At 48.5% G+C, this 211,008-nt stretch carries 192 protein-coding genes and 1 tRNA gene (1 of these 193 cut by a window edge); 83 read left to right on the forward strand and 110 right to left on the reverse strand.

From position 1 onward, the window contains the following. On the reverse strand, positions 1–30 hold the 5' end (the start) of the coding sequence (gene hemG / locus B5P39_RS07235; protein ID WP_011716010.1) for a menaquinone-dependent protoporphyrinogen IX dehydrogenase. It extends 492 nt beyond the left edge of the window; 30 of the gene's 522 nt are visible here — the first part of the coding sequence; it begins with the start codon at positions 28–30; its stop codon lies beyond the left edge, outside the window. 442 nt (positions 31–472) lie between these two features. Here hemG and B5P39_RS07240 point away from each other — a divergent pair, with 442 nt between their 5' ends. The 4 genes from B5P39_RS07240 to B5P39_RS07255 all read left to right on the forward strand — a co-directional run bounded on the left by B5P39_RS07240 (position 473) and on the right by B5P39_RS07255 (position 6,914). Then, on the forward strand, positions 473–1,678 hold the full coding sequence (locus tag B5P39_RS07240; protein ID WP_088210979.1) for an MFS transporter: 1,206 nt from the start codon (positions 473–475) through the stop codon (positions 1,676–1,678). 125 nt (positions 1,679–1,803) lie between these two features. Next, a complete protein-coding gene (locus B5P39_RS07245; protein WP_088210980.1) occupies positions 1,804–2,643 on the forward strand; it encodes a TIGR03899 family protein in 840 nt (279 codons plus the stop codon). 141 nt (positions 2,644–2,784) lie between these two features. Next, complete coding sequence (locus B5P39_RS07250; RefSeq protein WP_088210981.1) at positions 2,785–5,016, forward strand: GGDEF/EAL domain-containing response regulator; 2,232 nt, start codon at positions 2,785–2,787, stop codon at positions 5,014–5,016. After that, positions 5,016–6,914 (forward strand): sensor histidine kinase, encoded by a 1,899-nt coding sequence (locus B5P39_RS07255; protein WP_088210982.1) that lies wholly within the window; start codon positions 5,016–5,018, stop codon positions 6,912–6,914. Before B5P39_RS07250 ends, B5P39_RS07255 begins: the two co-directional genes overlap by 1 nt. Here B5P39_RS07255 and cysC read toward each other — a convergent pair. From cysC to cobA, 5 genes are all read right to left on the reverse strand, one after another. Continuing rightward, a complete protein-coding gene (cysC, locus tag B5P39_RS07260; protein ID WP_088210983.1) occupies positions 6,906–7,523 on the reverse strand; it encodes an adenylyl-sulfate kinase in 618 nt (205 codons plus the stop codon). The two genes, B5P39_RS07255 and cysC, sit on opposite strands and share 9 nt — an antisense overlap. 49 nt (positions 7,524–7,572) lie before the next feature. Further along, positions 7,573–9,297: an SLC13 family permease gene (locus B5P39_RS07265; protein WP_088210984.1), complete on the reverse strand. Its 1,725-nt coding sequence runs from the start codon at positions 9,295–9,297 to the stop codon at positions 7,573–7,575. Positions 9,298–9,300: 3 nt separating this feature from the next. Beyond that, positions 9,301–10,743 (reverse strand): sulfate adenylyltransferase subunit CysN, encoded by a 1,443-nt coding sequence (gene cysN / locus B5P39_RS07270; protein ID WP_088210985.1) that lies wholly within the window; start codon positions 10,741–10,743, stop codon positions 9,301–9,303. Between the two features lie 129 nt (positions 10,744–10,872). Then, on the reverse strand, positions 10,873–11,781 hold the full coding sequence (cysD, locus tag B5P39_RS07275) for a sulfate adenylyltransferase subunit CysD (protein WP_011623816.1): 909 nt from the start codon (positions 11,779–11,781) through the stop codon (positions 10,873–10,875). A 77-nt stretch (positions 11,782–11,858) separates the two neighbouring features. After that, positions 11,859–12,689, reverse strand: a complete 831-nt coding sequence (gene cobA, locus B5P39_RS07280; RefSeq protein ID WP_088210986.1) for a uroporphyrinogen-III C-methyltransferase — start codon at positions 12,687–12,689, stop codon at positions 11,859–11,861. A 430-nt stretch (positions 12,690–13,119) separates the two neighbouring features. Between cobA and B5P39_RS07285 the strand changes: the two genes are divergently transcribed. After that, positions 13,120–14,004 (forward strand): phospholipase A, encoded by an 885-nt coding sequence (locus tag B5P39_RS07285; protein WP_088210987.1) that lies wholly within the window; start codon positions 13,120–13,122, stop codon positions 14,002–14,004. A gap of 186 nt (positions 14,005–14,190) precedes the next feature. Further along, positions 14,191–15,738, forward strand: a complete 1,548-nt coding sequence (locus tag B5P39_RS07290; RefSeq protein WP_088210988.1) for a S41 family peptidase — start codon at positions 14,191–14,193, stop codon at positions 15,736–15,738. A gap of 53 nt (positions 15,739–15,791) precedes the next feature. Here the strand turns inward: B5P39_RS07290 and B5P39_RS07295 are convergent, their stop codons facing one another. From B5P39_RS07295 to B5P39_RS07315, 5 genes are all read right to left on the reverse strand, one after another. Further along, a complete protein-coding gene (locus tag B5P39_RS07295) occupies positions 15,792–17,528 on the reverse strand; it encodes a hypothetical protein (RefSeq protein ID WP_088210989.1) in 1,737 nt (578 codons plus the stop codon). Positions 17,529–17,897: 369 nt separating this feature from the next. Then, the gene (mtgA, locus tag B5P39_RS07300) at positions 17,898–18,683 is read right to left on the reverse strand and encodes a monofunctional biosynthetic peptidoglycan transglycosylase (RefSeq protein WP_088210990.1); all 786 of its coding nucleotides are present in this window, start codon (positions 18,681–18,683) and stop codon (positions 17,898–17,900) included. Between the two features lie 676 nt (positions 18,684–19,359). Next, positions 19,360–20,157, reverse strand: coding sequence for a phosphoadenylyl-sulfate reductase (locus B5P39_RS07305; protein ID WP_011715997.1), 798 nt, complete (start codon positions 20,155–20,157; stop codon positions 19,360–19,362). Then, on the reverse strand, positions 20,150–21,847 hold the full coding sequence (cysI, locus tag B5P39_RS07310) for an assimilatory sulfite reductase (NADPH) hemoprotein subunit (RefSeq protein ID WP_088210991.1): 1,698 nt from the start codon (positions 21,845–21,847) through the stop codon (positions 20,150–20,152). Before cysI ends, B5P39_RS07305 begins: the two co-directional genes overlap by 8 nt. A 74-nt stretch (positions 21,848–21,921) precedes the next feature. After that, complete coding sequence (locus B5P39_RS07315; RefSeq protein ID WP_088210992.1) at positions 21,922–23,733, reverse strand: assimilatory sulfite reductase (NADPH) flavoprotein subunit; 1,812 nt, start codon at positions 23,731–23,733, stop codon at positions 21,922–21,924. 417 nt (positions 23,734–24,150) lie between these two features. On the opposite strand from B5P39_RS07315, the gene B5P39_RS07320 reads away from it, so the two are divergent. The 3 genes from B5P39_RS07320 (at position 24,151) to B5P39_RS07330 (ending at position 27,714) form a co-directional block, all read left to right on the forward strand. Next, entirely contained in the window at positions 24,151–25,677 is a 1,527-nt protein-coding gene (locus B5P39_RS07320) for a Re/Si-specific NAD(P)(+) transhydrogenase subunit alpha (RefSeq protein WP_088210993.1), read from the forward strand. Between the two features lie 11 nt (positions 25,678–25,688). After that, positions 25,689–27,173 (forward strand): Re/Si-specific NAD(P)(+) transhydrogenase subunit beta, encoded by a 1,485-nt coding sequence (gene pntB, locus B5P39_RS07325; RefSeq protein WP_011623826.1) that lies wholly within the window; start codon positions 25,689–25,691, stop codon positions 27,171–27,173. A gap of 154 nt (positions 27,174–27,327) precedes the next feature. Next, positions 27,328–27,714 (forward strand): hypothetical protein, encoded by a 387-nt coding sequence (locus tag B5P39_RS07330; protein ID WP_088210994.1) that lies wholly within the window; start codon positions 27,328–27,330, stop codon positions 27,712–27,714. A 143-nt stretch (positions 27,715–27,857) separates the two neighbouring features. On the opposite strand, the gene B5P39_RS07335 is transcribed toward B5P39_RS07330, so the two are convergent. The 3 genes from B5P39_RS07335 to hldE form a co-directional block, all read right to left on the reverse strand. Further along, positions 27,858–28,337 (reverse strand): TetR family transcriptional regulator, encoded by a 480-nt coding sequence (locus B5P39_RS07335; protein ID WP_011623828.1) that lies wholly within the window; start codon positions 28,335–28,337, stop codon positions 27,858–27,860. A 153-nt stretch (positions 28,338–28,490) separates the two neighbouring features. Further along, complete coding sequence (locus B5P39_RS07340; protein WP_088210995.1) at positions 28,491–29,318, reverse strand: hypothetical protein; 828 nt, start codon at positions 29,316–29,318, stop codon at positions 28,491–28,493. Further along, entirely contained in the window at positions 29,315–30,745 is a 1,431-nt protein-coding gene (hldE, locus tag B5P39_RS07345; RefSeq protein WP_011715992.1) for a bifunctional D-glycero-beta-D-manno-heptose-7-phosphate kinase/D-glycero-beta-D-manno-heptose 1-phosphate adenylyltransferase HldE, read from the reverse strand. The genes B5P39_RS07340 and hldE overlap by 4 nt, the downstream gene beginning before the upstream one ends. Before the next feature lie 102 nt (positions 30,746–30,847). Between hldE and B5P39_RS07350 the strand changes: the two genes are divergently transcribed. Continuing rightward, positions 30,848–31,774 carry an LpxL/LpxP family Kdo(2)-lipid IV(A) lauroyl/palmitoleoyl acyltransferase gene (locus tag B5P39_RS07350; RefSeq protein ID WP_088211140.1) on the forward strand — a complete coding sequence of 309 codons (927 nt, stop codon included), beginning with the start codon at positions 30,848–30,850 and terminating at the stop codon, positions 31,772–31,774. Between the two features lie 174 nt (positions 31,775–31,948). On the opposite strand, the gene B5P39_RS07355 is transcribed toward B5P39_RS07350, so the two are convergent. Next, the gene (locus B5P39_RS07355) at positions 31,949–33,673 is read right to left on the reverse strand and encodes a potassium/proton antiporter (protein ID WP_011715990.1); all 1,725 of its coding nucleotides are present in this window, start codon (positions 33,671–33,673) and stop codon (positions 31,949–31,951) included. A 623-nt stretch (positions 33,674–34,296) separates the two neighbouring features. Here B5P39_RS07355 and B5P39_RS07360 point away from each other — a divergent pair. The 3 genes from B5P39_RS07360 (at position 34,297) to B5P39_RS07370 (ending at position 39,417) form a co-directional block, all read left to right on the forward strand. Further along, positions 34,297–36,582, forward strand: a complete 2,286-nt coding sequence (locus B5P39_RS07360) for a nitric-oxide reductase large subunit (protein ID WP_088210996.1) — start codon at positions 34,297–34,299, stop codon at positions 36,580–36,582. Positions 36,583–36,774: 192 nt separating this feature from the next. After that, positions 36,775–38,331, forward strand: coding sequence for a nitric oxide reductase transcriptional regulator NorR (gene norR / locus B5P39_RS07365; protein ID WP_088210997.1), 1,557 nt, complete (start codon positions 36,775–36,777; stop codon positions 38,329–38,331). A 171-nt stretch (positions 38,332–38,502) separates the two neighbouring features. Beyond that, complete coding sequence (locus B5P39_RS07370; protein WP_088210998.1) at positions 38,503–39,417, forward strand: L,D-transpeptidase family protein; 915 nt, start codon at positions 38,503–38,505, stop codon at positions 39,415–39,417. A 98-nt stretch (positions 39,418–39,515) separates the two neighbouring features. On the opposite strand, the gene B5P39_RS07375 is transcribed toward B5P39_RS07370, so the two are convergent. Beyond that, complete coding sequence (locus tag B5P39_RS07375) at positions 39,516–40,343, reverse strand: N-acetyl-ornithine deacetylase (RefSeq protein WP_088210999.1); 828 nt, start codon at positions 40,341–40,343, stop codon at positions 39,516–39,518. Positions 40,344–40,505: 162 nt separating this feature from the next. On the opposite strand from B5P39_RS07375, the gene B5P39_RS07380 reads away from it, so the two are divergent. Further along, entirely contained in the window at positions 40,506–41,921 is a 1,416-nt protein-coding gene (locus B5P39_RS07380) for a M16 family metallopeptidase (RefSeq protein ID WP_088211000.1), read from the forward strand. Continuing rightward, the gene (locus tag B5P39_RS07385) at positions 41,918–43,456 is read left to right on the forward strand and encodes a M16 family metallopeptidase (RefSeq protein ID WP_088211001.1); all 1,539 of its coding nucleotides are present in this window, start codon (positions 41,918–41,920) and stop codon (positions 43,454–43,456) included. The genes B5P39_RS07380 and B5P39_RS07385 overlap by 4 nt, the downstream gene beginning before the upstream one ends. A 3-nt stretch (positions 43,457–43,459) precedes the next feature. On the opposite strand, the gene B5P39_RS07390 is transcribed toward B5P39_RS07385, so the two are convergent. Then, complete coding sequence (locus B5P39_RS07390; RefSeq protein WP_088211002.1) at positions 43,460–44,302, reverse strand: bactofilin family protein; 843 nt, start codon at positions 44,300–44,302, stop codon at positions 43,460–43,462. Positions 44,303–44,531: 229 nt separating this feature from the next. Between B5P39_RS07390 and zapE the strand changes: the two genes are divergently transcribed. The 3 genes from zapE to B5P39_RS07405 all read left to right on the forward strand — a co-directional run bounded on the left by zapE (position 44,532) and on the right by B5P39_RS07405 (position 47,394). Then, the gene (zapE, locus tag B5P39_RS07395) at positions 44,532–45,734 is read left to right on the forward strand and encodes a cell division protein ZapE (RefSeq protein WP_176399877.1); all 1,203 of its coding nucleotides are present in this window, start codon (positions 44,532–44,534) and stop codon (positions 45,732–45,734) included. Positions 45,735–45,784: 50 nt separating this feature from the next. Next, positions 45,785–46,222, forward strand: a complete 438-nt coding sequence (locus tag B5P39_RS07400) for a MerR family transcriptional regulator (RefSeq protein WP_088211003.1) — start codon at positions 45,785–45,787, stop codon at positions 46,220–46,222. Positions 46,223–46,458: 236 nt separating this feature from the next. Continuing rightward, positions 46,459–47,394 (forward strand): NAD-dependent epimerase/dehydratase family protein, encoded by a 936-nt coding sequence (locus tag B5P39_RS07405; protein WP_088211004.1) that lies wholly within the window; start codon positions 46,459–46,461, stop codon positions 47,392–47,394. 88 nt (positions 47,395–47,482) lie between these two features. Here the strand turns inward: B5P39_RS07405 and B5P39_RS07410 are convergent, their stop codons facing one another. After that, entirely contained in the window at positions 47,483–48,106 is a 624-nt protein-coding gene (locus B5P39_RS07410; RefSeq protein WP_088211005.1) for a LysE family translocator, read from the reverse strand. Positions 48,107–48,182: 76 nt separating this feature from the next. Beyond that, on the reverse strand, positions 48,183–49,166 hold the full coding sequence (locus tag B5P39_RS07415; RefSeq protein ID WP_441347606.1) for a LysR family transcriptional regulator: 984 nt from the start codon (positions 49,164–49,166) through the stop codon (positions 48,183–48,185). 130 nt (positions 49,167–49,296) lie between these two features. On the opposite strand from B5P39_RS07415, the gene B5P39_RS07420 reads away from it, so the two are divergent. Further along, on the forward strand, positions 49,297–50,256 hold the full coding sequence (locus B5P39_RS07420; RefSeq protein ID WP_088211007.1) for a sodium-dependent bicarbonate transport family permease: 960 nt from the start codon (positions 49,297–49,299) through the stop codon (positions 50,254–50,256). Between the two features lie 98 nt (positions 50,257–50,354). Here the strand turns inward: B5P39_RS07420 and B5P39_RS07425 are convergent, their stop codons facing one another. Continuing rightward, positions 50,355–51,323: a GGDEF domain-containing protein gene (locus B5P39_RS07425; protein ID WP_088211008.1), complete on the reverse strand. Its 969-nt coding sequence runs from the start codon at positions 51,321–51,323 to the stop codon at positions 50,355–50,357. Between the two features lie 102 nt (positions 51,324–51,425). Beyond that, complete coding sequence (gene glnE, locus B5P39_RS07430) at positions 51,426–54,290, reverse strand: bifunctional [glutamate--ammonia ligase]-adenylyl-L-tyrosine phosphorylase/[glutamate--ammonia-ligase] adenylyltransferase (RefSeq protein ID WP_088211009.1); 2,865 nt, start codon at positions 54,288–54,290, stop codon at positions 51,426–51,428. A 257-nt stretch (positions 54,291–54,547) separates the two neighbouring features. On the opposite strand from glnE, the gene B5P39_RS07435 reads away from it, so the two are divergent. The 8 genes from B5P39_RS07435 (at position 54,548) to B5P39_RS07470 (ending at position 61,565) form a co-directional block, all read left to right on the forward strand. Beyond that, positions 54,548–55,525, forward strand: coding sequence for a hypothetical protein (locus tag B5P39_RS07435; protein WP_011715975.1), 978 nt, complete (start codon positions 54,548–54,550; stop codon positions 55,523–55,525). Between the two features lie 15 nt (positions 55,526–55,540). Then, positions 55,541–56,440: a DUF350 domain-containing protein gene (locus tag B5P39_RS07440; RefSeq protein ID WP_011623854.1), complete on the forward strand. Its 900-nt coding sequence runs from the start codon at positions 55,541–55,543 to the stop codon at positions 56,438–56,440. A gap of 4 nt (positions 56,441–56,444) precedes the next feature. After that, on the forward strand, positions 56,445–58,178 hold the full coding sequence (locus B5P39_RS07445) for a polyamine aminopropyltransferase (RefSeq protein WP_088211010.1): 1,734 nt from the start codon (positions 56,445–56,447) through the stop codon (positions 58,176–58,178). A 78-nt stretch (positions 58,179–58,256) separates the two neighbouring features. Beyond that, the gene (locus tag B5P39_RS07450; protein ID WP_007645549.1) at positions 58,257–58,670 is read left to right on the forward strand and encodes a YjfI family protein; all 414 of its coding nucleotides are present in this window, start codon (positions 58,257–58,259) and stop codon (positions 58,668–58,670) included. A gap of 12 nt (positions 58,671–58,682) precedes the next feature. Continuing rightward, positions 58,683–59,372 carry a PspA/IM30 family protein gene (locus B5P39_RS07455; protein WP_011715973.1) on the forward strand — a complete coding sequence of 230 codons (690 nt, stop codon included), beginning with the start codon at positions 58,683–58,685 and terminating at the stop codon, positions 59,370–59,372. Between the two features lie 145 nt (positions 59,373–59,517). After that, positions 59,518–60,171, forward strand: coding sequence for a hypothetical protein (locus B5P39_RS07460; RefSeq protein ID WP_088211011.1), 654 nt, complete (start codon positions 59,518–59,520; stop codon positions 60,169–60,171). Between the two features lie 106 nt (positions 60,172–60,277). Continuing rightward, on the forward strand, positions 60,278–60,607 hold the full coding sequence (locus tag B5P39_RS07465; RefSeq protein ID WP_011715971.1) for a hypothetical protein: 330 nt from the start codon (positions 60,278–60,280) through the stop codon (positions 60,605–60,607). A 133-nt stretch (positions 60,608–60,740) separates the two neighbouring features. Beyond that, positions 60,741–61,565, forward strand: a complete 825-nt coding sequence (locus tag B5P39_RS07470; protein WP_011715970.1) for an ion transporter — start codon at positions 60,741–60,743, stop codon at positions 61,563–61,565. 52 nt (positions 61,566–61,617) lie between these two features. On the opposite strand, the gene B5P39_RS07475 is transcribed toward B5P39_RS07470, so the two are convergent. Further along, a complete protein-coding gene (locus tag B5P39_RS07475) occupies positions 61,618–63,129 on the reverse strand; it encodes a CYTH domain-containing protein (protein ID WP_088211142.1) in 1,512 nt (503 codons plus the stop codon). 231 nt (positions 63,130–63,360) lie between these two features. Here B5P39_RS07475 and B5P39_RS07480 point away from each other — a divergent pair, with 231 nt between their 5' ends. The 4 genes from B5P39_RS07480 to putA all read left to right on the forward strand — a co-directional run bounded on the left by B5P39_RS07480 (position 63,361) and on the right by putA (position 69,552). Further along, positions 63,361–64,041 (forward strand): TIGR00153 family protein, encoded by a 681-nt coding sequence (locus B5P39_RS07480; RefSeq protein WP_011623862.1) that lies wholly within the window; start codon positions 63,361–63,363, stop codon positions 64,039–64,041. 25 nt (positions 64,042–64,066) lie between these two features. Beyond that, complete coding sequence (locus tag B5P39_RS07485) at positions 64,067–65,356, forward strand: inorganic phosphate transporter (protein WP_086902064.1); 1,290 nt, start codon at positions 64,067–64,069, stop codon at positions 65,354–65,356. A gap of 194 nt (positions 65,357–65,550) precedes the next feature. Then, on the forward strand, positions 65,551–66,099 hold the full coding sequence (locus B5P39_RS07490) for a TIGR04211 family SH3 domain-containing protein (RefSeq protein WP_164717988.1): 549 nt from the start codon (positions 65,551–65,553) through the stop codon (positions 66,097–66,099). A 258-nt stretch (positions 66,100–66,357) separates the two neighbouring features. After that, entirely contained in the window at positions 66,358–69,552 is a 3,195-nt protein-coding gene (putA, locus tag B5P39_RS07495) for a bifunctional proline dehydrogenase/L-glutamate gamma-semialdehyde dehydrogenase PutA (RefSeq protein ID WP_176399878.1), read from the forward strand. 618 nt (positions 69,553–70,170) lie between these two features. On the opposite strand, the gene B5P39_RS07500 is transcribed toward putA, so the two are convergent. After that, positions 70,171–71,637 (reverse strand): KAP family P-loop NTPase fold protein, encoded by a 1,467-nt coding sequence (locus tag B5P39_RS07500; protein ID WP_088211013.1) that lies wholly within the window; start codon positions 71,635–71,637, stop codon positions 70,171–70,173. Between the two features lie 612 nt (positions 71,638–72,249). Between B5P39_RS07500 and B5P39_RS07505 the strand changes: the two genes are divergently transcribed. Together B5P39_RS07505 and B5P39_RS07510 are read left to right on the forward strand one after the other, a co-directional pair. Then, a complete protein-coding gene (locus B5P39_RS07505) occupies positions 72,250–72,984 on the forward strand; it encodes a DUF599 domain-containing protein (RefSeq protein WP_088211014.1) in 735 nt (244 codons plus the stop codon). Between the two features lie 96 nt (positions 72,985–73,080). Beyond that, positions 73,081–73,260, forward strand: coding sequence for a helix-turn-helix domain-containing protein (locus B5P39_RS07510; RefSeq protein WP_011623867.1), 180 nt, complete (start codon positions 73,081–73,083; stop codon positions 73,258–73,260). Positions 73,261–73,311: 51 nt separating this feature from the next. On the opposite strand, the gene cyaB is transcribed toward B5P39_RS07510, so the two are convergent. The 4 genes from cyaB to B5P39_RS07530 form a co-directional block, all read right to left on the reverse strand. Then, entirely contained in the window at positions 73,312–73,941 is a 630-nt protein-coding gene (gene cyaB, locus B5P39_RS07515; RefSeq protein WP_176399879.1) for a class IV adenylate cyclase, read from the reverse strand. 52 nt (positions 73,942–73,993) lie between these two features. Continuing rightward, positions 73,994–75,745 (reverse strand): heme ABC transporter ATP-binding protein/permease CydC, encoded by a 1,752-nt coding sequence (cydC, locus tag B5P39_RS07520; RefSeq protein ID WP_088211016.1) that lies wholly within the window; start codon positions 75,743–75,745, stop codon positions 73,994–73,996. After that, positions 75,742–77,679 carry a heme ABC transporter permease/ATP-binding protein CydD gene (gene cydD / locus B5P39_RS07525; RefSeq protein WP_088211017.1) on the reverse strand — a complete coding sequence of 646 codons (1,938 nt, stop codon included), beginning with the start codon at positions 77,677–77,679 and terminating at the stop codon, positions 75,742–75,744. The genes cydC and cydD overlap by 4 nt, the downstream gene beginning before the upstream one ends. A gap of 247 nt (positions 77,680–77,926) precedes the next feature. Continuing rightward, positions 77,927–78,973 (reverse strand): DUF3626 domain-containing protein, encoded by a 1,047-nt coding sequence (locus B5P39_RS07530; RefSeq protein WP_088211018.1) that lies wholly within the window; start codon positions 78,971–78,973, stop codon positions 77,927–77,929. 405 nt (positions 78,974–79,378) lie between these two features. On the opposite strand from B5P39_RS07530, the gene B5P39_RS07535 reads away from it, so the two are divergent. Then, positions 79,379–81,145 (forward strand): DEAD/DEAH box helicase, encoded by a 1,767-nt coding sequence (locus tag B5P39_RS07535; protein ID WP_088211019.1) that lies wholly within the window; start codon positions 79,379–79,381, stop codon positions 81,143–81,145. A 179-nt stretch (positions 81,146–81,324) separates the two neighbouring features. Here B5P39_RS07535 and B5P39_RS07540 read toward each other — a convergent pair whose 3' ends face one another. Next, a complete protein-coding gene (locus B5P39_RS07540) occupies positions 81,325–83,025 on the reverse strand; it encodes a methyl-accepting chemotaxis protein (RefSeq protein ID WP_088211020.1) in 1,701 nt (566 codons plus the stop codon). Positions 83,026–83,331: 306 nt separating this feature from the next. Between B5P39_RS07540 and B5P39_RS07545 the strand changes: the two genes are divergently transcribed. The 4 genes from B5P39_RS07545 to B5P39_RS07560 all read left to right on the forward strand — a co-directional run bounded on the left by B5P39_RS07545 (position 83,332) and on the right by B5P39_RS07560 (position 87,596). Beyond that, on the forward strand, positions 83,332–84,579 hold the full coding sequence (locus B5P39_RS07545; RefSeq protein WP_088211021.1) for a cysteine desulfurase: 1,248 nt from the start codon (positions 83,332–83,334) through the stop codon (positions 84,577–84,579). A gap of 67 nt (positions 84,580–84,646) precedes the next feature. Further along, a complete protein-coding gene (locus B5P39_RS07550) occupies positions 84,647–85,090 on the forward strand; it encodes a SufE family protein (protein WP_088211022.1) in 444 nt (147 codons plus the stop codon). 110 nt (positions 85,091–85,200) lie between these two features. Next, positions 85,201–86,364, forward strand: a complete 1,164-nt coding sequence (locus tag B5P39_RS07555) for a membrane dipeptidase (protein WP_088211023.1) — start codon at positions 85,201–85,203, stop codon at positions 86,362–86,364. A gap of 59 nt (positions 86,365–86,423) precedes the next feature. Then, positions 86,424–87,596 carry an AAA family ATPase gene (locus B5P39_RS07560; protein ID WP_088211024.1) on the forward strand — a complete coding sequence of 391 codons (1,173 nt, stop codon included), beginning with the start codon at positions 86,424–86,426 and terminating at the stop codon, positions 87,594–87,596. Between the two features lie 24 nt (positions 87,597–87,620). Here the strand turns inward: B5P39_RS07560 and B5P39_RS07565 are convergent, their stop codons facing one another. After that, positions 87,621–87,944: a cupin domain-containing protein gene (locus B5P39_RS07565; RefSeq protein WP_088211025.1), complete on the reverse strand. Its 324-nt coding sequence runs from the start codon at positions 87,942–87,944 to the stop codon at positions 87,621–87,623. Between the two features lie 145 nt (positions 87,945–88,089). Here B5P39_RS07565 and B5P39_RS07570 point away from each other — a divergent pair, with 145 nt between their 5' ends. After that, positions 88,090–90,363, forward strand: coding sequence for a toxin-antitoxin system YwqK family antitoxin (locus B5P39_RS07570; protein ID WP_088211026.1), 2,274 nt, complete (start codon positions 88,090–88,092; stop codon positions 90,361–90,363). Between the two features lie 62 nt (positions 90,364–90,425). On the opposite strand, the gene B5P39_RS07575 is transcribed toward B5P39_RS07570, so the two are convergent. Then, a complete protein-coding gene (locus B5P39_RS07575; protein WP_011623880.1) occupies positions 90,426–90,800 on the reverse strand; it encodes a PH domain-containing protein in 375 nt (124 codons plus the stop codon). 142 nt (positions 90,801–90,942) lie between these two features. Continuing rightward, positions 90,943–92,859, reverse strand: a complete 1,917-nt coding sequence (locus tag B5P39_RS07580) for a peptidase U32 family protein (protein ID WP_088211027.1) — start codon at positions 92,857–92,859, stop codon at positions 90,943–90,945. A 187-nt stretch (positions 92,860–93,046) separates the two neighbouring features. On the opposite strand from B5P39_RS07580, the gene rluA reads away from it, so the two are divergent. From rluA to B5P39_RS07595, 3 genes are all read left to right on the forward strand, one after another. Next, entirely contained in the window at positions 93,047–93,724 is a 678-nt protein-coding gene (rluA, locus tag B5P39_RS07585; protein WP_088211028.1) for a bifunctional tRNA pseudouridine(32) synthase/23S rRNA pseudouridine(746) synthase RluA, read from the forward strand. A gap of 95 nt (positions 93,725–93,819) precedes the next feature. Continuing rightward, positions 93,820–94,281 carry a transcriptional regulator AsnC gene (asnC, locus tag B5P39_RS07590; RefSeq protein WP_011073571.1) on the forward strand — a complete coding sequence of 154 codons (462 nt, stop codon included), beginning with the start codon at positions 93,820–93,822 and terminating at the stop codon, positions 94,279–94,281. A 209-nt stretch (positions 94,282–94,490) separates the two neighbouring features. After that, positions 94,491–98,348, forward strand: coding sequence for a S8 family serine peptidase (locus B5P39_RS07595; protein WP_088211029.1), 3,858 nt, complete (start codon positions 94,491–94,493; stop codon positions 98,346–98,348). A gap of 111 nt (positions 98,349–98,459) precedes the next feature. On the opposite strand, the gene B5P39_RS07600 is transcribed toward B5P39_RS07595, so the two are convergent. From B5P39_RS07600 to B5P39_RS07640, 9 genes are all read right to left on the reverse strand, one after another. Continuing rightward, positions 98,460–99,230: an ABC transporter permease gene (locus B5P39_RS07600; RefSeq protein WP_011715945.1), complete on the reverse strand. Its 771-nt coding sequence runs from the start codon at positions 99,228–99,230 to the stop codon at positions 98,460–98,462. Continuing rightward, a complete protein-coding gene (locus B5P39_RS07605) occupies positions 99,227–100,165 on the reverse strand; it encodes an ABC transporter ATP-binding protein (protein ID WP_088211030.1) in 939 nt (312 codons plus the stop codon). Before B5P39_RS07605 ends, B5P39_RS07600 begins: the two co-directional genes overlap by 4 nt. Before the next feature lie 251 nt (positions 100,166–100,416). Beyond that, a complete protein-coding gene (hpt, locus tag B5P39_RS07610) occupies positions 100,417–100,947 on the reverse strand; it encodes a hypoxanthine phosphoribosyltransferase (RefSeq protein WP_011623888.1) in 531 nt (176 codons plus the stop codon). Positions 100,948–100,954: 7 nt separating this feature from the next. Further along, positions 100,955–101,614, reverse strand: coding sequence for a flavin prenyltransferase UbiX (locus B5P39_RS07615; RefSeq protein ID WP_088211031.1), 660 nt, complete (start codon positions 101,612–101,614; stop codon positions 100,955–100,957). A 1-nt stretch (position 101,615) separates the two neighbouring features. After that, positions 101,616–103,013, reverse strand: coding sequence for a UDP-N-acetylmuramate:L-alanyl-gamma-D-glutamyl-meso-diaminopimelate ligase (gene mpl, locus B5P39_RS07620; protein ID WP_088211032.1), 1,398 nt, complete (start codon positions 103,011–103,013; stop codon positions 101,616–101,618). Between the two features lie 168 nt (positions 103,014–103,181). Next, a complete protein-coding gene (locus tag B5P39_RS07625) occupies positions 103,182–103,817 on the reverse strand; it encodes a hypothetical protein (RefSeq protein WP_088211033.1) in 636 nt (211 codons plus the stop codon). 197 nt (positions 103,818–104,014) lie between these two features. Beyond that, positions 104,015–104,878 carry a sterol desaturase family protein gene (locus tag B5P39_RS07630; RefSeq protein WP_088211034.1) on the reverse strand — a complete coding sequence of 288 codons (864 nt, stop codon included), beginning with the start codon at positions 104,876–104,878 and terminating at the stop codon, positions 104,015–104,017. A 50-nt stretch (positions 104,879–104,928) separates the two neighbouring features. Continuing rightward, the gene (locus B5P39_RS07635; RefSeq protein WP_088211035.1) at positions 104,929–105,960 is read right to left on the reverse strand and encodes a DUF2804 domain-containing protein; all 1,032 of its coding nucleotides are present in this window, start codon (positions 105,958–105,960) and stop codon (positions 104,929–104,931) included. A 269-nt stretch (positions 105,961–106,229) separates the two neighbouring features. Continuing rightward, the gene (locus B5P39_RS07640) at positions 106,230–106,793 is read right to left on the reverse strand and encodes a porin family protein (protein ID WP_088211036.1); all 564 of its coding nucleotides are present in this window, start codon (positions 106,791–106,793) and stop codon (positions 106,230–106,232) included. A gap of 135 nt (positions 106,794–106,928) precedes the next feature. Here B5P39_RS07640 and B5P39_RS07645 point away from each other — a divergent pair, with 135 nt between their 5' ends. From B5P39_RS07645 to B5P39_RS07660, 4 genes are all read left to right on the forward strand, one after another. After that, complete coding sequence (locus B5P39_RS07645; protein ID WP_041412552.1) at positions 106,929–107,495, forward strand: YajG family lipoprotein; 567 nt, start codon at positions 106,929–106,931, stop codon at positions 107,493–107,495. A 33-nt stretch (positions 107,496–107,528) separates the two neighbouring features. Further along, positions 107,529–108,116, forward strand: a complete 588-nt coding sequence (locus B5P39_RS07650; RefSeq protein WP_011623896.1) for a peptidylprolyl isomerase — start codon at positions 107,529–107,531, stop codon at positions 108,114–108,116. Between the two features lie 68 nt (positions 108,117–108,184). Further along, positions 108,185–108,505 (forward strand): hypothetical protein, encoded by a 321-nt coding sequence (locus B5P39_RS07655; protein ID WP_088211037.1) that lies wholly within the window; start codon positions 108,185–108,187, stop codon positions 108,503–108,505. A gap of 151 nt (positions 108,506–108,656) precedes the next feature. Next, complete coding sequence (locus tag B5P39_RS07660) at positions 108,657–110,054, forward strand: AmpG family muropeptide MFS transporter (protein ID WP_176399880.1); 1,398 nt, start codon at positions 108,657–108,659, stop codon at positions 110,052–110,054. A gap of 90 nt (positions 110,055–110,144) precedes the next feature. Here B5P39_RS07660 and B5P39_RS07665 read toward each other — a convergent pair whose 3' ends face one another. Next, positions 110,145–110,630, reverse strand: coding sequence for a YajQ family cyclic di-GMP-binding protein (locus B5P39_RS07665; protein WP_011623899.1), 486 nt, complete (start codon positions 110,628–110,630; stop codon positions 110,145–110,147). Between the two features lie 162 nt (positions 110,631–110,792). Between B5P39_RS07665 and B5P39_RS07670 the strand changes: the two genes are divergently transcribed. The 4 genes from B5P39_RS07670 (at position 110,793) to B5P39_RS07685 (ending at position 114,124) form a co-directional block, all read left to right on the forward strand. After that, positions 110,793–111,155: a VanZ family protein gene (locus B5P39_RS07670; RefSeq protein ID WP_088211039.1), complete on the forward strand. Its 363-nt coding sequence runs from the start codon at positions 110,793–110,795 to the stop codon at positions 111,153–111,155. After that, complete coding sequence (locus tag B5P39_RS07675; protein WP_088211040.1) at positions 111,155–112,135, forward strand: ketopantoate reductase family protein; 981 nt, start codon at positions 111,155–111,157, stop codon at positions 112,133–112,135. The genes B5P39_RS07670 and B5P39_RS07675 overlap by 1 nt, the downstream gene beginning before the upstream one ends. 295 nt (positions 112,136–112,430) lie before the next feature. Further along, positions 112,431–112,769, forward strand: a complete 339-nt coding sequence (locus B5P39_RS07680) for a P-II family nitrogen regulator (RefSeq protein WP_023268492.1) — start codon at positions 112,431–112,433, stop codon at positions 112,767–112,769. Continuing rightward, positions 112,766–114,124 carry an ammonium transporter gene (locus tag B5P39_RS07685; RefSeq protein WP_254915719.1) on the forward strand — a complete coding sequence of 453 codons (1,359 nt, stop codon included), beginning with the start codon at positions 112,766–112,768 and terminating at the stop codon, positions 114,122–114,124. Before B5P39_RS07680 ends, B5P39_RS07685 begins: the two co-directional genes overlap by 4 nt. A gap of 54 nt (positions 114,125–114,178) precedes the next feature. Here the strand turns inward: B5P39_RS07685 and B5P39_RS07690 are convergent, their stop codons facing one another. The 6 genes from B5P39_RS07690 to B5P39_RS07715 all read right to left on the reverse strand — a co-directional run bounded on the left by B5P39_RS07690 (position 114,179) and on the right by B5P39_RS07715 (position 120,431). Continuing rightward, positions 114,179–115,738 carry an EAL domain-containing protein gene (locus B5P39_RS07690; protein WP_088211041.1) on the reverse strand — a complete coding sequence of 520 codons (1,560 nt, stop codon included), beginning with the start codon at positions 115,736–115,738 and terminating at the stop codon, positions 114,179–114,181. Positions 115,739–115,912: 174 nt separating this feature from the next. After that, positions 115,913–116,785, reverse strand: coding sequence for a DMT family transporter (locus tag B5P39_RS07695; protein WP_088211042.1), 873 nt, complete (start codon positions 116,783–116,785; stop codon positions 115,913–115,915). Between the two features lie 164 nt (positions 116,786–116,949). Further along, positions 116,950–117,798, reverse strand: a complete 849-nt coding sequence (kdsA, locus tag B5P39_RS07700; protein WP_011623905.1) for a 3-deoxy-8-phosphooctulonate synthase — start codon at positions 117,796–117,798, stop codon at positions 116,950–116,952. Positions 117,799–117,855: 57 nt separating this feature from the next. Next, the gene (locus B5P39_RS07705) at positions 117,856–119,103 is read right to left on the reverse strand and encodes a DUF819 family protein (protein WP_088211043.1); all 1,248 of its coding nucleotides are present in this window, start codon (positions 119,101–119,103) and stop codon (positions 117,856–117,858) included. 144 nt (positions 119,104–119,247) lie between these two features. Continuing rightward, a complete protein-coding gene (locus B5P39_RS07710) occupies positions 119,248–120,036 on the reverse strand; it encodes a transglutaminase family protein (protein ID WP_011623907.1) in 789 nt (262 codons plus the stop codon). Next, the gene (locus tag B5P39_RS07715; RefSeq protein WP_011623908.1) at positions 120,036–120,431 is read right to left on the reverse strand and encodes a SirB2 family protein; all 396 of its coding nucleotides are present in this window, start codon (positions 120,429–120,431) and stop codon (positions 120,036–120,038) included. The genes B5P39_RS07710 and B5P39_RS07715 overlap by 1 nt, the downstream gene beginning before the upstream one ends. Before the next feature lie 118 nt (positions 120,432–120,549). Between B5P39_RS07715 and B5P39_RS07720 the strand changes: the two genes are divergently transcribed. After that, positions 120,550–120,963: a GNAT family N-acetyltransferase gene (locus B5P39_RS07720; RefSeq protein ID WP_011715927.1), complete on the forward strand. Its 414-nt coding sequence runs from the start codon at positions 120,550–120,552 to the stop codon at positions 120,961–120,963. Positions 120,964–121,107: 144 nt separating this feature from the next. Here B5P39_RS07720 and prmC read toward each other — a convergent pair whose 3' ends face one another. The 3 genes from prmC to hemA are packed head-to-tail and all read right to left on the reverse strand — an operon-like array spanning position 121,108 to position 124,327. After that, the gene (gene prmC, locus B5P39_RS07725; RefSeq protein ID WP_011715926.1) at positions 121,108–121,968 is read right to left on the reverse strand and encodes a peptide chain release factor N(5)-glutamine methyltransferase; all 861 of its coding nucleotides are present in this window, start codon (positions 121,966–121,968) and stop codon (positions 121,108–121,110) included. Positions 121,969–121,970: 2 nt separating this feature from the next. Continuing rightward, entirely contained in the window at positions 121,971–123,062 is a 1,092-nt protein-coding gene (gene prfA / locus B5P39_RS07730) for a peptide chain release factor 1 (protein ID WP_088211044.1), read from the reverse strand. Positions 123,063–123,076: 14 nt separating this feature from the next. After that, positions 123,077–124,327: a glutamyl-tRNA reductase gene (gene hemA / locus B5P39_RS07735; RefSeq protein ID WP_011715924.1), complete on the reverse strand. Its 1,251-nt coding sequence runs from the start codon at positions 124,325–124,327 to the stop codon at positions 123,077–123,079. Between the two features lie 254 nt (positions 124,328–124,581). Between hemA and lolB the strand changes: the two genes are divergently transcribed. The 3 genes from lolB to B5P39_RS07750 all read left to right on the forward strand — a co-directional run bounded on the left by lolB (position 124,582) and on the right by B5P39_RS07750 (position 127,142). Further along, positions 124,582–125,226 (forward strand): lipoprotein insertase outer membrane protein LolB, encoded by a 645-nt coding sequence (lolB, locus tag B5P39_RS07740; protein ID WP_088211045.1) that lies wholly within the window; start codon positions 124,582–124,584, stop codon positions 125,224–125,226. A 1-nt stretch (position 125,227) separates the two neighbouring features. Continuing rightward, on the forward strand, positions 125,228–126,082 hold the full coding sequence (gene ispE, locus B5P39_RS07745) for a 4-(cytidine 5'-diphospho)-2-C-methyl-D-erythritol kinase (protein ID WP_088211046.1): 855 nt from the start codon (positions 125,228–125,230) through the stop codon (positions 126,080–126,082). Between the two features lie 112 nt (positions 126,083–126,194). Continuing rightward, the gene (locus B5P39_RS07750) at positions 126,195–127,142 is read left to right on the forward strand and encodes a ribose-phosphate pyrophosphokinase (protein WP_011623915.1); all 948 of its coding nucleotides are present in this window, start codon (positions 126,195–126,197) and stop codon (positions 127,140–127,142) included. A 185-nt stretch (positions 127,143–127,327) separates the two neighbouring features. Here B5P39_RS07750 and B5P39_RS07755 read toward each other — a convergent pair whose 3' ends face one another. Further along, entirely contained in the window at positions 127,328–129,190 is a 1,863-nt protein-coding gene (locus B5P39_RS07755) for a methyl-accepting chemotaxis protein (RefSeq protein WP_088211047.1), read from the reverse strand. A 401-nt stretch (positions 129,191–129,591) separates the two neighbouring features. On the opposite strand from B5P39_RS07755, the gene B5P39_RS07760 reads away from it, so the two are divergent. Genes B5P39_RS07760 through B5P39_RS07770 form a run of 3 tightly spaced genes read left to right on the forward strand, consistent with a single transcriptional unit; the run spans position 129,592 to position 131,656 of the window. Continuing rightward, on the forward strand, positions 129,592–130,125 hold the full coding sequence (locus B5P39_RS07760) for an RNA polymerase sigma factor (RefSeq protein WP_088211048.1): 534 nt from the start codon (positions 129,592–129,594) through the stop codon (positions 130,123–130,125). Then, on the forward strand, positions 130,125–130,703 hold the full coding sequence (locus tag B5P39_RS07765) for an anti-sigma factor (protein WP_088211049.1): 579 nt from the start codon (positions 130,125–130,127) through the stop codon (positions 130,701–130,703). The genes B5P39_RS07760 and B5P39_RS07765 overlap by 1 nt, the downstream gene beginning before the upstream one ends. Beyond that, positions 130,700–131,656, forward strand: coding sequence for a DUF4097 family beta strand repeat-containing protein (locus B5P39_RS07770; protein ID WP_088211050.1), 957 nt, complete (start codon positions 130,700–130,702; stop codon positions 131,654–131,656). Before B5P39_RS07765 ends, B5P39_RS07770 begins: the two co-directional genes overlap by 4 nt. 85 nt (positions 131,657–131,741) lie before the next feature. On the opposite strand, the gene rsuA is transcribed toward B5P39_RS07770, so the two are convergent. Next, the gene (gene rsuA / locus B5P39_RS07775) at positions 131,742–132,449 is read right to left on the reverse strand and encodes a 16S rRNA pseudouridine(516) synthase RsuA (RefSeq protein ID WP_167373666.1); all 708 of its coding nucleotides are present in this window, start codon (positions 132,447–132,449) and stop codon (positions 131,742–131,744) included. Positions 132,450–132,787: 338 nt separating this feature from the next. Here rsuA and B5P39_RS07780 point away from each other — a divergent pair, with 338 nt between their 5' ends. From B5P39_RS07780 to B5P39_RS07795, 4 genes are all read left to right on the forward strand, one after another. Continuing rightward, complete coding sequence (locus tag B5P39_RS07780) at positions 132,788–134,872, forward strand: M13 family metallopeptidase (RefSeq protein ID WP_088211052.1); 2,085 nt, start codon at positions 132,788–132,790, stop codon at positions 134,870–134,872. 192 nt (positions 134,873–135,064) lie between these two features. Further along, positions 135,065–135,850, forward strand: coding sequence for a RelA/SpoT domain-containing protein (locus tag B5P39_RS07785; RefSeq protein ID WP_088211053.1), 786 nt, complete (start codon positions 135,065–135,067; stop codon positions 135,848–135,850). A gap of 281 nt (positions 135,851–136,131) precedes the next feature. Further along, positions 136,132–136,539 (forward strand): SMI1/KNR4 family protein, encoded by a 408-nt coding sequence (locus B5P39_RS07790; protein ID WP_011623923.1) that lies wholly within the window; start codon positions 136,132–136,134, stop codon positions 136,537–136,539. A 41-nt stretch (positions 136,540–136,580) separates the two neighbouring features. Further along, positions 136,581–137,081: a DUF4447 family protein gene (locus B5P39_RS07795; protein WP_011623924.1), complete on the forward strand. Its 501-nt coding sequence runs from the start codon at positions 136,581–136,583 to the stop codon at positions 137,079–137,081. Positions 137,082–137,153: 72 nt separating this feature from the next. On the opposite strand, the gene B5P39_RS07800 is transcribed toward B5P39_RS07795, so the two are convergent. Both B5P39_RS07800 and B5P39_RS07805 read right to left on the reverse strand, forming a co-directional pair. Next, positions 137,154–137,783: a glutathione S-transferase family protein gene (locus B5P39_RS07800; RefSeq protein ID WP_088211054.1), complete on the reverse strand. Its 630-nt coding sequence runs from the start codon at positions 137,781–137,783 to the stop codon at positions 137,154–137,156. 117 nt (positions 137,784–137,900) lie between these two features. After that, positions 137,901–140,486, reverse strand: a complete 2,586-nt coding sequence (locus B5P39_RS07805; protein ID WP_088211055.1) for a TonB-dependent receptor — start codon at positions 140,484–140,486, stop codon at positions 137,901–137,903. 201 nt (positions 140,487–140,687) lie between these two features. Here B5P39_RS07805 and B5P39_RS07810 point away from each other — a divergent pair, with 201 nt between their 5' ends. The 4 genes from B5P39_RS07810 (at position 140,688) to B5P39_RS07825 (ending at position 145,176) form a co-directional block, all read left to right on the forward strand. After that, entirely contained in the window at positions 140,688–141,230 is a 543-nt protein-coding gene (locus B5P39_RS07810) for a PH domain-containing protein (protein ID WP_088211056.1), read from the forward strand. 83 nt (positions 141,231–141,313) lie between these two features. After that, positions 141,314–142,600, forward strand: a complete 1,287-nt coding sequence (locus B5P39_RS07815; RefSeq protein WP_088211057.1) for an Nramp family divalent metal transporter — start codon at positions 141,314–141,316, stop codon at positions 142,598–142,600. Between the two features lie 156 nt (positions 142,601–142,756). Next, positions 142,757–143,221 carry a DUF1456 family protein gene (locus tag B5P39_RS07820; protein ID WP_165953456.1) on the forward strand — a complete coding sequence of 155 codons (465 nt, stop codon included), beginning with the start codon at positions 142,757–142,759 and terminating at the stop codon, positions 143,219–143,221. Between the two features lie 266 nt (positions 143,222–143,487). Beyond that, positions 143,488–145,176, forward strand: a complete 1,689-nt coding sequence (locus B5P39_RS07825) for an NAD-dependent malic enzyme (RefSeq protein WP_088211059.1) — start codon at positions 143,488–143,490, stop codon at positions 145,174–145,176. Between the two features lie 66 nt (positions 145,177–145,242). Here the strand turns inward: B5P39_RS07825 and B5P39_RS07830 are convergent, their stop codons facing one another. Continuing rightward, entirely contained in the window at positions 145,243–145,677 is a 435-nt protein-coding gene (locus B5P39_RS07830) for a DUF3069 domain-containing protein (protein WP_088211060.1), read from the reverse strand. A 24-nt stretch (positions 145,678–145,701) separates the two neighbouring features. Beyond that, positions 145,702–146,229: a phosphatase PAP2 family protein gene (locus B5P39_RS07835; protein ID WP_011623932.1), complete on the reverse strand. Its 528-nt coding sequence runs from the start codon at positions 146,227–146,229 to the stop codon at positions 145,702–145,704. Positions 146,230–146,343: 114 nt separating this feature from the next. Between B5P39_RS07835 and B5P39_RS07840 the strand changes: the two genes are divergently transcribed. Continuing rightward, entirely contained in the window at positions 146,344–148,284 is a 1,941-nt protein-coding gene (locus tag B5P39_RS07840) for a GGDEF domain-containing protein (protein ID WP_088211061.1), read from the forward strand. A gap of 1 nt (position 148,285) precedes the next feature. On the opposite strand, the gene B5P39_RS07845 is transcribed toward B5P39_RS07840, so the two are convergent. Continuing rightward, positions 148,286–149,107 (reverse strand): substrate-binding periplasmic protein, encoded by an 822-nt coding sequence (locus tag B5P39_RS07845; RefSeq protein ID WP_088211062.1) that lies wholly within the window; start codon positions 149,105–149,107, stop codon positions 148,286–148,288. Between the two features lie 163 nt (positions 149,108–149,270). Here B5P39_RS07845 and queG point away from each other — a divergent pair, with 163 nt between their 5' ends. Next, positions 149,271–150,452, forward strand: a complete 1,182-nt coding sequence (queG, locus tag B5P39_RS07850; RefSeq protein WP_088211063.1) for a tRNA epoxyqueuosine(34) reductase QueG — start codon at positions 149,271–149,273, stop codon at positions 150,450–150,452. A gap of 17 nt (positions 150,453–150,469) precedes the next feature. Here queG and B5P39_RS07855 read toward each other — a convergent pair whose 3' ends face one another. Continuing rightward, positions 150,470–151,249, reverse strand: coding sequence for a TOBE domain-containing protein (locus tag B5P39_RS07855; RefSeq protein WP_088211064.1), 780 nt, complete (start codon positions 151,247–151,249; stop codon positions 150,470–150,472). A 202-nt stretch (positions 151,250–151,451) separates the two neighbouring features. Between B5P39_RS07855 and modA the strand changes: the two genes are divergently transcribed. The 4 genes from modA (at position 151,452) to B5P39_RS07875 (ending at position 154,627) form a co-directional block, all read left to right on the forward strand. Continuing rightward, the gene (gene modA / locus B5P39_RS07860) at positions 151,452–152,237 is read left to right on the forward strand and encodes a molybdate ABC transporter substrate-binding protein (RefSeq protein ID WP_088211065.1); all 786 of its coding nucleotides are present in this window, start codon (positions 151,452–151,454) and stop codon (positions 152,235–152,237) included. Beyond that, positions 152,237–152,974, forward strand: a complete 738-nt coding sequence (gene modB / locus B5P39_RS07865) for a molybdate ABC transporter permease subunit (RefSeq protein ID WP_088211066.1) — start codon at positions 152,237–152,239, stop codon at positions 152,972–152,974. Before modA ends, modB begins: the two co-directional genes overlap by 1 nt. After that, complete coding sequence (modC, locus tag B5P39_RS07870; protein ID WP_088211067.1) at positions 152,968–154,053, forward strand: molybdenum ABC transporter ATP-binding protein ModC; 1,086 nt, start codon at positions 152,968–152,970, stop codon at positions 154,051–154,053. Before modB ends, modC begins: the two co-directional genes overlap by 7 nt. Before the next feature lie 241 nt (positions 154,054–154,294). Continuing rightward, positions 154,295–154,627, forward strand: coding sequence for a YegP family protein (locus B5P39_RS07875; RefSeq protein WP_088211068.1), 333 nt, complete (start codon positions 154,295–154,297; stop codon positions 154,625–154,627). Between the two features lie 142 nt (positions 154,628–154,769). Here the strand turns inward: B5P39_RS07875 and B5P39_RS07880 are convergent. After that, a tRNA-Leu gene (locus B5P39_RS07880) sits at positions 154,770–154,856 on the reverse strand. A 153-nt stretch (positions 154,857–155,009) separates the two neighbouring features. After that, complete coding sequence (locus B5P39_RS07885) at positions 155,010–156,599, reverse strand: bacteriohemerythrin (protein ID WP_088211069.1); 1,590 nt, start codon at positions 156,597–156,599, stop codon at positions 155,010–155,012. Between the two features lie 299 nt (positions 156,600–156,898). On the opposite strand from B5P39_RS07885, the gene B5P39_RS07890 reads away from it, so the two are divergent. After that, positions 156,899–157,030, forward strand: a complete 132-nt coding sequence (locus B5P39_RS07890; RefSeq protein WP_011715898.1) for a DUF3149 domain-containing protein — start codon at positions 156,899–156,901, stop codon at positions 157,028–157,030. A 113-nt stretch (positions 157,031–157,143) separates the two neighbouring features. On the opposite strand, the gene B5P39_RS07895 is transcribed toward B5P39_RS07890, so the two are convergent. Continuing rightward, positions 157,144–157,755 (reverse strand): superinfection exclusion B family protein, encoded by a 612-nt coding sequence (locus tag B5P39_RS07895; protein ID WP_088211070.1) that lies wholly within the window; start codon positions 157,753–157,755, stop codon positions 157,144–157,146. 168 nt (positions 157,756–157,923) lie between these two features. Here B5P39_RS07895 and B5P39_RS07900 point away from each other — a divergent pair, with 168 nt between their 5' ends. Beyond that, positions 157,924–159,555: a sensor histidine kinase gene (locus B5P39_RS07900; RefSeq protein WP_088211071.1), complete on the forward strand. Its 1,632-nt coding sequence runs from the start codon at positions 157,924–157,926 to the stop codon at positions 159,553–159,555. Between the two features lie 148 nt (positions 159,556–159,703). Here B5P39_RS07900 and tcdA read toward each other — a convergent pair whose 3' ends face one another. Then, positions 159,704–160,537: a tRNA cyclic N6-threonylcarbamoyladenosine(37) synthase TcdA gene (tcdA, locus tag B5P39_RS07905; protein WP_088211072.1), complete on the reverse strand. Its 834-nt coding sequence runs from the start codon at positions 160,535–160,537 to the stop codon at positions 159,704–159,706. A 418-nt stretch (positions 160,538–160,955) separates the two neighbouring features. Between tcdA and B5P39_RS07910 the strand changes: the two genes are divergently transcribed. Together B5P39_RS07910 and B5P39_RS07915 are read left to right on the forward strand one after the other, a co-directional pair. Next, a complete protein-coding gene (locus B5P39_RS07910) occupies positions 160,956–162,020 on the forward strand; it encodes a porin (RefSeq protein ID WP_088211073.1) in 1,065 nt (354 codons plus the stop codon). 430 nt (positions 162,021–162,450) lie between these two features. After that, positions 162,451–163,512: a porin gene (locus B5P39_RS07915; protein ID WP_088211074.1), complete on the forward strand. Its 1,062-nt coding sequence runs from the start codon at positions 162,451–162,453 to the stop codon at positions 163,510–163,512. Between the two features lie 178 nt (positions 163,513–163,690). On the opposite strand, the gene parC is transcribed toward B5P39_RS07915, so the two are convergent. Genes parC through nudF form a run of 7 tightly spaced genes read right to left on the reverse strand, consistent with a single transcriptional unit; the run spans position 163,691 to position 171,644 of the window. Further along, positions 163,691–165,967, reverse strand: a complete 2,277-nt coding sequence (gene parC / locus B5P39_RS07920; RefSeq protein ID WP_088211075.1) for a DNA topoisomerase IV subunit A — start codon at positions 165,965–165,967, stop codon at positions 163,691–163,693. Then, on the reverse strand, positions 165,960–167,135 hold the full coding sequence (locus B5P39_RS07925) for a PQQ-dependent sugar dehydrogenase (protein ID WP_088211076.1): 1,176 nt from the start codon (positions 167,133–167,135) through the stop codon (positions 165,960–165,962). The genes parC and B5P39_RS07925 overlap by 8 nt, the downstream gene beginning before the upstream one ends. Before the next feature lie 52 nt (positions 167,136–167,187). Continuing rightward, positions 167,188–169,074, reverse strand: a complete 1,887-nt coding sequence (parE, locus tag B5P39_RS07930) for a DNA topoisomerase IV subunit B (RefSeq protein ID WP_088211077.1) — start codon at positions 169,072–169,074, stop codon at positions 167,188–167,190. Positions 169,075–169,130: 56 nt separating this feature from the next. Next, entirely contained in the window at positions 169,131–169,706 is a 576-nt protein-coding gene (locus B5P39_RS07935) for a YqiA/YcfP family alpha/beta fold hydrolase (protein ID WP_088211078.1), read from the reverse strand. Positions 169,707–169,732: 26 nt separating this feature from the next. Then, positions 169,733–170,572: a 3',5'-cyclic-AMP phosphodiesterase gene (gene cpdA / locus B5P39_RS07940; RefSeq protein ID WP_011715888.1), complete on the reverse strand. Its 840-nt coding sequence runs from the start codon at positions 170,570–170,572 to the stop codon at positions 169,733–169,735. A 15-nt stretch (positions 170,573–170,587) separates the two neighbouring features. Further along, positions 170,588–171,028, reverse strand: a complete 441-nt coding sequence (locus B5P39_RS07945; RefSeq protein WP_176399881.1) for a DUF1249 domain-containing protein — start codon at positions 171,026–171,028, stop codon at positions 170,588–170,590. Positions 171,029–171,032: 4 nt separating this feature from the next. Continuing rightward, a complete protein-coding gene (gene nudF / locus B5P39_RS07950; protein ID WP_088211080.1) occupies positions 171,033–171,644 on the reverse strand; it encodes an ADP-ribose diphosphatase in 612 nt (203 codons plus the stop codon). A 243-nt stretch (positions 171,645–171,887) separates the two neighbouring features. Between nudF and tolC the strand changes: the two genes are divergently transcribed. Further along, positions 171,888–173,195 (forward strand): outer membrane channel protein TolC, encoded by a 1,308-nt coding sequence (gene tolC, locus B5P39_RS07955; RefSeq protein ID WP_011715885.1) that lies wholly within the window; start codon positions 171,888–171,890, stop codon positions 173,193–173,195. Positions 173,196–173,267: 72 nt separating this feature from the next. Here tolC and B5P39_RS07960 read toward each other — a convergent pair whose 3' ends face one another. From B5P39_RS07960 to B5P39_RS07970, 3 genes are read right to left on the reverse strand one after another with little or no spacing between them, the layout of a single operon-like run. Further along, complete coding sequence (locus B5P39_RS07960) at positions 173,268–174,005, reverse strand: TIGR04219 family outer membrane beta-barrel protein (protein ID WP_088211081.1); 738 nt, start codon at positions 174,003–174,005, stop codon at positions 173,268–173,270. A 2-nt stretch (positions 174,006–174,007) separates the two neighbouring features. After that, positions 174,008–174,976 carry a DUF2333 family protein gene (locus tag B5P39_RS07965; RefSeq protein WP_011623977.1) on the reverse strand — a complete coding sequence of 323 codons (969 nt, stop codon included), beginning with the start codon at positions 174,974–174,976 and terminating at the stop codon, positions 174,008–174,010. Between the two features lie 11 nt (positions 174,977–174,987). Beyond that, entirely contained in the window at positions 174,988–175,470 is a 483-nt protein-coding gene (locus B5P39_RS07970) for a copper chaperone PCu(A)C (protein ID WP_088211082.1), read from the reverse strand. A gap of 34 nt (positions 175,471–175,504) precedes the next feature. Between B5P39_RS07970 and B5P39_RS07975 the strand changes: the two genes are divergently transcribed. Then, positions 175,505–176,242 (forward strand): enoyl-CoA hydratase-related protein, encoded by a 738-nt coding sequence (locus B5P39_RS07975; RefSeq protein ID WP_088211083.1) that lies wholly within the window; start codon positions 175,505–175,507, stop codon positions 176,240–176,242. Positions 176,243–176,381: 139 nt separating this feature from the next. On the opposite strand, the gene B5P39_RS07980 is transcribed toward B5P39_RS07975, so the two are convergent. From B5P39_RS07980 to dusA, 3 genes are all read right to left on the reverse strand, one after another. Continuing rightward, positions 176,382–176,582 (reverse strand): PspC domain-containing protein, encoded by a 201-nt coding sequence (locus B5P39_RS07980; RefSeq protein ID WP_088211084.1) that lies wholly within the window; start codon positions 176,580–176,582, stop codon positions 176,382–176,384. A 145-nt stretch (positions 176,583–176,727) separates the two neighbouring features. After that, positions 176,728–177,021: a hypothetical protein gene (locus B5P39_RS07990; protein ID WP_023268555.1), complete on the reverse strand. Its 294-nt coding sequence runs from the start codon at positions 177,019–177,021 to the stop codon at positions 176,728–176,730. Positions 177,022–177,229: 208 nt separating this feature from the next. Then, positions 177,230–178,216, reverse strand: coding sequence for a tRNA dihydrouridine(20/20a) synthase DusA (dusA, locus tag B5P39_RS07995; RefSeq protein ID WP_088211085.1), 987 nt, complete (start codon positions 178,214–178,216; stop codon positions 177,230–177,232). 143 nt (positions 178,217–178,359) lie between these two features. Here dusA and B5P39_RS08000 point away from each other — a divergent pair, with 143 nt between their 5' ends. Beyond that, positions 178,360–179,433, forward strand: a complete 1,074-nt coding sequence (locus tag B5P39_RS08000) for a tyrosine-type recombinase/integrase (protein ID WP_088211086.1) — start codon at positions 178,360–178,362, stop codon at positions 179,431–179,433. An 8-nt stretch (positions 179,434–179,441) separates the two neighbouring features. Here the strand turns inward: B5P39_RS08000 and B5P39_RS08005 are convergent, their stop codons facing one another. From B5P39_RS08005 to B5P39_RS08170, 34 genes are all read right to left on the reverse strand, one after another. After that, on the reverse strand, positions 179,442–179,660 hold the full coding sequence (locus tag B5P39_RS08005) for a hypothetical protein (RefSeq protein WP_140418329.1): 219 nt from the start codon (positions 179,658–179,660) through the stop codon (positions 179,442–179,444). A 286-nt stretch (positions 179,661–179,946) separates the two neighbouring features. Next, entirely contained in the window at positions 179,947–180,159 is a 213-nt protein-coding gene (locus B5P39_RS08010; RefSeq protein WP_088211088.1) for a hypothetical protein, read from the reverse strand. A 21-nt stretch (positions 180,160–180,180) separates the two neighbouring features. Further along, entirely contained in the window at positions 180,181–181,941 is a 1,761-nt protein-coding gene (locus B5P39_RS08015; RefSeq protein WP_088211089.1) for a hypothetical protein, read from the reverse strand. Continuing rightward, a complete protein-coding gene (locus tag B5P39_RS08020; protein WP_254915722.1) occupies positions 181,938–182,141 on the reverse strand; it encodes a hypothetical protein in 204 nt (67 codons plus the stop codon). The genes B5P39_RS08015 and B5P39_RS08020 overlap by 4 nt, the downstream gene beginning before the upstream one ends. 91 nt (positions 182,142–182,232) lie before the next feature. Further along, positions 182,233–183,159: a hypothetical protein gene (locus tag B5P39_RS08025; protein ID WP_088211091.1), complete on the reverse strand. Its 927-nt coding sequence runs from the start codon at positions 183,157–183,159 to the stop codon at positions 182,233–182,235. A 76-nt stretch (positions 183,160–183,235) separates the two neighbouring features. Beyond that, positions 183,236–185,671 carry a hypothetical protein gene (locus B5P39_RS08030; RefSeq protein ID WP_088211092.1) on the reverse strand — a complete coding sequence of 812 codons (2,436 nt, stop codon included), beginning with the start codon at positions 185,669–185,671 and terminating at the stop codon, positions 183,236–183,238. Positions 185,672–185,678: 7 nt separating this feature from the next. Beyond that, on the reverse strand, positions 185,679–186,050 hold the full coding sequence (locus B5P39_RS08035; protein ID WP_088211093.1) for a hypothetical protein: 372 nt from the start codon (positions 186,048–186,050) through the stop codon (positions 185,679–185,681). A gap of 49 nt (positions 186,051–186,099) precedes the next feature. Beyond that, positions 186,100–190,017, reverse strand: a complete 3,918-nt coding sequence (locus B5P39_RS08040; protein ID WP_088211094.1) for a tape measure protein — start codon at positions 190,015–190,017, stop codon at positions 186,100–186,102. A gap of 117 nt (positions 190,018–190,134) precedes the next feature. Beyond that, positions 190,135–190,854: a hypothetical protein gene (locus B5P39_RS08045; RefSeq protein WP_088211095.1), complete on the reverse strand. Its 720-nt coding sequence runs from the start codon at positions 190,852–190,854 to the stop codon at positions 190,135–190,137. Continuing rightward, positions 190,851–191,276 carry a hypothetical protein gene (locus B5P39_RS08050; protein ID WP_088211096.1) on the reverse strand — a complete coding sequence of 142 codons (426 nt, stop codon included), beginning with the start codon at positions 191,274–191,276 and terminating at the stop codon, positions 190,851–190,853. Before B5P39_RS08050 ends, B5P39_RS08045 begins: the two co-directional genes overlap by 4 nt. Positions 191,277–191,299: 23 nt before the next feature. Beyond that, complete coding sequence (locus B5P39_RS08055) at positions 191,300–191,872, reverse strand: hypothetical protein (RefSeq protein ID WP_088211097.1); 573 nt, start codon at positions 191,870–191,872, stop codon at positions 191,300–191,302. 7 nt (positions 191,873–191,879) lie between these two features. Further along, positions 191,880–192,248: a hypothetical protein gene (locus tag B5P39_RS08060; protein WP_088211098.1), complete on the reverse strand. Its 369-nt coding sequence runs from the start codon at positions 192,246–192,248 to the stop codon at positions 191,880–191,882. Beyond that, the gene (locus B5P39_RS08065) at positions 192,241–192,564 is read right to left on the reverse strand and encodes a DUF2190 family protein (RefSeq protein WP_088211099.1); all 324 of its coding nucleotides are present in this window, start codon (positions 192,562–192,564) and stop codon (positions 192,241–192,243) included. The genes B5P39_RS08060 and B5P39_RS08065 overlap by 8 nt, the downstream gene beginning before the upstream one ends. A gap of 98 nt (positions 192,565–192,662) precedes the next feature. After that, the gene (locus tag B5P39_RS08070) at positions 192,663–194,765 is read right to left on the reverse strand and encodes a ClpP-like prohead protease/major capsid protein fusion protein (protein ID WP_254915723.1); all 2,103 of its coding nucleotides are present in this window, start codon (positions 194,763–194,765) and stop codon (positions 192,663–192,665) included. Beyond that, positions 194,665–196,242, reverse strand: coding sequence for a phage portal protein (locus B5P39_RS08075; protein WP_088211101.1), 1,578 nt, complete (start codon positions 196,240–196,242; stop codon positions 194,665–194,667). Before B5P39_RS08075 ends, B5P39_RS08070 begins: the two co-directional genes overlap by 101 nt. A 21-nt stretch (positions 196,243–196,263) precedes the next feature. Next, on the reverse strand, positions 196,264–196,470 hold the full coding sequence (locus B5P39_RS08080) for a hypothetical protein (protein WP_088211102.1): 207 nt from the start codon (positions 196,468–196,470) through the stop codon (positions 196,264–196,266). Between the two features lie 25 nt (positions 196,471–196,495). Beyond that, a complete protein-coding gene (locus B5P39_RS08085) occupies positions 196,496–198,496 on the reverse strand; it encodes a phage terminase large subunit family protein (protein ID WP_088211103.1) in 2,001 nt (666 codons plus the stop codon). Next, on the reverse strand, positions 198,471–199,004 hold the full coding sequence (locus B5P39_RS08090; RefSeq protein ID WP_088211104.1) for a terminase small subunit: 534 nt from the start codon (positions 199,002–199,004) through the stop codon (positions 198,471–198,473). The genes B5P39_RS08085 and B5P39_RS08090 overlap by 26 nt, the downstream gene beginning before the upstream one ends. Further along, positions 198,958–199,293 carry an HP1 family phage holin gene (locus B5P39_RS08095; protein WP_088211105.1) on the reverse strand — a complete coding sequence of 112 codons (336 nt, stop codon included), beginning with the start codon at positions 199,291–199,293 and terminating at the stop codon, positions 198,958–198,960. The genes B5P39_RS08090 and B5P39_RS08095 overlap by 47 nt, the downstream gene beginning before the upstream one ends. Beyond that, positions 199,271–199,534, reverse strand: coding sequence for an Rz1-like lysis system protein LysC (gene lysC, locus B5P39_RS25235; RefSeq protein WP_441347607.1), 264 nt, complete (start codon positions 199,532–199,534; stop codon positions 199,271–199,273). The genes B5P39_RS08095 and lysC overlap by 23 nt, the downstream gene beginning before the upstream one ends. Beyond that, on the reverse strand, positions 199,416–199,919 hold the full coding sequence (locus B5P39_RS08100) for a hypothetical protein (protein ID WP_088211106.1): 504 nt from the start codon (positions 199,917–199,919) through the stop codon (positions 199,416–199,418). Before B5P39_RS08100 ends, lysC begins: the two co-directional genes overlap by 119 nt. Continuing rightward, positions 199,900–200,433, reverse strand: coding sequence for a lysozyme (locus tag B5P39_RS08105; RefSeq protein WP_088211107.1), 534 nt, complete (start codon positions 200,431–200,433; stop codon positions 199,900–199,902). Before B5P39_RS08105 ends, B5P39_RS08100 begins: the two co-directional genes overlap by 20 nt. 361 nt (positions 200,434–200,794) lie before the next feature. Further along, positions 200,795–201,220, reverse strand: a complete 426-nt coding sequence (locus tag B5P39_RS08110) for a DUF4406 domain-containing protein (protein ID WP_254915724.1) — start codon at positions 201,218–201,220, stop codon at positions 200,795–200,797. A gap of 880 nt (positions 201,221–202,100) precedes the next feature. Next, positions 202,101–202,487 (reverse strand): hypothetical protein, encoded by a 387-nt coding sequence (locus tag B5P39_RS08120; RefSeq protein WP_441347608.1) that lies wholly within the window; start codon positions 202,485–202,487, stop codon positions 202,101–202,103. Further along, on the reverse strand, positions 202,474–202,692 hold the full coding sequence (locus B5P39_RS08125) for a helix-turn-helix transcriptional regulator (protein WP_088211110.1): 219 nt from the start codon (positions 202,690–202,692) through the stop codon (positions 202,474–202,476). The genes B5P39_RS08120 and B5P39_RS08125 overlap by 14 nt, the downstream gene beginning before the upstream one ends. 55 nt (positions 202,693–202,747) lie before the next feature. Further along, on the reverse strand, positions 202,748–204,007 hold the full coding sequence (locus tag B5P39_RS08130) for a tyrosine-type recombinase/integrase (RefSeq protein ID WP_088211111.1): 1,260 nt from the start codon (positions 204,005–204,007) through the stop codon (positions 202,748–202,750). A gap of 3 nt (positions 204,008–204,010) precedes the next feature. After that, complete coding sequence (locus B5P39_RS08135) at positions 204,011–204,253, reverse strand: hypothetical protein (RefSeq protein ID WP_088211112.1); 243 nt, start codon at positions 204,251–204,253, stop codon at positions 204,011–204,013. Next, complete coding sequence (locus B5P39_RS08140; RefSeq protein WP_088211113.1) at positions 204,243–204,626, reverse strand: hypothetical protein; 384 nt, start codon at positions 204,624–204,626, stop codon at positions 204,243–204,245. Before B5P39_RS08140 ends, B5P39_RS08135 begins: the two co-directional genes overlap by 11 nt. A 2-nt stretch (positions 204,627–204,628) precedes the next feature. Then, positions 204,629–205,363: an ATP-binding protein gene (locus B5P39_RS08145; protein ID WP_088211114.1), complete on the reverse strand. Its 735-nt coding sequence runs from the start codon at positions 205,361–205,363 to the stop codon at positions 204,629–204,631. 2 nt (positions 205,364–205,365) lie between these two features. Further along, the gene (locus B5P39_RS08150; protein ID WP_088211115.1) at positions 205,366–206,115 is read right to left on the reverse strand and encodes a helix-turn-helix domain-containing protein; all 750 of its coding nucleotides are present in this window, start codon (positions 206,113–206,115) and stop codon (positions 205,366–205,368) included. 125 nt (positions 206,116–206,240) lie between these two features. Continuing rightward, on the reverse strand, positions 206,241–206,669 hold the full coding sequence (locus B5P39_RS24655) for a hypothetical protein (RefSeq protein ID WP_176399872.1): 429 nt from the start codon (positions 206,667–206,669) through the stop codon (positions 206,241–206,243). Beyond that, positions 206,666–206,875: a hypothetical protein gene (locus B5P39_RS08160; RefSeq protein WP_088211116.1), complete on the reverse strand. Its 210-nt coding sequence runs from the start codon at positions 206,873–206,875 to the stop codon at positions 206,666–206,668. The genes B5P39_RS24655 and B5P39_RS08160 overlap by 4 nt, the downstream gene beginning before the upstream one ends. Continuing rightward, the gene (locus B5P39_RS08165) at positions 206,865–207,500 is read right to left on the reverse strand and encodes a hypothetical protein (protein ID WP_088211117.1); all 636 of its coding nucleotides are present in this window, start codon (positions 207,498–207,500) and stop codon (positions 206,865–206,867) included. The genes B5P39_RS08160 and B5P39_RS08165 overlap by 11 nt, the downstream gene beginning before the upstream one ends. 38 nt (positions 207,501–207,538) lie before the next feature. Next, positions 207,539–207,733: a Cro/CI family transcriptional regulator gene (locus tag B5P39_RS08170; protein ID WP_088211118.1), complete on the reverse strand. Its 195-nt coding sequence runs from the start codon at positions 207,731–207,733 to the stop codon at positions 207,539–207,541. Between the two features lie 105 nt (positions 207,734–207,838). On the opposite strand from B5P39_RS08170, the gene B5P39_RS08175 reads away from it, so the two are divergent. Continuing rightward, entirely contained in the window at positions 207,839–208,549 is a 711-nt protein-coding gene (locus tag B5P39_RS08175) for an XRE family transcriptional regulator (RefSeq protein WP_088211119.1), read from the forward strand. Here the strand turns inward: B5P39_RS08175 and B5P39_RS08180 are convergent. Continuing rightward, positions 208,546–209,154 carry a hypothetical protein gene (locus tag B5P39_RS08180; protein ID WP_088211120.1) on the reverse strand — a complete coding sequence of 203 codons (609 nt, stop codon included), beginning with the start codon at positions 209,152–209,154 and terminating at the stop codon, positions 208,546–208,548. The genes B5P39_RS08175 and B5P39_RS08180 overlap by 4 nt on opposite strands. Positions 209,155–209,305: 151 nt before the next feature. Here B5P39_RS08180 and B5P39_RS08185 point away from each other — a divergent pair, with 151 nt between their 5' ends. The 4 genes from B5P39_RS08185 to B5P39_RS08200 are packed head-to-tail and all read left to right on the forward strand — an operon-like array spanning position 209,306 to position 210,895. Continuing rightward, on the forward strand, positions 209,306–209,638 hold the full coding sequence (locus tag B5P39_RS08185; protein WP_088211121.1) for a hypothetical protein: 333 nt from the start codon (positions 209,306–209,308) through the stop codon (positions 209,636–209,638). A gap of 28 nt (positions 209,639–209,666) precedes the next feature. Beyond that, on the forward strand, positions 209,667–209,852 hold the full coding sequence (locus tag B5P39_RS08190; protein ID WP_088211122.1) for a hypothetical protein: 186 nt from the start codon (positions 209,667–209,669) through the stop codon (positions 209,850–209,852). Continuing rightward, positions 209,849–210,112, forward strand: coding sequence for a pyocin activator PrtN family protein (locus tag B5P39_RS08195; RefSeq protein ID WP_088211123.1), 264 nt, complete (start codon positions 209,849–209,851; stop codon positions 210,110–210,112). Before B5P39_RS08190 ends, B5P39_RS08195 begins: the two co-directional genes overlap by 4 nt. Before the next feature lie 48 nt (positions 210,113–210,160). Then, positions 210,161–210,895, forward strand: coding sequence for a hypothetical protein (locus tag B5P39_RS08200; protein WP_088211124.1), 735 nt, complete (start codon positions 210,161–210,163; stop codon positions 210,893–210,895). The last annotated feature ends 113 nt before the right edge of the window (positions 210,896–211,008 follow it).

The raw sequence follows: 211,008 nt of genomic DNA on the forward strand, positions 1-211,008 counted from the left end.
ACTAGAGAAGATGATCAGAATTTTTTTCACTTAAGCCTCGATTATCTCAACAAAAATAAGAAAAAGCGGCCAAAAAAAAGACAAAGACGGCGGCTTTATGTTGACCTAAACAAACGAATAGATTCAGCCTCGATGACCCAATCAACCACTGCGCTTATTAAGCACCAGAGGGGTGCTTTATGGCTCACCAGTCAAATAAGAAGCCGTTTAGGTTTATCACGCAAAAAGCAAACTGCCTATTACGATATTGCATACTAGGTGATTTAGTCATCAATTTACATGAAATAGATCACGGGCTTAGCGCCAAATGTGCCCTAGATATACGGTAATTCTAGCTTGCTCACAAAAACAAATATCCACTACCTTGGGATCAAAATGTTACAAAATCAGGAATGAGTACTACGGCTCTCGAGTGGCTAATAACAGGTAAAAGCATTAGCATTTGTTCACTTATCGCCTGAGTACCCCATCCATGAACGCAACTCAAACCCCAAATCCAAAGGCATTACTGCTGTGGATGACCTTTGTTATGTCGCTGGTCTTCGCCGTCTGGCAAGCCTTGCTCAATAACTTCGTGATTGAAAAAGCGCAATTTACCGGCGCCGAAATCGGTATGCTGCAAAGCCTGCGGGAAATCCCCGGATTCTTAGCCTTTACTGCTATTTTTGTTTTGCTGTTAGTGCGCGAGCAAGCCTTCGCTCTACTGTCGTTAGCTCTTCTCTGTATTGGTGTGGCGATTACTGGCTTTTTCCCACAGGTGTTGGGGTTATATCTGACCACAATTCTGATGTCAGTTGGGTTTCATTATTTTGAAACCATTAACCAATCCCTCACTCTGCAATGGGTCGATAAACAAGACACTGCGGCGTTTATGGGTAAAGCCCTCGCATGGCGCTCGGCGGCGGCCTTAGTCGGTTATGGCAGTATTTGGCTAGTCATGACTTGGCTGAAGCTAGACTACTGGCATATGTACTTGATTATTGGTGTATTAGGTTTACTGATGGTCATCAGCATGAGCCTGTATTACCCCCAGTTCGATACCCATGAAGTACAACATAAAAAAGTCATCCTGCGTAAACGCTACTGGCTGTATTACTTACTGACCTTCTTCTCCGGCGCCCGTCGGCAGATTTTTATGGTGTTTGCAGGCTTTATGATGGTCGAGAAATTCGGCTACAGCGTTAGCGAAATCACCGCCCTGTTCCTTATCAATTATGTGGTTAACCTGCTTTTCGCCCCAGCAATTGGCCGCTTTATCGGCCGTATTGGTGAACGTAATGCCCTCACAGTGGAATACATTGGGCTGTTTTTTGTGTTTGTCAGCTATGCCCTTGTCGAACAACCCCATATGGCCGCCGCGCTCTATGTGATTGACCATTTACTGTTTGCGATGGCGATAGCCATGAAAACCTATTTCCAAAAGATTGCCGACAGCAAAGATATTGCCGCCACTATGTCGGTCAGCTTTACCATTAACCATATTGCCGCGGTCGTTATCCCCGTGCTCTTAGGTCTGCTCTGGCTAAGCGATCCTGCCCTCGTCTTCTATATAGGTGCAGGCTTTGCGGTGTGCTCACTCGTATTGGCTCTCAATGTGCCGCGCCACCCATCCCCCGGAAATGAAACCTACTGGGCATGGCCAGCTAAAAGCATTGATAAACCGAGTCTCGACAGTTAAAACGGTAGGCTGCGCAATAAAAGCAATCCAGCGCAGAGACTTAAGGATTGCAATCGACTAAGCTGGTCACGCGGGATAAGCTAGTATCCCGCGTATCAACAGTGATTAAGCCACAGGATAAAGGCATGAAGGATTCAGATATTTTAATGCTTGCGGATGAAGCAGCTCCCGCAGCCGAGGTCTCGGCCCGTAAAAAAGCCCTACTCCTTGGGCGCCAACTCGGGCTCGCCAGTGAGCAGGAATATCGCCCCGCCAATGCCTCTATTGCCGAACGCGCACAGCATAGGGAGCGTAAACTCGCCAGCCAATATCAAGCCAATGTCGAAACCATTTTCGCCCTCGCCTTGAGCTACACGCCATCGGATGTTACGGGTGTCGATCTCGACCCCGACTGGAGTCATCAATTCTTCCTGATGGCGGAGCAAATCCACAACCGTAAAATGCAGGATCTGTGGGCCCGTATTCCCTCGAGTGAAATCGTCAACCCGGGTAACTTTAGCCTGCGCACCTTAGCGCTACTCAAACAACTTACCCACAGAGAAGCGCAAATCCTCGAAAAGGCCCTCGGTATGGCGGCCAAGGTCAATAATGAGCAGCGCTTAAAACTGATCAGCGGCTATCGACTCACTGGCGGACTCGGGCAGTATTTTCGCAAAAATAGCACTGTCACTCTTGGCTTATCCCAATTCGGTTTGCCCTACTCCAGCATTCTTACCTTAGTCGATGCTGGGATCCTCCACAGCAGTGAATTTGAAACCGGGTTACTCAACAGTAAAACCCCCATCCAACTGAGCATGCCCGGCATCCAAATGAAGCTCACCCCCAAGAGCGGAAACTTGCTGTTTAGCTACTATCGATTGACGCCGATTGGCGATGAACTGGCGCAGCTCGTATTGCCCAAACAGGATCAAGAATACCTTAAGGCATTACAGGCGCTGTTTTCTAAGGATTTCAAAATCGAGTAATTGCTTAAAAAGACTTATATATCTGACCACAAAAATATTTTCTTGAATAAAGCCTAGCTGTCGCAAATACTTTGAGTATAAAAATTGCTCACTTCTAGGCTGAGTTAATAAGGATGCTTAGGCATCTCAAGGAAAGAGAATATGGTTAGTCAATCGCAAGAAATTGTTTTTTTAGATGAGCCCATAGCAAGCACAGCGGTAAAGGCTGCAAAAGCTGTCAAAATACTCACCGTTGATGACGATATTAACTTCCAACGCTCTACCGCATTTGCACTGTCTACCCTGACCATTCTTGGCTCAAAAATAGAATTAACCCAAGCATTTAGCTACGCAGAAGCCTGCCAAATCGTCGCCAATGAAGACGATTTTGCCATTGCCTTAGTCGATGTGGTGATGGAGACCGAAGACGCAGGGCTGAGATTAGTTCGCGGCATTCGAGAAGTGCTAGGCAACGAGAAAATTCGCATTATTCTGCTCACCGGACAACCCGGTATGGCACCGGTTTTTAACGTGATGCGTGACTATGATATCAACGATTATTGGACTAAGTCGGAACTCTCCGCCGATCGCCTACAAACCATATTGACCACCAACCTGCGCTCCTATCAACAGATCAGCAATATCGCCAACGCAAAACGCGGGCTGCAATTAATCGCCGAGTCCAGCGGCGCCCTCTATACCTCGCGCAATATCAAAGAACTCTCGAGCAAGATGCTACAGCAACTGGCCATACTGCTGAATTTGCCTTCAGGCGGGATTGTCTGTGTCAAAGCCATTAATGATCTCAGCGAGTTTGGTCATATACATCAGATCATTGGTGCCTCGGGGGAATTTGAGTCTTACTACGGCAAAGCCTTACAACAGCTCGAGCAGCAACATATTCGCATCCAACTCGAATTATCGCTCAGCAGTAAACAATCACGCATCGAGCCACAATACACTTGTCTGTTTTTCCCCGGCGAGCTGGCTGGCAATGACTATGCGGTTTACCTCGCCACTGGGCGACTCTTAGATGCGACCGAAACCGAGCTAATTCGCGTCTTTAGCATGAATATCTGCGGCGGCTTGCACAGCGTCTCCTTGATGAGTCAGTTGGATAAAATCGCCTTCGAAGATCCTTTACTCAAGATCCCGAATCGCAATGTACTCATTCGGACACTCGATGGCATTTTAAAGGAGGATGTTCGCGATAAATTTAATCTATTACTCATTGATATTGATAAGTTTTCAGACTTTAACCATGTGTTTGGCTCTGAGCATGGCAATAATATGCTCAAACATGTTGCCAATAGCCTGAGGGAACAGTTCGATGCGAGCGTGCTCGTCAGCCGCTTAAAGGATGATAAGTTTGCCATTTTAGGCCCGAAGCACTTAGTCACCGCCGCACTGATTGAGCAGCTGTTTGTCGCCCCCTATCAACAGGGTACCTCCTGTATTACCGTCAATATCAGCACTGTGACTCTCCCTCTAGAGCTCGCCGAAGGGGATGCGGTCGCCGCCATCACTCAACTGAATATGGCGCTCAAAAAGGCCAAGAGTCTGGGCATTCGTCAGCATGTGACCTATCAACCCAACAACGATGATGTGACGTCACATTTTGAATTACTTCAAGCACTACAGTTAGGCATTACCCAAGGGGATATTCATATTGCTCTGCAGCCACAGGTGTCGTTACAAACGGGAGAAGTCGTTGGGGTCGAAGCGCTGGCGCGCTGGACTTTACCCAATGGTGATAAGGTGCCGCCCCTACGTTTTATCCCCATCGCCGAAGCAACGGGGCTAATCACTCAGTTGGGGGAACAACTGTTTGTGCAATCATGCCAAGCCATGCATGCTCTCGCCGAGGCGGGTTATCAAAACTTACGTATTGGCGTTAACCTCTCCGCAATGCAATTTGAGCAGGAAAAAATCGTTAATCAACTGCATAGCCATATAGAAGCGGCGCAGATTGCCAGCAAACATATCGAAATCGAAGTCACAGAATCCATTGCCATGCAGAATTTTGAGGTGATCAATAAACAACTCAAAGCCCTGCGCAATATGAATATCAAGGTCGCGATCGATGACTTTGGCACTGGGTTTTCTTCCCTTGCCTACCTTAGTAAGCTGACCTTTGACAGGATTAAGATTGATAAATCCTTTATCGATAATATCACCACCGACGATGGCGCCGCGGCGATTGTCGACAGCATTATCCTGCTGGGTGAACGCTTCAAGATGAATGTGATTGCCGAAGGCGTTGAAACCCGCGAGCAAGCCCGCTGGCTTAAAGATCGCGGCTGCCATGATGCCCAAGGCTATTTTTACGCTAAACCTATGCCGCTCCAAGAGTTATTAGTGTGGCTCGCCAATTATCAAAAAAGCATTCTGTGATGATATTGAAACGCGTTATGACCTCCCAGCAGTTATTTTGGCGATATTGGCTTAAGCTGATGTTACCTTGGCTGTTATTGGTGCCGCTGCTCAGCCTGGTGCTCTACCAAAAGCGCCACGAAGATGCGATGACCCCCTTATATCGACAGGCCGATGCCGTGCTTGCCGATGCCAATCAAACCATAGCTTACTATCTCGGTAGCCTGAAACGAGACGCGCTGTTTCTCGCTAAATATCAACTTCTTCTCGATACCGCGTCGGGCAAAAATGCCGATCTGACAGCTGTTGAGAACTTCTTTAAAGCCTTTAGCGACGCCTCGTTACAGTACGATCAAGTGCGCTGGCTCGATAACGACGCCATGGAAAAGGTGCGCATTAATCTTATCAACCATGAAGCACAAATTGTCCCGCAAGCAGGATTGCAATCTAAACAAGGACGCTACTACATAGCGCCGAGTTTAGCGCTCGAACCCGATACGTTTTACTTTTCCCCCTTAGATTTAAATGTCGAAAATAAAGTCATTGAGACCCCTATCAAACCTATGCTGCGCATCACCACCCCCGTGTTTTTAGCCTCTGGGGAGAGAAAAGGGTTTATTGCGCTGAATTTTCTCGCGCAAACCATGCTGGATGCCATCGCCAATACGGCTAAAGAGGGCGTCGAGCTGTCGATGTTAAACTCAGACGGCTACTGGCTTTTAGCCCCACAGCCACAAATGGCATGGGGATTTATGTATGGGCGGGAAGAGGTAAACTTTAGCAAATTCAATCCCTCCGCTTGGCAAGAAATCCGCAAAAATACCGAGGTAGCCTTTACCACCCCAGATGGACCCTGGGACTACGAAAATGTGCATGACATAGGTAATGCGGCCCTTCCTGAATGGCGGCTCGTGACTCATATATCCCACAGCGTATTGGCGAGTATCACCAAACAATGCATTGTCGAAGCATTGAGTATTGGTCTGTTGCTGTTGTTATTGGGCAGCGCCGTTTGCTGGCGTACGGCAAAATCAATGTGCGAGCGGGATAAGCTCCATGATGACTTAACCGAGCAGCAGCGACGGCTAGCAAATAGCAATAAAGCGCTGGCGCAGTCACTGCAACACCTGCACGATACTCAGCAGCAACTGATTGAAACCGGTAAATTATCTTCTCTTGGGATGATGGTGGCGGGTGTCGCCCATGAGCTCAATACCCCAGTGGGGGCCTCTTTAATGACCCTATCGAGCATGAAGAATGAGTGCAGCAAATTGCAATCTGCCTTCGAAACAGGCCTTAAACGCTCCGATGTCGATACGTATTTTGAGCACTTTTATGAAGGCGCCGAGATAGTCCAAGCAAACCTAGAACGCGCAGCCGCCTTAGTGAAAAGCTTCAAACGGTTAGCAGTCGATCGCACAGGTGAAGAACGCCGCGTCTTTAAACTCACTAGCCTAGTGCAAGATATGCTGCACACCTCATGGTTAAGAATGAAGAAGCAGTTTCATGAACTGAATATCGACATCTCACCCGAGATAGAACTCAATAGTTACCCCGGCGCCCTTGGGCAAGTACTCGAGAATTTAGTCTCAAATGCGCTCACCCATGCGTTCGAAGATGTCGGTAATGGGCAAATCAACATTACGGCCTACAGCCTCGAAGATGCCTTTGTCGCCATTACCGTCACAGACAATGGCGGCGGCATGGACGATGCGACCTTAAAGCAGATCTTCGATCCCTTCTTTACCACTCGAAGAGGCAAAGGCGGCACAGGTTTAGGATTACATTTAGCACATCAACTGGTGACCCAGTTATTAGGCGGGTATATCAAAGTGACGAGTGAACTGGGCAAAGGCACTTGTTTTACATTAACCATTCCAACAAATGCCCCTGAGTCCCATAAAATCAACTTAGGCTAATGCTTTAGCCTTATCGGGATTGATGACCCCTATCGCGGTTAAATAATCGATTAAAGCACGCACTTGCGAGGCTAAATCCCCTTTACTGGTATCAATCGTTAACTCCGCTGAGAGCGGCGCCTCATAGGGTGATGAAATACCAGTAAAGTTGCTGATCTCACCGCGGCGAGCCTTAACATACAAGCCCTTAGGATCGCGCTGCTCACATATGTTAAGCGGCGTCGACACATGCACTTCGATAAATTGACCTTCAGGAAAACGTGCCCGTATGCTATCGCGCTCCTCGCGGGTCGGCGAGATAAAGGCCGATAGTACAACTAAGCCCGCATCCACCATGAGTTTTGCTACTTCGCCAACGCGGCGTAAGTTTTCATCCCTATCGGCGACGCTAAAACCCAGATCCTTGCATAAACCATGGCGAACATTGTCACCATCGAGCAAATAAGTGTGAAAGCCCGCCTCAAACAGTGCACGTTCAAGCGCCCCCGCCAAAGTCGATTTACCCGCGCCAGACAACCCAGTAAACCAGAGTAACACTGGATTTTGGCCCTTCAGTTTGGCTCTGGCCGCTTGGTCGACACTATGTTGGTGCCACACAATATTGCTCATAAACACTCCTCAAATCTTAGGTTGAGTAACAACCTAAGACAAAAAATCATTAAAACGGAAAGATAACTGGCACCATAAAAATCACTATCAAGGAATAAAGCACAGATAGCGGTAGCCCTAAGCGCAAAAAGTCACTGAAACGATAGTTGCCCGCGTTAAACACCATCAAGTTAGTTTGATAGCCGTAGGGCGAAATAAAACTGGCACTGGCCCCAAACACTACCGCCATAATAAATGGCCTAGGATCGACGCCATAATTCAGCGCCACCGCATAGGCAATAGGAAAGGCCAAGGCCGCCGCGGCATTATTGGTAACGAGTTCAGTCAACAATAAGGTGACTAAATAGACACCCACAAAGGCGCCAAACACTCCATAACCATTGATGGTACCGAGCAAGCCTTGCGCTAACCCATCGGCAAGGCCAGTGCTCATCATCAGATTCGCCAACCCTAAGGCACTGCCAACTATCACCACTAATTCCAGTGGGAAGCGACGCTTAAGCTCCGACAAGGTCACGGCGCCAATGGCAAAGTAGCTCAGCAGTAATAGCACCAAGCCCTTGGCCAGCGGTAATACGCCGGTCAGACTAAGCACAATGGTGATCACAAAACTGCTTAATACAAAACGGCTGCGGCGGCTGTCTAAGCGCACATTCAAATCGAGTCCGCTGACGGCGGCAAATTCAGTACTCAGCTTAGCATTGGTGCTAAAACCATCCCCCGGTGTCAGCAGTAACACATCGCCCGGTTGTAATACGATATCGCCCAAACCACCTTTTAGCGGATGATGACCGCGACGAATCGCCATTACAGCCGCATCAAACTGTTCGCGAAAGCGAGATTCCTTTAAGGTGCTGCCCACTAGGCTCGATGAAGGGGCCAACACGGCTTCGACTAGGTTTTGCCCTTTTGCTTGATGTTTACCAAACCAATCCAGGCCATCGAATTGATGTAACAGCTCCACCGATTCCACCGCGCCACTGAAACGCAGCACATCGTCCGCCTGTAACACTAACTGTGGCGGAACCGGACAAATACAAATACCGCTGCGCTCAAGCTCGACTAAATAGAGCTTTTTCAGGGCTCTTAATTTGTTATCCACCACGCTGCGCCCGACTAAAGGCGATCCTTTGGCCACGTGGGCTTCTAGCAGATAGGGCAGTGTCTCTTCGGTCGAATCCTCTCGCCTGTCGGGTAAGGTATTGGCCAGCACAATCAGCAGCACTATACCTAACAGCACAATCAGCGTGGCCACTGGGGTGAACTCAAAGAACCCCAGCGCAGGCAAGCCTGCATTCTCGACAAACGAGTTGACGATAAGGTTAGTGGAAGTACCAATTAAGGTCAGCGTACCGCCCAGAATCGCCGCATAGTTAAGTGGTAACAACAACTTAGCCGGAGCGTGGGCCTGATTGCGGCGCACCACCCCAATCAAAGATGCGACGACGGCGGTGTTATTGGTAAAAGAGGACAGCAGCGCCGTCGAAAATCCCAATTTTGCCATAGTCACCGCAAGCGAATTATTGCCAATCACTTGGCTTAACTTGCCCAGCAACGAGGTTTTTTCCAGCGCCGTCGCCGCCAGTACCAATAACACCAGAGTGACTAAACCTGTGTTGGTAAAGCTAGTGAGCGCCGTGTCGAGTGATACCATTCCTAGGAGGTAACAGAGTAAAAAAGCAAATAAAAACAACACAGCGGGATTGATGCGGCCGGCGATTAAGCCAGCCACTAATCCAAACAACACTATAGCTAATAGCCACAAGTCACTCACGTATTATGCTCCAAGCTTTGAAATATCAATCGCTTGCCAATGCGGGAAGTGCTTACGCACCAGCGCATTTAACTCGATTTCAAAGGCGCTAAATTGTGAGGACGCTTGCTTGTTCACATGCTGTCCCGATACCACCATCACAGCCGCCACAGTAGCATTGGATAAACGGTCAATCAGGATCATGCCACCAGTATCACGCACCAGAGAATAGGCATCGAAGACGATATCTTCTGTCAGCTCTAAGGTCACGCGGGCGATGGCATTGAGCCCTAAAGTGTCGGCGCTGCTGCGGGCAAGCGTGTTCACATCAACCACATAGTCGATGGCCGTCACAGAGGCTTGGGTCTTCTTACCCGCGACTTTAATGTCGTATAACTGGCCGAGTTGTAATGGTTTTTCATCCATCCACACTAGGTCAGCCACGATTTGATTGGCAACCTGTGGCGCACTCTCTGGCAGTGCCAGTAAGTCACCGCGGGAAATATCGATTTCATCTTCTAAGGTGATAGTGACGGCTTGCCCAGCCGTCGCTTCGGCGAGATCACCATCGAAGGTCACAATGCGTTCAACCCTGCTACGCTTACCCGAAGGCAGCGCAACCACCTCGTCACCCACCTTGATGACACCAGAGGCTAAAGTACCGGCAAAACCACGAAAATCGAGATTTGGACGCGACACATATTGCACTGGGAAGCGTACAGGCAAGGCGCTGAGTTCACGTTGAGTATCAATGGTTTCGAGTAGCTCCAGCAGTGTGCCGCCCTGATACCAAGGCGTATGCAGACTCGGCTCAACCACGTTATCGCCATTGAGCGCTGATAAGGGCACAAAGTGGATATCTAAGTCGCCAAAGTCTTTTACAAACTCACTGAAATCATTACGGATACGATTAAACACTTGCTCATCGAACCCGAGTAAATCCATCTTATTAACCGCGACCACAAAGTGACGAATACCCAGCAAAGAGGCAATAAAGGCATGACGCTTGGTTTGAGTCTGCACGCCGTAACGCGCATCCACTAAGATCACCGCTAAATCACAGGTTGAGGCGCCAGTCGCCATATTACGGGTGTACTGCTCATGGCCAGGGGTATCGGCGATGATAAACTTACGCTTGTCGCTTGAAAAATAACGATAAGCCACATCGATAGTAATACCCTGCTCGCGCTCGGCTTGCAGACCATCCACCAGCAAAGCCAAGTCTATGGCCTCGCCCGTTGTGCCCATCTTAGCGCTATCATTTTTTAAGCTGGCGAGTTGGTCTTCGTAAATCTGCGCGCTGTCATGCAGTAAACGGCCAATCAGGGTGCTCTTGCCATCGTCTACGCTGCCGCAGGTTAAAAAGCGCAACAAACCTTTATGTTGTTGCTGGGCTAGATATTCTTTTACCCCGTGCTGGCTGATTTCTGCCGCCATACGATTGGTTTTATTGACCGCTTTATCCATCTTTATCTCACTCTTATCTTGCTCAACTGTTCGTGAAGTCACTGGTACTCGATTGCTCTAAAAGCCTTCATCGGGACATTCACGAAATCGGTTTAATCTGTCTCTAACCTGCGCTCGAAATGCCTTGGTTTAGAAATAACCTTGGCGTTTCTTCTGCTCCATCGATGCACTCTGATCCGAGTCAATCAATCGCCCTTGGCGTTCGCTCGAGCGAGTTAACAGCATTTCTTCGATGATTTTTTCGAGATTATCTGCCTGCGAATGCATCGCCGCCGTCAATGGATAACAACCTAAGGTTCTAAAACGCACCACTTCATGCTTGATGGTTTCGCCTTCCTCAAGTTTCATACGCTCATCGTCGGCCATAATCAGCTGACCGCCACGCTCAACCACAGGGCGCTCGGCGGCAAAATACAGAGGCACTAACTCAATGTTTTCTTGATAGATATATTGCCAAATATCGAGTTCGGTCCAGTTAGATAAAGGGAAGACACGAATACTTTCACCCTTGTTAACTGCGCCGTTATAGGTGCGCCACAGTTCGGGGCGCTGATTCTTGGGATCCCATCTATGGTGACGGTCGCGGAATGAATACACCCGCTCCTTCGCGCGGGACTTTTCCTCATCGCGGCGCGCACCACCGAATGCGGCATCGAAACCATATTGGTTTAAGGCTTGTTTTAAGCCTTGGGTTTTCATTATGTCAGTGTGCTTGGCACTGCCATGATCGAAGGGGTTAATCCCTTGGGCAACGCCTTCGGGGTTGGTGTGGGTTAATAATTCAAAGCCAAACTTTTTCGCCTGCGCATCACGAAAGGCGATCATCTCTTTGAATTTCCAGCCCGTATCCACGTGCAGCAAGGGGAATGGGATCTTGCCGGGATAAAAAGCTTTACGCGCAAGGTGTAACATCACCGAAGAATCTTTTCCGATGGAATACAACATTACTGGATTGTCGAATTCGGCAGCGACTTCACGAATGATCTGAATGCTTTCGGCTTCCAGTTGTTGTAAGTGGCTTAATTCACGCCCGGCCATACTCTTCTCCGTTTACCTAAAATGGGCTGCGACAGGCAGCTGGATTTAACTTAACTATCTCTAAAAACCTGATTTAACTAAACTTTTGCCAAAATCTTGGCGGCATCAGTGGTATCGAGTGCTGACTCGCCTTCACCCTTAGGTTGGAACCAGTTTAAGCTGTCAGCCAGCGCAACCACTTCGCCAATAACCATCAGGGCGGGCATTTGCAATTGCGGAACGGCCGCGAGCTGCTCGAGTGAATCTAATTGGCCAATAAAACGCTGCTGCGACTGAGTGGTCGCCTTAGAGACAATCGCCACTGGGGTTTGTGGGCTTCGGCCAGCATCGATTAATCCTTGACGAATAATGCCCGCATTTAAAATCCCCATATACACAACTAAGGTATTGTTTGGATTAGCGTAACCCTGCCAGTCCATTGGACGGCTTTCAAGCTGACAATGACCAGTGATAAAGGTCACCCCTTGAGCATAATCCCTGTGAGTCAATGGAATGCCCGCATAGGCCGAAGTGCCACTGGCGGCGGTAATGCCGGGAACCACTTCAAATTCGACGCCCGCTTCGACTAAAGTTTGTAACTCTTCACCACCTCGACCAAAAATAAAGGGATCGCCGCCCTTGAGGCGTACTACATTCTTACGGGTATAGGCTTTAGTCACCAGTAACTGATTAATTTCATCTTGCGCAGCACTATGCTTACCGGCACGTTTGCCGACGGCAATCTTCTCAGCATCCTTAGGGATCAAATCGAGGATATCTTGACTGACGAGCGCATCGTATAGCACAGCGTCGGCGGACTTAAGAATGCGCCAAGCCTTGAGGGTTAAGAGTTCAACGTCTCCAGGGCCTGCGCCAACCAGCCAGACTTTGCCCTTCGCCCTTTGGCCTGGTAAAGATAAAATTTCCATCACATTCCCCGATATGAGATCAATGTGTAGCAATATAGCCCTAGTTATATTCCTTAATAAATATAAAATCATTAATTGTTATATCAAAAAGAAATAACAACAGAACTTCGAATCCAGCCAATTAACTATAAGTGAGGGCGGCAAAAGTGCCATAGGCAGGAAAATCATTTAAATAAATGAAATGATTAGATAAAGTATGCTTTCAAGGCGAATATATCGGCAATCAAAACTTGCATCAGCTCACATAACCGCACTATGTTATTGCAAAAAATTCTACTTAGTTGCTTCTTTAGACCACGAAAATAGGCTCCATCTCGCCAGAACGGAATAAGACACATGGCAGGATTTCTCATAATAAATCCACAAACTAATGTTAAGCTGGGTAAACAACGAGAAAGCGTAAGGCAAACAGACACATCAAGGAGGGCCGATGTCCCTATTTTATAAAGGTATCGCATTAATTGGGCTGTTAACTTGTACTGGACTTCAAGCGGAAGAATCCCTCGTTAAAGGACGGGTACAGGACGAGCTAGCCACCTCAGAACGTCCATTCGTGATCACGCCGCATAAAGTGAATTACATTTTACCCGCCACTTACAACCCCGATCCCAATATGGCGCCCTTCGCCCAAGATGCGGCCGAAAACGACTACACCCTGGACGAAATGGAAGCTAAGTTCCAAATAAGCTTTAAGTTCCCTATTTGGTACAACGTCTTTGGCGACAATGGTCACCTGTTTTTTGCCTACACAAACCAATCCTACTGGCAGCTGTATAACAAGGATATTTCTTCTCCTTTCCGTGAGACTAACCACGAACCCGAAATCTTTATGCTGTTCAACAATGATTGGAAAATCGGCAGCGTGACTAACTCCTTCTGGGGCTTTGGCGCTGTGCATCAATCTAACGGTAAGTCAGGGTTATTATCCCGAAGCTGGAACCGTATCTATGGCACCATGATCTTCGATGCCGGCCCGCTGGCCTTTGCCACTAAGGTGTGGTGGCGTATTCCGGAGGACGAAAAAACCGATATCCATCAACCCCGTGGTGACGATAACCCCGATATTGATGAGTACATAGGTAAAGCCGAGTTTGTAGGGGTTTATGGCATTGATGACCATAGATTCACCCTCACCCTAAAAACTAACTTTAAAGATATTGATCGAGGATCGGCAGAATTTACGTGGAGCTACCCGATAATCGGTAATTTACGCCTTTATACTCAATATTTTAACGGCTATGGCGAGAGTCTTATCGACTACAACTACCATAACCAACGCATAGGTATCGGCCTATCACTCAACGATATTCTCTAACGAGCCAACCGTGACAGAGCACAAAAAACAGCCATAATTCTATGCTGACTTGCAAAAACTGCTGCTAAATTGCTCAAATGGATATGAGTAAAAGGTGCGCAAAGACGATTTTTATTGCCAAAATAGGCATTTACATCGATAGTCGCACACCTTTTTAGCCGTAAAAGTAAGTGGTCATGGAGGAATATGAATTTTAGCTATCGCACTGTCGTGACTTTACTGGGCGTGATCATTTTCGCGAGCCTTATCAGGCTCGCGTTTTTCGCTATTCCTGAAAAAGCACAGCCCACACTAACGACCAAAGATATTCGCCAAGATCTCTATATTCTGTTCGACCAAATTGAGCAACACTCGGCATTTTACGCCCTAGACCCACAAGCTAATGAGCAGCAGCTCAAACGACTGGCAGGATTAATCACAGAACAATATCAAGATGTTGTTCCAAAAGAGCGCTTCGCTGCTGAGCTCACTAAACTGCTGAATACCTTAAAGGACCCAGGGACACAGGTTGCGAAAGTCGAAAATAGCAGCGGTGAACTGCCCTTAACACTCAGGCCTGTCAACGAACAATGGCTCGCCTTGGACAACAAAAATAACCCCATCAGCGCCGATTTTCCCTTTATCACTCATATCGATGGCATCCCTTTAAGCAAATGGATTTCGGCCAGCCAAGCCTACTTATCAGAGCCAGCGAAAAACAGCCAAGAGATGCAGCTGATTTGGCTCAAGCGACTCAATTTATTGCGGGAGGACTTAGGCTTAAGTATCAAACCCCATGTGCTTATCAGCTTGATTAATGATGATTTGCAGACCACGCAAGTGACTATCGCCCTGCCGCAGCCATCGAAAACCATAGTTAAACCGATTGAGGATGAGACTGAACTGAGTTTTGAAAGCCTGATCACCCAACTCGATAATTTGGCTCCGACGGCGCCAATCAGGCCTGATTATTCATTGGAGCAGATCAATCCGGCGACAGCACGGCTCAAGATTGATGACCTCTATGCCTTTGAACTCGATAAGAGGCAACAAGACGCCCTACGCCAAGGCATGGAGCAACCATTGTTGATTGTCGATTTAAGGCAAGCGAGGGGCTTTAGCCCTAAATTATTGACCATGTTGTCGCGTTATCAAGATGTCCCTCAAAATGCGACGCCCTATACCTCAGCCATGACAGAAATTATGGGTTTTGCCCATTATCGCCGCTCGCCAGAACTGAGGAATGATTATTTAAGGCCCCTAAATTTTAGGCCGCTCGAGGCACTGGAACTCAGCTCGCCTCGGCTTAAGGTACTAACGAGGCGCCTGCCAAGCATAGATGAAAGTCGATTTAGCCCTTGGTTTGTCCGCACAAAACCTGAAGTTGTAGCCGAAGGCAATAATCGTCTTGCATTGCTAGTAAGCCCTTTATGTAAACAGGAATGCGAGTGGATAGCCTACCGCACAAAAGCTTGGTCGAGAGTGAATCTGATTGGGGAGAAAACCTCGGGGGATTTTGCCAGACAATATCAACTCACCTTACCTAACAGTGATTTAGATGTTCGTTTTAGCAGCTCACTCACCTATGACGCCGCAGGCGAGCTGCTTTCAGGAAAAGGCACAGAGCCGGATATTTGGCTGCCACAGAACAGCGATATTGAATGGCAAGGATTAGTCAGTTTAGTGCGTGCCGCGAAACCGAAATCCATAGACACGCCCCTCGGTTCTCAACCTAAGTTAGCGCAAGCCAATTAACAAAAAAGCCAGCAATCAGCTGGCTTTTCGATTAACACTCTAAGGTATCAAGCTTACTTCTTCTCGCTCGCTTTTGAGTTCATCACAGAACCAAACACTATGCCTTGTTTGTTCACATCGAAGCTCATTTGCACGCGCATATTGTAATCTTTCAGCATTTGCAGCTCTTCAGGAATCGGCTCGCCAGTCAGTTCTAACAGGGTCAGTACTGGGGTAAACATCTTACCGTAATCAGCCGACATGCTGTAAAGCCCATTGGCCGATGGCTTCTCGCCAGCCAGTTTATTGGCTAACGCTAAGCCTTTATCGCCAGAGTAAACCACTAAGTGTTGTCCTTTAATCGCCAGCATCGGCTTGATGTTCATCTCAGGCGGCAACATTAACAGTGGTGATAAATCGGTAGGCTCGCCATTATCAGCAACTTGCAGTTCAGCCAGCATTGGAGCAAAAGGTTTCACCATATTGAACAGCATTGAAGGATTATCAGCCGTTAAGCTCACTAAGGCATCTAAGCTTTCAAGCTTAGGCTCTTGGTCTTTTGTGCTCATCTTATAATCGAGCAATGACAGGCTCACACCTTTAACCCCATTAGCCATGCCAGTAAACATACCTAACATAGCTGGGCTCTGTTGGCTTAACTCTGCTTGCAACTCGGCAAGCGGCGCGCAGGTTAACTGCGGCTTTTGCAGGTCATCCCAAATCGCCGTCAGAGAAGGCGCAACTTCATTAACGTCAATCCCCAGCCCCATAGAGAAGATAGTGCTGTTAATATCGGCTAAGTGGGTTGGAATGTAGCCGCGCATTTTTTGCAATGCGGTTAAGATTGCCTGGTTTTTGCTTTCAACCACAAAAGAGGCAGCCATATGGCTTTCTTTTTCGGTCGAGCTAAATGCGGTTAACCCAGCAACAGTACGAGGCCAGTTAGCAGCAATGGCGGTTAGCTCAGTTTTACATTCAGGGGTACGGATCTCTGCAAAAGGATCTTCACCTTGGCTTTCTTCTGCCATGAACTGAGTGAGCTGTTTGCCTAGCATATTGCCATCGGGAGAGGTAATCGCTTTAACAATCTCAACATGGTTGATAAAGCTGATGCTATCTTCCATAAAACCATGGGTTTTGATGATGTCTTTCAGCATGCCTGAAGCGGCTAAGGATTGAGTCGGTTTCTTTAATCCAAAGGCCATTTCTAAGATTTCGGGCTCAATCGTTGTGGCAGACAAGGTCACAGTTAAGATGCCATCTTTATGGGCAAATAACAGGTCAACCTTCTCGGTAGAACCTTCTTCGGCAAGTGAATAAGCGCGATAATCAACGCCCGCTAAAGTGCGCTTTTCATGGGTGAAGCCGCTGTCTTTCTCGGCTTTATCCAAGACGGCCCAAAATGCATCGATTTGATCCACATTGGTTTTAAGAACAGGGATCACACCTAAGGTATAGAAAAAAGGCTCGACTTCATTTGGCAAACCAAAGGTCTTAAGCAATTGGGTTGGATTTTTTATCCCATCCATATACTGCGTATAGATGCTGACAAAAAACTTGGCCATAGGGCTATCTAATTCGCCTAATTCGGCCAACGAATCTGTTGAATATTGCTGGTAATTGCCAGAAATAGATTGCAGGTAGTTTTTCAGTGGGAAAGGTTTTAACTGACCTGAAAATACTGGGGTGTCGGCAGGGATATAATCAAGCAAAGGATTGGCCGAAGCACTCGAGCTAGTTCCATGCTGAGTGTACCAATAAGCACCTGCTCCCGCTGCAATAATTGCCGCAGCAATAACAATCTTCTTCATCTAAAACTCCATTTAATAACCGTCAAAGTGACAAAAATAATACCGAAAGCACTCACCTCCGGTATTTAAATACTGACCTGTTGTCATTCCTTTTTACACGCGTCATGGCAAACCAATATCCGACACAAGCTAAAAATTAGCGAGGGGGAATAGCCAAAGGACTGAGTGTATTTGAAGGGGAAATTCGTGCGCTAATTTACCATTAATTAACTAAGGATGCGAATCAAGCTGCGCGATTAAGTCAAATTCGCTTGGCAAACTAAATGAAATTTACATTCAGAGCCTAATTCATCTTGAGGATAAAGTTCATATTAACGATAAAGCGCATGACATATTAATTAAGACTAAGGTTATCGCCTTATTTACCCATTAATCGGCATTATGAACACGGTTAAGTGTCACTTCCCCTAACTGGCGCATTTGCTTACGGATCCAAGCGGAGCGCTGCTCAACATAGGGTGAAGGCGATGAGACTTTATAACGCCAAGGATTAGGCAAGACCGCCGCTAATAATGACGCCTCATAACGAGTTAATTTGGCGGCACTCTTACCAAAATAATGTTTCGATGCCGCTTCGGCGCCATATATTCCGGGGCCAAATTCGACGATATTCAGATACACTTCGAGTATGCGCGACTTATCCCAAATCAATTCCATCAACAGGGTAAACCAGGCCTCAATTCCCTTGCGGATAAAACTGCGGCTTGACCACATAAACAGGTTTTTCGCCGCTTGCTGACTTAAGGTACTCGCACCGCGAACCTTGTTGCCCTTTTGGTTGTATTCGATGGCCGAACTTATCGCGGCTATATCAAACCCCGTGTGGCTGGCAAACTTTTGATCCTCTGCGGCAATCACGGCTAATTGCAACTCAGGGGAGATTTGCTCGAGTGAGCGCCATTGATGCCTAACCTCAGTAATCGGCGCGGGCGGGAACATTGCCCGCTCAATCCGCCAAGTCCACATCGGCGGATCAATAAAACGCAGTAGCACCACGCTTAAAATTGAGGCGAGTAATAAACCTAAGATGAGTTTAACGAGCCAAGCGACTAGTCGCTTAAGGCCGCGTGCTTTGGGCTTGGGCGCTGGGCGATTAGATTTATTCCCTTGAGGACGATGAACATGATCGCGCATGGCATACATAGGGGCGGTCATCCAGTAATCCTCATCAATAATTCCATCAAAGGGGCCATATGCGGCGGCATTAGCCACTCAGCATAAAATAGCACAGTGTAAGTTGATGATAATATTGTCATAAACAGCGCCAAAAACCGAGCTGAATTGATGAATTAACGAAATAAACGATGTTAACTATGTTGACTCAACCTCGGCAGCTTTGACCACAGCTGACCGAGGTGAAATGGGCAGATTAACGAGGGCTAGCAAGTCAATCAAACTGCTTGATACTCGCGGCGGCGAGCAAGGTCTTTTGGAAGTGCGACTGTTTTCCGTCTCGTTATATCGTTACACAGCAAACTAAGCCCATAAATAACGATATTCAACAACTTAACTTGGCAAAATACCGACTAGGGCATATCTGCGCAGTAAACTCCCTCAAAACCATCTACGGGAACTTTGTAATATAGCTCAGAACATTCTAATGTGCATAACTCTGTGAGTAAAAATGTACAAAAATTTTATTCTCGGTGAATAAGCACAATCTAACTCTATGAAAACAAAATTTATCTGACTTTAATGACGGCAGAATGACACTCAAAATACTTTAACGGCCAAACCGCTGCAAAATTAAGCAAAACATTCTTTTGGCGACATGAAATAAAAAATGCCACAGGGAATACTGTGGCATTTATCTATTAAATCAGATAGATGGTTATATTTCGTAATGCAAACCGCATTCGCGTTTTAAGCCATTAAAGCGGGTTTCTTCTTCAGTCATCCCTAATTCTAAGGGTTTACTCGAGTGGGTATCCCCAACAGAAACATAACCTTGATCCCATAGAGGATGGTAAGGCAAGTCAAATTGCGTCAGATACAGGTGCACATCTTTGTTCGACCACTCGATAATCGGCAGCAGCTTAAAGCGAGTTCCGTGGATAGCCAATATCGGTAACTCTTCGCGAGTGCTCGACTGACTGCGGCGCAGTCCCGCAAACCAAGTACCGACTTCAAGTTCCGCCAAAGCACGTTGCATCGGCTCCACTTTATTCAGTCGATTGTAACGCTCGAGCCCATCTAAGCCCTGCTCCCACAACTTGCCGAAACGTGCCTCCTGCCATGCAGAGGTCATTGGCGCTTGGTAAACCTTGAGGTTTAAGGATAAACGCTCGGTAAGCTGGTCAATAAACTGATATGTCTCAGGAAAGAGATAGCCAGTATCCGTTAAGATCACCGGAATATCCGATTGCACCTGACTCACCATATGCAGCATCACCGCCGCTTGGATCCCAAAACTGGATGACAGCGCGTGATTACCCGGCAGATAGGCTAAGCCCCAGAGCACTCGCTCTTGAGCCGTCAAGCCGGCCAAAAAGCGATTAATGCGCTCCAGTTCAGCTTGCTGCACATCCTTAGGTGCCGTTAGCAGCGCTTTAAGTTCGCTGTGACTTACCACGCTCTGCAACGCGTTCGGCAAGCCAGAACCCGTTACCCCAGAATCAAGATCAGCCATGGAAATCCTTAGCGGCATCTATTACCGCCTTCACTACGCCCGTGCGGACGGTGAAGTTACCAAAGGTTTCGCCTGCATTACGCTCAACCGCGTAGCGGGCAAATAATGCATCCAATTCAGCAAGGATCTCAGCCTCTTGGATATTCTCTCTGTACATCTTATTCAGACGAGTGCCTTCGAAGTTAGCCCCGAGATACAGGTTGTAGCGACCCGGCGCCTTACCCACTAAGCCGATTTCGGCGGCAAATGGGCGGGCGCAACCGTTTGGACAGCCCGTCATACGCACCACAATGGCTTGTTCGCTAATGCCATTTTTAGCCTGAAGCGCATCGATATGGTCGATAAACTCAGGGAAATAACGCTCAGCTTCCGCCATCGCCAATGGACAGGTTGGCAAGGCCACACAGGCAATCGAATGACCGCGGGTTTGGGTCAGCACTTGGCCGAGTAAACCGTGTTTACGGGCAAGGCCTTCGATGGTCGCTTTATCCTCGGGAGCCACACCAGCAATAATCATATTCTGGTTAGACGTCATGCGGAAATCGCCCTTGTGGATCTTCGCGATTTCACGCATGCCGGTTTGTAAACTCTTACCGGGCACGTCTTTGATGCGGCCACTTTCGATAAACAGAGTTAAATGCCACTTACCATCGACACCTTCAACCCAGCCGTAACGATCGCCGCGATCGCCAATCACCACATCGCGCTTGGGCTCCAACTTGACGCCAGCACGGGCTTCCACTTCGGCCTTAAACTTCTCATAACCATGGTCGACGATAGTGTACTTAAGGCGCGAACGCTTACGATTGGTACGATTACCCCAGTCACGCTGCACTGTCATCACAGCTTCGGCAAACTTCATCACATCTTCAGTTTTGATAAAACCAAAGTCATCGGCCAAGCGCGGGAAGGTTTCGACCTCACCGTGGGTCGAGCCCATGCCGCCACCTGCTGTCAGGTTAAAACCGACTAATTCGCCGTTTTCTGCCACCGCAATAAAGCCTAAGTCGTTGGTATAGACGTCAACATCGTTATCCGGTGGTACGGCAACAGCCATCTTAAACTTACGTGGCAAGTAGGTTTTGCCATACACAGGTTCAACGGTTTCGTCTTCTGTGGTCAGTAACTTCTCTTCATCTAACCAAATCTCGGCGTAGGCACGAGTGTGAGGCAGCAGGTGATCAGACAGTTTTTTCGCGACTTCATAGGCCTGCGCATGCAGCTTAGATTCCACCGGATTCGGGTTACACATCACGTTGCGGTTAACGTCACCACAGGCGGCGATAGAATCGAGCGCCTCACGGTCCAAGCCTTGAATAATGGTCTTAAGGTTACGCTTTGGAATGCCGTGGTATTGGAACGTCTGGCGCGTCGTTAAACGAATACTGTTAGAGCTGGTGAGCGTCGAGGCAATTTCATCCACGCCTAGCCATTGCTTAGGTGTACACACACCGCCTGGCACGCGAGCACGTAACATAAAGCTATATAAAGGCTCGAGTTTTTGCTCTTTACGTTCGTTACGTAAATCGCGGTCATCCTGCTGATAGAAGCCGTGGAATTTGATCAATTGCTGATCGCCGTCGCTAAAACTGCCTGTCACCGAGGAGTCTAATCCCTCTTTAATGGTACCACGCAGATAATCACTGTCGGTCTTTAGGTATTCGTTTAATGCTAACTTTTGCTCACTCATGGCAACTGCCTCTTAAAATTCGTTCGGCGGCAGTATCTCAGTGGATACTGCTCTCTATCTTTGGGATCGATTAATTAGTACACGTCTTTTTGGTAACGTTTATGACTGCGCAGAGTCTCGAAATATTCTTCCGCCGCCTCGCTCGACAGTCCGCCAAACTCCACCGCAACCGCTAATAGGGCTTGATGTACGTCTTTAGCCATACGCTCGGCATCACCACAAATATAAAGATGCGCGCCATTTTGCAGCCATTGCCACAGGGTTTGTCCCTGCTCTTTAATGCGGTGCTGCACGTAAATCTTATGGGCCTGATCCCGCGAAAATGCCACATCGATACGGGTTAAATCGCCGTTTTTCAGATACTGTTGCCACTCGGTTTGATACAGGAAGTCCTGCTCAAAGTGAGGATTACCGAAGAATAACCAGCTATCGCCCTCAGCGCCTTGCGCCACGCGCTCCTGCATAAAGGCGCGAAACGGCGCAACACCAGTGCCTGGGCCAATCATGATGACAGGCGTTTGTGGATCTTCAGGTAAACGGAAATGCTTGTTCGGTTCAACATACACTTTTACTTCGGCGCCTTCCTCTGCCGAGGCTAAGAAATGCGATGCGCCGCCAAAACGGGCTTGCCCTTGGTGCTCATCCTCCACCAAGGCCACTGTCAGATGCACTTCGGTATCGACTTCACTCTGGCTCGAAGCGATGGAGTAGAGTCTTGGCGTTAATGGGCGTAATAGCTCCACTAACTTGTTTGCATCCAGATTAGCATCGGCTTTGAGCTGATAGTTCGCCACTAAGTCTGCAAATTGATGATGTAAGATAAACTGGCGAACCTGTTCTTTATCTTCGCTAATAGCAAGCAGCTCAGGGCTTGCGGACAACTCGGCCCAGGCTTTGACTAAACCGGGATATAACTGTGTCAGCTCTTTCTTCTCGATTAAGGCTTGTTTGAGGCTGATTGACTCATTACCGACGGTCACAGTGGTATCGGCCGCTAACCCTAAGCCCGCTAAAATCTCATCGACCAAAGTTTCATTGTTGCTAAACCACACCCCAAGGGCATCACCCACTTCGTAGCGTAAGCCTGACTCGCCTAAATCGATTTCAACGTGGCGTACGTCTCGGTCTGAACCGCGTCCGGTGATCTTCTGGCTCACCAACACCTCAGCACTGTAAGGGTTTTGCTTCGTAAATTCGCTTTCGCTGGCAACTTGTGCCGAGCCGGTATCATTGAGCGCCACCACGTTAGCCGTGGTTTGAATGAGTGGCTTCACGGCGGTGAGCACATCGGCGTGCCACTGTCCGGCCGCAGCCTCATAGTCCACATCACACTCAACCAGAGGCAGCAACGCTTTGGCGCCTAATGCCGACAGACGGGCATCGAAGTCTTTACCGGTTTGGCAGAAAAACTCATAGCTCGAATCGCCCAGTGCCAACACTGAGTAATGTAAGTTGTTCAATTGAGGAGCACGTTTCGATGCTAAAAACTTATGTAATTCAATCGCATCATCCGGCGCTTCACCTTCACCATGGGTACTGACCACCAGCAATAGCAAGGTTTCTTGCTTGAGCTGGCGCACATTGTATTCCCCCATAGAGGCTAAATTCACGCCATAGCCCTGTGCTTTTGCTTTTTCGGCCAAAGCTTTGGCAACGCCACGGCCATTACCAGTTTGGCTGCCATAGAGAATGGTCACTGTCTGCGCCGCCTGTGCGTCGGACACGGGCGCGAGCTGGGCCTGATTGCCCGCATTGGCCGTTGCGGCTAAATAACCGCTCACCCAAGCAAGTTGCACCGCGTTTAATTCAGCGGTGAGTTGTTTCAGCTTTTCGACCTGCGGTTGCGACAGGGGTGAAGCCAGTGATGAAAGTTCTTTTAACAACATGAGACGGCCCTATGACAGTGTAATGTCCAGCAGATTAACGTGGTTTTAGAAAAGCAAAAAAGAATAATATTTGATTTTTAATTCCATTTTGGAATATACAAAGTGCAAAATTTAAGCTACAAAAGTGTGCACTGGTTAAAAGTTTTTGATACGACCAGTTCAGAAACGACCAGCTTGAGCAATATGCGCTTGTGTCAAACCAAAGTATTGCCACAATGGTGACGAGCCTGCTGTACAGTGACCTCTGTTGCTCGCAAAGAAGTTTGTTTTCAAGCACAAATTTCATACCAAGATTGAATGCGCTAACTGCCACAACTGAATAAACGAGTTCATTCTTATCGCGGCCTAGCCCTACCTAGGTTTAGCTCAGGGGAAGCACTCAGGCGGAACGATTATATAAACCACCAGGGAGTAATCATGCAGATTGGAATACCGAGAGAGAGTCTCGCCGGTGAGACTCGGGTCGCCGCGACCCCTGCCACCGTCGAACAACTTAAAAAGCTCGGCTTTGAAGTTGTTGTTGAGGCCAATGCTGGCTTACTGTCTAGCTTTGACGATGCCGCTTTTGAAGCCGCAGGGGCGAAGATCACGGCAGAGGTTTGGCAAGCGGATCTGATTTTTAAAGTCAATGCACCGACCGATGCTGAAATTGCGCAAATTAAAGAAGGCGCGACCTTAATCAGCTTTATCTGGCCCGCTCAAAATGCTGAGCTGGTCGAGAAACTGTCTAAACGCAACATCAATGTGATGGCGATGGACATGGTGCCACGTATTTCCCGTGCCCAATCCCTCGATGCTCTCTCTTCTATGGCCAATATCGGCGGTTATCGCGCCGTTGTTGAAGCCGCGCACCACTTTGGCCGTTTCTTTACCGGACAAATTACCGCCGCGGGCAAAGTTCCTCCGGCAAAAGTGTTGGTGATTGGTGCCGGTGTGGCGGGTCTTGCCGCCATTGGTACCGCAGGTTCGTTAGGTGCTATCGTTCGAGCCTTCGACACACGTTTAGAAGTGGCCGAACAAATTGAATCTATGGGTGGCCAGTTCCTCAAGCTAGACTTCACCAATGAAGATGGCAGCTCATCGGACGGTTACGCTAAAACCATGTCGGACGAGTTTATCGCCGCCGAAATGGCACTGTTTGCCGAGCAAGCTAAAGAAGTCGATATCATCATTACCACAGCGCTGATCCCAGGCCGTCCGGCACCTAAGCTCATTACTAAGGCTATGGTCGACAGCATGAAACCCGGCTCTGTGATTGTCGATATGGCCGCGCAAGCGGGCGGTAACTGTGAATACACTCAGCCAAGCGAGCTGTTTGTAACCGAGAATGGCGTTAAAGTCATCGGCTTTACCGATCTTCCCGGCCGCCTGCCCGCGCAGTCTTCACAGCTTTACGGCACTAACTTAGTCAACCTGATGAAGTTAATGTGTAAAGAGAAAGATGGCGTCGCCAGCATCAACTTCGATGATGTGGTGATGCGCAATATGACAGTGGTCAAAGCTGGCGAAGTGACCTTCCCGCCACCAGCGATTTCGGTGTCGGCAGCGCCCGCCAAACCTGCGGCTAAGGTTGAAGCCAAAGCTGCTGAGGCCAAAAAGCCATCCAAGCTTAAGTATATTCTCGCCGCCCTTGGTGCTGCGGGTTTTGCTGCGGTTGCCTCGGTTGCTCCGGCCGAGTTCTTATCCCACTTTACGGTTTTTGTCCTGTCCTGCGTGGTGGGCTATTACGTGGTGTGGAACGTATCCCACTCACTACATACGCCTTTAATGTCAGTGACTAACGCAATTTCGGGCATTATCGTGGTCGGCGCCTTGCTGCAAATTGGACAAGGTTCAACCTTGGTCACTGTGCTGGCGTTTATCGCCGTGCTGATCGCCAGTATTAACATCTTCGGTGGCTTCACCGTCACTCAGCGCATGCTGAAGATGTTCCGTAAAGATTAAGGGGGTATAACGTGTCTCAAGGACTGGTAACAGCAGCTTACATTATTGCCGCCGTGCTCTTTATCTTCAGTCTCGCAGGATTGTCGAAGCAAGAAACGGCCAAACACGGCAATTTATTTGGTATCACAGGTATGGCCATCGCCCTACTGGCGACCATTTTTAATCCTGACACCAGCGGTGTCGCCTGGATTATTGTCGCCATGGTGATTGGTGGTGCCATCGGCGTGCGTTTAGCACTTAAAGTCGAAATGACGGAAATGCCCGAACTGGTCGCAGTACTCCACAGCTTTGTGGGTATGGCGGCGGTATTAGTGGGCTTTAACAGCTTTATCGACCTACACCCAGAGCAAGTATCACAAGTAGTTGTGGCCGTTGGCGGAGATATCAACTCCACCTTAGCCGCAGTGCAGGATGCGCTAAGCGAAGCGGCCAAAGCCGCCGAGAAAGCCCATTTAACTGGCGCTATGCTCAACATTCACTTAGTGGAAGTGTTCCTCGGGATCTTTATCGGTGCGGTGACCTTCACGGGTTCTATCGTGGCCTTCGGTAAGTTACGCGGATTAATTTCCTCAAAACCTTTGATGTTACCACATCGCCATAAACTGAACCTCGCAGCGGTATTGGTATCATTGGCGCTATTGGTTTATTTCGTACAAACGGGTGGCACTATGCCAGCCCTACTGTTGATGACACTTATCGCCTTCGCCTTTGGCTGGCATTTAGTGGCTTCAATCGGCGGTGCGGATATGCCAGTAGTGGTCTCTATGCTGAACTCCTACTCAGGTTGGGCAGCGGCGGCAGCGGGCTTTATGCTGTCAAACGATCTGCTGATCGTGACAGGTGCGCTCGTGGGCTCATCGGGTGCGATTCTGTCTTACATCATGTGTAAGGCGATGAACCGCTCGTTTATCTCGGTTATCGCAGGTGGATTTGGCACCGATGGTGTGGCCTCATCTGGCGATGAAGAAATGGGCGAATACCGCGAAACCAACGCTGAAGATGTGGCTGACATGCTGAAAAACGCGACTTCTGTCATCATCACCCCAGGCTATGGCATGGCAGTGGCGCAGGCGCAATATCCTGTGGCTGAAATCACTCAAAAACTGCGTGATCGCGGCGTGAAGGTACGCTTTGGTATTCATCCTGTAGCGGGTCGCTTACCTGGCCATATGAACGTACTCTTGGCAGAAGCCAAAGTGCCCTACGATATCGTGCTCGAAATGGACGAAATCAACGAGGACTTTAGCGATACCGACGTAGTACTCGTCATTGGTGCCAACGATACGGTGAACCCTGCGGCGATGGAAGATCCGGGCAGCCCAATTGCGGGCATGCCAGTGCTCGAAGTGTGGAAAGCGCAAAACGTGATTGGCTTTAAACGCTCGATGAACACGGGTTATGCGGGTGTACAAAACCCACTGTTCTTTAAAGACAATACCCAAATGCTATTCGGCGATGCCAAGGCTAGCGTTGAGGCGATTTTAAAAGCGCTGTAATGCTTACTTTTGCTTATTAATCTTAAAGGGAGCCACTTGGCTCCCTTTATCTTTTCCCCTGTTTAGGAATGTATTTTCACACGTTTTTAAGCCAGCTCAGCTAGTCTCTGCGCAACTTGCTTGTGGTCGCCCCATCCATTGAAAGGATAGCTTGATGCTGCTTGGATTATTTATGCTGTCGGCAATTTTGATTAAAACCTCGCTGCTAGGGCTCGGCTGGATATCGATTGGCATTGGCCTCGGTGGTTATCTGTTTTGCCGCTATTACCGCATCAATCTCGCCACTCGTTTAGTGCAAAAGTTTAAGCGCCTTTTCATCACAGGGGCGATATTGCACTTGTTCTTGTACCTTGGGCTTATCGTTAAACTCTTCCTTATTGATAGCATTGAGGATATTCCGGCCTTCTTTATCAGCCATTTGATGTTCCATCATGCGCTTTGCGCCCTGATCGCCGCGGCACTGACCTTTATGACAATCGGCATTTATCTTACCCAACAAAAGTTAAAACAAGCGCAGCTGCCGCCATTACAGCTTAACTAACTGCAGCTTAACTAACTGCAGCTTAACTAACTTAAGGGTGCGTAAAATCTATGACGCCACGGCGGATAAAACCAACTGCTATTCGCCAAACCATAGAAACAAAAAAGGAGCCTAGGGCTCCTTTTTTGTGGTGATGCTTAAGATTATGCCGCTTTGGCAACATCAAAATTAGACAGCAGCATGACCGCAGTACGGCCTAATAGGTGATTGATAGTACGATCGCCGACCAATCCTAATTCAGCAATAGCTTGCTGACGTGCTGTACTGACCGCTCTGAAGAGGGTGATTTCGTTATTCGCGCCACCACAGAGGCTGAAGAATAATCTTAACACTGCACGGTAATGCTCTTCTTGCATCGCTTTCATCCAAGAGGCTTCTAAGGCTTCTTGGCTAGAAAAGTCGAGCGCGGCAACAAATAAATTGCCAATACGACTATCTAAACGGATTAAGAAGTCGTTTTTACGCGGAAAGTGATGACTAATACCAGTGCGGCTAATCCCCGTTGCTTCAGATAACGTGGTATAAGACATAGTCTCAAAGCCAATAGTCAAAATTTGTCTTAACGCTTCATCCATAATCTGATTTATGGTCTGCTCAGTCTGTACTCGCGAGCGCTTAGCCATAGTAAAGTCTCCCGTTGTTCTTTTTCTGGGGTAGAGCTTACCAAAGCCTTTCAGGGATTACTGCTGTTTGGAAACGCCAAACAAGTGTATTTCGCTTTTGTTCAGCTAGGGTTCAGTTTGAAACAGGGAGATTTACCGATTCTATTTACATATTCACAACATTGAATTTTGTACTAACCAGTCGTGTGCTTTTGTCTCCCCCATCAGCAGTGTCAGTGTCGGGGTTAGGTAGCGCCCAAGATCCGGCTTGCGCCAAGATAGGTATGCTGGCAGGGGTTGCAGCACAGTCTCGCCAAAAGTCCGCTGCATTAAACTCGAATATTCACGTAATATCTGTGGCTCAATTTGTATTATTTTAGGATAAAAATCGGCGACAAAATCACGATATTGGCTGTAATGGACAATCTGACCCACTTGATACTTTTTTAACACTTGTATCATCATCGGGCTGGTCCAGTGAGACATATACTGCGAACTTGTTAACGCCGCAAGGTTGCGTCTGTGATATTGCTGCCAGGCTAAATCAAGATTGCCCTTGGCCTTAGCGACACGCCAAACAAGGTAGAGATCCGCCAACCACTCATGCTGATAAGCTGTTAATTCTTTAGGTAATAAACTGCCCTGCAAGGCCAGATTTTCAAGATGTCCTAGCTCATGCCATAGGGTCAATAATGCCTGTTCTTTGAGGTCATATTGATAGGTTATGCCATCGATATTGAGCAGTTGAAACTCTGGTGTTTCTCGCTCATTTACCAGGATTAAACCGGAGAAATGACTATTTTCGACGGGTAACACCATGGCACTGCGAAGCCCAAGTTCAGTTTGGAATTGGGTTTCACTGCGAGGGAGTTGTTCACGAACCTGAGTTGGAAAGCTTGCCAGACACTGACTCAATTGCGCTAACGGGCAAATTAACGCCTGCTTGTCGCCGATGGGCACCCAAGTCAGGCTAGAGATCAGTGTCAGGGCAATGAGACTCACTGTTTTGCCATGATATTTTGGATAATGGCCGTCGTTGATATCCCGTCTTCAAATCCTAACACTTGGACTTGGCCACCCGCGGCGATCACCTCGGCGCCACCAGCGATATCTTCAACCTTATAATCTCCTCCTTTAACGAGGAGATCGGGGAGTAATCTGGCGATAATCCGCTGTGGCGTGTCTTCACTAAAAGGCACAACCCAATCGACGGCGGCTAATCCTGCTAACACCGCCATACGTCTATCCACTTGATTGACAGGGCGACCTTCGCCTTTTAAGCGTTTCACCGAGGCGTCGTCATTCACGGCCACAATCAATCTGTCGCCTAAGGCTTTGGCTTGCTTGAGGTAACTGACGTGCCCCGCGTGCAGAATATCGAAGCAACCGTTGGTCATCACCACTCGCTCGCCGCGCAATTTAGCTTGCTCTAGGGCATAGGCAAGTTGATCTTCACTCACTACCCCAAAACCCGACTCACCGTGGTGCAGTGCTAAGGCTTCAATCAGCTCGATACGTGACACGGTTGAAGTGCCTAATTTACCCACAACAACTCCAGCAGCGGTATTGGCAATGGCGCACGCCTGCGGCAGTTCTGCGCCCGCAGCGAGTGAGGTCGCCAGAGCTGAAATCACTGTATCACCGGCGCCTGTCACGTCATACACCTCACGGGCCACCGTGGGAATGTGTAACTCTGGGGCATTGGCCGTCACTAAGGTCATGCCCTTTTCGGAGCGAGTGACTAAGATAGCGTCGAACTGATGCTTATTGAGTAAGCCACGGGCCTTTTCAAGTAAATCCGCCTCAGAGGTTACCGCACCAACCACGGCTTCAAATTCACTCATATTGGGTGTGATGAGTGAAGCGCCATGGTAACGGCTAAAATCGGAACCCTTTGGATCAACAAGCACTTTCACGCCTTTAGCGCGAGCCAGTGCAATAAAATCCTGCGGCTTATCGATAGCACCCTTCGCATAATCCGACAGCACCACTACATCGACCGAATCGAGTAAGGCTTCGGATTGTTTAAGCAAACGCGCACTATCCTGCTTATCGAAGGACTCTTCAAAATCGAGGCGAATGAGCTGCTGGTTACGCGACAGTACCCGCAGTTTGGTAATGGTCGGTTTATCGGCAATATTCAACCACTGTGGCTCAACACCGAGGGCTTGCACGCCAAGGGTTAACGCCTTAGCGGTATCATCTTCGCCGACTAACCCCGCCAATTGCACTTGACCGCCGAGGGTCGCGATATTTAGCGCCACGTTGGCCGCACCGCCCGGTCTGTCTTCGACTTGGTTGATCTTCACCACGGGCACTGGCGCTTCGGGCGAGATACGACCCGTTGGCCCAACCCAGTAGCGATCTAACATCACATCGCCGACAACTAACACTTTGGCTTTTTCAAATGCTGGCAGAGAAACCTTCATAGCGCTCTTATCTATTGCAGAAATTAAACCGTGATTGTACCTAATTTTCAGCAAAATATGAGTTAGAATAAGCAGTAATTTTCAAAAGTAGTGAGTATTTTTGTGGTCGAGAAAGCTGAGTTTTCATCATCCTTATATCATCCGAAGCACTGGCCCATGTGGTTTGGGGTGTTAGTGATGCGGATTACCCAAGTGTTACCTCTCTCGTGGCAGATGAAGTTAGGTAAAGGATTAGGCCGATTAGTTAAGACTATTGCAGGCAGTCGAACCCATACCGCGCGCCGCAATTTAACCCTCTGTTTCCCCGACATGCCCGAGTCAGAGCGCGAAGCCCTGCTGACCCGTAACTTTGAAGAAACGGGTAAAGCGATTTTCGATACCATCAATGCCTGGTGGTGGACCGATGAAAAAATCCAACAACATATGCAGATCACCGGCAAAGAATACGTGCAAGACACCTTGAATGCCGGCCATGGGGTGATTCTATTTGCCGTGCACTGCTTACCACTGGAAATGGGCGCGCGTATTTTTGGTCAATTCCAACCCGGTGTTGGGGTGTACCGTCCACACAACAATCCGGTGATGGAATACCTACAGGTCAAAGGCCGCTTACGCTCAAACAAAGCCTTAGTGCCGAAACGCGATCTACGCCAGATGGTGCGTTGTTTACGCAATCCCGATGTGATTTGGTATACCGCCGATCAGGATTTTGGGCGTTCGAGTGCGGTGTTTATTCCCTTCTATGCCGTGCCCGATGCTGCGACCATTACCGGTGCCACCACACTGGCTAAACTCGGCAAGGCCAAAGTGCTGCCCTTCTTTGTGGAGCGCACCGAAGGTGATAAGGGTTACCATATTGAGATTATGCCGCCGCTCGAGAACTTCCCCGGTGAAGATGAGCTAGCCGACGCCATTCGCGGTAACAAAATTATCGAAGGGATTATCGATAGAAATCGCGCCCAATATATGTGGCTTCACCGCCGCTTTAAGACTCGCCCAGATCCAACGGACAAGTCCTTATATAAATAAGCTTTCGTTCTATCTGTTTGAAATAAGTGCTTAAAAGCGGATAAAAAAATGCCAAGAAATTGCTTGGCATTTTTTATCTTAGAACTTTCGGTTTAAGGCATAGTTGAGGGTTGAGGGCTTGAAACCCTAAGCATCATTTCCTGTTAAGCCCTGCATAGCAGGCTTAAGCACTGATTAAGCCTCTGCCGGTAAGCGAATACCCACATTGGTGACTTTGCCTTCATTGAGTCCTGCAACTACCCAATGCAGTGACTGCCATAGGAACTGATCACCAAGTACCGGATGCGAGCCTAATTCTGCCGCCACTAAATCTGCGACCGTCATATCGCCGGTTGCTTCATCTAACTCCAGACCATAAATCGGCGCCAGATCCAGCAGCTTAACCTCGGTATCGATAAAGAAGTCACCGAAGAAACGTGGCACTTCCTTGGTTTCGGGTGCCTGACTAAAGAGGTTACTTAAGGCTTCTAGGCTCTTCTCTTGCCCAAGCACACACAAAATGTCCCCCGCTTCGAGGCAGGTACTGCCCGATGGGTGCAACAGTGTATTATGGCGAAATACCGCCGCAATCCTTGTTCCATCTGGCATTGAGAGGCGTTTAAGCGGTTCGCCGATACACCATTTGTTTTCACTCAGATGGTACACAAACACTTCCCACTCGCTGCTAGGGTAAATTTCAACCCCAGAGCGTGAAATCGGCAACGGCTTAGGTGGCAACTCAACCTTAGCTAAACGTGCCGCCGTGGTGAGGGACGCCCCTTGTACTAGCAGTGACACTAATACCACGAAGAATGCCAAGTTAAAGTACAACTGCGCCCCCGGTAATCCCGCCATCATAGGGAATACCGCTAAAATAATCGGCACGGCGCCACGCAATCCGACCCAAGAAATAAACCAGCGGTCACGGCTGCTAAAGCTCTTAAAGGGCAGCAAGCTGAGCCATACGGCTAACGGTCTGGCAAACAGGATCATCCCAAAGGCTAACGCTAAGCCCGGTAACCAAATATCCAACAAGTCAGACGGTGTGAGCAGCAGCCCTAATACGAGGAACATACCGATTTGGCTAACCCAAGTCATGCCATCCAATACGTTTAGGATGGAATGGCGACCACGGGTAGGCTTGTTGCCGAGGAAAAGACCGACGAGATAAATCGACAGAATGCCGCTACCGCCGAGTTTGTTCGAGGCGGCATAAATCATCAGACCGCCACTGAGCACTAAAATCGAATACAAGCCTTCGGCAAGCTTGCTTAGATTCACCAACTTCCACAGCAGCCAACCGCCGCCAAGACCGAGGAAAATCCCCAAGCCAAACTGCTTGATAAAGCTTATCAGCATAAAGCTTACGGATAACTCGGCGTCCACATTAGCGAGGATGGCAATCAGGGTCACGGTTAAAAACACCGCCATTGGGTCGTTACTGCCCGATTCGATTTCCAGCGTCGCGCCAACACGCTCGTTAAGGCTACGGCCCTTTAATAGCGAGAATACCGCCGCCGCATCAGTGGAGCCGACAATTGCCCCCACCAGCAAGCCTTGCAACCAGTGTAAGTCAAATAACCATGCGGCCATTACGCCCGTGATACTAGTGGTGATAGCGACCCCAAAGGTCGCCAGCGACAATGCCGGCCACAGTGCCACCCTAAAGCTCGCGACCCGCGTGCGCATACCGCCATCGAGCAAGATAATGGCTAAGGCTAAGTTACTGACAAGATAAGCGGTTGAGTAGTCGTCAAACAGAATACCGCCGGGACCATCCTCCCCGGCTAAAATCCCTACTGCGAGGAAAATTAATAAGATAGGGATACCCAAGCGCGAAGACACGGGACTTAACAAAACACTCACAGCGGCAAGCAAGGCACCGATCAGAAAAAAACTATTGATGGAATCTGCATCCACACATGCCTCCTTAAATACAAGAGTGTTTAGTTAAACGATAAAGAAATCACCCAGATTAAAAATGACTCAATTGAAAATTTTTTGTGTTTCTATACTAGCATAAAAAATGCAAATTAATGGAGTTTTAAATATTAAATTTCAAACATCTACATCCAAATCCTCAGTGAAAGGCCATTTTGACTAACTTTTACATAAAAACCAGTACAACCATAAACACCTACCGAACATAAACTCAAGCTCATAAACAAGATAAAATCTTTATTTATCAATATATTTAAAAATAGCATTCCATATAAACTCACTGTATACCGCCAAAATCGCGAGGATAACCATATAAAAATATGCTGTATTCGCTAAAAGTCGGCTTAAGTCCAGTTAAACTCTGCAATAACTTGAAAGCATAGATAAAATCACCTTTTCCATTGTGTTATCGACATACAAGCCTCTAAAGATGTCATAAAGACAATCACTGTCATATCAACAATCAATATTCAGTATCAAAAAGACAATCAAGCATAGAGTGAAATTTATATTCTTCTTTATTTTCAACAACAAAAAGGCTTGGCACGTATTACGCAATAGCAGGTGAAACGTATCAAAATGACGTTGCATCAAGGAGACTTATGAGCAAACAAAAACTCACCGCTATCGCACTGTTAGTTGTGCTGATTGCTTCATTCACTGTGCTGCTGAGCATAGGCAGTGAAATTTATCGGGAAAAACCGCCGATCCCCACTGCATTTACCGATGCAAATGGTCAGGTTGTGTTTAGCGAAAATGATATCGAACAAGGTCAATTGGTCTGGCGCTCCATGGGCGGCCATCAACTGGGGTCGGTTTGGGGACATGGCTCTTATGTTGCCCCCGATTGGACCGCCGACTGGTTACACAGAGAAGCCGAAGCTTGGCTCGATATTCGCGCAGAGCAGCAATATCAAACACCGTTCACCCAATTAAGTGCCCAGCAAAAAGCCGGGCTTGAACAAGCCTTAAGGGAAGATTTACGCCATAACAGCGTCGAGCCACAGGCCGATGGCACAGTGCTTATTCGCTTGTCTAGCACTCGTATCGAAGCGATAGATAAGGTCGAGCAGCATTATTTATCCCTGTTTGGGAGCGATCCAGAACTCAGCAGCCTTCGTGAACAATACGCCATGAAAGAAGGCACTGTGCCCGATCTAGCGCGCCGCGAACAACTCAATGCGTTCCTCTTTTGGGGAGCCTGGGCGGCAATCACAGAACGCCCGGATGCACCCTATACCTACACCAATAACTGGCCCTTCGATCCCCAACTAGGCAATACACCGACCTCGGATAATATCGTCTGGTCGATACTCAGTATTGTGACCTTAATTGCGGGGATTGGCGGATTGATCTGGCACCATGCGAGCGGCAAGCATGAAAGTCTGCCCAAGCCCTCGGAGCAAGATCCGCTGTTTTTCACTAAACCCACCGCCTCACAAAAAGCCGTCGGCAAATACTTCATCACAGCAATTGGTCTGTTTTTACTGCAAATTTTACTCGGCGGGATCACGGCCCACTATGCGGTTGAAGGCCAAGAGTTTTACGGCTTACCTATTTCGGAAATACTCCCCTACTCAGTGACTCGTACTTGGCACACCCAATTAGCAGTATTTTGGATAGCCACGGCCTGGTTAGGCACAGGGCTGTATATTGCTCCCGCCTTATCGGGTTATGAACCTAAATATCAACGTCTCGGCGTTAACGTACTCTGGGTAGCCTTAGTCGTCGTGGTGCTTGGCTCGATGGCCGGCGAATGGATTGGGGTGCAGCAGTATTTTGACCTCGATATGAATTTCCTCTTTGGTCATCAAGGATATGAATACATAGATCTTGGCCGAGTATGGCAAATCCTACTCCTCGTCGGATTATTGATATGGCTAGCCTTAGTCACCGCCGCCATCAAACCCGCCCTCAAAGTGCAAGGCGAGATGCGCCCTGTAATTTGGGTACTCTATGCCTCCTGTGTGGCGATTGGCTTGTTCTATGGCGCCGGCCTCTTTATGGGTAAACACGCCAACTTAGCGATTGCAGAATATTGGCGTTGGTGGGTTGTACACCTGTGGGTTGAAGGCTTCTTCGAAACCTTTGCCACCGCCGTTATCGCCTTGATGTTGGTACGTTTAGGGTTAATCCGCGGTCGCAGTGCCAACGGTGCGGTGTTATTCACAACAGTGATCTTCTTAACAGGAGGTTTGATTGGCACCCTACACCACCTCTACTTTACTGGCACACCCACCTCAGTGATCGCTTGGGGCGCCATCTTCTCCGCCTTAGAAGTCGTCCCCCTCGCCATAATTGGTTTTGAAGCGATGGAAACCTACCGTCTGCGCAAAGCCAGTGGCTGGATGCAACGTTATCACTGGGCGATTATGTTCTTTGTGGCGACTGCGTTTTGGAACTTAGTCGGTGCAGGTATGCTGGGCTTCTTAATCAATCCACCTATCTCGCTCTACTACATTCAAGGACTAAACACCACGGCCACCCACGGTCACGCCGCCTTTATGGGCGTGTACGGTATGCTGGGCATGGGCTTGATGCTCTTCTGTCTGCGGGGCCTCACCGGCAATATTCAGTGGAATGACAAAATGCTCAAAGGCGCCTTCTGGAGCCTCAACATTGGCCTAGCGGCTATGGTGTTCATGTCGTTATTGCCCGTGGGGATTACACAGTTTTTTGCCGTCATCGACCATGGATATTGGTTCGCCCGCTCGCCAGAAGTGATCCATAGTCCACTGGTTGAAAGGCTGGTTTGGATGCGCATGTTTGGGGATGTCATCTTCAGCATCGGCGGTCTCTTAATGGGCGCCTTCTTAATCGATTTGATCAGAAAAGCCCTGAATAAACCGGCCAAAGTGCAACAGGAAGTCTTACAAACAAATCACTAACCACAGCGATTAATCCTGTCTGACCAAGGTGCCGTTTAGGCACCTTGGTTGCTTAGTGTGATGGCCTGCGCCGTTTATCGTTTACCACGCTTTTATAGCCTTACCGCATTAACGGTTAGCAGTGTCTAAACAACCTGTGTCAATATAACAATCAATGCTATAAATCAGGGGAACCTCGCTGCAGGAGTTTTTATGGCCCTAAGTCAAACTGACCTTACCCGTATCGCACTGGATATCACCTCTGGTTTAGCCCACAGAGACCGCTTCTCACGCTTGCTCGATACGGTGAGAGCTAACCTGCACTGTGACGCGGCAGCGCTACTGACCTTCCATGGACACTATTTTACCCCGCTGGCTATCGACGGTTTGAACGAGGATGTGCTCGGCAGACGCTTTATCCTGAATGAACATCCAAGGCTTGAGGCCATTGCCCGGGCGGGGGATATAGTGCGCTTTCCCGCCGACAGTGAACTTGCCGATCCCTACGATGGCTTGATCCCCAATCAAACCGGGGCATTGAAGGTTCATGCCTGTATCGGACTGCCCTTATTTGCCGACGAACAGCTTATCGGCGCCGTGACTATCGATGCCTTTAATCCCCTGCAGTTCGATCAATTCAGCAATACTGAGCTGCGCAGCTTAAGTGCGATTGCCGCCGCATCCTTAAGCAATGCCCTGCTGGTTGAAAAACTGGAGCGCATGGCACTCAATAGCCACTCGACCCATGTGCAGGAAAAGAGCCCGAACCTTAACCACGATGCTGAAATCATAGGTAACTCGCCCCAGATGCAAAGCTTGAATCGGGAGATTGAAGTCGTTGCCCATAGCGACCTTAACGTACTGATTTTAGGCGAAACAGGAACGGGCAAAGAATTAGTCGCCCAGGCAATCCATCAAAAATCCTCGAGACAGCACAAACCCTTGGTCTATCTCAATTGCGCGGCGCTTCCTGAATCGGTTGCCGAGAGCGAACTCTTTGGCCATATCAAAGGCGCGTTCACCGGCGCCATTAGCCATCGCAGTGGCAAGTTTGAAATGGCCGATAAGGGCACACTCTTTCTAGACGAGATTGGCGAGCTTCCGCTCACGCTTCAGGCCAAGTTGCTGCGGGTATTACAATATGGCGATATTCAAAAAGTGGGGGATGATCGCAGTCTTAAAGTCGATGTGCGTATCATTGCCGCCACCAATAAGGATCTGAAAACGGAAGTGCTGGCTGGCCGCTTTAGGGCCGATCTCTACCATAGGTTGAGCGTGTTTCCCCTGCTGGTGCCGCCACTGCGCGAGCGCGAGCAGGACATCACCTTGTTGAGCGGATTCTTTGCCGAGCGATATAGGCAAAAGCTTGGGATGAAACAGCTTAATTTCAGTCCCAGTAGCTTAATCTTGCTCAATCAATATACCTGGCCGGGCAATGTGCGCGAGCTCGAGCACGCCATTCACAGGGCGACCGTACTGGCGCGAGTCTCGGCACAGGATGGCTGCTGCACCATAGCGCCACAACATTTTGATTTACCGTTTAAACAAAGTCCTTTAGAAACAAGCGCATCGACAAGTTTAAGCGTAAACGAAACACAGCTTCGCCCGTTGGAAGGCGTCAGTTTAGCCCAAGCGACCGACACCTTTCAGCGTGACTATATCCAGCAAGTGCTCACGGCGCATCATGGCAATTGGGCCGCCTCGGCCAGAGCCTTAGGACTCGACCCAGGCAATTTGCATCGTCTCGCAAAACGCTTAAGGCTAAAATAAGTGATAAATACGCCGTACGGATCATATTTCAGTTGAAATAATGGCCAAAATAAGGAAGGATGCGAGCTTCGCGCGCCAGTGCACTTTGCCCGACAATTTGCCGCCCTGTTTTGGGAAGAAAAAGCCGCGTAAAACAGGTTATTTTATTAACAGGAATCGTAGTATCCGCTTATGAGTATGCTTCGCACCACAGCTTTATTATTGACTCTGGTTTTTCCGAGTCTTTCCGCTTTAGCAACGGAATACCCTTTACCGTCTTCGAAGAGTCGGTTAGTTGGCGAGAACCTGTATTACACAGTGCCAGAGGGTAAACACACCCTCGAAGATGTTGCCGCTAAATTCCAACTCGGTCTAAGCAACTTGCTGGAAGCAAACCCTGGCGTGGATCCTTTCTTACCTACTCCAGGCAGCAAGCTATTAATTCCTCAACAGCTTATTCTGCCCAATGCGCCGCGTGAAGGCATAGTGATCAACGTTGCTGAAATGCGCCTGTATTACTATCCAAAAGGTAAGAACACCGTTGAAGTGCTGCCAATCGGTATTGGTCAGATTGGTAAAGATACCCCTGAAAACTGGGTCACCAGTGTTCAACGTAAACGCGCTAACCCAACTTGGACACCAACCCCACGTATTCGTAAAGAATATGCCGCAAGGGGCGAAATTCTGCCTGCGGTATGGCCAGCCGGTCCCGATAACCCAATGGGACTCTACGCGCTCTACATTGGTAACTTGTATGCCATCCATGGTACCAACGCCAGCTTCGGTATTGGTTTACGTGTCAGCCAAGGCTGCGTACGTTTACGCCACGATGACATTGAACACTTATTCAAAACGGTTCCAGTGGGTACCCGAGTACAATTTGTGAACCAGCCGATTAAAGCGACCGAAGAGCCAGATGGTAAGCGCTACTTAGCCGTGCACCAACCACTGTCACGCACCATTGCCGAGTTTGAATCAGAAGAGCCCGTCTCTCTGACCTTACCGAAAGATATCGCTAAGTTTATTGCCAAGGCCGATACCGATTCAGCAGTGATTAAAAAGCTGCTCGATGAGCGTACAGGCGTGCCAACAATTATTAATCAATAATCGGCAAAGTAATAGATTGCAGCGGTTGATGCCGCTACGCCCATAAAAATACCCGCCTAGGCGGGTATTTTTGTTTCAATCAAAATGAACTTATCGGCTCAATCGCATAATGGTGCGCAAAGGGCCAAGAAATGGGTCATTGCCGCGCTATTTGCCAAAATACGTTGGTCGAAGTTTTGCAGTGCAGGGGTTTCGGTACAGGCACCTACACGCGCGCCGCTACGCACTAAACACGCCTCAAATGAGGTATCAAAGTGATTGAAAATCAAGCCATCTTTAACAGGGCAACCATCAATCTCACCATCGGCGGCGATAGGGAAATAGCCCCCTAAGGTATCGCGTAAATCGAGACTAAAACGTCCCGGCACTTGGCTTGGCTCGAAGGAATACACATAAGCCTCACGGCTCAGCACGTCCTCATGGCAGGTTAAAATACCGTCACGGCTCGCCGCGATGAGTAATTGCGCATGATCTAACAGCAGCTTACCTTCCACCGAGGTACTTTCATTGGCCTTAGGTTTACCGTTTTCAAACACAAAGCCACGGTTAGGGTTTTCACCAAACTTGTTAAATCGGTGGCCACGCTTAAAGCCGGTTGGGTTCACCAGAGGCAGAATGCTCAAATTCACCCGTTCAAATAAATCGGCCGATGCCTCACTTAAAAAGTGCAGTAAGCCCCAAGGGCCTGCCGATTCTTCACCGTGAAACCCTGCGCTGATCAATAACGAAGGTAAGCCAGACTTGGCGGCGGGAGATTGATACAGACTGACGCTGTACTTGCCGACTTCACCGAGTTTTTTCTCAACCATCCCCAAACGGGACATTTCCTGCTCAAGCTGTAGATAAAAATTATCGATATCAGTGCTTTCACAGTTAAAAATATCGCTTTTCCACTGAAAGGATTCGAACGGAGATCTGCTTACCATATCTTGTACTTATGCCAGAAAAAGAACTGTGCCATCATAGCAGTTCTTTTAAAAAACTGAATGCTATTCAACTGATTTAGATGAAATCAGACGAGTGGGTTAAGCTGCTCACACAAGCACACAGATGAAAGCCTTCAGCGGGTAATTTAGATAGGATGCTAAATGAGACCATACCTTAGCGGTTATTTCGGCCTAGTTATCGCGTTGCTTAGCCCTTCGCTTAAGGCGCAGTGCCAGATAACGGGCGCCGAGCGCCTGTATCAACTCGAGTCGCAAATTGAGACTTACACTTTAGCCAATGGCCTCACTGTGCACCTCTTGCCGCAAGCGGATAAGCATACTTTGACCATTGCCAGCCAGTTTAATGTCGGTGCGCGCAATGAGGCCAAGGGCCAAACTGGCTATGCACACTTATTCGAACACACGCTCTTCAAGGGCAGCGAACAAGCGCCCGGTGACAGCTATGCCCAGCAGTTAAGTGCCCTTGGGGCGCGTTTCAACGCCAGCACCCACTTCGATTACACCAATTATTACGTCACTCTGCCGAGCCAAGCCCTCGGCTTAGGGCTGTTCCTCGAGGCCGATCGTTTTATTCGTCCCGATTTAAACGAGACTACAGTAAAGAATCAGCAGGAAACCGTGCTCCAAGAAATGGCGCAAACCATAGATAACCAGCCCTATGTGCGCAGTGCGATGGATTTTCTGCTAGAGCAGGTGAAGGATACGCCCTACGGCCACGGTATTATTGGCAGCCGTGAGGATATTACTCAGGCGAGTCCCGAGCGTTTAATCGCCTTTCACCGCGCTCATTATCGTCCCGATGCGATGCAGTTATCCTTAGTCGGCAAGCTTCCCTCCGACGTCAAGTCGCTTATAGCACAACACTTTAAGGCTTGGTCTACACCTAATCAGCCCATAGCCGAATTTGATGAGCTGAAAATCACGCCTAAACCAGTAAATGCGGAGCTTATCGATAAGCGTGGTCCTTGGCCCGGCTTACTGCTCGCCTGGCATACTGTAGGTAAAAATCATCCCGACGCCGCCGCTATTCGCCTGCTCGAAGGCTATTTATTCCAAAATACCCGCAGCGCCATAGCGCAAATCAGCCAGCACGACCCGGCGCAAATGTTGAGTTATTCACTGCCCTTTGAGCTGGAAAATCATGGCATAACCAATCTGGTCTTAGTGCCTAGGGCCAAAACCTCACTCGATGACTTAACGGAAAAGATTTTAGGCGTGGTTACCAAAGTGCAGCAGACACCATTGAGCGACGCTGAACTGTGTCAACTCAAACAAACTTGGCTGAACAATCAGTTAGCGCTGCTCGATAACACTCAATCGCTCGCCACCCTGCTATCCGCTACGGCGAAACGAGACCAAATGCATCCATTAACGGCCCAATGGCAACGGATTAACTCTGTAACGACAGAGGATCTTCAACGGGTTGCCACGCGATACTTTAGCACCAACATGGTCAGGGTTGACCTCTTGCCACCTTGGTATATCCGCGTTGGCAAGACGTTGCTGGAGTGGCTGCCATCGGGTGTGAGCGATAGCCTTGAGGACGCGGTACTATGATAAAAATGATTTCATACAGTAGATTGGCAATAGCGCCAACTCTCCTTAAAGGCCTAAAAGCCATGAGTCTTGGCCTTGTCGGTATCACGCTAATGGCCTGCCAACAGACCCAGCTTAACTTTACCGCCACCCAAGCGCCCAATTTGGCAAGCTTCGATACCCCAACTCAGCTACCGGAGGTGGGGCTGATCCGCCAGCCCACAGAATCGGCTTTTATCGATGTGGTGCCCGATGGCCTAACACTCCCCTATCAGCTCCACAGAGCACACAGCAGCCAAGGGTTGAGTAATAGGGTGAGCCTAGTGGCCATCAGTCCCAGCATGCCCTTCGAAAATCCGGATATTTTACAATTCGCCCTGCAGGAAAAAGCTCGTAGTCTGGCGCTCAACCAACCCGATGCCTGCCTTGAAACCTTCGAGACTCGCGTTACCCTGCACAGTATCAATCTGAGCCTAGCCTGCCCCATGCCAGTTAATCATCTCTACCGCCTATTGATACAGTTTTGGCAAGCCGATGCGTTTAGCGAGCATGCCGTGGCAGCGGTCGATATCGACAATATCCGCCGCCAATTGAAACTCAATAAGCACTTAAATGCCTTTAGTGGCGCTGAAATTGATAAAGTCTGGCGCGACAAACTCCTCGGGGCGGCACATCCCTATAATCAGAGCATCAATAATCAGGCACTGTACGACTCACTCACCTTAAGTGAACTGTCGCAATTGCAGCAGCGCACGTTTGCCCAAGCAAAGTGGCACCTGTTTTTAGAAGGCACAGAGATCGAAGAAGCCGAGTTTGATTTAAAGCAAAGCCTCGCCCTGTGGCCGAGTGATACAAACTTAAGCTTGTCCACGGTGCCAACTAAAGCAAAATCCCTTAACAGAGCGACGTCGTCGATAAAGCAGTCCCACACTATCTATCTGATTGATGCGCCGGGGAGTGTACAAACTCAGGTACGGATCGGTTATGCCCTCGACGATAAACACTTATCAGCACAAGATATTCCACTCGCTTGCCGCAGTTTAGCCGCCATCTTGGGGCGCAGCTTTTCGGGCCGGCTCTATTACGACTTGCGCGAACAGCGCGGCTTAACCTATGGCATTTACGGCCAATGCGCTAATGCGCCACTCGCCACCAGCATTAAGTTTTATGGCAGTACGGCAATAGAGCACACGGGCGCCTTTGTGGTGGGGATCTTAGATCATCTAAAGCTGCTAGCCTCGACGCCAGCGAGCGAAGGGGAAATTGCCGCCCTTAAAACCTATTTGATTGGCGAAGCGCTGTTAACCCAAGACAATCCCAGCCAGCGCGAAACTCAGTTTATTCATCAACTCGTGTTGGGATTAGATCCCCAGTCAAACCAAGCGATGAACGCTAAGCTGCAGGACCTCACGCCAGCACAGCTGCAGCAATTAACCCAGCAAGCCTTTAGCGGCGAACCTCTGGTGATTTTACGGGGGGATGTCGATAGGATAACGGCCGACCTCACCCACAAGCTGCCGGGCTGGCAGCTAGAGGTGGTCAAAGTAAACGATTAATTTTTAGAGTTTACCGCTAGGAACATCGCTCGCCGTGCCCTGTTGTAACATCTGGGCATGGCCTTGCTCCATTTGCGCTAAGTCTTCCATGGCGACGCCAGACTCCATATTAGGATGCCCTTCGCTTGGGTGTTCTGGATTGCTGCCATCGTGGCTATCCAATGCCATGGCTGAAGCCGTTTGCGTGTCGTTATCGCTTGCGGCACCGCTATCCTTGGCGAGCGAGTCATCTTTCACGGGTGATGGCAGCAGAGTTTCACTATTCAGGGCATCCCCCTGCGCAGTATTTGCTGTAATGGCCGCTGGTTGACCAAAGGTGCTTAGCCAAGTGGTTAACTTTACGGGTGTTATGACACTGACCAGCACAATAATGGCTGCGGCCGCGGCGCCATAGGGTAACCATTTGCGCGCCCCCGGCTGATTATCCCGAGCATACAAGGCGTTAGTCTGAGCGGTGTTGGTATTTTTAGCTGCGCCCTCTGGCGCTAAGGTTTGTAATAGCTCGGGTAAATGTTCCAACTCTTGGCCGATAATGCGCTGACCGATAAATTGCCCGCCCTCATAAATTTCTAATTGGTGGCTAAGCACTTCGCCCTCGACCGTGCCAGAGCTGACAATCACTAATTTATTGCAACGCACCTTGCCGCGAAAAACTCCGCAGACTTTCAGTTCATCACAGCAGAGCTCACCCGAGACTTCGCCACCAAGCTCGATCTTAATCTGTCCCGCGCAGCGGATATTCCCCGCTAATTTCCCCGCAACTAATGCCGTGCCCGCCAGTTGCATCTCGCCCTCAATGGAGGTGGAGGCACTGATAAAAGTAACACCATTACCTTTGCTACCCATAGGTTTAATTCCATCTCATTATTTTTGTGAAAAAGATGTTAAGTGAAAATGCCTGAAGAATAAAGCATTGGATTCCTTTGATATTTGACTTGAGTCGGTTTTAGGTAAGATTTTAGTCCGCTGCTTAACTGTGTTAGGCTGGCAAGGTTTTTCAGCAGATTTAGGCTTAACACCTCACACGAAATAAGCCAAAGCTTGCTGCCGCAAAGGGATAACACAGACTCAATTGATGACAAATTCCATGGTCTTAAACCCGCTCACAACGGTAACCGCCCCTCAATCACCTCTGGCCATTTATCAGGCCAAAATCGGCGCCGAGCTAATTGAGGATCCCGCACAGACACAGGCGGTACTCGCCTTAGATAAGCTGTATCAGCAGATTATTGGTCGAACAGGCGCTCAGCCACTCAAGGGCTTATATCTGTGGGGCGATGTCGGCCGGGGTAAAACCTTTCTTATGGATTTGTTCTTCGATGCCCTGCCACAACAGGGAAAGCTCAGGCTGCACTTTCATCGCTTTATGGCGCGGGCGCACCAAGCCTTAAAAGAACATGCAGGGCAGCGCGATCCGCTTAAGCTGATTGCAAAAAATCTAGCTCAGGAGTGCAAGCTACTCTGTTTCGATGAGTTTTTTGTCTCTGACATAGGGGATGCCATGATCCTCGCCGGTTTGTTTGAAACCTTGTTTGCCCAAGGGGTGGTGCTAGTCGCCACATCCAATATTCCTATCGAACGCTTATATGAAAATGGCCTCGCCAGACACAGATTTTTGCCCTGCATTGCTCTGCTCCTGGCCCATACCCAAATGCTGCATTTGAATGGCGAGCAAGACCATAGGTTGCACGCCTTGAATCACGAGCCGTCGGCAGAGGCCATTGCCGCCACCTCAAAGAATATTGGCCTGACTGGCACACTGGATTTCGAGGCCATTTTTACGGCGCTGACGCATGGCGCCCCCGTGCTTGAAGCCAATACACTGCGCGTCTGTCAGCGAGATATTCCCGTCGTGCGCGCCACAGCTGAAGGCCAGCAGCCTTCGGTCGCCTGGTTTGATTTTCATGCTCTGTGCGATGGCCCGCGCTCGCAACTCGACTATATTGAAATTGCGAGCCGATTTAAGGTGTTAATGCTGAGCAATGTGCCCAGACTCGGGGGCGAAGTAAAAGGTTGGATCCGCGCCCGCGGCACTGAAGATGGCACAGGCGACAATCAAGCGGCCGCTACGGGAGAGCGGCAACTGTCCTACGCCGCTAACGACGACCCCGCACGGCGTTTTATCAGCCTTATCGATGAGTTATACGACCAAGGGGTGAACTTATATTTAAGCTGCGACGTGCCATTGAGCGAACTCTACCAAGGCGGCGCCCTCAGTTTTGAGTTTCGCCGCACCTATAGTCGACTCATTGAGATGAGTCAGCAAAGAGTAGAATGAGGCAAAATGCCCATGGTCACGATTAACATCAGCAAAAAAGTGATATCAAGATGAATATTGGTGAATTATCCCAAAAGACTGGACTTGCGGCGTCGCGGATCCGATTCTACGAACGCATTGGTTTACTCAAAGCGGTGAAACGTCAAGCGAATGGTTACCGCAGTTATCCGCCTGAGGCTGTGATGGCGCTCGAGATGATCACTACGGGACAACAGGCGGGATTTAGCCTCGATGAACTGCGGTTATTACTGCCAGCCGATCTGGCCAACTGGGATCATCAACATTTACTCACTACGCTAAGACAAAAGGTCAACGATCTCGAAGAAATCGAGCGAAAAATCGCACTCAACAAAGCCAAATTATTGGAGGTCTTAACCGAAATTGAGGCTAAACCCCAAGATATGGACTGCCAAACCAATGCGCAGCGGGTGATGTCTCAATTCGGTTGGGATATTTTACCCACTCAATCGCAGCCAAAGTCCAAATAACCCGATCACTGAAAGCCTCACATCGAAAACAATAACGGCCCCCTCTTTTGGCCACCACTTTGCTGGCTGTGGATTTAGCCTAAATGAGTCACCACATCCCAACTACTTTCTTTATTCTTATGGCATCACTTGGTGCAGTTTAAGCTCAAGCGAATAAATCCCAAGATAGGCTATTGACCTTAAACTTAGCTTTAACCTTAGGATAGTGGCAAACGAGTCATCCCTTTGGAGAAAACATGAGACAAACCATACTCGGAGCCAACGGTCAAATCGGCAGAGAACTAGCCCTTAGCCTTAACCGCGAGTTTGACTGTGACATTCGCCTTGTTAGCCGTAAACCGCAAAAAGTGAATGCCACAGACGAGTTAAAGAGCGCCAACCTGCTCGACTTAGCACAAACCTTAGCCGCGGTGGAAGACTCTGAAATCGTTTATCTCACGGCGGGACTGCCTATGGATACTCAGCTTTGGGTCGAGCAATGGCCTGTTATCATGGGTAATGTTATCCAGGCCTGTAAGACTCACGGCGCCAAGCTGGTGTATTTCGATAATACCTATATGTATCCGCAAACGGCGGCGTCGCAGCGCGAGGATGCAGCATTTGCACCCAATGGTGCCAAAGGCCGCGTGAGGGGCGAAATCACCCAAATGTTACTCGATGAGATGAAGGCCGGGCGACTCGAGGCGATGATCTGCCGCGCGCCAGAATTTTACGGCCCTGGCCAACCCCAAAGTATTACCAACACCACGGTTATCGACAATCTCGCCCAAGGGAAAAAGGCCAAAGTGTTTTTACGTGACGATACGAAACGCAGTTTGATTTACACCCCAGATGCCAGCCGCGCCATGGCCTTACTCGGGAATACGCCTGATGCCTATGGACAAACATGGCACTTACCCTGTGATGACAATAGATTGACCTATAAGGAATTTATTACTCTTGCCGCCGACATTTTTAAAGTATCGGCGCGATATACTGTGGTCAAAGAATGGCAACTGTGGCTCGCGGGTAAATTCAACCCCACCATACGTGATGCGGGAGAATTGCTGCCCCGTTATCGCTGCGACAATCTGTTTATTTCCGATAAATTTAAAGCTCGCTTCCCTGATTTTAAGGTCACTCGCTTTGAACAAGGGCTGGCTGAAATCGCCAAGGAACGCAAGTTAATCTAAGCGTATGCTCGATGGCATCGTGGATAAGTGTGACGCCATCTCATGCATTCACTAACTGGCAGTGAGTAAGAGTCAGACGCTTAGGTTATCAGTCGCTAATAGCGACTTTTCCGGCAAGCCCGACCAGTAACACGCCGGAAACGCCCTCAAGTCCGCGAGCGTAACGCTGTGAATCGGGTCGATTAAATAGCCAACTGCCACAGGCGGCATATAGCAGGTTGACCAAGGTTGCTAGGCCACTGAAGAGTAAACCTAAGATTAACAGTTGCGTGGCAACCTCGCCCGAGGCGGGGTCGATAAATTGCGGTAAAAATGATAGGAAAAACAGCGCTACCTTAGGATTTAACACACTCACCACCATGCCCTGTAAAAACACATTGGTGTTTGACGTGGCGTTGTCGCCAATCACTATTCTGCTCTGGCCCTGCCAGCAGGATATCAGAGCTTTTACACCTAAATACAATAAGTAAGCCGCACCGAGCCATTTCACTATATTAAAGGCCAAGGCCGAACTTAAGATAATGGCGGAGAGCCCTAAGCAAGCGGCCAAGGTATGCACAAAATAACCCGCGCCTAATCCTAACGCCGCTTTAAGACCGCAGGCCATTTTACCCTTCATAGTGTTCGAAACGATGTAGACCACATCGGGCCCAGGGATCAGATTGATTGAGAGGCACGCAATCACAAACATCAGCAACGAATCTAGCTCCATTTATATTCCCCTGATTATCGGCACCAACATATTTAGCCTAAACTACCCTATCCCCACTGCTGCGCCAAGGCGAGTATCATCCATTAAATCGCTGACTTAACTGCTGAATATCCGCAGCAACCCATTCAGGTTCAATACAGTCGGCAAGTTGACTCGCCATAAACGACACTAACTGCATGGCGGCATAGGGTAAGCGCCTGTCCCTGCGCCCCACCAGATACCAGTTACTCTCCAGTGGAAATCCGTTTACCGACAATATTGCAGGTTTTTCACGCCCTTCCTGCAACGTGTGGGCCGAAATCACCGATAAGCCTAAGCCCGACGCCACGCTTAAACGAATCGCCTCGTTGCTCTCAATCTGCATTGTGTCGCTCAAGGCAATCCCTTGGGCGCTACACCAAGACTCAAACATCAGCCGTGTGGCTGAACCCGGCTCGCGCATGATAAAGCGCTCTTGTTTCAACGCATTAAAGTTGAGGTGTTGGCACTCAACCGCCCAATGGTCCTTAGGGGCTATCAGTTGCAGCGGATTTTTAATGATCCGCGCCGATAACACATTCTCACCACTGGGTGGATGACTAAAGAGATATAAATCATCTTCTTGACGCTCGAATCGCCCCAAAATATGCGCACGGTTGCCAATATTTAAGGTGACTTTGACCTGCGGAAATTGGCGATAGAAGGCCCCTAAAATCCGAGGCATCACGTATTTTGCCGTGGTCACTAGACCGATATTGATATGGCCGACACTGCCGCCCCTCGCCTGTTGAATAAAGGCATCGAAGTCTTCGAAGCGACTCAAGGTATCGCAGGCAACCCGATAGAGCTCTTGCCCGACTAAGGTTGGCTGCATTCGCCCCTCTGCGCTTATCAATAGAGGCTCACCCAAAATATCGGCCAATTTCTTCAGTTGTAGCGAAACTGTCGGCTGGGTGAGATGCAAGGCGCGCGCAGCGGCCGAGATATTGCCAAGCCTGACAACCTGTACATACACCTCGAGCAAACGAAAGCTTAAGTGCCGAAGTTTAAGTTGGCCTTGGGAAGACTTACCCATAGACATTTATCTATACCTAATCAGCAAACAATTTATTTTTCAATATAACGAATTGGGTTCAGAATCTCCAGCCATCGATGCCCGCAGAACTTTCTCGGCGCATTATTCTGTTGATGTCGTTATTAGTGAGATACTTATGCCAGATATTGTCATTGCGTTTTTCGCCTTAGGTTTACTCGCCGGTTTAGTTAAATCCGATCTTAAGGTTCCCCCCGCCATCTACGAAACCCTCTCGATTTTGTTAATGCTGACCTTAGGGCTTAAGGGCGGCATGGCGCTGCACGGTCATACCCAAAACCTAGTGATCACCGAATTGGTTGCTGTGGTCGCCTTAGGTTTACTCATCCCCTTAGTGCTTTACCCTGTGCTGACGCGCTTAGTGCAACTCGGTCGAACCGATGCCATTAGCATCGCCGCCCATTATGGGTCGGTGAGCGCGGGCACCTTTGCCGTGGTGCTCGCCATGGTGGAAAAATCAGGGATGACATTAAGACCCGAAACCACCCTATACCTAGTGCTACTCGAACTGCCCGCGATTGTAGTTATGCTCTGGCTGCACAGATACTTAAGCTCAAAACAGGCGGGACAAGATGCCGCGCCAATGGCCCATAAATCCAGTGTGTTACACGAGGCACTAACCAGCCGTGGCGTCGTGCTACTGGTAGGTGGTGTCGTGATAGGTTGGCTCTATGGCCCGACGGGACTAGCCCCTCTAACACCTGTGCTGCTCGGTGGCTTTAAAACCCTACTGGCACTGTTTTTACTGGAGATGGGCTTAGTCACGGCGAAAGTCTGTTTACCGCTGCCGCTGCAACAATGGCGCCTGTTAGTGTTTGCCGCCGTGACGCCATTTATCTTGGCATGGTGTGGTATCGGTGTCGGTTTATGGTTGGAATTGCCCGAAGGCAGCATCTTAATCCTGGCGGCCTTGAGTGCCAGCGCCTCCTATATTGCTGCGCCTGCCGCGATCCGCGCCGCCATTCCCGAGGCCAATATCGGTTTGGCTATGCTGGCGTCGCTGGGGATTACCTTCCCAGTAAATGTGTTAATCGGTTTGCCCTTGTATCAGCATTGGGTGTTACAAATTACCGCTTAATTTTCAGCCATAAAAAGGGAGACTTCAGTCTCCCTTTTTACCTTATAAACCTTTTTATCTTATAAACCTGTTTATCACTGAGTCAGCGACCCGATTAACTAAGGCTTATCCAAGTGATGCACCGCTTTATCTCGATACATGGCTCGGTCGGCTGCGTCGAGTAGATCATCCAGATTCATATCCGATGCTGGCAACCAATGGGCTATGCCTATGCTGGTTTCGAGGGGATGTTCTGGATGTTGTTGATTATACTCGGCAAGCAACAGCTTAAAGCGCTCAATTGCAAAGTTCACTGTATCGCGCTCGATAAAACTTAATAACACCACAAACTCATCGCCGCCCAGCCGTGCAATCACATCGGACTCCCTAAAGGCCGCCATCAAAATATGGGCAAAGTCATAGAGCAGTTGATCGCCCTTGCGGTGGCCAAAACTATCATTCACTTCCTTAAAAAAGTCGAGGTCGAAAAAGACTAAGGCGGCCTCGGCATCGGTACGACGACAACTCGCCAGCGATTGATAGGCGAGCAACTCAAACCCTCGGCGGTTGGAGATCATGGTCAGCGGATCTAAGGTATTTTGCGCGATGGACAAGAGCTCAGCCTCCACCATTTGCCCCAGATCCGTTAAGGTTTCGGCGTCTTCTTCGGTAAAATCGCGCGGCTCATTACCGATTAAGCACAGAGTACCAACCCGAAATTCACCATGAATAGTGAGGGGATAACCCACATAAAAACGAATATGGGGCGGCTCAGTGACTAAAGGATTATCACAAAAGCGTGGATCCTTTAGCGCATCATGCACAACGAAAATCCCATCATGATTAATCGCATGGGCGCAAAAGGAAATATCCCTTGGAGTTTCAGTCACCTCTAACCCTTGACGAGACTTAAACCACTGTCGATTCGCATCGACTAAAGTCACCACACAAATGGGCAGTGAAAAGATCCGCCGAGTCAATCGAGTGATCCTATCGAATCTTTCTTCGACATCGGTATCGAGTACATTCAGCGCTCTTAGAGTAGCTAAACGCTGCAACTCGTTTTCAGGAATTGGAGGTAATTGCATAGTACGCTCCGCTAACGGCTCTTAATCAAGCTTAGTCTAAGCCCAAGGAGTGGAACAGCAAGGAATGGCGTTAACCGCCCTGCTATTCCTCCGTGGCTTTAGCTATTCGAGTATATTTCGATAAATATTCATCACCCTTTCAGCATGTTCTTCCACATCGGCGTAGGCTAACTTACCGGCTTTTTGTTGCAAGGTGAGGCGATGATTTTCATCCCTTAGCCAACAATAACTCTGAGTTAAGTGCTGCGCACTCATCAGCGGCAAAAGCTCAAGCTCGGCCAGCACCCCAAAAATACGCACGTTATCAGACCAAATCGACAACTCGGGATACTCATGCGCATGAGCGAGCACTAAATATTGGGCGATAAACTCAATATCCGTGATCCCGCCGGGGCTTTGTTTCAAGTCGAATTCACCTTCACTGACCTTGAGTAAATGATCGCGCATCTTTTGGCGCATCTCACGCACGGCCTTTTTCAGCTCGTCTTTGTCCCTTGATTGCTCGAGCACCGATGCGCGGATCTGGCTAAATTTAGCAGCTAAACTATTATCGCCAAACACAAAGCGTGAACGCACTAAGGCTTGATGCTCCCAAGTCCAGGCCTCCTGCGTTTGATACTCGCCAAAGCGCGCAATCTCACTCACCATTAACCCCGATGAGCCAGACGGACGCAGGCGCATATCCACTTCATACAACTCACCCGAGGTGGTTCGGGTTGAGAATAAGTGCAGAATACGTTGAGCCAGTTTCAAATAAAAATGGCCCACTTCTATCGGTCTATCGCCATTCGTAAGACTGTTGGCCATGTTTTCGGGCGCTTCGTAGAGGAAGACCAAATCCAGATCCGAACCGTAACCCAGTTCGATACCGCCTAACTTGCCATAACCTATGACCGCAAAGCCGGTGTCGTTACCTTCCTCAAGATAACTGGGCACACCATGGCGCACCGCTACTTGCTGCCATGCCTGCATCACCACTTGCTCGATAATAGCTTCGGCCAAGAAGGTTAAGTGGTCGCTCACCTGCATCACAGGTAAAACGCCTGTCACATCGGCGGCAGCAATTTTCAGCTGCTGTGACAACTTAAACTGGCGCAGCGCCTCCATTTGCTGCTCCATATCATCCTCAGGCACCCGCAGCAGATACTGGCGCAATTCACTGGGATAATCATCGAGCGATGTCGTATCGTACAGATGCGCAGGGTCGATAAGCTCATCGAGCAACATAGGGAATTTAGCGAGCTGCGCCGCAATCCAAGGGCTAGCACAGCACAGACTCACGAGCTGCTGACGGGCGCCGGGATTTTCGCACAGCAATTCGAGATAGGTCGTGCGCGTCAGAATTTGCTCCAGCACCTTTGAGACAGGCTCGAAGGCCGCTGAAGGGCTGGGCTGATTGAGTAATTCGTCGAGCAACCTTGGCATTAATTTATCCAGGGTCTCACGGCCACGGGGACCAATCGAGCGTTTTGTCACGGTTTCGCGCCAACTGCTGAGCAGCGGCCAGAGTTTATCGTCATCAATCTGCTGCTCGGCGAGGAGATTAACTGCGTGGTCATCCTGCTGCACATTCCACAGCTGCGCAGTCCAATGCTCGGCTTTCTCCTCGCCTTCTTCACCGCCAACTGTGGCTTTAAAATGACGGTGAATCTTCGCCATCGCCGCCTCGATATGGGTGCGAAGATCGGTTTCGTTGGTCATATCCAGCACTGCGCACAATCTTGCCCAATCGAGGGGATTATTTGGCAGAGTCTGGGTTTGCTTATCATCAATCGCCTGTAACAGGTTCTCGACTCGGCGCAGTAATAAGTAACTGTGTTTTAGCTCATCGACCGCCAAGTATTCGAATTGACCTAGGCTGTAAAGGGTATCCATGGCCCCAAATAGGCTCTGCTGGCGCAGGGCGGGTTCACGGCCGCCGCGGATCAGCTGAAAGCTTTGCACCACGAACTCCACTTCACGTATCCCGCCGGCACCGAGTTTAATATTGTCGGTTAACTGACGGCGACGCACTTCTTGGGCAATGAGTTGTTTCATTTTGCGCAGGGACTCAATCGCCGAGAAGTCGATATACCGGCGATAGACAAAGGGGCGCAGCAAGCTGTGTAATTCGTCGGAAAAATGGTTCCAAGGCCCAAGCGAACGGGCTTTGACCATGGCATAGCGTTCCCAGTCGCGCCCTTGCTCTTGGTAATAATCCTCAAGACCACTAAAGCTCACCACCAATGGACCGCTCTCGCCGTAGGGACGCAGGCGCATGTCGACGCGGAACACAAACCCATCGACGGTAATTTGGTCGAGTAAATTAACTAGCCGCTGCCCCATACGGATGAAAAACTGTTGGTTATCTAGGCTTCGGCGCCCACCCACGGTTTCGCCATGTTCGGGGAAGGTAAAAATCAGGTCGATATCGGAGGAAAAGTTAAGCTCACGCCCACCGAGCTTGCCCATGCCCAAAATAAGCAAAGGCTGCGGATTGCCCGCCTTATCCATAGGCGTGCCATATTGGGCACACATTTCTTTATAGAGCCAATCCCTTGCACCAATCACCAACGCTTCGGCGAGTGCCGAAAGGTCTAACAGTGACTCTTCTAAACTGGCGTAATCTAAAAAATCTCGCCAAGCTAAACGCACCATTTGATAGTTACGGAATCGGCGTAATTGACGTTTTGCGAGGTCTTCAGTCGTCGCACTACTTAACTGATCGTGTAGCTGGGCATCAAAGGTCTGCCGCTCCACTTGCTGCAAATCGCCCGCGAATAAAGTGTTAATCCACTCGGGTGACCGAGTTAACTGCGCTGCGATATAATCGCTTAATCCTAAAACGTTTTTCAGTTCCTGCTGCTGCGCAGGCGTTAAATTTGCCAGTCCTTCTGACCATACTTCGGCGAGGCGTGCCCAATGTCGCTCTGAGGCTTGATTGATGAGGGGAGACAATGACTTATTACTGTCTTTTTGTACGGCCATAATAATCCCTAACAAATTTAAACGTCGACATATTATGTCATAAATGATATAGAATGAAGCCACATCAGGTTTGATGCCATTGCCATGCCTCAAGGCAAATTTCCCTCCATGGCAAATGCAAGCTCAGCCCAACAGAAAGTGGCCCCCTCTTTCTTGGCTGTTTAGGGTACTATAACCTGTGAGGCAAACATATTGGGCAAGTAGATTATTATTGTCCGCCCATATTTGAGTTTTATTTCAGCACTTTTGGAGAAAACATGGCAGGAATGCTAATGCGGGTTCTCACGTCGATACTCATTTTGGCCGCGACCTTATCGCTTACGGGTTGTGGCGATGACAGGCCAGAGAAAATAGAGAAGTATCAACAACTCACTCAGCAGCGCCTCTCGACACTCAATACCATGCTCGAGGACGGCCAAGTACGTAACGCCAATCTGCTCAAGCAATACAGCAGTTTGCTCAAACAGCAAAAGCCCGATTTCGCGCCACTCTTGGATGAATTAGCCAAGGATTCAACCGCCGAAGGGCCAATGTATACCTCGCTGAAGCGCCGCTTAGACGATGCCAAAAACTCGGCTAACTTTACCGATCTCGACCAGCAACTCGCCGAGGTTGAGAACCTTTATCAAGCGGCCGATCCCAGCCTGTATAACGACATGCTTTCCGATCCGGTGAACGTGATTGCCGATATGTCGGAGGGCAAGCTTGCCCGTGTTAATGCCATCAGCCGTGAGGCGGCGGCCCTTGCCAATAATGCCGAAGATTTTGGCCCTGGTAGCCAATTGGTGGGTAACCCGGCTTACGGTAGCTGGCAGACAGACTCGAGCGGCATGTCCTTCTGGGCTTGGTACGGCATGTATTCGATGTTTTCGAATATTTTCCACCGTCCCATTTATTACGACCGTTGGTCGGGTAACCGTGGCTACAGCTATTACAACGACGTAGGTCGCTATCGCTACACCTCGCCAAAACAAGCACAGGCGCAGGAAAAAACCTTCGAGCAGACCAAAAAACGTTTCGATTCTCAAGGGAAACGCTTCGACAGCCCCTATTCAAAATCGCGCACGGGTGCAACGGCTCTCTCCCGTGAGAGCAGCAGCGCACCTAAAACCAATACTACAGCGAATAAGTCGAGCGCGCAGTCGGGCAGTAAATTCCGCTCTAATTATTCTAAAGACAGTAGCTTCCGTAATTCCAGCAACCGCACGACCCGCAGTGTGCGCCGAGGCAAGTAAACTAAAGGATCTCCCATGACATTATTTCAGGATTTCGGTATCACACCAGAGCTAGTCACCATACTGGCAATCGACCTCACTATTGCGGTTATCTTATTGACATTAATGCGTTATTTGCAGGGCTGGAGCGTCAGAGTCAACAGCAGTAAAGAACTGGCTGAACGCGATAACTTTGCCTTTGGGATCAGTACCGCTGGCGCCGTTGCCGCGCTCGGCATAGTGCTAACGGGTGCAATCACTGGCGCCGCTGCGCCCTCGTATTTAACCGAAGCTATTGGCATGAGCGCCTACGGGTTATTTGGTTTAGTGCTGATTAAACTCGGGCGCTTTTTACACGACAAAATCGCGCTAAACGAGTTAGATAAGAACCAGCAAATCCTTAAAGGCAACGTGTCTGTCGCCATTGTGGATGCGAGCGCGGCCATCGCTACCGCGATCATTATTCGCGCCGTACTGTTATGGGCCGAGGATTTAACACTCGATACCTTTATCGCCATCTTCAGCGCCTTTGCGATTTCGCAGTTAATGCTAGTGCTACTCACCCGCCTACGCGAAAAACGCTTCGCGAGTCGTAATCAAGATTCCTCAATGCAACAAGCACTCGCCCAAGGCCACACGGCATTAGCCATTCGCCACGCAGGCTTTATGATCGCCATGGCGCTAAGCTTTAATGCCGCGAGTCATTTTATCCTGTTCAACCCAACGGCCTATGTGACTAACATCATCGGCTGGTTAGTCTTCTCCATCATCATGCTGGTCGTACTGACACTGCTACTATTTGTGATCAAAAAGCTGGTGCTGGCACGAATCGATTTAGCGGATGAAGTCGAAAGACAGCACAACATCGGTATCGCTGCCGTAGAAATGGCCATCAGTATTGCTATCGCACTTATTCTCACGGCCCTAATGGCGTAATCCAATGCACGAATCCCAAATAACTGGCTCGGCGACTCAAGCGGTAAAAACGAGTCGCCTAAGCTGGTTCGATGATGTCCTACTATTGGGCATTATGGCCGTACTCGCTGGGTGCGGCCTGATCTACGAATACCTGTTGTCCCACTACGCAGGCCGGATCTTAGGCGCGTTAGAAGCCGCCATTTACACTATGATCGGCCTGATGATCGTCTCCATGGGTCTTGGCGCCTTTGCCGCTCGCAAAATTAAAGATGCCTTTACCGGCTTTGTGGTGCTCGAACTCACGGTCGCGCTCTGTGGCTCGCTGGCGATTTTAATTACCGCAGCCGTGATAGGTTTTGGTCAGCAGCTGCCGATGCTTATCGCCTCCACCTTAGGCTTACCACCGGATCAACTGCCAGAAGGTGGCATGATTGGCTCGCTGCAGAAGCTGAGCGAACATCTGCCCTATGTCTGGGGCGTTTTGCTCGGCTTGATGATCGGGATGGAAATTCCGCTGATCGCGAGGGTGAGACAATCCCTGTCAGATGAACACTTACTGCATAACGCTGGCACCATTTATGGCGCCGACTATATTGGCGCAGGGATTGGCGCGGCCATTTGGGTCGGCTTTATGCTGGCCATCGATATTCAACTCGCCGCCGCGCTGACCGCCAGCTTTAACTTGCTCGCGGGCTTTGTGTTTATCTGGCGTTTTTGGCCCAAAATCCAAAACGCAAAATTATTGCTCGCGGGGCATTTTGTGGTCACGGGCGTATTATTGCTGCTCGCCATCCAAGGACCTAGTTGGGAGCAACAGTTCAACAATCTGCTCTATAAAGACAAAGTGGTTTACGCTAAGGCCACGCGTTTTCAACAACTCACCTTTACCGAGCGCTTACGCGGCAATGGCCTCTCTCCCGTATACTCTTTGCATATCAATGGCCGATTACAGTTTTCGAGTATCGATGAACATATCTACCATGCGTTTTTAGTTCACCCAACGCTTGCAGCCAGCGCTCGCCACAACAAGGTATTAATCATTGGTGGTGGTGATGGGTTGGGCCTAAAGCAAGTGCTGCGTTGGGAGCCTGAGCAAGTGACCTTGCTCGATCTTGATGCCGCATTGGTGCAACTCTTTAAAACGCCCGATACGGATATGCCTAAGCGTCTAAGCCAAGCCCTGTTAGCCCTCAATGGCAATGCCTTTAACGATCCTCGCGTTAACGTGATCCACGACGACGCCTTTAATGGTGTCGATAAACTGATTGCCGCAGGGGATAAATACGATGCCATTATTGTGGATCTGCCCGATCCTAGCCATCCCGATTTAAATAAGCTCTATTCGGATTATTTCTATCGCAAGCTCAAGGAACTAATGAGCAGTGATGGTGCTCTGACTGTACAGTCAACCTCACCCTATCACGCGCAAAAGGCCTTTATCTCGGTAGCCAAAACTTTGGCCTTAGCGGGATTTGACGTAAAACAGTATCACCATAACGTCCCAAGCTTTGGAGAATGGGGCTGGAGTATTGCCACCCTATCGGGAAAGGATGCCCAGCATCGCCTTGGCGAGCTGACAACACTACCGATAGCGGATGACTGGTTAACCTTAGGTTTAGTCAAAGGCGCCTTTGAATTTCCTGCCAATTTTTATCAGGACGCCGCCAGTATTAAGCCTAACGAACTCGGTTCGTTGCAGTTGTACCATTATCATCAACAGGCATGGTCCGAAACCCAAGGACTGGATCTTTTTTAACGGATAAAGATAGTGCTTGACATATTATGTCTCGGTGCTATCTTTGAACATAGACATAATATGTCAATAAGGACAAATATGAATATCCATACTCTTGCTAATCACCTCAACAGCCTTGGCAATAACAGCCAGACCGGCTTCCAATTCGATTGCTATCCAATTGATGGTGAAGTCGAAGTGTTGCAAGTGAATGTGGTCGGCCGTGAAGAAATCCCGGTATTCGTATCGGTGACGGACAACCAAATTCTCTGCATCAGCTACCTGTGGGGCGAGAACGAAGTAAACCAAGAACGTCGCAGCGAAATGTTTGAAACCATGCTCGAATTAAACATTCCAATGCCATTGTCAGCCTTTGCCAAAATTGATGACAAATACGTGGTTTACGGCGCGCTGTCTCTGCAATCTAGCATGCTCGAAATCGAGCAAGAGTTAGCAGTCTTATCCGATAACTGCTTAGAAGTTATCGATGAAATGGTCGACTATCTGAAATAAGGAGCCACAATCATGGGCATTCTGAACAAAATTTTAACAGCGTTTCGCGGTGGTGCCACCGAAGTTGGCCAAAGCATCGTAGACGCAAACTCGACTCGAATTTTCGAACAAGAAATCCGTGATGCCGAGAAACACTTAACCAACGCTAAGCGCGAACTGACCGATGTGATGGCGAAAGAAATGCAAGCCAGCCGTGAAGTTGACCGCTTAAAGCGCTCAATTGCCGAACACGAAGGCTATGCAACGCAAGCTTTAGATAAGGGCAACGAAGCCTTAGCCATTGAAGTGGCTGAGAAAATTGCTCAATTAGAACAAGAGCTAGCTGAGCAGCAAACTGCTAATGATAGCTTCAGCGCTCACGCAGTACGCCTGAAAGATTTAGTGAAAAAGACCGAGCGTCAACTGTCTGATTATCAACGTCAGTTAAGCATGGTTAAAACCACTGAAAGCGTACAAAAGGCGACGGCGACCATTACCGACTCTTTTGCCTCAAGCAACTCTAAGCTGCTGAATGCTAAAGATTCATTAGAGCGTATCAAGGCACGTCAACAACAGTTTGACGACAGACTGAAAGCCGCTGAAACCTTAGCTGAAGAAGGCAGCGATAAATCATTGCAGGCCAAATTAGCCGAAGCTGGCATAGGTGAGCAAAAATCGAATGCCAACGCCGTGCTCGAACGTATCAAGGCACGTAAAAGCTAATTCATGATTGACCAAACGCCGAGCACCGATGGGACCATCACCCCCTATTGTGCTCGGCTTTTTTGTTTTTTGTTTGAGACACGCGAATATGTCCAATCACCCATAGCGTGAGCTTTGGCATTGTGCGCACTGTTTAGGAGCGAATATGGGATTTTTTAACAGTATTTTTGGTAAAAAGGCGCCACCAGCGCGTGAACTCAACCATCCCTCTGCGCTCAAGATCGGCGATATGATCTCCATCGACAATAGTTTTGCTCTGCCGCCACAATTACGCGGTCAACAACTGAAAGTCGAAGCGGTGAATACCTATGAGTTTGAACGCAATCAGCAAACCGAGTGGGTGCTAAAAGGTCATGGTAGCGAGACTCTATTTTTGAGTCTTGAAGAAGACGATGAAACTTACCTCGCCTTCTCTATGAAAATTACCCGCGCACAGGTGGAACAGTTATTCGATTTAGAGCAATTCAGTACCCTGTTCGATGAACCAGGCCACGCCGAACTCACCACCCAAGAGCTATCGCCACAGTTAGCCGAGCAGCTCGAACAATGGCTGGGTAAGCAATACCATCAAGTGACCTTTGCGCTGTTTGGCTATTTTCACCGCGAAGACTACCGCGGCCTAAAACCGCCGCAGGATGCCAATGGTGCAACCGGCGAGCCCTTCGAATATTATTTACTGCTCGATGATGACGAAAGCCGCGCGGTAGAAGTCGAAGTGTATGAGGGTGGCGATACCGATGTGGTACTGACCTTATACCGCCCCTTGTCGGACATTCGCGACTACTGGCCCGGTCAGTAAGCTTTAGCATACGATAAAGTGCGCGACTCGCACTTTATCGCTTAAGCCATTACAATCCCAATAAATTCGCTCGAAATGTACGGTTGATAGCAACAGGTAACGCCTAATGAGTAAAACGAAACACCCTCTCCCAGAGCAATGGCAAAAGAACCAACAAGCCGCAAAAGCGACGCAAGTGGCCTTCGATCTCGATGAAAAGTTTCAATATTCTATTCGTAAAGCCGCGCTCGATGCGGGTGTCAGCCCTTCCGATCAGATCCGTACCATTTTGGGCTTAAGTGTTTCAAAACGTCCGACTCGTCCCCGCTTAACCGTCTCACTCAACGCCGAAGATTATGTACAACTCGCTGAAAAATACGGCCTTAGCGCCGATTCTCAGCTTGAGATTAAACGCCGCGTGCTCGAAGACTTAGTACGCTTTGTCGCCGAAGATTAATTGCTGTTACGCCTCTAAGCATTTAAGCGCCCGACAAACCTAAGTCGGGCGATTTATCACAAAGTTAATTTACTCATAGCGTAAACTCTTTTACCTTAGATATTCGCCTTATAACACAGGGATCATGTTAGGCATGACAGATAAAACCCCTTGGTCGCTCCGCTCTTTGGGTAATCCATCTCCCTTCGAATTCGCCATGATGCTGTTGTCGCTGCTCTCGGTCATCATAGTGTTAGTGATGACCTTTGGCCGCCTCGACAAAGAAACCTACCGGTTACTGTTTTTTATCGATACCACGATTTGCATGATTTTTATGGTTAACTTTTTCGTTGGCCTGTTTCGCGCACGCGATAAAGTATTTTATCTGCGCCATCATTGGATCGATTTTATCGCCAGTATTCCCGCCATCGAGGCACTGCGCATCGCGAGGGTGTTCCAAATTTTGCGGGTAATTCGTTTAATCCGCATGAGTCGCTCCTACCTTATTCCCTTGATAAAGCAGCGTAAACAAGCCACCCTCGCCAGTTTACTGGTCGCTATGGTGACCATTTTAACCTTCGCATCTATCATCATTCTGATTGTCGAAAGTGGTACCGAAGGCGCCAATATCCAAACCGCCGAGCAAGCCATATGGTGGGCCTTAGTGACGATTTCGACCGTGGGTTATGGCGATTTTTATCCCGTCAGCACCGCAGGGCATATTGTGGGCGGTATAGTGATAGTCAGTGGCGTAAGCTTTTTCGGGGTGATTTCGGGTTATATGGCCTCGGTATTTGTCGCCCCCGATGAAAGTGAGCGCCAAGAACGTCAGGACGCCCATAAGGCTGAGATTAAAAGCGAACTCGAAATGGCTCTTGCCAGAATGGAAGAAAACCAGCGGCAGATGGAGCAGAATCAGGCGCAGATGTTGGCCAAAATTGCCGAGTTAAAACAAGCATTAGAAGCCCAAAAGAATTAGGAAGGCATGGCCTTCCTAAACTTTATTCAATGTGGTGACGACCAATCGACCGTTACCAATAGGTTGTTTGCGTCATCGCGTTTTGTCTCGACGCCTCCATCGCAAAGAGTAAGCTTTGCTGCTTAGCCTCAAGCCAGTCGCTTAAATCGATGCCAAGGGTTTGCGCCGCCTGCGTTAATTGCTGATAACAGGCTAAGGTTCTAATCCCTAACACTAAATCCTGCCAAGGTGCCCTAAATGCATCGCGGGATTTTGCCTCATACAAAAGCCCATAGGCTTGTCCCACTTGAATGCTCTCATCGAGTAACGCTGCGCACTGCAAATAATCCTCGGCTGTCATGGTCTTATCGCTTGGCATCGCCGCTAAAACCGCCTGCCATGAGGCTTCCTGCGCATGATCAGCATGCTGGGATAATCCAAGCTCTGCGGGCAGTTCTATGTTACCCGTGCTGAGCGCCAATAGGATCTCAACAATTGCTAACTGCAATTGACCGTATTCAACTCTTTGCCAGAGTGAGTCTAACCGCCCAGAGATATCCATGGCCTCAAATTGCAGCTGTAGTTGTTGCATCAAGGCTTGACGGGCATCGTGCCGAGTGAATAAGCCTTTTTGACTGCCCAGCAAGGCCGCTAGGGCCTGTGCCTCCTCAATGAACACCAGCTGGGATTCAATCAGAGTAAAGTGCTGCATCAAAGTAGTGTTAGCGAGGCTAAACTGGCTCAGCGTCATCCGTAATAAACGGATACAGGCGCGCATCCGCCACCATAGGGCAATTACGGCTTCGTTGTCTTGTTCTTCGGCAATCATGGCTTCGAGCAACTGCCAACGCTCGAGCGCGGTTTCCAGTAAGACTTGGCAAGTAGCGGTTAAGTCCTGTTGGTGGGGCTGATGAAGATTGAGGTCCTCAGGCACGGGCAGAGGTAAAAACTCGAGTGCACTTAAGGTTAACGGTTTAGATTGCCCCGCGAGTCGATAACCGCGCTGCGCCTTACTGGCTTTACCTAAACGAACAGGAACGCTATCGGCCACTTGCGTCGCCAAGGTTAATAAGGCACTGGCATCCCCCGACAATAGCTCAAATTCGAGTTCGCAGAGGGCTTCATACTGACCATTAGCGGTAATGTCCCCCGTGTCCAAGGCAACCTCGATAAGGCTCTCTCCGAAACTCACATGCCAAGCGCGGCGATAAAAATCGGTATGAAATACGCAGCCAAGTGCCGCTTGCACTGAGGCTAAATCGGCATTCGCGGGCCAGATATTGGCGGGAAAGAGACTTAAATTTGGGCTGTCGGCTTCAATGGTGACGTTATATTCGGGACGAGAATGGATCCCGCCCACCACTTGCCCCGCCGTCTTAATGGTTTGCTCTTTGTGACCATCAAACCCGCGTACCCTTAACCCCATGTCCCATTGGCGTAATTGTAATCCGGGTGTATCAAAGTAACCGTTGCTTAAGCGGCGCTTTCCCTGCGGAGTGGCGTTTGGCTGGCTATCTAACTTATTTATCAAGGATTCTTGAAACTTAGGGAGGAAAAACAGTTTTAATTCTATCTCTGCATTCATTGCGGCACCGCTCATTTTGTCATCAAATATTCATTGATGCGTCACTTTTAGTTCATAATGTCACAAATGTGTCATAAAAATCCCGTAGGATTTGGTTTTGAAGTTGGTATATAACCCGTTAGAATAAAGCTGTGATTTTTTCTCAAAAAACACAGTTTCAATACGCGGACGCATAGGGTAACATGCGCCCGCTTTTTCCAATCATGGAACAATCTAAATAGGTAAACGGCAATGCCAGTAAACTCTATTTTGGGCGTGTTTGCAAAATCGCCAATCAAGCCTCTTCAAGAGCACATGGACAAAGTCTACGATTGCGCATCGTTACTGGTCCCCTTTTTCGAAGCCACCATCACAGGTAACTGGGATGGCGCAGTTCAACTACGCAAGCAAATCAGTTTAGCGGAAAAGCAAGGTGACTCACTCAAGCGTGAAATTCGCCTCACTCTGCCAAGCGGCTTGTTTATGCCAGTTGAGCGTACAGATCTATTGGAACTACTGACTCAACAAGACAAAATCGCTAACAAAGCAAAAGATATCTCTGGTCGTGTTATCGGCCGTCAATTATTAATCCCTCAGGTCATGCAAGTGCCATTTATTGCGTATCTACAACGTTGTATCGACGCAGTAGGTCTTGCAAAACAAGTCATTAACGAACTCGAAGATTTGCTTGAAGCAGGTTTCCGCGGTCGTGAAGTCGACTTAGTGGCTAAAATGATCAACGAACTCGATATCATCGAAGAAGATACTGACGATCTGCAAATTCAATTACGTCGTCAACTATTTGCATTGGAATCAGAATTGAATCCTGTCGATGTGATGTTCCTCTATAAAACGATTGAATGGGTCGGCGGTCTTGCAGATCTTGCCGAACGAGTCGGTTCGCGTCTTGAGCTTATGCTGGCTCGCGTTTAATAAATAAGGTTATCAAGGTATCAATATGGTTGATGCAGGTATGGAGGTGGCTAACGTCTTAGCCACTAATGGGCCGTGGCTTATTGCCATTGCGGCCGCGTTTGGTTTTCTAATGGCGTGGGGTATTGGTGCGAACGACGTGGCCAATGCAATGGGAACCTCTGTGGGTTCCAACGCGATTACTATTAAACAAGCGATTATTATCGCAATGATCTTCGAATTTGCTGGTGCTTACTTAGCCGGCGGCGAAGTAACCAGTACGATCCGTAACGGTATTATTGATTCAAGCTACTTTACCCAAACCCCTGAATTGCTGGTATACGGCATGATTGGCTCGCTGTTAGCCGCAGGGATTTGGTTAGTTGTCGCATCAGCCTTAGGCTGGCCAGTATCGACCACTCACTCAATCGTGGGTGCGATTATCGGCTTCGCGGCTGTGGGTGTTGGCACTGATTCAGTCGCTTGGGAAAAAGTAGGTGGTATCGTTGGCTCTTGGGTCATCACTCCTGCAATCTCTGGCTTTATGGCTTTCATTCTGTTCCAAAGCACGCAAAAACTGATTTTCAACACAGATAACCCACTCGCTAACGCGAAACGCTATGTGCCTTTCTACATGGCATTTGCGGGCTTTATCATGTCGTTAGTCACTATCCTTAAGGGTTTATCACACGTTGGTATTCACTTAAAAGGTGCCGAAGCATACATGCTAGCCGGTGTGATTGCGCTGATCGTGGGTATCGTGGGTAAAGTGGTGATTTCTCGTTTAAAAATGGATGAGAAAGCCACCCACAAAACCATGTATGCTAACGTTGAAAAAGTGTTTGCTATCCTGATGGTGCTCACCGCCTGTTGTATGGCGTTCGCCCACGGTTCAAACGACGTAGCTAACGCGATTGGCCCATTAGCGGCGGTTGTCTCTGTGGTAAACAGTGGCGGTCAAATTGCTTCTAAGTCTCCGTTAGTTTGGTGGATCCTGCCTTTAGGTGCCGTTGGTATCGTGATGGGTCTGGCAATCTTTGGTAAGCGCGTGATGCAAACCATTGGTAAAAACATCACTCACTTAACGCCAAGCCGTGGTTTTGCTGCCGAATTAGCCGCTGCCTCGACGGTCGTTATTGCTTCTGGTACTGGTTTACCTATCTCTACCACACAAACTTTAGTGGGTGCGGTATTAGGTGTGGGTATGGCCCGTGGTATTGCTGCAATCAATATCGGCGTAGTGCGTAATATCGTTGTGTCTTGGGTGGTCACCTTACCTGCGGGTGCAGGTCTGTCGATCATCTTCTTCTTTATGATTAAAGGTATCTTTAACTAAGAAGCCCAAGGTGACTATGGCAAGCTTGCCGTAGAAACGCACAAACACACAGGAATCGCTAGCATGGATGCGGCAAAGTTGAGGGAAGTCTATGACTTCCCTCTTGCATTGCAGGCCTCAAATCCCTAGCATGTGGTCACTATTTCGTTGATGAGAATACAAAAGTGTTAAGAATGCTGACTCTGGTGGGAATGATGTTACTCTCCCCCAACCTGCTGGCCGAAGGCCAACCCCGTTATATCTCGGACAACGTGTTTCTTTATATTCTCAATGGTCCGAGTACAGACTACCGTATCTTAGGCTCAATTGAAGCGGGTCAACCAATTACCTTATTAGGCGAAACCCAAGGCGATTACTCCAAAATTGTCGACCACAAGGGCCGTGAAGGTTGGATACCGACTAACATGATTAGCTCGGCACCCAGTTTTCGCGAGCAAGTATCGTCACTCACCAGTGAACTGGCTGAAGCCAAAGCTAAACTGGACGAAGTGATGAGCTCAACCGATAACCATGCCGATGAAGTGGCCGAGCTTAAAGCCAAGCTGACCGAAGCCGAAACTATGCTCAGCAAAACCACCCAAGAGCGTGATAGTTTGAAAGTGGCCGTGGATCGCAGCGCTCAGGAAGCACAATTTGCCCTATGGCGTGAAGGTGGACTGATCGCCGCCGCCGGTTTAGTGGTCGGGGTGATTTTGGTTTATCTGCCAAGACCGCAACGCCGTAATAAAAAGCGTTGGATGTAAATTTTTACGCGAATCCGCTGAAAGTAAAATCAAAAGCCAGTGTTTTCAAACACTGGCTTTTTTGTCAATTGAGCGTTACATCTGGCGCGTAACAAGCTAATCAAACAATCTTCACATTCTTTCACGCTATAGTGTTGTCCGTCACATTTTGGTTGTATAATCTGCGCGCGCAAAGCTTCATATTGTATACAAAATATCAAATGCGTTTCGCGCCCCCCATTTTTGTTTCAACAATAGAGCCCAAAACAACTGGCCAAGATGGAAGCGATTACTATGTTCAAAGCGAGTGAAGTGCTGGCAGGCCGCTACGATTCTGCCAATCTCGACGAACTGTTCAAAGCCGTCACCGACAACTACATTGTCGATGAAGAACAATACTTGTCAGAGCTAATCAAACTAGTGCCCTCCAGTGATGAAGCCATCGAGCGCGTCACTCGTCGTGCCCACGAACTAGTCAACAAAGTTCGTCAATTCGATAAGAAAGGTTTAATGGTTGGCATCGACGCCTTCCTGCAGCAATACAGCCTAGAAACACAGGAAGGGATTATCCTGATGTGTTTAGCCGAAGCCCTGCTGCGTATTCCCGATGCGGCCACCGCCGACGCCTTGATTGAAGATAAACTCTCAGGCGCAAAATGGGATGAACACTTAAGCAAGAGCGATTCGGTACTGGTTAACGCCTCCACTTGGGGCCTGATGCTCACTGGCAAAATCGTCAAACTCGATAAAAAAATCGATGGTACGCCAAGCAATCTGTTAAGCCGTTTAGTGAATCGTTTAGGTGAGCCTGTGATCCGCCAAGCCATGATGGCGGCGATGAAGATCATGGGTAAGCAGTTCGTTCTCGGCCGCACCATGAAAGAGGCGCTCAAGAACAGCGAAGACAAGCGTAAATTAGGTTACACCCACTCCTACGATATGCTGGGTGAAGCCGCGCTGACGCGTAAAGATGCCGAAAAATACTTTAACGATTATGCCAATGCGATTACCGAGTTAGGCGCGCAAAGCTATAACGAAAACGAATCTCCACGCCCAACCATTTCTATCAAGCTGTCGGCACTGCACCCACGTTACGAAGTCGCTAACGAAGACCGTGTACTCACCGAGCTGTATGACACAGTTATTCGCTTAATTAAGTTAGCCCGTGGCTTAAATATCGGTATTTCTATCGACGCCGAAGAAGTTGACCGCCTCGAACTGTCATTAAAACTGTTCCAAAAACTGTTTAATTCTGACGCCACTAAGGGTTGGGGCTTACTCGGTATCGTGGTGCAAGCTTACTCTAAGCGCGCCCTGCCAGTGCTGGTATGGTTAACCCGCCTAGCGAAAGAGCAAGGCGACGAAATCCCCGTTCGCTTAGTGAAAGGCGCTTATTGGGATAGCGAGCTGAAATGGGCACAACAAGCTGGCGAAGCTGCATACCCACTCTACACTCGTAAAGCCGGTACCGACGTTTCTTACTTAGCCTGTGCGCGTTACCTGTTATCTGACGCCACCCGCGGCGCGATTTACCCACAATTTGCCAGCCACAACGCGCAAACCGTTGCCGCGATTTCAGATATGGCGGGCGATCGTAACCACGAGTTCCAACGTCTACACGGCATGGGACAAGAGCTGTACGACACTATTCTGTCGGAAGCTGGCGCGAAAGCGGTACGTATCTACGCTCCAATCGGTGCCCATAAGGATCTGCTGCCCTACTTAGTGCGTCGCCTGCTGGAAAACGGTGCAAACACCTCGTTCGTACACAAGCTGGTCGACCCGAAAACCCCTATCGAGTCTTTAGTGGTTCACCCACTGAAAACCCTGACAGGCTACAAAACCCTGGCTAACAACAAAATCGTTTTACCTACCGACATCTTCGGTAGCGATCGCAAAAATTCCAAGGGACTCAATATGAACATCATTTCAGAAGCAGAGCCATTCTTCGCGGCCTTAGACAAATTCAAATCGACGCAGTGGCAAGCGGGCCCTCTGGTTAATGGTCAAACCTTAACTGGCGAGCACAAAACCGTGGTGAGCCCATTCGATACCACTCAAACCGTGGGTCAAGTGGCCTTTGCCGACAAAGCGGCTATCGAACAAGCTGTCGCCTCTGCCGATGCGGCCTTTGCAACTTGGACTCGTACTCCAGTTGAAGTGCGCGCCTCAGCCCTACAAAAGCTGGCGGATCTGTTAGAAGAAAACCGCGAAGAGCTGATCGCCCTGTGTACCCGTGAAGCGGGCAAGAGCATTCAAGACGGTATCGACGAGGTACGCGAAGCCGTAGACTTCTGTCGTTACTACGCAGTACAAGCTAAAAAGTTAATGGGACAACCAGAACTGCTCCCAGGTCCAACGGGTGAGTTAAACGAACTCTTCCTCCAAGGTCGCGGTGTGTTCGTCTGTATCAGCCCATGGAACTTCCCATTAGCCATCTTCTTAGGCCAAGTTTCGGCAGCCCTCGCTGCGGGTAACACTGTAGTTGCTAAGCCTGCTGAACAGACGTCTATCATTGGTTACCGCGCAGTGCAGTTAGCACACCAAGCGGGTATTCCAACGGACGTGCTGCAATATCTACCCGGCACAGGCGCTACCGTAGGTAACGCGCTGACGGCTGATGAGCGCATCGGCGGCGTATGTTTTACCGGTTCAACTGGCACAGCCAAACTCATCAACCGCACTCTGGCAAACCGTGAAGGCGCCATCATTCCGTTAATCGCCGAAACTGGCGGTCAAAACGCTATGGTGGTTGACTCGACTTCTCAACCAGAACAAGTGGTTAACGATGTGGTTTCTTCATCCTTCACCAGCGCAGGACAACGTTGCTCTGCATTACGTGTACTGTTCCTGCAGGAAGATATCGCAGACCGCGTTATCGATGTACTGCAAGGTGCGATGGACGAGTTAGTGATTGGTAACCCAAGCTCAGTGAAAACCGACGTAGGCCCAGTTATTGATGCGACCGCGAAGGCTAACCTTGACGCCCATATCGACCACATCAAGCAAGTGGGTAAGCTGATCAAGCAAATGTCACTGCCAGCGGGTACCGAGAATGGCCACTTTGTGTCGCCAACTGCCGTTGAAATCGACTCAATCAAAGTGCTTGAAAAAGAACACTTTGGGCCAATCCTGCACGTGATCCGTTACAAGGCATCTGAACTTGCCCATGTGATCGATGAAATCAACAGCACAGGCTTTGGCTTAACCTTAGGTATCCACAGCCGTAACGAAGGTCATGCCCTCGAAGTGGCTGACAAGGTTAACGTAGGTAACGTGTACATCAACCGCAACCAAATCGGCGCTGTGGTTGGCGTACAGCCTTTTGGCGGTCAAGGTTTATCTGGCACAGGTCCAAAAGCCGGTGGTCCACACTACTTAACTCGCTTCGTGACTGAAAAGACACGCACTAACAACATCACCGCTATCGGTGGTAATGCGACCCTGTTGTCACTGGGTGATAGCGACGCCTAAGTCCTAATGACTTATTGATAAACGAAAGCCAGACAGAGTCTGGCTTTTTTATTGGGTAATGAATGCTTATGCCTAAATTCAATTTGAGAAATGAGCTAAGGAATCAATGACTTTTACATCATTTTTAGGGGTAGCTTTTTAGATACCTGAGCATGATGGGAGTCTTCGCATTTTTCATTTGAGTTAATCAATAAAATCAAAGTCGTGGGGCTTCACCCCCTTGATTTTTAATAAAGAATCGACCAAGGAGGACTGCTCGTCCTATCCTCCTTGCTATTGTTTTCACTAGCAACCAAGACGCCACTAGCGAAGTTACATGCATTGGTTAGTGGCTTCGTGCTTATTCGAAAATGGCTAACGCTTTCGATGGTACATCCCCCTTCCGTTAAACAAAGAGTCCGAAAGCTAACGAGGCATCCATGCCTCACTAACGCGATTTTCTTCAACGCCTTTCAGCAACTTCGCAGGAGAGGTGAACTTCTGTTGGCTCAGTGTCAGTTGTTAATTCCAAAAGAGTTATGCATTCCCTATATTTTTTGCCAAATTTAACAATGGGTGTCTCGATAAACTTGTGCTCACATTGTTATAACAAGATAAGACATTCTCCTTCAGAGACAACTACTCAAGATTTCCAGCAAGCTCGATAGCTTTTTTGTAGTCTTCCCATAGCCAGTATTTTTTATTGCGATCGCCGAATTTAGCTACCTCTGACGACATATAATTTGCCCATCGGTTAACCTCAAGCATCCCGCTCCTCATGTCAAAGAGTCTTGGATAAGAGCTGATATAGTTTTTTTCGACAGGTCTTTCAAAGTGATCCAACTCTTCGTAAACAGTAATCTGCGTACTAGATATACAAAGATCAATGAACGCTGTAATTGTTAATCCTTCTATAAATTCATCTACTGTGTCGCGAATTAAGGAAGTATCATCAGGCCTGTCGCATCTTCGGTTATAAAACGAGCTTTCCCCTCTATCAAACTCAATCAGACCAATAATAAGTGCAGGTACACAAATGACTTGAACTTGTTGAGTTTTTGAGCCAATGGTTTGGGCAAATCGTAAGCAAGAATTTAATTTATTCAGTAGTTGATCGATGTCACGAATTTTTAATTGATAATAATTCGCTAACTTAGAAATAGTTTGTACTTTCAGGCATTTTAAGTCGCTAAAATAACTAGCTGGAAATGCATTTATATTTTGGTAAAACTCATTATCTTGCACTTTGGCATCAAGATATTGGAACAAGTTAGGGGAAGCTAAGCTGGCTTTACGGTCGAAGAAACGCTTAAGGTACTGGGCCGCATCAAAGCCTGCGCCATACACGGCAGCAATTGAATGCACTAGCTGGTCAGTATCGGTGGCTACCACAAAGACAAAATTTTCCGTTTTAAAGAAATGCTTAATCACCTCTAGCATTTCAATTGCATAGTTCGGGCGACAACGATCGAGTTCATCCACTAGCACGACCACTGGCAGATTTGCACCGCTGCCGGTTAATTTTCCCGCCACTTCACCTAGGGTGATTCTAATTTGCTGAATAGCTCGAACAAGCTCTTGATGCTCGGTCGATAATGCAGTTAATAGACTGTCAGGCTCACCGCTTATTGCTTGCTGTACCGCATTGCCAATAATACTTGGGTCACCTAAATATTGCTTAGAGAGATAAGCCGATACGCCTACGGCAACCCCTTTAATAAATCGGCCACACATCTTTTTGAACTGTTCAACTTCTTCGATGGAATCAAGATTGTAATTAAATGCTTCTAATTGGGTGAGCAGTTCGCTGGTGACAACGGTGAGCGGATCTTTTGAGAAATCACTCTCCCACGCATCAATATAAATAACGGGATGATTTCGTTTTAGTAATAACGAATAAAAACGTTTTAGAAACTCGGTTTTACCGCTGCCCCAACCGCCATCGAGATTAAGCACAAATCCATCGTGCTCACCTGTGATGTAATCCGCTAAGAACTCGCCATATTCCCCGCGCTTAAGCAGGCAATTTTCAAAGGTGTATTTTTCTTTCCAATCTGCGTATTTAGCCTGTTCTGTGAATATGGCTTGGTGCGTGGTATTTTCCATCTTGGCTCCTTAGTCGTGGCGATCTCATTACTCTACTCAGCAACGACCAAGACATGCAAGGCATTTAGTTTGTAGCTAATTGATACCTAACAACTATTCTCGCATTTCTTTTCCAGTAGCCACGATAGACATCATGCCTATCAGATGCCAAGATAGCGTCAGTCGAATCAGACATCAGATGACGCTAATGTTAGATAGGTGAGCCAAGGCGATTTGCGAAGACGACCGTCCGCCCCATGGACGGGGCGGTCGAGCATCCACGGACGGACTCGCTGCGTGTCGGTGAGCAAATGCCATGGCGAACCACTTTCGGGAGATATCTATAAACATTAAACACACAACGTCTATAGACACAAAGCCGAACTCAATCAGCACGCGGCTTCGAGATACGCCTTAATGCATTTTTCTAACTCACTTACCTGACAAGAATTTCCTCAAAATTGAGTCTCACTGAGCAAGCGGTTTCAAAGCCAATGTGAGCGGCTTCAAATTGTGAATAGTCGAGATTTGAAAGCGATATGGGGGGATTGCACCTAAGAGATAAAAACCTTCATAATCGCCATTCAATCAACCGATTTTTTACTTTCTCAAAGTCACTTTCTCAAGGCAACTATGACATTCTCGCTATTAGATATTTCGGCATTAACGTGGTTTATCGTTTCTTGGGCTGGCTATACCGCTTTTGCCCGACGTAAGGCGAAGGATACCGACTGTATTGCCCGTGGCCTGCATAAGCACAGGATCTACTGGATGCTCGAGCTGATGACTCGAGGTGTACGGGTAGGCGATGCGGCGTTATTAGCTAACCTTGAGCGTAATATTGCCTTTTTTGCCTCGACTACGCTGTTCGTGCTCGCGGGGGTATTAACCTTATTTGCCCAAGTTGAACGCCTCGAGGCCGTGATCGCGACTATTCCCTATGCTACGCCACCGAACCACTCCTTAGTCCAAGTGAAGTTGGCGCTGCTGGTAGTGATCTTCGTGATGGCATTTTTCCAATTTACCTGGTCGATGCGCCAATACGGCTTTGTGAACGTGATGATAGGCGCAGGCCCCATGGATAGCGAAGGTGCCAACGACAACCTCAAAGCCTACGCGCGGCAAATGGCAACGGTGCAAGACCAAGCCGCCCATTCCTATAACTATGGCCTGCGGGCGTACTACTTTTCGATGGCCGTGCTGTGCTGGTTTGTGCACCCGATACTGTTTATTTTGGCCAGCCTATTTGTGGTGGTCACCCTCTATCGCCGCGAATTTAAATCCCGCGCCGTGATGGCCATTACCGCCGCCAAGGCGCATTTGGGCAGCGAATATCAGGCGCGAGAAGCCCAGCGCCAATCCAAGTAGTTGCCAGCCAACCTCAGACTGCGCCCGCCAAAGCGCAGTCTGATTCTTGTTCTATACTCATTGGGTTAATCACCAATCAATAAGTGGGAGTGAACCATGAGTGATAATCTGTTAACTGTGGATGAAGTGTGCAAGTTGCTGGATAAGAGTCCGGCAACGATTAAACGCTATGCGCGGGAAAACCTGCTCAGCAGCGTGAAAGACGGTGAAGAATTACGATTCCCCGAAGAAGAGGTCAAACGTTACTTAGCCTTTTCGCAGCGCTTAGGAAGATAAGCCGCCGCGCCTTGTATCGATCCATCCCCAAATGGACTTGGGATGCCTCGCTTATCCTTGTATAGCCATCTGTAACTGTCTGTAAGATAAGAATTCCCGCTGTGATTCCTCTAGTCCAAGTTCAGCGGCTAAGGCGAGGAGCTGCGCTTCATAGATTGGCAGCTTAGCTTCATCATTAGTCATGATTGCAAGCTCGGCAAAGTCACCTAAGCTTTCAAGCCAATCAAGCGTTAAATGAAATTCCCCAAGAAAATACACGCTGCGGCGTTTTTTAATCTCAAGCACACATTGATACCCTAAAGTCCGTAGCATACTTTTGGCTTTGTTTGCATCCGTAATATTGACCGCCTCACAGCGGTCCTTCTCGGGCCCTTTCACAATCCACAGCATGATGCCGGAGGGCTGCATCTCGCGAATACACAGGCTTTTATGCTCAGCCGCTAACGATGCCGAGGGAGAATCAAAATAGCAGTCATGCTCAAGATTATCCTCCAGCATCACCTCCGGGGATTTAGCGCTTAAGCGCGCCCAAAAGGCCTCGCGGTCTGTGAGTCGATACTTAAGCTCAACCTCAAACTTACCATTAAAATGGGCGTTAATTTGCGGGGCTAATTCTTTTGGTGCGAATACTTTTGGTGCCAATTCTTTTGGTGCAAACTCTGCTGGCATTGGGTTACTCATATAAAGGCTTTACTCCTGCTGCACATATTTCTCACCCAGTAAACATCCTGACTCAAGCTAAACGACGATAGAGCGCCTGATAGGCGGGGCAAGTTTGCAGTAACTGCTGATGATCGCCCGATGCCACAATTTGCCCCTCGGCGAGGAGGTGAATTTGATCCATCTTGGCCATCGCCGTTAATCTGTGGCTGATCATCAGCAGGGTTTTATCCTTTGCAAATTCAAACAGTAAACTTAAGATTTCCCGCTCAGTGCGTTTGTCTAAGCCCTCGGTTGGCTCATCTAACAGTAACAAAGGCGCATCCCGCAGCAATGCCCTTGCCACGCCGATACGGCGCTGCTCGCCGCCCGATAATTGCCGTCCGCCCTCGCCAATCCACATATCTAAAGGCTTATCGCCTTTAAGTAATTCGCCTAAGCCAACCTGCTGTAAGACTTGGATAAAACGCTCGTCATTGGCGGTGCGTTTTTGCCCTTCTGGCACAGGCAAGGCAATGGCAAGGTTCTCCCGCAGTGTGCCCGCGTACAGGTAAATCCGCTGGCTTACCACAGTCATCGCCGATCTTAAGGCGGCCTCGCTATAGTCCGTTAGCGACTGACCATCTAGGCAAATTTGGCCACGCTGCGCCTGCCACTCACGGGTGATTAAGGACAATAAACTGGATTTGCCGCAGCCCGTCGCGCCCAATAACGCCACCTTTTGCCCGGGCTGTACCGTTAAGGATAAGCCCTGCAGAACGCTCTGATTGTCGTGATAGCCAAAATGGATATCCGTCATCTGCAGCCCGCCCGATGTCGCCTTGAGCGTTGAATCTTCGCTAAAACGAATATCGCTTTCCTGCTCGGTGATTTCGTGAATTCGTGTTGCCGCCAGCACGCAGCCCGACAAATGTTGGAAAGCGCCAGCGATTGGCATCATCATTTCGACGCAGGCCATAGTGGCAAACACCATCAAGGCGAACATAGGGCCGGGAGGCACCGCATCGCCCACGCCATTGGCGGCTAAAAATAACATCATGATGAGTGCCGAGCCCGTCGCGAGGATCAGCATGGCTTGGCTCAAGGCGGTGATATTCGCCATCGCCCCTTGGCTGGCAAATAACGCCTGCTCGGCCTCATCGAGCTTGTGTCTGTATCTGGCGTTCGCACCAAATAAACTCAGCTCAGCTTGGCCCTGCAGCATCTCAAGCAACTGCACCCGATATTGACGTTTGGTTTCCAACATATTGCGACTAGGCTCGTGCCCAAGCCGATAAAACAGCAGTGGTAGCAGCAGCCAAATCACCACTAAAAACAGGCATAAACTTAAGGCCAGCTTGGCATCAAACCATGCGAGGAATAGATATAACAACGCCGTCATCAGCAAAGAAGCCGCCATCGGCGTCAACAATCGTAAATACAGATGGTCGAGTGTATCTATATCCGCCACGAGGCGGTTGAGCATATCCGCGCGGCGCAGCCCCTGCAGATTTTTAGCGCTGAGTGGGAAGAGTTTTCGCCACGCCCAAACTCTGAGTTCAGTCAGTAATTTAAAGGTCGCCTCATGGGTCGCGAGACGCTCACCGTAACGACTGGCCGTTCGCGCGATAGAAAGGAAACGCACGCCACCTGCGGGGGTAAAAAAGTTAAAGGATTGGGAGCCGATAACCGTTAATCCCGCCACTGCCGTCGCCGATAAAAACCACCCCGACAGCGACAATAAACCAATCCCCGCCATGAGTGTGGTTAAGGTGAGCACAAGTCCAACGGCCATCATCAACCATTGGTGGGAGAACAACCGAATAAAGGGAAGGAGAATTTTCATTGTGCGGCTCCCTCGGTTGTCCCTAACGCGATATCGCTGTGGTTATGGGGCATGGGCGTTTCCAGCCCAATATCGGCTACTGATTCAGTATTTTCATGCAACATGGTTTGGAATAACCCCGCCTCAGTTGACAGCGTCGCAAAATCCCCCCGCTGGACTATCTCGCCTTTATCGAGCACTAGGATGGACGACATATGGTCCAGCTGATCGACTCTGTGGGTTACCATAATGCCCATCTTACCCGCCATCGCCGCTTTTAAGGTGCGGCTAACGAGTTGTTCGCTGACACTGTCTAAACTTGCCGTCGGTTCATCGAGAATAAAGACCTGCGCCGCCTGACCCAATGCCCGCGCCAGCGCAATACGTTGCGCCTGCCCGACCGATAAGGTCGATGACTGCTCGCCTATCGGCGTGGCTAAACCAAGGGGGTGGCTGCGGACAAACTCATGGATATTGGCCTGCTCTAGCAATTGCCAAACCTGCTCATCCGTCATTTCAGGATTGGCTAAGGCGACGTTTTCCCGCACTGTGCCATGGAATAACTGCGGCTCTTGCCCAAGCCATGCTAACTGCTGTCGCCAATGGGCAAGGTCGAGGCTTGCGAGTTCAACCCCATCGATTAGCAGCTTGCCTTTATAGGGCAAAAATCCTAATAAGGCATTGAGTAAACTGGTTTTACCGGCGCCGCTTGGGCCAACCAGAGCCAAATGTTCGCCCTGCTTCAACTCAAAACTGATGGGGCCGAGTAAACGGCTGCCATCGGTACTAAAGACTTCTAGATCTTTTACGCTAAGGTGAGTCAGCTTATCGAGTCGCGTTTGCTGCCCGAGCTTGTCCTGCGAAGAATCTGGCTCAGGATGTTCCAGCAGTGTCATCAATGCTTGGGCTGCGCCAATCGCCTGCGCTTTAGCATGGTAGTGAGTGCCCATATCCCTTAGGGGCTGATAAAACTCAGGCGCCAAAATTAAGATAAATAAGCCGACAAACAGGCTAAAAGGTAAACCTTCATTCGCATTAGGCCCAAGTTGAGCATGCGCGCCATAGTAGCCAAAATCGAGGTGACCTAAATAACTGAAACCGAAGTAAACCGCTAATACGGCAATCGATACCGCGGCAAAAAACTCCAGCACCGCCGAGCTTAAAAAGGCCATTCGCAGCACAGACATAGTACGGCTACGGAACTCCTCCGAGGCTTTTTCAATAACCTTGAGTTCAGCATCACCTCGATAGAAGAGTTTTAAGGTCGAAAGCCCTTTTAACCTATCCATAAAATGGCCACTTAATCTGGCTAAGGCATTGAAGTTTTTACGGTTAGCATCGGCTGCGCCCATACCGACGAGGATCATAAACAGCGGGATTAGTGGCGCGGTTAATAGCAAAATCAGCCCCGCCGTCCAGTTGATGGGAAACACGGCGATGAGGATCAATAAGGGGATCACGCCAGCAAGGGTCATTTGTGGTAAATAACGGGCATAAAAATCCTGTAAATCTTCCACTTGCTCTAAGACTATGCTCGCCCAACTGCCTGCGGGTTTACCTTTAATAAACGCGGGGCCGAGCCGAGTTAACTTATCCATTACCGCACCGCGGATCTGTTGGCGTAAGCGTTTGCCCGCTTCAAAACTGGCGCGCTCGCGGCCATAGGCGAGTATTGCTCGCAATAACATTAAGCCAATCAAGGCCATAAAATGTGGCAGATAATCGCTTGCCCCCACAGCAGGCTGGATTGGCGAGCTATTCGCGCCATCAGTAAATGCCTGCAAGGCATTGCCAACAATGACGCCATCGATGAGTGTGGCTATCAGATAAGCCTGCGCTATCAATGCAATAGCACTTAACATTCCACACCATACGGAGAGCTTAACAAACCAGCCACAGGCCTTTTTTTGCGACTTGAGCCAAACGAGAAGGGACTTTTCTAACGACTTATCCATGGTGCTCCAACAGAAACTAGCAAAGCAGTAGGTTGTAGAAATAGGCTAAACACTGAGTGACCCCGAGGGGCTTGCAAGTGTTGAAAAGGTTCGATAGGGACGCAGTATCGCAGGCATCCAAGGTAGATGAAACCTTAGCGGAAGCTTTTGTTAGCCTATTCACAAAAATGAGATAAAGATCAATAAATTCCCAAAGTGCGGGAACCCAGAGCCAACTCTCGTCGCCAGCTTAATCAATCGGCCTTAATTATTGCTGAGCGCCGTATTTGACTAACACATGCCAGAGCAGCTTGAGCTCATGTGCCACCTGAGCGCGGTTCCCCCGATCGCGCCAATGCTGGGGCGAATGGTATAAATCCCGCGCCGCCACGCCAATGGCATAGGCATCGACACGCTCGTCGATAGCAATTCGACTCGCCAAAGATGGCATAGTCGGTCCACGGAAATCACTGGGGATCTGCGCCGTGTGCAGGCTAAAACCATTATGATATTGCAGCTCGATGTCATAGCGATCACAGAGCTTGCTCAAGGTGGCACCAATTTCAGTCCCTTTAAAACTTGGATCTGCTACCAGCATGGCAATATCTTCATCGAGGGACACATCACCGTGGATCTGTGCCTCAATGTAATGGTCGAGATTGTTCGACATCGGCCGTTCAAAGCGCGACAGCAGGGAAGAATTCAGTTGATGCGCCAAATAGTGGATCACGTTTAGCGGTTTAAAATCCACTTTACCCAAGGCATAGTGGCGCTCAAAACTCTCGGTGAGCAGCGCCGCCAATACATCATCAAAACAGGATAAGGTGCCCTTTTCCTTAGGGTTACGGTAGGAATCTAAATAAGTGAACGTCGAGCGCGTGAGCAACTGCGAGTGGGTCAGCAAATAACAGCTACCAAAACGCGGAGCAGGACCATCCTGCCACATGCCTAAATCCAAGGCACCATACTTAGGCCGAGACTTAGTCCCCTTGTAAGCATCGCCAAAGAGTTGATTTTCCCAGTGATCCCTTGGCCCACCTAACTCGGGGGATAACTGTCCGTTGGAGATATGGGTTTCGAATTGGCTGCGGTATTGACCATCACGCAATAATCCTTCGGCCACAGTGATACCGCGGCTATCGATTCTGTCGGGATGAAAATGCAGTGCGACTCGGCCACAGTGTAACAATTGCTTCAGCGCCGCTTGCATCTCCTGCATGGGAATGTTGGACATCTGCTGCACGTTTCGAATAACCGCCACGGCCTGTTCACTTCTGCTACGAGCGAGGCGTTCAATATGCTGTATTGCTGTCATAATCCACCTGCCATGGAGCGTCAATATGCCTAAGAGGACACATCTTAAGAATTCAATGGTGCAGAGTTCAAGCTGCAAGGGGAAATATCCCCGGTTATCTTTACTAATCTGATTTACGACAACGTCACGCTAATGTCTTTGCAACCTATTGAGGATGTTTGTTAATTTTACCCCAAGTTGAATTACTTAGAAGCAATGAAATTAACACAAGCGTGATCTTTCCCTAAATACTGAACAAGATACTGATAGGTCGATAAATTAGCCACTCCTGAATCGGCTTTTGCGGCAGATAAACAACAAACTACTTTCAAACATGGCGATCTAGCGCCTCTTCATGTAAGCTGCACGCCCGCCAATTTGGCCATACTACTGCTGCGACCCTTTGCTGCCACAAGAGACCCATTAATGAGTTTTTCCTCCCTAGGTTTATCTGCTCCAATCCAAAAAGCCGTGACTGAACAAGGTTATGACACACCCTCGCCCATTCAAGCACAGGCGATTCCCGCCGTACTGACGGGTAAAGACGTGATGGCTGCGGCCCAAACGGGGACAGGAAAAACCGCAGGCTTTACCCTGCCGCTGCTCGAATTACTCTCTAAAGGCAATAAGGCAAAGGCGGGACAAATCCGCGCCCTAGTGCTCACTCCCACGCGCGAGTTAGCGGCTCAAGTAAGCGAAAGTGTTGAAACCTATGGTAAATATCTTCCATTGCGCTCAGCGGTCGTCTTTGGTGGCGTACCAATTAATCCCCAAATTCAAAAGCTACGCCACGGGGTAGATGTACTGGTCGCTACGCCTGGACGATTATTAGATCTAGAGCAGCAAAAGGCGGTGAAGTTTAATCAACTCGAAGTGTTAGTGCTGGATGAAGCGGATCGCATGCTCGACATGGGTTTTATTCGCGATATCAAAAAGATCCTCGCCATGTTGCCCGCTAAACGACAAAACCTGATGTTTTCGGCGACCTTCTCCGATGAAATCCGCGAGCTTGCCAAAGGCCTAGTGAATCAACCGGTAGAAATTTCAGTTACACCACGCAATGCCGCGGCAAACACAGTCAAACAATGGATTTGCCCCGTCGATAAGAATCAAAAATCGGCGCTGCTTATTCAGCTCATCAAGCAGGAAGACTGGCAGCAGGTATTAGTGTTTTCACGCACTAAACACGGCGCCAACAGACTGGCTAAGAGTCTTATTCAAGCCGAGATCAGCGCCGCCGCTATCCACGGCAACAAGAGCCAAGGCGCACGCACCAAAGCCTTAGCCGACTTTAAGAGTGGCGAAGTACGAGTACTCGTAGCAACCGACATTGCGGCGCGCGGGCTCGATATCGACCAATTGCCACAAGTAGTGAACTTCGATCTGCCCAATGTGCCCGAAGATTACGTGCACCGTATTGGCCGCACCGGCCGTGCTGGCGCCTTAGGCCAAGCCGTTTCCTTAGTCAGTAGCGAAGAAACTAAGCTGCTCAGGGACATTGAGCGTTTGATCAATCGCGTGCTTGAAAGACAGGAAGTTGAAGGCTTCAGTCCTGTCCATGCGCTTCCCGAATCGACCCTAAATGCCCATGGTAAAGAGAACAAAATCAAAGCCGTGGCGAGCCAACGTAAGCACCGCAGTGCGGGGAAACCCGCGCCAAGAGCCGGTTCTGGCCGCGATGCTCGTAAAACGCCTGCACCTAAAACAATAGACAATGGTGACTCAGCACAGCAAAAGGGCCAAAACGCGCAGCCAAACTCAGGTCAGCGTAACAATCAAGGCCAACGCAGTCACTCAGACCAAAGAAGTAATCAAGGCCAGCGCAGTCATCAAGGTCAACGCAACCAAGAGCAACGCAATCAGCAAGGTGAGTCTAAGCGTCCGCAAGTGGCAAAAAACGCTGAGCACAGGAATGCGCCTGCAACTGCCGAACAAGCCCGCTCGCCAAAACCACAGGATAAATATCCGCAACGCGGTAAAGGCCCTGCTAACTCAAGTAACAGCGAACATAAGGCCAATCGCGAGCATAAAGCCAAAGGCCAATCTCATTCAGGCTCACAGCAACGCAGTCAACAGGCTCGTCATCACGAAGGGTCTAGCGAAAAGACAAACCAAGGGCAGCGTCGCCAAGGCAAGCCACAGGGACGAGTTCAACCGACTACAAACTCCGCAGCGAATGCCCCGAAAAAGTAATCATATCACCCAGATAATCGCGGTAATGATGTGAAATAAGTAAGTAGCCATACTTATCATCACATTAAATATGATTGCAAAACCGTGGGTTAGAACAATGTGATACCTTGAGTTAAGCTCCATAAAAATGCCCAACTTTATAAGCTGGGCATTTTTATGGATGTCACACACGCCGAAATCTAGACGATTCGAACCTTAAACTGCTGCATCCCTTCCCGCAACGAATTTGCCTGTTGCGATAATGACTCACTGGCTTTAGCCGTTTCGAAGGCACTATTTAAAACGAGTTCCCCCGAATCACGTATCGCATTAATGCGTTCGCTAATATCCTCCGCCGTGACCGCCTGCTCCTCACTTGCGGTCGCTACCTGCGAGTTCGCCTGCGAAAGTTGCGTCAATGCATCTAAGATCTCAAATAAGTTCTGCTTAATTTGATTAACCAGTACAGATGACTCACTGATTTGACGTTCATTTTCCTCAAACGAACTCACAGCCGATTTAGCATCGACCACTAAGGTTTGGATAAGCTCACTGATTTCCTGTGTTGCAGTTTGGCTGCGAGTCGCTAATGCTCGCACCTCATCGGCCACCACGGCAAATCCTCGGCCTTGATCGCCCGCCCGCGCCGCTTCAATCGAGGCATTTAACGCCAACAGATTCGTTTGCCCAGCAATCGCATCCACTACCGACACAAAGTTTAAGATCTTGCCCGTACTGGCCTGTAATTGCTGAATAAGTTGACTTGAATGTTGAGCGCTAACGACCAATTGTTGAGTGATTTTCTCGCTAGCCTCAACAACGCTACAGCTTTCCTTCGCTCTGTTTTCCGCCTGCCCCGCCGAAAAGGATGCCGTCTCTGCGCTGCTCGCCACCTCGGTAATCGTCGCGGCCATTTGTGTCATGGAGGCAGCGACCTGATCCGTATTGTCCTGCTGTTTCAGTATCGCCTCGCGATTGTTTTCGGCCACCGCATTAAGCTCTGTGACCATCGAAGCGATTTCTTCACTACGATCAACCACTTGCCCCACAGTTTTGCTTAAGGTCAATGCCATTTGATTCATGCTTATGGTCAACTCACCTAATTCGTCCTTTGAGGTGACGGCAAGTTCGTGGCTAAAATTTCCCGACTGCATTAAGGAGGCCGCATTACGCAGCTGGGTGATGGATTGCACTATGTAACGACTGGAGAGCAGTCCGACAAATAAACCGATAACGACCGCAATTGAGGAGATAATCATCATACCGTAGGCGGCCTTAATCTCTTCCTCTTCAGTCACAGATACCGCTGTCTTCGTCATTTGCTCCAATTGCAGCGCAAATTGGCTTAACTCGGTATTGAACTCTTTTTGTGTTTTCTCTAACTCATCAACTCGCTGCGCTAACAGGGCAGACTCCTGTTTTTGCTCAATTCCCGCTATCACAGCCACTAATTGGGCGTCGTAGTGACGAAAGCCTTGGATGATGTTGGCAATCTCTTGACTCAATTGTAGGGTTTTGTCACGCAGCTCAGCGGGTTGAGATAATTTAAGCGCATCATTGAGCATGGTTTGAGTCGATTGTAATTCATGATTTATCAACTCTTTATGCTTTATCACGTCGGCAATAAAACCATCTATCAACCTTTGTTCGGGAGAGACTTTAATGTCCGAGGCACGAAAAGCCTTTTCGAGGATAATCGAGCTTTCAAGCTGTTGAATCGTCACATCGGTAGACAGCCTAACGAGTGGAATATTCTCGGTCGCAATACCATGAACTTCGTCCGACACTCGCTTCATTTTCAGCAAACTAAAGCCTGATAACAGCAACATCAACACTAGCATCACCCCAACGAGGGCAAACATCTTATGCTTGATGCTGAGATCTTTTAAAAAACGGCCCATAAAACCTCTCTCCATGAATAGCGCTGCTCATCCTTTATTTAGGATAGTCGCAGTTTTCAACAAGAGCGGAAGAATTGAAGCTAAACTCAAGAAAAAGCTAACTTATATAGAAACACTTGAGCACAAAACCTCCCACTTTCTTTGGAGTTTGCCCACAAAGGAGAGAGAGCTTAAATCGCTTCATCTTTGGGGTATTTCAACCCCAGTAACCACAGCAACAATCACAGGAAATTAGCCCGCGAAAACTTGCATTCGGCGGGGAGATAACCGAAGATCCCAAAGCCTTTTTATTGCGTTAAGCCCCAGATGACACACTCAGCCTCGACCGACACTGCATTGCCCGATAGCCATAACCAAATCCGCGCGCAATTTCCCACCCTCTCGCAAATGTTGGGCGACTATCCCCTGTGTTATCTCGATACTGCGGCCACCAGCCAAAAGCCACAATCCGTGTTAGATGCCATGGCGCAGTATTACCTGAACGACAATGCCAATGTGCACCGCGCGGCGCACCAATTGTCGGCGCGCGCGACTTCTAGCTACGAGAAGGTTCGCGATGAGTTACAAGGGTTTATTAATGCTAAACGCCGCGAAGAAATCATCTTCACCCATGGCACCACTGAGTCGATCAATCTAGTCGCCTATGGCTTAACGCCACAGGTTGCAGCGGGCGATCTGATTTTGATCGATACCGCCGCCCACCACGCCAACATAGTGCCGTGGCAAGAATTGGCAAAACGCACGGGCGCCATCATTAAACCTATCCTTCTCGATCAAGATGGCAGGCTCGATCGCCATGCCTATCAAGCACTGCTCGCCCTCAAGCCCAAGGTAGTTGCCCTGTGCCATGTGTCGAACGCCTTAGGCACAGTGAATCCAGTTGTCGAGTTAGTGCAGCAAGCCAAGGCTCAAGGTGCGATCACCTTAGTCGATGGGGCGCAGGCGGTTGCACACTTAAGCTTAGATATGGCCGCCATCGATTGTGATTTTTATGTGTTTTCAGGCCATAAGATGTATGGCCCAACCGGCATTGGTGTGCTTTACGGCCGCTTCGATAAGTTAGATACGCTCACGCCGCTGTTAACGGGCGGTGAGATGATTAAACGAGTGAGTTTCGATGGCACCGAATTTGGCAGTTTGCCTAATCGCTTAGAGGCAGGCACACCACCCATCAGTGAAGTCATCGGCCTAGGCGCCGCTATCCGCTTTTTGCAACAACACTTAACGCCAGCGGTTCAGGCCCACGAGGCAGAACTACTGCAGTACTTACAGCAGCAGCTGCGCGCCCTCGGAGATGTGCATCTCTATGCTGCCCATAGTGATAATCTCGGTGCGGTTGCCTTTAATCTGGGTGATGAACATCATCAGGATGTCGGGATTTTATTAGATCAACAAGGCGTGGCCGTGCGCTGCGGCCATCACTGTGCCATGCCCTTGATGCAAAGCCTTAACCTGAAGGGTTGCTGCCGCGCATCGATTGGGATCTACACCAATAAAGCCGATATCGACCGCTTTATTGCCGCCTTAGCCTCAGTCAAAGAGTTGCTGCTCTAATCCACTCGCTAAAGGCTTACATCATTGCGCCATCAGGCAACACGCTTAAGAAGAGGACATTTTCCCCATGACATTGCCAATCATGCCCGCTGCCACCGAGTTTGATTACTCCGTTGAGGATTCATCGAGCCTGTTAGCCCGTTTTGAGCAAGCACCAAACTGGCAGGAAAGATATCGCCAAATCATGTTATTAGGTAAAACCTTACCGAGTTTAGCAAATGAATTTCGCCTTGAGTCCGCCCAAGTCAAAGGCTGCGAGAGTGATGCCTGGCTGTACCATATTGAGCAAGACGCTAAGCATTATTTTCTGGCGGATAGCGATGCACGCATCGTGAAGGGGTTAATCGGTTTACTGCTGATTGCCTGTCACGGCAAACAGAGCGACGAGATACTCGCCTTTGACCCTTCTACCTATTTCAAACAATTAGGGCTAGAGGGCCAACTAAGTCCCTCGCGCACCAATGGCTTACATGCCTTAGCCAAGGCGATGATTGATGCGGTAAAACCCTAAATCAATCTGCGGGTTAAATCGGTAAAAGAGGGATTTAATCAAAGACTTCTACACCTTAACAGGGTATAAAGAAGTAAAAATTAGCTTCATCTGAAGGAGAGCGCACGCCCATGAAGGCTGTTAATCAAGATCGTCGAACGCTGTTAAAAGGGATTGGCGCCGCCACGCTACTTTGTCCCTTTGCCAGTTTCTCCAGCCTTGCTGCGCCGCGCTCTCGGCGCTTATATATCGATGGTTTATCCTTTTTGCCCGATGACTTAGCCGATGTCCCCGCATCGGGGCTCGATGCCTTTCTATGTGATATCTCCGCCATCGAAACCATTGAACAAGCCGACGGCACCTTAAACTACAAGCGCACCTACAAAGCCTGTATGGAAAGCATCCAGCAAGCCGCGAAACGCGTCAGCGAACATTCAGACATTCTCCTGCAAGGCTTAACCGGACGCGATATCCAATTGGCAAGGGAGAGCAATCGCACTGCGGTTTTCTTCCAAATCCAAGGTGCAGATTGCGTTGAAGAAGACAGCGAGGCCAACCAATGGGCCCGCGTTGATGAGTTTCACCGCCAAGGTCTGCGAGCACTGCAGCTCACCCACCATTACGGCAATACCTTTGCGGGCGGCGCCCTCGATAACGATGCCAATGGCGGACTCAATAAACCTCTTACGGCACATGGCCGTGCACTGATTGAGAAACTCAATCATGCCAATATCTTAGTCGATGTCAGCCACTCAAGTGCCCAAACCGCGTTAGATGTTGCCAAACTCAGCCGCGCGCCCATAGTCCAAAGCCATGGCGCGGCGCGTGGTATTGTCAAACATGCCCGTTGTAGTCCCGATGAAGTGATCCGCGCCATTGCCGATTCAGGCGGCGTGTTCGGGGTCTTTATGATGAGCTTTTGGCTCACTAATAACGCCGTCCCAACCGTTGATGACTATATCCGCCAGTTAGAATATGTGGCCCGTGTCGGCGGGGTCGATTGTGTCGCCATCGCCAATGATTATCCACTCAGAGGCCAAGAAAATCTGTTAGCCCTGAATAACGACAATGCCCAGGGCGTGAAGGAATATCAGGAATGGTGGTACAGCCTAAGGGCTAAAAAAGTGTTAGGTTTTGATGCTGAGCCAAGGCATGTGGTCATTCCCGAACTAAACCATATCGAGCGTATGAGCCGTATCGACGATGCGTTAGCTAAGGCCCGCTTTAAGTCGACCGATCGCGACCGCTTTATGGGCGGCAACTGGCAAAGAGTGCTCAATCAGGTACTCATCTAAGCCCGCACTAACAACGTCATGGTTGAATTGCGAATAATCACTCGAGTAAATGGACCGTCATGCTGACCACCCTAGCCATCTCTAACTATCGCACCTTGAGGGAGATAGTCTTACCCCTTGGACGCCTCAACTTAGTGACTGGCGCTAACGGAAGTGGCAAATCCAATTTATACAAAGCCTTACGGCTATTAGCTCAAACAGCGCAGGGCGGTGTTGTTAATGCGTTAGCGCAGGAAGGCGGCTTAGACTCCTGTTTTTGGGCAGGACCAGAAAATCTCACCAAGGGCATGTTAGCGGGCGATACGCCAATTGAAGCGACAGTCAGGCAAGCGCCCAAACGCCTAAAACTGGGATTTGCTGGCGAAGATTTTAGTTACCTGATTGAACTTGGCCTCCCCAAACCCGACTCAACCACCCTATTTGGTTTAGATCCGCAAATTAAACGCGAGGCGATTTGGAATGGTCCCAAATATCGCCCCGCCAGCGTGTTGGTGGAGCGCCGCGGTCCTATGGTGAAGAGTCGCAGCCCTGAGGGACAAGGTTGGCTCACCTTGAGCGCTCATCTGCAAAGTGGTGACAGTATTTTTACCGAACTTGCCGATCCGGAGCGTAGCCCTGAAGTGTTAACGCTAAGAGACAGCATTCGCGCATGGCGCTTTTACGATCATTTCCGAACCGATGCCGAAGCTGCTGCGCGTCGTCCGCAGCTAGGGACAGCCACGCCAGTATTGCACCATGACGGTCGAGATCTCCCCTCTGCCATACAAACCATTTTTGAGATTGGCGATAAAGCCGCGTTTGATCATGCGGTGACCGATGCTTTTCCAGGGGCCAAGGTGCGTATCACGCCCCAAGCGGGCGGGATACTCCAACTCGAATTCCACCAGCAGGGATTATTAAGGCCACTACATGCCAGTGAACTCTCCGACGGTACCCTGAGGTATTTACTGCTTATCGCCGCATTACTCACCCCAAGACCACCCGAGCTAATGGTATTAAACGAGCCCGAAACCAGCCTGCACCCCGATCTATTACCCGCTTTAGCTCGGCTTATCGCCAAGGCTTCCGACGGGTGTCAGCTTTGGGTCGTGTCCCACGCTAACCGCTTGATTAATGCCTTGAGTCAGTTTGAGCATTGCAATACCTTGACACTCGATAAAAATCTAGGACAAACCCAAATTGTGGGGCAGGATTTGCTCAATACACCGAGCTGGCAATGGCAACTCAAATAGCCGTATATATATAGAATCTCTGCATCATTCTGCATCGTAAAACACGGCCAACCACAGGGTTTCACCCTCTGAACTGGTCGACGCGACTCTGTGCTTTTGATGCGGCGCTAAGGTGAGGTAATCCCCAGGTTTTAGGGTAACTAACTGAGCATCTTCGAATTCGAGCTGCGCCTCCCCTTTGAGCAATATCACCCACTCATATTGAGATTGATCGTACCACTCCCCCGCTGGCGTCGAATGGCCTTGCGAGATAATGCGTTCAATCTTCACCTTGCCATTGCCAGCAAGGGTTTCGAACACTTCTTGTGATAAATCATCGGGGAGTGACTGATAAAAATTTTGTAGCATCTTGAATCCTTATCATGGCTCGAGAGCAAGATAATCTATTGAGAAACCAAAGTATAAACCGTTATCATAGGCGCTCTTAGGGCTAAGAGCCTTATGAGATGACAAAAAAGATCGTTGTATCATATGGATATGGAGAAGTTGACCTATGTCGTTGTTTCGCGCATTTAAAGCTAAGTTATTTAATGCCAAGAAAAATAGCTGCGCCCACCAAGACATACCTCTTCAAACCTCTCCCAATCCCGCTCCACTCCCATCCAGTACGTTCAAACCCTATTTTAGTCTTGCCATTCAAGCGACTCCGGCGCAAGCCACTCATTCAGAAACCCTCGAAGAGTTTACCCGCTATTATTTCGACAGCCCGCAAACGATCGAGCTGCTCGGTTGGGAGCGAGAGCATGAATCCTGCACCTTCCACGAGAACCAATTTGACCGCATCGAGATACACGGCCCAGTGCAAGATTTTTATCTCGGTCAGGATAAGACCTGTAGCCTAGAGCAAGATGCTGATGCTGATGCGGATACGAACCAAGCCCGCTGGCAAGTGGCACTGGTAAACCCGCAAGAATTAGTGATCTGCCGTTTTCATGTCGATGCCGAGCACAGAGTACAAGGCGATATGCAGGACTTCGGCAGTCTCACGGGCAAACTGCAACGGACATTCCATCAGATTGAGACAGAGCAAGGTCAGAATCTACTGAGAATTGTCACCCAATCCCCCAACCTCACTCAGGCCGTCGATTGCAATTACTTTGGTGAGCGCAACGGCATCACTCGCCAATTCAATGCCTTAGGTGTATTGCAGTTCGAAGGACATTTTATTGAGGAGCAACAGCTCGGGCGCCAGACTTGGTATGACAATGAAGGCAAAATCAATCAAGTCGAGGAGCGTCACTCCGAGGGAATGTTACTGACCCGCTACTATAGCAATGGTCAGATAAAAGAAACCGCCGAAAAGGATAGCGAAGATAATTATATCAATCAGTTAACTCGCTATTATGAATCAGGCGCCCTGTGGCTGATACGCCCCATGCAGGCGGGGAAAATCCATGGTACCGAGCATATCTACTATGAAGATGGCACGCTGCAGGCCGAATTAAGCTATGACATGGGAGAGCTGGTTAAAGAGCTTTGGTACCATACCAACGGCAATCTTAAGCAAGAAGTCCATCTCGATGCCGCGGGCAAAAGCCTCGAAACCTATTACGAAGATGGCCAACTCGCCTGGCGAGAACAGCTCAATCCACAGGGAGTAAATTGCGGTTTACGTCAGGAATGGCACCCCAATGGCGTGCTGGCAAATCAACTCAATTTTGTTGATGGCCTTGCCCATGGTAACAGCGAGAAATGGTATCCGAACGGGCAGCTTGAACAATGCATTCCCTTTGAAAATGGCCATGAGCAGGGTCTTGCTACTTGGTACCATGAAAATGGTCAACTCTCCCTTGAAATCTACCTTGAAAAGGGCTTAAGAGAAGGCCTTTTCCGCAGCTATTACGAAAGCGGCGTATTGTCAGCCGAGGGCCAATATCAGCGTAACCTCTCTATAGCGCCCTTTATCGAATACTATGAAAACCAGCAAATTCAAATGTATTTGCCCCACACTCAAGGCAATCGAGATGGCACTGCTCGCTGGTTTTATGAAGACGGTACCATCAAGACGATTGCTGAATATGTTGTCCGTGATGGCCAAGGTTACCTCAAGGAACGCTCCTCCTATAACAAGCAAGGTGTTCTCGAATCCTTTGAGAGCCACTCCAACACCCGTTGCGGCTACCATCTTGAAGATAATCAACGGGAATATTATCAAACGGGTCACCCTGACACTCGCATCGAATACTATGAGGATGGGGCTATCCGTTGGCTGCTCACTCGCCTCGACGAGAACCTATTCAGCTCAAAAGCCTTTTCAAAACAAGGCGAATTGCTCGAATCTGGCTTTGTAAAAGTGATAGAAAACGATTATCAGGATGTCGGCCACTGGCAACGTTTTACAGCTCAAGGCCAGTTACAACGCGAAGCTTGGCTCAGTGACGATGGCAAGCTCAATGAAACTCGCCACTATTTTGATGCCACCGAGCAGCAACAGACGGTAGCAGCAAAAACCATGGTCGATGACAATAACATTGTCGAAGCAATGGCTAGGAGCAATGATGCTAAGGAGCCTCAAACCTCGGCGCCTATCCTCAGCTACCATTTAAAATTTGACCCAGATAGCCAACTCTATGCCATGAAACGCTATCATCCGAATGGTCAAATCGCCGAAGAAGGCAACTTACTTTTTCAGGGGCAAGAACACTTTTGGGTGGGGATCCACAATCAGTACGATAAACAAGGTCGGCTCGAACTATCTGAAACCTATAGTATGAGTGGTGAACCGATAGAACAGTCCAGCGGTTCAAACCATAGAGTCTTGAATTGATTGAATATCAGCAAGTCAATTCGGCGATGACCTGCTGATAACTCAATCGCTAAAGCAAGGGATTAGAGCGCGAACGTCGCTATGGTTTTTTGGATCCCAACGACATCGGTACCGCGTTTGAGTTCTTTAACCAGAGGATCACTTTGGCCAGAGATCCAGATCCTAAGCTCGGCATCCATATCGAAATGACCAGTGGTTTCCACTTCAAAATGTGTAATGGATTTATAGGGCACTGAGTGATAGCTGGTTTTCTTGCCCGTCAGTCCTTGCTTATCGATTAAGATCAAGCGTTTGTTGGTAAATACAAACAGATCGCGGATCACTTTATAGGCCAGTTTTAACTCTTCCTGAATGCCCATAATTGGGCGCAGCTCTTCGGCCAGTTCCTGTAAATCGACTTCAGACGCATTCCCCAGTAACCCATCTAACAATCCCATGCTGACATCCTTTATTATTGAAATTTTTCAATAAAATATCCTGTAGTTAACCAAGTGGCAACAAAGAGAGCGGCAACGGCCCTAAAAACAAAAAGGGAGCATTGAATACTCAACGCTCCCTTGATAACTATTCAAGCCTAAATTAAACGGCTTTTTGACCGCGAACCTGACGGTTTTCACCAACGACCATCATCTCGCATTTTGGACAGTCGAACACCAACTTCAACACATCGTTACCTATCTCAAGCACCATAGGGTCGGCCTTAATGCCCGGTACTTCCTTAGGACAAAGATTGAAGTTAAACCGCAGGCAATGCTTAGTGATCATTAACGGTACATCTTCGGTCACGCCATTTTTCTCGTAGGTGTCCTGAATTTCAATCACGCCATGGCGTTGATAAAAGTCCTTCGCCTTTTCGTTGGCCACGTTACCTAAATAACTTAAGTGTTTGAAGGGATACACGGCATCTTGGTTATATTTCCAAGGTTTTGGACGTTGGTAGCCTTCAACACGGGCAAGTTCTAATGCTGCTACCGCATCACGGCGCAGACCATTGAGCACAGATGCTGGCAGGAACCAAGGCTGAGCGGTTTCGATACTGATCTGGCGCGCAGTAAAGTCGGTACTGCCCAGTTTCGACAATTGAGTACGGATAGTCTGCAAGGTTTTTTCAGCGTCGGTGGCGGGCGTCTTTTCGACTGCAAGCTCAACCGTTGCACTGAGACCGTAGATATCCGTTAAGGTCAACGCCACGCCCGTAGCGGTATCAGTTAAACGCATATCGACGCCGATAATACGCTTGGCAGACTCCTTGGAAAGTAAAGTCTCGAAGGCTTGGTTATGGTTACGATACAGCGTCATACCAACACGCAGATCGCGCGGCACCTGCAATACATGCAGCTTATGACCTTCGGCACGGTTAACACGCAGTCCCTGCAATTTGTCATCGGACTGTTTGGCCATCGCATAGTTTGGCGGGAAATAGGCTAAGCCATCGCCGTTATTAAATTCGTGGGTTGAACTGACTTGAATAAAATCTTTGCCGATGGCGACCACTTTACCCACATCTTGACCGATATATTTTGGCGAGCGGAAATCTTTAATCCCTTGGCTACGCTCATTCACAAAGTAATCTGTGCTGCCACGGTTAAAGGTTTTTTCGGGATCCGGAGTAAAAGTATGTTCAGTACGGCCGTGGGATGACGCTACAAACTCAGGGCGACGCGCCATAATAGCATCGAGCTTTTGACGATAATGGGCAGTCACGTTTTTAACGTAACTTAAGTCTTTTAAACGCCCCTCAATTTTGAAAGAGCGCACACCGGCATCAATCAAGGCTTCGAGGTTATCGGTTTGGTTATTATCTTTTAATGAGAGTAAATGCTCGTTTTGCGCCAACACATCCCCTTGGCGGGTCTTTAGATTGCCCGGTAGACGACACATTTGCGAACATTCACCGCGGTTTGCACTTCGATTACTAAAGGCATGACTTAAGTTACATAATCCACTGTAGGCCACACACAGTGCGCCGTGGATAAAGAACTCAATCTGCATATTGGTATGAGCTGCAACCTCACGGATTTGGCTTAAGCCTAACTCGCGCGCCAATACCACTTGTGAAAAACCCACTTGCTCTAAGAAGGCGACTTTCTCGGGATTACGATTGTCCATTTGCGTACTAGCATGCAGCGCAATCGGCGGCAGGTTAAGTTGCAATACGCCCATGTCCTGCACAATCAGTGCATCAGCGCCCGCGTTATACACATCCCAAATCAGCTTTTCAGCAGTTTCGAGCTCATCGTCCATCAGAATAGTGTTAATAGCCACAAACACTTGCGCATGATACTTATGAGCAAAAGTACAGAGACGGGCGATATCTTCCACACTGTTACCCGCGGTCGCACGCGCTCCAAATGCGGGACCACCGATATAAACCGCGTCGGCACCATGGCGAATGGCTTCAATGCCATAATCGGCATTTTTTGCAGGCGCCAATAACTCTAAGCGGTTATTAACGTGAGAAAGTGTCTCAGGTGTGTAAATCTCTGGCTGGCTCATACTTCACTGGCTCAAAATGAACAATCACGAAAAAGGTGACGAGTATAACAAAAACTCAAATCCAGCTCTATCTGCAAATCATTTTTCGCTGGATTAAAGCGAGGCGAGATCAGCAGGAGAGACAACAAACTTGCGCCCCAGAGCCGAGCAGAGTATCTTTGCCGCGCATTGTTTAATAGGCGCGATTATGACTGATTTTATATACCAACCACCGACAACTCCCTGGCTCGATGTGCTTTATCAAGATAAAGACATAATCGTGGTCAACAAGCCATCTGGATTATTGTCCGTGCCCGGTCGCGATCCTGCCCATTACGACAGTGTGTATGCCCGAGTCAAAGCCGAGCATCCCCATTGCCAAATCGTCCATCGCCTCGATATGGCGACCTCGGGTGTCATGGTGGTTGCGCTCATTCGCAGCGCCGAGCGCGAGCTAAAACGCCAATTTCACGATAGAGAAACCAGCAAAACCTATCTCGCCAGAGTCGCTGGACACGTTAAAGATACAACGGGTAGCGTGGATTATCCGCTGATCTGCGACTGGCCCAATCGCCCAAAACAGAAGGTTGACCACGAAATAGGTAAACCCTCATTAACCCACTTTGAAGTGCTAAGCCGCGCCAAACGCTCGACTTTGGTAAAGCTAAAGCCGATTACAGGGCGCTCACACCAACTCAGGGTACATATGATGGCGCTGGGGCATCCAATCCTCGGCGACGGTTTTTATGCGGATCCGCAGGCAAAATCCCTAGCACCGCGATTATTACTCCACGCCGCAGAGCTCACCATTAAACACCCTTACACGGGTGAGAGCATGACGTTCAGCGCCGATGCTCCCTTTTGTGAGCCAGAAGGTGAGCAATGATCACTAAAAACAATAAAAACACCTAAAAGCAGTAGCAATTCACCATAAAAGAACGTAACTTTATGACAATTCATTATGTTATAGAGAGTTTATTTATGGAAACCGCATTTCAGCGTGATCAGCTAGATAACCATATCCTCGAAGCCTTAATGCAAGACGCACGCACCCCGTTTGCCGAGCTTGCCAAACGTTTCGGCGTGAGTGCGGGGACTATCCATGTGCGTGTCGAGAAAATGAAACAAGCGGGGATTATCACCGGTGCCCAGATCACCATCAATCCCAAGGCTCTCGGGTATGATGTTTGCTGTTTTATTGGAATTAATCTCAAAAGTGCCGGCGACTACCCCGCCGCCATCGCCAAGCTGAACGCCTTAGAAGAAGTGGTAGAAGCCTACTACACCACAGGCAACTACAGCATTTTTGTCAAAGTCATGTGCCAATCCATCGATGGCCTGCAGCACGTGCTGATTAATCGCATCCAATCCATCGACGAAATTCAATCGACTGAAACCCTTATCAGCCTGCAAAACCCTATCACAAGAGCAGTAAAGCCTTAGTTACGGCTCTCACAAAAAAGCCTTCAAACAGAATGCTATATCGCAAGAATTTGACTTAAGTCTTTTTTCTGACAAAAATGTTAACCGCACGATATTTTTGTGTTACAACTTCATTGCTAGCCATCACAATGAGCAGCATAACAATAACAATTTAGCTACAAGGTGCTATTAACAAGTACCAAAAGCATTAATTGACAAGGAATGAAGTTGTGAAGACAAAATTATCTATCGCTATCTCGGCGGCACTATTATCAAGTGCAGCAGTTGCTAACAGTGGGTTCACTTTTGAAACTTACTCACCAGAAATCACCGCTCAAGACCAATATACCAAACCTAAACTAGCTGGAACTAACCTTACTGCTCCACAACGTTTTATCGTTGAAATGGAATCACCAGCTCTAGCCAAATATAAGGGTGGCATTGGCTCTTACGCTGCGACAGCCACAACTCAGAAGGGACAAAAGCTAAACGTTCAGTCTTCCGAAGTGAAGAGTTATTCAAACTACCTAGCAAAAGAGCAAAACAATTTTGCAGCAGCTTTAGCCAAGACTATTCCTAACGCTAAAGTAGAGCGTCAATTTCAAACCTTATTCAATGGTGTAACTGTTGTTGGTCAAGGCCTAACCGCTGACACTTTGGCGAAAATGCCTAGCGTGAAATCTGTTTATCCAGAAAGTATGTACGAAATTAGTATGGACGCATCACACCAAGTCATTAATACCCAAGCCATGTGGAATGCTGTTTCTGGTATGGAGAATGCTGGTAAAGGTATTCGAGTTGCGGTCATTGATGGTGGTATCCGTCCAGAAAACCCAATGTTCGCCGATGCAGGTTTTACAGCACCAAGCGGTAATTTACCGAAGGATGACTACTGCTCAACTGTAGATGCTTCATTTTGTAACAATAAATTAATTGTTGCGCGCTGGTCACAACCAACATTCCAAGTATGTCCAAACGAATATATGAGCCCTCTCGGGTATGGCGGCCATGGTACGCACGTTGCGGGCACGGCTGTTGGCAATAAAGTATCAACAACATTTAAAGAGATCCCTGTTGAATTATCAGGTGTTGCACCTGCCGCCTATTTAATGGTCTATAAAGCACTCTATAGCAAGGCAGACTGTACTGGTGGTAGTGGTTCTAACATTATGCTGATGGAAGCGTTAGAACACGCTGTAAATGATGGTGCAGACGTTATTAACAACTCATGGGGTGGAGGTCCTGGTGGCGATCCAGCTAGCAGCCCTTACAAAACCATGTTTGAAGCCGCTGAAGCCGCTGGGGTAGTTGTTGTAACTGCCGCAGGTAACGACGGTAATGGTCCACAAACGATCGGATGTCCAGGGTGTATCGAGTCAGGTATCACAGTGGCAAACACAACGACTGGACGTTATTTTGCTAATAGCTTCAATACTGGTGGTGATGATCTATTAGCCATTCCTAGTTCAGATGCTAACTTAGTAGCAGATATTACTGGTACTGTAATTGCTGCAAAAAATTTAGATGCTGAAAATGCGAATGGCTGTAACGCTTTTGCAGCGGATTCTTTTAAAGATGGCATCGCCTTAATCTCTCGTGGCAGCTGTAATTTCACATTGAAAGCTGCAAATGCCAAAGCCGCGGGGGCTAAAGCCGTTGTTGTTTATAACAACGCAGCAGGGGCCCCAATCACCATGTCAATGCCTGGTGAAGAGTTTCCTGCGGTGATGATTACAATGGATGCAGGCTTGGCCATTATTGAGTCAATGGGCGAAACTGCAACTTCAGGCACAATCGTTGCCAAGACTAAACGTATTATGGTTCCTGAACTTGCAGATAACCTAAACAGCACTAGCTCTCGCGGCCCAGATGGTAACCAAAATATCTTAAAACCAGATATTGCTGCTCCCGGTACAAATATCCTATCCGCATTCTCACCAGACGATGGCGGTGAAGACTTCAATATGATCTCAGGAACGAGTATGGCAAGCCCACATGTTGCAGGTGCTGCAGCATTGATGAGCCAACTCCATCCAGATTGGAGCGCAAACGATATTAAGACAGCCCTCACATCAACAGCTAAGTTTGATGGCATTCTTGATGATGATGCTGTTACGCCAGCCACACCATTCGATATGGGTGCTGGACGTATGGATTTAGATGCTGCTGCGAAAGCAGTGCTTACATTTGATAAACCATCCATTGCATCAGATTCTTGTGTTGGTCCATGTACTTTCACTCGCACTGTGTACAATAAGGGAAATACCCAAACATCTTGGAATTTATCCGCCTCTTCTGATAGCACTGGAATTACGGTATCTCCTGCAACTCTCGAATTAGCTGCAGGGGCTTCAGCAACCTTTACCGTAACGGTTGACTCTACGTTTGCGGAATACGGTGAGTGGATCTTTGGTAATATCATGATTACCAGTGCGGATGGCTTACAAGATGCTCATTTACCGCTGGCTGTTTTAGCTAAAGAATCAAGTGACTCTAACCTGATTTCAACCTACACAACTAAAACAGATATCAATGCTAGTGATGTCATTCCCGTTGTGGCTTCAATCAACAATACCGTATTTGAAAATACAGTCACTGTTACTGCACAAGCTCCGGTAGGCACTAAACTTACCTCTAAAGATGACGTTAAAGTTACACTTACAGGTGCGACACAAAATGGATTACAAGTTAACGAAGACCTTGGCTCAGTGACTTGGGTTGGTAAGCTCGACCTACCTCAAATGAACACGGTAAAAGGCGCACAACGATTCCCAAGTATTGTTGAGTTAGGTGTGAAACCTATTGCCTGTTCAGATGGTTGTGATGAGCAATCCTTTACCTTTACCGTTCCTAGCTTTAAATACAACGGCGTAAGCTACAACAAAATAACCATTTCAGACAACGGATTGGCGATTGTTGGCGGCGGTAGTGCTAGTGGAACCTATGCTAACAAGGAATTACCTGACGGCAGCAACCCTAACAATATTCTAGCGCCATTCTGGTCTGATTTTGACTTGTCAGATAATACAGCTGGCGATACGGGTGGCGGTAACTTAGCGGCGAGTGTCTTCACTGATGATGATGGCGCTAAGTGGCTTGCGCTTGAATGGAATAAAGGTCAGCTCTATGGTGATACTTCTGGTACTGCCTATACCTTTAGCATCTGGATAAAAACAGGTGATACTGAAGAAGTCGTATTTAACTATATTGACATCCCGAATATGCCTGCCAGTGTTACTATCGGTGCCGAGAATATCGGTGGCACGATCGGAACAACTTATCACTACAATGGTACTGGAAGCAGTATCACTTCAGGTGATTCGTTAGCGTTGAAAACAACGACTGCTGGTAATGTCACCATTAACTATGATGTAAAAGCAACAAGCCTAAATGCAGGACAAGCTGATACAGCTGAAACAAATGAAGAAACCTTAGTCTCAATTGATGTGTTAGCTAATGATGACAAACCAGATATGAAAGTTGCACGAGCATCTATCACTGGTGATGGCATCACAGCAAACGCACAGCGTATTTTTGAGATTATGCCAAAAGGTGCCTTAGGCAATATCAGTATCGTAAAAGCACCATCACATGGCACTGCAACCGTCAATGCGACTGGAGGTATAGACTATACGCCTGCGGTCGATTACTTCGGCTCTGATAGTCTCAGTTATACCTCTCAAGATGAGGACGGCAATACTGGTGCTGCGGCAATGGTTTCAATTACTGTCAATAATGTGAATGATGCCCCTGTAGTAACACCACAACCACATAGTGGTACTGTTGGAGAAGCCATTACGCTAAAGCCAAATCCATTCGATGTTGATGGTGACAAATTAACATATGTGTGGACACAAACTGGAGGAGAAAGTCTGAGCTTTACTTCAACAAACGAGAATATAACTGTTACACCTAAAAAAGCAGGTGTGTACACCTTCACTGTTGTAGCTAACGATGGCAAGCTTCAAAGCAATACAGGCGAACTCACTCTCACCGTCGCAGACAAGCCTGATTCAGGTGGCGGTGCACTGGGTTGGTTAACAGCATTGTTATTACCTCTGGCGGCAATGCGTCGTCGTATGAAGTAATCTGTTCATATAAGTAAGCAAACAAAAGGGAGTCTAAGTGACTCCCTTTTTTATTATTTAATGTCCCGTCCTGAAAGACGTTAGACATTGATGGTATCAACAAGAAGCTGATTACGAGCGCAGCCCTATGCCTCTGGAGATCAGGTAATAAGCAACGCCCCAAAGTACGGCGCAAAAGCCCACCATAATGCCAATTGAAAGCGGAATGCTGATATCGGCAAAACCTAAGAAACCGTAACGGAAGACGTTGATCATATAGACCACAGGGTTCAGTGCCGAAACGCCTTGCCAGAATGATGGCAGCAACGACAGTGAATAGAATACCCCGCCGAGGTAGGTTAAGGGCGTGAGCACAAACGTCGGGATGATGCTGATATCATCGAAACTCTTGGCAAATACTGCGTTAATTAATCCCCCTAAGGAGAACAGCACTGAAGTTAAAAATACCGTCATGACCACAAGGCCTGCATGATGCAAGCTGATGTCGACAAAGAACATGGCGACTAGCGTGACGATTAACCCAACGCATAAGCCCCGAGCGACACCGCCACCCACGTAGCCTGCGATCATCACATAGTGAGGTACGGGCGCGACCATTAACTCCTCGAGATTGCGCTGAAATTTCGCGCTATAGAAAGAGCTCGCCACATTCGAATAGGAGTTAGTAATCACCGACATCATGATTAGACCTGGCGCGATAAACTCCATATAAGATACGCCACCCATATCACCAATGCGGCTACCGACCAAGTTACCAAAAATCAAAAAATATAAGGTCATAGTGATTGCTGGCGGAACTAAGGTCTGGATCCAGATCCGGGTAAAACGATTGATTTCCTTAGTTAATATGCTTTTGAAGGCGATAAAATACAGCTGTTTCATGCCTTAGCTCCTTGGGTTTTCTTTACTAACTCGACGAAGAGTTCTTCTAAACGATTGGATTTGTTACGCATCGACAAAACCTCCACCTTAGCGGCGGTTAACTGCGTAAACACATCATTGAGGTTGTGGTCCTTCGCCACATCCACCTCTAAGGTATGCGGATCGGTTAAACGGCACACCATACCATTGAGTGCGGGGGCGGCATCGATGTCGCGACGTAGATCGAGGATAAAGGTTTCGAGATTCAGCTTACTCAGCAAGGCCTTCATGCTAGTGCATTCCACCAGCACGCCCTTATCGATAATGCCGATATTGCGACACAGCATTTCTGCTTCTTCAAGGTAGTGGGTGGTCAGAATGATAGTCACACCCTGCTGGTTGATTTGCTTGAGGAATTCCCACATTGAACGACGCAGCTCGATATCGACCCCCGCCGTTGGCTCATCTAAGATCAGTAACTTAGGTTCGTGCATCAGGGCGCGGGCAATCATTAATCGCCGCTTCATCCCCCCCGACAAGGTGCGAGACTGGCTGTTGCGCTTATCCCACAAATCCAACTGGCTTAAGTATTTTTCGGCTCGCTCAAGAGCAACGGCCTTAGGCACACCATAATAACCCGCCTGATTCACGACGATTTGCAGTACCGTTTCAAACTGGTTGAAGTTAAACTCCTGCGGCACTAAACCTATGCACAGCTTGGCTTCCTCGAGCTGCTTATCGATATCAAAATCAAACACCTGCACAGCGCCAGCGGTTTTCTGCACTAAGGAGCTGATAATCCCAATGGTGGTCGACTTACCCGCGCCATTCGGGCCGAGTAGAGCAAAAAAGTCTCCCTGTTCAACGGTAAGGCTAATCCCCTTTACCGCCTCAACGCCGCCTTTGTAGGTTTTTTTTAGCCCCTCGAGTACGAGAGCATGGGCATGATTGGCCATAGTGCTACCTGATCCTGAAAGAATGAACAAAACAATAAGATGGTGTCGAAAACAGCAAATGCAATACGCCAAGCTGTATAAAAACGAAGTATGACTCTAGTTGATTGAATCAATACAGATTAATTTATTAAAAATAACTAATAGATCACCAAACACGGATAAGTGACCCCAAACAACATTTGCGTCGCCAACTTGCAGCACAAAACAAAACTCCCGCCTAGGCGGGAGTTTGAGTCATAACGCATCGGGGCTTATTCGAGCGGCACCACTTTAGCGATATAAGGCAAGTTGCGGTATTGCTCAGCATAGTCGATGCCGTAACCCACAATAAACTCATCAGGAATCGTAAAACCGATAAAGTCGACTTTAACATCCACTTCGCGGCGCTCAGGTTTATCCAAAAGAGTACACAGCGCTAAGCTCTTTGGCTCACGCAATAACAGCATTTCGCGCACTTTGTTTAAAGTGTTGCCCGAGTCAATCAAGTCTTCCACAATCAGCACGTCGCGGCCCGCGATATCCGATTGCACATCCTTCAGCACTTTCACATCCCGTGAGCTGGTCATGGCATTGCCATAGCTCGAAACCGACATAAAATCGATTTCAACATGGCCTTTAATACGGCGGCACAGATCAGCCATAAATACGACTGAACCTTTTAACAATCCCACCATCAGCAAACGCTCGCTGTTGGCATAGTGGGCATTGATTTGCTCGGCCATTTGATCCAATTTTTGGCTGATCTCTTCGGCGGAGATCATCACTTCGGTGGTGTGTTTCATATCAGTCTCAATTGTCGATGTCATTAGGGGAGTGTTTGTCATAGCCCCAGCGACTCGTTAATGCATGGTCAACGCCCAAATGATCGAGGATTCGAGCGACCATGAAGTTTACCAGATCTTCTACGGATTTGGGATTATGATAAAAGCCCGGCGCCGCCGGCATAATAGTGGCTCCTAAGCGCGACAGAGTTAGCATATGCTCTAAGTGTATGGCATTAAAAGGAGTTTCCCGCAGAACTAGGATAAGCTGACCGCGCTCTTTTAATACCACGTCCGCCGCCCGTTCGAGCAAATTATTGCTCATGCCAGTGGCTACAGCCGCCAGTGTCCCCGTCGAACAAGGGCAAATCACCATTTGTTTAGGTGCGGCACTGCCTGAAGCTGGCGGCGAAAACCACTCATCTTTGCCTAATACCACTAACTCGCCTGATAAGGTTATCTGCTTCTGTGCCAGCACCTCGAGCAATTGTGCCTTGGCTTTATCGCTGTTCGCACTGAGCTGCAAGCCATGTTCAGTGGCCAGCACCACACGGGCGGCACTTGAGATCATTAAAAATACTTGATAGCCCGAGGCTAATAAGCATTCTAATAATTTCAAGCCATAGGGCGCGCCCGAGGCTCCCGTCCAGGCTAAGCTAATGGCTTTCTCAGATTTGGCGTAGGCCATATTAGTCCGCCTGCTGAACAAACTGAGGGCTAACTTCGAGCGCTGCCAACAGTTTCTTATGTAAGCCGCCAAAGCCGCCGTTACTCATCACCACGATAGTGTCACCTGCTTTTGCCGAGGCAGAAACTTTAGCCACAACATCATCAATTTGATGCAGAACAGTCACAGGGATCACCGCCGCTTCCATCGCCTCTTTCATATTCCAATCGATAGTATCGGCTTGATATAAAAAGGCTTCGTCCGCTTGCAGCATGGAATGAGCCAGTGTGTCTTTGTGCACACCACTCTTCATGGTGTTCGAGCGCGGCTCTAATACGATAGTGATTTTGCTTTGACCGACCTTGGCACGCATGCCCTTAATAGTGGTCGCAATCGCCGTTGGATGGTGAGCAAAATCATCGTATACGCTCACACCGTGAACAGTACCCAACAGCTCAAGACGACGTTTCGGCGGTACAAAGCGGGTTAATGCCGCGATAGCGGCACTCGGTTTAACCCCAACATGGCGCGCAGCCGCGATGGCCATTAGCGCATTCTCGATATTGTGCTGACCAATCAGCGCCCATTCGAGTACACCTTGGGATTCACCATCGAAGAAGACTTCAAACTCATGGCAATCATCACTTAAAGCCTTAGCATGCCAGCCCTTAGTCACCTCAGCGGTGTGGAAGGTCTCTTGTTCGCTCCAGCAGCCCATATCAATGGTTTGTTTTACCGCGTGGGAATCGGCAGGCCAAATCACTTTGCCTTGCCCTGGCACGGTACGGATCAGATGATGGAACTGTTTTTGGATCGCCGCTAAATCGGCAAAAATATCGGCATGGTCAAATTCGAGGTTATTGATCACCAGCGTACGGGGATGATAATGCACAAATTTAGAACGCTTATCGAAGAAGGCGCTGTCGTACTCATCGGCTTCGACCACAAAAAACGCCGATTCCCCTAAACGGGCCGACACGCCAAAGTTTTGTGGCACACCACCAATCAAGAAACCGGGTTGATAACCACAATCCTCTAAGATCCACGCCAGCATACTCGAGGTGGAGGTTTTTCCATGGGTACCAGACACGGCTAACACCCAACGCTCAGGCAGAATATGATCGGCTAAAAACTGTGGCCCGGAAGTGTAAGGGATCCCAAGGTTTAATACCGCTTCGACGCAAGGATTACCTCGGCTCATGGCATTACCAATCACCACGAGATCGGGATAACTGCCCGCTTCACCTAACTGGCTTGGATCAAAACCTTGAATGAGTTCAATACCTTGCTCTTCAAGCTGCGTACTCATCGGTGGATAGACGTTGGCATCCGAGCCTGTCACTCTGTGCCCTTTTGCCCTAGCTAAGAGTGCTAGACCACCCATGAAGGTTCCACAAATTCCTAAAATATGTACGTGCATACCGCTCGCTCTGATGTTTTTGAATTCAAGGCTATTCTAATCCATAGCACCGCAGATTGGCAGGTTAGGATCTCGGAAAAGCCACTTGTTTGGCAAAGATACTGATAGAGAAAGGGATTTTTACAATTGAGTGAAGTTTAGCTAACAGAATTGTGCCACTCAGCTCACTTATCCGCGCAAGCTGGCATAGAGCTTTGGATATTGACTGCGGTGGCGATTAAAGAGGAACTGACGCAGGGCTTCTCGCTCTTCGGCTTCGGCCTGAAACCTGACAATCGCTAGTCCCTCTTCATGGCGGATAGGCTCGATTTTAACCCGCATGGTTTCACCCTCGGGTAACTGTAATTGCAACTCTTGACTATCGACTAAGCGCTCAAACTGTTGTGGTGATTTAGCTCGGATCGCCATGCCAGAACTCGATAAAGACACCACAGACCATTGTTCACCCCGATCTTGGTCGAATATCCATACATCTTCTGGCTGAGTCAAACGCCAACTTCGCTCCGCGCCAGTCGCATCAAAGACTTCAGGCACCCCTAAGGTCGGCTGCAATTGCCCAAAATCATCGAGGCGCATCTCTAAGGGAAACCAGAGTTTATAGGGACCGACCTCGGCCAGCAGGGTTAACTTGGCCTTACCCAATAGCGAGGCCAGCGCCTGCGGCACATCGGTTTTGACCGTTAATACATGGTTAACCAAGGGCTCAGGATGAGCATCCTCGGCGTTGTGGGTTATGCGATTAGGAGAAAATAGCTCTCTAAAACAAGCCAATTCCTCTAAGGTTAAATGCGGCTCATCGACCATACTGCAACCTACTCAGATGAATCCCTTGTACAAAAAATTACCACCAAAGCATGATGCTGTACATTTTTTCATCTATAAATTTGCAAAAAAAGAAAAGTAGGCTAGCAAGGCTAAGGTCTGACTCCTATTAGCCATTTGCACTATTTAATGAACAGCGAACCACTCGTTAAGGGCTACAGCTCGCGTATTGAGCTAAATCATTCATCCTTTTGCTGGCTTGCAGGGGGCGCGAAGATGATTTTACATCGCTCCGAGAACGTCAGCCCCCGAGCCATCACCTCGCTGAACATATCGCGCCATTCGCTAAAGGTCACTTTGAATGGATTAAAACTGTTGACGGGTTTAGTGATCCCGTAAATCACTGTCTCGCCCTCGTGTACAAAGGTACCGAAGAGTTTGTCCCAAATAATCAAAATACCGGCATAATTTTTATCGATATATTGTGGATTACGCCCATGGTGCACCCTGTGGTGGGAAGGCGTATTAAACAGCCATTCTAATGGGCCAAGTTTTCTCACCGATTGGGTATGCACAAAAAACTGCAACCCTAAGTTCAGCAGTACCACAAAGACCACCCAATTAGGGTCGAAGCCTAAGATCACCAGCGGCAACCAAAACACCCACATACCAGCGAAGGGATACATCAAACTCTGGCGAAACGCGGTGCTGAAGTTCATATTTTCTGAGCTGTGGTGCACCACATGGGCCGCCCACATCCACCGCACTCTATGGCTCGCACGATGGAACCAGTAATAGCAAAAATCTTGGGCAATCATCAGCAGTACAAAGCTGAATGGCCCCATTTGAATATCGAATAATTTCCAACCAAATACCGCAAGGTACAACTTAGCGATCAGCAAACCCGTGAGGATATCCGCCCCTTGATGCATGGCGGCGAGACTAAAATTACACAGCACTTCCTTGGTGTGGTAACGGGCACTCACTGGTAGTTTTTGTCTTCTGTCGCCGAAATACCATTCCAGCAAAATGCAGACAAAAAATAGCGGAGCCAATACCAGCAGCAACACCTCGGGGTGATTGATTAACGCGGCGATATCCATACCTTTATCCTATTGTTATTATTGTAGTAAAGCGTAAATCTGCCCTTGGGCTACCAACGGGCGTAGTGGTCCTCAGTCAATCCCAACACATTGTTGAGTTGGAATTTACGTCCCTGATGGTCAATGATAAAACCGCTAAAAAGCCCCAGATATTGACGGAAGTTACTCTTCAGCAAGATAAAATTGCGTTTCTCACTGCGGCAATTTCGCGCCGTAAACTCTAAATCGACGCGGCCATCGTGACTATGAATACGCCAGAGATCTGTGCCCTGCTGGCCATGACGGTCAAATTCAAATTGCACCGGCCCGAGTAAATGCCGCTCGCCATTGATCCAAAACACGTTTTCATTGACACCGGTTTCATTAACACCCGCAGCAAGATTTAATCCGATCACCCCTTCTTCTATTTGGGCATTGATAGATGCCCAGCGCCAGCTAGTATCGCGGCGCATAAAGCCCGCAGAAAAATCATAACCTGCGAGGGCAAAATTTAATGGTTGCGGTTCATGGTCTATGGTGAGTTGTCCTTTGACCGATAAACCATTGTGCTTTTGGGTATAGGTCCAGCCGTTGTATCCCGTGGGGCTACACATGGCCATAGGTAAACTTAAGGGTAAGGCATGCAGGGTTAAATCGGCTTGAATGCTTTTAGTATCAATCACTAAATGCCAATTCCCCTCTTGGATCTCAAATGTCACGCTAGCGCCTTTGCCGCCGATAGCGGCAGTGCCATTCGCGGGTGAAGGCGTCATCCGATAACCAAACCCAAAGGGTTTTAGCCAGTCCTGCTGAGTTAACCTGTTGTTTTTAATATCGTATAAATAACAAAAACCACTACCTAGATAGGCGATATCCGCCAGTGCGATGCCAAGGATATAGCGCGGCGTGATAATCGAAATAAACTGGAACTGCTTAAAATCAAAGCGTTTTGCCCAAGCCGATGCGGGCTTGTCCATGGTATCGAAATAGGCAAAATCCGCTAAACCTAAACTACCCACTATGCCATCGAAATGGCCGAAATGTGGCTGACCTTTGGCATTGATTAAACTGTCGGGGGCGATTTGGGTAATAATCCTAGACATAAACTCGCCTTTGCTTGTGCAATCGAAGGAGCATTTATGCTCTCTTATTTAATGTTGAATTTTTACTCTAACCTGTCGCCCATTGCATTAAAAGAGTGCAAGCTCAAATTGTTGTGATTTTGTTGCCGGCGAGAATTCGGTTTAATCCCTCCTGCGGATCATAAAAAAAGCGCCCGAAGGCGCTTAATCGACACAGACTGCTCCACTAAATGATAGTGAATGACTAAGTAAACCTGATTCCGTAAACCTAATTCCGCAAACCTAAGTCGTTAGAAAAGATAACTCATGCCAAAGTTTACCCCTTGTAGCTCGAGCTCTTTCATTGGCACATATTGGTATTCAAGGTTTAGCCCAAAGCCCGAGCGAAAACGATATTGCCAACCGACCGCGCCGTAAAAGCCCACATCGTCCGAATCCATCTCTTGCTTATCCATCTCATAACTCACTTGGGTGTAAGCAGCGCCGAGTTTGGCGTACAGACTATTACCACGGGAGAGCGCATATTCGCCGTAGGCGGTAGTTCTAACACCTTGGAAGCGTAAATCTTTTATCTCGCTGAATGTACTAACGAGCGCACTGGCCACACCACCAGAGCCCGTTAAATACCCCGCTTCAACGCCAAAGTTGTCGTTAAGCATATAGCGATAATATAAGTCGCTGGTGAAGGTATCGCCCGCATCATATTTGCCACTCTTCGTTTCAAACTCTTGAGTGCCATAGCCTAAGCTGCCACCTAACACATGGGGAGAATCGCCAGCATTCGCCTTGCCCACGACAGCCCCAGCCAACAGTGCGAACGACAACAGCCAAGTATTAATTGTTAAGTATTTCATATTGTTTAAATTCAGTATCCGAATGTAGGCACATCATAACCTTTGCACCTGTATCGGTACTGAACCCGAGTGCATTGTGGTAACGGAGGGGATTTCTGGTATGCTGTAGCCACTTTTACTTGCATGAGATCCCCCATGAAAAAGTTATTATTGACGCTGACTTTCCCCCTGCTCTTCGTGGGCTGCGCGAGCCAAAATCCAACTCATATGGCATTTAGCCCTCAGGTTCCCGATATTAGCCAACAGACCACCAGACCCGTACAGATCTCATTGGATACCATTGATACCCGTAACGTTGAGTACGTGGCACGTTTTATCGAAGAAGGCACTAAGACTCGCCTTGTCGGCCCGAGTGAGCCACCTAAATTATTGCTCGATGAAGTTTTCCGTAACGGTTTTACCCAAGCGGGCTACCAGATTGACCCAAGCGCGACCAACTCTGTGCAAGTTCAGTTAGAAGAACTGCAAATGGATGTCACCAAAAAGACCTTCGGTTACGAGGCCAAACACAGCGTGCTGATTGCCGTACAAGCCCGTAATTCAAGTCAAGAATTGGTCAAACGCTATAAAGCCAAGGGCACTTTAAAAGGCCCGTTAACGCCAGACTTTGCCACTCTTGAGCTGGATATGAACAAGTTACTCGGCCAACTCACTGGGGAAATTTTGAATGACCCTGAGTTAAACCAGTTCCTGCAACAATAATAGTGCTAATCGGTAATTAATAAGGAAATCATAATGTTTCGTTGGATATCTGCACTCTTAGTTCTCTGTGCCAGCTATAGCAGCTGGGCGGCAATCGACATTCAACCCGATACCTTGTATCCCCAAGTCGAGTTTGATACTAGCTTAGGTAAGATTGTGGTCGAACTCGATAGAACCCGCGCACCGATTACTGTCGATAACTTCCTGACCTATGTGGTCAAAGGCGAGTACAACAACACGATTTTCCATCGCATTATCAGTGATTTTGTCGTTCAAGGCGGCGGGCTAAACCCACAGTTAGAAGAGTTACCCGCTGGCAAGCCTATATTTAACGAGTCTGGCAACGGCTTATCCAACAGCATGGGCACGATCGCGATGGCGCGCGACAACGATCCCCACTCTGCTACTCGCCAGTTTTACTTCAACGTGGCGGATAACACTAAACTGGATCCATCAAAACGTCGTTGGGGTTATGCGGTATTTGGTGAAGTGATTGAGGGCAAACAAGTGCTGGAAGCCATGGCCGTGGTCGAGACCACCACCAATGCGAAACTCAATTGGCCCGATGTGCCCGTGACACCTATCATATTGAAAACAGCTAAATTACTGCCGAAAAAATAATCGAAAAAATTTGAGCAAAAGCCCTAATCCTCTGTCTATACTCAAAAGGCAACAGAAAGGAGGCAAGGGTGACAATTGAAGAATTTATCGATAATAAAGCGCCCCAGCTTGCTATGTATGGCAAAGCATTTTTGAGTGACGAGCTCGATTTCCATGAAGTCCAGCTCTATCTTTGGGACACACTCGAGGAATGGCAATTACTCATTCCAAGTAGTGAAGCGCAAACAGAAACAGAAACCGTATTTTGGCATTTGCTCCATAGCTTTAACAAGTGGCCAGACTGGATGCTCCGCGGCAATCAATATCTGTGTCAGCAGTTGCATGCGTGCTGTGACTTCCTCAGTTTGGGAGGCCAAATGCCCTCGGGGTGCATTGGTGTTCGACCTTGAGCAATACACTCGCTAAAGACTCAGCTTGCTGGGTCTTTTTTATTTTCAGCCCTTTCGGACAGAAACCCAGCGAGCATCAAAAGGATACGCATTAATCCTTGAATCCCACCACATCTTCCCCGTAAGCTAGGCGGATTCGACTCCTCGGCCCATGCTTATGTTCGTAATCGGTTTAAATCGACGCATCTTAGAATTCTTCAGCGTTTACTACCATAAGCGCGTGTTGATACTGCTGTTACTCGGCTTTTCTGCCGGCCTGCCATTAATGCTGGTCTTTTCAACCTTGTCTTTTTGGCTACGGGAAGCGGGAGTCGACCGAACTTCTATCGGGTATTTCAGTTGGATAGCCTTGGCCTATGCCTTTAAATGGGCCTGGTCGCCCTTAGTGGACAGATTATCTCTGCCCATACTGACGCGCTTTTTAGGCAGGCGACGCAGTTGGATGCTGTTCGCTCAGCTGTTGCTAGTCGGCGCCATTTTGGGCATGTCCTTTAGCGACCCACTGCAAGATCTCGAACGCTTGGCCGTATTCGCCCTAATGGTCGCCTTTGCATCTGCCACTCAAGATATTGTGATTGACGCCTTTCGTATCGAATCTGCCCCCGAAAAAATGCAGGCGGCGCTTGCTGCCGCCTATCAGGTGGGCTATCGCAGCGCCATGATTGTGGCGACCGCTGGTGCACTCAGCATCGCCGCTTGGGTTGAGCCTGGCAATACCGAATATAACCTGCTCGCTTGGCAAACTTCCTATTTGGTGATGGCAGGACTGATGTTTGTCGGGGTGTTAACAACGCTTTTTAGCCGCGAGCCACAGGTCGATACCCGCGCCGCCGATGAAACCGAATTAGCGGTAAAACAACGCTTGAGCGAGCGTTACCCCAAGCCGCTTGCGGCGAGCCTTTCATGGATTTATACCGCCAGCATACTGCCCTTTATCGACTTTTTTAAACGCTATGGTCGCAGCGCCATTTTGATTTTATTGCTGATTTCCTGCTATCGCATTTCGGATATTGTGATGGGGATTATGGCCAACGTGTTCTACGTGGACATGGGATTTAGCAAAGAAGAAATTGCTTATCTGAGTAAGATCTACGGTCTTATCATGACCTTAGTTGGCGCAGCCTTCGGCGGTATCCTATTAGCCCGCTTTGGCACCATGAAGATTTTATTCCTTGGCGCCCTCTTGGTCGCCGTAACCAATCTACTGTTTGCCTGGCAGGCGATGATTGGTTACAACGTCCAATTTTTAACCTTTGCGATCTCGGTCGATAACTTTAGTGCCGGTATTGCCACCGCCGCCTTTATCGCTTATCTCTCGAGCCTCACCAGCAGCGGCTATAGCGCGACTCAATATGCGCTGCTCTCCTCAATTATGCTGCTCTTCCCTAAGTTTATTGCTGGCTTCTCGGGCGCCTATGTTGATGCCTATGGCTATGTGAACTTCTTTGTCGCCGCCAGTGTGATTGGTTTTCCCGTGTTGCTGCTTATTCATTTAGTGAATAAATACGTACCCCACGGCAGCAAGGGCGACGCCGAATCTAAGCAATAAAAAAGCCCTTCGCCTTTGATAGCGAGGGGCTTTTAAGTGTCTTTCAGCACATCGATTCAAGGTGAATCAAATGCTGAACGTGCTTCGCGATTAATCGCGGAAGTTATTGAACTGGAAAGGCTGACCAAGATCCGCTTGACGCACTAACGCCATCACAGCTTGTAAATCATCGCGGGCTTTACCCGTTACACGCACTGTGTCGCCTTGGATCTGAGATTGCACTTTAATCTTGCTGTCCTTGACCATCTTAACGATTTTCTTGGCGATATCCGTCTCGATTCCCTGCTTAAAACGCACTTTCAGGGAGAAGGTCTTGCCACTGTGAACCGACTTTTCGTCGACATCCATAGTCGAAGGCTCAACGTTACGTTTGCTCAATTGGGTACGCAGAATATCGACCAACTGCTTGCACTGGAAATCATCTTCCGCGGTGAGAGTCACCACATGATCTTTATATTCGATGCTGGCATCTTTACCACGAAAATCGAATCGGCTGCTGAGTTCACGGCGGGAGTTTTCGACCGCGTTACGTAATTCAACCTCATCCACTTCAGACACAATATCAAATGAAGGCATAGTTGCCGCCCCTTAGGTGATTGTAAATGCCCATAGTTTACCGACTCCCTCCCCCAAGTTGAAGGTTAACTTTACCCAAGCAAGATAAAACTCGGGTTATGGATGACTTTGGCGGCACATTTTCCTATTATGGCGTCACACTAAGATAATCAAATTGTATTTGTGATAACTAAAAACACCCTATTCAAATTGGCTTTAGCCGTAGCCTTTGTCGTGATCAGTTATCTGGTGTTTTCCAGACCAACCTATTCGCAAAGTATCCCCAATATCGATAAGGTAGGCCATCTTGGGAGCTTCTTCTGCCTCTCTTATCTGACCTTTCTCGCCTTTCGCCCTAAGTGGTATTGGCTCTCGCTGGTGCTTGCCGCCTACGCGATTTTGATTGAGCTAGTGCAATCGCGTTTACCCTACCGCAGCGCCTCTGTGGGCGACGTGTTAGCGGACTTTGCCGGTATCGCTTTGTTTTACTTCTGTCTTTGGGCCTATCGAAAATACTTTAGCGCCGCCCAACTCAAGGAAAAATAATGTTAGGCCAAGGTGCGTCATCGACTGTAGAGTCTCAAGTCACCGATATCGCGATTTTAGGTGCTGGCGCCGTGGGACAATTGATTTGCCATCAACTGCATTCGGCGGGGTTAGCCGTAGGCTTGATAGCGCGTGAGGCCTCTGCATCCACCACTGAGACGAATTGGCAAGACTTAGTGTTTTGCCCTCTGCCATCAACGGATGCAAGTGCCGACTCAGTCTCATACCGAGTGCCAACATTTAGTCTAGACGGCACAAGCTTACTGCAGATCAGGCTGCTAATTGTGTGCGTTAAGGCTTATCAAGTCATTGATGCCATTAACCCTTTACTCGACAAACTCTCGCCCCAGTGTCATATCCTGTTATTGCATAATGGCATGGGTCCACACTTGGCACTGGCGCCCAAATTACAGGGTCGTGGCTTAAGCCTTGGTACTACCTCCCAAGGCGTGATGCGCCAGTCCCGCTGGCAAGTCAAACAAACAGGCCAAGGCTTAACCCAGTTTGGCCACTTTACTGGTCCCGCATTACCGCAAGCACTGCGTGATGGGCTGCTAAACGCTATCCCCAACAGCGAATGGGTTGAGGCAATTATCCCGAGTCTTTGGCAAAAGCTCGCGGTAAACGCCGCAATTAATCCCCTGACTGCCCTGCATCAATGTCCCAATGGCACATTGGCTCAGGCGCAATTTACCCAGACCATCGCCAATATCTTAGATGAGCTGGTCGAGGTGGCCGCCCAGGATGGCATAGCGTTGGATAGACAAATGCTTGAAGAGCGTGTGTACCGGGTGATTGAACTCACGGCCGCGAACTTCTCGTCGATGCACCAAGATGTAGCACACCATAGGCCAACTGAGATTGAACAAATTAGTGGTTATATTTGCGACCGCGCCAACGCGCACGGTTTAAGTGCAGTCACCAATACCCAAATGTGCCAAGCGATTAAACAGCTGTCGGCGATAACCCCGCAAGCTTAATCAATACATTTAATTGATTTTAAATGGATTTAACCCTAATCAACCGAACTAAATCAAACTCGCTGATATACCAACATTTTTAAATGCACTCGAATTGGCATTTTGATGCTAAATGCACCATGAAGGCGCACCAATTCAGGGCGCAATCGTCTGTTTTTGCACTCTTTTGCAGCAAAAACTCGGTCTATATGAGTGCGTCACATTGTTAACATAATGATAATAAAAACATTATTGTTATGGCCTGATTCCTGCTTTATTCACCCCACTTACGCCTGAAGTTCGTTGGAGAATAAAGTTGAAACTCATCACCGCTATTATTAAACCCTTCAAAATTGATGATGTACGTGAAGCGCTGACGCAACTTGGCATCCATGGCATGACAGTGACCGAAGTGCGCGGCTTTGGTCGCCAGAAGGGACATACAGAGCTATATCGCGGCGCCGAATATGCGGTCGACTTTCTCCCCAAAATGAAGCTCGAAATCGCCATCCATTCCGAGCAGGAAGATGCGGTGATCGAAGCCATTGTTGCCGCCGCCCACACGGGTAAAGTTGGCGACGGCAAGATATTCGTCACCCCACTCGAACAAGTGATCCGCGTGCGCACTTCGGAAGAAGGGAGTGATGCGATATGAGCCAACAAACAGCCGCACTTAACGCTAAGTTCGCTCTGCCAAACTCCCGTTATTCAACATTGGGTTATCAGGCATTATTGGCTCTGCTCGCCAGCGGCTTTGCGGGCTCGGCTTTGGCCGATGAGGCGCAGCTCAGCGGCGCCAATACAGCATGGATTTTAAGCTCATCAGCTCTCGTCTTATTGATGACACTTCCAGGACTGGCACTGTTTTACGGCGGTCTGGTGCGCAGTAAAAACGTGCTATCGATTTTAATGCAGTGTTTTTCTATCGCCGCTATAGCCTCTGTACTGTGGTTTGTAGTGGGTTACTCCATCGCCTTCGATACTGGCAACGGTTTTATCGGTGGGCTGAGCAAAGCTTTTCTCGCCAGCATTGGTCGCGACAGTGTCAGCGGGGATATTCCTGAACCTCTGTTTATGCTATTCCAAATGACCTTCGCCATTATCACGCCAGCGCTGATCATCGGTGGCTTTGCCGAGCGGATGAAGTTCTCCGCCGTACTGATGTTTTCAAGCGCTTGGTTACTGTTAGTCTATGCACCTATTACCCACTGGGTGTGGGGCGGCGGCTGGTTGGCCGAGCTTGGATTGTATGACTTTGCTGGCGGTACAGTCGTACACATTACTGCTGGGGTAGCGGCACTGGTGGCGGCAAAAGTGTTAGGGCCGCGTAAGGGATTTTTAAACTCGGCCATTATGCCCCATAACTTGACCATGACAGTAACAGGCGCGGGCATGCTGTGGGTAGGCTGGTTTGGCTTTAATGGCGGCAGCGCCCTAGGCGCCAATGGCACTGCGGCCATGGCGATTCTCGCGACCCATCTAGCTGCGTCGATGGGCGCCATCACGTGGGCAGGTATCGAGTGGTATAAATTTGGTAAGGCCAGTGCACTCGGTATCGTCACCGGTATGGTGGCAGGCCTTGGCACTATCACGCCGGCATCAGGCTATGTTGGCCCTGCTGGCGCGTTAGTCATCGGTTTTCTTGGCGGTGTGGTTTGCTTCTTTTCAACTGTCTACATTAAACAAAAACTTAAGATTGACGACTCGCTAGATGTGTTCCCAGTACACGGTGTCGGCGGCATTCTCGGCACGTTACTGGCGGGGGTATTTAGTTCGACTCAGCTTGGGATCTTCAGCGGTTATGGTTTTGCCAGTGTTAACCCCACTATGCTTGACCAAATCGGGGCGCAGGCCATTGGGGTTATTGCCACCTTGAGTTACACCGCCCTGGTGTCTTGGTTGTTGTTTGTGGTCATTGGCAAAATCCTCGGCGGACTTCGTGTCAGTACCGAACAGGAAGTGAATGGCCTCGACCTTTCCGAACATGAAGAAACAGGCTACAGCCTCTAATACTCGCCTCGTAAAACTGACCGTCAGTGGCATGTCTGCCCTGACGGTTATTAACTAGTTATGCTCCTTAAGCCACAGTTCCAGTTCATTTAATTTCATCGGCTTAGCGTATAAATAGCCCTGCAAAAAATGCACATCACGACTGATTAAATAGTCCGCCTGCTCTTGGGTCTCCACCCCTTCTGCCACAGCCACATAATTCATCTTATGGCAGAGTTCGATGATGGTATCCAGCACATGGGAGGTCACCGCATCTTGGCCTATGGTATCGATAAAGCATTTATCGATTTTCAGGTAATCCAGCGTAAAGGTTTGCAGCAGCGACAAGGTTGTCTGCCCAGTGCCGAAATCATCAATCGCCACCAGAATGCCCAGCTCACGCAGCGCCGCGATTCGCTCACACATATCCACCGTTAATAGTTGCCGCTCGGTGATTTCGATCAGCGGCTGCACGCCGATTTCAGCAAACGCATCCCTAAGGTAACGAAACTTAGCCTCGATATCGCTTTGGATAAAATGCTCGGGCGCCACGTTAAAGCCAATCCTAAAATCTGTGGTTAACCGCAATTGGCTAAAATCCGCCAAGGCGCGCTCAAAAATATAATTGGTCAAAGGAACTATTAATTGGCTTTCTTCGGCGATGGGAATAAACAAATCGGGTCGTACTAAGCCCATTTGCGGATGCTGCCAGCGCACCAATGCCTCGACACCTTTGGCCTTACCGTCTTCACTGCTTACAACGGGTTGGTATACCAAGAAAAACTCTTGGTTCTCGATACCACTTTTTATGTCATCGGCTAGTGAATGACGCCCATTACGCTTCCACAACAGTAGGCTAGATAAAACGAACAAGGTGAAAATCAGTGGTAATAACAGGCCAAAGGCAATCCAATAAAAGTGCCAAAACAGCGCCTTAGAGATCTCCAGCAGGATGACGAAATCTTGGTGGACCTCAAATTTATCCCCAGCAAACACAGTAATCACTTCATTACCGCTAAACTGTGGCGCCGCTGGCAAGGTCGCACCATGCAAACCTAAGACAACGGTTTTTACCGCGCGGGGAAATACATCGGGTTGAATAAAGCTATCAATCAGATATTGACCTTCGAATATCACAACCGCGCCGTATTGCGTTTGTTCATTCTTAAAGGTGGTGATAATGGCTGGCACGCCCGGTCGCGCTGGCGTTTCCGGCACTATATGTTGCGAACCATCTTTGAGTCTATCAACTGGCAGCAGAGTATTTAGGGGTAAATTGAGGTCCCCGGTTGTCGAGGAGCAGTAAAATGACTTGTCATTGAAGAGTAACACGCCCCGAAAATAAGGCCGAAAACGCATGTATTCAGTTAACTTGCCACAATCCTCTTCGGTTAGGTTCATGGCATATTCACCTATCTGATCCGACAGTTTTAAGATGGCCTCTAAACGCTCTAGGTTGAACTCGCCAATCTCAGTCGCCTTGTTATGTGCCAGATAAACCGCGATAAAATAGCTAAAAACAAAAGCGAATACGACGGGTAACAGCAGTAAGAACAACCACTTTTTTAAGAGTAATTCGAAGAGAGAGGCAAAGTTAAGCATCGACGCTTGGATAAGATTTGAACGGTTTGGCATAGTAACAAATCCCTTTCGAGTAAATTGTTAATTTTTGCATCAAGGATATTTAGCATAGATAAGGAGAATGAGGCATAAACTATAGGGCATTTCTGTGAGCTATATTTTTGATAATTAAAAATATAAGCCTTTATGACTAATCTCATTAATAGCAAACACGGTCAATAATGAGCCTTACTCCCACATCACGAGTATTGCCGCGAGCGCGATCAAGACGAGGCCAAGCAGCTCTTTTATTTTTACTTTTTCCTTAAGCCAGAATGCCGAAATCAACATCATAAAGAAGATTTCCACTTGGCCTAGGGTTTTAACATAGGGCACGGCCTGCAAAGACATAGCACTAAACCAACCAATAGAGCCAAAGCAACTGGCGCTGCTCGTCAGCAAGGTTAATCTAGGACGTTGAATTAAAGCGCTGAGAGTGGCTTTATCCTTCAAGACTAAATAACCGACTAACACTAAGGTTTGTAGAGATATCACCAAAAGTAATACCCAAGCGGCGCTATGGGGAAAGCCGACATTTAATCTTAAGCTTGCCTCCCTCACCCACAGAGAGGTCAGTGCAAAGGCACTGCCGCTAGCAATACCAAGGAGCACAGTGCTTAAGGACAGCTGCCTAAGCCCTTGCTTGGCGCTCAGTAAAAACACGGCAACGCCACCTAAAATTACCCCAATCCAACCGAGTAACGATAAATGCGTGCCAAAAAAGAAGGTGCCTAATATCGCGGCGACGATGGCCTCACTCTTGGCAAGCCCGGCACCGATGGCAAAATTTTGTTGTTGAAACAACTTAACCATCAAGCCGGTCGCAAGGATCTGCATCATGGATGCGCCGACAATAAAGCCGATAAACTCCGCCGTAAAATGCGGTAATCCCACATTGTTCCAAAGATATAACAGCCCAAGATACAAGGCCGCAATCGGGCCAGCCCAGATAAACCGCGCTAAGGTGACGCCCGCCACCTTAACCTCTTTACTCAATTGGCTTTGAAAGGCATTGCGCCACGCCTGCATAAATGCGGCTAATAAGGTAAAGAAAATCCACATCCGAGCCATCCTGTAACTGCCAGACTGCACTCTGACATGGGTTATGCGCTAATTAGAGCCAACATCATAAACACAAGGTATTGATATCGCTATGGAGAAAATTTCACCCAATAAAAAGCCCCGAACGATTCGGGGCTTTTTAAGCGAATACGATTTAGCCAAGCTTACTTGCTGGTATCAATCGGGTCGAAGGATTTGACCAAATCATCAATCGCCTTCATCTGCTTCAGATAGTTTTCTAACTGATGCAGTGGCAGTGCACATGGGCCATCACATTTAGCGTTATCTGGATCTGGGTGAGCTTCAATAAACAGACCCGCTAAGCCTAATGCCATGCCACTACGGGCTAATTCAGTCGCTTGAGCACGACGGCCGCCCGCCGAGTCGGCACGACCACCAGGACGTTGTAATGCGTGGGTGGCATCGAAAATCACCGGATAACCGGATTGCTTCATCTCATCCATGCCCAGCATATCAACCACTAGGTTGTTGTAGCCGAAGCATGAACCGCGTTCACACAGGATAATCTCATCGTTACCCGCTTCGTTAAACTTAGTGATGATATGGCGCATTTCGTGGGGCGCTAAAAACTGTGGCTTTTTCACGTTGATGATAGCGCCCGTTTTCGCCATGGCGACAACGAGATCTGTTTGGCGCGCTAAGAAAGCAGGGAGCTGAATAATATCAACCACTTCTGCGACAGGCGCACATTGGTAAGGCTCATGCACGTCGGTGATTAATGGCAGATTGAAAGTCTTTTTGATTTCTTCAAAAATCTTTAAGCCTTCTTCCATGCCAGGACCACGGTAAGAGTTAACAGAAGAGCGGTTAGCCTTGTCGAACGACGCCTTGAAAACATAGGGAATACCCAGTTTTTGCGTCACTTCGGCATAGGTTTCAGCAATCGACATAGCGAGATCGCGAGACTCAAGCACGTTCATGCCACCAAACAACACGAAAGGTTTATCGTTAGCGATCTCGATTGAACCTAGGTTTATGATTTTATTACTCATCGCAACTTCTCTCTAAAATGCTGGAACCTTACCAGCGCTGAACAGGAGCTAAGGCAACTATACCGCGACGGCTTGCAGTAACTGACCGCAGAGCCACGCCATATAAGTGCCTAGCGCATAACCAAATACGGCTAACAATACCCCTACAGGGGCTAAAGCTGGGTGGAACGCCGCTGCCACAACTGGCGCCGATGCTGCTCCCCCCACATTTGCCTGACTGCCCACGGCCATATAAAACAATGGAGCCTTAATTAACTTAGCAATCAATAACATAAAGCCAGCGTGCACTATCATCCAAATAATGCCCACTAAAAAATATAGCGGTGTATCAAGCACCTTGCTTACATCCATATGTAAACCAATGGTCGCCACCAAAATATACAAGAACGCCGACGCCACCTTAGAAGCCCCCGCCGCCTCTAAATGGCGCATAGGGCTAAAGGACATGGCTAAACCTATGGTGGTCACAATCACCACTAACCAGAAGAACTTAGAGGTTAAACTGTAATCCTCAGTCCAAGGATAGTTGGCCTCAAAATAAGGACCGAGGAAATCGGCGGCAATATGGGCCACGCCCGTGATCCCAAATCCGACAGCCACAATCAGCATCAGATCACGCAGGCTTGGAATACGCGCATTTTCAGCGTGATACTGTTCAACCTTGTTCTTTAAAGTCTCAATTGCTGAGGTATCCGCACCTGTTTTGGCATCGATTTCCTTGGCTTTTGACGCCATAAACAACAATACCGCCATCCAAATATTGGCCACAATCACATCGACTGTCACCATCACGGAGAAGATATTGCCGCCCACTTCATAAATTTCCTTCATCGCGGCTTGGTTCGCACCGCCACCAATCCAGCTCCCTGCGAGGGTTGTCATGCCGCGCCACACCGCATCAGGACTATCGACACCAATTAATGAGGGCTCGATAAAGGACACCACGAGCAGCGCAATCGGCCCGCCAATCACAATACCGACTGTCCCAGTTAAAAACATGATCACCGCCTTAGGCCCAAGTCCTAAGATGGCTTTTAAATCCACACTTAAAATCAGTAGCACCAAACAGGCGGGCAATAGATAACGCGAGGCCACATAGTAAAGCTGCGATGTCCCACCATCGATCACCCCAAAGGTATTCAACAACGATGGCAAGAAATAGCAGAGTAATAACGCTGGGATAAAACGGTAAAACTTTTGCCAAAATGGATGACTACTACTGCTGGTATAAAACACAAATCCCAGAATCGTTACCAATATTCCCAGCGCCACCGCGTCATTGGTGACTAATGCCGTGCTTGCCATGTGTATTCTCCCTGTTTGGTACAGTTGTTATTGTATTTATGCTAAAAACTGCCGTTTGCAGTTAGTGGGCAAACTTCCCATTCGCCCCATTTATTGTTGTTTTTTAGAAAAACAAGGAGAGCCAGCTAGGCTCTCCTTTAAGATTTAGTGATAGATTTCAGCGTGTTCACTGAGCTCTTTGAGCTGCATTTTGACGATTTCGATGACAGGATCATGCGGGCTGTTATCGACAAAGTGTTGCAGATCGGCCGCCGCGACATTGATACAACCCAGTTGCTGGGCGATAAAGGCGCGCTCCCGATTTAAGTGCACATCATCAGGGTGCCACTGTAGCAGCAAGTTGCAACATTCCATCGCCGCCTCAAATTGATGCGACACGATACACCCCGCCTTAAGCTCATGCAGCATGCGCGAAATCAGCTTCTTCACCGACGCCGCCTTTAAGTAGCTTGGCTTAAGCTCGGCCGCGTTACCCAGTTCACCGCGCACTAACACATGGAGCTGATGTTTCGTCAGCTCTTTGCCCGTCAGCGGATCGTGATAACGCACAACACCAGCAACGTTACTGCGAAGCACGGTATTACCCGGTAAGAGTAAGGCTTCGAGCTCTAAATCGAGCTGTTTGGCCAGTAGCATCAATACCGTCGCCAGTGTGGTGCTATTACCCTGTTTAGTGATAAGACAAGTGCCTAAGTCCGCCGCTTCGGTACTGAAGTAATTGTCGCGGACACAAAAACCCAAGTCCTGATAAAACCAATGCAGCAACGCATTTAAGCGTTGCTGTTGATCCACTAGGTAATGACTTAATACGGCTCCCGCCAATTCAAACCAAGCCCATTTCGCCGCTTCGAGATTTGAAAATCCAAGGTGAGCACCTACATCCAATGCCGACTCGGGCAAAGAAATGCCATCTTGCAGATTGTATTTACCCATTAACCCAATAATACCGCTTGTTTAAAATGCGCCAATTTGGCCGCGTAAACTAACCAACCTAATGCACCTAAAAAGGCAAAAACTTTGAACAATTTGTTTCTGTTCGCTTTTATCGCAATCACACCCAAGGCAATATACGCGAGCACGGCGCCAATTTTTTCGGTCAACCAAGGGTCCACAAAGGGATATTGCTTGATCATAAAGCACAGGGTTAAGCCCGACAGCAGCAAAAAAGTGTCGATAACATGGGGCGCGATTTTGAATACTTTCTTGCCCATCAGTGCTGACTGACGTAAGTGCAACACAAAACGAACGACAAAAAACAGCACACTCACGGCAATTAAGGTTAAATGCAGGTGCTTAACAGCAGGATAAAGACTGTAAAAAGTTTCCATTGTGATACTTATGGCCAGTGACAAAGGCGCTAGTTTACCCTAATCATAACGCCAGACCAATGCCTAACGCGCGAGATTCGCAGACGAAACCCCGTCCCTCAGTTTGTAGGAAACCACAATGAATTTAATGATAATTGACGATGAGTCCGCCGAATTTGCCGATGCGGTAAAGCAAAAAATCGTCGAATTTAATCAGCTGCACTGGCAAACGCTAAAGCGTCAAAACCTAGGATTAAAATTACAGGATGAGGACGGCAACTTACTCGCGGGCTTAAGCGGTAAAACCTTTGGCAATTGGCTATTGATTGACTACCTTTGGGTCGATGCCGCATTGCGCCAGCAAAACATCGGCTCACGCTTATTACTCGAGGCCGAAAGCAAGGCCAAACAACGTGGCTGCCAATTTGTCCTACTCGATACCTTAGATTTTCAAGCCAAGCCTTTCTATGAGCGCCACGGATACCGCGTGCAGTGGGTACAACAAGCCTATCCCGAAACCGGCAGTAAATTCTTTATGGTCAAAGTGCTATAGCTTGAGCCTAAGCTTAAAGCTGATTTTAAAGATATTGAGTCGGATACTTGTCAAAGCTAACCATTTCAACCAATACACAAATAAAAACGCCATTGATAAATAACCAATGGCGTTGTTAAGTACTTAGCGGGATTGGATTAAATATTAAATTCCAATCAATCCCATCCACTTACCCATGGTGCATCTGTCGTTGCTACCAAAATCCCGCACGGTTGCGACATTTTGATAACCTAGCTCGGTCAGTTTTTCTCTGAGCTTTACCGCCTGCTCAAAACCATGTTCGAGCAGAATATAACCGTTGGGCTTCAAATAATCCCGAGCGGTTTTTGCGATGTAGTAAAGATCAGCAAAGCCCTCATCGGCGGCGGTGAGCGCACTTTGCGGCTCGAAGCGCACATCCCCTTGATGTAAATGCTCATCGGCCTCATCGATGTAAGGCGGATTTGAGACGATTAAATCAAAGTCGTGGGCCTTGATAGCGCTAAACCAGTCACTTTGGAGGATCTCCACCTGCTCTAACTTAAGGTTAGTCCGGTTCGCTTTGGCCAATGCCACCGCATCTTCCACCTTATCGACGGCAGTAATTTGCCAAGTAGCCCGCTCAGAAGCCAGCGCCAGCGCAATCGCACCTGTTCCAGTCCCTAAATCCAGCACCTTAGCATTGCTCTCAAGCGGCAAGTTTAAGGCAGTTTCGACCAGGATTTCGGTATCTGGGCGAGGGATTAACGTAGTGTCATTCACAATAAAGGGTAGCGACCAAAACTCACGCTCGCCCACAATATGTGCCACGGGTACGCCCTGCTGGCGACGTTGCACCATCTGCTGGAAACGTTTCCACTGCTCCACCGTCAAGGCTTTTTCGGGCCAAGTGTAGAGAAATGCACGGTTTTTATTGAGGCAATACAGCAGGAAAACCTCTGCATCCAGATGGGCGGATTCAGAGGTAGGCGCTAACTGAACATAGGCCCATTGCAGGGCCTCGGCGATACTCGATTGATCAGCCAAAATTACCCCTGCTCATCAGCCAGAGCGGCTAATAGGTCGGCCTGATGCTCTTGCATCAGCGGTCCTAAAATCGCATCTAAGTCGCCTTCCATCACTTCGTTTAAGCGATATAAGGTTAAGTTGATACGGTGTTCACTCACGCGGCCTTGTGGGAAGTTATAGGTACGCACACGTTCGGAGCGGTCACCACTAGCTACCAGACTACGGCGAGTCGACTCTTCGGCGCTGCGGCGCTTTTCGTCTTCAACGGCTTGGATACGCGCAGCTAAAACGCTCATCGCTTGCGCGCGGTTTTTATGCTGTGAACGTTGGTCCTGACATTCCACCACAATCCCGGTTGGAATGTGAGTAATACGAATGGCAGAATCGGTTTTGTTAACGTGCTGACCACCCGCACCCGATGAACGGAAGGTATCGACCCTCAGATCCGCAGGGTTGATTGAAATCGCTTCCGCTTCAGGCACTTCGTGCATGACTACTACAGTTACAGCAGAGGTGTGTACACGGCCTTGGGATTCAGTTTCAGGCACACGTTGAACACGGTGACCACCGGATTCAAACTTGAGTTTACCGTAGGCGCCTTCACCACTGACTTTAACGATGATTTCTTTAAAGCCACCGTGCTCACCTTCGTTCGAGCTCATGATTTCGAGCTGCCAACGGTTGGCTTCGGCATAACGACTATACATACGGAACAGATCACCCGCGAAGATTGCGGCTTCGTCGCCACCCGCACCGGCACGAATTTCGATAAAGGCGTTGGTGTCGTCGTTAGGATCTTTTGGTAATAACAGAATTTGCAGCTCGGCTTCGAGACGTTCGAGTTCGGCTTTAGCTGCCTTGATTTCTTCCTGCGCCATTTCACGCATTTCAGCGTCATCTTCTTCCAGCATTTCCTTGGCAGACTCGAGATCCGCCTGTGCTTGCTGGTAGGCTTTAAAGCCTGCAACCACTTCTTCTAACTGAGAATATTCTTTGGATAACGCGCGAAAACGCTCCTGATCGGCGATAACGGACGCATCACCAAGCAAGGCTAAGACTTCTTCATTGCGCTCGAGCAAGCCTTCCAGCTTGCGGATAACGGATTCCTTCATTTAACTCGCTAACCTTAGTTTTTATCTAATCCGAGCGCTGTTCTTAACTGACCTAAGGTATTCAAATCACCCTGACGACTCGCCACTGTGAGGGCTTGGGTTGGTGCGTGAATGAGTCTATTTGTCAGGCGATTGGCTAGTTCAATCAATACCTGCTCAGTGTCGCCCCCCTGCGCTAATTTATTCAGGGCGCGTTCCACTAACTCATCCTTTATCGCCATGCTTTGGCTGCGATACTCGCGAATACTGTCGACCGACTCTAAAGAACGTACCCAATCCATAAACAGGTAGGATTGTTCTTCAGTAATTAATTCAGCTTGCTCGGCGGCCTCCTTACGGGAAGCCTTATTCTGTTCAATAATGCTATGCAGGTCGTCCACTGTATACAGAAACGCATCGTCCAAATCGGCGACTTCCGGCTCAATATCCCGGGGAACTGCTATATCAACCAATAACATAGGTTGATGGCGACGCTGCTTTAGCGCTTTTTCTACCATGCCTTTACCAAGGATTGGTAGCGGGCTGGCGGTAGAGGATATCACGATATCGGCTTTAGGGAGAAAATCTGGTATCTGTGCCAGCGTAATTGCCGTGGCATTAAACTCTTCACACATGCTTTGGGCACGTTCGAGCGTACGGTTTGCCACCACCATAGAAGCAACGCCGTTATCCTTAAGATGTTTAGCCACCAGCTCAATGGTTTCACCGGCGCCAATTAACAGCACCTTAGTGGTCGACAGCGAAGAGAAGATATGTTTTGCCATGCTCACGGCGGCAAAGGCCACCGAGACAGCCGCAGCACCGATTTCGGTTTCGGTACGCACTTTTTTCGCCACGGAGAAGGTATTTTGGAACAAGCGGTCGATGGTCAGCGCAACGGTACCCGCTTCTTTGGCTTTGACAAAAGCCTGCTTAACCTGCCCAAGAATTTGCGGCTCACCTAAAATCAGCGAGTCGAGACCGGAGGCCACGCGCATTAAATGCCTTACCGCCGCTTGACCGTGGTAATTGTAGAGGCACGGCGCTACATCTTGATGATCTAGGCCGTGATATTCTTCAAGCCATTCAATGATGTCGGCCTCATCGCCATTGTTACAATACAATTCAGTGCGATTACAGGTCGAGACGATAACGGCTTCACCCGAGCGTGTACGACTGGCCAGACTCTTCATGGCATCATGAATTTTGTCCGGAGAGAAGGCAACTTTCTCACGCAGGTCTACCGTGGCTGTTTTATGGTTAATACCGATTGCTACAAGGCTCATCTGACTCTTTTCTAGATTCTTGGCGTCTCTCTTAATAAGGGCATTCTACTGAATTGGCCCAACTAAAAACAGAATACGCTTAACAAAACCGAATAAAGGTCTAACTTCTTACCTAAATTTTCTATCAATGATAGACAAATGCAGATTATCGCGACCGAAGTTATCCCAAGTGACCGCCAATGGAAATTTTACGATTGGCATTGGTATTCTTTACAAGCCCTCGTATCATAAGGACTTTGGTATATCAGTTATAGATGAATAATTTGAAGCGCTTCACAAAATCCATTTTCTCTTGTATCGCCTTGAGCGGCCTATTGTTTTTGGGCGGCTGTGAAACCCTGCCGCCAACAACAGATCTCAGCCCTATCACGGTCGATAATGCCGCCCAAGCCAAGGCGTGGGAATTACAGGGGAAACTCGCTATCCGCACGCCACAGGATAAGCTCAGTGCCAATCTCTATTGGCGCCACAGTGAGGAGCGAGACGAACTCACCCTTACCACTATGCTCGGCACCACAGTGTTGACCTTGGATGTTACGCCTAACTCGGCTCACCTGCATGTCGATGGCAAAGATTTTCGTGATAGCAACGCCCAAGCATTACTCGAGCGAGTCAGCGGCTGGTCCATCCCGATTAACGACTTACCTCTTTGGATCACCGGCCAAGTCGGCGCTTTAGACCGTGTGCTTGCCGTCGATAGCAATGGCAAAACCAAACAAATTCAAAACTCGCAAACCTTGCCGCCTTGGGTCGTCACATTTTTGAGTTGGCAGCCCCAAAGCGGTGCCGAGGTGCCCTATCAGTTAAAGCTTGAACGTGGTGATTTACAGCTCAAGCTGCAACTCAATCAATGGCAAGCCTTAGGTAAACCCTCAATACTGCTCGGAGAAAAACCTTAGCATGTCGAATGAGATTTCACGCAACTGGCCCGCGCCCGCCAAATTAAATCTGTTTCTGCATATCAACGGCCGCCGCGCCGACGGTTACCATGAGTTGCAAACCCTGTTTCAATTTATCGATTGTTGCGATCAACTCGATTTTAGGGTGACACAGACGCCAGAGCTGATATTGCACTCGAACATGTCGGCCGTTGTCGCCGATAGCGATAACTTAATTCTGCGAGCCGCAAAATCATTACAGCAAGCGACAGGTTATCCTGGCGGCGCCGAAATCTGGCTCGAAAAACGTTTACCCATGGGCGGTGGTTTAGGTGGCGGTTCCTCCGATGCAGCCACCACACTCGTGGCCTTAAATCAGTTGTGGAACACCCAATTATCTAACGATGAATTAGCGACGATTGGTTTAAAACTCGGTGCCGATATCCCTGTTTTTATTCGCGGTTTCGCAGCATTTGCCGAAGGTGTTGGCGAACGTTTACAGGCGGTGACGCCCACTGAATTTTGGTATTTAGTCATCGCGCCCGATGCCCATGTTTCCACCGCTGCGGTGTTCCAAGATCCTTTGCTACCCCGCAATACACCTAAGCTTGGCATCGACACCTTAATGAGCCAACCTTGGGCAAATGATTGCCAAGATCTGGTCGTTTCCAAATACCCTCAAGTTGCCAAGGCCTTAGGCTGGCTGCTAGAATATGCGCCGTCGAGAATGACCGGAACGGGCGCATGCGTGTTTGGGGAGTTTTCTTCGCAGCAGCAAGCTCTCGCAGCCTTGGCGAAATTACCGTCTGATATGCAAGGATTTGTTGCAAAAGGGATGAATATTTCGCCGCTCATAGTGCGACTCACTCATCCATAAACTACTTTCTTCTAGAGCAACTTTTTACGATAGCCCACGGGTTCCGCTCCCGTCCCCGCATCGTCGTTGCTCTAGCCACTAAAATATAAAGCAAACGCCTGAGGTTCATACAGTGCCCGACATCAAGCTCTTTGCTGGGAACGCCACCCCCAGTCTCGCTAAGAAGATAGCCGATCGTCTATTTTGTAAACTCGGAGACGCAGTGGTTGGTCGTTTCAGCGATGGTGAAATCAGTGTCCAAATTAACGAAAATGTACGTGGTGCCGATGTGTTTATCATCCAATCCACCTGCGCCCCAACTAACGATAACCTAATGGAACTTATCGTTATGGTTGACGCGCTACGCCGTGCATCTGCCGGTCGTATCACTGCCGTTATTCCTTACTTTGGTTATGCTCGTCAAGACCGTCGCGTACGTAGCGCACGTGTACCTATTACTGCAAAAGTTGTTGCTGACTTCCTGTCAAGCGTCGGTGTTGACCGCGTTCTGACCTGTGATTTACACGCAGAGCAAATTCAAGGCTTCTTCGACGTACCAGTAGACAACGTGTTCGGTAGCCCTGTGCTGCTCGAAGATATGCTGGCGAAGAAATTAGATAACCCAGTGGTTGTTTCTCCAGATATCGGTGGTGTTGTCCGCGCTCGTGCAGTGGCAAAACTATTAGATGATTCTGATCTGGCCATTATCGATAAGCGTCGTCCACAGGCAAACGTAGCGCAAGTGATGCACATCATTGGTGACGTTCAAGGCCGTGACTGCATTATCGTTGACGATATGATCGACACAGGCGGCACTCTGTGTAAAGCGGCTGAAGCCTTAAAAGAACACGGTGCAAACCGCGTATTTGCTTACGCGACTCACCCAGTATTCTCTGGCAAAGCGGCTGAAAATATCGAAAACTCAGTGATCGATGAAGTTATCGTGACCGATACTGTACCTTTAAGCCCTGAAATGCTTAAAGTGGCTAAAGTGACTCAACTGACGATGTCGGCCGTATTGGCAGAAGCCATTCGCCGCGTCAGCAACGAAGAGTCTATCTCTGCAATGTTCAGCCACTAATCGCGGCGCTTTGCATAAAAAACGCACCTTAGGGTGCGTTTTTTGTTGGTGGGTTTTATCGCAGTTTTCATTTAGAGCTATTCACGTTAATTCACTCACGCAGCCATCTTAAGGCAAACCTCAGCGCTTAACTTCGCCATAAAAAAACGCACCCTAAGGTGCGTTTCTGACTGACAAAAGTGCGACTAGATCTTAAAGTGACTCACAGCACTGACCAGATATTCGGCGCGGGATTTAAGTTCATCCGAAGCCGATGCATTGGCATCGGCAGCCCGAGAAGAATCCTCAGCAATATCACGGATAACGACCACGTTCTTATTCACTTCGGCGGCAACCATGCTCTGCTCTTCAATCGCTGCGGCAATCTGTGTGCTCATATCCATAATATTATGCACATCGGTATTGATAAGCTTCAGCAACTCTCCCGCCGCTGCGGCCTGCTCGGCACTCTCGGCGCCTTGCTTTTGGCTCGCATCCATTAATTGCACTATGGCGCGGGTTCGACTTTGCAGGGTTTGAATAATGTTGGCAATTTCCTGTGTCGATGTCTGAGTTCGCATCGCCAGACTGCGTACTTCGTCGGCAACCACGGCAAAACCACGGCCTTGCTCACCCGCGCGAGCAGCCTCAATCGCCGCATTGAGTGCCAGTAAGTTGGTTTGCTCCGCAATGCCACGGATCACATCGAGCACGCTACCAATGGTTTCACTGTCACGCTCGAGCTCATCCACCACAGAGGCGCTGCTGTTAATCTGATCTGACAGTTGTCTGATCTTAAGGATGGTTTGCTCAACCTCAGTTTGCCCTAATTGGGTGTTATCATGGGTTTTACCCGCTTTGAGGGCTGCAAGCTCGGTAGTTTTAGCAATTTCATCAATGGTCGCGCCCATTTCGGTAATCGCCGTCGCCACCATATCGGTTTCATTAAGCTGCTGTGCAACGCCTTCGGACGCGAGCATAGCGTTCTCTGACACACTCTTACAGGAGGTGTTAATCGTGGCGACTGAGTCAATAACCTGCTCGATAAGCTGCTGGAAGCTTCCCACCATGCTGTTGAAATGCTGAGCAATTTCACCCAGCTCATCCTGGGTCGAGGCATCGCATCTGAGGGTTAAATCCTTGCTGACCTCGATACGTGAAATCACCTGAGTGATACGCTCAACTGGGGTGATAATACTGCGGATGATGAGGTAGGTAATCACAGCAAGGATCAGGGCGATAACCACGAAGACCAAAATCCCGATATTCACGCTGCTGCTTTCAGTATCATCGATGGCTTTTAACGCAAGATTATGCAACTCGTCGGCACTGGCTTCGGTCAACTTATTCGCGGCGATCAATTTTGCCATGGTGCCATCTTTTTCACTGAGACCCAGTTGCTGCTCTTTATTAACTAAGCTCTTAAAATCCTTTTGATATTGCTCAATTAAGGCCGCAATTTTATTTTGGGTATCCGTGTCTAAACTCGATGCTCTGAGGCTAGCATTGAACTTGGCGATGTTAGCGTCGAAGGTCTCGACATAGCTCATCTCGCGGCGCAGCATAAAGTCTTTTTCGTTGCGGCGTAGCTGCAACATGGCGACTTCGAGGGATAACTGGTCGTATTCCTTCAACATGGACTCGACATTATGCACTGCCGTTCTTAGGGTGCCGTAGAGACCCGTTTTAGGGGTTAAACCAATTTCTTGTTGGAGCTGAACGACTTCGTTGAAGGCGACTTGATACTGATTGAGGTTACGATCAAAGCTTTCGAGTGACGCAGTGGAAACCTTGTATTTTTTAAAAATACTCTCGAGACTCGGGACTAACTCATCAATCTTTGCATGTACTTCTTTATGCTTTTCAACATATTGAATATCTTTTCGACCAAAGAAGTCCTTTTCATTTTTACGCAGTAGCAAAACGTCTCGCTCTAGCTCGAGAACGGTTTGCGCGGCGTGGGAGAGTTCCGACTCAACCGAATTAGAATGAAGCTGCAATCCAAACATGGCAATCAAGGCCGTCACGGATACAGCGGCACTGAGTAACAACTTTGAGCGGATTAACATATAAAGCCCCTAATAAATAACATCTCTTAAAAAGATAGCTGGGAGTTAGGCCTTTAACAGCAAAATATCCCTGATATACAAAGTTTATCTTTTATTTATTGTGCACTGGTCGAGCAATGCTCCTCTTCACACCATCACCATTAACTGCAACACCAGTATTAGGCTGAATATCGCGAATGATTTATCCTGCTGTATTAGCGATCACACCTGAATACCATTTGGTATAAAATTAATAACTTCATAAAGTTAGCGCCAAAATACACCACTAATTTTACTACAACAACGCAAAGAGTTACGCAATATCTAAAAATAAACTGAATATATTTTTATTGGATACAAACCTTTTGCGCTTTTCAAAGCGTCCAATCAGTAACCATTCACCTTGATGACAGGAAAATACAGTGACGGCAGGGAGACTCCCACTCAACGATGCAATGTCAGAATTTGACCTCATCACCTTGGCCAGCCAAGGGAATAGAGCCGCATTTAAGCAACTGTATTTACACCATCATCCAAGGGTATATGCCCTATCACTGCGATTATCAGGCCAAGCCTCTCAGGCGGAAGAAATCACCCAAGAGTGCTTTATTCTGGTCTGGCAGAAATTGCCGCAGTTTAGGGGGGAGAGCCAATTTTCCACTTGGTTACACAGCATTTGTGTGAATCAAGCACTGAGTTTTATCCGTAAGCAAAAGTCGTTTTGGGCGCGTTTTATCCCAATGGAGAGTGACGATGAACATTCAAGCGCAGATGAGCATTATCAAGGGTTAGACAAATTGATCCTCAGACTGCCAGAGCGGGCGCGTATCGTGTTTGTGCTCTGCGCCATTGAAGGCTATCAACATGAAGAAATTGCGCAATTACTTGGGATTGCGGTGGGAACCAGCAAGACCCAGTACCACAGAGCCAAGCAATTACTACAGGAGATGCTGTAATGTCCTTATCTAACGATCCCCGCGAGGCCAAGCTCCAACAGTTGATTGATGATGCCCCCAAAGCATTAACTCCCAAGCGGGATCTTTGGCAAGGCATAGAAAAACGTATGGATAAGCCATTGGCGTCGCAAACGGCGGTTCGCCAAGCGCCGCGACTGCAAGGCGTGCAATGGGCGATTGCCGCAACTGTGGTGCTGGCGGTGTTCTTCGGTTTTTACACTCAAGCTCCGGTAAAAACGTTGCTCCCTGAACAAATCGTCAGCCAACCGGCGGATGATGAACAAGCACTGCACACTCTGCTTAGCCAAATTGCCCAGACACATCAAGCCCAAGTGACGAGCCTTGAACAAACCCCGACGGTTGTGGCTTGGCAAACCAGTCGCTTTAGCGCGCCATTAGAGCAAGGCTTAGCGGAATTACGCCGTGCCGGCGAACAGATTTATCAAGCGTTACAAGCTAATCCAACCGACAAACAACTTTGGCAACTCTGGCTTTGGGTGCAACAACGTGAACTCGATTTGCTACAGCAAGGCCAAAAACTTCCGATTCAAAACTCAACACAAGGAAATAGCATATGAGCCATTTTACCCTCACGAAAACCAGTATCTTAGTGTCGACGCTTTATTTTGGCCTTATGGGCAGTGTGTTCGCCGCTGAAAGTGTGGATAAACAGTTGCCGATGAGCAGCGATACCCTGCTGCAAATCAAAGTCCAACGGGGCGAAGTGCAAATTCAAAGCTGGGATAAAAATGAAGTCAGCGTGACGGGCACTCTCGATGAGCTGAGCGAAGGCTTTGTCTTTGAACAAAAAGGTAACAACCTGAATATCGAAGATAAAATGCCACGCCACTATAACGGCAGTGACAATAACGGCTCAAAACTCACCATTAAGGTGCCTAAAACCGTCAAACTGAACGCCGATACGATTTCAGCCAATCTGCAAATCAGCCAGACTCAAGGCGAGCTCGAACTCAATACCGTTAGCGGAAATATCACCGCCGAGGCACTGGATGGCACACCGACATTGCACACTGTGTCAGGCGATATCACCACTAAGGGGTTAGCGGGTAAAGTGATGTTAGATACCGTCTCCGGTGAGATTAAAGACACCCAAAGCAAAGGCGAAATCAAATACCGTTTAGTGAGCGGTGATCTCGACAGCCAAACCTTAGCCGATAAAGTGAAAGTCGAGCAGGTTTCGGGGGAAATCAAAGCCGACTTAAATACCGCCAAAGAAGTCAATGTCCGCACAGTGAGTGGCGACACTCAAGTGTCACTGGCAAAAAGCTTCGATAAAGCCAATCTAGAGAGCGTCAGTGGCGATATTATTGTGACATTTGCTGATACACCCGATGCCAATTTCGAGCTCAATGGCGGCCCAGGCGGCAAAATCAAAAATGGCTTGAGCCAAGATGTGCCACAAAGACAAAAATACGTGCCGAATGAATCCTTAAGCTTCCAAACGGGCTCTGGTAGCGCCAGTGTGAAGATGGATACCATTAGCGGTAATCTGATCCTGAAAAAACAATAGCCTTATCAGAAAACGCTAATTGGCGATAAAAAATAGCAATAAAAATGCCGCTCATCAGGAGCGGCATTTTTTTAGCCAAACGGTGTTAAATCGAGGCGATTTCTTCGCTCGTCAGATAACGCCATTCGCCTAGGGCAAGTTCTGCGTCTAATTCAATTTTGCCAATGCTTTCTCGATGTAAGCCAACCACATGATTGCCTACGGCGGCAAACATCCGCTTCACTTGGTGATACTTACCTTCGGTAATGGTTAAACGCACCAACTGCGGCTCGATAATTTCAAGCACTGCGGGTTTTGTTAGGCCGTCTTCGTTTCTCAGCTCCACTCCAGCGGCAAAAACGCCAATCAGACTCTCATCCACAGGCTCGGCTAACGTCACTAAGTAACGCTTGCCACATTCTTTTTTCGGCGAGGTGATCCGATGCGACCATTGACCATCACTCGTGATCAACACTAGGCCCGTGGTATCGGCATCTAAACGGCCGGCAATGTGTAAGGTGTCGGGCTTTTCAATATCCAATAGGCTCAATACCGAAGGGTAGACTTCATCTATGGTCGAGCAAATCGTATCCACGGGTTTATTGAGCATCAGGTAACGCTCACCGAGGAGGGAGATAGGCTCACCTTCGAGGCACACTTGCATCCCCTCGAGCACTTTAAAGCCAGCATCTTTAATCACAGCCCCATCACAGGTGATGTCACCACGGTGCAGGGCTTTTTTCGCTAAAGAACGGGTAAGCGAGGTACTTTCACAGATAAATTTGTCTAAACGCACGGGACGACTCAACTTCAATAAATGAAAACCGCCGTATTATGAGGCCCTACGGACGAAAGGGCAAAGCCTAGCCAATCAAATTACCCAAACGCGTGCTCGGTTACGCAGTGCAAACATAAGTGCTTACTTACTTGACAGAGCTTGCGTACGGTATGTTTGGCGGTTTTTAGGCCAAATTCAACCATGGTAATTTTTAGTTACAACTGACGGATAATAAATCCGGCTGAAAAAGTGTAATCACCTTGTTTAGATTCCCACTAAAGCATTAACATACGTAGCGTTGCGCCTGAAGCAATCCCATTTTGCAGCTAAACAGGCCCAGAGATGGGCACAATAACAAATTCGAAGGAAACGACATGAGAAAAGTACTCATTGGGGGACTGTGTGCCTCACTCATCGCGGGCCTCACTGCCTGTAATGACAAACCCGCTGAAGTTAAAGCGCCAGAAACCACTAAAACCGCCACTGCTGCCGCTGTGACTAAAGCATTAGGTTCAGGTATCGAATTTGAAAACTTCGATAAATCAGTGCGTCCACAGGACGACTTCTATGAATATGTTAACGGCGCTTGGCTGAAGAAAGCCGAGATCCCAGCCGATCGCACTAGCATTGGTGCCTTCTACGATCTGCGTGAAAAATCCCGTGATGACGTTAAAGCCATTATCGAAGAAGTGGCCGCCACGCCAAATCTGGCCGAAGGTACTGACGAGCAAAAAGTGGCTGACCTTTACCGTTCATTTATGGACACTGCGACGCTAAACAAGCTGGGCGTGACGCCACTGAAAGGCGAGTTTGATGCCATCAACGCTCTAAAAGATAAAAATGAGCTGGTGAAATACTTCGCCCACAGCCAAATCATGGGCGCCGGTACGCCTATCGCCTTCTACATCGATATCGATGCGAAAAACTCTAGCCGTTACGCCACTCACCTATGGCAATACGGTTTAAGCCTGCCGGAAAAAGATTACTACTTCAACGAAGCAGAGCGTTTCGTCAATATCCGTAAAGCTTACGTAGCCCATATTGAAAAAATGTTCACGCTGGCTGGTCTTGCAGATCCAAAAGCTAGCGCTGAGTCAATCCTCGCACTCGAAACTGCGATTGCCTCTAAGCATTGGGATGTGGTTGAAACCCGCGACAGCACTAAGACCTACAACTTGTACCAAGTTAAAGATCTACCAAGCTTAGCGCCAGATATCGACTGGACAGGCTACTTAACGACATTAGGTGCTGACAAGCAAACCGACATTATCGTTAACCAACCAAGCTATATCCAAGGCCTGAACGAAGTCCTCAAAACGACCGATCTAGCGACTTGGAAAACCTACATGCAATGGCAAGTGCTGACCCACGCGGCGAGCAACTTAAGCGAAGACTTCGACAACGAAAACTTTGCCTTCTTCTCTAAAATCCTTAACGGTCAAGAAGAACAAGAACCACGTTGGAAGCGTGGTGTTGCGGCAGTCAACGGTGTATTAGGTGAAGTGGTGGGTAAAGTGTACGTGAAGCGTCACTTCGCTCCAGAAGCTAAAGAGCGTATGCAAGCACTGGTTGAAAACCTGCGCGGTGCTTACGGCGACAGCATCAAAGATCTGACTTGGATGAGCGATACAACTAAGCAAGCTGCTGCCGAAAAATTAGCAAAATTCAACCCGAAAATTGGTTATCCAAACAAGTGGGAAGATTACAGCAAGCTGACCATCAAAGCCGATGATTTGATTGGTAACGCGGTTCGCGCAAGCGAAGTTGAGCACGCTAAGTCACTGGCTAAGTTAGGCGCGCCAATCGATAAAGACGAGTGGCACATGACCCCACAAACGGTTAACGCCTACTACAACCCAACCATGAACGAAATCGTGTTCCCAGCGGCAATTCTGCAACCACCTTTCTTCAACATGGAAGCGGATGATGCCGTCAACTACGGTGGTATCGGTGCGGTTATCGGTCACGAAATGGGCCATGGTTTCGACGACCAAGGCGCTAAGTTCGACGGCGAAGGCAATATGCGCGACTGGTGGACAGAGAAAGACTTAGAAGAATTCTCTGCTCGTGGTAAGGCGCTGATCGCACAATACGATGGTTACTATGTGTTTGACGATCTGCACGTGAACGGCAGCCTGACCTTAGGCGAAAACATCGGTGACTTATCGGGCGTGACTATCGCTTACCGTGCGTACAAAAAGTCGCTAAATGGCAAAGAAGCACCGGTTATCGACGGTCTAACTGGCGACCAACGTTTCTTCATCGGCTTCACGCAAATTTGGCGTGCAAAAGCCAAAGAAGAAGCCCTGCGTAACCGCGTAGCGACAGATCCACACTCACCAGCTGAATTCCGTGCACTGGGTGCGCTATCTAACATGCCTGAGTTCTACACCACCTATGATGTGAAACCAGGTGATGCTATGTACATAGCACCAGAGAAACGCGTGAAAATTTGGTAATCCCAAATTAATTCAAGACAGTAGTAAATAAACCCAATAGCGCCGCTCACAAGAGCGGCGCTATTTTTTAGGCACGAAAAATGTGAACCCCAAACATGAACAAGTCTTCATCATTGATTCAGCTTTAATTAAGCCACTCCAGCCTATGGTATCCCTGTGATGTGTATCACTCCCATAAGGAAGTAGGCCGTTATGAATAAGTTATTTCGTACCTTTTTTATCTTTCTACTCTTATTATCGACCCGTACAGGCGTAGCCAATCCTTTAGATATCAATGACAGCAGAGCCGAACGCGGTAATTACAGTGCAAGGCAGGCTCAAAGCCATGATCTGCATGGTCTTTATGCGCTAAACACTCAAACCTTCGCCCCCCCACGTCAAGCTTCGGCCTGTTTAGACAACTTATATTCCAATGCCCACGCGGCCCAAAATGAACTCGCAAGCCTGTTGCAGACAGTGGTCGCCAGTTCACAAGCGCAGGTGATTTTGCCTGATGTGAAAAGTTATCAACGCGCCGCCGAGAAGGTCGCCATCAAATTTAATGGGGATGCGAGCCAGATCACCGACCTTGCCCGCGCTAGCATCGTCAGTAACAGTATCTCCGAGCTGATGCAAAGCTATTACGCCTTAAGCGAGCAAGCTCAGGTCGTGAAACAGAAAAACCGTTTCGCCGAGCCTAAAGCCTCAGGTTATCGCGACCTTAACTTACTGGTACGTTTGCCCGAAAGCGGCATGATTGCTGAGGTCCAATTACACCTTAAGGATATTGCCGACATCAAAAGCGGCCCAGAACACAAGGTTTACGAACAGGTTCAACAGATTGAGGCGAACGCGATCAAACAGCAACGGGGGTTAAGTGAGTTTGAAACCGCGCAGATCGCTAAGCTGCGCCAAGAGTCACATAAGCTGTATCACAAAGCTTGGCTTAACTATAAACGCGTCGATGAAGGACTACTGCTCACTAACTCAGTAGCTTAATCACCTGTTTGTTTAATTGTTTAATTGTTTAATTGTTTAATTGTTTAATCGCTTTACCGTTTAGCTCTGTACCACTTCCACTGTTGCGCTGGCTATTTGTGAAAACAGATGCCAGCGCTTTTTTTTACGGAGTCACACCAGACTCAACCCGAAGCGTCACTGCTGCAAATACGCAAACTAAAGCCGAACTATCCCTACTACAAGCTCACCGCCCTTCCCTCGCATCCAGCCTTGTTTCCCTATATAATCCCGCGCCATAAGGCGACCCTTAAGGAAATTCCATGCACGACATTATTGAGCAACTCCAAGAACGCAGCGAAACCGTGCCTGTGCCACTCGAGTTACCGACATTCGAGCAGTTAGTGGAGGTTGAGGAACAGATTTTGATCCCGCTGCCACGGGAATTAAAGGAATACCTACTCCATGCCAGTGATGTGATTTATGGCGCGATTGAGCCTGTGACTGCAGCCGATCCCTATTCACACACCTATTTACCCGAAGTCACCTGCTATGCTTGGTCAATCGGCTTGCCAAGGGACTTAATCGCCATCTGCCAATTGGGCGATGACTTTTACTGTATCGATCAGGATGGCCAAGTTCACTTCTGGCAAAATGGTGACTTTACCGATACTTATTGGGAATCCTTCTGGGAATGGGTCGAAGATATTTGGCTTAAAAACAAATACTGATTTTACCGAGATTTTATTTTTATCAACTTGAGAACCGCATTATGTCTAAAAATATTGGCTTGAACGCCATCGAAATGAGCTACTTACGCCAATCACTCAGCCTCAGTGCGGCTCAAGTAGGACAACTGACCAACCACAGCGAAGCCGATGTATTAGCCTGGGAAAATGCTGAAACACAGGCCCCGGAACTGGCACAGAAAAAGCTCTTAGATCTTGATGATATTATCGAGATGCAAGTGCTCAATACCACTGACGGCATCGAAGCCTTATTCAAGAAAGAGCCTAAGCGTCACTTGGCCTTCGTGGTGTATCCAACCCAAGCCGTTTACACCCAATATAATCCTGAATTTTTAAGCTCGCTGCCGTTGACTGAGCTATACAACACGGCGGCATGGCGCATTAAGAAAGAATGTAAACTGGTGCTCGAAGTGGATGTTAGCTTAGTCAATCTCGATGTCGAAGCCTACAAGGCATTCCGTGAGCAAAATGGGTTAAGCGAAAGCCGTGAAAGCCGCGCCAAATGGGCGGCAACTCAGCTATAAACGCTAAACGACTTAAGCAAAAAGGGCAGAAGTAAATCTTCTGCCCTTTTGTTTTTTATCGCTTAGTGCCAATTAAGCCTGCGCTGCGTTGGCGACGGCTTCCATTTTGGCGAGTGCCGATTTACGCGAAGGACGCGCCGCAATTCTATCGCGATACGCCGCCAATTTAGGCGGGATCTGCTGCTCAAATAAGGTGCCCCACATCAGTGTATGCGCCAGCAGAATATCGGCTACCGATAAGGTGTCACCGAGTAAAAAGTCACTATCGGGCAGCATAGCTTCAGCCAAGGCCGCCGCCTTATCAAACTCCCACACAGCACAAGGCATGATGGAAGGATGACGCTGAGCTTCCGGCAGTGCAAATTTATGCTTACCGAGGGTCCATAGAGGCTGCTCGAGTTCGGTAATAATAAAGCTCACCCATTGATGATGCAGACCCGATGCCGCAGTGCCCGCTTCAGGTAACAAATTACCAAACTTCTCCGCCAGATACAGGCAAATAGCCGCAGACTCAGACAATACAAGATTATCGTCGGTTAACACTGGCACTTTACCGCAGGGATTAAGCGCTAAAAAGTCGGCGCTACGGTGCTCGCCCTTATTCATATCCACAAACGAAAAGACCCACTCGGCGCCTAACTCTTCTAGCACCCAAGCGACTCGTAATGCACGGCTGCGGGGCATGCCATATAAGGTGATCATATTAACGTCCTTTTAGTGATGACTGATTAACGAGAACGAAGATACACTGTGTCGCGACAGAGTAAAATACAAAAACGGCGCCGAAGCGCCGTTTCCAATAACTCTGCCAATGACTAATTAGAAGTTCATGGTCAGTTTAGTGTAGATATAACGTCCCATAGGGTTGTGTACAGAAATCACATACCCATAGAGGTCGGTATCGCCGTCACCAATCGCAAACGGTGGCTCTTCATCGAACAGGTTGTTCACGCCTAATGTCAGCTTAAACATCTCGTTGAAACGGTAACTACCTGACATATCGACTAATAACTGCGCATCAACCATACGAGACTTGTTGGTTTCGAAATCTAACACGCCGTCAAAGTCGATATCTGGAGTATCTTCGAACTCACCGATGTAGCTCAGGTTTACGTTGGCGGCGAAGTTATCCATGGTCCAGTTCGTGGTGAGCAACCAGCGATGTTGTGGAAACTTGTACTCGCCAGTGTAATCGAGACCGTCTTTTTCGAAGTTATGTAAGTAGCTGTACTCTAGACCAAACTTCAAATCACCAAAGCTATCTAGCTCAAGACCATAGTGGGTTGACAGGTCAACACCCTGCACATCCTGCGAGCTTAAGTTGATAAAGCTTGAGTGAATAATGCTGATAGGACCTAAGGTTTGACCCGCTTGCGGTGCTAAACGCTCACACACAGTGCTGTTTTGATCATTACAGTTTGCGGTGTAGATATCACCCAATGGCTGCTTATCGATCTTGTTATCTTGAGTGATGCTGTAAACATCAAAACCGATATCAAACTTCTGGCTTGGCGCCCAGATAAGTCCAAGGTTCCATGTTTCTGACTCTTCGGCATCCAACTCAGAGTTACCTTGGAATTCAGTGTTGTAGTCGAGCGCTTCGCAATCCACCCCATCGGCGGCGCAGCGATAAGTATCGATAAAGAAACTACTTTCGCGTGATGGGCCTAAACCGATTTGTGCTAATGAAGGCGCACGGAAACCCGTTGACCAAGAACCACGGCTTGTCAGCTCATCGGTGATGCCCCATTGGAACGCCACTTTAGGGTTAGTGGTTGAACCAAAATCGCTGTAGTGGTCGTAGCGACCCGCGAGTTGCAGCTCAAAGTTATCTGTGACAGGAATAGAGAACTCCACATAACCCGCGTATTGGTCACGAGAGGCCGCCGCAGAAACCGCTTCGGTACCAAAAATCAGCCCACGTTGGAACTGTTCATCCGGCACGTCGCTCACGCTTTCTTCACGGTATTCCACACCCGCTGCCATCATAATATCGCGATCGGCAATGGTGAAAGCCTGACCGGAAATGTTCGCCGCGTAAGAGGTCATGCTCGATAAACCTTGGCGAACTAGGCTAGTCGTAATGGCATCAATCACATCCTGCGAGTTCATGGTGCCGCCAAAAGGATTGTAGCGACCCGCATCGATCTCAGCTTGCAGGTAATCGGTTCTGACCCAACCTTGAGTACGATCGCCCGTTTGAGTCGATTCACTGCGGCCGCGTTGTACCGAGGCTTCCCAATCCCACTCTTTAATCGTGCCACGTAAACCCGCCACTAAGCGCAGGGTGTCGGACTCGATATCCCAGCGACGTGCGCCTGCATCTACTGTGCGGAAACGACCGATTTCGATATCTTTGCCCCAAGGATTATTTGGGTGAGAGCCAGGCACAGTTAAGGCCGCATCTTCATCCAAAGGGGTTGGTGCACCACCCGCAATAGAAGAGTTATGTTGCGCCGCTAACTCGAGGAAAGCGGTTAAATCGTCATTGAAATGGTAATCGAATTGACCAATAGCCCCGATACGCTCAGCTTCAGGGATCACTAAGTTGTATGGGCCATAGTCAAATAAACAGCTGCCGCTGGCCGTGGCACGATCGGGTGGACAGGATGGATCGATAGTCTTCACACCATCGACATAAAAATAACCGGGGAAACCGCGTGAAGAACGGAAATCTTCACCACCGTAAGGGCTTTGATCGGCTGTGCCAAAACGGCCCAAATCGGTTGCCGCTAAGGTGTCATTTTTAAAATAGTCGAGAATAACCGACGCACTGCCCTTTTCGGATTTCACGCCCCAAACGACGCTCGCCGTGGTTTCATCGTAACCCGTACCCGGGGTATCACCGTAACCTAAGTTAACCTCAATCCCTTCGATGTCTTTTTTTAAGACAATGTTGACTACGCCCGCAATTGCATCGGAACCGTAAATCGCCGATGCACCATCTTTTAGAATATCGATGCGTTCAATCGCTGAAACCGGAATGTTGTTAATGTCGACGAAGGAGTTAGTGATACCTTCGGCAAAGGCACTGGCTGCAACACGACGACCATTAATCAATACCAGAGTGGCGTCGGGACCTAAGCCACGCAAACTGATCGAAGCACCACCGTTTGCGGTCGAGTCTTGGCTGTTACCACGGGTCGAAAAAGCGCCGGCACCGTTGGCTGGCATACGTTCGAGTAACTGCTGCAAGTTATCAAAACCCATGTTGGCAATATCTTCTTTGCCAATGGATTGAATCGGCGACGGTCCCTCGATGTCGGTGCGCTTAATACGAGAGCCCGTTACTTCAATTCGTTCAACTTTATCGGCACCATTGTCGGCTGCATAGCTAATACTCGGGGCAAATGCCATGGCAATTGCGATAGCACAAGCACTGGGTAGAATCTGAGGTCTTTTCATTTACATCCCCTAATCTTCATTTGTTAAATTTATTTTACTTTTATCAAACTAATTTTTAACACAACCAAGGTAATCGGTTGTAAAACAAAGTCAATGGGGCACTGAAAAAAGTTAAACTTTTGTTACTAATAAAAACCATGTATTTTCCAGCAGAGATCTCTCAAGATAGTTAACAACTGGATGCAAACATTAGGGAAGAAAATGCAAGAACAAACGATTCATGAAGCCGAATTTGAAGCTAACTTAGGCATGTATTGGTTACTCTCTGGAGCAGCTTACTTCACCCTAAGCATTGTAGGTATCCCCTTGTTACTACTGTGGTTCCCTATCGGCCTATGGGGAACTCGCCGCTATATTCGCAATATGAGCGCACGCTTAACCAGCAAAAAACTAATTGTGCGCAGAGGCATTTTAACTCGCACAGAAAATACGGTTCCCTTAGATAAAATTACCGATATCGCCCTCATTCAGGGGCCGATTATGCGCCTGATGGGGTTACATAAACTCACTGTAGAAACCGCAGGACAATCGGGCACTGGCGCCTTAATTAGTCTGGTGGGCATAGTCGATGCGCCGGGTTTTAGGGCGCAGATTTTGGAGCAAAAAGAACGCTTAAGTGATGTGCACTCACCCGCCGAGGCGAGTGCCCCCACGGAAGATAACGCCCTGCTGACCCAACTTGTGGAGATGACGGCAAGCTTAAAACGCATCGAAGCCCTACTCGCCGCCAAATACAATTCTTAACAGTTAACACCGCGACTTAAGTGCTTAGATAGCTCAGTATCAGACAGACCATGTCCAACGGATAAGGAAACACCCAGCGTATTATGGCGACTTCTCAAGTAAAACCCTTCCCCATGAATTGGACAGCACAACTGGCTCTCGGCATAAAGGCCATGGGACCCGGTGTATTAATGGCCGCAGCCGCGATTGGGGCCTCACATTTAGTGTCATCCACCCGCGCTGGCGCAGAATTTGGCTGGCAACTCGCCTGGGTGATTCTGGGAGTAAACTTGCTGAAATACCCCTTCTTTGCCGCGGGTGCGCGCTACACTGCCGCCACAGGGGAAAGCCTGCTGCATGGTTATCTAAAACAGGGACGGGGTTATCTGTGGCTATTCACTGGCCTCAATGTGATAGCTTCTATCGCCAGTACAGCGGGGGTTTGCATGTTAACCGCCGCCATGCTGACTCAGTTTATCCCCTTACCTATTGATGTGTTGGCGCTGTTGGTGCTGATAAGCTCACTATTGTTATTGATTTTAGGGCACTATTCATTGTTGGACAGGCTGACGAAGATCATCATGTTCGCCCTGACGCTCACCACTTTAATTGCGGTCGCGCTGGCATTGGATCATATGAAACCGCTAGAAAGTCAGTTTGTCTCCCCCTCGCCTTGGCAGTGGGCCCATGTCGGATTCTTGGTTGCCATGATGGGCTGGATGCCAGCGCCGATTGAGGTCAGCGCGTGGAATTCGCTGTGGTTATTGGAAAAACAAAAAACATCACCCGTTACCCCCGCCCAAGCCATCTTAGACTTTAACTTAGGCTATATCGTCACCGCAGTGTTAGCCGTGGTCTTTTTGGCCTTAGGCGCGCTGGTGATGCATGGCAGTGGTGAGCACTTTTCCGACTCTGGCGCCAAGTTTGCGAACCAATTAATCAACTTATATAGCCAAGTCATGGGCGGAGAAAGTCGCTATTTGATTGGCATAGTGGCGTTTTTATGTATTTTCAGCACCACTGTCACTGTTATCGATGGCTATAGCCGAACCTTGAACATGGGCTGGCAACTGCTGTCACGCTCGGCAGTCAGCGAAGCCCAATCGGACAAACGCCTGACAGGCATCATGCTCAGCGTAAGTGCATTAGGGTTAATGCTCATCCTGTTTTTTAAGGGCGCGCTGCTGCCACTGCTGGAGTTTGTGATGATTTTAGCCTTTATGACCACAGTGGTTTTTGCATGGCTAAACTATCGCTTAATGACTAGCACCCAACTGCCAGAGGCTCATCGTTATGGCACAAAAATGAAATGCCTCTCTTGGATAGGATTAAGCTATTTGCTTATTTTTGCAGTGCTTTTTATTTACTGGTATCTAGCGGTTAAGGTGTAGTTCAACTCATTTGAGCATGAGTCCTCAGCGCGGGCGCGGGCTCATGCTCTACTGTGCCACTTGCTCATCCACGCTAGACTTTCCTGCTTTTCTGTTACTTTGAGTATATAATGTCTGCTCTTAAACCAGACAGCGCAGCCGCGCCTAGAGATGACCATGATTAACAATGATATTTTGCGCCGTTTGCGCTTCGTGTTTGATTTCAACAATGCCAAAATGATTAAGATCTTTGCCAAAGTTGGAAGAGAAGTGCCAACCGAAGAGATGATTAGTCTGCTGCGCAAAGAAGAGGAAGAAGGCTATAAGGCCTGTAACGACACGACCCTATGTCAGTTTTTAGATGGTCTTATCATCGAAAAACGTGGTTTACGCGAAGGGGCTGAACTGCCCAAGCCAGTATCAAAATTAAACAACAACTTAATCTTCAAAAAGTTACGTGTTGCCCTCGAAATGCGTGAAGAAGATATTATGGCCACCTTAGCGCTCGCCGAAGTGCAAATGTCTAAGTCTGAGTTAAGCGCGCTGTTTCGCAACCCGGATCATAAAAACTTCAAGGCCTGTGGCGACCAGATCCTGCGTAACTTTATCCGTGGCTTATCGCTAAAATACCGCGGTGTTTAATCCCCAAAAAACTTAATCCCAGAAACGCAGCCTAGGCTGCGTTTTTTGTTTTAATTGCACCTTAAACAGCCATTTACTCTGCAAAAGCATTTACAACCAATTAACAGAACCCTGTTTAAAACAGTAAGAATTGTCTCTGCTGCAAAAAAAGCCACAAATAGCGCACGATACAGGCAACAAAGATCACATTTCATGATAACCTTACGTGACTTACAGCACGTCTCAAGCACGTACCGAACCATTAAACAATAACTCAAAGGTTACCCATGGACGATAATAAACGCCCCCTCTATCTTCCGTTTGCAGGACCTGCCATTCTTGAAGCACCCTTAATTAACAAGGGCAGTGCATTTTCGGAAGAAGAGCGTATTTTCTTTAACCTCGAAGGCTTAGTACCCTACGCCATTGAAACCATTGAAGAACAGGCTTCACGCGCCTACGATCAGTTCAGAAGTTTCAATAACGATCTCGATAAGCACATCTATCTGCGCAACATTCAAGACACCAACGAAACCCTGTTTTATCGTTTAGTGCAAAACCACATCAGCGAAATGATGCCAATTATCTACACCCCGACGGTAGGTTTGGCCTGTGAGCGCTTCTCGAAAAACTATCGCCGTAACCGTGGTCTGTTCATCTCCTACCCGAATAAGGACAGAATCGACGACATCCTCAATAACTCGACTCGCCAAAAAGTAAAAATCATCGTTGTGACCGACGGTGAGCGCATCTTAGGCTTAGGCGACCAAGGTATTGGCGGCATGGGGATCCCGATTGGTAAATTGTCACTGTACACTAGCTGTGGTGGGATCAGCCCCGCATACACACTACCCATTACCTTAGACGTAGGTACCGATAATCCACAATTGCTGGAAGATCCTATGTACATGGGTTGGCGCCACCCACGTATTGGCGGCGAAGAGTATGCCGAGTTTATCGAAGCCTTTATGCAAGCCGTGCATGTACGTTGGCCAGATACACTGATCCAATTCGAAGATTTTGCCCAAAAGAATGCGATGCCAATCCTTGAGCGTTATAAGGATCGTTACTGCTGCTTTAACGATGACATTCAAGGCACCGCCGCCGTGACTGTGGGCTCGTTACTCGCCGCCTGTAAAGCCGCGGGCACTGAGCTGAACAAACAACGCATCGCCTTCCTAGGTGCCGGTAGCGCTGGCTGCGGTATTGCCGAAGCCATCGTTGCGCAAATGGTGTCAGAAGGGATCAGCGACGAGCAAGCTCGCAGCCAAGTCTGCATGGTTGACCGTTGGGGCCTGCTGCTCGACAACATGCCTAACCTGTTGCCATTCCAACAAAAATTGGCTCAAAAATGTGCCGAAATCAGCAACTGGAATAACTTCAGCGACAATATTTCACTGCTCGATGTGGTGAACAACGCTAAGCCAACGGTACTGATTGGCGTTTCGGGCGCACCGGGTCTATTTACCGAAGAAATTGTGCGTGCAATGCATAGCCACTGCGAACGCCCAATTATCTTCCCACTGTCGAACCCCACCAGCCGTGTTGAAGCGACGCCAAAAGATATTCTGCACTGGACGTCTGGCCAAGCCTTAGTGGCAACGGGTAGTCCGTTTGAACCTGTGGTTGTTGATGGCGAGACCTATGAAATCGCACAATGTAACAACAGCTTTATCTTCCCAGGTATTGGTTTAGGTGTACTCGCCTCGGGTGCTCGCCATGTCTCCGATGCGATGTTAATGGCATCGAGCCGCGCGCTCGCCGAATGCTCACCGTTAGCCATTAATGGCTCAGGGCCGCTCCTGCCAAAACTGGAAGATATTCACTCAGTGAGTAAGCATATTGCCTTCGCCGTCGGTAAAGTGGCGATTGAGCAAGGCTTATCCTTACCTGCGAGTGATGAGCTACTGATGCAATCTATCGAAGATAATTTCTGGAAGCCAGAGTACCGCCGTTATAAGCGTACTTCGTTCTAATTTCAGACATTATTCCAATAAAAAGCCCGTCAATCGACGGGCTTTTTATTGGGTCAAACTCACAGCTTAAGGCGCCATCACCTGTTTAAAGCTGTTGAGCATAGAACGGTCGGTACGCGCTTTCTTTAATTTTCGTACACATTCTTTCAGTGATTCATCGGCTAAGCGACCGAAAATACCGTTGTATTCCTTCTCGTTGATGGCTTCATCGGTATCGGCCTGCTCAGAAATCTCCTGGGCAACACGGCTAAGTTGTAACCACGCATTGGCAATATAGAAACCGTGGAACTCAGCCTGTGGCATCAAGTTACGGGCGCTGGCAGGCAATGCCTCCCAAGCCGCGGCAAATTTGTCTTCGCGATCGAGTAACAACTCGGCGCATAGACCTTTATAAGCCTCTAATAGGCTCTCAGGCATTTTTGCCATAGGCAACACTTTATTGGCAACATTGTGGGAAATCCGCTCGGCGGTTTCACGATACTCAACTGATACTTCAGCCATAATTTCTCTCTTAACTTAAACGGCTTAAAATTGGCCGCTAATATATAAACCATAAACCCCATTGTGGGCCAAAGGTGTCACTGTGATCCCTTTATAGGGCTCAGTAAAATACCAACCCGCCAGTGCGCCAATGGCAGCGCCTGCAAGGACATCTTCTAAATAGTGCTTATCGCTCTCGACTCGGGTATAGCCCACATAAGTCGCAGCAAGGTATGCGGGCAGGCCATATTGCCAGCCATAACGCTGCTGAATAAATGTCGCCGCCATAAAGCTGTCCGACGTGTGTCCTGACGGAAAAGAATCATCACCACTGCCATCGGGTCTATCCTTACTGACACCCAGTTTGAGCCCTTCGACGATGACCCTGCTCGAGACTGCTGCTTTAAGTAATTGCCACGAGCCTTCATTCCCCTCTTCATAGAATAGGGTCGCGCCCAAAGCCGTCGCAGGCAGGAGTAAATGCACTACATCGCCCGAGGTTTCGATATCATCCGAGTTTGCCCAACTCGCTCCCGTAAACAGCAACAGTGCGGCACAGAGTAATTTTTTCAAAGGGTTTCCTTATTCGGTGAGATCCAAGGCGACGTTTATACCTTGATAGCGGAATGAATGCAAAAAATGCAAACTTTACATGTAAACAAGACGTAAAAAGTTTATGCTAAGATAATGATTAGCTATCTGTTTCAGTGCGAACAGGAAACCTTTCCCTTGCCACACACTCAGCGTAATTTATCTCTGTTTCTGATGCTGCTGTTAGTGCCGCTAAGCCTTGCCGTTGCAGAAGAAAAGCCACAGATCGATCAAATATTCAAATTATTTGAAAGTGGTGAGGTTATGGCTCGCGAGTCGGTAGAGCAAAATATCGCGCTACTGGATAAACTGATTGCCAGTGATGATGTAGAACACATCGAAAAGTTAAAAATGCTCAAATGCTGGAATCAACCAGCCGAGACAGAAGCTGAAATCCTTCTCGCCCGAGACAAAGCACAAGAAGCGCTCAATAGCATTCCCAGCACAGCCTCAGTCCATTTTGCCACCGATCTAACCCTATGCCACTCCTGGTTTCTACAATTAAGTGGAGATATTAATGGCGCTATGGAAGGGTATTCTCGCAGCATTAAAACTGCATACGAACATGAAGATATCAAGCTTATCGCCGATGCCCGCAGCTTACGTGGCGCACTCTACTCCTATATTGGTGACTTTTCCGCCGCCTTAGACGATTTAGTCACCGCACAAGGGCTGTACGAATCCTTAAATTTAACTGGCTGGGCAAACATCAATCTAACCGACATTGCCACCAGCTTTAGGCGCTATGGTGATCCCGAGAGTGCAATCAAGTATTACAACAAACTCAAAGAGCTATATCTAAAGAAAGGGAACGAGGAGCAAGTCGCTAATGTCACCTCCGATATAGGGATTGCCTTAGATGAAATGGGCGAGCACGAACAGGCCATTGAAAACTTTCGTTTTAGCTATCAGTATTTTAAAAAGCATCGACTCAACAATGCCGCCGCGGTCAACGCCACTAACATTGCCTACAGCTTGATCCAGCTAAATCGTTTAGATGAGGCCGAAAAATATCTAAAAGAAGCCGAGTTAGAGATCACGGCGAACGAACCCGCAGCCTACAGCTTTATGAAGTTGTTTATGGGCAAAATTCGTTATCAACAAGGTCGCTATCAAGAGGCGTTAAGCGAACTCGCCGACGCTGAAAATGCGTTTCGCGCCATGCAGAATGATCGCGGCTTAGTTCAGCTGTTGCAACTCAAGAGCGAAGTCTATGCGGCGATGAATGATTTGCCGTCTGCCTACCAAACTTTACAGCAGTTTGTCGCCTTAACTCGAAAGGTGGAAGACAATTCGTTTGCGCATCAAACCACTGAGTTAAAAGTAAAATTTGATACCAGTTGGATTGAGTCAGAAAACAAACGCTTACTCGATAACCAAAAATTAAAGGAACAAGAGTTAGCACTGCTCGAGAAAAATAAGTCGCTGCAACTTATCATCCTACTACTCACGGGCTGCATTTTGGCCATAGTGTCACTCTTTGCCTACAAACAAGTGCACCGCAATCGTCACCTACAGACCATAGCCCTAACCGATTATCTGACCCAATTGCCCAATCGTCGGCACATCTATGCCAAGGCGGAACAATATTTTCAACAGGCATTAAAGCAACAAACTCCATTCTCGGTAATCATCTTCGATGCGGATCATTTTAAAAAGATTAACGATAATTTCGGCCATAAAATTGGCGACCAAGCACTATTAACCATAGCCCAAGCCAGCCAAGCATTAACTGCTGACCGCAACTTGATTGGCCGTATCGGTGGCGAAGAGTTTTTAATTTTATTACCCAATACCAACGCCGAACGCGTGTGGGAACTCGCCCAGGAGTTGCAAACCTTAATCACCCGTTATGGCGCCATTAATTTACCCGTAGAGTTAAAGCTGACCGTGAGCGCCGGGGTCGCCACCTTAAGCCCTGAATCCAAGCCACAGGATGAGAGCTTTGCCCGTTTACTTAAGCGAGCCGATAACGCGCTCTACGACGCTAAAAATGCTGGTAGAAACTGCGTCAAAGCCGCAAAAGCCACGAGCTAACTTAGGTATTGCGATGCCAAAAGATTTGATGTTGAAGAGGTGGCGGTAAGGCGCCAAACCATTTTTGATAGAGCCGCGCAAAATCTCCCGACTCTTTGAGCTTTTCTAGCTCAGCTTGCCAACGTTGCACCGTGTCGGAAGACGTTCCTTTTGAGAATGCCAGATAAAGATGGATTTCGGAGAGCACATACACAGGCTTGATATCCGACTCCTTCGCGCCAATATCTTGCAATATATGCTTGACCGCCAAATCGGCTTGACACCAGAACCGCACCCGAGAAAACAACAACTGTTTAGCCGATTGCTGCGGAAAACTCGCCACTAAGAGAGCATCGATACCTTGCTGTTGCAGTAATTGCGCGCCGACTGACTCACGATACACGCCTACGATCCCAGCGTTATTAACTTCGGATAACTGATTGATACTAATCGGATCATCAGCTCTGGCATAAAGAGTAATTTTACTGGTGGCAATGGGGCCGATAAAATCGAAATGGCTTTCCCGCTCATCGCTGATAGAAGTGGCAAACAACAACACGTTCGGCGACGAATGAGCAATAGAGTAAGCCCGCGCCCAAGGTAAGACTTCAATTTTTTCCTGCTGCCCGATACGCGTCTGCAATTGATTAACCAGTTCAACACCAAAGCCGGTTGGCACGCCATCTTGCTCGAAGCTCATGGGAGGCCAAGCCTCTGTCACTAACCGCACCGTCTTGGTTGTAGCTTCTGTTGCCACATCTGTTGCAGCTAAGCTAATGCCTGCATAGCCTAAGCATATGCACAACAATAGGCGATAACCGTGTTTGCAAAGGGTCAGCAACATAGACAAGACCGAAGGGGAAAGTTACTACTCATCATAGATCTAATTTACACACCGAAGAAAGTAACAATTGCTGTTTGGCTAAAATCCCCTAAACACTAAACTCGTCCGCGGCGGCTTAAAACTGCTATCATAGCGCCATCCTGTTAAGCCCAATACCGTTTCCATGTCGACCACAATAACCTCTCCCGCCAATATTCCCGACGCAGCCACCCTTGGCCGCCTTGCTCTGCAAATCAAGACTTGGGGAAAGGCGCTCGGTTTTGCCCAAATAGGGATCTGCGACACCGACTTAACTGCGGAAGAACTCAAATTACAGGCTTGGCTGGATAAAGGATATCACGGGGAAATGGGCTACATGGCGACCCATGGCATGATGCGCGCTCGCCCCCACGAATTGCACCCAGGCACAGTTCGAGTGATTTCAGCACGGATGGATTATCTACCGCCAGAGGCGGGTTTTGCCACTAACTTAGCCTCGCCAAATATGGGCTATATCTCGCGTTACGCGGGTGGTAGGGATTACCACAAACTCATCCGTGCTCGCTTAAAAAAACTGGGGGATCAAATTAGTAGCGAGCTTGTCTCTCTCGGGTTCGATGCTGCCGACTTTAGACCCTTTGTCGATTCGGCCCCAGTGCTGGAACGTCCACTCGCCGAAAAAGCTGGCATAGGCTGGACAGGTAAGCACTCACTTATCCTTAATCACGATGCGGGCAGTTGGTTCTTCCTCGGGGAATTACTGATCAACCTGCCTTTACCCGTAGACATTCCTATCCAAGAAGACTGTAACACCTGCGTAGCCTGCATCACCTCCTGCCCAACAGGCGCTATCGTCGAGCCTTATACTGTGGATGCTCGGCGCTGTATTTCTTATCTGACAATCGAATTGCAGGGCGCTATTCCAGAAGAATTCCGCCCTTTGATGGGCAATCGCATTTACGGTTGTGATGATTGTCAGTTGGTGTGCCCGGTCAATCGCGAGGCACCGTTGACTCAGGAGAGTGACTTCCACATTCGGCCTAAGCTCAAGCAGCCAGAACTGCTTACCTTATTTGCCTGGAGCGAAACCGAGTTTCTCAAACAGACCGAAGGCAGCGCCATTCGCCGTATTGGTCATCAGCGCTGGCTACGCAATATCGCCGTCGCCCTAGGCAATGCGCCGAGTTCGCCGCAAATCATCACCGCCCTCGAACAACGTAAAGCCCAGGTGGATGTCGATGATATGGTGAAAGAACATATTGATTGGGCTCTAGCGCGGCAACATCCGGGCGGCTCACCAGCCAATAACCGTAAAACTGAGCGACTGGTTCGGGTCATTCAAAAAGGCCTACCACGGGATGCCTAGCATCTTAGCTTAATGCCTTAATTCATACTGGCAACAATCACTTGTGTGGCATCAAAACAGGCAAAACAGGGTTCGCCTACTTTGAGCGTTTGAATATCGGACAATGGCATCACCGAATAGATAATATCTTTAGCGCCAATTTCTATGGCTAATTCAGCCTTATCGGCCAGTTCAGTCACACTCAGTAAGTGCCCACTGACGCAATTTTGCCCCACGCTCAGGCAAGCATCACGACTGGCCGTCACGGCTGGCGCCTTAAACAACAATAGAATCGATTGATTAAGCGCTAACTGCAGACGCTCAAAACTGGCATGAGTCACTGAGATTTGGATCTGCTGCCCTCCCGCCAACGTCACCTTCAGGCTGTCATTCAAGCCGAGCGGCTCAATGCTGTGGATGCGAGCAGTTAACTGGTTGCGGGCGCTGGTTTTAAGGGAGAAATGCGCCATCACATCTAACAAACTGTGCATATCGACCGAATCATCCAGCAGCGCCGACAGCGCCATTTCCTGCACCTGCGAGGTGATGGAATACACCTTAAGTAAACGCTCACCAAACTCGGTGAGTTTAGCGCCGCCACCGCCCTTACCGCCCTTTTCGCTGCTGACGACAGGCTCAGGCATCGTGGTGTTCATCTCGTTTATTGCATCCCACGCGGCCTTATAGCTAATCCCCGCCAACTTAGCGCCCTGGCTGATAGACCCAGTATTGGCTACTTGGCGCAGCAAAGCTATCCGCCGCGGATTGGCGAAGGGTTTGTCCCCCAATGACAGTGTCAGTAGTGCGTGTAAGTCCATGTTCCTGCTCGCCCTAGCTTAAGTGAATGTTATTGTCCCCGATCAATCTTGAGATACCAATACGCACAGTCGGAAATATCCACCAAGGCATTGCTGTTTTCGCAGATAAATCTAGCAGAGATCACTAATTTACACATCGGGGCTTGAATGATCGATATATAGATTGGTATATAACGATCACTTTTTATCACGGAGGAACACCATGAGCTCGCTCAAACACTTTTTACGCTTTACCACAGCCTCAGCCGTTGGCTTAGCCCTCAGTTGCAGCGTCAGCTTTGCCGCAGAAAAAGAGCAAGTGACTGTTTTTGCTGCCGCATCCCTCACGAATGCGCTTAATGAGATTGGCCAGCAATATGAGAAAGAACATCAAACGAAAGTGATTTTCTCCTATGCCTCCTCCTCAACACTCGCAAAACAAATTGCCAATGGCGCGCCTGCCGATCTGTTTATCTCCGCCAACCAAAAATGGATGGATTACCTCGTCGATGCCAAGGCGGTGAATACCGATAGCCGTATCACCCTATTAAAAAATACCTTAGTGCTGATTGCCGAGAAGAATAGCCCAGTAGATCAAGTCACCCTAAACAGCGATTGGGATATTAAGGCCGCGGTCAATGGCAGCCGTTTAGCGGTGGGCGATCCTGACCATGTCCCAGCCGGACAATACGCCAAGCAAGCACTTGAAAACCTGAATCTTTGGAAAACTGCCGAGCCACTACTGGCGAGAGCAAACAATGTGCGCGCCGCTTTAGCGTTGGTAGAACAGGGCGAAGCCCCGCTCGGTATCGTGTATTCGACCGATGCCAAAGTAGCGCAAAAGATTAAAATTGTGGCGACCTTCCCCGCGACCAGCTATAGCCCGATTGAATATCCCAGCGCTTTAACGAAACAGGAATCCACCGCCAGCGCGAAAGACTTTAATCAATACCTTCAAAGCTCAAGTGCAACAGCAGTATTTGAAAAATATGGCTTTGGAGTGAACTAGTGCTGAGTGATGTTCTCTTGAGTGGTTCGCTGTTTGACGGGCCACTCCTCAGCGAATACGAAACCGCCGCGCTGCTGCTGAGCCTCAAAGTCTCAGCGGTTGCCGTGCTGGCCAGCTTACCCTTAGGCATTTTATGCGCTTGGTTGCTCGCACGCGTTGAGTTTCCCGGTAAAGCCATTTTCGACAGTCTCCTGCATCTCCCATTGGTGTTACCGCCCGTGGTGGTGGGTTACCTACTACTCATCAGCATGGGGCGCCAGGGCGTAATCGGGCAGTGGCTCTATAACTGGTTTGGCGTTAGTTTTAGCTTTAGCTGGCGCGGCGCGGCACTCGCCGCCGCAGTGGTCTCCTTTCCTTTGATGGTCAGAGCCATACGCCAATCCTTCGAAACCGTCGATATTCGCCTCGAACAGGCGGCGCGCACCTTGGGAAGCAGTCGCTGGCGGGTATTTTTGACCATCACCCTGCCGCTCACCTCACCCGGCATAGTGTCGGGAATGATCATCGCCTTTGCCCGCAGCCTTGGGGAATTTGGCTCAACCATCACCTTCGTCTCCAATATTCCCGGCGAAACTCGCACCATTCCGCTGGCCATGTATTCCTTTATCGAAACACCTGGGGCGGAATATCAGGCGATGCGCCTATGTATCATCTCGATAGTGATAGCGCTGGCCTCCTTACTCGCCTCCCAATGGCTCACAAAAAAGGCCCTCAAAAGAACGGCAAGTGTATGTTAAACATTAATATTGAAAAACAGCTCGGCCAACTGAAACTCAAGGTGAACACCCAGTTACCGTTACAGGGCGTCACCGCCGTATTTGGCCGCTCGGGAGCGGGCAAAACCTCCTTAGTGAATTTACTCGGCGGATTAACCACTCCAGATAACGGCGAAATTAGCCTTGGCGATACGCAGTTGTTTAAACATAAAACCGTAAATCTGCCCCCTGAAAAACGCCAGATTGGCTATGTATTTCAAGAAGCGAGATTATTTCCCCATTACAGTGTGAAGGGTAATCTCACCTATGGGATGCGCCATAAAGCACCTGAATTGTTTGACAAAGTGGTCTCACTGCTGGGCATAGAAAAACTCTTGAGCCGCTATCCCAGCACACTCTCTGGCGGTGAAAAACAACGGGTCGCTATTGGCCGTGCCCTGCTCACCTCACCGCAAATGTTGTTAATGGATGAGCCCTTAGCCTCCCTCGATTTACCTCGAAAACGCGAATTACTGCCTTATCTACAAACCCTAGCGCAGGAATTGAAGCTGCCGATCGTCTATGTCAGCCACAGCTTGGATGAAATCCTGCAACTCGCCGACCATATGCTGGTGTTGCATCAAGGAAAAATGATCGCCCAAGGACCACTAACACAGGTATGGAATAGTGAACAAATGCGCCCCTGGGTGCCATTGCAGGAATTAAGTTCACTGCTGAGCGCCAGAATCGCCGACAGACATCCTGATTATCCAATGACTAGACTGTTGATGGATGATGGCAATCAGCTCTGGGTCAGCGGCCAATTGCCCCCCACCCATAAGCAGTTAAAGGTGCGCATTCAAGCGAACCATGTTTCGGTTTGCACTGAGGAACCTAAAGGTTCGAGTATTCGTAACTTACTAAGAGGAAAAATAAAAGAGCTCTACCCCAGCGATAATGGCGAGCAAATTCAACTTAAAATTGCCCTAGGTAAAGACGAACTGTGGGCCAACATCACTCCATGGGCTTGTGACGAGTTACAACTCGCTCCAGGAAAAGCTATCTATGCCCAAATAAAAGGCGTAACTATGACGCAGATGGATATTGCCGAATCTCACTGACGCAAATAATCAAAACTATAGGCTTGTTGAATATCGGTCAATGAACAAACCACTCTATTTGAAAAACAGAGAGATAAGGTAAATCTTCATATACCGGTTCAAATAAATGAGCATTTTCCATGCATTTAAAGTATGAAAGCTGTCATATCAAATCTGTGAATATCGACTAAACTGGGGCTCGAGCAGGAAATGGTTTCCTCGCTTGCGCTATGCAATGCCTTAAAGAAGAAGGAGCAATTCCATGTCAGGATGGTATGAATTAAGCAAAAGCAGTAACGATCAATTTAAGTTTGTTCTTAAGGCTGGTAACGGAGAAGTCATCCTCACCAGCGAACTCTACACGGGTAAGAGTGGTGCCATGAATGGTATCGAATCCGTTCAAACCAACTCCCCTATCGAAACCCGATATGCTAAAGAAGTGGCGAAAAACGATAAGCCGTACTTCAATCTAAAAGCCGCGAACCATCAGATCATTGGCACTAGCCAAATGTATTCGAGTACCGCAGCGAGAGACAATGGGATCAAGTCGGTGATGGAGAATGGGAAAACCACGACGATTAAAGATCTAACCTAGATAGGTATGTGCAGAGTGGTGATATTTAGGGAAATAAACGTACCAACAAAAAGCGGGATTTAAAGCGGTAAGTATCTAACAATGCTGGATTTTAGATACAAAAAACCGACTCTATGTCGGTTTAGTCCCTTTGTATAAGGGATGGTACCAGAGGACGGACTCGAACCGTCACGCTTTTAAGGGCGGCGGATTTTGAATCCGCTGTGTCTACCGATTTCACCACTCTGGCATTATCAATAATTAGAGCTAACAAAAACAACTAGCTGGCTCTAAGTGCTGGGAATTATACCTTTGCCTTTGACAATGGCAAGCCCTTTTCAAAGGCTGGGTGGCAAATTAGTTTTAACCGCTCAAAAATCCAACTCTGATAAACCAAGGCCGGTTATTCGGCCCCATGGGCGAGTAAAAATTGGGTATATTCCTTATCGCTCTTTTGAATATGATTGACGAGCCATGCTTTTAAAAATGCCATAAGTTCATCCGCGACATCTTCACCTCTAGCTACCCGCTTTTGAAAATCAAGCACTTGACCAACCAACTGGGCATGCTTTTCCTTATGGGCCACGGTTTGAGGATAGCCAAAACGGGCAAACAATTCTTCTTCATAGGAGAAGTGATTCGCAGTGTAATCCACCAGCCCTTGGACGATGCGCTTAATCGCCTCAAGCCCGTATGCCTCACTTAACGTCCGGTGTAATTCATTGATTAATGATACTAAGCGTTGGTGCTGACGGTTAATCTCTGGCATGCCGATATCAAGCTCTGGTCCCCATTTCACAAACTGTTTGCTTTGTGCTTGGCTGGAATTAAACAACTTGGCATCCACATGGAATCGATGCAGCAGGGAGCCAATTTCCTGCGACATGTTATACACCTTAAGGCTGGATAAGTTGGTGTGGTTGGTATGGCGTGCATTTTTTAATGCTAGATCGGCCATCACACTGATATTTTTGTTAATTTCCTCGGCAACCGCATGTTGCTCTTCGGATGCCGTAGCAATTTGATGGGACATATCGGTAATGCTTTCAACCTGAGTCACTATGTCACCAAGGGCTTGATGAGCTTGCTCCACCATCAGGGCGGTTTCGTCGGCAATAGTGACATTCTTAAGCATCACTTCTACGCTCTGCTGCGCGCCCTTTTGCAAGGTTGTGATCTGCTGCTGAATTTCGGCGGTAGCCTCTGAGGTGCGTTTAGCTAAGTTACGCACTTCATCGGCAACCACCGCAAAGCCGCGACCATGTTCACCGGCACGCGCACTCTCAATCGCCGCATTGAGCGCCAATAGATTTGTTTGCTCCGCCACTTGGGAGATGGTTTCAATAATACTGCTGATGCTATTGGTATCGTCGGCAAGGTGCTCAATAACGCCTTTAGTTTGGTGAATTTGCGATTTCATATCGTTGATTTTATTTACGATAGTGCCAATTAGCTCATCACCATGTTTCGCCGAACCTTGGGCAATATCGGCCGCTCGTGCCGTACTGGCGGCATTTTGTGACACTTCTTGTACTGTGGAGACCATCTGCGTCATGGCCGTTGCTGCCAGTTCGGTTTGACGTTCCTGCTCGAGCACGCCCTGTTTTGCCTGCTCACTGATCGCTTTGATATCGGTCGCGACTTTCTTCATCCATTCGCTGGTATCGACGAGGGAGAGAATCGTGCGACTAACATCCTCGCCCATGCGGTTGATACTGTGAACTACCGTGATAAACACACCCGCATCTTTCTCATCGAGCTGATAACTTAAATCCCCATCACCCAAATGATGAGCTGCGCGTTCTAAGTGCCTTAAGTTACGGATTAATTTGTTAATGTTTAAAAAGAGAATCACGGCAAGAGCAATTAAACAGAGCGTCGCCACCCAATGCGCACTAGTGACTAAACAATAGAGGGGATATAAGAGTAAGACCATAGGCGCAAAGATAATACCGTAGCCCATGGTGCCATTCTTAGCTGTAACATTGGCCATTTTTGGCTCCTTCCAAAATGCAGTCGACTCAATCAACAACTCGTTAGGTAAAGTTCAGATCTCAATATCATTTCGTGACAGGCACTCTTAAGACTAGTTCTTAACGAGACAAGAAACAAAGGCAAGACAATAGAGATAAGTGCTATTTCATTCAAGCCTAAATTTGAACCACATCACATAGTTAACTTGTAGTTACAACTTTGTTTTAAGATGTCGGATTTTTATTGATCAGGATCAGTATTTAGAAACATTAAGGACGCTAGTGTAGAGGGGACTTCACAGGAAAGAGGATTTCAATCATGGCATTTTGGTTAGATTTAATGTTCGGTAACCCAATTGGTTTACTCTCAATGATCGTTATCTTTAGCACTATAGGGATAATTTCTTATATCACTTGGATGTTCATTGTGAAGTCCGCGCAACAATCGTAGTTTTTGCTTCCAAATTGTTATTCTGTTCATTGTAAAAATTGCACGTTGTTATGGGGGTTAATCTAACCCCCATTTTTTGTGCCTGTGATTTCTGCTTTAGCACACAACCTGCATTAAGCAGCGTGTTTACGGCTTTGCACTACCCCATTTAAAAACTGCGGGCGCGCTTTAATCAAGTGCTGCATTTCTTCCTGGCTCGGTTCACCTGCGGGTAAACGCAGCACGCCACGATTAAGATACATGCGTGCCTTCATCGAAATTTTATAATCCGCCGTAGGGCCTTGGATCGCATAATGGCGCTCATTACCTAAACATTCGAGGATGCAGGCATTGAGTAAGCTTTTTACTGCGGGTTCATTTTGTGGCAATGTCAAAATGGTGGCGCCCTGTAAAAAGAACTCCCGTAATAAAGCGCGCTCGGCACGGTCCATCAGATTGACCTTAGCCTCAATCGTTTCGATCATTCGTTTATCACTCAAGTGACGAATCGACTCATCTAAGCCAAGGTTCAATAATTGCGTTAAAAAATAAGCAATAGAGATAATCAGCCCTAGGCCAACAAAATGGGCATGCTCGGGGACAAACTTATCCAACGCCAGCATGGCAAGCACATTGGATGGGATCGCCAATAACACAGCGCAGCTTACCATTAGCCACAGCATGACTCGAAACATCATCTTTTTAGGGCTAAACAATTTCACTGAATCCAGTTTGAATTTAATCATAGTCTTATCCCAGCGACAAAAAATTGAACTTAGACGGCATCAAGCAAGTTTGATGCCAGTGTATCAGTCAAAATTGCGGGATATTTCATGGGGATAAAATGCACAATCTGGATGCTTGAGTCTATGCTTATAAGCATCCAACTCGCTATTAGCTATAGATAATTTAAGATGCCGACTTTCTTTAGCCAATTTATTAAAAGCCCGATAGGCAGGCATCTCACCTTGTCTATTATTCTCTTTAGCTCCCTCATCACCTTAGTGACAACGGCCTATCAGCTGATTAACGACTATCGCGGCGATGTGACTCGTATTGATCGCGTATTCTCCAATATTGAAAAAGCCAATCTCGATGTACTCGCCGCCAGCATTTGGGTTATCGATGAAAGACTGATTAATACTCAGTTGAATGGTTTAATCCAACTACCTGATATTAATTATATTTCGATAAAAGATGATAGCGGCCAATCGTGGAACGCCGGCAATGAGAAGCCAACCCATACCCTCAATAAAGTATTTCCTCTGGTGTATAAGTCGCCAACTGACAGCATTAATGTCGGCACTTTAGAGGTTCAAGTGGATATGGATGCCATTTACCAACGCCTCTACGATAAAGCCATTCTGATCTTGCTCTCTAATGCGATAAAAACCTTCTTAGTCGCTGGATTTATTCTGTTTTTAGTCTGGTACAACATTACTAAACACTTAGACAAACTCAGTAATTACTGCAAACGCATCGATCTCGATACCGATGTCGAACCATTAGCCTTCGATCGCAAGCAAAAAGTCGATGAATTTACCCAAGTTGCCGATGCCATCAACAATATGCAGTCGCAACTGCGCGGCTCATTCGAAGCCTTAAAACGCTCTAAAACCGAATTGCAAACCGCCTTAGAGGATAGAGAACGCTTACTGACGCTCGAGCGCAGTTATAAGGAAGAACTCGCAAGGCAAGTCAAAGAAAGAACACAAGAATTAGAGCAATCATTAACGGCGCTGAAACGGGCGCAGCAAGTATTGGTTGAGCAGGAAAAAATGGCGGCATTGGGCGGTTTAGTCTCGGGAGTGGCCCATGAGATCAATACACCGATCGGCATTTGTTTGACGGCGGCCAGTACCCAACTGAGTCATATCGAAGAGCTTATCGAGCTTATACATAGCGAGCATGCCACTCTAGATGAAATCAACGCCATTTTAGATGAGTACCAAGAAAGCTGTGAGTTGATAGTTCGTAATATCAGTAAGGCCAGTAGCCTGATCCAAAAATTTAAAACGATCGCCATCGACCGTAGCCACGAAGAACATCAATGCATCAATCTGCAACGTCAGCTTAAGGAGATTTTAGAATCGACCTTAATTATGTATCCCAAGGTGAAAGCCCAAACTCAGCTACAGGTTAATTCTGCGCTCAACATCCAGACCAATGTCAGCCTGCTCAATCAAATCGTCAGTAATATTCTCTCTAATGCCTTCACCCATGCCTTTCAGGATAGAGAAGATAATCTGATCCAAATTACGGCCAAGCTAGAGCAAGACTACGTGAATATCAGCATTGAAAACAATGGGATTGCCATTCCAACCGAGGTGGCAGAGCATATGTTTGAGCCCTTCTTTACCACCAGCAGGAGTAAAGGTGGCACAGGCTTAGGCTTATCCGCCGCCTTCAATGCCGCCACGTTGCTAAAGGGCACCATGAACTATCAAGCAGACTCACAACTGGGCGGCGCACAATTTAATATCCGCATTCCCCTCACCCAATGCGATTCGCCCAAACTCACCACACACCATGACTTTACGATTTGATGGAGTGTTTGATACGAGCTTGATGGCAAGTGGAGCCAGTGGAGCCAGTGGAAGGCGAATAAAGCAAACACTGGCGCCACTAAACAAAAATCCACAGCATTGGCTGTGGATTTAGTTTTTAACCTTGAGACTTCTTATCGATTACCGCTTATTCACTCGAAGCTGGTTCATTTGCAACTGATTCATTTGCAATTTGGGCGAGCCTAGCGAGTACGCGACTAGCCGCTACAAAGCCAAAGGTGCCTGTTACCATAGTGACGGCGCCAAAGCCTGAGGCACAGTCCATACGCATCGAACCATCTGCGCTAGCCTTGCTGCTACACACGGAACCATCGGCCTGGGGGTAAACTAATTGCTCGCTGGAAAACACCGCATCAACGGCAAAACGGCGCTGCACATTTTTAGAGAAGTTATATTCACGGCGCAGAATATTACGCACTTTGGCCAGTAAAGGATCTTGGTAGGTTTTAGCCAGATCGGTGAGCTGAATTTGCGTAGGATCGGTTTGACCACCCGCACCGCCAACCGTCACTATCTTAATTTTTTGACGTTTACACCAAGCAATCAGTGCCGCCTTTTGTTTAACGGCATCAATACAATCAACCACATAATCAATATTGCCCCCAGCCTTTGCCCCGAGCAAATACTCACCGAGGTTATCGACCGTAATAAAGTCTTCCACTTCATTCACTTGGCAATCAGGATTGATCGCACGGATCCGCTGCGCCATCACAGCCACTTTAGACTCGCCAATCGTCGATGTCAGTGCATGAATTTGACGGTTCGTATTGGTTACGCAGATATCATCCAAATCAATTAGAGTAATTTGGCCAATACCACTGCGCGCCAACGCTTCAGCCGCCCATGTGCCAACGCCGCCAATGCCAATCACCACCACATGGGAGGCGGCAAATTTAGCCAGCGCTTTTTGCCCGTACAAGCGGCCAATGCCACCAAAGCGATTCTGATAGGCTTCAGTCATCAATACTTACCTTATATCTAACTAACAATGGCCGCCCTTAGAGGATGTGAAAGACAATCTACAGCAGCGTAACGCAATAAAAATGCGCCGAGGATTTTATACGATTTGGGCGAAAAACCGAAATCTATCTCGGCTAAGGCGTGCCCAGTTGCACTCAGATACAAAAGTACTGCAAATGTGGTAATTAACACTTTCCTGAATCACCTATCCATACATTAGGTAAAATCAGATTAAAAATGCGTTTTCACCTTGTAAAACATGATGTTGAAAACAGTACCATTTCAGCACAAAGCGATCTTGATCACATTTTAAATTCATTCACCTGCCACACTGCGCTGCATCAAAGCGCCTCCAACCGCAGTGGATACACTTTGCTATCGCTGCATAAAAATAATGATATAAGCACAGGAAAATGAAGATGAAAAAGAATCTGCTCACTACAGCGATTACCGCGAGTCTCGCATTTTGCTCATTCAACTCGCTAGCCGATGGCCCAGAATTTTATGGCCATGTCGACCTGAGTATCACTGACTCAGAAAAAGGCTATGCCGCTCAAAATCAGAAAGAGGGCACAGTACTCGAAAACAACTTTTCTTGGGTGGGTGTCAAAGGCTCTGAAAGCGTAAGCCCTTACTTTGATATCATCTATCAAATGGAATTTGGCGTAGAAAACTTTGATAACTCGAATAAAACCTTCAATGCACGTAATACCTTCCTCGGTGTGAGAAGCGTCGCCGGCACAGTGTTAGCCGGTCGTAACGATACAGTATTTAAAGCCTCTGAAGGCGGTTTTGATTTGTTCGGCAATACCAACGCCGATATAGACCTGTTACTAGCGGGCCAAACGCGCTCCGCAGATGGTATTTCCTATTATTCTCCAAAGATCGCCGATCTTATCACCTTCAACGCCACTTATTTGATGAGTGATAACTATGATCAACGCGATAGCCAAGGCAACGAAGTTTACAGCCAAGATCAAATGTATGCCTTAAGCGCCACCTTAGGCGACAAAACCTTCAAGACCCACAATTACTATGTGGCAGCCGCCTATAACGACGGTATCGAAAATATCGAAGCCTACCGTGGTGTGGCTCAAGCAAAATTTGGGGATTTCCTCTTTGGTGCCATTTATCAGCACAGCGAGCATATTGATGACAGATTCTCCAACCTCTCTGGTGAAACCTACTTTGTCAATGCTGCTTACCTGATGGGCGATGTGAAGTTTAAGTTGGTTTACGGCAAAGATGACTCAGGTTTAGGTAAATATGTCAGCCGTTTTGTCGGCAGCCAAGACAGTGGCAACCTTGAGCAAGTCAGCGATGTTGACCTGCAACAGCTCAGTGTAGGCGCAGATTACCGACTCAGTACTAAGACTATGGTCTATGGTCACTACACTCGCTTCGACGGCGACCTTATGCTAGCAGGTACAAAACAAGACTTAGATGACAATGTGTTTACTGTAGGTTTACGTATTGATTTCTAATAGTATTATCCTAATTCAAAAGTGATGATATTTGATAAAAAAGCGGCTTTGGCCGCTTTTTTATTGTACCTCATACTAAATAGCACTCTCTCTCCCCATTTATGACAAACTTGCGACAACATTAGTATATGCTACAGTTAGCGTCGCCGACTCACTTAAGCCTTGGCGCTTTACCTACCTCTTTAGTAGTAAGTGAAAAATACCGTTTTACCACTTTCACGCCGATTTGCGGTTGAGATATAGGGAAATATCCTAAAAAACCCCGAATACGGACAAGGAGAGCCAAAAACATGATCTGCAACACAGCCTGTAAGTCGTAAAACTGTAAAAATCGGCGGCAACTTTGTTACCGATTCCAGTAACAAATGTGTTAAACCACACAAAAACCATGAAAAATGGAAAAGAACTTAGGTTCGAGGGAGCACAAAACATGAAAAAGACATTCATCTCTGCATCAGTTGCATCAGTACTGGCACTGGCTTCATTCGGCGCGCTAGCCGAAGGCCCAAGCTTCTACGGTCGTTTAGAGCTTGCAGTAACCAATACTGAGACAGGTGCAACTCTACAATCTGGTACTAACGGCTTAGACGCAAACTATGCCGATGAGAACAACGCTGGTACCTATTTAGAAAACAACTTCTCTCTATTAGGTGTTAAAGGTTCTGAAAAGATCGCTGATGGCTATGATGTTGTTTATCAAATGGAATTCCAAGTTGAAAACACTTCTGGCACTGGTGATGTTTTCAAAGCTCGTAACACTTACTTAGGTTTAAAAACTAACGCAGGTACTGTGTTAGTGGGTCGTAACGACACTGTATTCAAACAAGCTGAAGGCGCGGTTGACGTATTTGGTAACACCAACGCGGATATCGACCGTTTAGTAAGTGCTCAAACTCGTAGCGCTGATGGTGTTTGGTACTACTCTCCAAAAATCGCTGACTTAGTGACATTAAACGCAACTTACCTGTTCGACGATAATGACACTACTGCTAAAACTAACGAAAGCTTATACGCTCTGAGCGCGACTCTGGGTGATAGCAAGTTTAAAGAGCAAAACTACTATGTAGCAGTTGCTTACAACAAAGGTATTGCTGGTGTTGACGCATACCGTGGTGTAGCTCAAGTTAAATTTGGTGATTTCAAAGTTGGTGGTTTATTCCAAAACTCTGAAAGCGTAACTGACAGCTCTGTTGACGGTAACACTTACTTCGTGAACGTAGTTTACACCTTAAACGGTGTTAACCTGAAAGCTGAATACGGTTCAGACGAAGCTGGTTTCGGTAACTACTACAAAAACGTAAACAAAGGTGGCGCAACTGGTACTGATATCAGCGTGCAAAACTTCAACGTTGGTGCAGACTACCGTTTATCTAAATCAACTATGGTATATGGCCAATACGCAATGTACCGTGGTGATCATGTCGTAGCGGGTAACAAAGTTGACTTACAAGACGACAACGTATTCTCTGTAGGTGTACGTTACGACTTCTAATATCCTTTCGGATATTCGCTAATAAAAACCTACCGCTTGCGGTAGGTTTTTTTATGCCTTGTATTTAAGACAAGTGACTCAGCAAAATAACACGGGTAATAAAAAGCCACTCAAGTGACACTTAAGTGGCTTTGATTAGCCTGTTTCGATTACAGCTTACACAAGCTCAAATCAACAGTTAAATGCTAGGTAAAACCTCTGCGCCTTCGCCTAATTCCACGCTATCAACACGCTGTAAGCCGCGCGGTAGTTTGGCGCCACGGCGGCCACGTTCGCCTCGATAATGCTCTAAATCGCTCGGTTTTAAGGTGAGTTTACGCTTACCCGCCCATAGGGTCACAGGTGTGTCGGCTGGCACTAACTGTAAATGCGTCATCAGTTCTTCACGATTCTTAGCACGCTCGCTTGGAATACCAATAATCTTGTTCCCTTTGCCCTTAGACAATTGTGGTAATGCTTCCAATGAAAACAGCAACATACGGCCTTCATTGGTGATAGCAAGAATAGACATCTCGCGATTGCGGTCAATCGGTCTCGGCGGTAAGGACTTAGCATTCGTCGGTAGGCTTAACAGGGCTTTACCCGCCTTGTTGCGCGAAACCATATCATTGTAAGTACAGATAAACCCGTAACCCGCATCGGTGGCGAGCAGGAAACATTGCTCGTCTTCACCCAAAATCACATGCTGCATGGTTTCACCCGGCGCCATATTAAAGCGCGTAGTGATTGGCTCACCTTGGCTGCGAGCCGATGGCAGGCTGTGACTATCGGTCGCAAAGGCGCGGCCAGACGAATCGATAAATACCGCCGCCTGATTGCTGCGCCCCATCGCACTGCATAGATATTGATCGCCAGCCTTGTAGGACAAAGACTCGGCATCGATATCATGGCCCTTAGCACAACGCACCCAGCCTTTTTCAGATAACACTACTGTCACTGGCTCGCTCGGCGTCAGCTCTTGCTCGGTTAAGGCACGGGACTCATGGCGCTCAACAATCGGTGAGCGGCGATCGTCACCATAGGTTTCGCCATCTTGAATTAATTCTTTCTTGATCAAGGTTTTTAAGCGACGATCTGAGCCTAATAACTGCTCTAATTTCTCACGCTCGGCTTCAAGCTCATTCTGCTCGGCCTTGATTTTAAACTCTTCTAGCTTGGCTAAATGACGTAATTTTAACTCGAGGATAGCTTCTGCTTGCCTATCCGTCAGGTTAAAGCGCGCCATTAACTCGGCCTTTGGCTCATCGTGGAAGCGAATGATTTCAATCACTTCATCGATATTGAGGAAGGCAATCATCAAGGCTTCGAGGATATGTAACCGTGCTAGTACTTTATCGAGACGATACTCGAGGCGACGTCTTACGGTATCGACACGGAACTCTAACCATTCGGTTAATAAGTCTTTAAGGCCCTTCACCCGTGGGCGACCATCGAGACCCAATACGTTAAGGTTTACCCTAAAGCTTTTCTCAAGATCTGTGGTCGCAAACAAGTGCGCCATCAGTTGATCGCAATCGACGCGGTTTGAGCGCGGCACCACCACCAGTCGCACCGGGTTTTCATGGTCGGACTCATCACGTAAGTCCGCCACCATAGGCAGTTTTTTCGCCTGCATCTGGGCGGCGATCTGCTCTAAAATCTTACCGCTACTGGCTTGGTGCGGCAGAGCGGTGATCACTATCTCACCCGCTTCGACGCTATACACGGCGCGGGCTTTTATGGAGCCACGGCCCGTTTCATACACTTTGGCAATGTCGGCCGATGGCGTGATGATCTCGGCTTCGGTCGGATAATCCGGACCTGGCACATAGCCCATCAACTGCTCAAGTTCGAGTTTAGGATCGTCCAGCAGCGCCACACAGGCATTGACTAACTCTCTGGCGTTATGGGGCGGAATATCCGTCGCCATGCCCACAGCAATACCTGTGATGCCATTGAGTAAAATATGCGGTAAACGCGCAGGCAGCACTTTAGGTTCTTTTAAGGTGCCATCGAAGTTAGCGCCCCACTCGACCGTACCTTGTCCAAGCTCAGACAATAAGACTTCGGAGAACTTAGACAGGCGCGCCTCGGTATAACGCATCGCGGCGAAGGACTTAGGATCGTCTGGCGCCCCCCAGTTACCTTGGCCATCCACCAACGGATAACGGTAAGAAAATGGCTGCGCCATCAGCACCATAGCCTCGTAACAGGCGCTGTCGCCATGGGGATGGTACTTACCTAATACGTCACCGACGGTACGGGCTGATTTTTTATGTTTTGACTGAGCCGATAACCCGAGCTCACTCATGGCATAAATAATCCGCCGTTGTACAGGCTTAAGCCCGTCACCAATATGGGGCAAGGCTCGGTCCATGATGACGTACATGGAATAATTCAGATAAGCTTCTTCGGTAAAGCGCCGCAGGGGCATCTGCTCTACGCCATCTAAGCTTAACTTGATCGCGTCACTCATTTTCTTCTAGTTCCTGTGGTTCTTCAGTCGTATCGCCATCCTTATAAAACAGTCGATACACGTTACCTTTTAAATCATCCGAAATGTACATAGCACCATCGTCTGCCGACAACAAGGCATAGGGACGGGCAACGGGAAACTCACCGTCGAGGAAACTGACTACGGTTTCACGACTCACCACCTGCTGATTCTCAAGCTTCAACATGACGATTTGATAACCCACTTTGCTCGAACGGTTCCACGAACCATTTTCGGCGACAAAGAGTTGATTATGATACATTTCAGGGAATTGCTTGCCGCGATAAAACGCCAGTCCTGTGGGCGCCACATGGGCCGGCAGTTCATATACTGGGACGGTAATTTTTAAATTCTTCGGTTTTTCGTAGGCCGGCTCGACCACGGACGAGGCGTGCAAATAGGGGAATCCATAATGGCTACCGACCACATCGATACGGTTGATTTCATCGGGTGGTAAGTTATCCCCCATCCAATCACGGCCTTGGTCAGCAAACCATAACTTGCCATCTTGTGGAGACCAATCAAATCCGGTTGCATCCCGTACGCCCAGCGCTATTTGCTCACTAGCACCCGTATCGACATTAATTGCAATAATGCTGCTGTAAGGCGCACTCGCCTCACATACGTTGCACGGTGCGCCGATAGAAATATACAACCTGCCATCGGGGCCAAAATTCATCGCACGGGTACTTTTCTTATCGGATTCAGGCAGATCGCTATAGATGTCTTTAGGGCGACTGGGGCGACGTAAGCGCTGCTCGATATCAATAAAACGTACGATACGGTTTTCTGTCGCAACAAAAAGATCGCCATTATGGAAGGCTATCGCATCGGGGGATTCCAGCCCTTTGGCAATTACATAACGTTTATCGACGCGGCCATCTTGATTGCTGTCAACGAGCGCATGCACAGTGCCACTCTTATTGGAGCCCACAAAGAGCGTACCATTCGAGCCCATGGCTATCTGCTTTGCATCCCCGAGATCGGAGGCATAAAGGGATAAACCAAATCCCTTCGACACGGTAATCATGATCGACTGAGACCCCGCTATCGCCGCCTGGCTCGTTAATAACGCCAGACTCGCCAGTAGGGTCCCGAAGGCAGAGAACACCCTTAAATATTTATAATTATTAGTTTTTATATACAACATGGTAATTTTCTTTATGCCTAAGTTTTATTGTTATCGGCAATAGTGCACAACATTAAAGTACCGCCATGTCACCCTTATCCTCGAGCCAGTTTTTACGATCGGGCGAACGTTTCTTAGCCAGCAACATATCCATCAGTGAGTCAGTTTCTTCTACATCATCAATGGTTAACTGAACTAAACGGCGAGTGTTTGGATCCATAGTCGTTTCACGCAATTGCAGCGGGTTCATCTCACCCAGACCTTTAAAGCGTGTAACTTGAACCTTACCCTTTTTATTCTCGGCAGTAATACGGTCGAGAATACCTTCTTTTTCAGCCTCATCTAAGGCGTAGTAAACATCCTTACCTATATCGATACGGAACAGCGGTGGCATAGCGATATAGACATGGCCCTGTTCGACCAGCACACGGTAATGTTTCAGAAACAGGGCGCAGAGTAAAGTTGCAATATGTAGCCCGTCGGAGTCCGCGTCGGCAAGGATACAAATCTTGCCATATCTTAGCTCGGAAATATCGTTGCTATCGGGATCGCAACCAATCGCCACTGAGATGTCATGCACTTCCTGCGAGGCCAACACCTGTGAAGCATCCACCTCCCACGTGTTTAGGATTTTACCACGCAGCGGCATAATGGCCTGAAACTCACGGTCGCGCGCCTGCTTGGCACTGCCACCCGCAGAGTCCCCTTCCACTAAGAAGAGTTCGCCGCGCATCGGATCTTGGCCGCTACAGTCGGTCAATTTACCCGGTAATGCCGGGCCAGAGGTGACTTTTTTACGGGCCACTTTTTTCGCGGCTTTTAAGCGGCGCTGGGCGTTGTTAATACACATGTCCGCCAGCGACTCGGCCAATTCGGTATTCGAGTTGAGCCACAGTGAAAACGCGTCACGCACAATGCCAGAGACAAAAGCAGAGCTTTGACGGCTCGAGAGTTTCTCTTTGGTTTGACCGGCAAACTGCGGATCTTGCATCTTCACCGAGAGAATGAAGGCGGCGCGGTCCCAAATATCCTCAGGCGACAGCTTGATACCGCGGGGGATCAGATTGCGAAACTCACAGAACTCGCGCATCGACTCAAGCAAACCTTGGCGGAAACCATTCACGTGGGTTCCACCCAATGGCGTTGGAATCAAGTTAACATAGCTTTCGTTAATCGCATCGCCACCTTCCGGCAGCCAAGTAATGGCCCAATCCGCGGCTTCGATTTGGCCTTTAAAGCTGCCGATAAAAGGCTCTTCTGGCAGCATTAAATTATCGCCAACCGCCGCCTTGAGATAATCGGTTAAACCACTCTCGTAGTACCACTCATGGACTTCATTGGTGTGCTTATTGGTAAATTTGATCCTAAGACCCGGACACAACACGGCCTTGGCGCGCAGCAAATAGATGAGTTTGGAGTTGGAGAAATTCGCCGAATCGAAATAACTGGCATCGGGCCAGAAATGCACTCGGGTACCAGTATTGCGACGACCGCAAGTACCCGTGACTTTTAATTCTTCAACCTTAAAGCCATTTTCAAAAGCAATATCATACACTTGGCCATCGCGACGCACCGTCACTTCGACGCGACGAGACAGGGCGTTAACCACCGAAATCCCCACACCGTGCAAACCACCGGAGAATTGGTAATTTTTATTCGAAAATTTACCACCGGCATGCAGTTTAGTGAGGATCAGCTCGACCCCGGGAATGCCTTCTTCAGGGTGAATATCGACCGGCATCCCCCGACCATCGTCGGTGACTTCAAGGGAATTATCGGTATGGAGCACAACTTCGATTTTGGTGGCGTGGCCCGCTAAGGCCTCGTCCACACTGTTATCTATGACCTCTTGGCCTAAGTGGTTAGGTCGGGTGGTATCGGTATACATACCTGGACGGCGTTTAACTGGGTCAAGTCCGTTAAGAACTTCAATGGCGTCAGAGGTGTATTGATTCGTCATAGTGTACGCTATAAGTTGTTATATCCGGCCATGTTGCGGCTCTGGACGACTATTTGTCAAGGTAAGTGTAAAAATTGGCTTACAGTTTGCAGATACCGCTCATAACCCACAAAACTGTGATCGCCACCGGATTCAATCCGTAATTGGCAATGGTGATACTTATGCAGTGCTTCTCGATAATCCAGCACTTCATCGCCCGTTTGCAATAGTACCAAAAAACGATCGGGATTGCGGATAACAGCCGTATTAAATTCAGCCACTTCCAGCTTATGCTCCGGCAATACCTGATAATGCTCTTCGGTATAAGGATTAAATTGCGGCCCCATAAATTCATCAAACAGCTCAAAGGGCTTGACGGCCGGATTCACCAGCACAGCGCGGCCACCGTACAGCTCTGCCAAGTAACTCGCAAAATACCCCCCCAAGGATGAGCCGATATAATTGAGTGGCTCGCCCGCTTGCTTGGCAGCCTCAACATATTGCCGCAGCAAGGCCATGGCGGCCTTAGGTGTATTGGGTAATTGCGGTTGATGGAAGGCTAAGGAAGGGTGATGCTCGGCCATATACTGCGCCGTCATCACCGCTTTATCGGAGAAAGGTGAACTGTTGAATCCGTGAATATAGAGCAGCATAGTTCCTCAAGCTGCGGTCACTCGCGTTAATAACCGCTGGAATCTTTATCGGGGGAAAACAGATTTCCCGGCACGCGATACACATTAGTGCAGATGCTACCATCGGCCTTCAGCTCCAGCAAACGATAACCGGGTTGCAGTCCATCGAGGGCAAAATAAGGCGATTGCGGTTTAAACTGAATACAAGTAGAAGGCGTTGCCATTAATTGCAGTGGGCCATGGGGGCCGTCGTAGTCGGTATCCAACTGTTGATGCACATGGCCCCAGAGTAACCCCTTAACCTGCGGATATTGGGCGACACGTCTGAGAAACTCAGTGCCGTTATCCATGCAATGTTGGTCTAACCAAGCGCAATTCACCAAGATAGGGTTATGGTGCATCACCAGTAAGGTGTGGCGGTCTGGATGCGCGGCAATGGCCTGTTCAATGAGTTCGAATTGACTCTCGGCCATATTGCCGCCGGGCTTTCCCCGCACGGTGGAGTCCAGCATCAAGATTTGCCATTTACCCGCAAGGATACGCTGCTGACCAAAAATCCGCTCGCCCTGCATATGCAGATACATGATCCGCGGATCATCATGATTACCCGGAAGATAATGGCAAGGTAAGTTGAGCGGCGCGACTGCGGCCACGAATTGACGATAGGATTCGGGGGAATAATCTTGGCTTAAATCGCCCGTGGCTAACATCAGATGCGCTGGATAGTCGACAGCGCGGATCGTATTAAGTACAGCAGCAAAACTTTTACTGGTGTTGACCCCTAATAACTGCGCCTCAGGATCGGCAAAAAGGTGCGGATCAGTGACTTGCACTATGCGCACACTTTCTTCTTCAGCTATTGAGTAAGAGACAGCCTCTTTCAGCACATTGAATACCCAATTCTAAGATTGACACACCAAACGTTGTTGGCAGCCAATCTTCAATAACTCCCCCAGGAATGCATTAACCTGGTACTTTTCATCGCTATGATACATGCGTAAATTGGGATAATCATACACTGGGCGTAATTGGTAAATCTGTTGACCAGTTAACACTTCTGCTAATTTAGCATCATGATAAATTCTCACTAACACCTTGGGAGTATTAATAAACTCCATGATTTTAACCGGGCGTGAGATCTCAACTAATTGAGTGTATTTGGTATTTTCTAAAATACGGATTACTAATACACCCGCTTCACCTTCGAGTTGCCAAGACTTGCCCACTTCAATATCGAGCGGTAACCACTTCTGCATATAGCCGTAGTTACGCCCGCATAGCGCTAAAAAGTCGCTCACGTTAGGTTGGTAGCGCGGTTTTCGGTGCGATGTTGAAGTAGCCAAACCTTTATCCAACTTTACCCAGTTGCTGATAGTTTAATTGCAACCACTGCAATCCAATTACGGTCGACGCATTGTCTATTGCCCCCTTGACGACCTGATTATAGGCATCCTCACGGTCTAACACATGCAATCGAATATCTTCATGTTCGTCAGCTAATCCGTGCAGACCTTGCGCCAGGGATGAATCCACCTCGGCCCAATAGAAATAGAAACGCTCCGTACTGCCACCAGGACTTGCCAGATAACTATTCACATAATGCATATTGCGGGCGGTTAAGCCGGTTTCTTCCAGCAGCTCGCGGTGCGCAACATCCAGCGGCGTTTCGTCGGGCGCAATCATACCCGCGACCAACTCCATTAGCCAAGGAGATTTAGTGGTCGCTAATGCAGGAAAACGAATTTGTTCAATTAAAACAATCTTGTCACGCGCAGCATCATAGGGCAGGACCACCACCGCATGGCCACGCTCGAACACTTCACGGGTCACGGGTTGGCTCCAACCACCAGCAAATAATTTGTGTTTAAAAGTGAACTGTTCGAGGGCGAAAAAACCTTGATACAGCGACTTTTTCTCGAGAATTTCCACATCTGTTTGCGAAAAACCAGCAGGCTTCATATTTCAATCCTTAAGCGTTAAATTTTCGCCTATTATCAAGGCAATTTGGCTCATTTTTAAAATAAAATCTGTTACACTTCGCAGTTGACTTGAACGTGTGGGAGTTTTTAGACTCTACGACATTAAGTTTTAGCTGTATCGGGAAGCGTCGGGAAGCGCAAACCGCCTTGGTAAAGGCATTACTTAGTCTAAACGAAGTTACATATTTCTCCTTTGGGAGAATTTGTCTAATAAGGACAGCAAATGAAATTTAAGATCCGTTCTCTATGCGCAGCATTAACTCTCGCGGCTTCCGCTCAAGCGGTTCAAGCAGATGATTTACTGCAAATATATCAACAAGCACTGACGAGCGACCCGCTAGTATTACAAGCACAAGCTCAACGTAATGCCTTGTTTGAAAAGATCGAACAAAACCGTGCACCACTGTTACCGACCATCAGCGCTAACGTGGGTTATGACAAAGCATGGAATGATCCTAAGAGCGATACCAGTGGATTGACCGGTAGCCTAAAGCTGAACCAAGTGATCTATGATCACAGCGCTTGGGTTGGCTTAAGCCTTGCCGAAAAAGCCGCTTCTCAAGCCGATTCGACCTATGCATCAGCACTGCAAAATTTGATCACTCGTGTGACTAAAGCCTACTTCGATGTATTAACGGCAAAAGATAACTACGAGTTCCAAGGCGCAGAAAAACGTGCGATTGAGCGTCAACTCGAGCAGACAAAACAACGTTTTGCCGTAGGTTTAACTGCGATTACCGACGTACATGAAGCGCAAGCTCAGTATGACTTAGCCTCGGCGACTGAAATTTTGGCTGAAAACACACTAGCCAACAGCTACGAAGCCCTGCGTGAAATCACAGGTATCGATCACAAGACCATTAATGTGCTCGACACCAACCGTTTCTCTGCGGTAACGCCAGCACCTACATCATCGAGTGAGTGGCTAAAGATTGCTGAAACCAACAGTGTCGATCTGATGACTCAACGCATCGGTAAAGATATCGCCCAAGAGACCATTAGCCTCTACAAAGCGGGCCATATGCCATCTCTTAGCCTAAACGCAGGTTATAACAAAGGCTTAGAGCAAAAAACGGGTGATGTGAACGAGCCAGATTTTGACAATGTGAACGTTGGCGTGAACTTAAGCATTCCGATTTTCGAAGGCTTTAAAGTCACATCACAGGTCAAAGAAGCACAATTCCAATACGTGGAAGCGAGCGAGAAGTTAGAGCAAACCTACCGTAGTGTGGTGAAAAACGTTCGTAACAACTACAACAACGTAGGCGCTTCAATCAGCTCAATCCGTGCCTATGAGCAGTCAGTGATTTCATCTGAAAGTGCGTTAAAGGCAACACAAGCGGGCTTCGAAGTTGGTACTCGTACCATTGTTGACGTACTGAACCGTACCCGTGATCTGTACGACTCAAAACGTAAATTGTCGGATGCTCGTTACAGCTACATCAACTCAATTATTGCGTTGAAACAAGCTGCTGGCACCTTAAATGAAGACGATGTTATCTCTATCAACAACGGTCTAAAAGCCGAATAAGATAGCGATACCTCCCATAAAAAAACCGCCTAAATGGCGGTTTTTTTATGGCTGATTCATTCGCGTTAACGCTTAGAAGTCAATTTCTACACCGGCGAAATAACCGTCAAACTTGGTATCGGCGCTGATGCCAGAGAAGTTGTTTACATCAAAGGCAAACTCACGATAACCAACGCGTACACGGGTATCCACCGCCACGCCGTCAAACTCCCAACCTAAGCCGATAGCGTAGTCGTGTACGTTAGACTCGTTTACCCCAAGCATTAAATCCGCAAAGCCGAATAACCCAAGGCCTGGCATGCTCACGTGTGTGCTGGCATAACCCATTACAATGCCGCTATCGACGTCTTTCTCTTCTGGGTGACCCGCATCTTGAACGCGCAGAGAACCGTTCATCAGCTTATAGGCAGCACCGAGATCCAAAGACAGAATGTCGTTATCCAACAACTCGTAATACAGCACAAAATCGGTGTTGCTCAGATCGGTATAGCTGGTCACATTGCCAGTAAAATCATGGCCATTGAAGCTGAAGTCAGCATTAGCCAGACTGCCCTTCTGATCTAAGCTATTTTCACGAATTTTAAGATTTGGGATAAACGGCAGCGGATGCTCAACCGCAATCCAGTAGCTACCTTGAGCCGATGAACTGTAGTCAAACCCTTGTTGTGGCTGACCTTTATCGGAAAAAGTACCACTGGTATCGGCGCGCCAGTAATCGCCACCAATTTTGAATCCAACCACAGTTGCCGCTTGGGCAGAAGTGGCCATTAAGCATCCTAATACCGCACTGGCGAGGAGTGTTTTTTTCATAATTAACCTTGAGATAGCAAGTTCGTTAAATCAATCACCGCGGCATTCGCACGGGACACATAGTTAGCCATAACCAATGAATGATTAGCGACTAGACCGAAACCACTGCCATTAAGTACCACAGGGCTCCAAACTGTTTGTTGAGTCGCCTCCAGCTCACGAATGATCTGTTTCAGGCTGACCTCAGCATTTTTCTTTTTCAATACGTCAGCAAAGTCGACTTCGACTGCACGCATAAAATTCAGCAGTGCCCACGAGGCACCACGGCTCTCATAGAACACATCATCAATTTTCCACCAGCTGGTTTTCACCTGATGGCTAGCTAAATTCGGGGTAGATTGGCGCGCAGCATTATCGCCAGCTAAATCGGTATTTAACCGCTCCTGGCCAACACTCGCCGATAAGCGTTGCGACATACTGCCTAAGCGTTTTTGAACTTCTTTGAGCCACTCGTTAAGGTTGTCGGCACGGGCGTAAAACTGGGCATCCTGATTGTTTGGATCCATCATGCGCGCGCGATACAACTTGAGCAGCTTAACGCCATCGCGGTATTCGCTCTCGGCGCTGGGCACTAACCAACTGGTATGGTCAATGTTCAGCTTAGCCTGCGCTTCGCTTAGGTCCTTATCCGCAGCAGATTGAGACTGGGAGCGGCTAAACTCTTTACGCATAATCAGTGCTAAATCACGGACTTGCTCTAAAGCGCCGTACTCAAACGCGGGCATGTTATCCATAAAAATCGAAGGTGGCATCACATCGTTCGATAACCAGCCGCCCTGCTTATCCAGCAGTGTTTCAACGGTCAGGATCAGCGACGTAGTGGTTGCATAACCCACGACATTCTTCTCTGTGGCCGTCAGCTGTTGTGGTGTCAGGGTATCGGGTTCAATACTCCACCACACACTGACTAGATAACCAATTAAAACAACAAATAAACCAACTCCGGTGACCTTCTTCCATGTTATTTGCATCAAGTGACTCCTTAATGATGGTGATGATGCTCATGTTCAGCAGCATTCTCGGCCTGCTTAGCAACAGGCAATGTAATCGTTATATTCTCGCCATCGTCAAACGCTAACTGCAGTTTAACTTGCTGATCTAGGGCTAATGGGGCTTTGAGTCCGATGAGCATCACATGCTCTCCAGACGGCGAGAAGGTTAATTTTCCGTGGGAGGGAATATCGAAGCCTTCAACATGGCGCATCTTTACCATGCCTTGTTCTTCGATGATGGTATGTAATTGTGCTTCCTTCGCGACCTCAGTCGTCACTCCGGTGAGGCGAACCGTTTTATCGCTATGGTTCTCCAGCGTAAAGTAAGCGGCGGTATTTGGTACTGTATCAGGCATTGCACGGACATGACCTTCGGTCATCACTACGTTAGCGAAAACAGAAAATGAGGCACAGGATAATGCGACAAAATTAAACATCTGTTTGAATATCGGTTTCAATGTCTTAAACTCCATGTCTACCCAATGTCGTCGTAAAGGAAAACAACCCATGAGTCATATACAGGTTCGGGATGATCAGGGCGTTCGTATTATCAGCTTTAATCGCCCAGATAAACGCAATGCACTTGATCTTAATATGTATAAACAACTGACAGAATACCTGATCGAAGGTGAAGCAGACAACGACATTCGTGCCTTTATGCTCCATGGCGAGGATAATTGTTTCACCTCGGGCAATGATGTTGCTGACTTTTTGAAAAATAGTGACTTAGGTCCAAATCACCCCGCGGTGCGCTTCCTATTTTGCCTATTAGAACTCAAAAAACCTCTGGTTGCCGCCGTCTCTGGTGCCGCCGTTGGCATTGGCACTACGGTGCTGCTGCACTGTGATTTGGTCTATGCCGACAACACGGCTAAATTCCAACTGCCCTTCGTGAATTTGGCCCTAGTGCCCGAGGCTGGCGCAAGCTTACTCTTACCCGAATTGGTGGGTTATCAAAAGGCGGCGGAGCTCTTGCTGCTCGGCGAAAGTTTTGATGCCAATACTGCGCACAGGCTGAATATCATTAACGATGTCATCGCCCAAGAAGAGTTGCTCGGTTATGCCCTAAATCAGGCCAAGAAACTGGCTAATCAGCCACCGCAAGCACTGCAAATTACCCGTCAGTTGATGCGACCACATAAAAACCGCGTGCAACATCAGATGCATCAAGAATTAGAACAATTTAGTGCAAGACTTAAAAGTGATGAAGCAAAAGCCAGATTTCAGGCTTTTCTTAAAAAGTGATACTCACTTAAACAGTGTTCACTATTGGCATGAGGGTCGATGTGCCCTCTTGTTGATAGCATCCCGCTAAAGGCTGTGTTCATAAACTTGCATCGGCTAACCCATTCACGTTCCCAAATTGAGGAAGCAAAAACGTGGGTTAAATCGGTCTTTTCCATTGGTTCACAAGTAAGGCCAGTACAAAGTAAACTAGCAGACTCACACCAGGCATAAATAGAATCGCGCCGGCCCACACTACACGAGTCCAAAAACAGGACCAACCAAATTGCCACGCCATACCAGAGGCAACACCACAGACTAAACGTTCTGAATTGTCCATTCGCATTTGCGCTCGTTTCATTTTGAACTCCAATTGATGAATATTTTACTTATCGCTGACACTGTGCCACTGAAACCAGCAGATAATTCCTGAAAACAACGCGAGGCTAATCACTGGTAGCAGTAGCAGAGTCATAAGAGGTGCTACAAACCACATAGGCAGCTCCTTACTTGTTTGCGCTGTATTCGCCTGAGGTGACAGACTCACCTTGGTTATCCGCGCTCAGTGTTAGCTGGCTATTGAAGTCATAGATACTTTCAGCTAATTGTGTTTGCAGTGATAACACCAGTTCACGCTTAGTGTTAACCAACAACTCCTGCGCTTGGGTGCTCAGCGTTTGCTCGATGGCGCCCACTACGTCTGATACAGGTGCCGCTTCGGCGTGTACCGCAACACTCGCCATTAATGCACCGAATAACACACTTGCTTGAACTGATTTTTTAACGTTTGAAGTAAACATGATGTCGTCCCTTTCCGATTGATTAACTTGACATAGGGACTAATACAAAGGGCGTGCCAACTTAACAAAATAAACTTAAGCCGATGATTTACATTGATTTAATAATTTATTTTAAGCTAATACGATATAGGCGAGATATTTGAGAAAGGTAAAGTGGTGAAAAATACTACAGGCATTAGTCAATCTCACCACTTTTTAAATCGAATAATTATTGAGCAACCATTTCGCTCTGAATACTTTGATAAGCCTGCTTGACCACCTCAATACCAGCACCGTTTTTATGGGCGTTTTCGCTCAAATAACGACGCCACGCACGGGCACCCGGTAAGCCTTGGAATAAGCCAATCATATGGCGAGTGATATGATTTAAGCGCCCGCCCGCCTGCAAGTGAGCCTCGATATAGGGCAACATGGTCTCAATCACAGCTTCACGGCTAATCACCGCCTTCTGGCTGCCGCAGAGCAGTTGGTCAACCTGCGCCAGAATATAGGGATTTTGGTAAGCCTCACGTCCCACCATCACACCATCTAAGTGCTGCAAGTGGTTTTTAGCCTGTTCAAGGCTAGTGATACCACCGTTAATGCTGATATTGAGCGTTGGATAATCACGCTTAAGCTGATACACTCGGTCGTAGTCTAAGGGCGGGATCTCGCGATTTTCCTTCGGACTTAAGCCCTGTAACCACGCCTTACGCGCATGGATAATAAATTCACCACAGCCTTTGGCCATAACAGTATCAATAAAGTGAGTCAGAAACTCATAGCTATCCTGCTCGTCAATGCCGATGCGCGTTTTTACCGTCACAGGAATATCAACCACTTGCTTCATGGCATCGACACACTCAGCCACCAGCTCAGGCTCAGCCATCAAACAGGCACCAAAGCGACCGTTTTGCACCCGATCGGAAGGACAGCCCACATTGAGGTTTACTTCATCATAACCGCGCTCGGCGGCAAGTTTGGCGCAGCGAGCAAGGTCAGCAGGATTCGAGCCACCCAATTGCAATGCAAGGGGATGTTCTTCTTGGTTATAGGCAAGATAATCACCACGGCCATGCAAAATCGCCCCCGTTGTCACCATCTCGGTATACAGCAAGGCATTGGCCGACATTAAGCGAGCAAAATAACGGTAATGACGATCCGTCCAATCCAACATGGGCGCAATGGAAAAGGTTCTATCTATTGATTTTGGCATAAATTCTTTTATATCAGACTACTTATGTGATGTTGCTTAATTACAGTGATAATATATTTTTGCTGTTTTTTGTACGTTTTTGCACATTTTAAAATGGTCGGGTATCCTGTGAGGTATCCCCAAAAATTGGACAAGGTATCCAAATGGCGTTTTATGTTATCGATGCTCGTCAACGTGCCGATGGAACCCCGCGCTATAAATGCACTGTGCGGGTGAAGCAAAAAGGTAAGATAGTTTACAGCGATCACCGCACTTTTACAAAGCAGGCGCCAGCGGATGCATGGGGTAAGCAGCGGGTAGCTGAAATTGAAACCAACGGTTTTGAGGATAACGCTAAGCCTAAGGTAACGCTGGGTGATGTGATTACCAAGGCGATTGCTGATACTAACATCGATGCGAGCATAGGGCGTTCTAAACGATATTGCCTTAAATTACTGGCTGACTGCGATATTGCTAAAGTGTCGCTTGATGAGCTAAAGCCACACCACATTATTGAGCATTGCAAATTACGGGCTGAGGCGGGGGCTGGCGGCGCTACGCTGTCGATAGATGTGAGCGTGATCCGCTGGCTATTGAGGATTGCGCGGTCAAACTTTGGTTATGATGTGTCGCAGGTGGCAGTGATTGATGCGTATGATGCACTTTATAATCAAAGCTTGATTGCCAAATCGGCTAAGCGTTCGCGGAGACCAACGGCGATTGAAATTGAAAAGTTAAAAATAGGATTAGCAGCAAGGGCAGATCAACGGGCGGCGCATATCCCCTACATTGATTTGCTGGACTTTTCGATACTGAGTTGCATGAGGATTGGTGAAGTATGCCGAATCACGTGGGACGATGTTGATGAAGCGCAAAAAGCGGTGATTGTGCGAGACCGCAAAGATCCTCGCAAAAAGACTGGCAACCATATGTTGGTGCCGCTACTTGGTGGAGCGTGGGAGATACTGCAAAAGCAGCCACGGTATGATGAACGGGTATTCCCGTATAACGAACGCAGCGTTACAGCAGGGTTTCAGCGAGTGCGAAATGAGTTGGGGATCACCGACCTACGCTATCACGACCTAAGGCGAGAAGGCGCAAGCCGGCTATTTGAGAAGGGTTACACTATTGATGAAGTGGCTCAGGTGACTGGCCATCGAAATATCAATACACTCTGGCAGGTGTATACCGAGTTATTCCCTAAGCGGTTGCATGATAAGGATATTTTAAATAGTTAAAAATATTCTTAATTTTTTGCATTAGCCCAATCTGCGATATATGCATCCATAGTGTCGTAAAATCCCTCGCGACACTGTGGCGCTATGATTTCTAAAATTTTAGCTATTACATGCAGCTGAATGCTGCTGTCGTGATTCCCCTGCCTGAATGAAATATACCGCTCAGCAAACTGCATCCCCTGCTCATAGCACTGGCACTCTATCCGATCTAAATTGACATCCGTCATAGCCATTACCCCGCGATTGAATTGGGGTAAAAATAAAAAATTTATTTATATTAGTCAAATAAACTAAAAATAAAAAACAATAAAATTAGCTAGTTACAAACAAATATAGTGCATTAAAAGTATAAAAACTAGATGCGCAAATTTTAATAAGCTTTTAGGAACTAATTTGATGAAGAGTCTCAACAACCTATTTTTAAATGGGATTCTCGAACGATCAGCATCATGAATGGGATAAAAATATGTGTAAAAAATTTAAACGTAAAACAATGTAACAAAATGTAATTAACTAAACCTCTATCTCCACAAATGGCAGATCGGGTGCTGTCCCTAGCACCCTGCCATCTTGCACATAGATATGATCGCCAACACTGGCGCTACCAATCGCGCGAATGGTGTGGCCGCTTGAGCTGCTGGCGGTGACGGTACCATCAGCATTCACGGCAGACACCTGCATGATCTGCCGTGGCAACACGAATGCTGACTGAAGTTGTTTAAGCATAACTCTCCTTAAGAGCAATCCTTACTCGAGTGGGCAAACCAATGTAACGCTTTGCTCGATATCGATATCACCGCGCTCGCTTACAGTCGCGCGGATTGACCAGCTATCGCACACGCCTTTAAACACCTCGCCGTTAATGGTGACACCCACCAACATGCCAGGTGTTGCGGGTGGTAAATCGGCCATCACGGGCATCGAGAGATTCACACTCAACTTATCGCCCGTTTCTGCCAATGCATTGGTGCCGGCTACACGAGCAGCTTGGTTATCGACAATCAGCTGGGCAATGATATCGGCGGTCGGGATATTACCCGCGCTGCCTGCACGCTTCACTTTTGCATCAATCCCCTGCTGTTCGCCACGCAGCCACACCACGTTACACAATGGGTTGCGGCTAACTGAATCGCTATAGCTAGTGATCACCGCATCGTGCAATGCTAGATCAGGCACTGCGGTTGCCATTGCCCACGGCGCAGTGGGCCAACGCGGGACTATGATCAGCTTTTTGGCTGCATCATCGGTTAAGATCATACAACCTAATTGCCCTACCGCCTCGGCGACTGCCTCAATCGGGGTTTTATTGCCCACGCTAAAGGCACCCACTGGGATAGTAAAATCAGTGATGCCGTTCAGCTCCACTATCCAGCCAGTATTTTGCAGCAAGTCACCCAACAAACCCGCAAAACTGCGGGCGGTGGTGTTGGTATAGCTGATTGGTAACTTATACGGCGCGGCCAGTTCGGCTACGCGTGATCGGCCAGTGCTGTTATAAGTGGCACTGCCAAACACTTTGCTTACACTTGGCTGTTCAGCAATCGCGTAAAACTCATAGCCGTTGATAGTGATCAGCAATAACTCATCGTGCGCGCGCTCGGCATCGATACGGCTTGAAAACTCCAAGCTCACCGCTCTGGCCCACTGGCCACGGCTGTGGCTAATGCTCACGCTGCTGATCACAATCACTGTGCCGTCTGAAACTCGGGTGCATGTCACCGTTGGCTGCATTAGATAGTACCTGCGGATTTGGGGTTCAATCGGGATTTTAAAATCAAGGGGTGGTAATACTGGGTTGCCGTCAATCAGGCCTCCGCCATCATCCCAGTAACAATAATTGGGTGATGCGGTAAAGCGCAGCACAACGGGATTAGGATCATCGGCTAGCGGCTCATTAAAGCGCAGCATAATTTTGCCCACTGGCGGGCGGTATTTACTCGAACACACCCAGCGCGGTGCATGTGGCCCCCACGTAATAGTTTGCTCGTTATCAACCACAATCCCACGATAACGGATTATTTGCGCAATCTCGGCTTGTGGTCCATCAATCCAAGTGACAGCTAGCTCACGATCCACGGCGGTAAAGTTCACCCACCGCAATACAGTCAACGCCATATGGTCCTTTGGCGTTAGCCACACAATCGCAAGGCCAGTTTGATGATCATCCGGTGTTATCCAGTTAATCGCCAAATCGCTGCGAACCTCATCACCCACAGCCCAAGCAAACTGCGTATGTATGCCCGTTGATTGCGGGTTAAGCCATTGGATTTCGGTATTGAGTTGGGTGCCGTTGTCGTTATCCCACGCGCCAGTGCATTGATATTCATGCTCGATTGACGCCTCAGCCAGCAATAACGCTTGCTGCACTGGGTTTAAATCCGCCCAACTAAAGCCAAGCTCGATACCAAAGGAATTATCGACAATAACAGGCGCATCATTAAAACGGATTTTGATAGGCGAGACAGCGTTTAACCAAGGTGTATCGAAGCGAATTACAGTGGCTGTCATGGGCGAATGTTCACGGTATTGCCATCAATTAATTCAGCTTTAACACCATCGACAAATTTGGCGTTATAGGTGCGATTATCATCAAGAATGCCGACTAACAGATTGCTGTTAATCTGATTGCCCATCGGAACAATAAAAGTTAGCTGCTTGTTAGATTGATAATTGAAATTGTGGTAAACCTCGGATGTATTACGATCCATTATTATAACACGTTCAGCATCAGGGTCAGAATCAATAGCAACTACACATTGATTGCACAATGAATTATTCACTACTGCATAATAAAAAAATTTAATCATACCAAGTACCTGCGCTGACCCAAAATTGAGGTGATCTGTATGACCTTAACAGAATCCAATCGACACCATTCTGATTGAGAACTTTTGGCCATGTCGCAGATCTATACCCTGCAAATGACGAAACATGAAATCCGGGAACTACACCTCTACCGATAGGCATTCCAACATTATTATTTTGACTTGCTAGTCCGAAAATAAAAACGGGGTGCATCAAATGATTTATACCTAATGATTCTGCATCACCGTCATATACACTTGAATCTTTATAAAAATATGATTTGTTGAATGAATGAATTGTACTTACCGATGAACCATCGGCAGAATATAATTGTGCATACAATGTGTTTGGAGTATCTACCATACCAGCACACGTGGTTGCATCACCATTTGTACCTGTGCCATTTACAATCGTAAAAGGTGCTACATCGTTAGGTATTGCAGAATGCATGTCACCGATAAAATATACTTGGTTATCAGAAGTGGTACCTTGTAAAGTCATGTTTGCGTTAACAGTGTAGTGCAGTATTAAATAGAAACCTCTTTTAGTGCCAATAATTTCCCATCCTTTATAGTTATTTGTTACAAATAAACCTCTGGCAAATAATGGTTTAAAAAATGTATTTATGTCATTCATACCTAAAGCACATTTAATACCTAAAACTCTGTTAGCTGTGTCACTCCCGTCAACAGAATAAAACTTTACATAACCACCGCTACCGCCATCGGTTGTTGAGTTTCTGAATGCGACAGCCCGCACACCAGCATCCTCAAATTCAAGCGTCCAGCCTAATGGTTGTTTATCTCCATAACCTTCAACTAAAACTTTTTTTAAAACATTTATCCACTCAGAAGGCGTGTTATTAACCAATTGCGGTGCGCCAGCATCGGTGTAGCGATAAACAGTTACTGGTAATCCCATATAAACTCCTGAAAAGTTGCTAGGTTCTAGAACCTAGAACCTAGAACCTAAAAGCGCAGCGCCCTAGCGCCTGCTGTTAAGACTCATTCCCACGGAATGCGAGCACGGCGCGGTCGGTGGTGACTTGGCTGTGGCCGCTTTGCACGGTGCGCAGCAGCATAACTGGCTTACTGGCAGCATAGGTTTTAAAGCGGATGGCCTCGCCTGTATTCCAACCCCCACCAAACGCAGCAGCGCGGATGATAAAGTAAGGTGCAAGCGTGAGCGGGTTGATTGGGGCGAAGTCGTTTAAGGTGTCACCCAAGGCGATTTGCCCAATGCGGCGACCCACGCAGCGGAACGCCGTTTGGCTAGTGAATATCAGCACCCAATCTTCATTTATCGCCGTGTCGTTACGCACTTCAATTGGGTAATCGACATTGTTCAAATTGCCTGTGGCGGGTTCGCCGTCTAAATCCCAATTGTTTGACCATGCGGTCATATCGCGCACGGGCCCAACACGGGCTTGCAAGTCACCGAGGTTTTGCACACTCGATACCGTGGCGCCGATTGGGTATTGGCGGCTGAGTTCTGAGGCCAGCACTAACGAGTTTTTGCGCACCTCAGTCACTAACGCGACCTCGCCGATGGTATCGGTGAGGATAAATGGCGCAGTAAAGCCGCTAAAATCACTGTTGATAGTGACAACACCCGTTTCTTTAACCCATGTGTAATGGGTGTTTGCCACCGTCCACAGGCTTTTGCCTTCGGCATCGGTGATATCAACAAAGCGCGCATTTGCCCGTGCGTTGTAAGTTTGCGCGGGCGCTGGGCTGCTTAGCACTTGCACGGCGGTATCTTGAATAGAGACTGAGTTCCACGCGGTGAAGGCGTTAACAATGCCGCCGTTTTTAATCCGCAGCGGATTAAGGCCGTACAGTTCTGGCGGTGGTGATAGCGACACGGTTTCGCTAATGTCGTAACGCAGGGACTTTAAGTCCACGTTTTGAGCAAAGTTTAGCGAAACGTTGGTACCGGTAATCGTGCCAGTAATGCCTGAGCCAGTGATCACCCCTGCCGCATCGCTTGAGGCCGAAAGCAAGGTATCGCCGGCAACGTTACTCACTTGCACATAAAAGGTGTCGAGCACTGGCGCATCTGTCACTAATGCAAAGTTAGCGATATTGTCCGATGTCAGTTGCGGCTCAACTAAGCAGTTATAAGTGATAGTAAAATCGCCACGGCTATCTAAAAACTTAGTGGCCACGCCAGTCTCATAGTCCAATTGCACTAAGCGGACGCTGTTAGCCGCATCAACAAAGTTACCCTCTGAGGTTTCGGTTAATACTGCGCTGCCTTGGGATGTGTTGGTAAACACCACCCGCATTTGGGTTGAACCAAGGGTGATTTTTTTGTTTGCAGGAAACGCCGAGCCATAGCTATAAACCGCATATTTAGCGGCTGAAATATACTCAATGGTAATGGCTTCGATATCGTAAAAACTTAGGTTGCTGGTTGCTGTAAATGTAGCAGTGGTGCCCACAATCGAGCTATTCCAAAACACTGGCGAGTTAACCACCTTGGGCGCTAAGCGTAAGCCGCTATTCACGTAATCATCACTCAGTAAATCAGGCAGTTCAAAGATGTATGTTTGCTGCCCTGCGATATATGGCGTACTGGCAGTTTTAGCGATAATGCCGCCGCTATCGCCTGAGGTGATGCTATTGCCAGACAATGGATTAAGGGTTTTCACCTTGGGCAACAATTCGGTAATCGTTGACTCAAGCATAAGCTCATTGCCTGAGGATGCCGCGGTTAACTTGCTTACGCCGTGGTACTTAATGCCATCGTTCTCGCTCACATAGCGCATTTTGGTGCAACCGGCTTCGCCATTGATGGTGATATCGTAGTTTGGCGTATTAAAGGGGATCGCGGGTTTAAATTGCACATTGCCCGTTGGTCCACCTGTGACGGTTTCTTGGATCTCGCAAAAGTGCTCAAAGCGCGGATATTGGGCATTTTCAGCTCCTGGATACTCCACGCTAATCACAATCTTTTGGCCTTTTAACAGGGTGACGTTGGCCCAATACTCGGTACCATTAAAAAGGTAACTCGATTGCAAATAGGCGCGCGGAAAGGTGTCTTGCCCTGCGAGCAAGCCGATCAAGCGGTTGCGGATTAACTGGCCAGCGCGTACCGAGGATTCGAGTATTTCGACCATATCTGTCATACGGTCGGCATCGTCTAACGTATCCGCCTCCGCAATCAACATACTCACTAGCGGATCGGTCGGCTTTTGGCTGATAAACACATGGCCGTCGAGCAGCAACTCACGGCCAGCGGTATCTAATGCCGGATAGCATTTAACGATATCCACCGCGCTCATGGCGTGGTCAATATCCGAGATCGCCGGAAAAAGCTCATTAAGCTTGCCGGATTGCACAACCAGCTTAGTGCGCTGGCCGCCTGCGTCATCGCTTGAACCTAACTGCTCTGGCTTGAATACTTTTAAATCGGCACGGGTGATAGTCATAAAGTGCTCACATCGTTAAGAACTTAAGGGTGACGTTAGTCAGTTGCGCAAAGCCTTGCACCTCATCAAACACATCTTCGCCGCTGATTGGCGCGCCTTGGGTGTTGTCCCAAATCACGTTGTAATCGGTGCCCTCATAGCTAAGGGTGAATGCGGTTAAGGTGCTGGCAGCATGGGCCTGCAATTGCTCAAACTCGCTACGAGCAATCCAACCGGATTTGGTACCGAGTTCCATGGCATGACCAGCGGGAATAATGGTTTGTTGCACCTGCGGAGCACCGTTTAAAGCGCGCTTGAAATTGGCCGCTACGCGCACTTGATTGTTGCGATTCAGCCACAGCAGATCGGCGCTGATGACGATGCTATCAACGGTTGTCATGTGTCACCTTGGCATATGGGGTAAATAACGAAGGCGGCGCCCTTACAGGCTAACCGCCGATAGATTGCAAACGCTTGATCTCCGCTACCAACTCAGTCACCAGGCTGCGCTTCATTTGGGCATCAAAGGTAGTGCCACCCACTTGCAACTTAAGCACAACGGTATCCGCGCTATTGCCCATTGGGGCATTAGCGTTAGATGTGTTCGTCGTGGTTGTAGTGGTTTGGGTAACGGCTTTGGTGCTCGCATTGGCGGCAGCGGTTTGCTGCTTGGCCTCGGCTTCGCTTTTGGCCTTGGCGGCTTTATCGGCTTCTTGCTGGGCTTTCACTTCGGCGGTGCGGAACTCATACACTTGCTTTAGTGTGCGCTCGGCTTCTTGTAAGTCGGCAATCAGCTTTTTGTCACCAGTGCGTTCTGCGGCGGTGAGTTGCTGCTTGAGGTCGGCAATCTGCTGTTGATAACGGCGCTTTTCGATTTGGTCTTGGCGGCCAAGATAACCGTCGAGCTCATCCTGCAGTGACTTAAGCGTGGACTCAGCACTATCACGCAGGGCATCCATGCGCTGTTTGGCGCTGGCCAGTGCCGAAGTGAGCAATGACATATCTTGATCATTGACCAAATCCAGCGCTTTAGTGGCGCGGTCAGCACTCGAGATAAGCTTAAGGTTAGCGTCATCAGTGTTATCAAGCGCTTCAACTAATTGCAGTAATTCAAGCTTTTGCCGATAGTAGGCGCGCTCGGCAATCTTGCCCGCCTTTTCGGTTTCCAATGCCCAAGTGCGAAGGCCAACAAAGTCGATGGTTTTAGCGAGGGTATTGTCTAACTCGTAGATCACCCCGGTTAAACGCTCAATTTCGTTTTGCACTTCGCCCAGTTCGCCAAATTCCTTTTTGACGTTTTGAGCACCATAAACAATGGTATTGAAATAACGTGCGGCGCCATCGCTTAAGGATTGCACCTTAGTGAGTACCGCCGCCCCGATATCAGCAAAGTATTGGGCGATATCGCCTAAGCCAGTACCTGCATCCTCGGCTGATTTGACTATCGTATCGAGGGTGTTAATCACCGAATCGCCCATATTGTTCACGCCATTATCAACTTGATTAAAGGCGTTATTACTCTTTTGGGCGAAATGGGTTTGGGCGGCATCCACCTTGCCATATTGGTCAATGAGTTTACCAAGCTGGTCGGTTAACCCCATCGCTGCAGCTTGCTGTTTAAGCGATGCGGCAACAGTGCCATCGCTGGACTCACCGAACTTTAATGAGGCCTGATCGGCCTTGAGGGCTGATTCTGCATACTTTAAAAACGCTTGGTTTAAATCGTATGTCGAGGCGGCGCCATCCTTAGCACCTTGTTTAACTTGCTCAAAGGTCTTTTTGGCTTCGGCGGCTTGGTCCTGCAATACCTTGGTGGTGGTAATGCCAGCTTTCGCCATGGCAATCTCGTAATCGTTTGCCGCTTGCGATGTCTTTTTAACTTCGTTGGTAAGTTGGCTTTGTGCTTTAGCCAATTCAACCGCGGTCTTTTTAGCGTTATCCTGCGCTGCTTTATAGTCATCGACCGAGGCTTTGCCCGCGATAAACGCATCGCGCACTTTACTCAATTGTTCTTGCGCCAGTTGATTTTGCTCATTGCGCAAATTCACTGTGGCATTGGCTAAGGCTGTGTTGCTTTTCGCTAATTGCAGTTGGCTGTCGGCCTGACTCAGTTGAACATCACCCAAGCGTAGCGTGGCGTTTTCAAGGGCAATTTGCGCCGCTTCAAGCTCGGCCATGCTGGCGGTGCCGGAATTTTTAAGGGCGGTGTAATGCTCCTTGGCGGCTTGTTCGCGCGCCTTCCATGCATCCACCTCTTTAGTGGCTGACTCATTGGCTTTTTCTGCGGCAGCTACGGCCTGTTGGCTGGCCTCAATCTGTTGCTCAAGTTGGCTCTTAACCGCTGCTTTAACCTTATCGGCATTATCGACTTGAGTTTCGGTGGTACCATCGGAGTCTAGGCGAATATCCACGCCCATTTGCTTAAGGGCGGCGGTGGCATCACGGGCGTCTTGCTCGACTTGATCAAGATAGGCTTTCGATACAGCCTTTAACGCATTGGCCTGTGTCTCTAGGGTTCTGGCTAACTCATCACCGCCGAGGGTACCGACAACCGTGGCCCAACCTTGCAGGATCAAAGCGAACACACCGCTGAGCGTCGCGCCAAACGTGGCCACCACTGAGCTAAACACATTGAAGATCAGCCGCACCGAACCCGCGACAACATTTAGCCCAGTGGTAAAGGCGTTAATGTTATCGAGTGTCGCTTTAAGGCTTTCGCCACCATCGCGCACGAGGTTTCTAAAAAAGTCGCTGATATCCTGCGCGGCGGCTTTAATGCTGCCGCTTTTGTTCAGTTCATCAAACTGGGTGTTGATATCTTTGAGCAAATCAACCGCGACTTGGTACGCACCAGAGTCGGCGATGATTTGTAAAAATTGCTCCCATTTATTGGAGATTAAATTGATTTGACCACTTAAGCGTTCAAGGCTTTTAGCTGCTTGGCCGTTGGCCTGTTTGCCCATTTCGTCAAACAGCTGCTGCATCACATCGCGGCCTAGCTTACCAGCCTCGCTGAGCTTACCGAGTTGGACCGCATTTTTACCCGTGACCTTTTCCAGCAAGTCCCATACTGGCACGCCGCGCTCAACCAACTGCAGGATTTCTTCACCCTGCAGCTTTTGCTTTGCCCACGCTTGGCCTGTGGCAAGGATGATACCTTCGAGCTTTTCTTGGCTGCCGCCAAGCTTAGCGTTGTAATCGACCATGGCTTGTAGTGAGCCATTCATCGGGTCGATACCAAATGTCTTTAACGAAGCAAAGGCCTGCTTGGCGCTATCGAGCTGTGTGCCTGTGCGATTAGCAAAATCCTTAATCCATGCGGTGGCTTGCTCACCAGCGGCGATTGAGCCCATCATCGCCGTCATTTGGGCGCTAAAGGCTTGGGCTTTATCACCCGCAGTGAGGATAGCCTTTAGGCTTTCCCATAGGCGATCCACACCGATATAGGCGCCAGCCATGGCAAGCAATGAGCCAGTAGCAGCTTTAATGCTGCCACCAAAATCACTCGCTTCTTTTTGGGATTCGTTAAGTAGTTTATTGTGGCGAGCCAGCCGTTCGTTCACGCCCTTTAAGGCGACTTCGGCAGCGGCCTCTTGGGTCTTAAGCTCTTTGCTGGCATCGGCCAGCTTATTCATATCAATACCGGCTTTATTGAGCACGGCTTGTTGTTTATCGAGTTCGGCTTTATTGCGTCCGAGGCTAGTACCGAGTTGATTTAACTCAGTACGGGCGCTTTTGACTTTTAGCGCGTACTCGGCCTTTTGTTGCCCGGCTTTATCAACTTCGCTACCGAGCTGCTTTAATTCAGTCGATTGCTTTTCGAGTTCGTCAGCCAACGCCTTGGCGCTGGTTTCGGTATTCTTTTGGGCAGACTCAAGCTGCTTTAAATCATCTTTAGCTTGAGAGAGCGCTTGCGCCTGTGCCTTGCTCGCCTGTGCGCCTTCACCTTGGGTGGCGGTTAGGCGCTCAACCTCGGCACGGGCAGCGGTTAGCTGCTGATCGTACTTAGCCAGTTCGGCAACGGTTTGGCTGTATTCAGTTTCAAGCTTGGCGGTTGAGGTGGCCGCCTCTTTTTGCGCGGCTTCAAGCTGTTTGGCTTGGGTTGCCGCTTGCTTTTGTTGTTTAACTAACTCATCGAGCGCACGGGTACTATCAACGTATTTACGCTCACCTTTGCTTATCGCAGTGGTGAGGCCATCAATGGCATTAATCGCCGCCTGCTGATCTTTTAAATCATCCAGACGCTCGTTTAAGACTTCACTTTGGTTTGCTAACTCTTGTAATGCCTTTTCCGACTTCTTCGACTCGCTTGAGAATAAGTCGCGACCTTGGATGATCAGGTTAATGACTTGATCTTTAAAACTCATAGCATCACCAATGGAATAAACAAACCAAAATAAAAAGCCCACAGCATTGAATAAATGCTGTGGGCCTTCGTTTAACGAGATTGAACTATCCGGTAATACCGGATAGTTGCACCAACATTATGCCGCGCTACGGACGAAGAACTTAGACTTGCCAATGGCAACGATTGAGCTATCGGCAAGCACGCCGCCTTCGATATCAAAGCTACCGAAGTCGTCGCCAATCAAGTCCATGCCCGCTGTGGGGCTTGGGCTCCATTTGTAGAACTTGAGCGTCCACGGTTTGCCTGTGGCATCGTTTACACCGTCAATCACCACCGGAACCATTTGAGCTGACTCGGTTAATGCTTGCATCGCATTACCGGCTTTTTTGGTGTAGCTCACTTTAAGCGCTTGGCCTGCGGTGATATTACCTGATGATAAGGCGCGGATACCGCCAGCACTGACCACATAATCAGTGTCTTTAACATAGGTAGTTGCGCCAGTGTCGTTAGTGACTTCTGGATCAACTGTGGTGTCGATCATAAACTTGGTATCGGCTAGGCCGTCCAATACTGCGGTGATTGGCTCATCATCCACTGTGCCAGCCGTCAACACCTCGACTTTACCGCGCAGGGCTAATGCCATGTTAGCATTGCTAAAGTCGTTCATAGTGAATGACAATTTAACCGATTTTACCTTGGTAATTTCGGCCGCATTGCCGCCACCGCCACGGTAGTTGGGTTTGGTTTTAGTTTCTTGCTCGATGGCAATTTTTACGCCTGAGGCGTTGCCAACGTCGCGGCCAGCAACGTAAACGATGCCTGAGCCGATGTAACTCTCTACTACGGTTTCAATCATAGTGATTCTCCAAATTTAACGGTATTAACAAGGGATAGGGTGAGCACCGCTAAGGCGTGTTTCTCATGGGCTTCGGGCATGATGTACTTGCAGGCTTCTAACTCTTTAAAGGTGATCACCGAGGGCAACCAACTTGGCTGCTCAACACTGCGCTCATCTTTGTAGAATGCGGCGCGAATGGCGCGCACGATGTTGATCAGATCTGCCGTTGGCGTTTGGGTTTTATCAACGGCAATTCCCGCCACCACTTGCAGCACCAGATCATCGCGGTAAGGGTTTACTCCATTCTTACCGCCAAATTGATCGGTAAACGGCTGCAAAAAGATAAACATCTTTTCTTTAGCCACGCCTTGAGCATAAAAGCCTTCGCGCACGGTCGCGCCTTCAACCTTTTTTAAACGGTCGATGATTGCTTGAATCATGAGGAGTCCTTACGATTTCTAGGCTAAGTGCCGCTGTACTGGCCGTATTTATTTCGCAGATGCGCAATAATCGGCGGCTCAATATCGTCGCGGATTTTGCGGAAACTGCCTGCCACTGAAGGGCCGTACATGGCTTTTTGCCCCTTAAGCTTGCGCCAACTGTTATCACCTTTTTGGCGCTGGAACATGATTTGATTGCCGTTGCGACCGAGAACGCTAAAGGTGCCTTTGAACCAAACAGGCTGATTGCGCAGCGCGCTAACCATATGGCCGTCGGTTCTTGAACGGCCGTTCTTGCCCGTGCGGGTCAAACGTCTAGCAAAACGAGTAAAGGTACTGGCGCGATAACGGGCGGTGATCACCCCTTTTAAGTTGCGCGGGTCCACACTTACCGAGAGGTGTTGCTCAATGTAACTGCGGGAGTTATAGCCATAGCGGTTAAAGATGGCATCGACCGCCGCCTTTTGCCCAAACTTAACCGTGTCATCAATTGCACGGTTAATGGCTGGCGCTTGGGCGGCACGGATGCGGTTCAGTTCCTTTGTTACCGCCGCCATGCCTTCAATACGGATGCGCTGGAAATTTGCCTTGGACATAGGCCACCTATTCGCTATCCAAGCTGATATAGATAAACGCCACGCAAACGCTATCCATGCTTACCCGCTGAGTGAGTCGGCCTTGTTGGCCGTTGGGGATAAACACCCCGCTTTCGTCAACACTGCCTAGGGCAAATATATCACCGGCATTTACCGTACCTTCGCTTAGTAAGAACTCGGCACGGCTGATTAGCTCTGGCACATACTCATTGGCTGATGCGGCAATTTCGGCGCCGTTATCATCCAAGCTCACCAAACGAGTAAATGGCTCAATACCATCCACTGGGGTAAATTGGCACTGGTCAGCCAAACGCTTAAACACCCGTGCCATTTTACCGTTCACACGGTCGGGAAAGTTTCTGCCCACGTTAGGCATTGATCTTCACCGAAACCGTGGCAGTGCCGTTTCCGGCAGCCGACCAAGCCTTACCGACTTTGGTATTGTCGGTGGCCGTGGTGGTGAGTTCGTTAGCGGTATCGTCCCAGTAAAGATCAACACCTAACGCAACATCATCGGTGGACTTTTTAGGCAGTTCAAACACGCCTTCAGTGACGCCTTCGCCTGGTGTATTGGCAGCAATAGCGGCGATGGCTACCACTAACAACATACCAAGCAGAACGGCTTCACCGCTGGCAACCGCTGCTGTTGGTGTAAAGCTGATGGTCTTGCCATCTTGAATGTAATTTTTCATCTTGGTTTCCTAATGGAGTAAAGAAGTGACCAGACTCTAGAATCTAGAATCTATAAGGGCGCAGCCCGTTCTAGCAGCGAAGCGCCCTGCTTTATTAATTACACGCCTGTTGATTTCACCAATCCACGGTAATCTAAAGGTGCAACACCGGCATCGATACGCACCTTGGTGGCTACGCCGTCGATAGTGAAGCCTTGTTGCTGCTCGATATAAGGCGTATCGATACCATCGAGGTAAGCCACCTCAATGGTGTCACGGCCTTGGCCTGCGGCGAGGAACCATGCTGCAGCGCTGCTATCATCGAGGCGAGCCTCGGCAATTACTTCGGCAAAGTTTTGGATAGGGTTAGCGATACCCGCGTTAACATCGGCCCCCTTAACCGAACTCGACTTGATGATCTGGTTAAAGGTGGTTTCTAACGCGACTGGGCAGAGTACAAACTCAGGGCGAATGTTCAGGGTGCGATTGCCTGATTTCTGCTTACGCATTAACATGCGCGCCGCATCGAGGCTGGCCACGCTAGGCGCACCGCTGCCTAGGTTGCCGTGATCGGCATGGAACAGCGCTTTACCATCGGCCAGTTTTGGATTTTGCGTTAATACCGCATAAACCAAGTCACCAATGGTTCCTTTGGCGGCAAAGCCCATTTTCATCGGGATATCAGTCAACATACTCATATCGTCGTTGATAATGGCTTGGCGGGTGATAGTGAACAACTCACCATAGGTCGCGAGGGCGATTTGTTGTGAGTGATCACCAACAGTGACGTATTTGTACTCGGCACCTTCGCGCACTTCACGCAGGCTGTTAAAGTCACCAAGGCCAACACGCTTAGCAATCTTAAAGTCGCCTAGCTGACCTTTTTTGGTCCAGCGTTCAAAGGTTTCTTCGGCGGTTTCCCAACCCATCAGCACCGACTTGTTTGCCACATCCAGCAGAATGCTACCAAAGTCGCTTGAGCTATGGGTAAAGGCTAAACCAACCATTTGCATTGGGGTCATGCTAGCGACACCAATGCCGCGATCAACCAAGCTCGCGCGGGCTAGTTCGCGCAGGTTATAGCTTGCATAGCCGTTGTCAGCTTCGGCTTTCGCATGTCCTGCACGGGTCATCAGATGTGCTCGAATCGAGTCACCGACGATATTGCCGTTGCCAGCGTAGATAAGCGCAGCATTTGGCATTTTCGCCGCTGGCGTGGTGTTTTCGCCCAACTTAGCCAAGATCATATCTTTGGCTTTATCGGCATCGATGCTGGCATCAGCGATACACTGATTCTTTAACTCGGCTAGCTGCGGGAACGCTGCAAACGCAGTGTTAATGCCATTCATGCGCGCGGTATTTAACGCAATCGCCGCCGCTTGAATAGCCGCGGCATCAGGTTGAGCTGCGGGCGCGGGTTGGTTTACTGGTGCAGGAACCTGAGCACTTGGCGCAGGGGCTGGTTGTGGTGCTGGTGCAGACGAAGGAATATTTCCCTTTGGTGCAAACAGGTTTTTTAGATGTTCAGGCATATTCGTAAAATCCTTAAGACGTTTTGAATTAAGTGATGCCGCCATTTGCAGCGGATCGGTTAGGGTGTTGGCAAAACCTTTTTCCACTGCCTCGCGGCCTGTTAGCCATGTTTCAGCGGCTAATAGGGCGTGAAGCTCATCTTCGGGTAAGCCTGTTTTTTGTTGATAGGCACCGACTAAGTTACCTTCCACTTTGTCGAGTAAATCGGCGTATTTGCGCATATCATCCGCATCACCTAGGGTTCCGCCCCAAGGCTTGTGGATCATCATCATGGCGTTTTCAGGCATGATGATTTCATCAAATGCCATGGCAATCACACTGGCCATTGACGCGGCTAGGCCATCGATATAACAGACCTTGTGCGCAGGGTGGCCTTTGATCATGTTGTAAATCGCCATCCCCTCAAACACATCACCGCCAGGCGAATGAATACGGGCGGTGATGGTACCGATCTTGCCTAGATTTTTGAGATCACGGGCGAACTGTTGGGCACTAATGCCCCAGCCGCCAATCTCGTCATAAATCATTAGCTCTGCGTTGCCGTTTTGTGCCTTGAGGCTGTACCAGCTTTGGCTTGGTTGAGAGCTGTTACTGATCTGGCTCAGCGTTGCGGCGGGCGCGATCAGCGTTCCGCTGGGCAGCATTGCGCTTAGCGTTGCTACCGCTACTGCTATTGGTGTCTTTTTCACTATTTGGATCTCCTAGCGATGGGTCGGGGTCGTTGGCGGTCACCATGTGGTTTTCACGGTTGTATTCCACCTCGCGTTTACGCTGGCGCTTCACTTCGGTTGGGTTGCGGCCTCGGGCACGGGTCCAGTCGGCTTCGGTGGCTACGTTGGCGGCAATCATCATTTCCCAACCTTCGGCCTCTTTGCGCGGGTCAATCCACGGCATAGTGGGGCCGTAGTACACTGCATCGATTAACGTGCGCAGGTCGAGATCGGGCGGTAGCACTAATGGGTCTTGCTTGTTGAGCATTTCCATCTTTAGCCAGTTTCGATACACGGGGCGCGACCAACCCGCACAAAACCATTGCTGCATAATGCGGTTCGGTTCGTCTTGCTCAACCAGCTCTTGGCGCTGGCTTGAGTAACTGCCCTTGTAGTCGCGGGCAATACTCGAGTAACTACTACGACTACCCGCGGCAACAGCCTTCATTTGGCCGTCGCGAAACTCCACTAAATGGACGTTGGGGCGATTTGATTCAATCATCCCCACATCTTCACCGGGCTTTAAATCGTCAAATGTCATGCCTGGTGCAATGGGGATTTCGCGACTGCTTGCTGCGTCATCCATGATGTACATCGAGGCATCACCACGCTTGATATAAAACGCCAGCGCAGCGGCAATCCGTGCGGCAACGCGCTCGGATTCTTCGTAGTCCTTTATGTCGGCTAAGCGAGTTAAAATGCCGTGGAATATCGACACGCCGCGCAACTGGTGCAGGCGTTTGAATAACCCGAGGTGCATCATGCTTGATGCGGCAACGGCTTTGGTTTTGTGCCGAAAGCCCACTTGATCAGCGGGGTGATCAAGCAGCACATGATAGTTAACCACTTGGCCCCAAGCGTTCACCTCAAGCCCTTGGCGTACCCGCTTTGCTGGCTCGTTAAGCTCGTAGGGGATAAAGTCTGCCTCAAGCGCCTCGATGCTATATTGGGTGCCCTGCTCGTTTGGATGACCAAACTTGCTAACACGCCCCATCACGTGCTGACCGAATACGTCACCATCACGCAGTGCGCTACGCAGCACTAAGCGCTCAAGCTCTGGGCGACTAAAGCGGCCTGTAACATCACACTTAAGCGACCAAGTGGCGAAACGGCGCTGAATATCATTGGCGAGTTCGTCCAAGATCTCGCCACTCATACTGCGCGGCTGCGGCTCAACTACAATCCCTTGAGCCCCGATCACCCGTTCTTCAAAGCGGTCTAAGATACCGATGCTTAAGTCGTGGTTTTCATCCAACCAACGGGCTTGCTCGCGCAGGCTTTTACCCGCCGCAAATACCGCTTGGTTGGCGCCGCGACTTTCCTTTTTAGCGCGGTGAGTACGGCTTGGGTTAGCCGCCTCATAGCCTTTTAGATTGCGGTAGCTCATTGCCGCCGCTTGACGCTTAAGCGCCCAATTGGGAGAAAAGAACGCCAGCGCATCGTTGATAATGCTCATGGAAAATCCTTATGGCTGACGTTAGTTAAAGCTTGCGAATTTAACGCCGCCTTGTGGGCGGCTGTAGGCCGCTTTGCGGCGTTCCCACTCCATGCGGCCTTTGCGGATTTCGCCAAGATCTTCGGTGGTCATTAACTTGCCGTTGATGGTGGTTGATTTACCCTCAAGTACATCAAGTTCGGCTGCGATATACGCATCGATCATCTGTTGGCATTGTTGTTGGCTCATGAGTTTTCCTATTGCTATCTATGCATTACAGCCAGCCACCGCCTGCACCACCGCCGCCACCGTTTAGCCAACTGTTGGCGCTTGGCTTTGGCTTGCTTGCGGGTTTAGGTTCTGCGGCGGGTTGCTCGCTATTGGCTGTGGCGATGGGTTTAACGGGCGACAACTTGTCGAGATTGATGCCAAACTTTTCGATGGCGATATACAACGCGGCCAAGGCGTAGACAAAACAGTCCAGCGCCTCGTTACGGCGCTTGCCAGCATCCCAGCGGTAAACAATGCGGCCATTTTCCCGTTTAGGAATTTTGCGTTCGGCCGTGAGCTGTTGCAGCTCAATATCGTCACAAACGGATTCATTTAGAGGGAAGTGAATTGCACCAGGCTTACGCACATCAACATCGGGGTCGATGCGCAACATAGCCATGATTAACTCTTTGGCGTTGTCGGTACCGACCTCGGTTAAGTACACGCCCTTGGCGGTGCGCTTACGCGGAAAATTAGCAATCGGCTTGCCGTAGACGTTGGCGCCCTTCATAGGGATCACCCGCATTACGCCAAGCTTTTTACTCATGGCGTATACATCGTCGGTGTAGTGACCGCCAGAGTCCCAACCCGCCACGCCAATATTGAGGATCACCCCATCGGCACGGGCGTAACTTTGGCCGATACGCTCGGCTACTTTGTCTTTTAATACTTGGCTGGATGGATCGCCATACAGGATAAAGCGGTCAATAAGCGCGACTTCTTTACCAGCGCCCCAGCCCCATACACGGCCCTCATAACGGTCGTCTTGGGTGTCGATACCGCAGGTGAGATACACCACCCAATCAGGCACTTTTCCACTGGGGTACATTTCGCGGCGGCGTTTTAAATCTTCCCATTCAACGCGCTCGCCAGTGTCGTTATCCCACGGCAAGCCAAGCTTGGTGTTGATAAAGGTCTGGAGCTTTTCTTTATCGCCTTTGGCCTTTAAAAACTCGGTGACCAATTTTGCCCAGCTATTGAGCGAGTTATATGCCGACCAAATATGAATTGAGATATTGGGCGGCGTGGTGATGTCGTTGCCTTCGGCATCGTAAAAATCAATAAAGTCGCGGGTGCGAATGCCGGTGTTTTCACAAATCCAGATTGCGCGACTATCCAACTCCATATCATCGAGCTGGTTGTTTTCAATGCAGCAACCGCAGTGCTCACACAAATAGTAAGCGGTGCTTGGGTCGTGCTCGCCTTTATCATTTTTGCGCCACTTAATCCCGAATGCTTCTTCGGCACCGCCCCATTTAAGCGATTGTAGTTCGCCGCAGTGTGGGCACGGTAAATTGAATTTAAAAAAGTGCGGCGATTCGCTGCAGGCCTTTTCCATTTGGCATGTGCCGAGCACTTTAGGCGTTGATCCCCTGATTGATTTGGGGAACATCGACAGCTCGATACGGGTATCACCTAATGAGGTGGCGTTACCTTCGTGCTCGATGGATTCATCAAAACCCGCTAGCTCATCGTAGATCACATCATCGGTGGATATTTCGCGGTAGTTGGCAGCAGCCGTACCACCGCGCACCATGAGCGTTTTGCCGTTGCTGAAGATTTTATCTTCCAGCGTGCTGTCTTTATGTTTGCGCCCCATCCACGGAGCCAGCTCACGCCAAACGGGGATATCGCGGATCGCCGTTTCAACGTGCTTTTTCATAAAGGTTTTGGCTTGACCATCACGCGGCTGGTAGATCAGCACGTTGCGCTTTTTGTGCTCAATCTTGTAGGCCGCGTTAGCCATGAGCATTTTGGTGTAACCGACCCGCGCTGACTTCATTAAGTTGAGCACGCTGATTTGGTCGTTACCCATGGCATTAAGAATGCCGATTTGAAACGGTAAGCTCTCCCACTTGCCCTCGGTATAACTGGACTCCGACGACATATAAAAATGCTCGTCGGCGTACTCTGAGCAAGTGAGTATGGGCGGGCGATAGAATCCGCGCAGCCCAGCAGCAACGGCAGCTTTCAGATTTTTAATCTGTGCTGCCGATATACTCATGTAGATAATCCTCGATACCCGCCGCCAGCTCGGCAACGGTGTTTTGACTTTTAATCATCTCCGCTCTAAATGCATCGATATAGCGTTCTGGAATGTCGGGATATTTGCGCTTCATCCGAATGTGGGTTTGATCCAACACTGGCGCGATTTGGGCTGAGATTCGATTAAGCACAAAGGTACAAAAGCCGACTTCAACGACTTCTTGGCGCTCTTTTTCGTTTTTAAGTTCTTGCCCGTCTGCTTGAGCTTTGGTTAAGCGCCAGCGCTCATAGTCGAGATCTGGCTTTTCTGGATCATCTTCATCAGGTTTGCTGAGGTGTTTTTTACGCTCGTTGGCTACGCGATTGGCGACGACATCGGCCATGGTGTACAAACACTCACGGCCCTTTTTGCTGTGAATTGGTACATCCCATTTATCAAACGCTTGGGTACTGATACCGAGACTTTTGCACAGGTCGGTTTTATTTAGCAGAACAGGCGCTGTCTCTTGGGGTTGAATGCGGGCCATTAGGATGCTGTACCTTTTCTAACTTGGCAGCTAACAGCTGCATTTCTGCCATATGCAACTCTTGCTTACGCTGTTCGTCTTTATCTTCTTGTCGTTGTTCTCGGCGGCGGCGCAGTTCCTGATAAAGCATGTTGCCGAGGTAGGTGAGGATTGCCAGCACGATACCTACCAGAATCGCCACTTTATCCATGCTGACTGCACCTCCTAATGTGCTGATAAATGACGAGATATAAGCTGTCAGCGATAGACTCTTCTGCGTGGTCACATCATTGATGTAGGGATTGCTCATACTCTTTTTCCGTTCGCCATTTTTCGAGGGTTTGCCAATCGGCATCGCATTTTTTAATGACTGCTAGTTGCTGCGTTAGGCAATCTGCTAGGTCGGCGTTTTCGCCAGTGTTTTGTAACAGGTCACATTCGGCGGGCAAGCACTGGCTGATTAACTCTTTCGGCAGCAACACATACTGGGTCTGCTTGGTGACTACGGTGCGCACAATAGGCTGCGTGCTTGAGCAGCCGCCGAACATCATCAGGCACGGCAGTATTAGCCCAACTGCGAGTTTGTTCATTGGCTGAGGTCCTTAGTTTTTTAATGGCGTCGCGCTGATCGGCAAGCTGCTTGTCAATCTCGGCCTTGGCTTTGGCGGCTTGTTGATTGAGCGCTAAGGCAAAGGCGTAATCCTTGGCGAGCCGGTCACGTTCTTTAGCCTGCGCTTGCAGCTCATCTGTAACGGTCGTGAGGTCATCCTGCAACATGCGTTGGTTAATGACGGCAGACTCTAGCTGTGATTTTTTAAGCGCTAGGTCGGTTTTAGTGGCGGTGAGGCTGATACCCAGTAATGCAATCACCAGTATCAGCGCGCCGATGATATACAGGTGGAATGTGCCAGTGGCGTTAATCAGTTTTTGGAACATAGAGATCCTTAAGGCATATCGCCTGTTCTTTTTGGCGCCGTACTTCTAAACCTGGCAATTTGACGTTATTGGCATAAACGAAACCATTGCAGCCATGTTTGCCGCAGGCTTCGGTGAGTTGACGGCAGGCCGCTACCCGTTCGCCACGCTTTAACAGCTTTAGCAACGTGGAGGATTGAAAGTTACCGGCGCCAAAGTTGTAAATGAGACTGAGGTAAGCGGCGTGCTCACCTTCGGTAAGCTGCACCGGATAAGTGAGGCGGCGCAGCTGGCGATCCGCTTTGCCTAAATCCTCGGCGAACATTTCAATGCATTGTTGTTCGCTAAAAAACTGGTTGAGTTCAAGCTCGGGGCCTGTGTGCCCAAAGCAAGCGGTAATGATTTGCACCGGATCAAGGTAGGTGTGCAAAATCGGCTCACCGTTTGGTGCTTCGGCTGGGGCAATTAAATTCGCCCCCGCCAATGCAACAGCAGAGGCCAGCCCAAGTGCCATGAGCTTTTGCTTTAATGACATGGGCAATACTCCTGTAAGTTGGTTAGCCTTAGCGCGGCCAACGGTTAGATCAACGGTGAAGGTGGCCGCCTCTAACTGCTGATGTTTTTAGTGTCTTTCAACGTCCTAGGCGTATTGTCAGCACCTAGGCAACACATACCCACCACGGCCACCATTGCAGTGGCCGCTTTTGTTCAGCTGGGGTTGGCTTCACATAATCTTTTGGCGCTACTGATGCATTAACGGGGCGCGAACCCGAACTACGTCATGCCGTTACCATTCCGAAAAAATGGCTCGACCACCTTTCGCTGACTGCGTTGCTTTTTGCTTAGAGCAATGCGAACTCTCTTTTGGATTACACCTGTGAGAAATCAGGCGGCGGTTATTGATCACCCCGCAAACCGAGCAGCGCTATTTCATGATCCACCCCATCTTGAAAAACAATCTCTAAGCCAAGTTTGCTAGCCAGCGCATATTCCGCTTTGGCACCTTTTGAGCTAGCCCAGTTATCCAGCAGATAAATCCGGTCGCAGCACATCAACATCGGCAAGCAAATTGCCATGTACTCTGGTTCGGTTAATCCATCCGGTAGGGTTGCAGGGTTAAGCACAATATGACCAAGCTCGCGCTGAACATCGGCAGCCAAATGAAACTCGGGGCGATTGCAATCAATCAACCCTGTCATAGGGCCAGCGATGTAAACCTTTTTGCGGAGCGAGACACGAGCCATAAAAGCACCAAATAAAAAGGCTCCACGAGGGAGCCTTTGAGCGGGAGAGAGCGCAACTTTGAAACGAAGCTTTAGCAAGCGTATATAAATCTACTCGATTTTAAGGGGTTTGAAAGCGGCAGATCTGCCGCATTATGCGGCAAATGTGCCGTTTCCAATTTTGTAAAGGTGTGATATGTGAAACTTTAATCACAGCAATCTTTTCTTTTTACTTATCAGTTAAGTGATTTACTCACGCTTCAATCTAAACTTTTTAAATTACTTATCACTTAACTGATTTTGAACGTATAGACAGCACCATTTTCCCAGCATCGGCAAAATGGTTTATGGACAAACTGCGAGAGTGTTTTGATTGAATGATCGAACGATCAAAAAAGATCTAGCAAAGTTGTTATTTAGCTAGGTAGCGAAAACATAAAAAATACGAGTTCGCGCAAAGTTAAAAACTTACTTTAAAATCAAAAGATTAATAAGCGGTTAATGCTTAGACATTCCAAGGTTAAAGCTGCTGTCACATAAAACAACAACTCAACACCAGAAAATTTTCGTATGTAGTGAGCCACTGCGCGTCACCGCCCCCGCAGTGAAGGCGGCCAGAAGGACCCGTGATGATAACAGGTCGCATCTGGACTTGTTGATAGTAATTCTCACTTAAGAAGCTGCCACTTGTGACCGTTTGGACATACCGCTCGCTTAGAGCCAGACTTAGTTTGAGTTAACACCTCTCCACACTTACCACATCGAACATCGGCTACACGCTGCACCATAGCGGTGTTAATACGTTCAATGTTGTTCTTCCTGACATTATTCTTTGGAAGTAACCCAAGGGCCTTTAAAGTTCGTTTGTATTCGCTCGCTATCCACTTACCATCAGGTTCATGATGCAATCCATCTCCCATCATATCTCCCAGCTTGATTAACTGACGTTGTAAGTACGCAGTATCACCCATCACTCACCTCACTTTGCTAATTGCATTTCGGCTCGTCTGAGCCAGTAGATATAAGACTTCTTACTGTCGAACCCCATCAGTGCCCATTGGCCTTTACACACATACTGAGCACGTATAGCGCGCTTGCAATTGATTGATAGCCGATCAATCACCAGGTCGTACTGGGCCACATGCTTAGGCACCTTCAGCTCATGCACGACAGCACCACCACGCGATATAGGATCGCCCAACTTATCGCAGGCGCTACGACTGCCGTAGCTGCGGCCAAGTTCTTGGAATGCCCAATAGCGGCCCCATTCATTCAACCCAGCCCGCAACGCGGCCATGTTGGTGAAATCCTCCCGCAAATCCCTGTGCTTCTTCCATTCGCCTAACTGGTTTTTAGATGGTTCCATTCGCCACTCCCGCGATTTGCTCAATCGATAACTGAAATACATCATCCAAGATGGCAAGAAAGTGATTGCTCGGTACTGCACACTTGCCGCTTTCCCAGCGCTGATATGTCCTGCGGTCTACACCATAAATTTCGGCGACTTCATGCTGGCTAAACCCACGAATCGAGCGCCCCGTTTTGAGAATTACTGCTGACCGATTGCTCATAAAATCACCTCAATTAGTGCCATTGCATACTCCTTAGGGGTTGATGCAACGATCATCACAGCCACCCGCTAGCCATCTGGGTTTGCGTGCTCTGACTCTTTACCGACGATCTAGGGATTATCTCGGGCGCAACCTCGTTAAAACCGCGCAAAATTAAATGAGCATGATAAGCATCGAGTGCACTCAACATACCCTTATCCAAAGTCGAGTGAACATAGGTACGCAAAAGCACAGGCAAGGCATGATTAAGCAGCCGCTCGCCGACCATCGTATCCACACCCATATCGGCAATAATGGTGCGGCAAAGCTTTCTAAGCGCATGAGACGTAAACGCCTTAAAGCGAATTTCCTCACTCCAATACTGCGCAGTACGAATACTAATCGCCCCCTCATCACCCGCGAATAAAAACGCCCGCTTACCCACATGCTTAACCTGCCACTGCAAGTAATGCGTCAACAACGCCTTAGCCGTTGGCGTTAATGGCAACCTATGCTCTTGGCGGTTCTTCGCATTAGTAGCCGGGATAATCCACCAATCACCCGCAAAATGCTCCCACCGTGCCAAACGAGTCTCGTTAATGCGGGTACCAAACATCAGCATCAACATAAACAACATCGCCACAGGCCAAATAGCATCACGCAGCGCAGTAAACAACGGCCCTAAGTCAGACTCCATCAACTGCGTTCCTACACTCGGCGCCATCTTCAAACTCATTTCCACCCGATACCCCGCCAGCGCATTGCCCTCCACCAAACGCAAATCAGCCGCCGCACTTATCGCCCGCTTAAAAATCTTCACCGCGCACTTGATGTAGTTAGTCGAATAACCCTCAGCCAACATCGGCTTAACCAAGCGCAGATCAACCGCCACAAACGACAACTCAGCCAGCGGCAAATCAGCAAACATCCCTAGCAAATGCTTACTCACCACTGATTTACAATTCGCCCGCCAACTCTGGCTAAACGAGCGATTGCCCTCGATATGGCCCAAAAACCACTTAAGCAGATCAACCACAGTCGCAAACTCACCGCGCAACACCTCAGCACCCGCACTACGCTTAGCCATCAATACAGGTAACTGATCTAAAAACGTCTTAATACACATGTCTGGCCACACACCTTGCTTTTGCCAAACCGTCTTACCGCCTTCATTAACCACCAAAAATAACGAGGCCTTTTTACGATCAGCCGTTGCCCGCAAACGCAACTGCGGATATTCAGGATCACGATAATCCCGCGTCACCCCGCCACGCAGCCAGCGGCGCATAGGTGCATCTTTCAGCTTGCCAACTTCAACACCACTCGCGTTAGCCATCGCCTAAGCCTCCAACCGATACTCAAAGGTATTTTTAGTGCCATGGCGAACACGCTTAAAACGCTTATCCAGCGGCATATCCCTAAACCTCGCACTTAACGCCGTTTCGCTATCGTATGAACCAAAGCGGGTTAAACACTCCTGTTGGATCTCAAACAGCGTCCAATAACGTGACCCGGTAATAATCTTTGCTAGGCGTTCACGCTGAGTTAACGGCTTAGCCGGTTGAGTTGAATTACTGCTCATGGGGAACTCCTCTAAATCGCTTTGACTGCCTTACCAAAAACTGATTTGCCTGTTTACGCGCAGCGGGCCCACCCTGAGCAAATATCCTTTCGTACTCGATACAAACGGAATGCTTAAATTCAGGAGGGATAACCGACATATGCTTTACAATCTTCTCCATGTCCGACTCACCACCGCGGCAATGCCACATTTGAGGTAGTTCGCGCTCACGCAAAAAACCTTGGGCCCGTAACTCAGCTGCAGTCACCGCTTTTGGTACAAACAACTGCGCATCATTAACCGCCTCTTGCACAACAGGACGCGCCGCAGTATTGCTCACCAAAGCCGAATAAAAATCGGGCGCATCATCGGGTAATTGCTTAAGTGCCGCCATGCTCACCTCCGCTTACCGCGATAACTCGGCCAATTGAACGTCACCGCCACCGTGGCCGCATCGCGCAACCGCTCATAAGCCCGTTCACCCAACATCTTTTGCAGCGACTCAGTATCAAGATTGGTAATAAACCCAGTCGATTTAAGCCCGTACAAACGCTTATCGATAATCCGCGTTAACCACAGCATCTCGTCAACACTGCCGCGTTGCAGGCCAATCTCATCGATAATCAACAACTCAGGTCGCATAAACTCGGCAATCAGGCGCTCCTCAGTCAGCGAACGGTCGTTATAGCTCTCACGTACCCGAGCAAACAGGTCCATCACACTCAGCAACACCACGGTGTGGTGTTTAGCCATCAACGCATTAGCAATCGCCGCCGCCAAATGGTTTTTGCCCGTGCCAGGTGTACCGATAAACAAAAAACCCTTACCCACGGCCGACAGCTCGGCAAACTTCTCCACATAGCGCTTAGCCAAATCGAGCGCCTTGCGCTGATCTTCTCGCTCAACCTGATAATTATCAAAAGAACAACTTAAAAAATGGGCATTCAAACCGCTCTTACCAAACAGCGCGTTATTCACTCGAGTACGATGTTCAATCGACTTTTCCAACTCATCACGGCGTTGCAACTCACGAAACTTTTGGCGATAAACCTCTGGCGAATCAGGCTTGATATGCTCAGGGCAACCAAGGCGTTTCAGCAACTTGTTAACCTCTTGGCTCATATCCATCATCGTCAAAGCTCCGTATTAAACTGGCTGCTCACCGAATCAAACCGCGCTGCCGACTCGTGATAAACCGCAATATCCAAATGCGAGTTATGCACGGCAGGCTTAGGCAACGGCGTTAACCAATGGCGTTCGCGGATAAACTTGATGATGCCAAGCACAAACTGGCCATTCGCGCTAAAGCCCCAACTCGGGTCAACCTCCACCGCGTTTTTCAGCCACGTTACCGCCAACACACAATCGTCATCGGTCAACTTTTCCGACTTCCACGCCTTCCAAGCAGCCGCATCCGACCCGCCCTTGCGATGGGCTGGATAGGCTTTAAAAAACGCATTGAAAACCGACTTAGAACAACTCGCAGGACAAGACTCTTTTAAAGATTCATTGACTGGTTCTAAAGAGTGACTGATTCCGGTGCTATCTGGTGGCATAGGGGGTGTGCTATCTGGTGGCATACCTATGCTATCTGGTGGCATAGGCTGTGCTACCTGCTGGCATAGGGTCAGGGTGTAAACATTCGATAAATTACCCTTAGGTCCCTTGCGAGACTCAATCTTAAGTAGCCCGGCTTCGGCAAGATCGGCTATATGCTTTCGTACCGTGCTTTTGCCGATTTCACACTGCTCAGCAATATACTGATGACTCGGCCAGCACTCGCCTTGATCATTCGCATTATCAGCGAGTTTAATCAGCACCAGCTTACGCAGTGGATTACCCACCTTGGCCTTCATCGCCTTAACCATCAATTCCATGCTCATAGCGCACCACCAAACCCAGCGCTAGCCAGCACAAAATTGACGAAATACCCATGTATACGTAACATGTAATCGCCTCTCTATAGGTATTAAGCCCGCGTCCAGTCGCCAAACTTCAGCGGGCTTTCTTATTTCAAACGCACTGCACTACCCGAAAACTGATACCCAGCATCCAACACCCGCGCAGCAATCGCCTCAGCACTCGTTGTTGGTGATGTGCGGATCACGTTAGCCAGTAAAGCGATATCTTGATTGCGTTCAATGCGAGCGACCTCAGACAATTGCTGATTACGCTCTAAGCGTTCAAACTCAGCATCTTCTTCAGGTGTATGTGGGATATTTGCGCCGCTATCGCCAACAACGCCAATCGCCTGATTTAACGCAGGCCAATTGCGGTAACGATTCTTAGGCACAACCATAGGACTCGCATCGTTAATAGAAGCGGGTTCAAAATAAACCTCGAACTTATCACTTAACTGATTTGATTCGGCCTTAACCGTAACCTCATCGGCATAATCAAACGGTGCTTTCACCGCAACCTCATCTGCATAACTCATCGTTTCACGCTCCCTTTCATCGCCGCATCGCGCTCAAAATCATCACGGCAATCGGCATCACAAAAAATCCGAGGCGCCTCAACAGGCTCGCGGCACCAATAGCAACAGCCAGTAAATGGCCGCATTACAGCGCGTACTCTGCTAGCCATTGCCACTTGCAGCTGCAACTCAACTAATGCGTTAGCATCATCCGCTTTATCCGACATCGGCCACCCGCTTAAAGCATTCAAAATCGCTCTTGTTTAAATCAGCAGCGCGTTTATCAGCCAAAAACGGATAAGCCAGTTCAAGCGCAGCCATACTGCCCTGAGTAGTCGCAGCCGACTCTTTAAGTTCTTTATAAGCTCGCAGCACTTCGTCTTTACTCGGGTTAGCGACTAAATGAATCACCGCAATTTGCGCCTCGGCGTTCTCTTTAGTCAGCTGTGCAGCCATATCAGCAACATGCAGCACATGGCCGTCACTCATGCGATCGGCAATCACCGTCACCCCAGTGCAGCCAAACACATCATTGAGATACTGCACCCGCAAATGCTCAGGCAACGCCGCCACTAACGGCTGCTCGATATAAAACAACTGATCTGCCTGCGGATGCAGCCCCTCATATTGCCCAAGCCAACGGAACAGCTTTTGCGCATTCACCCGCGCGTTGTTATGCACATCATCGGTGCGTGCAAAGCTAATACCCTCTGCGGCCAACACCTCGTTAAGCCCAAGGCGATCAACCGCCGCCACAAAATCCATCGCCAACCAAGCGCGGCTCATCTTTGGCAACTCAAGCACCCGATGAATGGTTTTCATCAACAAACTCAACCGTGATTGCTGTTTCATGCTAAAAATCCTCTCTCTGATAATGTTAAAAACATGACTTAAGCCGCTGTTTGGGGATTTGGCAGTAATGGGGAAACTGCTTTTAACTTCCCTTCGGTTAGCAGCTCAATTTGATAAGCGCGAAGCTCTGGAACATCATCAGGCCATTTAGATATCGCCGCTTGTGACACCCCAATAGCGGCCGCTAACTTAACCTGTGAACCAAAGTGATCTATGGCTGCGGCTTTTTTCATAATGACTCCGAAGTTAATAAAACAGCCCAAGAATATAACCACAGTTAATCATAGTCAATAACTTTGGTTAGTTGTTATATATAACCTAGGTAATATAATTAACTGATGAAAACACTTGCCCAAAACATACGTGACAGAATGGAAGCCATCGGCATGACTCAAAAAGAGTTAGCTGAGCGCGCAAACATCTCTCAAGTCATGGTTCACAAACTGGTTTCTGGTAAAACCACGACCACTTCTAAGTTGCTGGATTTAGCGAAGGCACTCGGCTGTTCGGCTGAAGAACTGCAATACGGAACAGGGCAATCAGATCAACGCTCGACTGCAGCAGTTGAATCTAATGCAGTGTTTGCAGGTGGATTTGAGACATGGGACAGAAACAGCCCACTAGGTGATGATGAGGTGGAGGTACCGTTTTACATGGAGGTTGAGCTAGCCGCAGGTACTGGAATTGCCGATATACGCGAATATTACGGCCCCAAACTCCGCTTTGCTAAATCAACTCTTAGGCGTCAAGGCGTTAGTGCCGACGATGCGGTGTGTGTAAAAGTAAATGGCAATAGTATGGAGCCAGTGTTACCGAATGGCTCAACGGTGGGAGTTGACACCTCACACACCGATATTATCGACGGTAAAATGTATGCCATTAACCACGATGGCATGCTGCGGGTAAAAATGCTCTACAAGTTACCAGGTGGCGGCATTCGCCTACGTAGCTACAACCTAGACGAATGGCCAGACGAACACATCAACGCCGAACAGCTAAAACACATCAAAATCATCGGCAAAGTGTTTTGGTATTCGGTGCTTATTTAGAGCTTAGTGATATTAACTGAAGCGCTACCACCACTGTGCTGACAGATAACTGTGACCTTTACGCCATTGCTCTGGTCTATAAATGAATCCGCATTTGCCGATTGGTTACGTGTTAAAAGCGCCTCATTAAACCCTGTTTCTAAAAGATAATCTTTAAACTTATCAATCCGTTTACCAAATTTACAAGGTACTGACCTCTTAATATCAACACTGATAAACCTTATCTTGTTTTCCTGAGTTTCAAACAACACGCGATACTGCTCATTCTCAGCAACCACGTTTTGGCCTTCGTTGATATCAACATCAAAATCAAGTGCCGCATCAACATTAAACCGATCAATATAGCTAACGATATTCTTAACATTAGCGTTAAACGGATTGCTTGGAGCAGTGTAGATTTCAGCAGGTTCTTGAGCGGTAGGCGTTGTCGCTACAGGCTTGCTATCAACAATCAAAATCCATTGAATGCCAACAGCGATGATCATAACAGTAGCAATCCAAGTGAACGTCGTTGTTTTCGGTCTTAGTTTATTGCCACAATGCGGACAAATCTTCGCTTTATCACTTACCTTACCACTGCACTCTTTACAGTTAACAAGCGCCATAAACCCTCCTTAGTTCAAAGCCTTATTTATATCACCAACGCTTAACAAATTCACTAAACCCAAAAATAACCAAAAATAATTAACCACAGTTATTGACCAGTTAATTAACTGTGGTTATATTTTACCTGTACCCACTACCGAGGACAGGGAAATGATCTTAACCAGAGTTCAAACATCAGCAAAACAGCGCACCGAGTTTCGTCTACTGGTCGCCATCCGCTTTGCATGCCTAATGGCTATCGCCAAAGGCCACCAAAACCCAATGGACTGCCCACGGGTACAAGCGCGTTGTAGCGATCTCACCAAGCACTTTGCCTACAACCACCCAAGCCCAGCCTTTCACAGCCAATACATAGGCCGCATTGGCGAGCTCGGCAACAGCTTTGGCCTGCGCTTTAACGAACCCAAGCAAGGCTTGTTTGGCACCGTCACCGTTTGGCGCAACGACCAAGCGCCAACCAACGTGCATCAACTCGCTTGCTAATCGTTGCTCGTTAATGAGAGGAGCGGCCATGAGCGCAACTAATGTAAGTGCCTTAAGCGATCACTGCGATAAACAAATCGCCGAAACCCAAAAGCTGATAGCCGATTACCCGCACGAACGGGCAGCGCTCGAAAGAGTTATCACCGGCTGGCGCGCCACCAAACGCCGCCACCTAGCCCTGATAAATAACATTCAACCCAAGGATCCAGTATGAACACCGCCTTTTTACTCATGGCCCAGTTCAACAAAGTGATCGTGCCACTGGAAGAAATCAGCAAAGAGTTTTTTGCACTCGAGCCACGCACCGCAGCGAACTACGCCAAAGCAGGCCGCTTGCCCGTCCCCGCCTTTCGCGGCGGCGAAGGCAATAAAGCCCCGTGGCTGGTCAACGTCAACGACCTAGCCGCCTATCTCGACAAACAGCGCGACGCAGCCGCAAAAGACCAGATTAGCAACCAAAGCCGCGCAGCCTAGAAGTTAAACCTTAACCAGCTTAGCAAGCAGCAAAAAGCGAGAGAGAAAATGAAAACCAAATTCAACATTGAATACCTGCCAATGCTGGCAGCGTTCGCCGCTAAAAATGATGTTCGTTACTATCTAAACGGCTTTCACGTAAAGCCGCACCCCGAAAAAGGCGTGATCCTCACCGCCACTGACGGCCATTGCCTCGTCACTATTTATGACGAGGACGGCTTTAGCGATGGCGAGTACATTTACCCAATCAGTAAAGACTTGGTCAAAGCCGCCAACAAAAAGTATTTACCTTCCATTCAAAACATCTTTATCAACGATGGCGTGGCAATGCTCACATCGATTTGCGACATCCTTGATACCTTCACCACCTTTGAAGCGTTGGGCATCGAGGAACGTAAGCTTATTACTCACATTGAGTTTATTAACCCAATCGATGGTCGTTACCCAAATGCAGGCAAACTCTTTAAATCACGGCTAAGTGATGAAAACTTAAAGCCAGCATCAACAATTGGCATGAATGTTAACCTGCTCAGCCGCCTATCAAAATTGAATTACTGCAAGATTAACGGTGCTGTTTTGCACCTAGCAGAAAAGAATTCGCTGATTGTAGTCATGGGTTTAAAAAAAGAAATCGTCGCCATGATCATGCCTATGACATTGGACAAATCAGAGTCAGCACCTCCAGCAGACTTTGTGAATCACGCCGGACACCAACCAGCAGAACCAACCGCCGAAGCCGCCACGGAATCAACCTCTACCCAAGCACAAGCCAGCGCCGCTTGATAGTTGCCACCATTCACGAAAGAAGGAATAGAGCATGACACAACGTATCGAATGCAGCCGCCGCACCTGCCGCTGGACGGGTAGACACTCAGAGTTAAGCAAGATCGCTGACC

This window comes from Shewanella sp. Shew256 (assembly GCF_002196695.1).
Taxonomy (GTDB): Bacteria; Pseudomonadota; Gammaproteobacteria; order Enterobacterales; family Shewanellaceae; genus Shewanella; species Shewanella mangrovisoli.

What these genes read in the sequence shown, in the direction of transcription:
- B5P39_RS07240 (WP_088210979.1), top strand. Translation starts at nt 473, where the DNA reads ATGAACGCAACTCAAACCCCAAATCCAAAGGCATTACTGCTGTGGATG.
- B5P39_RS07245 (WP_088210980.1), top strand. Translation starts at nt 1,804, where the DNA reads ATGAAGGATTCAGATATTTTAATGCTTGCGGATGAAGCAGCTCCCGCA.
- B5P39_RS07250 (WP_088210981.1), top strand. Translation starts at nt 2,785, where the DNA reads ATGGTTAGTCAATCGCAAGAAATTGTTTTTTTAGATGAGCCCATAGCA.
- B5P39_RS07255 (WP_088210982.1), top strand. Translation starts at nt 5,016, where the DNA reads ATGATATTGAAACGCGTTATGACCTCCCAGCAGTTATTTTGGCGATAT.
- cysC (WP_088210983.1), bottom strand. Translation starts at nt 7,523, where the DNA reads ATGAGCAATATTGTGTGGCACCAACATAGTGTCGACCAAGCGGCCAGA.
- cysN (WP_088210985.1), bottom strand. Translation starts at nt 10,743, where the DNA reads ATGGATAAAGCGGTCAATAAAACCAATCGTATGGCGGCAGAAATCAGC.
- cysD (WP_011623816.1), bottom strand. Translation starts at nt 11,781, where the DNA reads ATGGCCGGGCGTGAATTAAGCCACTTACAACAACTGGAAGCCGAAAGC.
- cobA (WP_088210986.1), bottom strand. Translation starts at nt 12,689, where the DNA reads ATGGAAATTTTATCTTTACCAGGCCAAAGGGCGAAGGGCAAAGTCTGG.
- B5P39_RS07285 (WP_088210987.1), top strand. Translation starts at nt 13,120, where the DNA reads ATGTCCCTATTTTATAAAGGTATCGCATTAATTGGGCTGTTAACTTGT.
- B5P39_RS07290 (WP_088210988.1), top strand. Translation starts at nt 14,191, where the DNA reads ATGAATTTTAGCTATCGCACTGTCGTGACTTTACTGGGCGTGATCATT.
- B5P39_RS07295 (WP_088210989.1), bottom strand. Translation starts at nt 17,528, where the DNA reads ATGAAGAAGATTGTTATTGCTGCGGCAATTATTGCAGCGGGAGCAGGT.
- mtgA (WP_088210990.1), bottom strand. Translation starts at nt 18,683, where the DNA reads ATGACCGCCCCTATGTATGCCATGCGCGATCATGTTCATCGTCCTCAA.
- B5P39_RS07305 (WP_011715997.1), bottom strand. Translation starts at nt 20,157, where the DNA reads ATGGCTGATCTTGATTCTGGGGTAACGGGTTCTGGCTTGCCGAACGCG.
- cysI (WP_088210991.1), bottom strand. Translation starts at nt 21,847, where the DNA reads ATGAGTGAGCAAAAGTTAGCATTAAACGAATACCTAAAGACCGACAGT.
- B5P39_RS07315 (WP_088210992.1), bottom strand. Translation starts at nt 23,733, where the DNA reads ATGTTGTTAAAAGAACTTTCATCACTGGCTTCACCCCTGTCGCAACCG.
- B5P39_RS07320 (WP_088210993.1), top strand. Translation starts at nt 24,151, where the DNA reads ATGCAGATTGGAATACCGAGAGAGAGTCTCGCCGGTGAGACTCGGGTC.
- B5P39_RS07330 (WP_088210994.1), top strand. Translation starts at nt 27,328, where the DNA reads ATGCTGCTTGGATTATTTATGCTGTCGGCAATTTTGATTAAAACCTCG.
- B5P39_RS07335 (WP_011623828.1), bottom strand. Translation starts at nt 28,337, where the DNA reads ATGGCTAAGCGCTCGCGAGTACAGACTGAGCAGACCATAAATCAGATT.
- hldE (WP_011715992.1), bottom strand. Translation starts at nt 30,745, where the DNA reads ATGAAGGTTTCTCTGCCAGCATTTGAAAAAGCCAAAGTGTTAGTTGTC.
- B5P39_RS07360 (WP_088210996.1), top strand. Translation starts at nt 34,297, where the DNA reads ATGAGCAAACAAAAACTCACCGCTATCGCACTGTTAGTTGTGCTGATT.
- norR (WP_088210997.1), top strand. Translation starts at nt 36,775, where the DNA reads ATGGCCCTAAGTCAAACTGACCTTACCCGTATCGCACTGGATATCACC.
- B5P39_RS07370 (WP_088210998.1), top strand. Translation starts at nt 38,503, where the DNA reads ATGAGTATGCTTCGCACCACAGCTTTATTATTGACTCTGGTTTTTCCG.
- B5P39_RS07375 (WP_088210999.1), bottom strand. Translation starts at nt 40,343, where the DNA reads ATGGTAAGCAGATCTCCGTTCGAATCCTTTCAGTGGAAAAGCGATATT.
- B5P39_RS07380 (WP_088211000.1), top strand. Translation starts at nt 40,506, where the DNA reads ATGAGACCATACCTTAGCGGTTATTTCGGCCTAGTTATCGCGTTGCTT.
- B5P39_RS07385 (WP_088211001.1), top strand. Translation starts at nt 41,918, where the DNA reads ATGATAAAAATGATTTCATACAGTAGATTGGCAATAGCGCCAACTCTC.
- B5P39_RS07390 (WP_088211002.1), bottom strand. Translation starts at nt 44,302, where the DNA reads ATGGGTAGCAAAGGTAATGGTGTTACTTTTATCAGTGCCTCCACCTCC.
- zapE (WP_176399877.1), top strand. Translation starts at nt 44,532, where the DNA reads ATGACAAATTCCATGGTCTTAAACCCGCTCACAACGGTAACCGCCCCT.
- B5P39_RS07400 (WP_088211003.1), top strand. Translation starts at nt 45,785, where the DNA reads ATGAATATTGGTGAATTATCCCAAAAGACTGGACTTGCGGCGTCGCGG.
- B5P39_RS07405 (WP_088211004.1), top strand. Translation starts at nt 46,459, where the DNA reads ATGAGACAAACCATACTCGGAGCCAACGGTCAAATCGGCAGAGAACTA.
- B5P39_RS07410 (WP_088211005.1), bottom strand. Translation starts at nt 48,106, where the DNA reads ATGGAGCTAGATTCGTTGCTGATGTTTGTGATTGCGTGCCTCTCAATC.
- B5P39_RS07415 (WP_441347606.1), bottom strand. Translation starts at nt 49,166, where the DNA reads ATGTCTATGGGTAAGTCTTCCCAAGGCCAACTTAAACTTCGGCACTTA.
- B5P39_RS07420 (WP_088211007.1), top strand. Translation starts at nt 49,297, where the DNA reads ATGCCAGATATTGTCATTGCGTTTTTCGCCTTAGGTTTACTCGCCGGT.
- B5P39_RS07425 (WP_088211008.1), bottom strand. Translation starts at nt 51,323, where the DNA reads ATGCAATTACCTCCAATTCCTGAAAACGAGTTGCAGCGTTTAGCTACT.
- glnE (WP_088211009.1), bottom strand. Translation starts at nt 54,290, where the DNA reads ATGGCCGTACAAAAAGACAGTAATAAGTCATTGTCTCCCCTCATCAAT.
- B5P39_RS07435 (WP_011715975.1), top strand. Translation starts at nt 54,548, where the DNA reads ATGGCAGGAATGCTAATGCGGGTTCTCACGTCGATACTCATTTTGGCC.
- B5P39_RS07440 (WP_011623854.1), top strand. Translation starts at nt 55,541, where the DNA reads ATGACATTATTTCAGGATTTCGGTATCACACCAGAGCTAGTCACCATA.
- B5P39_RS07445 (WP_088211010.1), top strand. Translation starts at nt 56,445, where the DNA reads ATGCACGAATCCCAAATAACTGGCTCGGCGACTCAAGCGGTAAAAACG.
- B5P39_RS07450 (WP_007645549.1), top strand. Translation starts at nt 58,257, where the DNA reads ATGAATATCCATACTCTTGCTAATCACCTCAACAGCCTTGGCAATAAC.
- B5P39_RS07455 (WP_011715973.1), top strand. Translation starts at nt 58,683, where the DNA reads ATGGGCATTCTGAACAAAATTTTAACAGCGTTTCGCGGTGGTGCCACC.
- B5P39_RS07460 (WP_088211011.1), top strand. Translation starts at nt 59,518, where the DNA reads ATGGGATTTTTTAACAGTATTTTTGGTAAAAAGGCGCCACCAGCGCGT.
- B5P39_RS07465 (WP_011715971.1), top strand. Translation starts at nt 60,278, where the DNA reads ATGAGTAAAACGAAACACCCTCTCCCAGAGCAATGGCAAAAGAACCAA.
- B5P39_RS07470 (WP_011715970.1), top strand. Translation starts at nt 60,741, where the DNA reads ATGACAGATAAAACCCCTTGGTCGCTCCGCTCTTTGGGTAATCCATCT.
- B5P39_RS07475 (WP_088211142.1), bottom strand. Translation starts at nt 63,129, where the DNA reads ATGAATGCAGAGATAGAATTAAAACTGTTTTTCCTCCCTAAGTTTCAA.
- B5P39_RS07480 (WP_011623862.1), top strand. Translation starts at nt 63,361, where the DNA reads ATGCCAGTAAACTCTATTTTGGGCGTGTTTGCAAAATCGCCAATCAAG.
- B5P39_RS07485 (WP_086902064.1), top strand. Translation starts at nt 64,067, where the DNA reads ATGGTTGATGCAGGTATGGAGGTGGCTAACGTCTTAGCCACTAATGGG.
- B5P39_RS07490 (WP_164717988.1), top strand. Translation starts at nt 65,551, where the DNA reads ATGTTACTCTCCCCCAACCTGCTGGCCGAAGGCCAACCCCGTTATATC.
- putA (WP_176399878.1), top strand. Translation starts at nt 66,358, where the DNA reads ATGGAAGCGATTACTATGTTCAAAGCGAGTGAAGTGCTGGCAGGCCGC.
- B5P39_RS07500 (WP_088211013.1), bottom strand. Translation starts at nt 71,637, where the DNA reads ATGGAAAATACCACGCACCAAGCCATATTCACAGAACAGGCTAAATAC.
- B5P39_RS07505 (WP_088211014.1), top strand. Translation starts at nt 72,250, where the DNA reads ATGACATTCTCGCTATTAGATATTTCGGCATTAACGTGGTTTATCGTT.
- B5P39_RS07510 (WP_011623867.1), top strand. Translation starts at nt 73,081, where the DNA reads ATGAGTGATAATCTGTTAACTGTGGATGAAGTGTGCAAGTTGCTGGAT.
- cyaB (WP_176399879.1), bottom strand. Translation starts at nt 73,941, where the DNA reads ATGAGTAACCCAATGCCAGCAGAGTTTGCACCAAAAGAATTGGCACCA.
- cydC (WP_088211016.1), bottom strand. Translation starts at nt 75,745, where the DNA reads ATGAAAATTCTCCTTCCCTTTATTCGGTTGTTCTCCCACCAATGGTTG.
- cydD (WP_088211017.1), bottom strand. Translation starts at nt 77,679, where the DNA reads ATGGATAAGTCGTTAGAAAAGTCCCTTCTCGTTTGGCTCAAGTCGCAA.
- B5P39_RS07530 (WP_088211018.1), bottom strand. Translation starts at nt 78,973, where the DNA reads ATGACAGCAATACAGCATATTGAACGCCTCGCTCGTAGCAGAAGTGAA.
- B5P39_RS07535 (WP_088211019.1), top strand. Translation starts at nt 79,379, where the DNA reads ATGAGTTTTTCCTCCCTAGGTTTATCTGCTCCAATCCAAAAAGCCGTG.
- B5P39_RS07540 (WP_088211020.1), bottom strand. Translation starts at nt 83,025, where the DNA reads ATGGGCCGTTTTTTAAAAGATCTCAGCATCAAGCATAAGATGTTTGCC.
- B5P39_RS07545 (WP_088211021.1), top strand. Translation starts at nt 83,332, where the DNA reads ATGACACACTCAGCCTCGACCGACACTGCATTGCCCGATAGCCATAAC.
- B5P39_RS07550 (WP_088211022.1), top strand. Translation starts at nt 84,647, where the DNA reads ATGACATTGCCAATCATGCCCGCTGCCACCGAGTTTGATTACTCCGTT.
- B5P39_RS07555 (WP_088211023.1), top strand. Translation starts at nt 85,201, where the DNA reads ATGAAGGCTGTTAATCAAGATCGTCGAACGCTGTTAAAAGGGATTGGC.
- B5P39_RS07560 (WP_088211024.1), top strand. Translation starts at nt 86,424, where the DNA reads ATGCTGACCACCCTAGCCATCTCTAACTATCGCACCTTGAGGGAGATA.
- B5P39_RS07565 (WP_088211025.1), bottom strand. Translation starts at nt 87,944, where the DNA reads ATGCTACAAAATTTTTATCAGTCACTCCCCGATGATTTATCACAAGAA.
- B5P39_RS07570 (WP_088211026.1), top strand. Translation starts at nt 88,090, where the DNA reads ATGTCGTTGTTTCGCGCATTTAAAGCTAAGTTATTTAATGCCAAGAAA.
- B5P39_RS07575 (WP_011623880.1), bottom strand. Translation starts at nt 90,800, where the DNA reads ATGGGATTGTTAGATGGGTTACTGGGGAATGCGTCTGAAGTCGATTTA.
- B5P39_RS07580 (WP_088211027.1), bottom strand. Translation starts at nt 92,859, where the DNA reads ATGAGCCAGCCAGAGATTTACACACCTGAGACACTTTCTCACGTTAAT.
- rluA (WP_088211028.1), top strand. Translation starts at nt 93,047, where the DNA reads ATGACTGATTTTATATACCAACCACCGACAACTCCCTGGCTCGATGTG.
- asnC (WP_011073571.1), top strand. Translation starts at nt 93,820, where the DNA reads ATGGAAACCGCATTTCAGCGTGATCAGCTAGATAACCATATCCTCGAA.
- B5P39_RS07600 (WP_011715945.1), bottom strand. Translation starts at nt 99,230, where the DNA reads ATGAAACAGCTGTATTTTATCGCCTTCAAAAGCATATTAACTAAGGAA.
- B5P39_RS07605 (WP_088211030.1), bottom strand. Translation starts at nt 100,165, where the DNA reads ATGGCCAATCATGCCCATGCTCTCGTACTCGAGGGGCTAAAAAAAACC.
- hpt (WP_011623888.1), bottom strand. Translation starts at nt 100,947, where the DNA reads ATGAAACACACCACCGAAGTGATGATCTCCGCCGAAGAGATCAGCCAA.
- B5P39_RS07615 (WP_088211031.1), bottom strand. Translation starts at nt 101,614, where the DNA reads ATGGCCTACGCCAAATCTGAGAAAGCCATTAGCTTAGCCTGGACGGGA.
- mpl (WP_088211032.1), bottom strand. Translation starts at nt 103,013, where the DNA reads ATGCACGTACATATTTTAGGAATTTGTGGAACCTTCATGGGTGGTCTA.
- B5P39_RS07625 (WP_088211033.1), bottom strand. Translation starts at nt 103,817, where the DNA reads ATGGTCGATGAGCCGCATTTAACCTTAGAGGAATTGGCTTGTTTTAGA.
- B5P39_RS07630 (WP_088211034.1), bottom strand. Translation starts at nt 104,878, where the DNA reads ATGGATATCGCCGCGTTAATCAATCACCCCGAGGTGTTGCTGCTGGTA.
- B5P39_RS07635 (WP_088211035.1), bottom strand. Translation starts at nt 105,960, where the DNA reads ATGTCTAGGATTATTACCCAAATCGCCCCCGACAGTTTAATCAATGCC.
- B5P39_RS07640 (WP_088211036.1), bottom strand. Translation starts at nt 106,793, where the DNA reads ATGAAATACTTAACAATTAATACTTGGCTGTTGTCGTTCGCACTGTTG.
- B5P39_RS07645 (WP_041412552.1), top strand. Translation starts at nt 106,929, where the DNA reads ATGAAAAAGTTATTATTGACGCTGACTTTCCCCCTGCTCTTCGTGGGC.
- B5P39_RS07650 (WP_011623896.1), top strand. Translation starts at nt 107,529, where the DNA reads ATGTTTCGTTGGATATCTGCACTCTTAGTTCTCTGTGCCAGCTATAGC.
- B5P39_RS07660 (WP_176399880.1), top strand. Translation starts at nt 108,657, where the DNA reads ATGCTTATGTTCGTAATCGGTTTAAATCGACGCATCTTAGAATTCTTC.
- B5P39_RS07665 (WP_011623899.1), bottom strand. Translation starts at nt 110,630, where the DNA reads ATGCCTTCATTTGATATTGTGTCTGAAGTGGATGAGGTTGAATTACGT.
- B5P39_RS07675 (WP_088211040.1), top strand. Translation starts at nt 111,155, where the DNA reads ATGTTAGGCCAAGGTGCGTCATCGACTGTAGAGTCTCAAGTCACCGAT.
- B5P39_RS07685 (WP_254915719.1), top strand. Translation starts at nt 112,766, where the DNA reads ATGAGCCAACAAACAGCCGCACTTAACGCTAAGTTCGCTCTGCCAAAC.
- B5P39_RS07690 (WP_088211041.1), bottom strand. Translation starts at nt 115,738, where the DNA reads ATGCCAAACCGTTCAAATCTTATCCAAGCGTCGATGCTTAACTTTGCC.
- B5P39_RS07695 (WP_088211042.1), bottom strand. Translation starts at nt 116,785, where the DNA reads ATGTGGATTTTCTTTACCTTATTAGCCGCATTTATGCAGGCGTGGCGC.
- kdsA (WP_011623905.1), bottom strand. Translation starts at nt 117,798, where the DNA reads ATGAGTAATAAAATCATAAACCTAGGTTCAATCGAGATCGCTAACGAT.
- B5P39_RS07705 (WP_088211043.1), bottom strand. Translation starts at nt 119,103, where the DNA reads ATGGCAAGCACGGCATTAGTCACCAATGACGCGGTGGCGCTGGGAATA.
- B5P39_RS07710 (WP_011623907.1), bottom strand. Translation starts at nt 120,036, where the DNA reads ATGGGTAAATACAATCTGCAAGATGGCATTTCTTTGCCCGAGTCGGCA.
- B5P39_RS07715 (WP_011623908.1), bottom strand. Translation starts at nt 120,431, where the DNA reads ATGGAAACTTTTTACAGTCTTTATCCTGCTGTTAAGCACCTGCATTTA.
- B5P39_RS07720 (WP_011715927.1), top strand. Translation starts at nt 120,550, where the DNA reads ATGAATTTAATGATAATTGACGATGAGTCCGCCGAATTTGCCGATGCG.
- prfA (WP_088211044.1), bottom strand. Translation starts at nt 123,062, where the DNA reads ATGAAGGAATCCGTTATCCGCAAGCTGGAAGGCTTGCTCGAGCGCAAT.
- hemA (WP_011715924.1), bottom strand. Translation starts at nt 124,327, where the DNA reads ATGAGCCTTGTAGCAATCGGTATTAACCATAAAACAGCCACGGTAGAC.
- lolB (WP_088211045.1), top strand. Translation starts at nt 124,582, where the DNA reads ATGAATAATTTGAAGCGCTTCACAAAATCCATTTTCTCTTGTATCGCC.
- ispE (WP_088211046.1), top strand. Translation starts at nt 125,228, where the DNA reads ATGTCGAATGAGATTTCACGCAACTGGCCCGCGCCCGCCAAATTAAAT.
- B5P39_RS07755 (WP_088211047.1), bottom strand. Translation starts at nt 129,190, where the DNA reads ATGTTAATCCGCTCAAAGTTGTTACTCAGTGCCGCTGTATCCGTGACG.
- B5P39_RS07765 (WP_088211049.1), top strand. Translation starts at nt 130,125, where the DNA reads ATGTCCTTATCTAACGATCCCCGCGAGGCCAAGCTCCAACAGTTGATT.
- B5P39_RS07770 (WP_088211050.1), top strand. Translation starts at nt 130,700, where the DNA reads ATGAGCCATTTTACCCTCACGAAAACCAGTATCTTAGTGTCGACGCTT.
- B5P39_RS07780 (WP_088211052.1), top strand. Translation starts at nt 132,788, where the DNA reads ATGAGAAAAGTACTCATTGGGGGACTGTGTGCCTCACTCATCGCGGGC.
- B5P39_RS07785 (WP_088211053.1), top strand. Translation starts at nt 135,065, where the DNA reads ATGAATAAGTTATTTCGTACCTTTTTTATCTTTCTACTCTTATTATCG.
- B5P39_RS07790 (WP_011623923.1), top strand. Translation starts at nt 136,132, where the DNA reads ATGCACGACATTATTGAGCAACTCCAAGAACGCAGCGAAACCGTGCCT.
- B5P39_RS07795 (WP_011623924.1), top strand. Translation starts at nt 136,581, where the DNA reads ATGTCTAAAAATATTGGCTTGAACGCCATCGAAATGAGCTACTTACGC.
- B5P39_RS07800 (WP_088211054.1), bottom strand. Translation starts at nt 137,783, where the DNA reads ATGATCACCTTATATGGCATGCCCCGCAGCCGTGCATTACGAGTCGCT.
- B5P39_RS07805 (WP_088211055.1), bottom strand. Translation starts at nt 140,486, where the DNA reads ATGAAAAGACCTCAGATTCTACCCAGTGCTTGTGCTATCGCAATTGCC.
- B5P39_RS07810 (WP_088211056.1), top strand. Translation starts at nt 140,688, where the DNA reads ATGCAAGAACAAACGATTCATGAAGCCGAATTTGAAGCTAACTTAGGC.
- B5P39_RS07815 (WP_088211057.1), top strand. Translation starts at nt 141,314, where the DNA reads ATGGCGACTTCTCAAGTAAAACCCTTCCCCATGAATTGGACAGCACAA.
- B5P39_RS07820 (WP_165953456.1), top strand. Translation starts at nt 142,757, where the DNA reads ATGATTAACAATGATATTTTGCGCCGTTTGCGCTTCGTGTTTGATTTC.
- B5P39_RS07825 (WP_088211059.1), top strand. Translation starts at nt 143,488, where the DNA reads ATGGACGATAATAAACGCCCCCTCTATCTTCCGTTTGCAGGACCTGCC.
- B5P39_RS07830 (WP_088211060.1), bottom strand. Translation starts at nt 145,677, where the DNA reads ATGGCTGAAGTATCAGTTGAGTATCGTGAAACCGCCGAGCGGATTTCC.
- B5P39_RS07840 (WP_088211061.1), top strand. Translation starts at nt 146,344, where the DNA reads ATGATTAGCTATCTGTTTCAGTGCGAACAGGAAACCTTTCCCTTGCCA.
- B5P39_RS07845 (WP_088211062.1), bottom strand. Translation starts at nt 149,107, where the DNA reads ATGTTGCTGACCCTTTGCAAACACGGTTATCGCCTATTGTTGTGCATA.
- queG (WP_088211063.1), top strand. Translation starts at nt 149,271, where the DNA reads ATGTCGACCACAATAACCTCTCCCGCCAATATTCCCGACGCAGCCACC.
- B5P39_RS07855 (WP_088211064.1), bottom strand. Translation starts at nt 151,249, where the DNA reads ATGGACTTACACGCACTACTGACACTGTCATTGGGGGACAAACCCTTC.
- modA (WP_088211065.1), top strand. Translation starts at nt 151,452, where the DNA reads ATGAGCTCGCTCAAACACTTTTTACGCTTTACCACAGCCTCAGCCGTT.
- modC (WP_088211067.1), top strand. Translation starts at nt 152,968, where the DNA reads ATGTTAAACATTAATATTGAAAAACAGCTCGGCCAACTGAAACTCAAG.
- B5P39_RS07875 (WP_088211068.1), top strand. Translation starts at nt 154,295, where the DNA reads ATGTCAGGATGGTATGAATTAAGCAAAAGCAGTAACGATCAATTTAAG.
- B5P39_RS07885 (WP_088211069.1), bottom strand. Translation starts at nt 156,599, where the DNA reads ATGGCCAATGTTACAGCTAAGAATGGCACCATGGGCTACGGTATTATC.
- B5P39_RS07890 (WP_011715898.1), top strand. Translation starts at nt 156,899, where the DNA reads ATGGCATTTTGGTTAGATTTAATGTTCGGTAACCCAATTGGTTTACTC.
- B5P39_RS07895 (WP_088211070.1), bottom strand. Translation starts at nt 157,755, where the DNA reads ATGATTAAATTCAAACTGGATTCAGTGAAATTGTTTAGCCCTAAAAAG.
- B5P39_RS07900 (WP_088211071.1), top strand. Translation starts at nt 157,924, where the DNA reads ATGCCGACTTTCTTTAGCCAATTTATTAAAAGCCCGATAGGCAGGCAT.
- tcdA (WP_088211072.1), bottom strand. Translation starts at nt 160,537, where the DNA reads ATGACTGAAGCCTATCAGAATCGCTTTGGTGGCATTGGCCGCTTGTAC.
- B5P39_RS07910 (WP_088211073.1), top strand. Translation starts at nt 160,956, where the DNA reads ATGAAAAAGAATCTGCTCACTACAGCGATTACCGCGAGTCTCGCATTT.
- B5P39_RS07915 (WP_088211074.1), top strand. Translation starts at nt 162,451, where the DNA reads ATGAAAAAGACATTCATCTCTGCATCAGTTGCATCAGTACTGGCACTG.
- parC (WP_088211075.1), bottom strand. Translation starts at nt 165,967, where the DNA reads ATGAGTGACGCGATCAAGTTAAGCTTAGATGGCGTAGAGCAGATGCCC.
- B5P39_RS07925 (WP_088211076.1), bottom strand. Translation starts at nt 167,135, where the DNA reads ATGTTGTATATAAAAACTAATAATTATAAATATTTAAGGGTGTTCTCT.
- parE (WP_088211077.1), bottom strand. Translation starts at nt 169,074, where the DNA reads ATGACGAATCAATACACCTCTGACGCCATTGAAGTTCTTAACGGACTT.
- B5P39_RS07935 (WP_088211078.1), bottom strand. Translation starts at nt 169,706, where the DNA reads ATGCTGCTCTATATTCACGGATTCAACAGTTCACCTTTCTCCGATAAA.
- nudF (WP_088211080.1), bottom strand. Translation starts at nt 171,644, where the DNA reads ATGAAGCCTGCTGGTTTTTCGCAAACAGATGTGGAAATTCTCGAGAAA.
- tolC (WP_011715885.1), top strand. Translation starts at nt 171,888, where the DNA reads ATGAAATTTAAGATCCGTTCTCTATGCGCAGCATTAACTCTCGCGGCT.
- B5P39_RS07960 (WP_088211081.1), bottom strand. Translation starts at nt 174,005, where the DNA reads ATGAAAAAAACACTCCTCGCCAGTGCGGTATTAGGATGCTTAATGGCC.
- B5P39_RS07965 (WP_011623977.1), bottom strand. Translation starts at nt 174,976, where the DNA reads ATGCAAATAACATGGAAGAAGGTCACCGGAGTTGGTTTATTTGTTGTT.
- B5P39_RS07970 (WP_088211082.1), bottom strand. Translation starts at nt 175,470, where the DNA reads ATGGAGTTTAAGACATTGAAACCGATATTCAAACAGATGTTTAATTTT.
- B5P39_RS07975 (WP_088211083.1), top strand. Translation starts at nt 175,505, where the DNA reads ATGAGTCATATACAGGTTCGGGATGATCAGGGCGTTCGTATTATCAGC.
- B5P39_RS07980 (WP_088211084.1), bottom strand. Translation starts at nt 176,582, where the DNA reads ATGAAACGAGCGCAAATGCGAATGGACAATTCAGAACGTTTAGTCTGT.
- B5P39_RS07990 (WP_023268555.1), bottom strand. Translation starts at nt 177,021, where the DNA reads ATGTTTACTTCAAACGTTAAAAAATCAGTTCAAGCAAGTGTGTTATTC.
- dusA (WP_088211085.1), bottom strand. Translation starts at nt 178,216, where the DNA reads ATGCCAAAATCAATAGATAGAACCTTTTCCATTGCGCCCATGTTGGAT.
- B5P39_RS08000 (WP_088211086.1), top strand. Translation starts at nt 178,360, where the DNA reads ATGGCGTTTTATGTTATCGATGCTCGTCAACGTGCCGATGGAACCCCG.
- B5P39_RS08005 (WP_140418329.1), bottom strand. Translation starts at nt 179,660, where the DNA reads ATGACGGATGTCAATTTAGATCGGATAGAGTGCCAGTGCTATGAGCAG.
- B5P39_RS08010 (WP_088211088.1), bottom strand. Translation starts at nt 180,159, where the DNA reads ATGCTTAAACAACTTCAGTCAGCATTCGTGTTGCCACGGCAGATCATG.
- B5P39_RS08015 (WP_088211089.1), bottom strand. Translation starts at nt 181,941, where the DNA reads ATGACAGCCACTGTAATTCGCTTCGATACACCTTGGTTAAACGCTGTC.
- B5P39_RS08020 (WP_254915722.1), bottom strand. Translation starts at nt 182,141, where the DNA reads ATGGATCGTAATACATCCGAGGTTTACCACAATTTCAATTATCAATCT.
- B5P39_RS08025 (WP_088211091.1), bottom strand. Translation starts at nt 183,159, where the DNA reads ATGGGATTACCAGTAACTGTTTATCGCTACACCGATGCTGGCGCACCG.
- B5P39_RS08030 (WP_088211092.1), bottom strand. Translation starts at nt 185,671, where the DNA reads ATGACTATCACCCGTGCCGATTTAAAAGTATTCAAGCCAGAGCAGTTA.
- B5P39_RS08035 (WP_088211093.1), bottom strand. Translation starts at nt 186,050, where the DNA reads ATGACAACCGTTGATAGCATCGTCATCAGCGCCGATCTGCTGTGGCTG.
- B5P39_RS08040 (WP_088211094.1), bottom strand. Translation starts at nt 190,017, where the DNA reads ATGAGTTTTAAAGATCAAGTCATTAACCTGATCATCCAAGGTCGCGAC.
- B5P39_RS08045 (WP_088211095.1), bottom strand. Translation starts at nt 190,854, where the DNA reads ATGATTGAAACCGTAGTAGAGAGTTACATCGGCTCAGGCATCGTTTAC.
- B5P39_RS08050 (WP_088211096.1), bottom strand. Translation starts at nt 191,276, where the DNA reads ATGATTCAAGCAATCATCGACCGTTTAAAAAAGGTTGAAGGCGCGACC.
- B5P39_RS08055 (WP_088211097.1), bottom strand. Translation starts at nt 191,872, where the DNA reads ATGTCCAAGGCAAATTTCCAGCGCATCCGTATTGAAGGCATGGCGGCG.
- B5P39_RS08060 (WP_088211098.1), bottom strand. Translation starts at nt 192,248, where the DNA reads ATGCCTAACGTGGGCAGAAACTTTCCCGACCGTGTGAACGGTAAAATG.
- B5P39_RS08065 (WP_088211099.1), bottom strand. Translation starts at nt 192,564, where the DNA reads ATGAAAAATTACATTCAAGATGGCAAGACCATCAGCTTTACACCAACA.
- B5P39_RS08075 (WP_088211101.1), bottom strand. Translation starts at nt 196,242, where the DNA reads ATGAGCATTATCAACGATGCGCTGGCGTTCTTTTCTCCCAATTGGGCG.
- B5P39_RS08080 (WP_088211102.1), bottom strand. Translation starts at nt 196,470, where the DNA reads ATGAGCCAACAACAATGCCAACAGATGATCGATGCGTATATCGCAGCC.
- B5P39_RS08085 (WP_088211103.1), bottom strand. Translation starts at nt 198,496, where the DNA reads ATGAGTATATCGGCAGCACAGATTAAAAATCTGAAAGCTGCCGTTGCT.
- B5P39_RS08090 (WP_088211104.1), bottom strand. Translation starts at nt 199,004, where the DNA reads ATGGCCCGCATTCAACCCCAAGAGACAGCGCCTGTTCTGCTAAATAAA.
- B5P39_RS08095 (WP_088211105.1), bottom strand. Translation starts at nt 199,293, where the DNA reads ATGAGCAATCCCTACATCAATGATGTGACCACGCAGAAGAGTCTATCG.
- lysC (WP_441347607.1), bottom strand. Translation starts at nt 199,534, where the DNA reads ATGATGTTCGGCGGCTGCTCAAGCACGCAGCCTATTGTGCGCACCGTA.
- B5P39_RS08100 (WP_088211106.1), bottom strand. Translation starts at nt 199,919, where the DNA reads ATGTTCCAAAAACTGATTAACGCCACTGGCACATTCCACCTGTATATC.
- B5P39_RS08105 (WP_088211107.1), bottom strand. Translation starts at nt 200,433, where the DNA reads ATGTCATTAAAGCAAAAGCTCATGGCACTTGGGCTGGCCTCTGCTGTT.
- B5P39_RS08120 (WP_441347608.1), bottom strand. Translation starts at nt 202,487, where the DNA reads ATGGAACCATCTAAAAACCAGTTAGGCGAATGGAAGAAGCACAGGGAT.
- B5P39_RS08125 (WP_088211110.1), bottom strand. Translation starts at nt 202,692, where the DNA reads ATGAGCAATCGGTCAGCAGTAATTCTCAAAACGGGGCGCTCGATTCGT.
- B5P39_RS08130 (WP_088211111.1), bottom strand. Translation starts at nt 204,007, where the DNA reads ATGGCTAACGCGAGTGGTGTTGAAGTTGGCAAGCTGAAAGATGCACCT.
- B5P39_RS08135 (WP_088211112.1), bottom strand. Translation starts at nt 204,253, where the DNA reads ATGAGCAGTAATTCAACTCAACCGGCTAAGCCGTTAACTCAGCGTGAA.
- B5P39_RS08140 (WP_088211113.1), bottom strand. Translation starts at nt 204,626, where the DNA reads ATGGCGGCACTTAAGCAATTACCCGATGATGCGCCCGATTTTTATTCG.
- B5P39_RS08145 (WP_088211114.1), bottom strand. Translation starts at nt 205,363, where the DNA reads ATGATGGATATGAGCCAAGAGGTTAACAAGTTGCTGAAACGCCTTGGT.
- B5P39_RS08150 (WP_088211115.1), bottom strand. Translation starts at nt 206,115, where the DNA reads ATGAGCATGGAATTGATGGTTAAGGCGATGAAGGCCAAGGTGGGTAAT.
- B5P39_RS24655 (WP_176399872.1), bottom strand. Translation starts at nt 206,669, where the DNA reads ATGAGTTATGCAGATGAGGTTGCGGTGAAAGCACCGTTTGATTATGCC.
- B5P39_RS08160 (WP_088211116.1), bottom strand. Translation starts at nt 206,875, where the DNA reads ATGTCGGATAAAGCGGATGATGCTAACGCATTAGTTGAGTTGCAGCTG.
- B5P39_RS08165 (WP_088211117.1), bottom strand. Translation starts at nt 207,500, where the DNA reads ATGAAACAGCAATCACGGTTGAGTTTGTTGATGAAAACCATTCATCGG.
- B5P39_RS08170 (WP_088211118.1), bottom strand. Translation starts at nt 207,733, where the DNA reads ATGAAAAAAGCCGCAGCCATAGATCACTTTGGTTCACAGGTTAAGTTA.
- B5P39_RS08175 (WP_088211119.1), top strand. Translation starts at nt 207,839, where the DNA reads ATGAAAACACTTGCCCAAAACATACGTGACAGAATGGAAGCCATCGGC.
- B5P39_RS08180 (WP_088211120.1), bottom strand. Translation starts at nt 209,154, where the DNA reads ATGGCGCTTGTTAACTGTAAAGAGTGCAGTGGTAAGGTAAGTGATAAA.
- B5P39_RS08185 (WP_088211121.1), top strand. Translation starts at nt 209,306, where the DNA reads ATGATCTTAACCAGAGTTCAAACATCAGCAAAACAGCGCACCGAGTTT.
- B5P39_RS08190 (WP_088211122.1), top strand. Translation starts at nt 209,667, where the DNA reads ATGAGCGCAACTAATGTAAGTGCCTTAAGCGATCACTGCGATAAACAA.
- B5P39_RS08195 (WP_088211123.1), top strand. Translation starts at nt 209,849, where the DNA reads ATGAACACCGCCTTTTTACTCATGGCCCAGTTCAACAAAGTGATCGTG.
- B5P39_RS08200 (WP_088211124.1), top strand. Translation starts at nt 210,161, where the DNA reads ATGAAAACCAAATTCAACATTGAATACCTGCCAATGCTGGCAGCGTTC.